General features: G+C 69.8%; 156 protein-coding genes, 7 tRNA genes, 2 pseudogenes and 1 riboswitch (1 of these 166 running past the window's edge). Of the genes and pseudogenes, 85 read left to right on the forward strand and 80 right to left on the reverse strand.

Annotated elements, in window-relative coordinates; genetic code table 11:
* Positions 1-9,998, reverse strand: the 5' portion of a protein-coding gene (locus ACIBJG_RS03775) for a type I polyketide synthase (RefSeq protein WP_399303863.1). Its footprint begins 6,406 nt before the window's first position; 9,998 of the gene's 16,404 nt are visible here — the first part of the coding sequence; the start codon lies at positions 9,996-9,998; its stop codon lies off the left edge, out of view.
* A 321-nt stretch (positions 9,999-10,319) separates the two neighbouring features.
* On the opposite strand from ACIBJG_RS03775, the gene ACIBJG_RS03780 reads away from it, so the two are divergent.
* The 3 genes from ACIBJG_RS03780 to ACIBJG_RS03790 are packed head-to-tail and all read left to right on the forward strand — an operon-like array spanning position 10,320 to position 12,859.
* Positions 10,320-11,879 carry an acyl-CoA carboxylase subunit beta gene (locus ACIBJG_RS03780; protein ID WP_399303569.1) on the forward strand — a complete coding sequence of 520 codons (1,560 nt, stop codon included), beginning with the start codon at positions 10,320-10,322 and terminating at the stop codon, positions 11,877-11,879.
* 1 nt (position 11,880) lies between these two features.
* Entirely contained in the window at positions 11,881-12,075 is a 195-nt protein-coding gene (locus ACIBJG_RS03785) for an acyl-CoA carboxylase epsilon subunit (RefSeq protein WP_399303571.1), read from the forward strand.
* Positions 12,076-12,103: 28 nt separating this feature from the next.
* Positions 12,104-12,859, forward strand: a complete 756-nt coding sequence (locus ACIBJG_RS03790; RefSeq protein ID WP_399303573.1) for a thioesterase II family protein — start codon at positions 12,104-12,106, stop codon at positions 12,857-12,859.
* A gap of 140 nt (positions 12,860-12,999) precedes the next feature.
* Here ACIBJG_RS03790 and ACIBJG_RS03795 read toward each other — a convergent pair whose 3' ends face one another.
* From ACIBJG_RS03795 to ACIBJG_RS03805, 3 genes are all read right to left on the reverse strand, one after another.
* Positions 13,000-13,536 (reverse strand): hypothetical protein, encoded by a 537-nt coding sequence (locus tag ACIBJG_RS03795; RefSeq protein WP_399303575.1) that lies wholly within the window; start codon positions 13,534-13,536, stop codon positions 13,000-13,002.
* A gap of 9 nt (positions 13,537-13,545) precedes the next feature.
* Entirely contained in the window at positions 13,546-14,688 is a 1,143-nt protein-coding gene (locus ACIBJG_RS03800; RefSeq protein ID WP_399303577.1) for a cell wall protein, read from the reverse strand.
* A gap of 357 nt (positions 14,689-15,045) precedes the next feature.
* Complete coding sequence (locus ACIBJG_RS03805) at positions 15,046-15,375, reverse strand: hypothetical protein (protein ID WP_399303579.1); 330 nt, start codon at positions 15,373-15,375, stop codon at positions 15,046-15,048.
* A gap of 164 nt (positions 15,376-15,539) precedes the next feature.
* Between ACIBJG_RS03805 and ACIBJG_RS03810 the strand changes: the two genes are divergently transcribed.
* Both ACIBJG_RS03810 and ACIBJG_RS03815 read left to right on the forward strand, forming a co-directional pair.
* A complete protein-coding gene (locus ACIBJG_RS03810; protein ID WP_399303581.1) occupies positions 15,540-15,941 on the forward strand; it encodes a hypothetical protein in 402 nt (133 codons plus the stop codon).
* Between the two features lie 213 nt (positions 15,942-16,154).
* Positions 16,155-16,595 (forward strand): VOC family protein, encoded by a 441-nt coding sequence (locus tag ACIBJG_RS03815; RefSeq protein WP_399303583.1) that lies wholly within the window; start codon positions 16,155-16,157, stop codon positions 16,593-16,595.
* A gap of 180 nt (positions 16,596-16,775) precedes the next feature.
* Here ACIBJG_RS03815 and ACIBJG_RS03820 read toward each other — a convergent pair whose 3' ends face one another.
* From ACIBJG_RS03820 to ACIBJG_RS03830, 3 genes are all read right to left on the reverse strand, one after another.
* Positions 16,776-17,192 (reverse strand): DUF6234 family protein, encoded by a 417-nt coding sequence (locus ACIBJG_RS03820; RefSeq protein WP_399303585.1) that lies wholly within the window; start codon positions 17,190-17,192, stop codon positions 16,776-16,778.
* An 865-nt stretch (positions 17,193-18,057) separates the two neighbouring features.
* A tRNA-Arg gene (locus ACIBJG_RS03825) sits at positions 18,058-18,130 on the reverse strand.
* A gap of 230 nt (positions 18,131-18,360) precedes the next feature.
* A tRNA-Ser gene (locus tag ACIBJG_RS03830) sits at positions 18,361-18,451 on the reverse strand.
* Positions 18,452-18,671: 220 nt separating this feature from the next.
* Here ACIBJG_RS03830 and ACIBJG_RS03835 point away from each other — a divergent pair.
* Complete coding sequence (locus tag ACIBJG_RS03835; RefSeq protein ID WP_399303587.1) at positions 18,672-19,130, forward strand: SSI family serine proteinase inhibitor; 459 nt, start codon at positions 18,672-18,674, stop codon at positions 19,128-19,130.
* Positions 19,131-19,343: 213 nt separating this feature from the next.
* Positions 19,344-23,651: a PAS domain-containing protein gene (locus ACIBJG_RS03840; protein ID WP_399303589.1), complete on the forward strand. Its 4,308-nt coding sequence runs from the start codon at positions 19,344-19,346 to the stop codon at positions 23,649-23,651.
* 96 nt (positions 23,652-23,747) lie between these two features.
* On the opposite strand, the gene ACIBJG_RS03845 is transcribed toward ACIBJG_RS03840, so the two are convergent.
* From ACIBJG_RS03845 to ACIBJG_RS03880, 8 genes are all read right to left on the reverse strand, one after another.
* Entirely contained in the window at positions 23,748-25,397 is a 1,650-nt protein-coding gene (locus tag ACIBJG_RS03845; protein WP_399303591.1) for a long-chain fatty acid--CoA ligase, read from the reverse strand.
* A gap of 192 nt (positions 25,398-25,589) precedes the next feature.
* Positions 25,590-26,087, reverse strand: coding sequence for a SigE family RNA polymerase sigma factor (locus ACIBJG_RS03850; RefSeq protein ID WP_399303865.1), 498 nt, complete (start codon positions 26,085-26,087; stop codon positions 25,590-25,592).
* Between the two features lie 530 nt (positions 26,088-26,617).
* Positions 26,618-27,784 (reverse strand): lipid-transfer protein, encoded by a 1,167-nt coding sequence (locus ACIBJG_RS03855; RefSeq protein ID WP_399303593.1) that lies wholly within the window; start codon positions 27,782-27,784, stop codon positions 26,618-26,620.
* Positions 27,781-28,176, reverse strand: coding sequence for a MaoC family dehydratase (locus ACIBJG_RS03860; RefSeq protein WP_399303595.1), 396 nt, complete (start codon positions 28,174-28,176; stop codon positions 27,781-27,783). Before ACIBJG_RS03860 ends, ACIBJG_RS03855 begins: the two co-directional genes overlap by 4 nt.
* Positions 28,173-29,243, reverse strand: coding sequence for an acyl-CoA dehydrogenase family protein (locus tag ACIBJG_RS03865; RefSeq protein ID WP_399303597.1), 1,071 nt, complete (start codon positions 29,241-29,243; stop codon positions 28,173-28,175). Before ACIBJG_RS03865 ends, ACIBJG_RS03860 begins: the two co-directional genes overlap by 4 nt.
* Before the next feature lies 1 nt (position 29,244).
* Positions 29,245-30,240: a bifunctional MaoC family dehydratase N-terminal/OB-fold nucleic acid binding domain-containing protein gene (locus ACIBJG_RS03870; protein WP_399303599.1), complete on the reverse strand. Its 996-nt coding sequence runs from the start codon at positions 30,238-30,240 to the stop codon at positions 29,245-29,247.
* Complete coding sequence (locus ACIBJG_RS03875) at positions 30,237-31,424, reverse strand: acyl-CoA dehydrogenase family protein (RefSeq protein ID WP_399303601.1); 1,188 nt, start codon at positions 31,422-31,424, stop codon at positions 30,237-30,239. Before ACIBJG_RS03875 ends, ACIBJG_RS03870 begins: the two co-directional genes overlap by 4 nt.
* Before the next feature lie 230 nt (positions 31,425-31,654).
* On the reverse strand, positions 31,655-31,966 hold the full coding sequence (locus ACIBJG_RS03880) for a hypothetical protein (protein WP_359082683.1): 312 nt from the start codon (positions 31,964-31,966) through the stop codon (positions 31,655-31,657).
* A 311-nt stretch (positions 31,967-32,277) separates the two neighbouring features.
* Here ACIBJG_RS03880 and ACIBJG_RS03885 point away from each other — a divergent pair, with 311 nt between their 5' ends.
* Positions 32,278-33,159, forward strand: coding sequence for a bifunctional DNA primase/polymerase (locus ACIBJG_RS03885; RefSeq protein WP_399303603.1), 882 nt, complete (start codon positions 32,278-32,280; stop codon positions 33,157-33,159).
* 82 nt (positions 33,160-33,241) lie between these two features.
* On the opposite strand, the gene ACIBJG_RS03890 is transcribed toward ACIBJG_RS03885, so the two are convergent.
* Positions 33,242-33,328, reverse strand: a tRNA-Ser gene (locus ACIBJG_RS03890).
* A gap of 53 nt (positions 33,329-33,381) precedes the next feature.
* Complete coding sequence (locus tag ACIBJG_RS03895; protein ID WP_399303605.1) at positions 33,382-34,866, reverse strand: S1C family serine protease; 1,485 nt, start codon at positions 34,864-34,866, stop codon at positions 33,382-33,384.
* Between the two features lie 190 nt (positions 34,867-35,056).
* Between ACIBJG_RS03895 and ACIBJG_RS03900 the strand changes: the two genes are divergently transcribed.
* The 3 genes from ACIBJG_RS03900 to ACIBJG_RS03910 all read left to right on the forward strand — a co-directional run bounded on the left by ACIBJG_RS03900 (position 35,057) and on the right by ACIBJG_RS03910 (position 37,788).
* Entirely contained in the window at positions 35,057-35,902 is an 846-nt protein-coding gene (locus ACIBJG_RS03900) for a glycerophosphodiester phosphodiesterase (RefSeq protein ID WP_399303607.1), read from the forward strand.
* 87 nt (positions 35,903-35,989) lie between these two features.
* Entirely contained in the window at positions 35,990-36,679 is a 690-nt protein-coding gene (locus ACIBJG_RS03905) for an ATP-binding protein (RefSeq protein WP_399303609.1), read from the forward strand.
* Positions 36,680-36,822: 143 nt separating this feature from the next.
* Positions 36,823-37,788 carry a DUF5926 family protein gene (locus ACIBJG_RS03910; RefSeq protein ID WP_399303611.1) on the forward strand — a complete coding sequence of 322 codons (966 nt, stop codon included), beginning with the start codon at positions 36,823-36,825 and terminating at the stop codon, positions 37,786-37,788.
* Between the two features lie 908 nt (positions 37,789-38,696).
* Here ACIBJG_RS03910 and ACIBJG_RS03915 read toward each other — a convergent pair.
* Positions 38,697-39,419 (reverse strand): bifunctional DNA primase/polymerase, encoded by a 723-nt coding sequence (locus tag ACIBJG_RS03915; RefSeq protein ID WP_399303613.1) that lies wholly within the window; start codon positions 39,417-39,419, stop codon positions 38,697-38,699.
* Between the two features lie 482 nt (positions 39,420-39,901).
* Here ACIBJG_RS03915 and ACIBJG_RS03920 point away from each other — a divergent pair, with 482 nt between their 5' ends.
* Together ACIBJG_RS03920 and ACIBJG_RS03925 are read left to right on the forward strand one after the other, a co-directional pair.
* Complete coding sequence (locus ACIBJG_RS03920) at positions 39,902-41,389, forward strand: PP2C family protein-serine/threonine phosphatase (RefSeq protein ID WP_399303867.1); 1,488 nt, start codon at positions 39,902-39,904, stop codon at positions 41,387-41,389.
* A gap of 120 nt (positions 41,390-41,509) precedes the next feature.
* Positions 41,510-42,973, forward strand: coding sequence for an aminopeptidase P family protein (locus ACIBJG_RS03925; protein ID WP_399303615.1), 1,464 nt, complete (start codon positions 41,510-41,512; stop codon positions 42,971-42,973).
* Between the two features lie 37 nt (positions 42,974-43,010).
* Here the strand turns inward: ACIBJG_RS03925 and ACIBJG_RS03930 are convergent, their stop codons facing one another.
* Positions 43,011-43,601: an ATP-binding protein gene (locus tag ACIBJG_RS03930; RefSeq protein ID WP_399303617.1), complete on the reverse strand. Its 591-nt coding sequence runs from the start codon at positions 43,599-43,601 to the stop codon at positions 43,011-43,013.
* Positions 43,602-43,857: 256 nt separating this feature from the next.
* On the opposite strand from ACIBJG_RS03930, the gene ACIBJG_RS03935 reads away from it, so the two are divergent.
* From ACIBJG_RS03935 to ACIBJG_RS03975, 9 genes are all read left to right on the forward strand, one after another.
* Positions 43,858-44,661 carry a hypothetical protein gene (locus tag ACIBJG_RS03935; RefSeq protein WP_399303619.1) on the forward strand — a complete coding sequence of 268 codons (804 nt, stop codon included), beginning with the start codon at positions 43,858-43,860 and terminating at the stop codon, positions 44,659-44,661.
* Positions 44,662-44,828: 167 nt separating this feature from the next.
* On the forward strand, positions 44,829-45,572 hold the full coding sequence (locus ACIBJG_RS03940; RefSeq protein WP_399303621.1) for a YcnI family protein: 744 nt from the start codon (positions 44,829-44,831) through the stop codon (positions 45,570-45,572).
* 67 nt (positions 45,573-45,639) lie between these two features.
* Positions 45,640-46,293 (forward strand): SCO family protein, encoded by a 654-nt coding sequence (locus ACIBJG_RS03945; RefSeq protein ID WP_399303623.1) that lies wholly within the window; start codon positions 45,640-45,642, stop codon positions 46,291-46,293.
* The gene (locus tag ACIBJG_RS03950; RefSeq protein ID WP_399303625.1) at positions 46,290-46,739 is read left to right on the forward strand and encodes a copper chaperone PCu(A)C; all 450 of its coding nucleotides are present in this window, start codon (positions 46,290-46,292) and stop codon (positions 46,737-46,739) included. The genes ACIBJG_RS03945 and ACIBJG_RS03950 overlap by 4 nt, the downstream gene beginning before the upstream one ends.
* Before the next feature lie 14 nt (positions 46,740-46,753).
* The gene (locus tag ACIBJG_RS03955) at positions 46,754-48,712 is read left to right on the forward strand and encodes a copper resistance CopC/CopD family protein (protein WP_399303627.1); all 1,959 of its coding nucleotides are present in this window, start codon (positions 46,754-46,756) and stop codon (positions 48,710-48,712) included.
* A gap of 113 nt (positions 48,713-48,825) precedes the next feature.
* The gene (gene efeB / locus ACIBJG_RS03960; RefSeq protein ID WP_399303869.1) at positions 48,826-50,073 is read left to right on the forward strand and encodes an iron uptake transporter deferrochelatase/peroxidase subunit; all 1,248 of its coding nucleotides are present in this window, start codon (positions 48,826-48,828) and stop codon (positions 50,071-50,073) included.
* Positions 50,074-50,200: 127 nt separating this feature from the next.
* A complete protein-coding gene (gene pheA / locus ACIBJG_RS03965; protein ID WP_399303629.1) occupies positions 50,201-51,136 on the forward strand; it encodes a prephenate dehydratase in 936 nt (311 codons plus the stop codon).
* 593 nt (positions 51,137-51,729) lie between these two features.
* Complete coding sequence (serS, locus tag ACIBJG_RS03970) at positions 51,730-53,019, forward strand: serine--tRNA ligase (RefSeq protein WP_399303631.1); 1,290 nt, start codon at positions 51,730-51,732, stop codon at positions 53,017-53,019.
* Entirely contained in the window at positions 53,016-53,840 is an 825-nt protein-coding gene (locus ACIBJG_RS03975; RefSeq protein WP_399303633.1) for an HAD family hydrolase, read from the forward strand. The genes serS and ACIBJG_RS03975 overlap by 4 nt, the downstream gene beginning before the upstream one ends.
* A gap of 89 nt (positions 53,841-53,929) precedes the next feature.
* Here ACIBJG_RS03975 and ACIBJG_RS03980 read toward each other — a convergent pair.
* From ACIBJG_RS03980 to ACIBJG_RS04005, 6 genes are all read right to left on the reverse strand, one after another.
* Positions 53,930-54,017, reverse strand: a tRNA-Ser gene (locus ACIBJG_RS03980).
* A gap of 262 nt (positions 54,018-54,279) precedes the next feature.
* Positions 54,280-54,975, reverse strand: a complete 696-nt coding sequence (locus ACIBJG_RS03985; protein ID WP_399303635.1) for a hypothetical protein — start codon at positions 54,973-54,975, stop codon at positions 54,280-54,282.
* Positions 54,976-55,259: 284 nt separating this feature from the next.
* Complete coding sequence (locus ACIBJG_RS03990) at positions 55,260-55,979, reverse strand: ABC transporter permease (protein WP_399303637.1); 720 nt, start codon at positions 55,977-55,979, stop codon at positions 55,260-55,262.
* A 28-nt stretch (positions 55,980-56,007) separates the two neighbouring features.
* Complete coding sequence (locus ACIBJG_RS03995) at positions 56,008-56,919, reverse strand: ABC transporter ATP-binding protein (protein WP_399303639.1); 912 nt, start codon at positions 56,917-56,919, stop codon at positions 56,008-56,010.
* A complete protein-coding gene (locus ACIBJG_RS04000; RefSeq protein WP_399303641.1) occupies positions 56,916-57,824 on the reverse strand; it encodes an ABC transporter permease in 909 nt (302 codons plus the stop codon). The genes ACIBJG_RS03995 and ACIBJG_RS04000 overlap by 4 nt, the downstream gene beginning before the upstream one ends.
* The gene (locus tag ACIBJG_RS04005) at positions 57,814-58,848 is read right to left on the reverse strand and encodes an ABC transporter ATP-binding protein (RefSeq protein WP_399303643.1); all 1,035 of its coding nucleotides are present in this window, start codon (positions 58,846-58,848) and stop codon (positions 57,814-57,816) included. Before ACIBJG_RS04005 ends, ACIBJG_RS04000 begins: the two co-directional genes overlap by 11 nt.
* 262 nt (positions 58,849-59,110) lie before the next feature.
* Between ACIBJG_RS04005 and ACIBJG_RS04010 the strand changes: the two genes are divergently transcribed.
* The 4 genes from ACIBJG_RS04010 to ACIBJG_RS04025 all read left to right on the forward strand — a co-directional run bounded on the left by ACIBJG_RS04010 (position 59,111) and on the right by ACIBJG_RS04025 (position 63,412).
* Positions 59,111-59,962 (forward strand): M24 family metallopeptidase, encoded by an 852-nt coding sequence (locus ACIBJG_RS04010; protein WP_399303645.1) that lies wholly within the window; start codon positions 59,111-59,113, stop codon positions 59,960-59,962.
* Entirely contained in the window at positions 59,959-61,740 is a 1,782-nt protein-coding gene (locus ACIBJG_RS04015; protein ID WP_399303647.1) for an SDR family oxidoreductase, read from the forward strand. Before ACIBJG_RS04010 ends, ACIBJG_RS04015 begins: the two co-directional genes overlap by 4 nt.
* On the forward strand, positions 61,737-62,708 hold the full coding sequence (locus ACIBJG_RS04020) for a MerR family transcriptional regulator (RefSeq protein ID WP_399303649.1): 972 nt from the start codon (positions 61,737-61,739) through the stop codon (positions 62,706-62,708). Before ACIBJG_RS04015 ends, ACIBJG_RS04020 begins: the two co-directional genes overlap by 4 nt.
* Before the next feature lie 161 nt (positions 62,709-62,869).
* Entirely contained in the window at positions 62,870-63,412 is a 543-nt protein-coding gene (locus ACIBJG_RS04025) for an RNA 2'-phosphotransferase (protein WP_399303651.1), read from the forward strand.
* 121 nt (positions 63,413-63,533) lie between these two features.
* Here the strand turns inward: ACIBJG_RS04025 and ACIBJG_RS04030 are convergent, their stop codons facing one another.
* The 4 genes and pseudogenes from ACIBJG_RS04030 to ACIBJG_RS04045 all read right to left on the reverse strand — a co-directional run.
* Positions 63,534-64,490, reverse strand: coding sequence for an LLM class flavin-dependent oxidoreductase (locus ACIBJG_RS04030; RefSeq protein ID WP_399303653.1), 957 nt, complete (start codon positions 64,488-64,490; stop codon positions 63,534-63,536).
* A gap of 70 nt (positions 64,491-64,560) precedes the next feature.
* Positions 64,561-65,793 carry an SWIM zinc finger family protein gene (locus ACIBJG_RS04035; RefSeq protein WP_399303655.1) on the reverse strand — a complete coding sequence of 411 codons (1,233 nt, stop codon included), beginning with the start codon at positions 65,791-65,793 and terminating at the stop codon, positions 64,561-64,563.
* Positions 65,790-68,603 (reverse strand): DEAD/DEAH box helicase, encoded by a 2,814-nt coding sequence (locus ACIBJG_RS04040; protein ID WP_399303871.1) that lies wholly within the window; start codon positions 68,601-68,603, stop codon positions 65,790-65,792. Before ACIBJG_RS04040 ends, ACIBJG_RS04035 begins: the two co-directional genes overlap by 4 nt.
* A 317-nt stretch (positions 68,604-68,920) precedes the next feature.
* Positions 68,921-69,175 (reverse strand): annotated as a pseudogene (locus ACIBJG_RS04045) (LLM class flavin-dependent oxidoreductase); the annotation flags it as partial.
* Between the two features lie 195 nt (positions 69,176-69,370).
* Between ACIBJG_RS04045 and ACIBJG_RS04050 the strand changes: the two are divergent.
* On the forward strand, positions 69,371-70,237 hold the full coding sequence (locus tag ACIBJG_RS04050; protein WP_399303657.1) for an HAD hydrolase family protein: 867 nt from the start codon (positions 69,371-69,373) through the stop codon (positions 70,235-70,237).
* Positions 70,238-70,265: 28 nt separating this feature from the next.
* Here the strand turns inward: ACIBJG_RS04050 and ACIBJG_RS04055 are convergent, their stop codons facing one another.
* From ACIBJG_RS04055 to hisC, 5 genes are all read right to left on the reverse strand, one after another.
* Positions 70,266-72,056: a GAF domain-containing protein gene (locus ACIBJG_RS04055; protein WP_399303659.1), complete on the reverse strand. Its 1,791-nt coding sequence runs from the start codon at positions 72,054-72,056 to the stop codon at positions 70,266-70,268.
* Positions 72,057-72,118: 62 nt separating this feature from the next.
* Complete coding sequence (gene cydD, locus ACIBJG_RS04060; RefSeq protein ID WP_399303661.1) at positions 72,119-75,700, reverse strand: thiol reductant ABC exporter subunit CydD; 3,582 nt, start codon at positions 75,698-75,700, stop codon at positions 72,119-72,121.
* A gap of 46 nt (positions 75,701-75,746) precedes the next feature.
* Positions 75,747-76,748: a cytochrome d ubiquinol oxidase subunit II gene (cydB, locus tag ACIBJG_RS04065; protein ID WP_399303663.1), complete on the reverse strand. Its 1,002-nt coding sequence runs from the start codon at positions 76,746-76,748 to the stop codon at positions 75,747-75,749.
* Between the two features lie 19 nt (positions 76,749-76,767).
* The gene (locus ACIBJG_RS04070) at positions 76,768-78,276 is read right to left on the reverse strand and encodes a cytochrome ubiquinol oxidase subunit I (protein WP_399303665.1); all 1,509 of its coding nucleotides are present in this window, start codon (positions 78,274-78,276) and stop codon (positions 76,768-76,770) included.
* Between the two features lie 273 nt (positions 78,277-78,549).
* Entirely contained in the window at positions 78,550-79,629 is a 1,080-nt protein-coding gene (gene hisC / locus ACIBJG_RS04075) for a histidinol-phosphate transaminase (protein WP_399303667.1), read from the reverse strand.
* Positions 79,630-80,000: 371 nt separating this feature from the next.
* Here hisC and ACIBJG_RS04080 point away from each other — a divergent pair, with 371 nt between their 5' ends.
* From ACIBJG_RS04080 to ACIBJG_RS04090, 3 genes are all read left to right on the forward strand, one after another.
* Complete coding sequence (locus ACIBJG_RS04080) at positions 80,001-81,113, forward strand: LacI family DNA-binding transcriptional regulator (RefSeq protein WP_326737456.1); 1,113 nt, start codon at positions 80,001-80,003, stop codon at positions 81,111-81,113.
* A gap of 173 nt (positions 81,114-81,286) precedes the next feature.
* The gene (locus tag ACIBJG_RS04085; protein ID WP_399303669.1) at positions 81,287-82,345 is read left to right on the forward strand and encodes a metallophosphoesterase; all 1,059 of its coding nucleotides are present in this window, start codon (positions 81,287-81,289) and stop codon (positions 82,343-82,345) included.
* Positions 82,346-82,526: 181 nt separating this feature from the next.
* Positions 82,527-83,351, forward strand: a complete 825-nt coding sequence (locus tag ACIBJG_RS04090; RefSeq protein ID WP_399303671.1) for a hypothetical protein — start codon at positions 82,527-82,529, stop codon at positions 83,349-83,351.
* Between the two features lie 64 nt (positions 83,352-83,415).
* Here ACIBJG_RS04090 and ACIBJG_RS04095 read toward each other — a convergent pair whose 3' ends face one another.
* Positions 83,416-85,104, reverse strand: a complete 1,689-nt coding sequence (locus ACIBJG_RS04095) for a DUF885 domain-containing protein (protein ID WP_399303673.1) — start codon at positions 85,102-85,104, stop codon at positions 83,416-83,418.
* Between the two features lie 102 nt (positions 85,105-85,206).
* Positions 85,207-87,006, reverse strand: a complete 1,800-nt coding sequence (gene thiC, locus ACIBJG_RS04100; RefSeq protein ID WP_399303675.1) for a phosphomethylpyrimidine synthase ThiC — start codon at positions 87,004-87,006, stop codon at positions 85,207-85,209.
* Positions 86,999-87,132, reverse strand: a riboswitch (TPP riboswitch). (Overlaps the previous gene by 8 nt.)
* A 71-nt stretch (positions 87,133-87,203) precedes the next feature.
* On the opposite strand from thiC, the gene ACIBJG_RS04105 reads away from it, so the two are divergent.
* Positions 87,204-88,544 (forward strand): YibE/F family protein, encoded by a 1,341-nt coding sequence (locus tag ACIBJG_RS04105; RefSeq protein WP_399303677.1) that lies wholly within the window; start codon positions 87,204-87,206, stop codon positions 88,542-88,544.
* Between the two features lie 80 nt (positions 88,545-88,624).
* On the opposite strand, the gene ACIBJG_RS04110 is transcribed toward ACIBJG_RS04105, so the two are convergent.
* The 4 genes from ACIBJG_RS04110 to ACIBJG_RS04125 form a co-directional block, all read right to left on the reverse strand.
* Positions 88,625-89,062: an SsgA family sporulation/cell division regulator gene (locus ACIBJG_RS04110; RefSeq protein ID WP_114245561.1), complete on the reverse strand. Its 438-nt coding sequence runs from the start codon at positions 89,060-89,062 to the stop codon at positions 88,625-88,627.
* Between the two features lie 101 nt (positions 89,063-89,163).
* Positions 89,164-89,934 carry an IclR family transcriptional regulator gene (locus ACIBJG_RS04115; RefSeq protein ID WP_399303679.1) on the reverse strand — a complete coding sequence of 257 codons (771 nt, stop codon included), beginning with the start codon at positions 89,932-89,934 and terminating at the stop codon, positions 89,164-89,166.
* Positions 89,935-90,175: 241 nt separating this feature from the next.
* A complete protein-coding gene (locus ACIBJG_RS04120; RefSeq protein WP_359082716.1) occupies positions 90,176-90,385 on the reverse strand; it encodes a DUF5326 family protein in 210 nt (69 codons plus the stop codon).
* Positions 90,386-90,532: 147 nt separating this feature from the next.
* Positions 90,533-90,850 (reverse strand): cupin domain-containing protein, encoded by a 318-nt coding sequence (locus ACIBJG_RS04125; RefSeq protein ID WP_350988316.1) that lies wholly within the window; start codon positions 90,848-90,850, stop codon positions 90,533-90,535.
* A gap of 68 nt (positions 90,851-90,918) precedes the next feature.
* On the opposite strand from ACIBJG_RS04125, the gene ACIBJG_RS04130 reads away from it, so the two are divergent.
* The 6 genes from ACIBJG_RS04130 to ACIBJG_RS04155 all read left to right on the forward strand — a co-directional run bounded on the left by ACIBJG_RS04130 (position 90,919) and on the right by ACIBJG_RS04155 (position 95,667).
* Positions 90,919-91,296 (forward strand): phage holin family protein, encoded by a 378-nt coding sequence (locus ACIBJG_RS04130; RefSeq protein ID WP_326659928.1) that lies wholly within the window; start codon positions 90,919-90,921, stop codon positions 91,294-91,296.
* Positions 91,297-91,363: 67 nt separating this feature from the next.
* The gene (locus ACIBJG_RS04135) at positions 91,364-92,494 is read left to right on the forward strand and encodes a cystathionine gamma-lyase (RefSeq protein WP_399303682.1); all 1,131 of its coding nucleotides are present in this window, start codon (positions 91,364-91,366) and stop codon (positions 92,492-92,494) included.
* Positions 92,495-92,700: 206 nt separating this feature from the next.
* Positions 92,701-93,597 (forward strand): LysR family transcriptional regulator, encoded by an 897-nt coding sequence (locus ACIBJG_RS04140; RefSeq protein WP_399303684.1) that lies wholly within the window; start codon positions 92,701-92,703, stop codon positions 93,595-93,597.
* 63 nt (positions 93,598-93,660) lie between these two features.
* A complete protein-coding gene (locus ACIBJG_RS04145; RefSeq protein ID WP_399303686.1) occupies positions 93,661-94,140 on the forward strand; it encodes an NUDIX domain-containing protein in 480 nt (159 codons plus the stop codon).
* A gap of 85 nt (positions 94,141-94,225) precedes the next feature.
* On the forward strand, positions 94,226-94,753 hold the full coding sequence (locus ACIBJG_RS04150; RefSeq protein WP_399303688.1) for a DUF2269 domain-containing protein: 528 nt from the start codon (positions 94,226-94,228) through the stop codon (positions 94,751-94,753).
* 5 nt (positions 94,754-94,758) lie between these two features.
* Positions 94,759-95,667 (forward strand): GNAT family N-acetyltransferase, encoded by a 909-nt coding sequence (locus ACIBJG_RS04155; RefSeq protein ID WP_399303690.1) that lies wholly within the window; start codon positions 94,759-94,761, stop codon positions 95,665-95,667.
* A gap of 78 nt (positions 95,668-95,745) precedes the next feature.
* On the opposite strand, the gene ACIBJG_RS04160 is transcribed toward ACIBJG_RS04155, so the two are convergent.
* The 3 genes from ACIBJG_RS04160 to ACIBJG_RS04170 all read right to left on the reverse strand — a co-directional run bounded on the left by ACIBJG_RS04160 (position 95,746) and on the right by ACIBJG_RS04170 (position 98,126).
* Positions 95,746-96,372, reverse strand: a complete 627-nt coding sequence (locus ACIBJG_RS04160; protein ID WP_399303692.1) for a hypothetical protein — start codon at positions 96,370-96,372, stop codon at positions 95,746-95,748.
* Between the two features lie 71 nt (positions 96,373-96,443).
* Positions 96,444-96,869 carry a heme-binding protein gene (locus ACIBJG_RS04165; protein ID WP_399303694.1) on the reverse strand — a complete coding sequence of 142 codons (426 nt, stop codon included), beginning with the start codon at positions 96,867-96,869 and terminating at the stop codon, positions 96,444-96,446.
* 42 nt (positions 96,870-96,911) lie between these two features.
* Positions 96,912-98,126: an MFS transporter gene (locus ACIBJG_RS04170; protein ID WP_399303696.1), complete on the reverse strand. Its 1,215-nt coding sequence runs from the start codon at positions 98,124-98,126 to the stop codon at positions 96,912-96,914.
* 140 nt (positions 98,127-98,266) lie between these two features.
* On the opposite strand from ACIBJG_RS04170, the gene ACIBJG_RS04175 reads away from it, so the two are divergent.
* From ACIBJG_RS04175 to ACIBJG_RS04185, 3 genes are read left to right on the forward strand one after another with little or no spacing between them, the layout of a single operon-like run.
* Positions 98,267-98,725 carry a MarR family winged helix-turn-helix transcriptional regulator gene (locus ACIBJG_RS04175; RefSeq protein WP_399303698.1) on the forward strand — a complete coding sequence of 153 codons (459 nt, stop codon included), beginning with the start codon at positions 98,267-98,269 and terminating at the stop codon, positions 98,723-98,725.
* Positions 98,726-98,763: 38 nt separating this feature from the next.
* Positions 98,764-99,216, forward strand: a complete 453-nt coding sequence (locus ACIBJG_RS04180) for a GNAT family N-acetyltransferase (protein ID WP_399303701.1) — start codon at positions 98,764-98,766, stop codon at positions 99,214-99,216.
* 28 nt (positions 99,217-99,244) lie between these two features.
* A complete protein-coding gene (locus ACIBJG_RS04185) occupies positions 99,245-100,408 on the forward strand; it encodes a winged helix DNA-binding domain-containing protein (protein ID WP_399303703.1) in 1,164 nt (387 codons plus the stop codon).
* Positions 100,409-100,524: 116 nt separating this feature from the next.
* Here ACIBJG_RS04185 and ACIBJG_RS04190 read toward each other — a convergent pair whose 3' ends face one another.
* Entirely contained in the window at positions 100,525-101,907 is a 1,383-nt protein-coding gene (locus ACIBJG_RS04190) for a serine hydrolase domain-containing protein (RefSeq protein WP_399303705.1), read from the reverse strand.
* Between the two features lie 228 nt (positions 101,908-102,135).
* On the reverse strand, positions 102,136-102,975 hold the full coding sequence (locus ACIBJG_RS04195; RefSeq protein ID WP_399303707.1) for an SDR family oxidoreductase: 840 nt from the start codon (positions 102,973-102,975) through the stop codon (positions 102,136-102,138).
* Between the two features lie 92 nt (positions 102,976-103,067).
* On the opposite strand from ACIBJG_RS04195, the gene ACIBJG_RS04200 reads away from it, so the two are divergent.
* Together ACIBJG_RS04200 and ACIBJG_RS04205 are read left to right on the forward strand one after the other, a co-directional pair.
* Positions 103,068-103,475 carry a winged helix-turn-helix transcriptional regulator gene (locus ACIBJG_RS04200; protein WP_399303709.1) on the forward strand — a complete coding sequence of 136 codons (408 nt, stop codon included), beginning with the start codon at positions 103,068-103,070 and terminating at the stop codon, positions 103,473-103,475.
* A 111-nt stretch (positions 103,476-103,586) separates the two neighbouring features.
* A pseudogene (locus ACIBJG_RS04205) lies at positions 103,587-103,973 on the forward strand (hypothetical protein).
* 134 nt (positions 103,974-104,107) lie between these two features.
* Here the strand turns inward: ACIBJG_RS04205 and dnaB are convergent.
* A complete protein-coding gene (gene dnaB, locus ACIBJG_RS04210) occupies positions 104,108-105,586 on the reverse strand; it encodes a replicative DNA helicase (protein WP_399303711.1) in 1,479 nt (492 codons plus the stop codon).
* A gap of 459 nt (positions 105,587-106,045) precedes the next feature.
* Here dnaB and ACIBJG_RS04215 point away from each other — a divergent pair, with 459 nt between their 5' ends.
* Positions 106,046-107,383 carry an MATE family efflux transporter gene (locus tag ACIBJG_RS04215; RefSeq protein ID WP_399303713.1) on the forward strand — a complete coding sequence of 446 codons (1,338 nt, stop codon included), beginning with the start codon at positions 106,046-106,048 and terminating at the stop codon, positions 107,381-107,383.
* Positions 107,384-107,485: 102 nt separating this feature from the next.
* Here the strand turns inward: ACIBJG_RS04215 and rplI are convergent, their stop codons facing one another.
* The 4 genes from rplI to rpsF form a co-directional block, all read right to left on the reverse strand.
* Entirely contained in the window at positions 107,486-107,932 is a 447-nt protein-coding gene (rplI, locus tag ACIBJG_RS04220) for a 50S ribosomal protein L9 (RefSeq protein ID WP_073733221.1), read from the reverse strand.
* A 17-nt stretch (positions 107,933-107,949) separates the two neighbouring features.
* Positions 107,950-108,186 (reverse strand): 30S ribosomal protein S18, encoded by a 237-nt coding sequence (gene rpsR / locus ACIBJG_RS04225; protein WP_003967857.1) that lies wholly within the window; start codon positions 108,184-108,186, stop codon positions 107,950-107,952.
* A gap of 43 nt (positions 108,187-108,229) precedes the next feature.
* On the reverse strand, positions 108,230-108,871 hold the full coding sequence (locus tag ACIBJG_RS04230) for a single-stranded DNA-binding protein (RefSeq protein WP_399303715.1): 642 nt from the start codon (positions 108,869-108,871) through the stop codon (positions 108,230-108,232).
* A gap of 74 nt (positions 108,872-108,945) precedes the next feature.
* The gene (gene rpsF, locus ACIBJG_RS04235) at positions 108,946-109,236 is read right to left on the reverse strand and encodes a 30S ribosomal protein S6 (protein ID WP_018101872.1); all 291 of its coding nucleotides are present in this window, start codon (positions 109,234-109,236) and stop codon (positions 108,946-108,948) included.
* Between the two features lie 279 nt (positions 109,237-109,515).
* Here rpsF and ACIBJG_RS04240 point away from each other — a divergent pair, with 279 nt between their 5' ends.
* The 3 genes from ACIBJG_RS04240 (at position 109,516) to ACIBJG_RS04250 (ending at position 112,319) form a co-directional block, all read left to right on the forward strand.
* Complete coding sequence (locus ACIBJG_RS04240) at positions 109,516-109,836, forward strand: hypothetical protein (protein ID WP_399303717.1); 321 nt, start codon at positions 109,516-109,518, stop codon at positions 109,834-109,836.
* Between the two features lie 187 nt (positions 109,837-110,023).
* The gene (locus tag ACIBJG_RS04245; protein WP_399303719.1) at positions 110,024-111,142 is read left to right on the forward strand and encodes a lipid II:glycine glycyltransferase FemX; all 1,119 of its coding nucleotides are present in this window, start codon (positions 110,024-110,026) and stop codon (positions 111,140-111,142) included.
* A 145-nt stretch (positions 111,143-111,287) separates the two neighbouring features.
* A complete protein-coding gene (locus ACIBJG_RS04250; RefSeq protein WP_399303721.1) occupies positions 111,288-112,319 on the forward strand; it encodes an alanine racemase in 1,032 nt (343 codons plus the stop codon).
* Between the two features lie 46 nt (positions 112,320-112,365).
* Here the strand turns inward: ACIBJG_RS04250 and ACIBJG_RS04255 are convergent, their stop codons facing one another.
* Positions 112,366-113,853, reverse strand: coding sequence for a glycosyltransferase family 87 protein (locus ACIBJG_RS04255; protein ID WP_399303723.1), 1,488 nt, complete (start codon positions 113,851-113,853; stop codon positions 112,366-112,368).
* A 128-nt stretch (positions 113,854-113,981) separates the two neighbouring features.
* Positions 113,982-116,717: a transglycosylase domain-containing protein gene (locus ACIBJG_RS04260; RefSeq protein WP_399303725.1), complete on the reverse strand. Its 2,736-nt coding sequence runs from the start codon at positions 116,715-116,717 to the stop codon at positions 113,982-113,984.
* A 401-nt stretch (positions 116,718-117,118) separates the two neighbouring features.
* Here ACIBJG_RS04260 and ACIBJG_RS04265 point away from each other — a divergent pair, with 401 nt between their 5' ends.
* The 3 genes from ACIBJG_RS04265 to ACIBJG_RS04275 all read left to right on the forward strand — a co-directional run bounded on the left by ACIBJG_RS04265 (position 117,119) and on the right by ACIBJG_RS04275 (position 120,387).
* Positions 117,119-117,823, forward strand: a complete 705-nt coding sequence (locus tag ACIBJG_RS04265) for a PadR family transcriptional regulator (RefSeq protein ID WP_399303727.1) — start codon at positions 117,119-117,121, stop codon at positions 117,821-117,823.
* A gap of 62 nt (positions 117,824-117,885) precedes the next feature.
* Positions 117,886-118,968: an inositol-3-phosphate synthase gene (locus ACIBJG_RS04270; RefSeq protein WP_399303729.1), complete on the forward strand. Its 1,083-nt coding sequence runs from the start codon at positions 117,886-117,888 to the stop codon at positions 118,966-118,968.
* A 123-nt stretch (positions 118,969-119,091) separates the two neighbouring features.
* Positions 119,092-120,387: an MFS transporter gene (locus ACIBJG_RS04275; RefSeq protein ID WP_399303731.1), complete on the forward strand. Its 1,296-nt coding sequence runs from the start codon at positions 119,092-119,094 to the stop codon at positions 120,385-120,387.
* A gap of 87 nt (positions 120,388-120,474) precedes the next feature.
* Here the strand turns inward: ACIBJG_RS04275 and ACIBJG_RS04280 are convergent, their stop codons facing one another.
* Entirely contained in the window at positions 120,475-121,917 is a 1,443-nt protein-coding gene (locus tag ACIBJG_RS04280; RefSeq protein ID WP_399303733.1) for a CCA tRNA nucleotidyltransferase, read from the reverse strand.
* A gap of 181 nt (positions 121,918-122,098) precedes the next feature.
* Between ACIBJG_RS04280 and ACIBJG_RS04285 the strand changes: the two genes are divergently transcribed.
* The 7 genes from ACIBJG_RS04285 (at position 122,099) to trxA (ending at position 131,558) form a co-directional block, all read left to right on the forward strand.
* Entirely contained in the window at positions 122,099-124,396 is a 2,298-nt protein-coding gene (locus ACIBJG_RS04285) for a DUF6049 family protein (protein WP_399303735.1), read from the forward strand.
* A gap of 49 nt (positions 124,397-124,445) precedes the next feature.
* Positions 124,446-126,608, forward strand: coding sequence for a murein biosynthesis integral membrane protein MurJ (murJ, locus tag ACIBJG_RS04290; RefSeq protein ID WP_399303737.1), 2,163 nt, complete (start codon positions 124,446-124,448; stop codon positions 126,606-126,608).
* A 128-nt stretch (positions 126,609-126,736) separates the two neighbouring features.
* Positions 126,737-128,422 carry a serine/threonine protein kinase gene (locus tag ACIBJG_RS04295; RefSeq protein WP_399303740.1) on the forward strand — a complete coding sequence of 562 codons (1,686 nt, stop codon included), beginning with the start codon at positions 126,737-126,739 and terminating at the stop codon, positions 128,420-128,422.
* A gap of 25 nt (positions 128,423-128,447) precedes the next feature.
* A complete protein-coding gene (sigM, locus tag ACIBJG_RS04300; protein WP_399303742.1) occupies positions 128,448-129,152 on the forward strand; it encodes an RNA polymerase sigma factor SigM in 705 nt (234 codons plus the stop codon).
* Positions 129,149-130,090 (forward strand): anti-sigma factor family protein, encoded by a 942-nt coding sequence (locus tag ACIBJG_RS04305; RefSeq protein WP_399303744.1) that lies wholly within the window; start codon positions 129,149-129,151, stop codon positions 130,088-130,090. Before sigM ends, ACIBJG_RS04305 begins: the two co-directional genes overlap by 4 nt.
* A 133-nt stretch (positions 130,091-130,223) precedes the next feature.
* Entirely contained in the window at positions 130,224-131,186 is a 963-nt protein-coding gene (gene trxB / locus ACIBJG_RS04310; RefSeq protein ID WP_399303746.1) for a thioredoxin-disulfide reductase, read from the forward strand.
* A 42-nt stretch (positions 131,187-131,228) separates the two neighbouring features.
* Complete coding sequence (gene trxA, locus ACIBJG_RS04315) at positions 131,229-131,558, forward strand: thioredoxin (RefSeq protein WP_219569130.1); 330 nt, start codon at positions 131,229-131,231, stop codon at positions 131,556-131,558.
* Positions 131,559-131,635: 77 nt separating this feature from the next.
* On the opposite strand, the gene ACIBJG_RS04320 is transcribed toward trxA, so the two are convergent.
* From ACIBJG_RS04320 to rpmH, 9 genes are all read right to left on the reverse strand, one after another.
* Complete coding sequence (locus ACIBJG_RS04320) at positions 131,636-132,253, reverse strand: GNAT family N-acetyltransferase (RefSeq protein ID WP_399303748.1); 618 nt, start codon at positions 132,251-132,253, stop codon at positions 131,636-131,638.
* 242 nt (positions 132,254-132,495) lie between these two features.
* Positions 132,496-133,593 (reverse strand): ParB/RepB/Spo0J family partition protein, encoded by a 1,098-nt coding sequence (locus ACIBJG_RS04325; RefSeq protein WP_399303749.1) that lies wholly within the window; start codon positions 133,591-133,593, stop codon positions 132,496-132,498.
* On the reverse strand, positions 133,590-134,666 hold the full coding sequence (locus tag ACIBJG_RS04330; protein ID WP_399303873.1) for a ParA family protein: 1,077 nt from the start codon (positions 134,664-134,666) through the stop codon (positions 133,590-133,592). The genes ACIBJG_RS04325 and ACIBJG_RS04330 overlap by 4 nt, the downstream gene beginning before the upstream one ends.
* A 223-nt stretch (positions 134,667-134,889) precedes the next feature.
* Positions 134,890-135,606 carry a 16S rRNA (guanine(527)-N(7))-methyltransferase RsmG gene (rsmG, locus tag ACIBJG_RS04335; RefSeq protein WP_187285218.1) on the reverse strand — a complete coding sequence of 239 codons (717 nt, stop codon included), beginning with the start codon at positions 135,604-135,606 and terminating at the stop codon, positions 134,890-134,892.
* Between the two features lie 108 nt (positions 135,607-135,714).
* The gene (locus ACIBJG_RS04340; RefSeq protein WP_148019656.1) at positions 135,715-136,224 is read right to left on the reverse strand and encodes a R3H domain-containing nucleic acid-binding protein; all 510 of its coding nucleotides are present in this window, start codon (positions 136,222-136,224) and stop codon (positions 135,715-135,717) included.
* Positions 136,225-136,238: 14 nt separating this feature from the next.
* Positions 136,239-137,501, reverse strand: coding sequence for a membrane protein insertase YidC (gene yidC / locus ACIBJG_RS04345; RefSeq protein WP_399303753.1), 1,263 nt, complete (start codon positions 137,499-137,501; stop codon positions 136,239-136,241).
* A 3-nt stretch (positions 137,502-137,504) separates the two neighbouring features.
* Positions 137,505-137,864 (reverse strand): membrane protein insertion efficiency factor YidD, encoded by a 360-nt coding sequence (yidD, locus tag ACIBJG_RS04350; protein WP_399303755.1) that lies wholly within the window; start codon positions 137,862-137,864, stop codon positions 137,505-137,507.
* Positions 137,861-138,232: a ribonuclease P protein component gene (rnpA, locus tag ACIBJG_RS04355; RefSeq protein ID WP_359131564.1), complete on the reverse strand. Its 372-nt coding sequence runs from the start codon at positions 138,230-138,232 to the stop codon at positions 137,861-137,863. The genes yidD and rnpA overlap by 4 nt, the downstream gene beginning before the upstream one ends.
* 21 nt (positions 138,233-138,253) lie before the next feature.
* Positions 138,254-138,391 carry a 50S ribosomal protein L34 gene (rpmH, locus tag ACIBJG_RS04360; RefSeq protein WP_010985740.1) on the reverse strand — a complete coding sequence of 46 codons (138 nt, stop codon included), beginning with the start codon at positions 138,389-138,391 and terminating at the stop codon, positions 138,254-138,256.
* 380 nt (positions 138,392-138,771) lie between these two features.
* Between rpmH and dnaA the strand changes: the two genes are divergently transcribed.
* From dnaA to ACIBJG_RS04405, 9 genes are all read left to right on the forward strand, one after another.
* Positions 138,772-140,577, forward strand: a complete 1,806-nt coding sequence (gene dnaA, locus ACIBJG_RS04365) for a chromosomal replication initiator protein DnaA (RefSeq protein WP_399303758.1) — start codon at positions 138,772-138,774, stop codon at positions 140,575-140,577.
* 1,038 nt (positions 140,578-141,615) lie between these two features.
* Positions 141,616-142,746, forward strand: a complete 1,131-nt coding sequence (gene dnaN / locus ACIBJG_RS04370; protein WP_359082713.1) for a DNA polymerase III subunit beta — start codon at positions 141,616-141,618, stop codon at positions 142,744-142,746.
* A gap of 146 nt (positions 142,747-142,892) precedes the next feature.
* Positions 142,893-143,771 (forward strand): phosphogluconate dehydrogenase (NAD(+)-dependent, decarboxylating), encoded by an 879-nt coding sequence (gene gnd / locus ACIBJG_RS04375; RefSeq protein ID WP_399303760.1) that lies wholly within the window; start codon positions 142,893-142,895, stop codon positions 143,769-143,771.
* Positions 143,772-143,898: 127 nt separating this feature from the next.
* Entirely contained in the window at positions 143,899-145,029 is a 1,131-nt protein-coding gene (gene recF / locus ACIBJG_RS04380) for a DNA replication/repair protein RecF (protein ID WP_399303762.1), read from the forward strand.
* Positions 145,026-145,586, forward strand: coding sequence for a DUF721 domain-containing protein (locus ACIBJG_RS04385; protein ID WP_399303764.1), 561 nt, complete (start codon positions 145,026-145,028; stop codon positions 145,584-145,586). The genes recF and ACIBJG_RS04385 overlap by 4 nt, the downstream gene beginning before the upstream one ends.
* A 403-nt stretch (positions 145,587-145,989) precedes the next feature.
* The gene (gyrB, locus tag ACIBJG_RS04390; protein ID WP_399303766.1) at positions 145,990-148,095 is read left to right on the forward strand and encodes a DNA topoisomerase (ATP-hydrolyzing) subunit B; all 2,106 of its coding nucleotides are present in this window, start codon (positions 145,990-145,992) and stop codon (positions 148,093-148,095) included.
* A 67-nt stretch (positions 148,096-148,162) separates the two neighbouring features.
* A complete protein-coding gene (gyrA, locus tag ACIBJG_RS04395) occupies positions 148,163-150,814 on the forward strand; it encodes a DNA gyrase subunit A (protein WP_399303768.1) in 2,652 nt (883 codons plus the stop codon).
* A gap of 93 nt (positions 150,815-150,907) precedes the next feature.
* On the forward strand, positions 150,908-151,516 hold the full coding sequence (locus tag ACIBJG_RS04400) for a DUF3566 domain-containing protein (RefSeq protein WP_399303771.1): 609 nt from the start codon (positions 150,908-150,910) through the stop codon (positions 151,514-151,516).
* Between the two features lie 77 nt (positions 151,517-151,593).
* Positions 151,594-151,667: transfer RNA gene (locus ACIBJG_RS04405), tRNA-Ile, on the forward strand.
* 435 nt (positions 151,668-152,102) lie between these two features.
* On the opposite strand, the gene ACIBJG_RS04410 is transcribed toward ACIBJG_RS04405, so the two are convergent.
* A complete protein-coding gene (locus ACIBJG_RS04410) occupies positions 152,103-152,474 on the reverse strand; it encodes a DUF6344 domain-containing protein (RefSeq protein WP_399303773.1) in 372 nt (123 codons plus the stop codon).
* A gap of 318 nt (positions 152,475-152,792) precedes the next feature.
* On the opposite strand from ACIBJG_RS04410, the gene ACIBJG_RS04415 reads away from it, so the two are divergent.
* The 3 genes from ACIBJG_RS04415 (at position 152,793) to ACIBJG_RS04425 (ending at position 156,359) form a co-directional block, all read left to right on the forward strand.
* Positions 152,793-152,927 (forward strand): DLW-39 family protein, encoded by a 135-nt coding sequence (locus ACIBJG_RS04415; RefSeq protein WP_003958712.1) that lies wholly within the window; start codon positions 152,793-152,795, stop codon positions 152,925-152,927.
* A gap of 151 nt (positions 152,928-153,078) precedes the next feature.
* Positions 153,079-155,007 carry a VWA domain-containing protein gene (locus ACIBJG_RS04420; RefSeq protein ID WP_399303775.1) on the forward strand — a complete coding sequence of 643 codons (1,929 nt, stop codon included), beginning with the start codon at positions 153,079-153,081 and terminating at the stop codon, positions 155,005-155,007.
* On the forward strand, positions 155,007-156,359 hold the full coding sequence (locus ACIBJG_RS04425) for a hypothetical protein (RefSeq protein WP_399303777.1): 1,353 nt from the start codon (positions 155,007-155,009) through the stop codon (positions 156,357-156,359). Before ACIBJG_RS04420 ends, ACIBJG_RS04425 begins: the two co-directional genes overlap by 1 nt.
* An 18-nt stretch (positions 156,360-156,377) precedes the next feature.
* On the opposite strand, the gene ACIBJG_RS04430 is transcribed toward ACIBJG_RS04425, so the two are convergent.
* Both ACIBJG_RS04430 and ACIBJG_RS04435 read right to left on the reverse strand, forming a co-directional pair.
* Positions 156,378-157,748 (reverse strand): serine/threonine protein kinase, encoded by a 1,371-nt coding sequence (locus ACIBJG_RS04430; RefSeq protein WP_399303779.1) that lies wholly within the window; start codon positions 157,746-157,748, stop codon positions 156,378-156,380.
* 89 nt (positions 157,749-157,837) lie between these two features.
* Positions 157,838-158,386, reverse strand: coding sequence for a DNA-binding protein (locus tag ACIBJG_RS04435; protein WP_359082570.1), 549 nt, complete (start codon positions 158,384-158,386; stop codon positions 157,838-157,840).
* A 170-nt stretch (positions 158,387-158,556) separates the two neighbouring features.
* Here ACIBJG_RS04435 and ACIBJG_RS04440 point away from each other — a divergent pair.
* Positions 158,557-158,629, forward strand: a tRNA-Ala gene (locus tag ACIBJG_RS04440).
* A 62-nt stretch (positions 158,630-158,691) separates the two neighbouring features.
* On the opposite strand, the gene ACIBJG_RS04445 is transcribed toward ACIBJG_RS04440, so the two are convergent.
* Positions 158,692-159,411, reverse strand: a complete 720-nt coding sequence (locus ACIBJG_RS04445) for a DUF5324 family protein (protein ID WP_399303781.1) — start codon at positions 159,409-159,411, stop codon at positions 158,692-158,694.
* A gap of 380 nt (positions 159,412-159,791) precedes the next feature.
* On the opposite strand from ACIBJG_RS04445, the gene ACIBJG_RS04450 reads away from it, so the two are divergent.
* A complete protein-coding gene (locus ACIBJG_RS04450; protein WP_399303783.1) occupies positions 159,792-160,319 on the forward strand; it encodes a peptidylprolyl isomerase in 528 nt (175 codons plus the stop codon).
* Positions 160,320-160,472: 153 nt separating this feature from the next.
* Positions 160,473-161,381 (forward strand): rhomboid family intramembrane serine protease, encoded by a 909-nt coding sequence (locus tag ACIBJG_RS04455; protein ID WP_399303785.1) that lies wholly within the window; start codon positions 160,473-160,475, stop codon positions 161,379-161,381.
* A gap of 322 nt (positions 161,382-161,703) precedes the next feature.
* On the opposite strand, the gene crgA is transcribed toward ACIBJG_RS04455, so the two are convergent.
* On the reverse strand, positions 161,704-161,958 hold the full coding sequence (gene crgA / locus ACIBJG_RS04460; RefSeq protein WP_399303787.1) for a cell division protein CrgA: 255 nt from the start codon (positions 161,956-161,958) through the stop codon (positions 161,704-161,706).
* Between the two features lie 141 nt (positions 161,959-162,099).
* On the opposite strand from crgA, the gene ACIBJG_RS04465 reads away from it, so the two are divergent.
* Genes ACIBJG_RS04465 through ACIBJG_RS04490 form a run of 6 tightly spaced genes read left to right on the forward strand, consistent with a single transcriptional unit; the run spans position 162,100 to position 166,700 of the window.
* Positions 162,100-162,867: a DUF881 domain-containing protein gene (locus ACIBJG_RS04465; RefSeq protein ID WP_399303789.1), complete on the forward strand. Its 768-nt coding sequence runs from the start codon at positions 162,100-162,102 to the stop codon at positions 162,865-162,867.
* A gap of 25 nt (positions 162,868-162,892) precedes the next feature.
* Positions 162,893-163,603, forward strand: coding sequence for a class E sortase (locus tag ACIBJG_RS04470; protein ID WP_399303791.1), 711 nt, complete (start codon positions 162,893-162,895; stop codon positions 163,601-163,603).
* A gap of 56 nt (positions 163,604-163,659) precedes the next feature.
* Entirely contained in the window at positions 163,660-163,848 is a 189-nt protein-coding gene (locus ACIBJG_RS04475; protein ID WP_399303794.1) for a hypothetical protein, read from the forward strand.
* Entirely contained in the window at positions 163,845-164,483 is a 639-nt protein-coding gene (locus tag ACIBJG_RS04480; protein WP_399303797.1) for an aminodeoxychorismate/anthranilate synthase component II, read from the forward strand. Before ACIBJG_RS04475 ends, ACIBJG_RS04480 begins: the two co-directional genes overlap by 4 nt.
* A complete protein-coding gene (locus tag ACIBJG_RS04485; RefSeq protein ID WP_399303799.1) occupies positions 164,480-165,937 on the forward strand; it encodes a class E sortase in 1,458 nt (485 codons plus the stop codon). Before ACIBJG_RS04480 ends, ACIBJG_RS04485 begins: the two co-directional genes overlap by 4 nt.
* Positions 165,938-165,971: 34 nt before the next feature.
* Entirely contained in the window at positions 165,972-166,700 is a 729-nt protein-coding gene (locus ACIBJG_RS04490) for a class E sortase (RefSeq protein ID WP_399303801.1), read from the forward strand.
* Between the two features lie 78 nt (positions 166,701-166,778).
* On the opposite strand, the gene pknB is transcribed toward ACIBJG_RS04490, so the two are convergent.
* The 6 genes from pknB to ACIBJG_RS04520 form a co-directional block, all read right to left on the reverse strand.
* Entirely contained in the window at positions 166,779-168,779 is a 2,001-nt protein-coding gene (gene pknB / locus ACIBJG_RS04495) for a Stk1 family PASTA domain-containing Ser/Thr kinase (protein WP_399303804.1), read from the reverse strand.
* Positions 168,780-168,946: 167 nt separating this feature from the next.
* Positions 168,947-170,410, reverse strand: coding sequence for a penicillin-binding transpeptidase domain-containing protein (locus ACIBJG_RS04500; RefSeq protein WP_399303806.1), 1,464 nt, complete (start codon positions 170,408-170,410; stop codon positions 168,947-168,949).
* Positions 170,407-171,819 carry an FtsW/RodA/SpoVE family cell cycle protein gene (locus ACIBJG_RS04505; protein ID WP_399303809.1) on the reverse strand — a complete coding sequence of 471 codons (1,413 nt, stop codon included), beginning with the start codon at positions 171,817-171,819 and terminating at the stop codon, positions 170,407-170,409. Before ACIBJG_RS04505 ends, ACIBJG_RS04500 begins: the two co-directional genes overlap by 4 nt.
* Before the next feature lie 23 nt (positions 171,820-171,842).
* A complete protein-coding gene (locus ACIBJG_RS04510) occupies positions 171,843-173,339 on the reverse strand; it encodes a Stp1/IreP family PP2C-type Ser/Thr phosphatase (protein WP_399303811.1) in 1,497 nt (498 codons plus the stop codon).
* A gap of 129 nt (positions 173,340-173,468) precedes the next feature.
* On the reverse strand, positions 173,469-173,984 hold the full coding sequence (locus ACIBJG_RS04515) for an FHA domain-containing protein (protein WP_359082553.1): 516 nt from the start codon (positions 173,982-173,984) through the stop codon (positions 173,469-173,471).
* A gap of 10 nt (positions 173,985-173,994) precedes the next feature.
* Entirely contained in the window at positions 173,995-174,891 is an 897-nt protein-coding gene (locus tag ACIBJG_RS04520) for an FhaA domain-containing protein (protein WP_399303814.1), read from the reverse strand.
* Between the two features lie 314 nt (positions 174,892-175,205).
* On the opposite strand from ACIBJG_RS04520, the gene ACIBJG_RS04525 reads away from it, so the two are divergent.
* A tRNA-Leu gene (locus tag ACIBJG_RS04525) sits at positions 175,206-175,288 on the forward strand.
* A 246-nt stretch (positions 175,289-175,534) separates the two neighbouring features.
* On the opposite strand, the gene ACIBJG_RS04530 is transcribed toward ACIBJG_RS04525, so the two are convergent.
* Entirely contained in the window at positions 175,535-176,146 is a 612-nt protein-coding gene (locus ACIBJG_RS04530) for an FMN-dependent NADH-azoreductase (RefSeq protein ID WP_399303817.1), read from the reverse strand.
* Between the two features lie 123 nt (positions 176,147-176,269).
* Between ACIBJG_RS04530 and ACIBJG_RS04535 the strand changes: the two genes are divergently transcribed.
* The 4 genes from ACIBJG_RS04535 (at position 176,270) to ACIBJG_RS04550 (ending at position 179,741) form a co-directional block, all read left to right on the forward strand.
* Complete coding sequence (locus ACIBJG_RS04535) at positions 176,270-176,617, forward strand: winged helix-turn-helix transcriptional regulator (RefSeq protein ID WP_399303820.1); 348 nt, start codon at positions 176,270-176,272, stop codon at positions 176,615-176,617.
* A 189-nt stretch (positions 176,618-176,806) separates the two neighbouring features.
* A complete protein-coding gene (locus tag ACIBJG_RS04540) occupies positions 176,807-178,258 on the forward strand; it encodes a DUF2252 domain-containing protein (protein WP_399303823.1) in 1,452 nt (483 codons plus the stop codon).
* 58 nt (positions 178,259-178,316) lie between these two features.
* Entirely contained in the window at positions 178,317-179,333 is a 1,017-nt protein-coding gene (locus ACIBJG_RS04545; RefSeq protein ID WP_399303825.1) for a J domain-containing protein, read from the forward strand.
* 63 nt (positions 179,334-179,396) lie between these two features.
* On the forward strand, positions 179,397-179,741 hold the full coding sequence (locus tag ACIBJG_RS04550) for a rhodanese-like domain-containing protein (protein WP_399303827.1): 345 nt from the start codon (positions 179,397-179,399) through the stop codon (positions 179,739-179,741).
* A gap of 109 nt (positions 179,742-179,850) precedes the next feature.
* Here ACIBJG_RS04550 and ACIBJG_RS04555 read toward each other — a convergent pair whose 3' ends face one another.
* The 6 genes from ACIBJG_RS04555 to paaA all read right to left on the reverse strand — a co-directional run bounded on the left by ACIBJG_RS04555 (position 179,851) and on the right by paaA (position 184,789).
* Positions 179,851-181,047, reverse strand: a complete 1,197-nt coding sequence (locus ACIBJG_RS04555) for an acyl-CoA dehydrogenase family protein (protein ID WP_399303829.1) — start codon at positions 181,045-181,047, stop codon at positions 179,851-179,853.
* 118 nt (positions 181,048-181,165) lie between these two features.
* Positions 181,166-182,224: a 2Fe-2S iron-sulfur cluster-binding protein gene (locus ACIBJG_RS04560; protein ID WP_399303831.1), complete on the reverse strand. Its 1,059-nt coding sequence runs from the start codon at positions 182,222-182,224 to the stop codon at positions 181,166-181,168.
* Positions 182,225-182,743: a 1,2-phenylacetyl-CoA epoxidase subunit PaaD gene (gene paaD, locus ACIBJG_RS04565; RefSeq protein WP_399303833.1), complete on the reverse strand. Its 519-nt coding sequence runs from the start codon at positions 182,741-182,743 to the stop codon at positions 182,225-182,227.
* On the reverse strand, positions 182,737-183,438 hold the full coding sequence (paaC, locus tag ACIBJG_RS04570; RefSeq protein ID WP_399303835.1) for a 1,2-phenylacetyl-CoA epoxidase subunit PaaC: 702 nt from the start codon (positions 183,436-183,438) through the stop codon (positions 182,737-182,739). The genes paaD and paaC overlap by 7 nt, the downstream gene beginning before the upstream one ends.
* Positions 183,435-183,725 (reverse strand): 1,2-phenylacetyl-CoA epoxidase subunit PaaB, encoded by a 291-nt coding sequence (gene paaB, locus ACIBJG_RS04575; protein ID WP_219572877.1) that lies wholly within the window; start codon positions 183,723-183,725, stop codon positions 183,435-183,437. The genes paaC and paaB overlap by 4 nt, the downstream gene beginning before the upstream one ends.
* Positions 183,722-184,789 (reverse strand): 1,2-phenylacetyl-CoA epoxidase subunit PaaA, encoded by a 1,068-nt coding sequence (paaA, locus tag ACIBJG_RS04580; protein WP_399303837.1) that lies wholly within the window; start codon positions 184,787-184,789, stop codon positions 183,722-183,724. Before paaA ends, paaB begins: the two co-directional genes overlap by 4 nt.
* A gap of 114 nt (positions 184,790-184,903) precedes the next feature.
* Here paaA and ACIBJG_RS04585 point away from each other — a divergent pair, with 114 nt between their 5' ends.
* Genes ACIBJG_RS04585 through ACIBJG_RS04595 form a run of 3 tightly spaced genes read left to right on the forward strand, consistent with a single transcriptional unit; the run spans position 184,904 to position 187,745 of the window.
* Positions 184,904-185,785 (forward strand): DUF5819 family protein, encoded by an 882-nt coding sequence (locus ACIBJG_RS04585; RefSeq protein ID WP_399303839.1) that lies wholly within the window; start codon positions 184,904-184,906, stop codon positions 185,783-185,785.
* On the forward strand, positions 185,782-187,059 hold the full coding sequence (locus ACIBJG_RS04590) for an HTTM domain-containing protein (RefSeq protein ID WP_399303841.1): 1,278 nt from the start codon (positions 185,782-185,784) through the stop codon (positions 187,057-187,059). The genes ACIBJG_RS04585 and ACIBJG_RS04590 overlap by 4 nt, the downstream gene beginning before the upstream one ends.
* Positions 187,056-187,745 carry a TrmH family RNA methyltransferase gene (locus tag ACIBJG_RS04595; RefSeq protein WP_399303843.1) on the forward strand — a complete coding sequence of 230 codons (690 nt, stop codon included), beginning with the start codon at positions 187,056-187,058 and terminating at the stop codon, positions 187,743-187,745. Before ACIBJG_RS04590 ends, ACIBJG_RS04595 begins: the two co-directional genes overlap by 4 nt.
* Positions 187,746-187,911 lie beyond the last annotated feature (166 nt).

Consider the following 187,911-nt stretch of genomic DNA (forward strand, 5'->3'; position numbering starts at 1 on the left):
GCGGCCCGGTCGGCGACGTCGCACGCGGCGATCCCGACGTCCACGGCTCCGGCCGCGACGAGCCGATCGCGGAGGTCGGCGGCGCCGGGGGCGTCGAAGCCCCTGCGGCTGGTGAGCAGCAGGTGGCGTACGCCGTGCCGTTCGACGAGATGGTGGGCGATGCGGGCGCCGAGGCCGCCCGTACCACCGGTGATCAGGACGGTGTCGTCGCCGTTCCACGGGGCGTCGGCCTCCGGCACGGCCGTACGGACCAGTCGGGGTATGAGGAACCGTCCGTCGCGCAGGGCGAGTTCGGGTTCGCCGTGAGCCAGGGCCGCACCGGCGGCGGCCGGGAACCCTGCCGCGTCGATGTCGTCGCCGGGGTCGGCGTCGAGCAGGACGATGCGGCCCGGGTTCTCCGCCTGGGCCGCCCGGACGATGCCCCACACGGGGGCCTGGGTCAGATCGGGGGCGGTGTCCCGGTCGGTGGCGACAGCGCCACGCGTGACGACCACCAGGGGGGTGGATTCGAACCGCTCGTCCATCAGCCAGGACTGCAGCAGGTCGAGCACGTACGAGGTGACGGTGCGCGTGGCCTCGGGCGTCGGCCAGCCCGCCGGGGTCGGGCAGCAGGCCAGGACGGCGGCCGACGGGTCGCCGAGGATGGCGAGCCCGTACTCGTCGAGCACGACGGTGGAGGACGGAAGGGGTTCGAACGGCTCGGGGAGCGGCATCCACTCGATGTGGTGCAGGGCATCGGAGAGGGGGCCCTCGGCCGGGGCCAGCTGGTCGGCGGAGACGGGACGGCAGATCAGCGAGGACACGGTCATCACGGGGCTGCCGGCCTCGTCGGCGACGACCATCACCGACTCCTCCGCCCCCCGGATGCGGCGTACGTACACACGCAGCGCGGCGGCCCCTGTCGCGTGCAGCGACACCCCGCTCCACGCGAAGGGCAGCAGCGCCTCGGTGCCGCCCTCCTCCTGGTCGACGAGGACGTCCACGTGCATGGCGGTGTCCAGGAGCGCCGGGTGCAGCCCGTAGTCGGCCGCCTCCGCGCGGACGGAGTCGGGCAGGGAGACCTCGGCGAACAGCTCGTCGCCGCGCCGCCAGGCCGCTGTCAGGCCCTGGAAGGCGGGCCCGTAGCCGTATCCGCGCTCACGCAGCCGTTCGTAGGCGCCCTCGACCTGCACAGGGGTGGCCCCGCGGGGCGGCCACTGGGTGAGGTCGGCCTGCACCTTCGCGGGCTCGCCGGTGGCGAGGAAGCCGGTGGCGTGCCGGGTCCAGGCGTTCTCGGGGGCGCCGTCGAGACGTGAGTGGATGTGCAGCGGTCGGCGGCCCGAAGCCTCCGGGGCGCCGGCGGCGACGCGCAGGGCCACACCACCGGACGCGGGCAGGACGAGGGGCGCCTCCAGGGTCAGCTCCTCCAGGAGGTCGCAGCCGACCTGGTCACCGAGGCGAACCGCGAGCTCGACGAAGCCGGTGCCGGGCAGCAGCACCGCACCGTGCACCCCGTGGTCGGCGACCCATGGCTGCGCGGCGGCCGAGAGCCGGCCCGTCAGGACCACGGACCCCGACTCCGGCGACAGGACGGCCGCGCTGAGCACGGGGTGATCGACGGGATCGAGCCCGGCCGATCCGACATCGCCGGCCTTGGCGGTGACGTCGAGCCAGTAGCGCTTGCGCTGGAAGGCGTACGTGGGCAGATCGACGAGGGAGCCGGTGGTACCCGTCCCACCGAGCACGGCGGACCAGTCGACATCGCCTCCGCGCGCCCAGACCGCTCCGACACCGGTCAGGGCCTCACGGGCTTCGTCACGGTCGCGCCGGACCAGCGGAACGAAGGTGGCGGAGTCCTCGGCGGCCCCGGCCCCGAGGGCGGTCAGGACCGCGTCCGGGCCGATCTCCACGAACGTACGCGCGCCCGCCCCTTCCGCGCTGCGGACGGCGTCGGCGAAACGGACAGGGCTACGGACCTGGTCGACCCAGTACTCCGCAGACTGCCAATCCGCAGACAGCTCACCCGTAACCGTAGAGACCACCGGAATACGCGGCTCGGAGAAGACCAACCCGGCCGCCACCGCACGGAACTCCTCCAGCATCGGCTCCATCAACGCCGAGTGGAAGGCGTGCGAGACAGCCAGCCTGCTGGTCTTACGACCGGCGGCGGAGAAATGCTCACCGACCGCCACAGCAGCCGCTTCCGTGCCGGAAACCACCACCGACTGCGGCCCGTTGACGGCCGCGATACCCACACCGTCCGTGAGCAACGGCAGGACTTCCGCCTCGGAAGCCTGCACGGCGACCATCGCGCCACCAGCCGGCAACGCCTGCATCAAACGACCACGGGCCACGACCAGCCGAGCCGCATCCGCGAGCGACAGCACACCCGCCACGTGCGCGGCGGCCAGCTCACCAATGGAATGCCCGACCACGACATCAGGGGTCACACCCCAGGCCCCGACGAGCCGGAACAACGCCACCTCGAACGCGAACAGGGCAGGCTGGGCGAACCCGGTCGCGTTCAACGCCTCCGCGTCCTCGCCCCACATCACCTCACGCAACGACCGCCCGAGGTGCACGTCCGTCTCCGCACACACCGCGTCGAACGCCTCCGCGAACACCGGGAACGCCCCATACAACTCGCTGCCCATGCCCAGCCGTTGCGCACCCTGCCCGGTGAACAGGAACGCCACTCCCGCGCCCAGGACCGTGCCGGCGCCCTGGACCGTCTCCGCGCCCGCAAGCAGCTCCAACGCGGCCGAGAGTTCCTCCCGGTCGGCGCCGAAGGCGACGGCACGGTGTTCGAGGGCCGCCCGGCCGGTGGCCAGGGTGAGGGCGGCGGGGGTCAGCTCCTCGTCGGTCAGCTCCCTGAGCCGACTGCGGAGGAGGCCGGCCTGCGCGCTCAGGGCCTCGGCGGTGGAGCCGGAGACCGGCCAGGGGAGGGCGGGAAGGGCGGGGAACGCGGCAGGGGTGGCCACGTCCTCGGCCTGCTCCGGGGCCTGCTCGATGATCACGTGGGCGTTCGTCCCACTGATCCCGAACGACGAGATGCCCGCACGCCTCGGGTGGCCGACCGGCTGCCACTCCAGGGCCTCGGTGAGGAGTTCCACCTCGCCCGCCGACCAGTCCACCTGGTCCGAGGGCGTGTCCGCGTACAGAGTCCTGGGCAGAATGCCGTGACGCATGGCCATGACCATCTTGATGATGCCCGCGACACCGGCCGCCGCCTGCGTGTGGCCCATGTTCGACTTGATGGACCCCAGCCGGAGCGGGTGCCCCTCGGGCCGTTCCTGGCCGTACGTCTCCAGCAGTGCCTGGGCCTCGATCGGGTCGCCGAGCCGGGTCCCCGTGCCGTGCGCCTCCACCACGTCGACCTCGGCGGCCGACAGACCGGCGTTGGCGAGCGCCTGGCGGATGACGCGCTGCTGGGCCGGGCCGTTCGGGGCGGTGAGCCCGTTGCTCGCGCCGTCCTGGTTCAGGGCCGAACCCCGGACCACGGCGAGCACCCGGTGCCCGTTGCGGCGGGCGTCGGACAGCCGCTCCAGCAGCAGCACGCCCGCACCCTCGCCCCAGCCCGTACCGTCCGCGCCGACGCCGAAGGACTTGCAGCGGCCGTCGGAGGCCAGGCCTCGCTGGCGGGACATGTCGAGGAAGGTGTCGGGGGTGGACATGATCGTGACACCACCGGCGAGGGCCAGCGAGCACTCACCGGACCGCAGGGCCTGAGCGGCCATGTGCAGGGCCACCAGCGAGGACGAGCACGCCGTGTCGACGCTGACCGCCGGGCCCTCAAGTCCCAGCGTGTACGCGACCCGGCCGGACACCACACTGGCGAGGCTGCCGTTGCCGTGGTAGCCGGCCACGTCCTCGGGGAGCGGACCGAGCCGCAGCCCCCAGTCGTGGTACATCACGCCGGCGAAGACTCCGGTCGAGCTGCCCTTCATGGACCGGGGATCGATCCCGGCACGCTCGAAGGTCTCCCAGGCGACCTCCAGCAGCAGTCGCTGCTGCGGGTCCATGGCCTGCGCCTCGCGCGGGCTGATCCCGAAGAAGGCAGGGTCGAACCGGGCGGCGTCGTACAGGAACGCGCCCTCGGTGGAGTAGGTCCTGCCGGGCTTGCCGATCTCCGGGTCGTAGAGGTCGCTGTCCCAGCCGCGGTCGGTGGGGAAGGGCCCGATGGCGTCGGACCCCTCGGCGACGAGCTGCCACAGCTCCTCCGGCGAGGCCACCCCGCCCGGGTAGCGGCAGGCCATGGAGACGATCACGATCGGGTCGTCATCCGTATCCGTGGCGGGCGTACGGCCCGTCGGCGCCGCTGCCGCGCCTGCGGCCTCGGGCGCCGCCGAGGCCACGAGCTTGGTGACGAGGTGTTCGGCCAGGGCCGTCGCCGTGGGGTAGTCGAAGGTCAGGGTCGCGCTCAGCCGCAGTCCGGTCGCGGCGGCGAGCCGGTTGCGCAGTTCCACGGCGGCGAGGGAGTCGAAGCCCGTCTCCATGAACGCCCGGGTGGCGGTGACCTCCTCGGCGCTCCGGTAGCCGAGGACGGCGGCGGCCTCGGTGCGGACCAGGCGCAGGACGGTGGTGAGGCGCTCGGCCGCGCCCAGCTCGGCGAGGCGAGCCGCGAGCGGTGCCGTCCCGGCGGGGGCGGTCGACGTCGCCGCCCCGGCGGCGGTGCGGGCGATGCGGGGCCGCACCAGGGCGCGCAGCAGGGTGGGTGTGCCGTCGGCGCGGGCTCTCACCGCGCGCTGGTTGACGCGTACGGGGACCACGGCCGGTTCGTCGGTGCCCAGGGCCTTGTCCAGTTGGGCGAGGTTCTCCGCGAAGGACAGCGAGTCCAGGCCGAGCCGTTCGATGCGGGTGAGGGCGGCCGCGTCGAGGCCCGCCCCCATTCCGCCGCCCCCGGCCCACAGCCCCCAGGCGAGGGAGGTGACGACCTGCCCGGCGGCCGCGCGGCGGGCGGCCAGGGCGTCGAGGAAGAGGTTGGCGGCGGCGTAGTTGCCCTGTCCGGCGCCGTCGAGGACGGTCGAGGCCGAGGAGAAGAGGACGAAGGCTGCGAGGTCGAGGCCGGCCGTCAGCTCGTGCAGATACCAGGCGGCGTCCGCCTTGGGCCGCAGCACGGTGTCGATCCGCCCGGCGGTGAGGTCGCCCGCGAGGCCGTCGTCGATCACCCCGGCCGCGTGCACCACGGCGCGCAGCGGGTGCTCGGACGGGACGGCGGCGAGCAGTGCGGCCAGGGCTTCCCGGTCGCCGGCGTCGGTGGCGCTGACGGTGACCTGGGCGCCCGATGCGGCGAGGTCGGCGAGGAGTTCGCGGGCACCGGGGGCGTCCGCGCCGCGCCGGCTGGTGAGCAGCAGGTGCCGTACGCCGTGCTCGCGGACCAGGTGGCGGGCGAGTTCGGCGCCCACGCCGCCGGTGCCTCCGGTCAGGAGTACGGTGCCGGTCGCGTCCCAGGGCGCGGGGCGCTCCTCGTCGGGGGCCGGTACGGCGGCCAGCCGGGGTATGTACAACTCGGTTCCGCGCAGAGCAAGTTCGGGTTCGGTGGACGCGGCTAGGGCGCGGCCGAGGAGGGCGGCAGCGGCCGCTCCGGCCGCGTCGGTGTCGACACCGGTGCTGCTTTCTGTTTCGGCATCCGTGTCGACGAGCACGAAGCGGCCCGGGTTCTCCGCCTCCGCGGACCGGACGAGGCCCCAGACGGGCGCCTGGGCGAGGTCAACATCGGTGCCCGGCACGGACGCTCCGGCGCGCGTGACCACGGCGAGCCGCGACCCGGCGTACCGCTCGTCGGCGAGCCAGGTCTGCACGGCGGCCAGCGCGTCGGCGGTAACGGCACGGACGGCGGCCGGCACCTCGCCCGCCGGGGTGGGCGGCGTGCGGTACACGACGACGGGCGGCACGGCCCCGTCGGCCACGGCGGTGAGCTCCGCGAACTCGGCGAACTCGACGCCGTCCTGCGGCAGTTCGATGGGGTTCCACCGCACGGCGAGCAGCGGGTCGGAGCGGTCGGCGGCAAGCTGGTCCGACGTGACGGCGCGCAGCAGCAGCGAGCCGACCCGGGCCACGGGGGCGCCGGTGGCGTCGGCGACCGTGACATCGAGTTCGTCGCGGCCGTTCGCGACGATCCGTACGCGCACGGCGGACGCTCCGGCCGCGTACAGGGCGACCCCGTTCCAGGAGAAGGGGATCCACGTCCCCTCGGGGCGGTTGCCGGCCGCGGACAGGGCATGGTCGGCGGGGTGCAGGGCGGCGTCGAGCAGGGCCGGATGCAGGCCGAAGCCCGCGGCCCCGGCCTGGGCCGGCTGCGGGAGTTCGACCTCGGCGAAGACCTCGCCGTCGAGCAGCCAGGCGGCGCGGACCCCGTGGAAGGCGGGCCCGTAGCCGTAGCCCTCGTCGGCCATGTCGGCGTACAGGGTGCTGACGTCGAGCGGGACCGCGCCGGCCGGCGGCCACGGCCCGGCGAGCGCGGCGGTGTCCGGCTCCGGGGCTGCGGGGGCCAGGACGCCGGTGGCGTGGCGCACCCAGTCGTCCTCGGCCGCCTCCACGGTGTCGGGGCGCGCGTAGCACTCGACGGTGCGGCGGCCGGCGGCGTCGGCGGCGGCCACGACCACCTGGATGGCCACGGCGCCCGACTCGGGCAGCACCAGCGGGCTCTGGAGGGTCAGCTCCTCGACGAGCCCGCAGCCGGTCTCCTCCCCCGCCCGCAGGGCGAGTTCGACGAACGCGGTGCCCGGAAGCAGGGTGACCCCGGCGATCGTGTGGTCGGCCACCCACGGCTGGGTGCGCGGCGACAGGCGTCCCGACAGCACGGTGGTGCCGGCACCCGCGAGCTCGACGGCCGAGCTCAGGACGGGGTGCCGGGTGGCGAGCGCACCGGGCCCGGCCGCCTGCTGCGGGTCCAGCCAGTAGCGGCGGGTGCGGAAGGCATGGGTGGGCAGGTCGACCCGGCGGGCGGGGTGGCCGGCGTGGACGGCGTGCCAGTCGAGGCGCGCGCCGCGTACATGGGCGAGTCCGGCAGCGCCGAGCACCTCACGGACCTCGTCCTTGCCGGTACGCAGCAGCGGGGCGAAGACGGTGTCGGCCTCGCGCTCCTCGGGCAGGCAGTTCTGGCCGAGGGCACTGAGGACGCCGTCGGGGCCGAGTTCCAGGAAGGTACGGGCGCCTCCCTGGACGAGGAGCCAGTCCATGGCGTCGGAGAAGCGGACGGCGCCTCGGACATGGCCGGTCCAGTAGTCCGGCGAGCAGAGCTCCTCCGACGTCGCGAGCCGTCCGGTGACGGTGGAGACGACGGGGATACGGGGCGCGGAGTAGGCCAGGATGCCGGCGATGCGCCGGAACTCCTCCAGCATCGGCTCCATGAGCGGCGAGTGGAAGGCGTGGCTGACCTGGAGCCGCTTGGTCTTGCGTCCCTGTTCGGCGAAGCGCTCGGCGAGTGCGAGGGTGGCGTGCTCCTCACCGGAGAGGACCAGGGAGTCGGGGCCGTTGAGGGCGGCGACGGCAACCTGCTCCCCGAGGAAGGGACGTACCTCCTCCTCGGTGGCCTGGACGGCGATCATGGCGCCGCCGGTGGGCAGTTCCTGCATCAGTCGGCCGCGGGCGGCGACGAGGGTGGCCGCGTCCTCCAGGTTCAGGACGCCGGCGACGTGCGCGGCCGCGATCTCGCCGATGGAGTGGCCGGCCACGAAGTCGGGCCGGACGCCCCAGGACTCGACGAGTCGGAAGAGGGCCACCTCGACGGCGAACAGCGCGGTCTGGGCGTAACGGGTCTCGTCGAGCAGGGCGGCCTCCTCGGACCCCTCCTCGGCGAACAGGACGTCCCACACGGAGGTGTCGAGCTGGAGGTCGAGCCAGCCGATGGCGTCGGCGAGGGCGTCCGCGAACACCGGGTAGGCGTCGTGGAGCCGGCGCCCCATGGCGAGGCGCTGGCTGCCCTGACCGGTGAAGAGGAAGGCCAGCCGCCCGGCGGGCAGCGTGCCGGTCCTGGTGCCGGGGGTGCTGTCGCCGGTCATGAGGGCGTTGAGCCCGGCGAGCAGTTCGTCGCGGTCCGCCGCGACGACGGTGGCCCGGTGTTCGAGCGCGGCGCGGCTCGTGCCGAGCGCGTGTCCGAGGTCCGCGGGCGAGAGATCGGCCCGCTCGTCCAGGAACTCCGCCAGCCGCGCGGCCTGGGCCCGCAGCCCCTCGTCGGACCGGGCCCCGACGGGCACGAGCACCGGGCCGGCGGCCTCGGCGGCCGACAACTCTTCCGGGGCGCCCCCCGCCGCGTCCACGGCGTCGTCTGCCGGGGGCTCCTCCACGATCACATGGGCGTTGGTCCCGCTGATGCCGAAGCCGGAGACGCCCGCCCGGCGCGGCCGGTCGTCCGTCGCCGGCCACGGCACGGGCTCGGTGAGCAGGCGTACGGTCCCCGCCGACCAGTCGACGTTCCCGCTGGGGGCGTCCACGTGCAGGGTGCGCGGAAGCACCCCGTTCCGCATCGCCATGATCATCTTCATCAGTCCGGCCACGCCCGCGGCGGCCTGGGTGTGCCCCAGGTTGGACTTCACCGAGCCGAGCCACAGCGGCCGGTCCTCGGGGCGGTCCTTGCCGTACGTGGCGATCAGGGCCCGTGCCTCGATCGGGTCGCCCAGGGTCGTCCCCGTGCCGTGCGCCTCGACGGCGTCCACCTCGTGGGCGGAGAGACCGGCGTCGGCGAGGGCCTGCGCGATGACGCGCTGCTGCGCGGTCCCGCTCGGGGCGGTGAGTCCGTTGCTCGCGCCGTCCTGGTTCACGGCCGAACCGCGGACGACGGCGAGCACCTGGTGTCCGTTGCGCCGCGCGTCGGAGAGCCGCTCCACCACGAGCAGCCCGACGCCCTCGGCGAAGGAGGTGCCGTCGGCGCCCGCCGCGAAGGCCTTGATCTGTCCGTCCGGGGCGAGCCCGCGCTGCCGGCTGAACTCGGTGAACAGTCCGGGGGTGCTCAGTACGGTGACGCCGCCCGCCAGCGCCATCGAGCACTCGCCGCGGCGCAGCGACTGGACGGCCAGATGCAGGGAGACCAGCGATCCGGAGCAGGCGGTGTCGACGGTGAGCGCCGGGCCCTCCAGGCCCAGCGCGTAGGCGACGCGGCCCGAGGTGACGCTCAGCGCGCCGCCCGTGACGAGGTATCCGGTCAGGCTCTCGGGGGCGTCCTGCACGCGGGGCCCGTACTCGGAGGGCCCGGCGCCGATGAACACACCGGTCCGGCTGCCCCGCATCGAGGTCGGGTCGATCCCGGTGCGCTCCAGCGCCTCCCAGGCCGTCTCCAGCAGCAGCCGCTGCTGCGGGTCCATGGCCAGGGCCTCGCGCGGGCTGATCCCGAAGAACTCGGCGTCGAACTCGGCGGCGTCGTGCAGGAATCCACCGGTACGCGTGTAGCAGGTGCCGGGCACGGTGGGGTCGTCGTCGAACAGGGCGTCGAGGTCCCAGCCCCGGTCGTCCGGGAAGGGGCCGACGGCGCTCCCGCCGCCGTCGACCAGGTCCCACAGGTCCTCGGCCGAGCGGATGCCGCCGGGGAAACGCCCGCTGATGCCGACGACCGCGATGGGTTCGTCCACGAAGGCTGGAACGGTGGGGGCGGAGGAGGCGTCCGCGGCAGCCGGCCGCAGCCCGTCGGGCTCGCCGAGCAGTTCCGTACGCACACAGTCGGCCAGCAGCTCGGGGCTCGGGTGGTCGAAGGCGGCGGTCACCGGAAGGGCCAGCCCCGTCGCCGCGTTGATCCGCGCGTGCAGGTCGACGAGGGCGATCGAATCCAGCCCGAGTTCCCTGAAGGAGGTTTGCGCGACGATCACCGGCTCGGTGTCGGGCCGGACCTTGCGCAGGCATGCGGCGGTCTGCTCGCAGACCAGATCGGCCAGGAGCCGGGTCTGTTCGCTCCCGGGGAGTCCGGACAGCCGGCCGGCCAGGGCGGCGGCCCCGGGATTCTCCTCCGGACGCACCTCCGAGCGGACCTCCGGGCGGACCTCCGCGCCGGACACGTCATCAGCGACAGGATCGAAGCCCGCGGACATCTGCACGCTCCCAGTTCGTATCGAGTACCCCGAGTCATTCCAGCCACGGGGTGACCGCACGCTAGGTCGGCTCCGAAGGGCGGCGACACCCCTATCCCCCCAGGTGTTGACCCTGCCCGCCGCCCGCCCGCGCCCGGTCCGGCCCGCCGCGCGGGGTGGCCGTACGGGCCGAGATGCCTGCTGAACCGGGGTGCAGGAAGGCCCGTACGCGGTCAGGGGGGTGGTCCGTGTTCTCCGCGCACACCCCCGGCGCCTTCAATGACACGCACTGCCCGGGGCGCCGCCGTCGGCGGCCCCGAAGGCCGAAGAGACGGGTGGAGCATGACCGTTGCCGATGTCAGTGTCCGAGTGGCCGAACGAGAGGCGATCAAGGAGGCCGTCGAGCTGGGCCCTTCCCCGAGCGCGACCGAGGCGCAGCACGCACGGGGCAAGCTGACCGTGCGCGAGCGGCTGGACCTGCTGTTCGACCCGGGTACGTTCCGGGAGATCGAACAGCTGCGACGGCACCGGGCCTCGGGGTTCGGGCTGGAGGACCGCAGGCCGCACACCGACGGTGTGGTGACCGGCTGGGGCAAGGTGGACGGCCGCAAGGTGTTCGTCTACGCGCACGACTTCCGGATATTCGGCGGCTCGCTCGGCGAGGCCCACGCCCAGAAGATCCACAAGGTGATGGACCTCGCGCTGGCGGCAGGCCTCCCGCTCGTGTCCCTCAGCGACGGTGCGGGAGCCCGTATCCAGGAGGGTGTCACCGCGCTCGCCGGATACGGCGGCATCTTCCGCCGCAACGTGGCCGCGTCCGGGGTGATCCCGCAGATCAGCGTGATGCTCGGACCGTGCGCCGGCGGGGCGACGTACTCCCCGGCCCTGACGGACTACGTGTTCATGGTGCGTGACATCTCGCAGATGTACATCACCGGGCCTGACGTGGTGCAGGCGGTGACCGGCGAGAAGATCACCCACAACGACCTCGGCGGCGCCCAGGTCCACTCCACGGTCTCCGGCGCGAGCACGTTCCTGTACGACACCGAGGAGGAGTGCCTCCAGGACGTACGCCACCTGCTGTCGCTGCTGCCGTCCAACAACCGTGAACTGCCGCCCTCCGTCCCCTGCGACGACCCGGCGGACCGGCGCGGCGACGCACTGTCCCGGCTCGTACCGGCCGACCCCAACCGCTCGTACGACATGCGGACCGTGATCGAGGAGATCGTCGACGACGCCGATCTGTTCGAGGTCCACGCCAACTGGGCGACCAACATCATCTGCGGCCTGGCCCGCCTGGACGGCCACGTGACGGGCATCGTCGCCAACCAGCCCGCCTCCCTCGCCGGCGTCCTCGACATCCACGCGGCGGAGAAGGCCGCACGCTTCGTGCAGACGTGCGACGCCTTCAGCATCCCGCTCGTCACCCTGGTCGACGTCCCCGGCTTCCTGCCGGGCAGCGACCAGGAGCACAGCGGGGTCATCCGCCACGGCGCGAAGCTCCTCTACGCGTACTGCGCGGCCACCGTCCCCCGGGTGCAGGTGATCCTGCGCAAGGCGTACGGCGGCGCGTACATCGTCATGGACTCCCGCTCCATCGGCGCGGACCTGTCCTTCGCCTGGCCCACCAACGAGATCGCGGTGATGGGCGCGGAGGGCGCGGCCAACGTCGTCTTCCGCCGGGAGATCGCCGCCGCGGACGACCCGGAGGCGGCACGCGCACTGCGCGTCAAGCAGTACCGCCAGGAGCTGATGCACCCGTACTACGCCGCCGAGCGCGGCCTCGTCGACGACGTCATCGACCCGGCGACCACGCGCCAGGTACTGGTCGACGCACTCGACGTCCTACGGGCCAAACACGTGCCGCTGCCCGAACGCAAGCACGGCAACCCACCGTTCTGACATGACCGAACGAGCCGAACCCCACCTGCGGGTCGAGCGCGGCACCCCGGACGCGACGGAACTGGCCGCCGTCCTCCTGGTGCTGCTCTCCGCGACGCGACCCCGCGATCCTGACGCCCCCAGTCCGCCCCGTCCCCGGGCGGACTGGGGCCCCGCACGCGGCTGGCGCCCGCCGGGCACCTGGACCGCCCCGTGAACCGACTGCGTAAGGACACCGACCACCGATGAACCCGACCACGACCGTGCGGGCCCCCAGCGCCTGGCTGCGCCGCTTCCACCCCTCCGACGAGGCGCCGGTACGCCTGTTCTGCTTCCCCCACGCGGGCGGCGCGGCCAGCTACTACTTCCCCGTCTCCCGCGCCCTGACCTCCTCGGCCGACGTGGTGGCCGTCCAGTACCCCGGCCGCCAGGACCGCCGCGCCGAACCCTGCGTCGCCGACGTACGCCAACTGGCCGACCTGGTGACCGCCGAGATGCTCCCGTGGTGCGACCGCCCGGTGGCCCTGTTCGGCCACAGCCTGGGCGCGACCCTGGGCTTCGAGGTGGCCCTGCGCCTGGAGGCGGCGGGCATCACCCCCCGCATCCTGTTCGCTTCGGGCCGCCGGGCCCCGTCCCACCACCGGGACAACGAACAGGTCCACCTCGCCCCGGACGCCCAGCTCCTCTCCACCATCCGCCGGATGAGCGGCACGGACCCGGCGGTCCTGGCCGACGAGGAACTGCTGCGCGCGGTGCTCCCGGCCATCCGCGGCGACTACCGGGCCGCGGAAACGTACCGCTACCGCCCGGGCAAGGCCCTGACCTGCCCGATAGCCGTCCTCAACGGCGACACCGACCCCGAGGTGACCCCCGAGGAGGCCACCGCCTGGACCACCCACACGGACGGCCCGTGCTCCTTCCGCACGTTCCCGGGCGGCCACTTCTACCTCAACGACCACGCGGCGGAAGTCATCGAGCTGATCCGCGAACGCGTCGCGTAGCGGGAGGCCATGAGACGGCATGGCCCCGGACGGTGGATCTCACCGTCCGGGGGCTTCGCCCTGGCCCGGCCTCGTCACCGTCGCCCACCGCGGGAGGCGGAGAAGAAGGGCCCTCGTCGGACACACCGCACTGGTCCGCCTCAACGAGCAGGGCTGCCGACGACTATCGCCAACTCCGCAGCGGCTTCGGGGGTCAGACGGTAGAACCCCTGAAGGCTGACCGACCTCTCGAGAAGGCCGTCCACCACGTACGTGAGAACGCGGGTCTGACCTCGGCGGTTGCACCAGGTAAGCCGCGCAAGCAGTTCACCAGGGATCACCGCGTCGAAGCCTACGGGCGTCGCGTCCACATGCACCGCCCTGGCTCCGCATCCGTCGGCGCCCAGCATCGACCAGTCGCCGTGCCCGGGATGCGCGGGGTCCTCCCACGTCGCGGGAGCCGTGCCGCAGCAGTCACGTCGTTCCACGTCGATCACTCGCATCCGACTCACCACGAACACCTCGCGCCGGTTGACGTGCAGCGCGTACACCTCGTCTCCGGCACGAGCACCCGTCCAAGCCGGCAGGGAGGAGTGAGCACCGCTGAAGGCGACCGGCGGTCGCTCGCCAACACGGCCCGCCTTGCGCAGCGCACGGCACGTGTCGTGGGTCCACAGGACGGTGAAGGCATCAGGCATGCCGTGATCCTAAGGACGGGGACTGACAGCAAGCCGAAGTTGCAGCTCATGGTCGGCACTCCCACGGCGCGCGCCGGTGAACTCGTACCGCAGCACCTCGTCCACCAGCCGGTTCGTGTACAGACGGCGGGTGTCACGCTCACCGAGGTTCTCCAGGGCGGCGAGCACCAGCCCCGGGTCCGTCGCGGCGGCCGAGCGTAACTGGACGACGTCCGCACGGATCAGCCCTTCGATGCCGCACGACGGGCCCTCGGTACCCACTGACACCCCGCCGCCGGCAGAGTCGGCATACGACTCCCGCACATCGGCCACGGCCCGCCGGAAGGCCTCCGGCGGGCTCGTACCCGCATGCCCGGCGGGCGCCTCTCGGTCGCGGCCCAGAGCCGCCGTGATCCAGGCCGCCGGGCGCGCGGGCCGCCATCCAGCCGCCAGGCCACAGAGCTCCCCCGCGATGTCACGGACACCGAGACCACGGTCGATGAGCGGGCGCAGCGCGTACGCGAGGCGGCGCAGCCCCTCGTGCTGGGTCCAGCCCACGAGCGGTCGCACCCGCCGGGCGATGGTGATGTCCCGGGCGATCTGGAGCGGGGACCGCCGTGGCGCACGGTCGGGCGTCGCGCGCCTGCGCGGGGTGTAGTTCAACTTCCCACTCACATCAGCGTCGCGTACGTCGTGGTGGGCCCCGGAAGAATGGGGCGCACGCCCGCCGGAACCGGGGTCACGTCCGGGCGGGTTGTTCACAGGCCGGTTCCTCGCCTGCGCGGCCCGCACCGCACGGTCTCGGCCCGCGTCCGTCACCCCGCACACCCGCGCCTCGTATCCGGCACCGTCCAGACGATGGCCCATCGCCGAGTCGTAGACGGCCGGGATCGTCGCGGCGTAGATCGTCGCCGTACCCGTGTACGGGCGGCCGAGCAGGCGCAGATTCCGCTTCGTCCCGTGCCGCTGCCACACCAGCGCGCCCAGCTCCCGCATCACCCGGACATGCCGCTTCACCGTCGCCACCGAGACCCCGCACCGGGCAGCGGTGCCCTCCAGGTCGTACAGCACGAGCCCGAGCCGGTAGTCCATCCGCTCGGCCAGATCACGCGCGACGGCAAGCGTCGTCGTCCCTGCCCGCCGGTGCAGACCCGCCTCGACGAGCCACACCACCGCCCGCAGCCACGCGCGCGGCTGGGCACAACGGGAGGCGGTCGCGTCGAGTTCCTGGAGGGGGCGAGGTACTGGGTCCCATGCCGGGTGCGGGCATGACGGAGCAGCGCAGCACGAAGCCGCGCCGGTGGGGTGGCGCATCACGGTCCTGGGGGTGTGGGGCGGCCGGGGGCCGCGAAGTTCACAGCGAACGAGGCCGTTCCGGACGGCTCAGGGCGTGGGAGTGGTCACCACGCGGGTACGGGCCCTACGATCGAAGGCGAATCCTTCTCTTCACATGGGTGGGTTTCGGATCGGCGGGGTGATCACCCGCTGGTCGCTACGGCCGGGCGGTCTCTACACCGCTCGGCCGTCCTGCTATTCGGCCGTGGTCTCGGTGTTCTTCTTCTTGGGGCGGTTCTTCCCAGAACCCGAATATCCCCGCTCGATGTCCTGCACGGTTCCGATAGAGACCCCCAAACTTTCGGCGATCTCTCGGTACGTCACCTTCTGCGACCGCAGATGCGACACGATCCTCCGGCGATGCTCCTTCAGCCTCTTGGTGCGCTCGATCTGATCTCTGAGCAAGCGGCTGATGATCTGCGCCTTCTCTAGCGAGTCCTCCATCGACTCGACGGCGTCCAGGCCATCGAAGACACGCTGCACCTCCTCCCTCTCGACCGGCCCTTCGCTCTCTGTCTCGGCCATCCCGTTCCTTCGAATCGGGCATGCCGCTTGACTTGCATTATGGGACTCCCATAAATTGGCCGTCAAGTGGCGACGCCACCAGCAACAGAAAGGCCCCGGCCCGGAGTTCGCACCTCCGCTCGGCCGGGGCCAGTCAGAACCCTGAGATCACCAGGAGACCGACCATGAGCCATCCTTCCACCCCGAACCCCGCACCCGACAGGCGGCTCGTCACGCTGCCTCCGGTCACGGCGCTGTCCGCCCAGCAGCAGCGGGGCGTTCACTGCGTCTTCTGCGGTACGACCCTGCACACCGGGGCGGTCCGCGACCTTGGCCCACAACTGATCGAGGCGCACGGATCGACGGTCCAGTGGTTCCCGCGCAGTTGCCAGTCCTGCGCGAATGACCGGGCACCGCTGCTGTGCGACCGCTGCGGCAGGCCGATCGCCGCCGGAGACGAGGAACGCGTCACGATCCACGGCGCCTCGGGCGCAGGCGGCACGATCACCGTCCACGCGGCGCACTGCCTCGCGCCACGGTCCCGCCCGGCACCCGCCCGGCGTACGGTCAGGCCCCATCGGGGCTGAGGTCACGCGTTGGGCCCGGGCGTACGCGCCAAGGACGCCGCGCTCAACCCTCGCGCCGGCCGCTGGTTGCTGCATCCGGATGAATCTCCTCCGAGCCACGATCCGGGTTCTTCGGAGTCCGGCGGTCCGGGGATGTCGAGAACGTGCCATCGGCTCCGTCCCAGGAGCATCAGAGGCCGACACCGGCCGCACAAGGAAGAGGGAGAGACCAGCATGGCGATTCAGCGGATGGACAACGTAGGCATCGTCGTCGAGGACTTGGACGCCGCCGTCGCGTTCTTCGTGGAGCTCGGGATGGAGCTGGAGGGCAAGGCGACGGTGGAGGGCCTCGTCGCCGACCAGTGCACAGGACTCGACGGCGTCCGCTGCGACATCGCGATGGTCCGGACCCCGGACGGTCACAGCAAGCTCGAACTGGCGACGTACCGCACCCCCGCGGCGCTCAGCGACGGACCACGGAACCGGCCACACAACATCCTGGGCACGCACCGTGTCATGTTCGCCGTCGACGACATCGAGGACACCGTCGCTCGCCTGCGACCTCACGGCGCCGAACTCCTCGGCGAGATCGCCCGGTTCGAGGACATCTATCTGCTCTGCTACGTCCGCGGCCCGGAGGGCATCATCGTCGGGCTGGCCGAGCAACTGCGCTGAAGAGGAGGCAAGCCCCCGCGCGCCCGTGCCCGCAACCTGGCCGGCAGCGGCACAATGTCTCCGGTCGCCTCCGCCACCACTGCGGTCACTGGAGCGAGCGTGCCGCTCGGCCGGGCGCGAAAGTAGGCGACAAACCGGGAATCGTTCCTCGCCATGACCCCCCTCCCGGCCCGCCGGCCCCTAGCCGTTCTCCTGGCAGCCCACCGATGACGGCATGTCACGACACCGCTGATCCTGGTGGGACTGAATCTCCTCGCCACCGAAGACAATGACGCACATCAGGGTGGCGATGATGACTTGGCTGACGGCCGTCACCACTGCCCCGGCCCAGCCGGCTATCGCGGCTGCCGCCAGGGCGAGCACTCCGACTCCGCCGACGGCGGCCAGGTAGTTCCACCATGAATCGAACGCGACGGTCTTCGCCGAGTCGAGGTTGAACCCGGACAGGAACCAAAGCCCGAGGATCACCCCCAGAGCGACCAACTCCAAGAACACCAGGCCGCACCCGACTCCGATATCGGCACCACGGTCTGCACGCCGCCGCCGCTTGCGGCCAGTGGTGGCATCGAAGGCCGGCGGGGCCACAGGCAGGTCCATGCTCGCCACCCTGCCCGTGCGTTCGAGGCCAGCGCATGAGTATGACTACTCAGCTCCGCATCTGAGAGGGCCTCGCCTGTGACGGGTCGGGCAGTCACCACGTAACCCGCGAAACGCACGCCTGGCCGAGGCTCCGCCCATCCGTCCGCCTCATTGACCGGAGTGAGCGCAGTCGTACCGTGAAACGGACACCACCTCCTGGCCCGGGGCCGTTGTCAGTGCCAGTTGCTACATTCCCTGATGGCTGGAGACCGGTCAGAGAACCTTCGAGGTCCGCGGTCAAGGGGGGTGGGCATAAAGGTCCCCGGGAGCCACCTCGGGACTATGTTGCAGGCCGTAGATCCCCACCCCCCTCATCCCCCCACGAGGCGAGCGGCGAGCCCCTTCGCTGAACGGCGGTCCCGGGGAGATGCCCTCAAATTGCCCCGAGTGGCCCGGGCCTCTCCGGTTGTGAGCGCGCGTCGGAGGCGGTAGCGCCGACGGCGGGAGGCAGGGGCGGGGGCGCAGCCCGAGCCGAGAAGCGCGCCCGGCGGACCGGAGCGCAGCCGGGTGCCTTGATGAAGTGGTGGAAGTCCTCTCCCGCTGCGGTGAGCTGCTTGCCGTCGGGGCTCCGCGCGTGCGGGCCGTTGCCGTCGGAGGCGTCCAGGGGTCTGACCGCGTAGACCTCGGACGTGAGGTCCGTGACCCCGTCGGGCGTGATCCAGGGGACGGCTGTCGATGCAATTGATGTGCGCTCGGTACGCCGACGGGCGCTCGGCGGGAGACCAGGACAGCGATGCCCGTCTGGATGTGTCGCAGTACTTCTCTGCTGTACCGACAACGCGAGAGGCCCTCAGGATTTCTCCTGAGGGCCTCTGGCCTGCTGTGCACTCGGCAGGATTCGAACCTGCAACCTTCTGATCCGTAGTCAGATGCTCTATCCGTTAAGCTACGAGTGCTTGTGCTTCCCGGGCTTTTTTCTGCCCCGTCGGCGTTGCGAGAACAACATTACATGACCTGCGCCGTGACGCGAAATCCATTAGCCGCACCGCTGCTGAGCTGCGAGATCACCGGTTCGAGACGCCCCCGAACGGCCTAGTCCGGACCTCGTCCCAGGCCTGTCCCTGCCCCACCCCGACGCAGGAACGACCGAAGCCCCGGCCAGTGGCGCGGGGCTTCGGTGATCAAGCGGAGGCGGAGGGATTTGAACCCTCGATGGGTTTTAAAACCCAAACCGCATTAGCAGTGCGGCGCCATAGACCGGACTAGGCGACGCCTCCAGCACACCCCGCGCGAGCGCGGGTGGTGCGTGCAGATGATGACACAGCTGAGGGCTGCGTCACCAATCGCTGCTTACGGTACTAGGCGGGCGGCCATGAGGGCAAAGCGCCTGCGGTTGCGCAACGCCGCGGCGTGCGGAGCGTTAGTCATGGCGGGGCACCCGCCCCGCCCTTCGTCGCCGGCCCGGAGCCGACGGCACGTACGACCACAGGAGTCCGCATGATGCGTCGTCTCGCCCTCACCGCCGTCGTGTCGCTGGCCGCGCTTGCCGCCGCCGCCCCTGGGGCCACGGCCGCGGCCGGTCCCCTCCCGCTGCCTCTGCCGTTGTCCCTGCTGCGGAACGACGACGCGGGTACACACCTCACCGTGGTCGTCGCGGGGTCGGGGAACCCGGAGGCCGACGGTACGTACGAGCTGGAGTGCGAGCCGGCGGGTGGCAGTCACCCGGTGGCGCAGCAGGCCTGCGACCGGTTGGCGCAGCTGCCGGGCGAGAGCGCGGACCCGTTCGCGCCGGTTTCCCGGAACGCGATGTGCACGCAGCAGTTCGGCGGACCGGCCACCGCCCGGATCACCGGAACGTGGCAGGGGCGACACGTCGACTCCACGTTCGAGCGGAGCAACGGGTGCGAGATCGGGCGCTGGAACAGCCTGCGGCCGGTGCTCCCGAACGTCCGGTGAGCTGCGGCTGGACCCGTTCCGGGGAGGCCGGCGGGGCACGTAATGGGCCAGAGTCGTACACCGTATGCACAGAACCTTGGTGAGAGCTCCCCCTCATCCGCCGCCCCTCGCCCCTCCCCAGCCTTTAGACTCCTCCAGTGACAGCCTGAGGCCCGAGGGGCAAGATGGGGCCCGCTGTCGGCAAGGTGCAGTAATCAGGGAGGAAGCGTCGTCGTGAGCAGCAGGCCATCTCGAGGCGCTGCTCGCCTCGCAGCCATACTCGACGCCCTTCCGGACGGGCTTCTGCTCGTCAACTGCAACGGTACGGTCGTCAACGCCAACACCATCGCCCTCGAAATGTTCGAGACCCCGGGCACCGCGCTCGTCGGTCGCGGACTGCTCGATCTGCTGCCGGAGTTCGACTCCAAGCTGATCCCGGGGTCGATGCGGAGGCCGGAGGCTGCGGACGAGCGGGGCCGGACCAAGCCCACGCGGATGACCGCGCGGCGTACCGACGGTAACGAGTACCCCGTCGAGGTGACGAGCGCCAGCCTGGAGGACGGGCAGGCGGCGTACACCGACGTCCAGAACTCCTACAGCGGCAGCTATACGGGTGACGAGCTGCTGATGCTCGTCGTGCGCGACCTGTCGGGCACCGTCGACACCGAGGCCGAGCTGGCCCGGTCGCAGCGGCAGACCGAGATGATCCTGCGGGCCGCGTCCGAGGGTGTCGTCGGCACCGACACGGACGGCCGGGTCGTCCTGGTGAACCCCGCCGCCGCGCAGATCCTGGGCTTCCGCGCCAGTGACCTGGGCGGCCAGGAGCTGCACCCGCTGATCCTGCACACGCGCGGCGAGGGCGAGCCGTTCCCGTACGAGGAGTCGCCGCTGGCCGACACCCTCAAGTCGGGGCGCAAGCATCGGGTGCGCGGGCAGGTCCTGTGGTCCAAGAGCGGGGCGCAGGTGCCCGTCGACCTGACGACCGCGCCCGTGCGGGACGGCGACCAGCTCGTCGGCGCCGTCATGACGTTCACCGACCGCCGGCCGTACGAGGAGCTCGACAAGCAGCGCAGGACCGAGGTCTCCGAGCTGACCGCGAGCCACACCGCGGAGCTCAAGGACCTCACCGAGCGCCACACCGCCGAGGTCACCGAGCTGACGGAACAGCACGCCACCGAGCTCGCCGACCGCACCGAGCGGTACGCCTCCGAGCTGGAGGAGCAGGCCGAGCGGCTGGCGGACCTCACCGCCCGGCACACCCAGCTGACCGCCGTGCTCGGCGAGTCGCTGCGCGGGCCGCTCCTGGAGCTGCGCGGCGAGCTGTCCACGCTCGCCGCCGACCCCGCGGGCCAGCTGTGGCCCGAGGCCAACCAGATCCTGCACCACCTCGCCGCGGGCTACGCGCGCATGACGACCCTGGTCGACAACGTCCTGAGCTACCAGCGTCTGGACGGCGGCTCCGAGGCGCTCGTCAAGACGAACGTGCTGCTCGACGGCGTGGTGACGGCCGGTATCGACGCGGCCGTCGAGCTGATCGGTCCGGGCCGTGCCCAGTTCGCCGTGCACGCACCGCCGATCGAGGCCGAGGTCGACGCGGGTCGGCTGGTGACCGCTCTCGCGCATCTGGTCGCGGACGTCGCCGGGGTCGATTCGACCGGTAAGGCCCGGCTGGTGCCGGGTGGCGGCTACGTCGACTCGACGGTCGTCGTGGCCGCGGCTCAGCGTGGTGATGTCGTACGGATCGAGGTGCGCGGACCGTTCGCCGGGGGAGACCCGGTGCACGAACCGATCGTGCGCGGGATCGTGCGGGCCCACGGTGGTGTGCTCCAGACGCACGAGATGCCGGGGATGAGCGGCAGCGCGTACGTGCTCGAAGTCCCGCTGGGCGCGGGTTCGGGGACCGTGATGCCGCCGATGGGTCCCGAGGTTCCTGAAGCCGTCGTGGTCCCGTCGGGTCCGTCAGCGCCGTCGGTTCCGTCAGCCCCGTCGCTTTCGTCAGCCCCGTCGGTTCCGTCAGCCCCGTCGGTTCCTGAGGTCCCCGGTGCTTCCGGGGCATCGCTCGATGTCCCGGTTCCCGAGGGCGGCAGGCGGGGGCGCCGGGCGCGCAGGTCCTCCACGGATGCGTTCCTGGAGAGCGCCGTGGGCGGCTCCGACGGAACGGGCGAGCTCGGGGCTGCCGAGGCCGGAGCGGCCGAGCCGGTGGCGGCCGAGCCGACCGGGCGCCGGCGTGCGCGCCGGGAGGCGGGAGCACATCCCGCCCCCGAGTCCGCCGAAGCACCCGCGAACGCGCCCGCGCCCGACGCGGCGGGCCCGCACGAACTCGTTCCGGCCCCGCAGAGCGGGGGCTCCGGGCGCAGGCGGGGCAGGCCCAGCCCGGCGGAGACCGGTGATCCGGCCGGCGCCGGACAACAGGGCCCGGGGCACAGCCCGCGGCAGGCCCTCGCACTGCCCGCCGCCGCGACGCCCGCGCCTTCGGAGGGGTCCGTGGTGACGGCCGCCGAGGGCGCCCAGGGGGCCGGTGGCCGTCCGCAGCGCGGTCAGACCGTCCCGCCGCAGGGTGTTCCGGCCGAGGCCCCGACGCCGGTAACGGCGGGCGGGCACCGGGCGCACCGGGGCGGCGAGAACCAACTGGCGCTTCCGGCCGCCGGCACCGCTGCCCTCCCCGGCCACGACGACACCGCCCGGACACACGAACAGACACCGCACGAACAGGCACCGCACGAACTGACACCGCGCAATCAGGCACCGCGCGAACAGCCGATGCGTGAACAGGCGATGCGTGAACAGGCACCGGCCGGCACGCCGGCGCAGCAGTCGTCCGGCCGGCGCGCCCGTCGCGCCCTGTCGGCGGCCCAGGACCGGGCGGCCCAGGCCGAGGCAGGCCCGCGCGTCCCCTTCGCGCTGCCGCCCGCGGACGCCGACCGGGTGGCGCCCACCGCCGCCGAGGCCGACGCCTCGCTGCCCGGGCGCCATGACGCGGTGTCGGGTGCGCCGGAGCACGACCACACCCCGCCGCAGGCGCACCCGATCCCGACCGGGCGACGCCGGGCGCGGCACGCCGATGCGCCCCGGCCTCCGCAGGAGGAGCAGGCCGGCCCGTCCGATCGGCCCTCGCCGCCCGTACAGCCCGGCGGCTGGGGAACGGACGACGCCTCGGGTCAGGGCCCTGCCGCCCAGGAAGGCCCTGCCGCCGACCCCGGCGTGACCACGCACACCACCGGTACGACCCCGGCCGGCAACGCCCAGGGCACCGCTCCCGAGGGTGCTGACGGCCCGGACATCCCCCCGGCGGACCTGCCCACCCACGAGGGAAGCCGTCCGCGGACGCTCTCGCCCGGTCCGGACGCGCGGCGGCAGCCGCTGCCCGCCGAGGCGCCCATGCCCGGGTCGTCGGACTCGACGCAGGGGCGCGCGTTCAGCGTGCGCACGCTGGGGCAGGGCGTGCCGTTCGCCCAGCACATCGCCCACCAGCAGAACCAGACGCTCGGCGGCGCGGGCGGGGCCGGTCGGCGCCGCAAGCTCGCCGCACCGCCCGAGGGCGACCGCAGCGAGCGGGCCGCCCTGCCGCCGGCAGCCACCGCGCCCCCCGCCACCGCGCCCCAGCCGCCTGCCCCGCAGACCGGCCCCGGTGGCACGGGCGGGACCGCGCAGGGCCAGGGTTCGGGGCAGTTGCTCGCCGCCCCGGCGACCGAAGGACGCGCGTACGCCATAGGGGCGCCCGACGAGGGTGCCGCCGAGGGACCGGAGCCGCTGGACGGGCCCGGCGGGGCCGTCGAGGTCGCCAACCGCCCGTCCCCGCAGCCGGTCGACGACGAACTGCCCCCGGAGCCGCTGGACAACCCGCGCCGGCTCCTGGTCTGGCCGGCCCCCGACGTCTCCACCCAGCAGGCGCTGAGCGACCGCGGCTACCGGCCGGTGATCGTCCACTCGCGCGAGGAGGTCGACGCGCAGATCGCGGCGTTCCCCGCCGCACTCTTCGTGGACCCGCTGACCGGCCCCATCACCCGCAAGGCCCTGCAGTCGCTGCGCCAGGCGGCGGTGGCGGCCGAGGTGCCGGTCCTGGTGACCGCCGGTCTGGGTCAGGCCTCGCGGGAGGCGGCGTACGGTGCCGACCCCGCCGTACTCCTGAAGGCCCTCGCCCCGCGCGACAGCGAACAGCATCCGCCCCGCGTCCTGCTGATCGAGGAGCACGAGGAGATCGCACTCGCGCTGACGCAGACGCTGGAGCGGCGCGGCATGCAGGTCGCCTGCGCCGCCACGGACAGCGAGGCGGTCTCGCTCGCGACCCGGATGCGGCCGAACCTGGTGGTGATGGACCTGATGCAGGTACGCCGCCGCCGCGCCGGGATCGTCGACTGGCTGCGCGCCAACGGTCAGCTGAACCGCACCCCGCTGGTCGTCTACACCTCGGCCGACATGAACCGCTCCGAGCTGCCGAAGCTGAGCTCGGGCGAGACTGTCCTGTTCCTGGCCGAGCGTTCGACGAGCGACGAGGTGCAGGCCCGCATCGTGGACCTGCTCGCGAAGATCGGCACGAACTGACCGCCTCCCGGCGGGACAAGAAGACGACGAGGGCGGTACGGGAGTGATCCCGTACCGCCCTCGTCACGTCCACGTCCCCGTCCGAGGGCCCTCGGCTCAGAGCTGGGTGATGTCCAGCTCGCCCGCCGCGTACTGCTTGCGGATGACCTTCTTGTCGAACTTTCCGACACTCGTCTTCGGTACGGACGCGATGACCGACCAGCGCTCCGGCAGCTGCCACTTGGCGATGCCCGAATCGGCGAGGAACGCCTTCAGCGCCTCGTAGTCGGCGGTGGCGCCCTCCTTGAGGACGACGGTCGCGAGCGGACGCTCGCCCCACTTGTCGTCCGGTACGGCCACGACCGCGGCCTCGGCGACATCCGGGTGCGCCATCAGGGCGTTCTCCAGCTCGACACTGGAGATCCACTCGCCACCGGACTTGATGACGTCCTTGGCCCGGTCCGTCAGCGTGAGGAAGCCGTCGGGGCTGATCACGCCGACGTCGCCGGTCTTCAGCCAGCCGTCCTCGCTGAACTTGTCCTCGGGCCGCAGCGCCTCGCCATCGGCCCCGCCGTAGTACGCACCGGCGATCCAGGCGCCGCGCACCTCCAGCTCACCGGCCGACTCGCCGTCCCACGGAAGGTGCTCGCCGGCGGGGCCGGCCAGCCGCGCCTCGACACCGGCCGGGAAGCGGCCCTGCGTGATGCGGTAAGGCCACTCCTGCTCCTCGGTCAGCCCGGCAGGCGGGTTGGCCATGGTGCCGAGCGGCGAGGTCTCCGTCATGCCCCAGGCGTGACAGAGGCGGACGCCGAGCTTGTCGTACGCCTCCATGAGGGACGGGGGACAGGCGGCGCCACCGATGGTGACGTTGGCCATCGACGTGAGGTCGCGGGGGTTGGCCGTGACCTCGGCCAGCAGACCCTGCCAGATGGTGGGGACGGCCGCAGCATGGCTCGGCCGCTCGCGCTCGATCATGTCGGCGAGCGGGGCGGGCTGCAGGAAGCGGTCCGGCATCAGCATGTTGACGCCGGACATGAACGTGGCGTGCGGCAGACCCCAGGCGTTGACGTGGAACTGCGGGACGACGACCAGAGTGGTGTCCTTGTCCGTCAGGCCCATCGACTCGGACATGTTGACCTGCATGGAGTGCAGGTAGATCGAGCGGTGGGAGTAGACGACGCCCTTGGGATCCCCGGTGGTGCCGGAGGTGTAGCACATGGCGGCGGCCTGGCGTTCGTCCAGCTCGGGCCAGTCGTAGCTGGTGGGACGGCCGGCGATCAGCTCCTCGTACTCGTGCACCCGCACCGCCGCACCCTCCAGGACGGAGCGGTCACCGGGGCCCGAGACGACCACGTGCTCCAGCGAGGCCAGCTGGGGGAGCAGCGGCGCGAGGAGCGGCAGCAGGGAGCCGTTGACGAGGACGACCTTGTCGTCGGCGTGCTTGACGACCCAGACCAGCTGCTCGGCGGGGAGACGGAGGTTGAGGGTGTGGAGGACGGCACCCATCGACGGGATGGCGAGATACGCCTCCACGTGCTCCGCGTTGTTCCACATGAGGGTCGCGACGCGCTGGTCCCCGTCGATGCCGAGCTCGCCGTGCAGGGCGTGGGCGAGCTGGGTGGCCCGCCGGCCGATGTCGGCGAAGCTGCGCCGGTGCGGCTCGGGCTCTCCGGTCCAGGTCGTGACCTGCGACTTCCCGTGGATGGTCATCCCATGGGTCAGGATGCGGGTGACAGTCAGCGGTACGTCCTGCATGGTGCTGAGCACGGCGTCCTCCCGGTGGGCGCTACGCGGCAGTAAGGTTCCGCTGATTCTGCGCACATACCGCGCGGTATGTCACTACTCCCGAAGGAACGAATCGGTGTCGTCCGGCAAATTCACACCAGCCGGACAGACCGGAAGACGCTTCTCGGCGTGTGCGTGACGGGCCCGTCCGGCACCGCGGGCGGGGCGGTCAGGTCACCGGACGGGGGCCAGTTCCGGGTCCTGGCGCAGCTTGCCGAGCGCCCGGGACACCGCGCTCTTGACCGTGCCGACGGACACCCCGAGGACCTCGGCGGTCTGGGCCTCGCTGAGGTCCTCGTAGTAGCGAAGGACGACCATGGCCCGCTGGCGGTCGGGAAGCTTCAGCACGGCACGCCACATGGCGTCGTGCAGCGTCTGCTGCTCGGCCGGGTCGGGGCCGGGCACGGATTCCTGCTCGGGCAGCTCGTCGCAGGCGAACTCGTCGACCTTGCGCTTGCGCCACTGCGAGGTGCGGGTGTTCAGCAGGGCCCTGCGGACATAGCCGTCGAGCGCCCGGTGGTCCTCGATCCGCTCCCAGGCGACGTACGTCTTGGTCAGCGCGGTCTGCAGCAGGTCCTCGGCGTCGCTGGGGTTCGCGGTCAGCGAGCGGGCGGCCCGCAGCAGCACCGGCCCGCGGGCCTTCACGAAGGACGTGAACGACGGGTACGGCACGTACGGCGCCCGCGCACCATAGGGCGATCTCGCGGTGGCCGGGGTGCGCGTGGTGGCCGGGGTGCGCGGGACGGACGGTGTGCGCGGGACTACCGGCGTGCGTGTGGCGGACGGGGTGCGCGGGACGGCGTGGGCGCGCGGGACGGCATGGCTCCGCGGGGCGGCCTGGGTGGTGGCAGCGGCTCCCCTGGAGGCGCCCGTGCAGACTGACGTGGTCATAACTCCACGCTAGGAGCGGGCGCCGCTGCGGGGATCGCCCCCAGGTCCCGAAACGGCGTCCGCCTCAGGGTGTAGGGGTGGGGCCTGCTCCACCTCCTGTAGGTGGAGGGGCCGTCCTCCCGCACTCAGGGTCGTCCCCGAGGGCCGAGGTCGCGAGGTCCCGAGGCCGCGAGGTCCCGAGGCCGCGAGGTCCCGAGGCCGCGAGGTCCCGAGGTCCCGAGGCCGCGAGGCCCAAGGTCCCGGATCCACGAATCCCCGAGGCACGGGGAAGCGGCCCGCGGCTCACCTCCCCGTGCCTCGGGCCCGGCCGCTCACCGCGCCCGGCCCAGCACGAGGCCCGAGGTCGGCACCCCCGTGCCGGCCGTGACCAGCGAGGTGGCCGCTCCGGATATCTGGTTCACCGACGTCCCTCTGATCTGCCGGACCGCCTCCGCGATGCCGTTCATCCCGTGCAGGTAGGCCTCCCCCAGCTGCCCCCCGTGGGTGTTCAGAGGCAGCGCGTCGGCGGCCACGAAGTCCGCGGCCTCACCCGGCTCGCAGAAGCCGAACTCCTCCAGCTGCATCAGCACGAAGGGCGTGAAGTGGTCGTACAGGATCGCCACGTCGATGTCGGTGGGGGCCAGGCCCGAGTTGCGCCACAGCTGGCGGGCCACGACACCCATCTCCGGCAGCCCCGTCAGATCGTCGCGGTAGAAACTCGTCATCTGCTCCTGCGCGCGTCCGGCGCCCTGGGCCGTCGCGACGATCACCGCGGGCGGCTGCCGCAGGTCACGGGCCCGCTCCGCACTGGTGACGACGATCGCCTGCCCGCCGTCGGTCTCCTGACAGCAGTCGAGCAGCCGCAGGGGTTCGACGATCCACCGGGAGGCGGCGTGGTCGGCGAGGGTGATCGGCTTCCCGTGGAAGTACGCCGCCGGGTTGTTCGCGGCATGGCGCCGGTCGGTGACCGCGACATGGCCGAAGGCCTCCGGCGTCAGCCCGTACCTGTGCAGATAGCGCTGGGCCGCCATGGCCACCCAGGAGGCGGGCGTGAGCAGCCCGAAGGGCAGGTTCCAGCCGAGCGCGGTCCCCTCGGCCGTGGGTTCCCGCTGCTGCACGCCGGAGCCGAAGCGGCGCCCCGACCGCTCGTTGAACGCCCGGTAGCAGACGACCACGTCGGCCACCCCGCAGGCGACGGCGAGGGCCGCCTGCTGGACGGTGGCGCAGGCCGCGCCGCCGCCGTAGTGGATACGCGAGAAGAACGACAGCTCTCCGATGCCGGCCGCCTGCGCGACGGTGATCTCGGGGCTGGTGTCCATGGTGAAGGTGACCAGTCCGTCGACGTCGGCGGGTTCCAGCCCCGCGTCGTCGAGCGCCGCGTGCACCGCCTCGACGGCCAGTTTGAGTTCGCTGCGGCCCGAGTTCTTGGAGAACTCGGTCGCCCCGATCCCGGCCACCGCCGCCTTCCCGCCGAGCGAATCGGCCCTGCGCACACTCATGCGGACTCCTCCGGAACACCTACGGTCACCGTGCCGGTCACATGCCTGCCGATCCCGTTGACGCCGACGACCGACACCTCGGCCGTCCCGTCGTCGCCCACCGCGGTGACCGTGCCGCTCAGCACCATGGTGTCGCCGGGGTAGTTGGGGGCGCCGAGCCGGATGGCGACCTTCCTGAGCACGGCCGTGGGCCCGAAGTGGTCGGTGACGTACCGTCCGACCAGCCCGTTGGTCGTCAGGATGTTCATGAAGATGTCCGGGGACCCCTTCTCCCGTGCCAGTTCCGCGTCGTGGTGCACGTCCTGGTAGTCGCGGGAGGCGATCGCGCCCGCCACGATCAATGTGCGGGTCACCGCGATCTCCAGCGGCGCCAGTTCCTCGCCGGCCTTCACTCCGGTCCCTCCTTCACCAGCAGTTCGCCGAGTTCCTGAAGCACCGTGCCGCTGCCGCCGAGATGGGCGTCGAGCTGACGCCCCCAGAGGAAGTGGCGGTGCACGGGATGGTCGAGGTCGGCGCCCGTCCCGCCGTGCAGATGCTGCCCCGCGTGGACGACCCGCTTTCCGGCCTCGGACGCCCACCACGCGGCGGTCAGCGCCTGTTCCCCGTACGTCAGCCCCTCGTCGTGCCGCCATGCCGCCTCGTACGCCGTGACGCGTATCGCCTCGGTGTCCATGTACGCGTCGGCCGCCCGCAGCAGCACCGCCTGGTTGGTGGAGAGAGGGCGCCCGAACTGCTCGCGGGTGCCGGTGTGTTCGACCGCCCGGGCCAGCGAACCGGCGCACACGCCCGCCTGCACCCCGGCGAACGCCGTCCGGGCGGTGGCCAGCACCTCCTCGTACGTCCCCGAGCCACCGAGCCGCTCCGCGGCCGCACCGGCCAGCACGAGCCGCCCGGCCGACCACGGGGCCGTGGTCTCCACGGGTTCGGTCACCACCCCGGGGTCCGTGGTCCGTACGATCCACAGGCTCCGGTCCGCCGCCGCGACCAGGACGTGGGTGGCGTCGCGCAGCCACGGCACCAGCGGCACACTGCCGTTCAGCCACCCGCCCGCCTCCGCGTCCCCGGCGGCACTCGGGCCGCCGACGGACTCCGCCTGCACGGTGCCGCGGGCATGGAAGGCCCCCGTCGCCACGGCCGTGCCGTCCCGGAACGATGGCATCAGGCGCCCTCGCTGCTCGCCCGTACCGTGCTCGGCGACGGCGAGGAGCCCGTACACGCAGCTTGCCGTGAAGGGCACCTGAGCAGTCGTGCGGCCCTGCTCCTCCGCCAGCAGCACCAGGCCGAGGAGCCCGGTCTCCTCCACCGCGCCGGGCAGCCCGGCCGCGCAGAGTTCCTTCCAGAGTCCGGCGTCCGTACCGCTGCCCGCCGCGACCAGACGATCGTGCGTCGACAGGTCCCCGAAGATCCGGGCGGCCAGCCCCTGCGCCGCGGCCTGTTCCTCACTCGGCGTGAAATCCATGTCAGCCCTCACTCCCCCGGAAGACCGGCAGCACCAACTCGGGGTCCGCCCGCAGGAACTCCAGCCGCACCGGCATGCCCACCCGCACCTTGTCGCAGGGCACCCCGATGACGTTGCTGACCATCCGGACGCCCTCCGTGAGCTCGATCAGCGCCACCGCGTACGGTCCTCCCTCGCCGGTCTCGCTGAACGCGGGAAAGGGCGGGTGATGCATCACGACATGACTGAAGACGGTGCCCTCACCCGATGCCTCGACCGTGTCCCACCCGGCCGAGCCGCAGGCGTTGCATCCGGGCAGCCAGGGGAAGCGCAGGGTGCCGCACGCGGTGCAGCGCTGGATGAGCAGCCGGCGAGCGGCGACGCCCTCCCAGAAACCGGCGTTGTCCCGGTTGACCACCGGCCTGGACCGCAACGGGTTCCCCTTGCGCGCTCCCTCCCCCTCCCTCTTCGGATTCGGATTCGGATTCGGATTCGGACTCGGACTCGGCTTCGGCTTCGGCTTCGCGGGGCGGTACTTGAGGATCCGGAAGCGGTGCGTCCCGGCGGGTTCGTCCTGCGCCCGGACGTCCATGCGCGTGGTGACGAAGTACCCCGTCCCCAACTTCGTCGTCTTGCGCTCCGACACCGCCTCGATCACCGCGTCGAACGTGATCCGGTCCCCGGGCCGCAGGGGACGCAGATACTCCTGCTCGCAGTCGGTGGCGACCACGGAGGTGTACCCGGCCCCGTCGAGCAGGCCGAACAGCTCGTCGTAGGGCCCGCTCCGGTCCGTGTGCCCCGACAGCCCGCCCATCGTCCAGGTCTGGAGCATCGTCGGCGGGGCGACGGCACCCGGACCGGCGTAAGCCGGGTGTGCGTCACCCATCGCCTCGCACCAGTGCCTGATCATCGGCTCGCTGACCAGGTCCTTGCCGACGCCCGCCGTGGCCGCCGCCCGGCCCTCGTACGCCCTGAGCCGCTCGTACAGCTCGTCCCGGACGCCCTGCCCGGCCGTCACCGCTTCCCCCTCTTCATTCCGAGCCGCATTGTCGCGACGATCTCCCGCTGCACCTCGCTCACCCCGCCCCCGAAGGTGTTGATCTGTGCCGCCCTGTTCATCCGCTCCAGCTCCCCGTCCCCGAAGGAGCCGGGCGAACCGCCCCGCACCAACCCGGCGTCGCCCGTGATCTCCTGGCACATCCGGTACACCTCCACGGCGCTCTCGGTCCCCGCGAACTTCACGCCGCTCGCGTCGCCGGGAGCCAGCGCTCCCGCTCCCACGGCCCCCACCAAGCGCCAGTTGAGAAGGCGCGTCGCCGCCAGCCGGGCATGCGCCTCGGCCAGCCGCGAACGGACCCACGGCTCGTCTGCCGGCCGCCGGCCCGTCACTGGGTCGGGGGTGCGGGCGAAGGCGAGCGCCGCTTCGTAGAAGTCCTCCGCCTGCATGCCGATCGCGGCGAGCGCCACCCGTTCGTGGTTCAGCTGGTTGGTGATCAGCCCCCAGCCGCCGTTCTCCGCGCCGACCAGCGCGGTCGCGGGCACCCGCACGTCGTCGTAGTACGTGGCGGTCGTGGTCAGGCCGCCCACGGTCTCGATGGGCGTCCAGGTGAAGCCGGGCGCGTCCGTCGGCACGAGGAGGATCGAGATGCCCCGGTGCTTGGGCACGTCCGGATCCGTACGGCAGGCGAGCCAGATCCAGTCCGCGTTCTGCGCGTTGCTGGTGAAGATCTTCTGCCCGTCGATGGCCCAGGAGTCGCCGTCGCGTACGGCCCTGGTGCGCAGCGCGGCGAGGTCGGTCCCGGCCTCCGGCTCGCTGTAGCCGATGGCGAAGACCAGCTCGCCGGCCAGGATGCGCGGCAGGAAGTAGTCCTTCTGCGCCTCGGTCCCGTACTTCATGAGCGTGGGACCGACCGTGTTGAGGGTGACCATGGAGACCGGGGCGCCGGCCCGGTAGGCCTCGTCGAAGAACACGAACTGTTCGTCCGCGCCGCGGCCCTGCCCCCCGTACTCGACAGGCCAGCCGAGACCGAGCATCCCGTCGGCCCCGATCCGACGCAACAGCCGCCGCTGTGCGTCCGGGCCCTGAGGGGCGGGTCCGGCGCGCCCCCCTCCCTGCCCGCCTCCCACGGGCATCACGTCAGCGAAGTAGGCGCGGAGTTCGGCGCGCAGCTCCTGCTGGCGCTCGGTCGGGGCCAGATGCACGTCGACTGCCTCCCGGGAACGGGCATGAGGATCAGGGTTTCTGACTGTCCGTCAGATTCCGCTCGGCTGTCAAGGCACCGGACGGCCGGACCCGCCCCGATTCCCTGCCCGATCCCTCACCCGATCCTGAAGACCGAACGGCCCGCGTCCGCCACCGCAGTGGCGGCACGCAGGCCGTCGTTCCCCCAACCGCGGCCCGACCCCCCGACCGGACCGCGGCAGGCACCGGATCACCAGAGGTTGGTGAAGTTCACCGCGAGGTTGTGGGTGGACTGGTCGATGTCCGTGAACGCCGAGCCGTTCACCTGGGCGGAGTTGCTCTGGTTCGACGCCCCGGAGCCGGTGGCCTGCTGCTGCGAGGTGGACGAATTTCCGAAGTTGTCCCCACCGACCCCGCTGCCGCTGATCGTGGCCACGCCGGCGTTCGATCCGTCGTTCGCGAACGAGCCGTTGTCGGCCTGGGCCACACCGCTGAAGAGAACGGCGGCGAGAGGCAGGGCGGCCACAACGGCGAAGGCACGAGCGGTACGGATGCTTGCCATGTCTATTCCTCCAGGAACCGAAAGTAAGGCTGAACCCGGGTCAGTTGGCCGACCGCCCCGGTGATGGTCACGACGTCGCGAGATCAAAGTTGCCCAGCCCCGTACCGGCGAACCGCCCACGCACTCCGATTCCCCCGCAAGCATGAGGAAGCGAAAATAAACCCCCAGATCTCACAAACTCCCAGGTCAGCCATGCCCGGGAGGAGAGCCCCCGCCCTGCGGGGGGAGAAGCGTTCCGCCACCATCCCCGACCGTCGGATCCGAGCCCTCCTCCTCTTCCCTTATTCGAACGTTCGTACGAACATAGAACCATGGCCACCACCGACCGGCGAACCGCCACCCTGGCCCTGGCCCACGCGCTCTCCGCCGCCGAGCACGGGCTCCCCGTCATCCCGCTGTCCGCCACCAAGCTCCCCGCCCTGCGCTCCCCGCACCACGGCGAGGCCCGCCCCTCCGGCTGCCGGGGCGCCTGCGGCCTGCCCGGACACGGCGTCCACGACGCCACCACCGACCCCACCGCCGTACGCGACCTCTTCGCCGCCGCCCCCTGGGCCACCGGCTACGGCATCGCGTGCGGACGCGCCCCGCACCACCTCATCGGCGTCGACCTCGACATCGACGCCAACGGCCGGACCGACTCCGTGGCGGCGCTGCAACAGCTGGCCCTGCAGCACCTGTTCACCCTCCCGCCGACCGTCACCGTGCTCACCCCCAGCGGCGGCCGTCACATCTGGCTCTCGGGCCCACCCGACGTGTCCGTGCCCAACTCCGCCGGCCGCCTCGCCCCCGGCATCGACATCCGCGGCACAGGCGGCTACCTGGTCGGCCCCGGCTCGGTCACCGCCCACGGCACCTACCGTCTCGTCCCCGGCACCGGCACCCTCCCGCCCGCGCCCTGCCCGAGCGCCCTCCTCCACCTGCTGACGCCCCCGGCCCACCCCCGCAACCACCACCACGGCCATCCCGACCAGGGCCGCGGCCTCGTCCAGTTCGTCCTGGCCGCGGACGAGGGCCAGCGCAACACGCGGCTCTTCTGGGCGGCCTGCCGCGCTTACGAACACGGCTTCGGCGACGCCCTGGCCGACACCCTCGTCCGCGCCGCCGTCCGCACCGGCCTCCCCGAACACGAGGCCCGCGCCACCATCGCCTCCGCCGCCCGCCTCACCGCGACCCGGTGCGAACCACCGGGCTGACGTGCCCGGGCGGGGTGCGCCCCTGTGCGCGCGCATACGAACGGCCCCCGACCGATTCACCCGGTCAGGGGCCGTTCATCTGCGGTGGGTGTGGGATTTGAACCCACGGTGACATCGCTGCCACGACGGTTTTCAAGACCGTTCCCTTAGGCCGCTCGGGCAACCCACCCCGCGCCGAACGCCGGTGAAGACCGGCTTCGACGCGGAGGACAGCCTAGCCGGTCAGCTGTCGCCCTTGCGCTCGCCCAGGGTGACTTCCACCGTGGACGTCTTGCCGTCGCGCTTGTAGGTCAGCGTGACCTTGTCGCCCGGCTTGTGGGTCCAGATCTCGCCGATCAGGGTCGGGCCGCTGTCGACGACGGTGTCGTTGAACTTCGTGATGACGTCGCCCGCCTTGAGACCGGCCCGGGCCGCGGGGCCGTCCTTGCTGACCGCTTCCGTGCCGCCCGAGCCCTGGTCCGAGATGACCGCGCCGCCGGTCTTCTCGTCCATCGTCACCGTGGCGCCGATGACCGGGTAGACCGGCTGGCCGGTCTTGATCAGCTGCTGGGCGACGTTCTTCGCCTGGTTGACCGGGATCGCGAAGCCGAGGCCGATGGATCCTGCCTGGCTCTGGCCGCTGCTTCCGGTCGACTGGATTGCCGAGTTGATGCCGATGACCGCGCCGTTGGCGCTCAGCAGCGGGCCGCCCGAGTTGCCCGGGTTGATCGAGGCGTCCGTCTGCAGCGCGCTCATGTACGAGTTGCTGCCGCCGGATCCGTCACCGGATGCGACCGGGCGGTTCTTGGCGCTGATGATGCCCGTGGTGACCGTGTTGGACAGACCGAACGGGGCGCCGATCGCGATCGTCGAATCGCCCACCGCCACCTGGTCCGAGTTGCCCAGCGGCAGCGGGGTCAGACCCTGCGGCGGGTTCTTGAGCTTCAGGACGGCCACGTCGTAGCCCTGGGCCCGGCCGACCACCTCGGCGTCGTACTTCTTGCCGTTGGAGAACGTCGCCGAGAGCTGGCCGCTGTCCGCCGCCGAAGCCACCACGTGGTTGTTCGTGAGGATGTGGCCTTCCTTGTCATACACGAAGCCGGTGCCGGTGCCGCCCTCGCCGTCACCGCCCTGCGCGTCGATCGTGACCACGCTGGGGAGCGCCTTGGCCGCGACGCCCGCGACCGTGCCCGGGTCGCGCTTGAGGTCCTGGGGAGTGCCCGACGCGGCGACCGTGGTCGACCCGGCGGAGCCGGAGTCGTTGTTGCTGTCCGCGGCCCAGAAGCCGAGGGCTCCGCCGACGCCACCCGCGACGAGTGCCGCCACGACCACCGCGGCCACCAGGCCGCCCGCACCTCGCTTGCGCGGCGCGTCGGGCGTCTGGAGCCGGCCGGGCGGGCCCCAGACCGGGCCGCCGCCGTGCGCCCCGTGCGTCGCGTACGCCGGAACCGCCGGCGGGGGCGGGGGCCAGCCGGCGTCGGCTGCGGACTGGGTCGCGGGCGCGTACTGCGGCGCGGCCGCCGGGACCGGGGCCATGGGGGTGGTCGCCGGGTCCTGGGCAGGGGAGGCCGGCTGCTGCTGTGTGGCTGTCGCGTCCGGGTGCGGCGGGGCGGCGGGCGCGCTCTCGGGGTGTCCCTGGGGAGCGTCGGCCGGCACTGGAGGTGCGGACGGAACGGACGGGCCGGCCTCGGCCGCGGTGCCCTCGTTGCCCTCGTTCTCTGTGCTCACAGCTCTTTACTCCTCGGTTCCACATCATGATTCGGCAAGAGATCCGCTGTGTACGTGTCTGGAGTCAGCTTTTCCCACAGCACGTCAGGCCACTGTAAGCAGGACCTGTGCATCTGCGCACGGGCCCTTACACCGGACAAAACGGTCTCGCGCCACAACGTGCGCGCGTCCATGGTCTCCCGGTGACACCATGACGCGGGTGACCCAAGCACGGCAGCAGCGCCCCAGCCAGCATCCCATCCAGGTCATCGCACACCGGGGCGCGTCCGACGACGCCCCCGAGCACACCCTGGCCGCGTACCGGAAGGCGATCGAGGACGGCGCCGACGCCCTGGAGTGCGACGTACGGCTCACGGCCGACGGCCATCTCGTATGCGTACACGACCGCCGGGTGAACCGCACCTCCAACGGCCGCGGCGCGGTCTCCGCCCTGGAGCTCAACGAACTCGCGGCCCTCGACTTCGGCTCGTGGAAGGACCGCGAGGAGGCGGAGTCCCCTGACTGGGACCCGGTGCCGGGTGAGCTCACCTCCGTACTCACCCTGGAACGGCTCCTCGAACTCCTCGTCGAGACGAGAGCCGCCGGCCGGCCGCTGCAGCTGGCCATCGAGACCAAGCATCCGACGCGCTGGGCGGGCCAGGTCGAGGAGCGGCTGCTGCACCTGCTCAAGCGCTTCGCGCTCGACGCGCCGCCGTCCGACGCCCCTTCGCCGATCCGCATCATGAGCTTCTCGGCCCGCTCGCTCCACCGCATCCAGGACGCCGCACCGGAGCTGCCCACCGTCTACCTGATGCAGTTCGTCTCGCCGCGGCTGCGCGACGGACGGCTGCCGGCCGGCGCCCGGATCGCGGGGCCGGGGATGCGGATCGTACGCAGTCACCCCGGCTACATCGACCGCCTGCACCGCGCCGGTCATCGGGCACACGTCTGGACGGTCAACGAACCGGAGGACGTCGAGCTCTGCATCCGGCTGGGCGTCGAGGCAATCATCACGAACCGTCCGAAACAGGTTCTGGCACAGCTGGGGCGCGCTTAGGGCCCGTCCGCCACGGGCGGTCACCACCCCGCATCGCCGATTACAGGGAGTACACCGGCGCATTCGTCGCGTACCCGATCGTCACGAGTGCGTCACTCGCAGGCCATTGGCCGGTTTCCGGTCCAGCCCAGGGGGGCATCCACTCCGTGGCGTGGGGCAAAGGAGGTCTCGGGGGTGGCGTTGGTGGTGGCACAGGAAGTGCCCACGTCGTCGAGCATGGCCGTACCCCATGGCCCTGCGGGCGTGGGTCAGGCGCGGCACCGGATGCGTGAGCAGTTGCGCAGCCACGGGGTGTCGGATTCGGTCGTCGACGATGCTGTATTGATCCTTTCCGAACTGCTCAGCAATGCCTGCCGGCACGGCAGGCCCCTGGGCCGGCACACCGACGTGGGAGACGGCGACGTGCGCGCCGCCTGGCGCGTCGACAGAACGGGCGGACTGACCGTCGAGGTGACGGACGGAGGCGGCCCGACCCGGCCGGTTCCGGCCACACCGTCGGTGACCGCTCGCGGCGGCCGGGGGCTCAACATCATCAGCGCCCTCGCCGAGGAGTGGGGTGTACGTGACGACTCGTCCGGCGAGGTCACGGTCTGGGTCCTGGTCAACGAGGGACACGGCGGTGACGAGGGACACGGCCGTCCCGGCAACCGGCCTGACACCCGGGGCAACGGACGGGCCCCGAGAGGCACAGGGCTGCCGTCCGGCGGCTCGGGAGCGAGCGGTGCGACGGGCCTCGACGGGCTGGATTTCGCCGACGCGTTCGACGACGTGGGCTGAACGCGACGGAACAGAGCGGTAGCCACGCGGTGGGAGCCGCCCTCGGGAGGCTGCCTGGCGGGGGCGGCTGTGCTCCCGGACTGCGCAGGGGCGGCTAGGCTCGCGGCCCAGACCGCACTGTCGCAATCGGGAGAAAGCCCACCATGGCGAAGAAGCGCCCTCAGACCAAGGCCGGGAAGCAGCAGCTTGACGACGGCGAGATCCCGGTGGTCGGGGCTCGCGAGCCCTGCCCGTGCGGTTCGGGCCGCCGTTACAAGGCCTGTCACGGCCGCGCCGCCGCCCAGGCCGTGGCCGAACTCGTCCAGCGCCCCTTCGAGGGGCTGGCCGGCGAATGCGACTGGGTCGCGCTGCGCGAGCTGGTGCCCGCCGCCACGGTCGAACTGACGCTGAAGGGCGGACTGCCCGAGGGCGTGCCGTCGGTGACGCTCGCGACCGTCCTCCCGATGGCGTGGCCCGCGCTCCGCCGCGACGACGGTTCGGTCCTGCTCGCCCTGCAGAACGACACCTCCTCCGGCGACCTCGGCCGCGACCTGGCCGACACGCTCCAGCGCGCACTGGAGGCCGAGCCCGGCTCGCCCGTCGCCGCCCGGCGCGTACCGGCCGAAGGACCACGGCTCCAGGACCTCCTGGACGCCGACGCCCCGTTCGCGCCCGTCGTGCACCAGGGCTTCGAGTTCTGGGTGCCGGACGCGGAGAACGCCACGGCTGAGGTGTCCGCGTCCCTGGAGCGCGCCAACGACGCGGCGCTGCCGACCGTCCTGCTCTCCGGAGTGGATGCCGCCTACTGGTGCGAGACCCCGGAGAAGAACCACCTGCGCTGGGTCATGCCGCACCCCGAGGAGCGGCTCCTCGACGCGCTCGCCCGGCTGCACGCGGCCGGCACCTCGTCGCTCGGCGAGGGAACCCGGCTGGTCGGCTCCTTCCGCGCGCACGGCCTGATGGTCCCGGTCTGGGACCTGCCGAGCACGATGGGCGCCGAGGAGTGCGAGAAGCCCGCAGTCGCGTTCGCGGAGCGGCTCGCGACCGCGCTCGCGTCGGACGCGCCGCTCACCACCGAGGAGCGCCGGGCGCGCGGCGGGCTCACCAACCGCCAAGTGACCCTCAGCTGACAGTGACCATCACCCGGACCGTACGGTGACTCCCGTCACAACTCGCCGTACCCACAGGTAAATCGCTGTCCGAATACGCGAGATCGAATTTGCGAACGGCAGATCTCTTGTTACCGTTCTAGAAGCCCGGTCGCTGGTGCATCCCCCGTCGCCAGCGATCGGGCATCCTCATGTCCGGGCACGGCGCCCGACGGCGCACCACGCGGCGCACGAACCGCGCACACGCCCTGCGCAGCCCCCGGCCACACCCCTCGGCTCCCCGCCCGCCCCGCCTCACCCCGGTCACCCTTCCGACGGCCGTGAGACCACGTCAGTGGTGAACCGGCGCCAACCCGCCGCTGGGGGAGCCCCGTTGGACCCGGCGCCGACACCCGGGTCGCACGGTCACCGGACCGCTCGGTATCGGACAGAAGTCCCGGCCGGCTTCCTTTCCGATTACGGACCGAAACAGCTCCCGAAGAGATCTTCGAAGACGGTTCGAACGGTTTCCGGAAAGCGCATCAGAAAGCGGACCACCGGCGGCCTTTGCATCGGCAGACTTTGCATGACCGAAAAGGCCCCCACAAAGTGACTGGAAAGATCCCTAGCGATCACCTCATCCGGAAGTGATACGCCAAGGATCCGGCAGCGTTCCGTAATGAAGGCGAACAGAGAAGAACAGATCCGGATCAAGAACGGAAACGACCCAGCGAACGCCCACGCCGGCACGCCGACCCGGGACATTCCTGAAGCGTCCGGCCGCCGGCGCTCACCATTCCTGACGGTGCACCGAAAGAAGTACGGCGTCGGCGGCCGATCCGTCAGTACGCGGGCCGGCGGCCGATCCGTCACCACAGGAGCCGGCGGCCGATCCGTCACCACAGGAGCCGGCGGCCGATCCGTCACCACAGGAGCCGGCAGCCGATCCGTCAGTACGCGAGCCGGCTCCCGCCGTCCGGGGCGCTGTTGCTCGCTTCGACCAGCGCGTCCAGAACCGCCCCCACATCCGGCAGCCACGGCGACGCCACCGTCCTGACCGGCGCTCCGCCACCGGAGCCCTGCCGGGGAGTGCGCTCCGGCGCCCGCTCCCACCGCACCTGCCCCGTGCCGATCTCGGACGGCGGAAGGACGAGATAGCCGCCCTCACCGTGGAACCGCAGCGAACTGGGCACCCAGTCCTGGGCGTGCAGCAGTTCACCGAGCCGTTCGAGGGTGTACGGAGCGACCAGCAGCGACCACCGGGTCGGCGTCGCCACCACCGGCCCCAGCCGCATGCCCATCCGGTCGAGCTCGGCCAGCGCGCGGGCGCCCGCCACGGCCGGCAGACTCAGTGCGCACGGCGCGAGCCCGCCCGTGGCCAGCAGGACCGGCGAGGTGGGCCGGTTCGTCCACCACCAGCGCACCATCCGGGCGTCGGTGGTCGCGGCGAGCAGGCCGGGATCGAAGGGGTGCGCGCCGGGCACGGCGCACTCGGGGTCGGGACAGGCGCAGCCGCGGCCGCGCTCACCACGGCTGCCGGCCACCTGGAGGCCCACCCCCGGGAGCACGGGCCACTGCCAAGCGGTGGCGCAGGTCAGGGCCGCGTCGAGCCGGGCGGTCCCGCCCCTGCGTCCGAACCGCAGCCTGCGTCGCCTTCCGGGGATCTCGCGCATGAGCGCTCGTTCCTTTCCGTTGAACGCCGAGGGTCCACATCACACCACGCGCGCGTCACAACACGTGTGCGGATCTTCACTGTGTGTACATGCTCGTCGAGCCTGCGGTACGGGTTGATCGTCGGTACCGAGCGTGAGCTGTGCCGATTCGAATCGAGCCGGTTCCAGTCGCCTACATGTCGAGGTGCAGGGCGCGTACCGCGCCTGCCGTCCGTCGTACGGCCTCGCCACTCGAGGGTGGGGCGTGGCCGTCACAGGTGAGGACGTCCGGGCCCGCTGCCAGGTTCCGGAGGCGGTGGGAACCACCCCTGGTCCATCTACCGATTCACGTACCCAGCATGCCCGGAATGACGCTCCCCGTGGGACTTCGCCCGAGGGCAACCCCCGGTCGAGCAGACCCAGTCGACCGCGAATGACCGCCGCAGGGTGCATTTTTTGGCCAAGTTACTCGCCCCATGGACACCACAAATCCCGTGGGGACAATGCTGGACATCGCCTTACTTGTGCGTGTACATGTGGATGCACTGATAGCGGCGCAGAATGACATGGGGGTTTGCGATGCTATTCGACGAAACAAACCAGTCGGAAAGCCGGCGACCATGAGCGCCCCACACCTGCCGAAAGTGGCTGGAATCGATCCCACCGTTCCGGTTTCGGCACACACTGCCGGGCCTCTCCCCGAGGTGCCGGCCGTGCCCGGAGCCCTCATCCAGGACCGTCTGGCGGGCTGGGTCTCCGACCTCACCACGCTGCACGAGCTCACCGAACGGCTGGCCAGAACCAACACCCTCGACGACGCCCTGCACGAACTGCTCGACGCCGGGGCCGCGCTGGTCGGCGCCCGCCGCGGGCTGATCGTCTTCGAACCGTCCGACCTCCGCGGCCCCGTCAGCACCATCGGTCTCGGACTGGCCCACGCGGAGCTCGGGCAGATCGAGACGGTGCCGCGGAGCGCCACCTCCTACGGACGCATCCTGGAAGGCCGGCCGGACACCGACGGCCCGCTGGCCACCCCCGATCTGCTCGGCGACGCCGGCCTGGACCCCCGCAGGCGTGAGGTCGCCGCCCGCCTCGGCTATGCCGCCAGCTACGCGCTGCCGATCACCACCGAACGGACCGGACGGCTCGGAGCCGCGGTCTGGCTCTACGACGAACCCGCCGAGCCGCTGGAGCGCCAGCGCCATCTCATCGGTCTGTACGCCGGGTACGCCGCCGAGCACCTGGCCCGGCTGCTGGAACTGGAGCGGGCCAGGACCGATGTCGCCACCATCGCCGAGGAACTCCTGCCCAGCCGGCTGCCCCGCGTCCCCGGCGTACAGCTGGCCGTGCGCCATCACGCCGCACCCCGGAGCGGCAGCGACTGGTACGACGCGCTGGCCCTGCCGGAGGGTGCGCTCGGCCTCGCCGTGGGCTCGGTCGGCGGCTCCGGGCCCAGCGCCCTGGCCGCCATGGGACGGCTGCGCGCGGGCCTGAGGGCGTACGCGGTGATGGAGGGCGAGGATCCGGTTGCCGTCCTCTCCGACCTCGAACTCCTGATGCGGCTCACCGAGCCGGCCCGTTCCGCGACCGCGCTCTTCGCGTACTGCGAGCCCGCCCGTCGCAAGATCCTGCTGGCCGGTGCCGGGCACACCCCGCCCCTGATCGTCGGCGACCGGCGCACCGAGTTCGTCGAAACCACCCTCTCCGCCCCGCTGGGCATGCTGGCCTGCTGGGAGGCGCCGAGCGTGGAGATCGTCCCGGCGCCGGGCGAGACGGTCCTGCTGTACACCGACGGCCTGCTGCGCCGCGCCGGTGACTCGATGGACCGCGCGTTCGCACGGCTCCACTCGGCTGCGGCGAGCGTCCCGAAGGCGCTGCGCCACGACGCCGGGTCAGTCGCCGACCATGTGGTGCGCACCGTGCTGCCCGACGGGATCGACCGGGGCGACGGCACCGAGGACGTGGTCCTGCTCGCGGCACGCTTCGACTGAGCCGCCCGCACCCGCCGATACCGGCGGCCACCTGTGTAAGAGGTCTTCCGGCCCTGGGCCCCCTTCCGTACGCCCGTACGATGGAGGGGGTCCAGTGTCGTATCAAGGAGAGACAAAGTCGTGTCTGAGGAGCTCACCCCGGAGAACCCGGAGACCGAAGAGACCGAGCCGGTCAAGCAGCGGAAGAACGGCCTGTACCCGGGCGTCTCCGATGAGCTCGCCGAGAGCATGAAGTCCGGTTGGGCCGACACCGAGCTGCACGGCCTGGAGCCGATCGCCCAGGCCGGGCACACCGCCGACCGCCGCGCCGCGCTGTCCGCGCGCTTCCCCGGCGAGCGGCTGGTCATCCCGGCCGGCCGGCTGAAGACCCGGTCCAATGACACCGAGTACGCCTTCCGCGCCTCCACCGAGTACGCGTACCTCACCGGCGACCAGACCCAGGACGGCGTCCTCGTCCTGGAGCCGACGGACGACGGCCACGAGGCGACCGTCTACCTGCTGCCGCGCTCCGACCGCGAGAACGGCGAGTTCTGGCTCGACGGCCAGGGCGAGCTGTGGGTCGGCCGCCGGCACTCCCTGACCGAGGCCGGGAAGCTGCTGGGCATCCCGGCCGAGGACGTCCGCGAACTGCCCGCCGCACTGACCGAGGCCACCGGCCCGGTCCGTAACGTCCGTGGTCACGACGCCGGCATCGAAACGGCGCTCACCGACAAGGTCACCGCGGAGCGCGACGAGGAACTGCGCGTCTTCCTCTCCGAGGCGCGCCTGGTCAAGGACGCCTTCGAGATCGCCGAGCTGGCGAAGGCCTGCGACATCACCGCGCGGGGCTTCGAGGACGTCGTGAAGGTCCTCGACAAGGCCGAGGCGACGAGCGAGCGCTACATCGAGGGAACGTTCTTCCTCCGCGCCCGCATCGAGGGCAACGACATCGGCTATGGCTCGATCTGCGCCGCCGGCCCGCACGCCACCACCCTGCACTGGGTGCGCAACGACGGTGCGGTGCGCTCCGGCGAACTGCTGCTGCTCGACGCCGGTGTGGAGACCAACGACCTCTACACGGCCGACGTGACCCGCACGCTTCCCATCAACGGCACGTTCACGCCGCTGCAGCGGAAGATCTACGACGCGGTGTACGAGGCCCAGGAAGCCGGCATCGCCGCGGTGAAGCCCGGCGCCGGATTCCGCGACTTCCACGACGCCGCACAGCGCGTACTCACCGAGAAGCTCGTCGAGTGGGGTCTGTTCGGCGACCGGACCGTGGACGAGGTCCTGGAGCTGGGGCTGCAGCGCCGCTGGACGCTGCACGGCACCGGACACATGCTCGGCATGGACGTCCACGACTGCGCCGCCGCGCGGACCGAGTCGTACGTCAACGGAACGCTGGAGCCCGGCGTGTGCCTCACCGTGGAGCCCGGTCTCTACTTCCAGGCCGACGACCTGACCGTTCCCGCGGAGTACCGCGGCATCGGCGTCCGGATCGAGGACGACATCCTCGTCACCGAGGACGGCAACCGGAACCTCTCGGACAAGCTGCCGCGGCAGGCCGACGAGGTCGAGGCGTGGATGGCCGGGCTCAAGGGCTGACCGTCCGCCCCGTCCCACGCGTTGGAGGGCGCCCTGCTCAGGACACCATGAGCAGGGCGCCCTCCCGCCATTTCAGGACCTTGTCGAAACTCACCACCGCACCGCCGTGCCCCGGCCTGTTGCCGAAGTGGACGTGATCGGCCAGCTCCTCGATCAGGCAGAGGCCCCGCCCGTCCTCGGCGGTGAGCGGCGGGTACTCGGCGTACTGCGGTGTGTACGGCTGCTGCTTGTTCTCGTACGGCTGCTGCTTGTTCTCGTACGGATGCTGTTCTGTCTCGTGCTGCTGTGCGGCGGTGCGAAGTGCGCGCCCGGCGGGGAAGCCCGGTCCGGAATCGGCGACTTCGATGCGGCATTTCTCGCCGTCCAGATACGCGGTGACCCGGTACTGCCCGCTGGCAGCGCCGGACGGTTCCTGCCAGGCGTCCCAGTTCTCCGCGGCATCGCCCGGGCCGCCGTGGGCCCCGCCGTGCTCGACGGCGTTCGCACAGGCCTCGCTCAGGGCGAGCGACAGGTCGAAGGAGATGTCCGGGTCCACACCCGCGGATTCCATCGTGCCGAGCAGGAACCGACGGGCGAGCGGAACGCTCGCAGCTTCGCGCCGCAAATGGAGTGACCACCAGATGCTCATGCTCCAGCCTCCTGGCTGCGGCTCGACTACCGATACGTATTGCCGCCCGAGGCCGTTTGTAAGCACGGACGGGATGTGAGACCGCTCATTCGGCGGATACCCTCGCTCGCCACACCTGTGCATCCCCGGCCCACAGAGCCGTTCTGCCCCGTCCGCAACCGGTCCGAACGGCCCGCCTCCCGCCGATTCGGGCGGAAGACGACCTTCCGGACCTGCCGTACGAAGGCCGGGGGCCCAGTGGGATGATGTCTCGGCCATGACTACGTCTGTGGGACGCGCCGGAGCCGGTATGCGGCTGCTGAGGGCCGCGGTGTTCGCCGCGGTCTGCGTCGCGTTGTCCGCAGCCGGGCACACGCTGGCCGCCTGCGCGGCCGTCCCCTGGTGGACACTGCTCGCCGGATTCCTCGGGATCCTCGCGGTGGCGGCCCCCCTCGCCGGACGTGAACGCTCGCTGCCGTCCATCGCCGCGGCTCTGGCCGGCGGACAGCTCGTCCTGCACACGCTCTTCGGCGTGGGCACGCACACCGCCTCGCCCCGGGTCCCGGCCGGCGAGGACGCACTGATCCGGTTCGCGGCGAACATCGTCTGCGGCACCGGGCCCGGCCGGTTGAACGCCGCCGACGCCCACCGCATCGTCACCACCGCGGGCATCGACCCGGCTTCGGTGACGGGGCAGACCCACCAGCACCTGGCGGCCGCCCCCTCCGGTGGTGCGGCCGGCCTTGCCGGGACGCTGCCGGACCTTCCCATGGTGCTCGGCCATCTGCTGGCCGCGCTGGCCGCCGGCTGGCTGCTGCGACGCGGCGAGGTCGCCCTGTTCCGCCTCGCCCGGCTGTCGCTCCACGGCGCCCAGCAGGTGGCGGCCGGGGCCAGGCTGCGGGCGTTGCGGGCCGCGCTCGTCCTCGTGGCCGCGCTGCGCGCCGGCCTTCCCGGCGGCCCGATGACCGGGCCGCGCATCCCCCGTACCGCCGTGGACGCACCGCCGCCGGCGACCGGGGATCCCTTGCAGCACATGGTGATCAGGCGCGGGCCGCCCCCCGTATTCACCCTCGCAGCCTGACGCGACACCCTCCACGCGATGCCCGCGCGACCTACGCCACGCACCCCTGCGGTGCCGGTACGGGTCCTCGTACGCACGCCGCTCGTGGGGAAGAGGTGTCGCGACCCCGTCGCGCACCCGCGCGCCGGAGCACCCTTCCTTCGTGCATCTGTGGAGTGATCCCTGCCATGAACGTTTCCCGCATCGCCCTCGCCGGCGGCGTCGCCGCGTCCACCGTCCTGATCCTCGCCGGTACGGCCTCCGCCCACGTCAGCGTCCAGCCGCAGGGCGAGGCCGCCAAGGGCGGTTACGCCGTCATCAACTTCAAGGTCCCCAACGAGCGCGACGACGCCTCGACGACCAAGCTCGAGGTCAACTTCCCGGCCGACCACCCGCTGGCGTCCGTCATGCCGCAGCCCGTGCCCGGCTGGGACATCAAGGTCACCACGAGCAAGCTGGCCAAGCCGCTCGACATGCACGGCAAGAAGATCAACGAGGCCGTCTCCAAGGTCACCTGGACCGCGGCCGGCAGCAAGATCGAGCCCGGCCGCTTCCAGCAGTTCCCGCTCTCCGTCGGCCAGCTCCCGGAGGACGCCGACCAACTGGTGTTCAAGGCCATCCAGACGTACGACAACAAGGAGGTCGTGCGCTGGATCGAGGAGCAGAAGGAAGGCGCGGAGGAGCCCGAGAGCCCCGCCCCGGTCCTCAAGCTGACCGCGGCCACCGGTGACGCGCACGACGCCACCGCCGCCTCCGGCTCGGACTCCGCCGACAAGAACGCCACGGCCGACCACGCGAAGGACGAGCAGACCACGGCCTCGGCGGCCTCCTCCAGTGACAGCACAGCCCGTGTGCTCGGCATCGTCGGCATCGTCATCGGTGTCGCGGGCGTCGCCTTCGGCGTCCTGGCCGGCCGTCGCCGTACCGCCTGATCACACCCACCCGAGTCCCACCCGCCAGTCCCAGCCGATACACCGACCCACCAGGAAACAGTGCTCCATGGTTAAGAAGTCTGTGCTGGCCGCGGCGCTCGTCGCCGCGGCCGCGCTCACCCTGTCCGCCTGCGGCAGCAGTGACAACGACAGCAAGAAGCCGATCGCCGACATCTCGGTGGAGGCGAAGACCCAGGCCGCGACGGTGCTCGACCAGCCGTTCACCAAGCCGAATCTCGTCCTGACCGACACCCACGGCAAGAAGTACGACCTGCGCGAGGAAACCAAGGGCAAGCCGACGCTCATCTACTTCGGCTACACCAACTGCCCCGACGTCTGCCCGCTCATCATGAGCAACATCGCGATCGCCAAGAAGTCCCTGCCCGAGGCCGACCGGGACAAGCTCCAGGTCGTCTTCGTCACCACCGACCCGGAGCGGGACACCCCGGCCTCGCTGGGCACCTGGCTCAAGTCCCAGGACCCCTCCTTCATCGGTCTCACCGGTGACTTCCCGACCATCCAGGCGGGCGCCCGGCAGATCGGCATCGGTATCGACGCCCCGAAGAAGGAGAAGGACGGCACGGTCGTCTCGATGCACGGCTCGCAGGTCATCGCGTTCTCCCCGAAGACCGACCAGGGCTACGTGCTGTACAGCGAGGACACCACGCCCGAGGACTACGCCAAGGACCTCCCCAAGATCGTCAAGGGGGAGAAGCCGTGAACCGCCGCACCACCCTCGCCGGCGTCCTGGCCCTCTCCACGGGTCTGACGCTGGCGGGGTGCACGTCCTCGGACGGCAAACCGGAGCTGAAGGTGACGGGCGCGTTCATGCCGCAGCCCGTCAACGACATGGCCGCGGCCTTCCTCGTCGTACGGAACGACGGCGGCAGCTCCGACCGGCTCACCTCGGTCACCAGTCCGCTCTCGGACGACGTCACGATCCACGAGACGAAGAACCAGGCCATGCGCATGGTGTCGTCCTTCGACGTACCCGCGGGCGGTGAGCTGGATCTGGAACGCGGTGGAAACCACATCATGTTCGTGAAGCTCAAGCAGCAGCCCAAGCAGGGCGAGACGGTGTCCGTGCAACTGCACTTCGAGAAGGCCGGTCCCCTCGCGGTCGACCTTCCCGTGAAGGAGACCACCCACAACCCGAAGAAGCAGTGAGGGACTGACACACCATGACAGCCACCGCCCCGCCCCTCGGGTCCTCCCCGTCCGCATCCGCCCCGCGCCGGCCGCTCGCCGTCGCCGGGCTCCTCGCCGCCCTGTTCGGCTTGGTGTTCGGTCTGCTGCTGGCCGTCGCGGGCCCCGCGTCGGCGCATGCCGCGCTCACCGGGAGCGATCCGCAGGACGGGGCGGTGGTCGCCGCCGCGCCCAAGGCAGTCACGCTCACCTTCTCCGAGCAGGTCGCCATGGGCGAGGGATCCATCCGGGTCCTGGACCCCGCCGGGAAGCGTGCGGACACCGAGGAAGCACCGCGCGATCTGCACAGCGGCTCCACCGTGAAGTACGGCGTCTCCCTGCACGCCGGGCTGCCGGACGGCACGTACACCGTCGCCTGGCAGGCCGTCTCCGCCGACAGCCACCCCGTCTCCGGAGCCTTCACCTTCTCCATCGGCGCACCCTCCGAGACCACCGTCGCCCTCCCGGACAACGAGGCCGGCGGTGGCCTGGTCGGCACGCTCTACGGCATCGCCCGGTACGCCGCGTACGCCGGTTTCATCGTGCTCGTGGGCGGCGCCGCGTTCGTGCTGGCCTGCTGGCAGCGCGGGGCGGGCTCCCGGCCGCTGCAGCGCCTCGTCGTCCGCGGCTGGATGACCCTCACCGCGGCCACGATCGCGATGCTGCTGCTGCGCAGCCCGTACACCGGTTCCGGGAAGCTCGGCGATGCCTTCGACCTCGACGGCCTGAAGGCGGTCCTGGACACCAAACCCGGAGCCGCACTCGTCTCACGGCTGCTGCTGCTCGGCGCCAGTGCGCTGTTCATCGCGGTGCTGTTCGGTGCGTACGCGAAGCGCGAGGACGAACGCGAGAAGAAGGACCTCACCTTCGGCCTCGCCATCGGCGGTGCGGTCATCGCCGCCGGGATCGCCGGGACCTGGGCGCTGGCCGAGCACGCGTCGACCGGGATCCAGCCGGGCATCGCGATGCCGGTCGACGTGCTCCACCTGCTGGCCGTCGCGGCCTGGCTGGGCGGGCTCACGGCCCTGCTGATCGCGCTGTACCGCACCCCCGACATCACCGCCGCCGCGGTCCGGCGCTTCTCCCGGATCGCGTTCATCAGCGTGCTCGTGCTCACCGCGACCGGGATCTACCAGTCCTGGCGCCAGGTCGGCTCCTGGTCCGCGCTGACCGGTACCGGATACGGACAGCTGCTCCTCGTGAAGGTGGGGCTCGTCGCCGTCCTCGTCGGCGTCGCCGGGATCTCACGCCGGTGGACCGCCCGGCTGGCGACGGGTGGGGGCGTGGACGCATCCGCGGCTGCGGCCGGCACCGCGGGCGCGGACGAAGAGGAGGAGGCGACGGACGCGGGAACTCCGGCGGCCGCTGGTCCCGAGAACCCCGCGCGAGCCGCCCAGCTCGCCCGCCAGCAGGCGGCCGTGGCAACCGCGGAGAAGAAGCGGATACGTGACGCCGACCCCGACCGGTCCGGCCTGCGCCGCTCGGTGCTGGCCGAAGTCGGGGTCGCGGTGGCTCTGCTGGCGGTGACCACCATCCTGACCTCGACCGAGCCGGGCCGTACCGAGGAGGAGGCGGCGCGCACGTCCGCACCGGCCGCGGCGCCCGCGGCAAGCGGCCCCGTCAACCTCACGCTGCCCTTCGACACCGGTGGCGCGAACGGCAAGGGCACGGTCCGCATGGACCTGGACCCCGGGCACACCGGAGTCAACGTGGTGCACCTCTGGATCGACGGCATCGACGGGAAGGCTATGGACGTCCCCGAGGTGAAGCTCGCCTTCACCCTGAAGTCCAAGGACATCGGGCCCCTGCCGGCCGTCCCCGTACGGCTGACCGAAGGCCACTGGACCTCCACCGGAGTCCAGATCCCGATCGCGGGCAACTGGAACGTCGCGGTCACCGTGCGGACCTCGGACATCGACCAGACCACGGTCGACAAGAACGTGAAGATCGGCTGAGCAGGACCGTGAACGGAAACCACACAGACAGCACAGACACGGCGTCGAGCAGCGCGGGGGGCAGGAACAGGCGCACCGGCGGCGACGCCACCGCCGCTCCGGCGGCCGGCGGGATCTCCCGGCGGCGGCTGCTCGGCACCGCGGGAGCGGCCGGCGCCACCGGCCTCGTCCTCGGGGCGGCCGGCGGCGCCACCGGCTATGCCGCGACCCGGGACGAGGCGCCGACGGCCCTCACCTCGGTCGGGTCGAGCAAGGTGATGTTTCACGGGAAACATCAACCGGGGATCACCACTCCGCTTCAGGCCCGCGGCCACCTCATCGCCTTCGACCTGGCCCCCGGGGCCGGACGCAAGGAGGCGGCGGCCCTGCTGCGCCGCTGGTCGGCCGTAGCCCAGCGGCTGATGGCCGGCCAACCCACCGCCGGCGGCGCGGCCGACGGCACGGGGCACGACACCGGCATCGCGCTGGACGCCGGACCTTCCTCGCTGACCGTCACCTTCGGCTTCGGCGCCACCTTCTTCGAACGGACGGGTCTGACGGCTCACCGTCCGCCCGGCCTCGACGCGCTGCCGCCGTTCTCCGCCGACCACCTCGACGCCGGCCGGTCGGGCGGCGACCTCTGGGTGCAGATCGGCGCCGACGACGCACTCGTCGCGTTCCACGCACTGCGGGCCGTACAGAAGGAGGCCGCTTCGACGGCCACCGTGCGCTGGCAGATGGACGGCTTCAACCGCACCCCCGGCGCCACCGCGAAGCCGATGACCGCCCGCAACCTCATGGGTCAGATCGACGGCACCGGCAACCCAAAGCCGGCCGACAGCGACTTCGACCAGCGCGTCTTCGTCCCGGCGGGCGGCGACGACGCTGCGTACGAATGGCTGGCCGGCGGCTCGTACGCGGTCGTCCGACGGATCAGAATGCTGCTCGACGACTGGGAGAAGCTCCCGGTGGAACGTCAGGAACAGGTCATCGGGCGGCGCAAGGCGGACGGGGCCCCACTCAGCGGCGGCACCGAGACCACCTCGATGGACCTCGACAAGGCGGGCCCGGACGGCAAGTTGCTGATCCCCGACAACGCTCACGCCCGCATCTCCTCCCCCGAGCGCAACAGCGGCGCCGCGATGCTGCGGCGCCCGTTCTCGTACCACGACGGCATCTCTTCGGACGGCACATCGGACGCCGGACTGCTGTTCATCTGCTGGCAGGCGGATCCGCTGCGCGGTTTCGTCACCGTGCAGCGCAAACTGGACCGGGGCGACGCCCTGTCACCCTTCCTCCGCCACGAGGCGAGCGGACTGTTCGCGGTACCGGGCGGTGCGGCCGAAGGGGAGTACGTGGGGCAGCGGCTGCTGGAATCCTGAGCCGCTGAGGGGCCGTGGGCGGGGGAGTACTGAGCCGCTGAAGGGCCGTGGCTGACGGAGTCCTGAGCCGCTGAAGGGCCGTGGCTGACGGAGTCCTGAGCCGCACCCGGCACATTAGGGTGACGGTATGTCCGCCACGCGCTACGCCTATCTCGGCCCCGAGGGCACCTTCACCGAGGTCGCCCTCCGTACGCTCCCGGAAGCCGCCACCCGGGAACTCGTCCCGATGGTCTCCGTACCGGCGGCGCTGGACGCGGTGCGGGCCGGTACGGCCGCCGCGGCGCTCGTCCCGATCGAGAACTCCGTCGAGGGCGGCATCACCACCACGCTCGACCAGCTGACCAGCGGCGAACCGCTGATGATCTACCGCGAAGTGCTGCTCTCCATCACCTTCGCGCTGCTCGTGCGTCCCGGCACCAAGCTGTCCGACGTCAAGACGGTCACCGCACACCCGGCCGCGCAGCCGCAGGTGCGCAACTGGATGGCGGCCCATCTCCCCCAGGCCGTATGGGAGTCGGCGGCGTCCAACGCGGACGGTGCCCGGCTCGTACAGGAGGGGCGGTACGACGCCGCCTTCGCCGGGGAGTTCGCGGCGGCGACCTACGGCCTCGAACCGCTGGTGACCGAGATCCACGACGTGGAGAACGCCCAGACCCGCTTCGTGCTGGTGGGCCGCCCGGCGCGGCCGGCGGCGCCGACCGGTGCGGACAAGACATCCGTGGTCATCTGGCTCGGGGACGACCGCCCCGGCGCGCTGCTCGAACTGCTCCAGGAGTTCGCGGTGCGCGGGGTGAACCTGATGCTGATCCAGTCCCGGCCAACAGGTGCGGGCATCGGTAACTACTGCTTCGCGCTGGACGCCGAGGGCCATATCTCCGACCGTCGGGTCGGCGAGGCGCTGATGGGTCTGAAGCGGATCTGCCCGAACGTACGGTTTCTGGGCTCCTATCCGCGGGCCGGTGTGACGCCGGCGGACGTACGGCCCCTGCGGGCGGGCACGTCGGATGCCGCGTTCACCGAGGCCTCCGACTGGCTGGCCCGGAATCAGGACGGCCGGGCCTGACCTGACCGCCCGGCCCCGCGGCCGGGCGGCTGTGCTGCCCACACGGCTGGTGTTATCAGCCGATTGTCATCGTGAAAAAGTTATCCACAGGCGCGCGCTCGACCTGGGGACAAGTCGACACCGCAACGCGACATGGTCGACAAATCTGCCCACCTCGCTCAGATCGGTCCACAGGCCGACGGGTCGCCTGTTGTCAGCTCAATTCCATTGATCAACTCTTTAGGGCGAGGAATTCCCACCCGAACGAGCGCGTGAAGGGGGTTTGAACCGTGAATCCACGAGTCGGCATGTGGGTTTCGGAATGATCTCCTCCACGTCCACAGACCTTCCTCACAGCCTGTGGATAACTTTGACGGAGTACCCATTCCTGTGGACAAGCGGCGATCAACTCCCCACCCGAACAAGGGCGATGCGTCAAGGCGCATAACCCTTCTGCCCCATTTAGGGGAATAGGACCTCTTTCCTGACGCCGCCGCACCCCCGCCCTCCACAGATTCCATCCCCAGCATTACCAATACCGGCAATTCGGGCAAAGTGACACGCTTGGCAATATCGGTTCGAACTACCGAAGCCGACACCGGTAGCCTGGAGGGGTGATTAACCTTCGCCTGCTTCGTGAGGACCCCGACCGTGTTCGCGCCTCCCAGCGCGCCCGTGGAGAGGACGTCGCCCTCGTCGACGCCCTGCTCTCCGCCGACGAACGGCGCAGGTCGTCCGGGCTCCGCTTCGACGCACTCCGTTCCGAGCAGAAATCGCTCGGCAAGCTCATCCCCAAAGCCTCCCCGGAGGAGCGCGCGGAACTCCTGAAGAAGGCCGAGCAGCTCAAGGCCGACGTCAAGGCGGCCGACGCGGCCCAGGGTGAGGCCGACGAGGAGACCAGGAGCCTGCTGCTGCGGCTCGGCAACATCGTCCACCCGGACGTTCCGGTCGGCGGCGAGGAGGACTTCGTCCTCCTGGAGACGCACGGCACCATCCGCGACTTCGGCGCCGAGGGCTTCGAGCCCAAGGACCACCTGGAGCTCGGCGAGGCGCTCGGCGCGATCGACATGGAGCGCGGCGCCAAGGTGTCCGGGTCGCGCTTCTACTACCTGACGGGCGTCGGCGCGCTGCTGGAGCTCGCCCTCGTCAACGCGGCGATCGCCCAGGCCACCGAGGCCGGCTTCATCCCGATGCTCACCCCCGCGCTGGTCCGCCCGCGCGCCATGGAGGGCACCGGCTTCCTCGGCCAGGCCGCGGAGAACGTGTACCACCTGGAGAAGGACGACTACTACCTGGTCGGCACCTCCGAGGTACCGCTCGCCGCGTACCACATGGACGAGATCATCGACGCGGACAAGCTGCCGCTGCGCTACGCGGGCTTCTCGCCGTGCTTCCGCCGCGAGGCGGGTACGTACGGCAAGGACACCCGCGGCATCTTCCGGGTCCACCAGTTCGACAAGGTCGAGATGTTCTCGTACGTCGACCCGGCGGACGTCGAGGCCGAGCACCAGCGCCTCCTCGACTGGGAGAAGCAGTGGCTCACCGCGCTCGGGCTGCCCTTCCAGGTGATCGATGTCGCCACCGGCGATCTGGGCGCCTCGGCCTCCAGGAAGTTCGACTGCGAGGCGTGGATCCCGACCCAGGGCAAGTACCGCGAGCTGACCTCCGCGTCCAACTGCGACAGCTTCCAGGCACGCCGGCTGTCCGTCCGGATGCGGGACAACCGCGACGGCAAGAAGGTCCTGCAGCCGCTGGCCACGCTGAACGGCACGCTCTGCGCCGTACCGCGGACGATCGTGGCCATCCTGGAGAACCACCAGCTCGCCGACGGTTCGGTGCGGGTGCCCGAGGTGCTCCGTCCGTACCTGGGCGGGCGTGAACTGCTGGAGCCGGTCGCCAAGTGACCTTTCCCTACAAGCTCGTCGCGACCGACCTCGACGGCACGCTGTTGCGTGGCGACGACACGGTCTCCGGGCGCACACGCGAGGCACTGGCCGCGGTCACCGCGGCCGGTGCAGCGCACATCATCGTCACCGGCCGTGCCGTCCCCTGGACCCGGCACATCCTGGACGACCTGGGCTACGAGGGCCTCGCGGTCTGTGGCCAGGGCGCGCAGGTCTACCACGCGGGCGAGCACAAGCTGCTGACGTCGCTGACGCTGGACCGGCAGCTGGCCGGCCTCGCGCTCTCCAAGGTCGAGGCCGAGGTCGGGCCGCTGGCGCTGGCCGCGAGCCGCGACGGGCTCGACGGCGAGGTGCTGGTCGGCCCCGGCTACCGCGTACAGGAGGGGCCCCTTCCGGCCGTCCTCGTGCAGGACCCGGCCGAGATGTGGGCCGCCCCGCTGAACAAGGTCTACATACAGCACCCCGATCTGGACGACGACGCGCTGGCGAAGGCCGCGCGGGCGGCGGTCGGCAATCTGGTGGACGTGGTCATGGCGGGCCCGGGCGTCGTGGAGATCCTGCCGCTGGGGCTCAGCAAGGCCACCGGCCTCTCGCTGGCCGCGCGCCGGCTGGGCGTGAAGGCGGCGGACACGATCGCCTTCGGTGACATGCCGAACGACATCCCGATGTTCGCCTGGGCGCAGCACGGTGTGGCCATGGCCAACGCGCACGAGGACCTGAAGGCCGTCGCGCAGGAGATCACCGCGTCGAACGAGAACGACGGGATCGCCGTGGTGCTGGAGCAGTTGCTGCAGGCGTCACGGGCCGGGCGTCTGCAGTAGCCCTCAGGTGCTGGGTCGGTCTGCCTGCCGGGTCGGCCTCAGGTGCTGGGTCGGTCTACCGGGTCGGCCTCAGGGCTGGGTGTCTGCGGCGGAGGATGCGCGGATCGAACGCGCGCGGGGGTTTCGGCCCCGACGACGGCTTAGCAAGCCGCTGCCTTACCACTCGGCCAATCCTCCGGGAGGCGGCCGCGCGCGATGCGCATGGACGGCCGCCCGGGCGTGCGGCTCGGAGCGGCGCGGTGGAGCAGTCGCCCGACTACTCCGGTGCCGGCTCGGGCACGCCCTGCTGGGAGCTCGACGGACTCGGACTCTCGGTCATCGCCGCGCTCCTCTCCCGGTCTGTGGTGCCGTTCACGGCGGGTGCCGTGGCACCTACTGTGCCGCGCCCCCGTCGCCCGGTGCCACTCAATTACGGGCGGCAGCGGGCAACGGGCCTTCGTCAACGGTTCTTGTTGCGGCGGCTCAGGTCCTTCAGATTCCGGGCGAGCTCGTCCATGCGCCCGTCGAGCCGGACGATGTCCTCGGACACACCGCCCAGTCGCACGCTCATGGCACCGACCACTTGGTGCGTGACCTCCATCCTGCGGTCGAGGCTGTCGAGGCGGTGCGACATCCGGTTGAGGACCGGCCCGAGTTCCTGCAGGGCGCTGCCGACTCCGGCCAGGCAGCTTTCGACCCGGGTGACGCGGTGTTCGAGCGAGGCGTACCCCGCGCGCAGGTCCTGTTCGGCGTCGAGGAGATACGTACGGACGCATCGGGCGATGTCGCTGTCGCGAAGAAGCATGGCGACGTTGAGGACGGTCCTGCGGGTGTAGAGACGGAGCTGGGTCGCCGCCTGTGGATAACTTTCGGCGGCTTCACCACCCCATAGCGACAGCATGTCGCTATGGAATGTCCGCAGGTCAGAGCCACGGAGCACACGCATCCCATTCTGCGCGAGCTCGTTCTGATGGCGGTCGGTCAGCCTTCTGACCGCGCCTGTGGATACTTCGAAGTACCGAGCCACGTCCTCGGTGCGAACGTGAACTCCGTCCGGGAGCATGACAAGGCTCTTCACCTTGTCCAGGGCGTCGACGCGCCCCATCTGTTCGACGCGCAGCGCGCGTGATTCGAGCAGGGCGACTTCCGTGGGCATGAGTCTGCCTTCCGATCGTGAATGCGACAGGGGACAGCCCTCTCCCCGGGCTTCAGGGGCGGAGGACGCTCACGGTTGCCACTCACTCAAGGAACCGACCGACGGGTGATGCCCGCCGCATCGGCTATCCGAATTTCACGAAAGCTACGACGCCACAGATTCCAGTTGCCTCCACGCATCGTGGACAACGAACCGATAACCGTACAGTTACGCGCGCGACTGTCCGGAATGCGACAGCCCCTGTCCGATGGACAGGGGCTGTCGCATTCCGGCGGAGCGCTTCCTCACTCCTCGCCGGCGAGCTTCAGCGTCCGCAGCTTCTGACCGGCGTACCAGGTCGCCACCACGGTGACCGCCACCAGCAGCACCGTCGCGAGCGGCAGACCGACGTCGGACGTGATCGCGCCACCCCCGCCGGTCTTCTCCGCCAGCGCGAGGGACCACTGCTGCACGCTGAGCGTGCGCGCGCCGGGTACGAGGCTGCCGAAGAGGGCTTCCCACACGAGCGCGTAGACGAGTCCGAGGACCACCGCGTGCCGGCTGACCGTGCCCAGCAGCAGGAACAGCGCGCTGTAGGCGATCGAGGCGACCAGCGCCGCGATCGTGTACGCCACCGCGATCTGCTGGCCGTTCCCGTTGAGGATCAGACCGGCGATCAGTGTCGGAACCGCCGAGAACACCATCGTCACCGCGATCGCCACGATGAGCTTGGTGAAGATGATCGCCGGCCGTGTCACCGGCTTGGACAGCAGATAGACGATCGAGCCGTCGTCGATCTCGGGCCCGATGGCTCCCGTACCGGCGATCACACCGATCAGCGGCACCATGGTGGCGATGGCGAATCCGCCCAGCACGTCCGAGGCCACCTGGTCGTCAGCCCCTGCGAACATCCGTACCGCCACCGCGATGACGATCAGAAGCGCGGGCAGGACGAAGAGGATGGCGGCCCGGCGCCGGCCGAGCAGGGCCCGGTAGGTGAGCCGGGCGACTGTGGGGTCGTACATGACGTCACAGCTCCTTTCAGGCCACTACTCAGGCCGCTACGAGATAGGAAAAGACCGATTCGAGGGACTCGTCGGACGGCGAAACGGTCAGCAGCCGAATGCCCTGATCACGCGCCACCTTCGGCAGCAGCGTGGTGAAGCGTGCGAAGTCGACGGCCTGGATGCGCAGCGCGTTCTCGCCGAGGTCGACCTCGATGCCGGCCGTCGACGGGTCGGCGATGAGCGCGGCCGCGAGGGCACGGTCGTCGCTGGACCGTACGAGATAGCGGTGCGGCCGGTCCGTCATCAGCCGGCGGATCTTGCGGAAGTCACCGGACGCGGCGTGCCGCCCCGCCACGATCACCTCGATGTGCGAAGCGAGCTGCTCGACCTCTTCGAGGATGTGGGAGGAGAAGAGAACCGTGCGGCCCTCGGCCCCCATCCGTCGCAGCAGTTCCATCAGCTGCATCCGCTGGCGCGGGTCCATTCCGTTGAACGGCTCGTCGAGCAGCAGCACGGACGGGTTGTGGACCAGGGCGGACGCCATCTTCACACGCTGGCGCATGCCCTTGCTGTACGTGGAGATCTTCCGGTCCTGCGCGTACTCCATCTGGACCGTTGCCAGCGCGGCAGCCGCCTCGGCGTCGCCGAGACCCTGCAGTTCGGCGTTGGCCACGACGAATTCGCGGCCGGTCAGGAAGTCGTACATCCCCTCCCGCTCCGGCACGATGCCGATCTGCCGGTAGACGGCCTCGTTGCGCCAGATCGGCGAGCCGTCGAGTGTGACCGTGCCCGTCGAGGGGGCGAGGAATCCGGCCATCATGTTGATCAGCGTGGACTTGCCGGCGCCGTTGGGACCTAGCAGACCGGTCACCCCCGGGCCCACGGTCATGCTCACGTCGTTGACGGCGACCACGTTGCCGAACCAGCGGGACGTGTGGTCGATCTCGATGGTGGTCACAGCCCGACCCTCCGGTAGCGGCGCATCAGTACGGCGTACGAGCCGGCGATGAGCGCGAGAACAACGATCAGGTAGACCACACCGGCGCCCGCCCCCGGTCCTTCCCCTCCGGGGAAGGCGGAGGTCGCCCCGAGGAACGCGGTCTGCACACCGTCGACGAGCGTGATCGGGGAGAAGAGCCCCAGCCACGGCACGGCGCCGGTGGACCCCGTGGACCAGGCGATGCCCTGGATCGTGCTGACCGCGCCGTACGTGATCGTCAGCACGGCGATCACGGCCGCGACGCCGAAGCCGCGCCGCGGGGTGAGGGCGGCCATCACGAGGCCGAGACCGGCGAAGAGCACGGACAGCAGGGCCACCGAGACCATCCCCTGGGCGAACCACTTGGTCTGGTCGGCGAAGTCGAACTTCGCCAGCAGCGCGCCCACGTACAGGATGACGAGGGGCGCACCGGTGAGGACGAAGAGCGCGGAGGCCATGGCGGCGAACTTGGCGACGACGTAGTCGCCCCGTTCGATCGGCCGGGAGAAGTACAAAGGCACGCTCTTGAAACGAAGGTCCCTGGAGACCGACTGCGGTGCCTGCGAGGCCAGGAACAGTCCGATGACGGCCTGGAGATAGACCGCGTACGAGGTGTACTTGACCGGCAGCTTCGTCGAGTCGGGAATGTTGATGGCCACTGCCACGATGATCGCCGCGACCAGACACATCACGCCGAACAGCAGCATGGGCAGCACCTTGGACTTGGCCGAGCGGCCGAGTCCGAAGGAACCGCGCAGGGACTGCGAGTAGAGCGAGCGGCGGGCGTAGGCCCGGCCGAGACGTGCGCCGTCGTAGGCGCGGTAGCCGATGTTGTGGATCCGGGAGGTCTCGCTCCCGGTCGCGGCGCCGGTCTCAGTGCTCATCGCGACCGCTCCCCTTCTGCTGTACGGCTCCGGCGGCCACGGACGCGGTCTGCGCCTCCGGGTGCGCTGCCGGTGCCTCTTCTGTACGGAAGACCTCGGCGATGTGGTGGCGGCGCTGTTCCATCCGGACGAGGCCGAGCCCGAGGCCGGCGACGCTGTCGCGGACGAGGTCGTACGTCTCCTCGCCGGTCGCCTCGATCAGCAGGATGTGTCCCGCTCCGGGCAGCCCCTCGGCGTCGAGCCCGTCGAGCCCCACCAGCTTGGTGCCCGCACCGGTGAGGACCTTGCGCAGGGCGTCGGTCCCGTCGGGGTGGGTGTCGCTGTCGGTGACCTCGACCGCGAGGGTCGTGGTGGTCTGGGTGAAGTCGCTGGTCGAGCTGGAGCGCAGCAGCGCTCCACCGTCGATGACGACGACGTGGTCGCAGGTCCGCTCCAGCTCGCCCAGGAGATGCGAGGTCACGAGGACCGAGATCCCGAAGTCGGTGTGGATGCGCCGGATCAGGCCGAGCATCTCGTCGCGGCCGACCGGGTCCAGTCCGTTGGTCGGCTCGTCGAGGAGGACCAGCTGCGGGTCGTGGACCAGCGCCTGGGCCAGCTTCACCCGCTGCTTCATGCCGGTCGAGTAGCCGCCGATGGGCCGGTAGCGCTCCTCGTACAGGCCGACGTGCCGCAGGGTGTCCGCGGTGCGTTCACGGGCCGCGGTCGGCGGCAGTCCCGACATCCGCGCCATGTGGACGACGAACTCGGTGGCCGAGACGTCCGGCGGCAGACAGTCGTGCTCGGGCATGTAGCCGACCCGTTCCCGGATCGCGGCGCCGCTGGTCGACACGTCGAGCCCGAGCACTGCGGCCCGGCCCTCGGTCGCGGGGGACAGACCCAGCAGGATCTTGATCAACGTGGACTTGCCGGCTCCGTTGGCGCCCACCAGCCCGGTCACACCGGGGCCGATGTCCAACGTGAGCCGGTCAAGCGCGGTCACCCGGGGGAACCGCTTGCTCAGGCTTTCGGTCGCAATGACAGTCACGTCATCGACGGTAGTGGTGCGCGCCACACCGGTCGTCAGACCTGACGGTTGGATTGCCGTCAGACTCCAGATGTACGGACCCGTAGGGGGACCCCTCGAAGGAGGACCGCCCGGCGCAGCGGCGTGCCCGGAACCGGCCGGCCGCGGAGTTGTCCACAGGCCCGGCCCACCCCTTGACGTAGCCGCCGGACATTGTCACATTCATCAGTGTCACGTTACGGGCACGTACCGCACACGGCAGGGAACGGACGGTGGCATCACCATGGCCTCCCGCGTCAGGGACGAACGGGACCCGCAGCTCCAGGGGTTCAGGGAAGTGCAACGACTGGCGTATGCCTGCGCGGAAGCGGTCGCCGCCCGTATGAAACCGGGAGTGACGGAGCGCGAGGCGGCCCGGATGCAGCGCGAGTGGCTGCGCGAGCGCGGAGTGCGCGACTGGTTCCATCTCCCGTTCGCCTGGTTCGGGGACCGTACGGCGTTCGCCGGGTTCAAGGTGCCGTTGCAGTTCTTCCCGACCGGCCGGCAACTGGAGCCGGGGATGCCGTTCATTCTCGACATGGCTCCGGTGTACAAGGGATTCACGGCGGACATCGGGTACTCCGGCTGTCTCGGTCTCAATCCGCTGCACGACCGGTTGCTCGCCGATCTGGAGGCTCACCGTGGGCTGATCCTGCGCGAAGTGCGTGAGCGGCGCCCGCTGCGCGAGATCTACGAGGACGTCGACCGCCTGATGACCAGGCAGGGTTACGCCAACCGGCACCGCGCCTACCCGTTCGGGGTCATCGCGCACAAGGTCGGCCGGGTCGCCGAACGGCGTTGGTCGCCGCAGGTGTTCGGGTTCGGCACGCAGTCGCTCAAGGGGCTGCTGAGCGATGCGGTGCACGGGCACCGGGACGGCTGGTCGCCGCTCTGGAGCCCGTACCGCTTCTCGGACCATCCCCCGCAACCGGGTCTGTGGGCGGTCGAGCCACACCTCGGATTCCGGGGCACGGGTGCGAAGTTCGAGGAGATCCTGGTCGTCACCGACTCACGGGACCCCGAGCAGAGTGCCTTCTGGCTGGACGACGATCTGCCGCATGTGCGGCGCTGGGCCGAGGAGAGGGTGGCGGCGTGAGTCTGCGAGATCTGCCGGGGGCACGCGAGCGCCGGGTGTCCACGGGCGGCATCGACCTGTGCGTCGTCGAACTGGGTGATGCGACGCGGCCCACGATAGTGCTGGTGCACGGCTATCCGGACAGCAAGGAGGTCTGGACCCAGGTCGCGCGGCGGCTCGCCGCGGAGTGGCACGTCGTGCTGTACGACGTGCGCGGCCACGGCAGGTCGACGGCGCCCGTGCCGCTGCGGGGCGGGTTCACGCTGGAGAAGCTGACCGACGACTTCCTGGCCGTGGCCGACGCGGTGAGCCCGGACCGGCCGGTACACGTGGTCGGGCACGACTGGGGTTCGGTCCAGGCCTGGGAGTTCGCCACGGTCAGCCGCACCGAAGGCCGGATCGCCTCCTTCACCTCGATGTCCGGTCCGTCGCTGGACCACTTCGGGCACTGGATCAAGCAGCGGATGTCCCGGCCCACTCCGCGCCGGGTCGGCCAACTGCTGGGGCAGGGTGCCAAGTCCTGGTACGTGTACATGCTGCACACTCCGGTGCTGCCGGAGCTCGCCTGGCGGGGGCCGCTGGGCAAGCGGTGGCCCCGCATCCTGGAGCGGCTGGAGAAGGTGCCTCCGGGCGACTATCCGACGCCGTCCCTGCCGGACGACGCGGCACACGGGGCCTGGCTCTACCGGGACAACGTCCGCTCCCGGCTGCGCAGACCGCGCACCGACGCGTTCGCGCATGTCCCGGTCCAGCTGATCACTCCGACCGGCGACATATTCCTCTCGGAACAGCTCTACGACGAGCTCGACGCCTGGGTACCGCAGTTGACTCGGCGCTCACTGCCCGCCAGGCACTGGGTCCCGCGGACCAGGCCGGACCAGCTGGCCTCCTGGATCGGCGAGTTCGCGGCGGTCAACGAGGCGGCGCTGCAGGACGGTGTTCCCGTGCGGGACACCGCGCCGAAGGGGGCGTACGCGGACCGTTTCGGCGGACAGCTGGTCCTGGTGACGGGTGCGGCCGGCGGAATCGGGCGGGCCACGGCCTTCGCGTTCGCCGAGGCCGGTGCCCGTGTGGTGGCCGTGGACCGGGACGCGGAGGGGGCGAGAAGGACGGCGGAGCTGGCCCGGCTGATCGGTGCCCCGGCCGCCTGGGCCGAAACCGTGGACGTCAGCGACGAGCAGGCCATGGAGAAGCTCGCGGAGAAGGTCGCCACCGAGTACGGCATCGTCGATGTGCTGGTCAACAACGCGGGCATCGGGATCTCCGGTGCGTTCCTGGAGACGACGGCCGAGGAGTGGAAACGCGTCCTCGACGTGAATCTGTGGGGGGTCATCCACGGCTGTCGGCTCTTCGGCAAGCAGATGGCCGACCGCGGACAGGGCGGTCACATCGTCAACACGGCTTCTGCGGCGGCGTATCAGCCGTCCCGAGCCCTGCCGGCGTACAGCACGTCGAAAGCCGCTGTGCTGATGCTCAGCGAGTGCCTGCGCGCCGAGCTCGCCGAGAAGTCGATCGGGGTCAGCGCGATCTGCCCCGGCATCGTCAACACGAACATCACCGCCACCACGCGCTTCGCCGGCGCGGACGCGGCGGAGGAGAACCGCCTGCGGAAACGGACGAGCAAGCTGTACGGGATGCGTAACTACCCCCCGGAGAAGGTCGCCGACGCGATCCTCAGGGCGGTCGTGCGCAACCAGGCCGTCGTCCCGGTGACGCCGGAGTCCCACGCCGCCCGGTTCCTGTCCCGGCTCAGCCCGGGGGCGCTGCGCGGTATCGCCCGGCTGAAGCCGCCGCTGTGACCGCCGCCGGGGCGCCGGCGGCCGGCCGGGCAGCAGCCGAGTACCGGATCGAGGACCTCGCGCACGCCAGCGGCGCCACGGTCCGCACCATCCGCGCCTATCAGGACCGCGGGCTGCTGCCGACACCGGAGCGACGGGGCCGGGCCAATGTGTACCGGGACACCCATCTCGCCCGGCTCCGGCAGATCGCGGACCTGCTGGACCGCGGCTACACCCTGGCCAGCATCAAGGAGTTGCTGGAGGCGTGGGACACGGGGCGCGGTCTCGGCGGTGTGCTGGGGCTCGTCGCCGAGGTGCACGGGCCGTGGACGGACGAGCGGGCCGACCGCATTACCCGCGCGGAACTGCAAGTGCGGTTCGGCGGACGTCCCGACGACGAGGCGGTCGTCGAAGCGTTGGAACTGGGAGTGCTCGAACGCATCCCGGGCCGCGACGACGAGTTTCTGGTGCCAAGTCCGCAAGAGCTGGCGGTGGCGGTGGAGTTGTATGCCGCCGGGGTCCCACTGAGCGCAATCTCGGGGCATCTGCGGGAACTTCGCGGCCAGGTGGAGCAGATTGCCTCCCGTTTCCTGGAGTTCACGACCGAGCACGTCTTCGCCCGCTATCTCGGCCATCGCCCGCCGACAGACGCGGAAGCGGCCGAGGCGGCCTCGATGGTGCGCCGGCTCCGTCCGCTGGCCCAGCAGACGGTGGATGCCGAACTCGCGCGCGCGATGCGGACGTTCGCCACCCGCCATTTGGAACATCACCTCGCCGTCGAGCGCCCGTTCACCACACAGACGGCGGCGCCGGCGCCGGCCTCGATCACGCTCCCGGCCGCCACGATCAGCGCTGTGGAACGCCTGGTTGGGCGGGACGACGCCGGAACCTTCATCGCCGCTGCAGCCGAACGCGAGGTGCAAACAAGGACATTGGATGCACTTACCTCATCTCGCGGCAATGTAAAGATAGTTGACGAAAAGCCGTAATACGTACGGCACTTATCCACAGAACGGCCAAATTGCCTGTGGATAACCCAAGTTGGCTGTGGATCAAACCTGGAAGCGCACTTTACTGAGGGCCGGTCGCGAGGGAAGACGGGAGCCAAATCCGGATGCGCCGGACAGGACGTCCCGGGCAGGCTGTCGGGATGGATGAAAGACGCACCGTCAAGGTGTCCAAATACCTCTCGAAACACCTCCGGCATCAGCCCGAACGCATCGGTCTCACGCTGGACGCCAACGGCTGGGTGACGATCGAGGGGCTGTTGCGGGCCTCCGCCCGCCACCGCTTCCCGCTCACCCGAGCCGAGCTCGACCATGTCGTCGCGTCCAACGACAAGCAGCGCTTCGCCGTCGAGGGCGACCGCATTCGGGCCAGCCAGGGGCACACCGTCGAGGTGGACCTGGATCTGCCACCGGCCGACCCGCCCGCGTACCTCTACCACGGCACGGTAGGCCGGTCCCTGGACGCGATCCGCAGTGAGGGGCTGCGCCCGATGAACCGCACGCACGTCCACCTCTCACCCGACCGCGAGACGGCGACCCGCGTCGGGGCCCGGCGCGGCCGCCCCGTCGTCCTGTCCGTGGACACGGGCGCCATGCACCGGGCCGGACACATCTTCTACGTCAGCGCCAACGGGGTCTGGCTCACCGCCGCCGTGCCCCCGGAATTCCTGCGGCTGCCGGGCTGACACGGCGCCCGATCCGGCCACTCGCCCACCCCGCCACTCGCCCGGCCCGGCCACTCGCCCACGCCGGCTACTCGCCCGGTCCGGCCGTCTCACCCTTCCGGCTGCCGCCCGGCCACGGTCGCTAGCCCGCGAGCTGGGTCAGGCCCTGCGTGACGATGCGCTCGAAGAGCTCCTCGTCCGCCACCGCAGCGGAGAACCCCGGGCTGCCGTCAGGCACCGGTGCGTGGATCACGATCTCGGTGAAGCCGAGCTCCGCATACCTGCCGACGAAGTCCACGAACGCGTCCACGGAGGTGAACGGCCCGCCCCGGCCCCCGGCGAGATCCGGGTTGAACTCCGGTGTGAAGCCGGTGAGCAGGATCTTGTCCAGCTCGTCCACGTCCCTGTCGTTCTCGGCACAGGCCTTGCCCAGCCTGGCGACCTGACCACGGACCGCGTCGAGCGACTCTGCCGCGCTGCCCGCCTCGTACAGCTTCGGATCACCCGTGGTCACCCACGCCTGCCCGTACTGTGCGGCGAGTGTGAGCCCGCGCGGCCCTGTCGCGGCAACGGCGAAGGGCAGCCGCGGCAGTTGCGCGCAGCCCGGAACGTTCCGGGCTGCGGTGGCCGCGTAGAACGCGCCCTCACGTGTCAGCCCGGCCGGCTCGCGGAGCAGCCCGTCCAGCAGCGGCACGAACTCGCCGAACCTGTCAGCCCGCTCGCGCGGCGTCCACGGCTGCTCGTCGCCCCGCAGGAGCGTCGTCGCGTCGAAGCCGTTGCCACCGGCGCCGATACCCAGTGTGATGCGGCCACCGGAGATGTCGTCGAGCGAGATGAGTTCCTTGGCCAGCGTGACCGGGTGCCGGAAGTTGGGCGAGGTCACGAGCGTGCCCAAACGCATACGCTGCGTTACGATCGCCGCTGCCGTCAGCGTGGGTACCGCTCCGAACCACGGCCCGTCGCGGAAGCTGCGCCAGGACAGGTGGTCGTAGGTATAGGCGGCGTGGAAACCGAGTTCCTCGGCGCGCTGCCACTTCGCCCGGCCTCCTTCATGCCAGCGGTCGACAGGGAGGATCACGGTGCTCAGACGCAGACTCATGCCCACGAGCCTACGTCCGTCGGATCAGAGGCCAGGCCCCGGTACGGCCGCCTTCGGACTGTTCTGCCGGCTACTCGCCCTGTCGCCAGACCGCAGTGAGAGCTGCGATCAGATCGGTCTCGGCCGGTGCCGCGGGCCACCATTCGCCGTCGTCGTCCAAGAGGTAGGGGTACCAGCGGGCGTCGAGGCCCAGACGGAGCTGGATGCCGTGGTCGGTGAGGGTGAGTCGGTTGCGCCAGCCCCTGAGGTGAGCGTGTGTGGTGGCCATCTCGGCGAGGGCCGTGTTCAGGGCGGTGCGGGCTGCGGTCATCACCACTGGGTCAGGGGTGTGGGGCTGTTCGGCGACGGTGATGCCATGGGGGCCGCCGAAACGCCAGGCACGGGTGAGACGGGCGAACGCGGTCGGCTTGGCGCCGGTGTTCTGGATCAGGTGATGGAACCACTCGGGTCCGGGGCTGCTCGCCGCGATCCTTACCGCGTCCTGGTGCTGGGTCAGGTACAGGCTGGCGGTGTCGCCCGTGAGCAGGCGCTCGGCGCGTGCGGCGGCGTCGGCCATGAGGCGCTCCAGGTCCGTGGCAGCCAGGCCGGTCTTGGGCGGCGGGGCGACGGGCAGCGCGAAGGCATGGGCAGCAGGGGCCGGGGGCCGGGGAAGTTCGGGTGCGTGTTCGGCCCAGCGTGCGTACGCGGCGGCCGCCGGAATGCCGGTCGGGGCCTGTGAGGTGGTGGTCTCCTGGGCTGTCGTGCGGCGTGCGCGCAGCTGAGCGAGGATCTCGTCGCGATCGCGGCCCCGCAGCGCGAAGATCACGAAGGGGTCGGCGTCGATGGTGGCGGCGACGGCGTAGCAGAGCGCGGCGGCATGCTTGCAGGGGTAGCCCCAGTCGGGGCAGGAACACTCGGGGTCGAACTCGGTGGCTCGGGGCAGCAGCGGCACGTCTGACTGGCGGGCGTCATCGACGAGTTCGGCCGGCATTTCGCCGTCGAGGAGCGCGGCGACATGCCCGGCGCGGGCCGCGATCGTGTCCAGCAGGGTGTCCCACTGGGCGTCGTTAAGGACGGGCAGGTGGACCGCTGAGCGGTACGGGCGCGGCTCGCTGCCCTGGACAGCGGCCTTGATCCGGCCCGGGGCGACGTTGATCGAGCCGACCATCCCCTTGCGGGCATAGGTGCGTCCGCGTGACAGACGTCCGGCGTCCAGGGTGGAGTCCTCCAGGGACGTCACCCATGCCTGGCCCCACCAGGTCGCGGCGAAGGCTCGCTTGCCGCGGGCGGGTGCACGGCGCGGGCCCGGGAGCGAGGGGCTCATGGCTGCTTCCCCAGGACTACGAGTTCGGCGAGGTCGGCGTCGGACAGTTCGGTCAGGGCGGCCTCGCCCGAGCCGATCACGGCGTCGGCTAGCGCTCGCTTGGATTCCAGTAGCTTCGCCACCTTGTCCTCCACGGTTCCCTCTGCAAGGAGCTTGTGCACCTGAACGGGTTTGTCCTGGCCGATGCGGTACGCGCGATCGGTTGCCTGGTCCTCGACCGCCGGGTTCCACCACCGGTCGTAGTGCACGACGTGTGTGGCGCGAGTGAGGTTGAGTCCAGTGCCCGCAGCCTTCAACGACAGGAGAAACACCGGTACTTCACCCCGCTGAAAGCATTCCACCATGTCCTCGCGCCGGGCGACGGGCGTGCCACCGTGCAGGAAGAGGGTGGGGACACCGCGTTCGGCGAGGTGCTTCTCCAGGAGGGTCGCCATCTGCTTGTACTGGGTGAAGACCAGCACCGACTCGCCCTCGGCGGTGATGGTATCGATCAGTTCGTCGAGCAGGTCCAGCTTGCTGGAGCGGCCACGTACCGGCGTGGACTGACGCAAGTACTGGGCGGGGTGGTTACAGATCTGCTTCAGAGCAGTGAGCAGCTTCAGCACCAGTCCGCGCCGGGCAATGCCATCGGCTTCCGCGATCTTCTCCATGGTCTCGCGGACCACCGCCTCGTACAGACCTGCCTGCTCGGCCGTCAGCGGCACGACGCGGTCGGTCTCGGTCTTGGGCGGCAGTTCGGGCGCGATGCCCGGGTCGGACTTCTTGCGGCGCAGAAGGAAGGGACGCACGAGACGGGACAGGCGCTCGGCTGCCTCAGGGTCCTCGCCCGTCTCGACCGGGCGGGCGTACCGGTCGCGGAAGGCGGTGAGCGGGCCGAGGAGTCCGGGGGTGGTCCAGTCCAGGAGCGCCCACAGCTCGGAGAGATTGTTCTCCACGGGCGTGCCCGTGAGAGCGACGCGGGCCCGGGCGGGCAGGGCCCGCAGTTCGCGGGCGGTGACGGCGTAGGGATTCTTGACGTGCTGGGCCTCGTCCGCGGTGACCAGCGACCAGGCGGTCTCGGCGAGCACTTCACGGTCACGCCTCAGCACCCCGTAGGTGACCAGGACGATCTCGTCGTCGGCCAGATCCTTGAGGTGGCGGTCGCCGCCGTGGTAGCGGCGTACGGGTGTGGCCGGCGCGAACCTTGCCGCCTCCCGCTGCCAGTTGCCGAGCAAGGAGGTGGGGCAGACGACGAGGGTAGGGCCCGCAGTGGCGGGGTCGGTCTGGCGGTGCAGGTGGAGGGCGAGCAGGGTGATGGTCTTGCCCAGGCCCATATCGTCGGCGAGACAGCCGCCGAGGCCGAGCTCGCACATCTCGGCCAACCAGGCGAGGCCCCGCTTCTGGTAGTCGCGCAACGTGGCCTTGAGCGCGACGGGCTGCGGAGCGGGATCGGAGGAATCGGGATCGCGGATACGGCCGACGAGGTCGCCGAGCGCACCGACCGCTGTGCAGGGGACCGGCTGGCCGCCCTTGTCCACCTCGCCGGTCAGCGCGGCGCTCAGTGCCTCCATGGGGGTGAGCGGTTCCATCCGACGGCGCTTGGCCCGGGCGACCAGCTTCGGGTCGGCGACCACCCACTGGTCGCGCAACCGGATGAGGGGGCGGCGCGCCTCCGCGAGGGCGTTCATCTCGGCCTCGGTGAGCGGATCGTCGCCCAGCGAGAGCCTCCAGTGGAAGTCCAGGAGAGCATCCGCGCCGAGGAGACCGCCCGCGCTGGAGCCGGGCGCGGTGCGCTGTCCGATCTCCGCGGTCGCGGTAAGTGCCTTGACCAGCTCGCGCGGCCAGTGCACGTCGATACCCGCCGCGCGCAAAGCGTCGGTGGCATCCCCCAGCAGGTCGATGGCTTCGTCATCGGCAAGTCGGAGCTGATCGGGAGCGGCTTCCTTGAGGAGCCTCTGCAGCGGGGACCAGACACGGGCGCCGCGGCGCAGTGCGAGCAGCGTCTCGGTCTCGGCGCGCGGGCCGAGCAGCCTTTCCGCTTCGGCCGGCTCGCTCCACAGCCGTGCGGCCTCGACGACAAGCGCCGGATCCGCCGCGGTGTGCACCTGCAGGACCGCCCGGAACTGTTGACGCCGCCCCTCTGGTACGTCGACGCGCAGCGAGACACGAACCTCTGCGGTGAACGCGGCGGCGGTCTCCTCGGCCCACGCACGCAAGGCAGGCACCGCACGCACCTCGCGCCATGCGTACGGCAGCGCCCCCATGGCGAGCGGAGCAGCCGGGCTACGGACCAGGTCGTCGGCGGCCGCGTCACAGAACTGGCTCACCAGAGCGGCTGGTTCGACGATTCGCACCGGGCCCGGGCAGGGCTCGGGCAGGCAGTGGGCATGGGGCGGGAAGGCGGCAGCCAGGCCATCCAGCGCCTGCCGCTGAGTGGCGGTGAAGGGGCCCGCCTGCCAGGTGTCGTAGCCGGCCGGGGTAAGGGCGGGGTGGAGGCGGCCGTCGGCAAGCAGTCGCAGCGCGAAACGGGCCGCGGCCTGCCAAGCGGCTCCGGAGGGATGCGCCGGCACGGCTCCGGCCAGAGCGGAAACGGCAACGGCGGGGGAAAGCGCGTAACCCTCCACCCTGCGTCGCCGGACCGAACGGCCGTGCGGCAGTACCAGCTCCACCGCATCGGTCTCGACGCCTGCGGGCGCTGCACCATTCCAGGCAGCCGCCCCGGCGGGCTTCCACAGCAGCAGCCGCCCGAGCCGGGCGGGCTCACCGGGCAGGAACACCGCTGCCCAGCCTCGGTCGAGCAGTTCCCTGGCGAAGGCGCCCACTTCCGGCATGGCCAGCGGCGGCGCACTTCGCCCGCCCGTACCGGGCTCCCGCACGATGACCCGTGCCACTCTCGACCGCCTCACTGCTGTCCGAAGGCCCCTCTGCGCGGCCCGCCACCAAAGCGACCGGGTGCACGTTCTCAGCACACCAAGCGCTGCCGCCCACTCGCAAGTTCGGGCCTTGCCTTCACCCCAGGAAGGAGACCTTGCGGCTGAGGACTACGGCCCCTGAGCCGCGGTACGGCAGCGGCTATGAGCGCCCGTCGCCACCGTAGGCAAGACCCCCACGTGGCACCGCCGGAAAGCAGGACCGCTTCGGTTCAGCCCGTGATAGGTGAAAAGGGCTTGACTGAGGTCACGAGCGTCCCCAGCCGCAGACGCGAGGTGGCGCAGGCGGCCGCCGTCAGGGTGGGGAGGGCGCCGAACCACGGCCGGTCGCGGAAGGCACGCCAGGCCAGGTGGTCATAGGTGTACGCGGCGTGCAGGCCAAGTTCCTCGGCGCGCTGCCACTGCGAGCGCCCACCCTCGTGCCAGCGGCGGACGGGCAGGATGACAGTGCTGAGGCGCGGAGTGGTGCTCATGGCCCAGAGTTTACGGTGGGCCGCCCGGCCCCACCCCTTCCGCAGGCTTCCTCGCAGGGCGGCTGCACGAAGGGGAAGCGGTACGCGAAAATCCTCCGACATATGCCAGAGGAATGTTCCCCTGCTCAGGGGCGTACGCACTCATATGTGCGCCCCTGCGCACGCTCGTGCACCCTCGTACGCGAGAATGGACCGGTGACCTCAGCTACCGAACAGCCCGTTCCTGCCGCTCCCCGGCTGATCGCCACCGATCTGGACGGCACCCTCCTGCGCGACGACAAGACCGTCTCGGACCGCACGGTCGCGGCGCTCGCCGCGGCCGAGGAGGCCGGGATCGAGGTCTTCTTCGTCACCGGCCGGCCCGCCCGCTGGATGGACGTCGTCAGCGATCACGTGCACGGCCACGGGCTGGCGATCTGCGCCAACGGAGCCGCCGTCGCCGACCTGCACGCGGGCGGCAGGCTGCTGAAGGTGCGAGCCCTGGAGCGCCCGACCGCCCTCGACGTCGTACACAAGTTGCGCGCGGCCGCCCCCGGCACTTCGTTCGCCGTCGAACTGGCCACCGGTATCCACTACGAACCGGCCTACCCGCCCTTCCACCTGGACCCGGGCGCCACGGTCGCCGTCGCCGAGAAGCTGCTCCACGAGGAGACGCCGGGCACCGGCGCCCCCGTGCTGAAGCTCCTTGCCCACCACGGAGAACTGGCCCCGGACGACTTCCTCGCCCTGGCACGCACGGTGGCCGGCGACGGGGCGTCCTTCACCCGGTCCAGCCCCACTGCGCTCCTGGAGGTCAGCGGGCCCGGCGTCTCCAAGGCCAGCACGCTGGAGCTCTGCTGCGCCGAACGCGGCATCTCGTCCGCGGAGGTCGTCGCCTTCGGCGACATGCCGAACGACGTGGAGATGCTGAGCTGGGCAGGCACGTCGTACGCGATGGGCAACGCGCACCCGGCCGCTCTGGCGGCGGCCACCGGCCGTACGGTCACCAACAACGAGGACGGCGTCGCGGTCGTCATCGAGCGGATCATCGCCGAACGTGTCCGCCCGCGCATGGAGCGCTGAAGGACCCGCTCCCCCCGGCCCCGGACGGTCAGAGCGGCGCCTGCCAGACCACCTTCGTACCGGCGCCGTTCTCCCCGATCCCGGGCCCGAACCAACTGGCCCCGCCGAGTGATTCCGCCCGGCGGGCCAGGTTCCGCAGCCCGCTGCGCCGGCCGCCCGCCGGAATGCCCACCCCGTCGTCGGCGACCGACAGCCGCACCGCGTCCTGTCCGTCGGGCAGCGTGGCGGTCGCGTCGACGACCACATCGATCCGTGACGCATCGGCGTGCCGGAAGGCGTTGGACAGCGCCTCCCGGAGGGCCGCGATCAGATTCTTGCCGGTCAGCTCACCGACCAGGGAGTCGACCGGACCGAGGAAGCGGTGGGACGGTTTGAAGCCCAGCGGGACCGCCGCCATGTTGATCTCGCGCAGAACGCGGGTGCGCAGCCCCGAGGGCACCTCGGCCGGCTCCTGCTGCAGCGCGAAGATCGCGGTACGGATCTCCTGGATGGTCACGTCCAGTTCGTCGACCGCCCTGCCCACCCCGGTCTGCACCTCCGGCACATCCGACCGGCGCTGTGCACTCTCCAGCATCATCCCGGTGGCGAACAGCCGCTGGATGACCAGGTCGTGCAGGTCACGGGCGATGCGGTCGCGGTCCTCGTAGACCGCGAGCCGCTCCCGGTCGCGCTGCGCCTCGGCCATCATGAGCGCCAGCGCGGCCTGCGAGGCGAACTGGGAGGCGAGGGTCCGCTCGGTCTCCGTGAACGGCCGGCCCCCCTTGGCTCGCGGTGTGGCGAGTGCGCCCAGCACGCGGCCCCCGCTGTGCAGCGGGAGCATCATGCTCGGTCCGAAGCACTCCGCCAGCCTGGTGATCATGCGGGGGTCGGTGGCCGAGTCGTCGATGAAGACCGCCTCACCGTTCAACAGCCTCGCCACCACGGGGCTGTGCGCCGGAATGATCACTCCGAGCGAGGCGGAGGGGTCGTCCGCGGAGACGGCGACGATCTCCAGCCCCCCGTCCTCGGCCGGCAACAGCACGATGCCGGCCGCGGATCCGGCGAGATGGCGGGCCTGCTCGGCGACCACGGAGAGCGCGTCGTCGGCGTCCCCGCCGGACAGCAGGGCGGTGGTCACGGCCACCGAACCGTCGATCCACCGCTCGCGCTGCATGGCCGCCTCGTACAGCCGCGCATTGCCGATGGCGATACCGGCCTCGGTCGCCAGTACGCGGACCATGTGCAGGTCGTAGTCGTTGAACTCGCCGCCGCCGGTCTTCTCGGTCAGGTACAGGTTGCCGAAGATCTCCCCCTGGACGCGGATCGGGACGCCGAGGAACGTGCGCATCGGTGGATGGCCCGGTGGGAAGCCCGCGAACCGCGGGTCGGCCGTCAGGTCGGCCAGCCGCAGGGGGCGCGGGTCGTGGATGAGGGCGCCGAGCAGTCCCTGGTGCCCGTCCGGCCGGTGCCCGATCCTGCGCGCCACGGCCTCGGAGGCTCCGTACGTGACGAAGTCCGACAGCCCCTCGCCTTCCTCGTCCACCACGCCGATGGCCGCGTAGCGGGAGTGCGCCAGTTCGGCGGCCGTCTCGCAGATCCGGTCGAGCGTGGAGTGCAGTTCGAGACCCGTGCCCACCGATCGCATCGCTTCGAGCAGCCGCGGCACACGGGCGGTGAGTTCGGTGGACAGGCCCTGCAGACTGCGGGTCGCCTCCGTCGCCGCGTCCAGCGAGTCCGTCGTCGGCCGCGACGGCTCCAGAGGGTCGCTCGCCCCCTGCGGATCCTTTGAGCCGTTCGGGCCTTGCGCGTGCTCCGGGTGGTTCGGGTCCGGCTCTGACATACCCAGAGCGTAGTTAGTCCTTTTTCGGGGGGAAAGTCGAGATCCAGAGGCAGTACGGATTCTCAGGCACGCGCACCCACCGGCTCATCCAAACCGACCGTGGTCTCCCGTTCACGCTCCAGCATCCGCCGCAACGGTCCGTCCACCGCTACGAGGGCGTCGTACGGGCCGCGCTGCACGACGGCGCCCGCCTCCAGCACCACCACCTCGTCGACGGCGTCCAGCCCTTCGAGACGGTGGGTGATCAGTACGGTCGTACGCCCCTGAGTGGCCGCCAGCAGGTCCGCGGTCAGGGCGTCGGCCGTAGCCAGGTCGAGGTGCTCGGCCGGCTCGTCCAGGACCAGTACGGGGAAGTCCGCGAGGAGCGCCCGGGCCAGCGCGAGCCGCTGACGCTGACCGCCGGACAGGCGGGCACCGTGCTCACCGACCAGCGTGTCCAGACCGTCCGGCAACGCCTGCGCCCAGTCGAGCAGCCGGGCCCGCCCGAGGGCGTCGAGCAGTTCGCCGTCCGTCGCACCGGTACGGGCCAGCCGCAGGTTCTCCCGGATGGAGCTGTCGAAGATGTGGGCGTCCTGGGCACAGAGGCCGACGAAGCGCCGGACCGTGTCCCCGTCCAGCGCGGACGCATCCACCCCGCCGAGCCGGTACGTCCCCGTCCGCGCGTCCAGGAAGCGGAGCAGGACCTGGGCCAGCGTGGTCTTCCCGGAACCGGACGAGCCCACCACCGCGATGCGCCGGCCGGCCTCCAGCGTGAGGTCGACGGAGTCCAGCGCATCGTGGCCGGCTCCCGCGTACCGGGCGGACAGGCCCCGGACCTCCAGGGGAAAGGGCGACGCGGGAGCCTCGGCCGGGGCGGCGGGTTCCTCCACCGGCACCGGGGCGTCCAGCACCTCGAACACCCGCTCCGCGCTCCGCCTGACCCGCTGCCGGTACTGCACGGCGAGCGGCAGAGCGGTCACGGCTTCGAAGGCGGCCAGTGGGGTGAGGACGACCACGGCGAGTTCCACCCCGGCCAGCCTGCCGTCGGCCACCGCGGGAAGGGCGACGAGGGCGGCCGCGACCACCGTGAGGCCGGCGACCAGGGCGCCGAGGCCGCCGCCGAGCGCGGTGGCGGTCGCCGCGCGGGCGGCGATCCGGGTCAGCACCCCGTCGGCCTCCCGGGTCCGGGCCAGGCGCCCCGGAAGCGCACCCGCGACGGTCAGCTCGGCGGTCCCGCCGAGCAGGTCGGTGACCCGGGTGGCCAGATCGGCCCGGGCGGGCGCCAGGCGGCGCTCCGCGTGCCGGGCGCAGGCTCCGCTGACGAGCGGGACGCCAACCCCGGCCAGCACCAGTCCGGCGGCCAGCACGAGGCCCGCCTCGGGCAGCAGCCAAGCGGTGAAGCCGGCGGCTCCCGCGCCCACGACCACCGCGGTCCCCGCGGGCAGCAGCCACCGCAGCCAGTAGTCCTGAAGGGCGTCCACATCGGCGACGAGCCGCGAGAGCAGGTCTCCCCGGCGGGTCCGGCGCAGCCCCGCGGGCGCGATGCGCTCCAGGCTTCGGTAGACGCCGACGCGGAGCTCCGCGAGCATCCGGAGCACGGCGTCGTGCGAGACGAGGCGCTCGGCATAGCGGAAGACCGCCCGCCCGATACCGAACGCACGGGTCGCCGTCACAGCCACCATCAGATAAAGCACCGGGGGCTGTTCGGAGGCGCGGGAGATCAGCCAGCCGGAAACAGCCATGAGCCCGACGGCCGAACCCAGCGCGAGACTTCCCAGCAACAGAGCCAGCAGCAGCCTGCCGCGCTGTGCGCCGGCGGCCTCCCTCACCCGGGTGAGCACGTGCCCGGCCCCCGCTGTCGTGTCCCGCAGCACCTCCGGTCCACCCGACGGCTCGGGCGCCGCGGCGACGGTTCGTTGGCCCGGCTCCGGCACCACGACGGCTCCCCGCGCACCCATCGGATCCGCCCCCGCGACCGATGCCACATCCTGCACCGCGACCGATGCCACATCCGCCACCCGCTCGGCCACTCCGGCCGGCGCCAGCTTCACCACCCGGTCGGCCACCGACAGAAGCGCCGGCCGGTGCACGACGAGCAGCACGGTCCGGCCCACAGCCAGCCGTCGTACCGCCTCGACGATGCCTGCCTCCGACTCACCGTCCAGGCTCGCCGTCGGCTCGTCGAGCAGCAGTACCGGCCGGTCGGCGAGGAACGCCCGGGCGAGCGCGATCCGCTGGCGCTGCCCGGCGGAGAGCCCCGCACCGTCCTCACCGATGAGCGTGCCGGCGCCGTCCGGCAGCGCCGTCACGAAGTCGTACGCCCCGGCGTCGCGCAGCGCGGCCGTCACCGCGCTGTCGTCCGCCCCCGGCCTGGCCAGCCGGACGTTCTCCGCGATCGTGCCCGCGAAGAGGTGCGGGCGCTGCGGCACCCAGGCGATCCGCTCGCGCCAGCGCTCGGGGGAGAGCGCAGCCAGATCGGTCCCGCCGACCCTCACCCGGCCCTCGTCGGGCTCCACGAATCCCAGCACCACGTTCAGCAGGGTGGACTTGCCGACGCCGCTCGGACCGACCAGCGCGACGGTCTCCCCCTCGTCGACCACCAGCGAGGCCGCGGCGAGCGAGGGTTCGGTGCGCCCGGTGTGCCGGACGGTCACGTCTTCCAGCTCCAGCCGCAGCGAGCCGGGGACGTCCTGCGTACCGCCCGTGCGCGGCTCGGTCTCCAGGACGGCGAAGATCTCCTCCGCGGCCGAGAGTCCCTCGGCCGCCGCGTGGTACTGCGCACCCACCTGCCGGATCGGCAGATAGGCCTCGGGCGCGAGGATCAGCACCACCAGACCGGTGTAGAGGTCGAGTTCGCCGTGCACGAGCCGCATACCGATGGTCACGGCGACGAGCGCCACCGACAGCGTCGCCAGGAGTTCCAGGGCGAACGACGACAGGAAGGCGATCCGCAGGGTGCGCAGGGTGGCCTGCCGGTACTGCGAGGTGATGGTGCGGATGGACTCGGCCTGGGCCTTGGCCCGGCCGAAGACCTTCAGCGTCGGCAGGCCCGCGACCACGTCGAGGAAGTGCCCGGAGAGCCGGGAGAGCAGTCGCCACTGCCGGTCCATCCGCGACTGGGTCGCCCAGCCGATCAGGATCATGAAGAGCGGGATGAGCGGCAGCGTGACGACGATGATCGCCGCCGAGATCCAGTCCTCGGTGACGACCCTGGCCAGCACCGCCACCGGAACCACCACCGCGAGTCCGAGCTGCGGAAGGTAGCGCGCGAAGTAGTCGTCGAGCGCGTCGATTCCCCGGGTGGCGAGAGCCACCAGCGAGCCGGTGCGCTGCCCGCCGAGCCAGTCCGGTCCCAGCTCTGCCGCCCGGGCGAGCAGGCGCCCGCGCAGTTCGGACTTGACGGCCGCACCGGCCCGGTAGGCGGCCAGTTCGGTGAGCCAGGAGACCAGGGCCCGGCCGAGTGCGACCGCGGCAAGCAGAAGGAGCGGCGTGCGCAGCTCCGTACCGGTGAGACCTTTCTCGAAGCCGCCCACCACCACTTCGGCGACGAGCATGGCCTGGGCGATGACCAACGCCGCTCCGGCCACCCCGAGTGCCACCACCGCTGCCAGGAACAGGCGGGTGGCACGGGCGTGACGGAGCAGACGCGGATCGATCGGTTTCACGTGAAACACCCCATGGGGTTCGGCTCGGTCAAGGCACTCACTGCGTTCAGTGCGCGTCGGCGATGTGCTGCGTACCGATCCGCTTGCGGAACACCCAGTACGTCCAGCCCTGGTAGAGCAGGACGACCGGAGTGGCGATCCCCGCGCACCAGGTCATGATCTTCAGCGTGTACGGGCTGGACGAGGCGTTGGTGACCGTGAGGCTCCAGGCGTCGTTCAGCGAGGACGGCATGACGTTCGGGAAGAGCGTCAGGAACAACATCGCGACCGCGGCCGCGATGGTCACCCCGGAGAAGGCGAAGGACCAGCCCTCGCGCCCCGCCGCAATGGCTCCGATCGCTGCGACCAGGGCCACCGCGGCGACGATCATCGCGATCAGGCTCCAGCCGTCCCCGTTGTCGATCTGGGTCCAGATCAGGAACCCCAGAGCGAGAACCGCGGTGACCGCGCCCAGCTTCAGCGCCAGCCTGCGCGCCCGGGCGCGGATGTCGCCGACCGTCTTGAGCCCGGCGAACACCGCTCCGTGGAAGGTGAAGAGGGTGAGCGTGACCAGTCCGCCGAGGATCGCGTACGGATTGAGCAGGTCCCAGAAGTTGCCCACGTACTCCATGTCCGCGTCGATCTTCACGCCGCGGACGATGTTCCCGAAGGCCACGCCCCAGAGCAGGGCCGGGATCAGCGAGGTCCAGAAGATCGCGTGCTCCCAGTTGGTCTGCCACTTCGCCTCGGGCCGCTTCGCCCGGTACTCGAAGGCCACACCCCGCACGATCAGGCAGAGCAGGATGATCAGCAGCGGCAGGTAGAAGCCGGAGAACAGCGTGGCGTACCACTCGGGAAACGCGGCGAAGGTCGCTCCGCCGGCGCTGAGCAGCCAGACCTCGTTGCCGTCCCAGACGGGCCCGATCGTGTTGATCAGGACCCGCCGTTCCTTCCGGTCCCGCGCCAGCAGCTTGGTCAGGACACCGATCCCGAAGTCGAATCCCTCCAGGAAGAAGTAGCCGGTCCAGAGAACGGCGATGAGCACGAACCAGACGTCGTGGAGTTCCATCTCTCGGCTCCCTGTGCTCTCAGTAGGAGAAGGCCATGGGCCGGTCGGCGTCGTCGTGGTCGCCGCCGATCCTGGTGGGCGGGTTGAGGTCGGCGTCGGTGAGCTCCGGCGGGCCGGCCTTGATGTACTTCACGAGCAGCTTGACCTCGATGACGGCGAGCACCGCGTAGAGCGTCGTGAACAGGATCATCGAGGTGAGCACCTCGCCCTGCGAGACGCCGGGAGAGACCGCGTCACGGGTCTGCAGAACTCCGTAGACGACCCAGGGCTGACGGCCCATCTCGGTGAAGATCCAGCCCCAGGAGTTGGCGATCAGCGGGAAGAGCAGGGTCCACAGCGCGACGATCCAGTAGCACTTGGCGAGCTTGGGGCTCAGCGCCTTGTTCTTGAACAGGACCAGATGCGGCACCTCGTCCTCACCGGTGCGCATCCCCGGCGGCAGCATGAACTTCTTCCGGGTCAGCCACAGTCCTAGGATCCCGAGGCCGAAGGACGCCATGCCGAAGCCGATCATCCACCGGAAGCTCCAGAAGGCGACGGGGATGTTGGGCCGGTAGTCGCCGGGCCCAAAGCGTTCCTGCTCGGCCTTGTTGATGTCGTTGATGCCGGGGACGTACGAGTTGAAGTTGTCGTCGGCGAGGAAGGACAGTATCCCGGGGACCGAGATCTCGACGGAGTTGTGCCCCTTGCTGACATCTCCGTACGCGAAGATCGAGAAGGGCGCGGAGTTCTGCCCGTCCCACAGCGCCTCGGCCGCCGCCATCTTCATCGGCTGCTGCTTGAACATCACCTTGCCGAGCTGGTCTCCGCTGACGGCGGTCAGAAGTCCCGAGATCACGATGGTGATCAGCCCCAGCCGCAGCGAGGTCCGCATCACCGGGATGTGCTTCTTGCGCGCCAGGTGGAAGGCGGCGATGCCGACCATGAACGCCCCGCCGACCAGGAAGGCCGCCGTGATGGTGTGGAAGAACTGGGCGAGCGCGGTGTTCTGCGTGAGCACGTGCCAGAAGTCGGTGAGCTCGGCGCGCCCGCGTTCCTTGTTGATCCGGTAGCCCACCGGGTGCTGCATCCAGGAGTTCGCGGCCAGGATGAAGTACGCGGAGAGGATGGTGCCGATCGAGACCATCCAGATGCAGGCGAGATGGATCTTCTTGGGCAGCTTGTCCCAGCCAAAGATCCACAGCCCGATGAAGGTGGACTCGAAGAAGAACGCGATCAGTGCCTCGAACGCGAGCGGGGCACCGAAGATGTCGCCGACGAACCGCGAGTAGTCGGACCAGTTCATGCCGAACTGGAACTCCTGGACGATGCCGGTGACGACACCCATGGCGATGTTGATCAGGAAGAGCTTTCCCCAGAACTTGGTGGCCTTGAGGTACTTCTCCTTGTTGGTCCGCACCCAGGCGGTCTGCAGGCCGGCGGTGAGCGCGGCGAGAGAGATCGTCAGGGGAACGAAGAGGAAGTGGTAGACGGTGGTCGTTCCGAACTGCCATCGCGCCAGGGTCTCCGGCGCCAGAGCCAGCTCCACGTCGTCTTCTCCTTACGTCGCCGCCGTTTGCACCGGCAGTTTGTCCTGTAAATCCGACTGAACACGGGAGGAAGCAGGACACGCTTGTGAACGCGTTCACATTCACAAGCAATTATGGCGCACAGGCTTTCGGAAGGTAAGACCGGGGTACCCCTCCGGGACGTAGCGATCATTCCCCCCGAAGCAGACATCCCGCCGCCCCACGTCCGCCCACGCAAACGGCCCCGCACCTCGCGAACGAGAGACGGGGCCGGCCGGCAAGGAGTGCCGGCGCTACAGCTTCTTGCGGTACGACTCCGTCACCTTCAGGAACAGGTCGTTCGCCTCGTCCTCACCGATCGAGACCCGCACGCCCTCACCCGCGAACGGCCTGACCACCACACCGGCCTTCTCGCAGACCGCGGCGAAGTCGGCCGTACGGTCCCCCAGCCGCAGCCAGACGAAGTTGGCCTGGGACTCGGGCACCGTCCAGCCCTGCCGCACCAGCGTCTCGTGCACCCGCTGCCGCTCGCACACCAGGGAACCCACGCGGCCCAGGAGTTCGTCCTCCGCCCGCAGCGAGGCCACGGCCGCGTCCTGGGCGACCTGGCTGACGCCGAACGGCACCGCCGTCTTGCGCAGCGCGGCCGCCACCGGCTCATGGGCCACGGCGAAGCCGACCCGCAGCCCGGCCAGACCGTATGCCTTGGAGAACGTCCGCAGCACCGCCACATTGGGCCGGTCACGGTAGATCTCGATGCCGTCGGGAACCTCGGCGTCGCGGATGAACTCCTTGTACGCCTCGTCCAGCACCACGAGCACATCCCCCGGCACCCGGTCCAGGAACCGCTCCAGCTCCGCCCGGCGCACCACGGTGCCGGTCGGGTTGTTCGGGTTGCAGACGAAGATCATCCGGGTGCGGTCGGTGATCGCGTCCGCCATCGCGTCCAGATCGTGCACCTCGCCGTCGGTCAGCGGCACCTTCACCGACGTCGCACCGCTGACCTGGGTGATGATCGGGTACGCCTCGAAGGAACGCCAGGCGTAGATGACCTCGTCGCCCGGGCCCGAGGTGGCCTGCAGGAGCTGCTGGGCCACGCCGACCGAACCGGTGCCGGTGGCCAGATGCGAGAGAGGCACACCGAAACGGTCGGACAGCTCGTTCATCAGACCGGTGCAGGCCATGTCCGGGTACCGGTTGAATTGCGCGGCCGCGGCCAGCGCGGACTCCATCACCCCCGGCAGCGGCGGATACGGATTCTCGTTGGAGGACAACTTGAACGCGACCGGCCCGCCGGCCGCGGCCGGCTTGCCCGGCACATAGGCGGGGACGCCATCCAGTTCGGCACGCAGCTTGGGGTTCGTCTCGCTCACCGCAGGTCCTCCTCGACCGTCCCTACACATCAATACTGCACACCATAAGAGGATTGAGCGCTGCCGCGAATGGCAGGACCGTGGATTCGCCGGGTGAGTGCCGGAATGAGGGGGAGCGCTCCGCGCCGTGGCGCGCGCCGGTGGCTCACTCCGTGGCGCGCGTCCCCCGAAGAGGTGAGTTGAGACCTCTTCGAGACATCCACCTTTCGGCAGGCCCATCCGGCACAACACGTGACACATGATGGGCGAACCCGGTAACACCCTTGCTTAGCAAGGCGATTGACACCCGATGACCATGCAGAAACGTGCCTGTCAACGAGTGAATATGCGACCGGGCCAAGTGCCCGCCCGAGCCCTACTATCGGCTCGCCATGACAGCAGCAGGGAAGCACCAGGTGAGCCGGACGGAGACCCCCCGGCGCGGCGGCAGGCAGGGACGAGCAGGAATCCGGGACGTGGCCGCCGCCGCCGGGGTCTCCATCACGACCGTCTCCGACGCGCTCAACGGCAAGGGCCGGCTCCCGGACGCCACCCGCAGCCATGTCCGCGAGGTCGCTGAGCGCCTGGGCTATCGCCCTTCCGCCGCGGCCCGAACGCTCCGTACCGGCAAGTCCGGCCTCATCGGCCTGACCGTGACGACCTACGGGGATGAACCTTTCACCTTCACCGAATTCGCGTACTTCGCCGAGATGGCCAGAGCCGCCACCTCCGCCGCACTCGCCCGCGGCTACGCCCTCGTCATCCTCCCCGCCACCTCACGCCACGACGTCTGGTCGAACGTCGCGCTCGACGGCACCGTCGTGATCGACCCTTCCGACCAGGACCCGGTCGTCACCGAACTCGTACGCCAGGGGCTGCCCGTCGTCTCCGACGGCAGGCCCGCCGGGACCCTCCCGGTCACCGCCTGGGTGGACAACGACCACCGGGCCGCCGTCCTCGACCTCCTCGACCACCTCGCCGCCGCCGGGGCGCGCCGCATCGGCTTGCTCACCGGCACCACCACCGACACGTACACCCGACTCTCCACCACCGCGTACCTCCACTGGTGCGAGCGGGTCGGCCAGGACCCGGTGTACGAGTCGTACCCCGCTCACGACCCGTGCGCGGGCGCGGTGGCAGCGGACCGCCTGCTGGCCCGTCCGGACCGCCCGGACGCCGTCTACGGCCTCTTCGACCCCAATGGGACGGATCTGCTGGCGGCCGCCCGCAGGTACGGCCTGCGCGTCCCGGAGGACCTGCTGCTGGTCTGCTGCAGCGAGTCCACCGTGTACGCGACGACCGAGCCGCCCATCACCACGCTCTCGCTCAAACCACGCCGCATCGGCACGGCGGTCGTCCAGCTGCTCATCGACGCCATCGAAGGCGTCGACCAGGACGGGCCGGTGGAACAGGTCATACCGACGGAACTCATCGTCCGGACCTCCTCGCAACGCCGTCCACCACGCACCACCGTCAGCGCGCCGCGCTCCCCGGCAGGGGATTGATCAGGCCAATTGGGACGAATCAACCGAGGAACCTGGCGTGCGCGCGGATTCACCACCCCTGGTGCGTCACAGAGCACGATCCTCATTCCTATGATGGGCGCACGACACCGCGGACCACCCCGACCAGCAGGGCCCGTCAGGTGTACGGCGGCGCGACGGTGGTGGAGGGGTCGATGACACAGGGGGCCGGTCAGGAACCCGTGGTGCGGACGGCGACGTTGCGCGACTTCCGCGTACCGCCCTATGCGCAGTCCCCTGCGCCGCCCGCCCCACCGCACCCGGGCAACGGCTTCCCGGGGGGCGAGCCGCCGGAGGGGTACACACCGACCGCGCGCGACCTGCCGGTGATCAGCCGCGAGGACACCGTCCGGGTACGGGCCGTGCCCGACCCGCGGCCCGCACAGGAGCCGGGGCTCGGACCGCTGTACGTCGTCGGTGACGTCCACGGCTATCTGGACGAGCTCCTCGCCGCCCTCGCCGAGCAGGACCTGATCGACGCCGAGGGCAACTGGGCCGCGGGCAACGCGCGACTCTGGTTCCTCGGCGACTTCACCGACCGGGGGCCGGACGGGATCGGCGTCATCGACCTCGTGATGCGGCTCTCCGCGGAGGCCGCGGCCGCCGGCGGCTACTGCAAGGCCCTGATGGGCAACCACGAACTGCTGCTCATCGGCGCCAAGCGGTTCGGCGACACCCCCGTCAACTCCGGCGCCGGGACCGCCACCTTCCAGGCGGCCTGGCTGCTCAACGGCGGCCAGAAGACGGACATGGAGCGGCTCCAGGACGTCCACCTCCAGTGGATGTCCCGGCTCGACGCCGTCGTCGAGGAGGACGAGCACCTCCTGATGCACTCGGACACGACGGCGTACCTCGATTACGGCTCCACCATCGAGGACGTCAACGACACAGTGCACGCCATTCTCACGCGGAACGACGCCGATGAGTGCTGGGACCTCTTCCGCAAGCTGACCAAGCGGTTCGCCTTCCGCGACGAAGCGGGTCCACAGGCCGTACAGGAGCTCATGGCGGCCTATGGCGGCCGCCGCGTCGTCCATGGTCACAGCCCCATTCCCTACCTTCTGGGCGAGGTCGGCTCCGAGGACGGCGAGGACAGGTCGGGGCCACTGGTGGACGGTCCGCACGTGTACGCGGACGGGCTCGCCATCGCCATGGACGGCGGAGTGACCATGGCCGGAAAGCTACTGGTCGTCCAACTCCCGCTGCATGACTGACGTTCTTCGGGGAAGACGCATCCCGACCTGAACACGCCGACCACTGGGCCTATTTACGGAAACCCCCTGTCACCCCGTGCCGTGGGCGCTCTACCATCGGCGTACCAGTAGCAGGCTCTCCTCCGTTTCCGCCCGACTGCCCGGTTCGAGCGGGCACACAGGCCCTACGGAGCATCGGGGGATGCACATGAACAGCGCTCCGCACCTGCTGACCGAGGACCGACCCGAGTACGAGCGGATCCTCGACGACGCACTGCGTCACGCCCATGAACGACCGGATCTGGCCGCTGTCGGTGAACGGCTCAATCCGGTGCAGCTGCGCACCATGGCGATGGCGGCCACCGCGCTGATCACCGCCGCGGCCGCCACCGAGTACGAGCACTACGTGAAGGCCCGCGAGGAGATCCGCGCCGCGGCCACGGGCACGGACGAGGACGGTGACCCGGACAACGGCACGAACGGCGCCCGCCAGTCGGGCGCCGGCATAGGAGTCGTCATCACCGCCCTGGCGCCGGTGCTGGCGGGCACCGCCGCGGTGATCTTCCTGCTCATCGGCTACATCCTGAAGGCGCTCGACCCGCCCCCGTCGTTCGCCCGCACCATGGTCGGCGCAGGCTGGTTCTTCGTGGCGGCCACCGCAGCCGCCATCCTCGTCGCCGCGGTCGGTCTCCTCATCACGGCTCTGCGCAACGGCTCGACCTCAGTGGGCGCCGAGGAGCAGGGCGAGGAACTGCCGGAGGATGTGGCGCGCGCCAGAGAGGCCTGGCGGCACGCCCTGCTGGAACGTGGCATCCTGCCGTTCCTGCGGGACGCCCTCGCCGACCCCGGGGCCGCCCCGGCCGCGCGCGTCCCGCACCGCTCGGCCAACCGCATCCCGAAGATCGGCTACAGCAGACCGGACTTCTCCAGCCCGGACGACGGCCCGGCCGCCGCACCCCGCCCGACGTTCACCAGCCCGGACTTCACCAGCCCCGACTTCGGCGGGCCGGAGCACGAGCTGGACTGACCTCGGCCGGTGCACGAGAGGTCCGGCGACGGCTCTCCCGGGCATGGCACCGGTCGGTCCCGGCCTACAGCGCCGCCAGGTTGCCGACCAGGTCGTCGAGGCCCAACGAGCCTTGGGACAGCGCCTTCATGTGCCAGGCCTTGAGGTCGAAGGCCGCACCATGGCGTCGCTTCGCCGCCTCGCGTCCCTGGAGCCAGGCGCGTTCGCCGAGCTTGTAGCCGATGGCCTGGCCGGGCCAGCCGAGGTAGCGGTCGATCTCGGCGTGACGACGGGCCGCCGGGCTGCCGTTGTAGGTGGCCATGAACTCCGCGGCGAGGGCCCCCGTCCAGCGCTCACCGGGGTGGAAGCCGGAATCGGTGGGGACGGCGAGTCCGAGGTGCATGCCGATGTCGATGATCACCCGGATGGTGCGCAGCATCTGTCCGTCCAGGAAGCCGAGGCGGCGCGCGGGGTCCACGAAGTAGCCCAGGTCGTCCATGAAACGCTCGGCGTACAGGGCCCAGCCCTCGATGTTGGCGCTGACCATGCCTTCCGTCACCTGGTAGCGGCTGAGCCGGTCGGCGGCCGCGACCCATTGGGCGAGCTGCAGGTGATGTCCGGGGACGCCCTCGTGGTACCAGATGCTGACGAGCTGCCAGGTCGGATACGTACCCTGCTCCAGGGTGGGCAGATAGGTGCGTCCCGGGCGGCTGAAGTCGAGGCTCGGGCCCTGGTAGTAGGGGCCGGATGCGCTGCCTGCGGGCGCCATCCGGGACTCGACCTCGCGGAGCGGCCCGGAGAGGTCGAAGTGACGGCCGTCGAGGGTGCTTATCGCCTCGTCCATCAGCTGCTGCAACCAGTCGCGGGCGGCCTCCTCGCCCTTGAGCGCGTGACCGTGCTCCTCCAGGTGGTGCATGACCTCAAGGAGACCGGCGCCGGGCAGGACGCGCTCGGCCTCTACGCGCATCTCGGCGAGCGTCCGGTGGAACTCGTCCCAGGCCCAGTCGTAGGCCTCGTCCAGATCGAGTTCGGCGCCGGTGTTGTAGCGGGCGGCACGCAGGTAGCGCTCCCGGCCCACCGCGTCCGGGGTGTCCGCAGCGGCGGGGACGTAGGTGTCGCGCAGCCAGTCGCGGAACTCGGAGACGGCGCGGGTGGCCCGGCGGGCGGCATCGTCCAGTTCGGGGCGCATCCGGTCGGTGCCGTCCGCGACGAAGCCGGCGAACCAGCCCGCGCCGCTCGCCGCCTGTCCGGCGGACTCCCCGGTCCAGTCGGCGAGCTGGCCGATCACCCCCACGGCCTGCCGGGGAGCGGCGAGCAGACCGCGGGAGATCCCCCGGGTGAGGGTGTCCCGGTAGCCGTCCAGCGCTCCGGGGAGGTTGCGCAGCCGTCCGGCCACCGCCGCCCAGTCCTCGTCGGTGGTCGTGGGCATGAGGGTGAATATCGCCCGCACCTGGTCCACGTGCGCGCCCACCGTGCGCAGCTGCCGGTAGTTCTCGCCGGTGTCGTGCATCGCGAGCTCGGCGGTGAGGCGTTCCCGCAGCAGCCGGGCGCACGCCTGTTCAGCGGGGTCGTCCGGTACGTGGGCGGCGTCGAGTGCGGTGAGACTGCGGCGGGCCAGCTGGGCATGGGCCTCGAAGCCCTCAGGCGAGAGGTCCGGTTGCCGGTCGTCGCCCGGGTTCAGGCCCAGCCATGCGGAGGTCATCGGATCGTGTGCGGCCACTTGGTCGAGGTGACTGTCGGCGATGCCGCGCGGGGTGAGCGATTCATTTGCCATGGACACATCTTGACGCGCCGTCGGATCAATCCTCCAGGCCTTCGGGCGCTGTTCCGGACGGCCCTTCGAGGCCGTCAGGAACAGCGCGTACGCGTGCAGGCGTCAGTCCGTCACCGGGAGGTACACCCGGTTTCCCCGGGCCGCGAACTCCTCGGACTTCACCGCCATGCCGGCCAGCGCCTCCGCGTCGAATTCGGTGGGGACGGCCGTGGCCCCGTCGCCATGCTCGTCACGGATCTTCTGGGAGATCTTCATCGAGCAGAACTTCGGACCGCACATCGAGCAGAAGTGGGCCGTCTTCGCCGGTTCGGCAGGCAACGTCTCGTCATGGAACTCCCGGGCCGTGTCCGGGTCGAGCGCCAGATTGAACTGGTCCTCCCAGCGGAACTCGAACCGGGCGTCCGACAGCGCGTCGTCCCAGTCCTGCGCCCCCGGGTGCCCCTTGGCGAGGTCCGCCGCATGGGCCGCGATCTTGTACGTGATGACCCCGGTCTTCACGTCGTCCCGGTTGGGCAGACCGAGGTGCTCCTTGGGCGTCACGTAGCAGAGCATCGCCGTCCCCCACCAGGCGATCATCGCGGCGCCGATGCCCGAGGTGATGTGGTCGTACGCCGGCGCCACATCGGTCGTCAGCGGGCCGAGCGTGTAGAACGGCGCTTCCTCGCAGATCTCCTGCTGGAGGTCGATGTTCTCCTTGATCTTGTGCATCGGGACGTGGCCCGGGCCCTCGATCATGGTCTGGACACCGAACCGCTTCGCGACCGTGTTCAGTTCGCCGAGCGTACGCAGCTCCGCGAACTGGGCCTCGTCGTTGGCGTCCGCGATCGACCCGGGCCGCAGCCCGTCGCCCAGGGAGTACGTCACGTCGTACGAGGCGAGGATCTCGCAGAGCTCCTCGAAGTTCTCGTAGAGGAACGACTCCTTGTGGTGCGCCAGACACCACGCCGCCATGATCGAGCCGCCCCGGGAGACGATTCCGGTCTTGCGACGGGCCGTCAGCGGTACGTACGGCAGGCGCACGCCGGCGTGCACCGTCATGTAGTCGACGCCCTGCTCGGCCTGCTCGATGACGGTGTCCTTGTAGACCTCCCAGGTCAGTTCCTCCGCCTTGCCGTCGACCTTCTCCAGGGCCTGGTAGAGCGGCACGGTGCCGATCGGCACGGGGGAGTTGCGAAGAACCCACTCACGGGTGGTGTGGATGTTGCGTCCGGTGGACAGATCCATGACCGTGTCGGCGCCCCACTTGGTCGCCCAGGTCATCTTGTCCACCTCCTCCTCGATGGAGGACGAGACCGCGGAGTTGCCGATGTTGGCGTTCACCTTCACCAGGAACCGCTTGCCGATGATCATCGGCTCGGTCTCCGGGTGGTTGACGTTGGCCGGGAGCACCGCCCGGCCGGCGGCGATCTCCTCACGCACCACCTCGGACTCGACGTTCTCCCGGATCGCGACGTACTCCATCTCCGGGGTGATCTCGCCCCGGCGGGCGTACGCGAGCTGGGTGACGGGACGGCCGTCCCGGCTGCGCCGCGGCTGGCGGGGGCGGCCGGGGAAGACCGCGTCCAGATTGCGCAGCCCACCGCGCGGCGAGGTGTGCTTGAGCCCGTCGTCCTCGGGGCGCCCGGGGCGTCCCGTGTACTCCTCGGTGTCGCCGCGGGCGATGATCCAGTTCTCCCGCAGAGGCGCCAGCCCCCGGCGGACATCGGTCTCGGTGGTGGGATCGGTGTACGGCCCCGACGTGTCGTACAGCGTCACGTCCTTGCCGTTGGTGAGGTGCACCTGACGGATCGGCACGCGGAGGTCCGGGCGTGAACCCTGGACGTATCCCTTGTGCCAGCCGATGGACTTCCCGGCCTCGTCGCTCTGGTTCGAGGCAGGCGTGCGTGCGTCCGATGTGGTCATGAGACCTACTCCCTACGCCGGCATTACCCGGTAACAGGTTCGGCGGTCGGCGCAGCCTGTCCCGTACGGACGTACGGAGATCAGCGCCCTCTCAGCCCGGTGCTCCGAGCTCCCGCGTGTGCAAAGGTGCCACCACGCTAGCGCCCATGCTGGCGAGCTGAACAGAGGGCCCCTCCTCTTCTTGCGATGATCGGCCGGTGACGTCCCCTCATAGCGACCCCGAACCGCAGGACCATCAGCACGCGCACTCCCACAGCCACGGCCCCGCCGCTCCCGTGTCCAGCCATCTGCGCAAGGTGATCGCCGCCGTGCTGATCCCGTTCGCGGCCGCGGTCGTCGTCGGGCTCGTGGTCCTCTGGCCCGGTGGTGCGCCGGCGCACGAGCGCACCGGTGTCGGTTTCGACCGGCAGACCCAACAGGGCAAGGTGGTGAACATCGGCAAGATCGACTGCAAGGACGTGAACGCCTCCCAGCTGCCCATCAGCGGCGAGACCGCGCCACCCACGGGCGAGCAGGCCGGGGGGGACGACGGGGCCGCCCTCTGCAAGAAGGCCACCGTCGAGATCACGAGCGGGCAGGACAAGGGCCGGAAGTTCGTCGAGGTCGTCCAGCCCGACGCGCCACGGCAGCTGCGGGAGGGACAGGGGGTGGTCGTCGCGTACGCCCCCGACGCGCCCCATGACCTCCAGTACTCCGTCACCGACGTGAACCGGAAGTTCCCGTTGATGCTGCTGGCCGGGATCTTCGCGCTGGTGGTCGTCGCCGTGGGCAGAATGCGCGGGGTGATGGCCCTGGTGGCGCTCGCCCTGTCGTTCGCCGTCCTGACCCTGTTCATCCTTCCGGCCATCCTGCAGGGATCGAACCCGCTGGTCGTGGCGGTCGTCGGTGCGAGCGCCATCATGCTGATCGCGCTCTACATCTGCCACGGGCTGACGGCCCGCACCTCGGTCGCCGTCATCGGCACCCTGATCTCACTGCTCCTGATCGGGCTGCTCGGCTCGCTCTTCATCGGCTGGGCGAGTCTGAGCGGGAACACCGACGACAACACCGGCCTCATCCATGGCCTGTATCCGCACATCGACATGAGCGGGCTGCTGCTGGCCGGAGTCATCATCGGCTCCCTGGGGGTGCTCGACGACGTGACGGTCACCCAGACCTCGGCCGTCTGGGAACTGCACCAGGCCGACCCGACGATGAGTGCGAAGAAGCTCTACCGGGCAGGGATCAGGATCGGGCGCGACCACATCGCCTCGGTGGTCAACACCCTGGTGCTCGCCTATGCGGGCGCCGCGCTTCCGTTGCTGCTGCTGTTCTCGATCGCCCAGAGCAGCGTGGGGACGGTGGCCAACAGCGAACTGGTGGCGGAGGAGATCGTGCGCACACTGATCGGCTCGATCGGACTGGTCGCCTCGGTGCCGGTGACCACCGCGCTCGCGGCGCTGGTCGTCTCCGCGGACCGCTCCGGGCCTGCCCCGGATTCCGTAGCTCCGGCACTCGTACGGAGCGGCAGGGGGCGCCGTCGCCGGACGAAGTCCTGAGTGTCCGGACACGGAGAGCGATTCACCCGTTCGGCAGGTGTGCTGTTCGACCGGCATGCAGGCCAAGGACACGGGCTTCGTCAGCCGGCGTTCTGTTCCTCGGCCAGAATCCGCCCCAGCGCCTCTTCCAGATTGCCCTCGAAGTCACCCAGCGTGCACTCCTGACCGAGCGGCACGAGTTTGTCCGTCCGGTCGAGAAACGCTACGAGAGGTGCCGTACCCGCCCTGAAGAGCGCACGGTCGGCCCCCACCTGGAGCCGGATGTGGACGTCGGACAGCCCCTCGGGCTCGGTCGGTCCGATGTGTACATCGCCGTCACCACTGGGGCTGTTGAGACCGTCGAGCAGCAGCTCACGGCCGAAAGCCCAGGTGACGGGGGCGTCGCCGGGCAGGTGGAAGGTCATCCGGATCGCGTACGGATCGCACACTTCGTACCGGAGCTCCACCGGGATACGGAAAGAGAGCTCCTCGGAGACGAGGAAGCTCATCATGACCTCAGCTTGAACCGACTCGCGCATCGTTCAACCCCGCAGTAGATGAATCTGGCCAGGAATGATCCCCCGTGGCCCTATTGACGCCATCGTGGTGCACGCGATAGCAGATCACAAGGAGTGATTTTTCAGATACTGATAGAGAACACGAACGAACGCAAGAGGCTGGCCACTTCGCCACGTAGTCGTTCGACTGCGGGGAGCAACCGTTCTTCCTGGTCGAGAGGGACGGAAATGGCCATCGCGGCGGCCGTGAAACCGGCGGTGATCGGGATGGCCGCGCAGACCGTTCCGAGGGTGTACTCCTGTCGTTCGATGACAGGTTCCATACGCTCGATCGACCGCAGCCGCTCAAGAAGTGCCGGACGATCGCGCACGGAGTACCGGGTCAGCGGGCGCACCGGATGCCGGTCCAGGTGGTCCTCGCGGGCCGGCTCGTCGAGCTGGCTCAGCAGACACTGGCCGATCGCGTGGGCGTGCCCCGTCTCGCCGAAGGCCGCCCACTCCTCCACCGCGGGCGCCGCCGGGGTGTCCGCGACCGCGACGAGTTCGATCTCCCCGTCGCGGTAGACGGCGCAGTACACCGGGGCGCCGATGATGTCCCGCCAGCGCCCCAGGGACTGGGTCATTCTGCTGCGGCGATTCTGCAGTGCGCCGTCGTCCACGAGCCGCTCTGCGGCGGCGCCGAAGAGGAAGACGCCGTTCTCCCTGCGCAGATATCCCTCATGGGTCAGCGTGCGCAGCAGGTGGTAGGCGGTGGGGAGGGGAAGTCCCGCTTCCCGTGCGAGCTGTTTGGCCGGCGCCCCGTCCCGATGGGCGCCCACAGCCTCCAGCAGCCGCAGTGCCCGCTGCACCGATCCGATCAACGTCGGTACAGCGGTACTCGATGCCGTGGTCAACGGTCACCCCCAGGCATGGTGACGGGCGGTCGGCCCGCCTGTGGGGGCCGCCCCCACAGATCTGCCGCAGGCCTGGGGTCCAGAAGGCCGAATGCCGTACAAACCACTGGTCAGGGTGGCGACTGACGGTGTTTTCCCAGGTGGCGGCAGCGAACTGCCACTGTATCGGGAGCCTTTGGACGAGGTGCCGTTTCACCTTCCGCTTAGCTCAGCTGGGCTAATCGCCCGGCCGGTCGCGCGGCTACCAGTCCCCTCGCGAGGAGGACGACATGAACTTCCGTACGACGAAGACGAGCCCGCCGATCAGGATCACGAAGATCAGGACCTTGAACAGCAGACCGATCACGAAGCCGACGATGCTGGCGATCAGGCCGCCGAACACGACGATCGCGATGACGGGCACCGCGATCCACTTCACCCACCAGGGCATTCCCGCGAATATCTCCCGCACGGCCATCGTCCATACCTCGTCTCTGTGAGTTCCTGCTTCGATGCTAGAGGTGTCGGGGCGGGCTGCGGGGGCCCCGAGCCCTTGAACTCCCCTGATCGATCCCCTAGGGATCCCCGAGACGCGGCTCCGTCCTCGGCGAGATGCGGCTCAGCCCTCGGGCGGCGAGAACACCACCATCACTCGCAGGTCCTCCGTGATGTGGTGGAACTTGTGGGCGGTGCCGGCAGGTACGTACACGACGCTTCCTCTGCCCACCTGCGTGGTTTCCATGCCCACGGTGATCGACGCGCGTCCGCTGACGACGAAGTAGACCTCGTCCTGGTTGTGCGGCTGCTGCGGGTCGAGTTCACCGGCGTCCAGGGCGTACAGGCCGACAGACATGTTCCGTTCGCGGACGAACTGGAGGTAGGCCCCGTCGTTGGCGGCCCGTTCCGCCTCCAGCTCGTCCAGTCTGAATGCCTTCATGGCCCGTCCGCTCCTTGCCTCTGCTCAGCCGGTGTCCGCCACCGATCATGTCTGCCACGATCAGACACATGAAGAATTTCGTAGTCAAGACGATCGCCAACGCGGGTGCGCTGGCCGTGGCCATCTGGCTGCTCCACGACATCACGCTGACCGGCGGCAGCACCGGTCGCAAGATACTGACCCTGATCGTGGTCGCGCTGATCTTCGGTCTGGTCAACTTCCTGGTCAAGCCGGTGGTGAAGCTGCTCACACTTCCGCTCTTCATCCTCACGCTGGGGCTGATCACCCTGGTGGTGAACGCCCTGATGCTGCTGCTGACCTCGTGGCTGGCCGACGTGCTGGATCTGAGCTTCCATGTCGACGGCTTCTGGACCGCCGTCCTCGGTGGTCTGATCATTTCGATCGTGTCCTGGGCGCTGAACGTCGTCCTGCCCGACGAGGACTGAAACCCGCGCAACTGAAACAGTGACGGCAGGACCGGTGACAGACCGGGGAGAGAAACGAGGACGCGCGATGAGCACCATGGGCGACGGAACCCGGGCAGTACGTGCGGGTCTGCCGGAACCGCAGCAGTACGAGCCCACTCTCCCCGGTCCGGTCTTCGCCGCACACTTCCACCTCTCCGGCGAACCGACCGGGCCCTACACCTACGGCCGGGACTCCAACCCGACCTGGACCCATCTGGAACGGGCCATCGGCGAACTCGAAGCGCCGGGCGAGGACGCCCTGACCACGGTCTTCGCCTCCGGCATGGCGGCGGTCTCCGCGGTCCTGCTGTCCCAGGCGCGCACCGGCGACATCGTCGTGCTGCCCGACGACGGCTACCAGGCTCTTCCGCTGGTACGTACGCAACTGGAGGCCTACGGCGTCGAGGTGCGCACCGCCCCGACCGCGGGCGACAGGCAGTCGGCTGTGCTGGAGGGGGCCCGGCTCCTGTGGATCGAGACCCCGTCCAACCCCGGACTCGACGTCTGTGACGTGCGCCGGCTCGTCGATGCGGCGCACGCGGGCGGCACCCTGGTGGCCGTCGACAACACCCTGGCCACCCCGCTCGGCCAGCGCCCGCTGGAGCTCGGAGCCGACTTCTCGGTGGCCAGTGACACCAAGGGCATGACCGGCCACGGCGACATCCTGCTCGGCCATGTGACCTGCTTGGATCCCGAGCTGGCGGCAGGGGTGCGGCGCTGGCGCAAGGTGGCGGGTGCGATTCCCGGGCCCATGGAGGCCTGGCTCGCTCACCGCTCCCTGGCCACGCTGGAGCTGCGGATCGAGCGGCAGTGCGCGAACGCCCTCCTGCTTGCCGAGGCCCTCGCCAAGCACTCTGAGGTGAGCGGGCTGCGGTACCCCGGGCTGCCCAGCGACCCCTCGTACCCGAACGCCGTGCGGCAGATGAGGCGCTTCGGCTCCGTCGTGTCGTTCGTGCTGGCGGACCGCGGGACCGCCGAACGCTTCCTCTCGGCGTTGCGTCTCGCCGAGGACGCCACCAGCTTCGGTGGCGTGCGTTCCACTGCCGAGCGCCGGGCACGCTGGGGCGGGGACGCCGTGCCGGAAGGCTTCATCCGCTTCTCCGTCGGGGCCGAGAACGCCGCCGACCTGGTGGCCGACGTGGAACGCGCACTGGCCGAGGCCGTCACCGGGAGCTGAGGGCCCGCGCCGATGCGGCAAGGACGGTCCGAGCCTCCCCCCTCGTGGCTCGGACCGTCCCGGTTCTCCGTCTTCTCCAGCCGAAGAACCGCCTCGGCAAGGCTAGTTGACTCTGCGTCAGTGTCCAATCACAGTAGCGGCAGCGACCTATCGACATATTTATAGTTGTCCGGGTCCGACGGGCCGCACCGCGAGAGGGGACGGACATGGACCTGGCCCTGCTGCGCACCTTCGTCACCGTGCACCGTGCGGGCTCGTTCACCCGCGCCGCCGCACTTCTCGGCCTCTCCCAGCCCGCCGTGACCTCGCAGATCCGCACCCTGGAACGGCAGCTGGGCCGTCCGCTCTTCCTCCGCCGGGCCCGCGGCGTGACACCCACCACCATCGGCGACGAGCTCGCGCACCGGACGGCTCCCCATCTGGACGCGCTGGTCGAGATCACGGAGACCGAGCTCGACACGGAGTCGGGAGTACGAACGCTCCATCTGGCGGGGCCGCCGGAGTTCACCTCGCTGCGGGCCCTGCCCGCGCTCACTCCGCTCATCGCTCAGGGGCTCGCCCTGCGCAGCTCCTTCTCCGCCGACACGGACGAGACGCTCGACGGTCTGGCCGCAGGGCACCACGACCTGGCCATCGTGACGGCCCGGCCGCGGGGCGGTCTGCTGACCGCAGCCCCGCTCTGCGACGAGGAGCACGTCCTGGTCGCGGCACCCCGGTGGGCCGGGCGCCTGGGACCGGGAACGCTGCGACGCGACGGCCCGGTGGTCCTGGAACAGCTCCCGGTGGTGGAGGTGCACGAGAGCCTGCCCCTCGTCTCCCGCTACTGGGCGGCGGTCTTCGACAGCCTCCCCGCGACTGCCGGGGCGGTCATCACGCCGGACCTGCGGGCGGTCCTGGAATGCACAGCAGCAGGGGCCGGGCTCGCCGTGCTGCCCCGGTATCTGTGCGAGGGCGCGCTGGAGCGGGGCGAGCTGGTGGCGCTCCTCGATCCACCGGTACCGCCCCTGCGCACCTACTTCCTGGCCGCACGGACCGGCACGCTCGCACTGCCGCATCTCGCACGGGCACACGAGGTACTGCTGCGTGCCGCAGCCGACTGGTGACCGCAGGACGGGCCGGCAGCCGTCAGGTGTTTCAGAACCGGTTCTGCGGGCCACGCTCTTGCCATGACCGAACGTCCTGTGGTCAAGCGCACCGCACGCGCCGTCCTGCTCGACGGCAACGACCTGATCCTCATCAAGCGCACCAAGCCGGGGGTGGATCCGTACTGGCTCACGCCCGGCGGCGGGGTGGAGCTCGAGGACGCGACCGTCGTCGACGCCCTGCACCGTGAACTGGACGAGGAGCTCGGCGCAAAGATCACTGATGTGGTGCCCTGCTTCGTCGACACCGTGGAACACATCGAGGGCGGCGGTGTGAAGGGCGTCAAGGTCCAGCACTTCTTCGTCTGCCGCCTCGAATCCATGGACCTGTCCCTGCGCCACGGCCCCGAGATCGACGACCCCTGTGGGGAGTACGACGTCGTACGCGTGCCCTTCAGCCGGGTCGGGATCGCTGCCGTGCACCTCGTGCCGCTGTCGCTGAGGCACTACCTGGACGGCAACATCGAGGGTGTCCGGGCGATGCACGCGCCCGACCTCGGCTGATCGGGGCAGACGTACGCCGAGCAGTACACGGAGATACTCCCCTCGGCAGATGACCCGCCACGCGGCCCGCTGCACCGTGTTTCACGTGAAACCACTCAAGCGCCGCATCCGTAGAAGCCTCCTCGTCACCCATGTGTCGGTATCCGTCAGCTGGCTCGGTCTCACCGTCGGTCTGCTGACGCTCGCGGTCACCGCATTCGCGACCGATGACCCGGTCACCGCACAGGCCGCCACCCGCGCCATGAAGATCTTCGGCGACTGGCTTGTCGTCCCGGTGGCGCTGGCCGCTCTGCTCAGCGGCCTGGTCCTGTCACTCGGCACCCCCTGGGGACTGGCCAGACACCGCTGGGTCTGGACGAAGTTCTGGCTCACCCTGGTCACGACGGGACTGTCGGTCTTCTCCCTGCGCCCCGGCATCAACGAAGCCGCGGAACGCGGGACCACCGGCATCGATCTCGTCGTCGCTCCTTCGGTGGCCACCGCGACCTACCTCTTCATCACCGCGATCTCCGTACTGAAGCCCTGGGGGCCCACCCGACACGGCCGGCGCCTTCGGGTCTCGGCCAGATCCGTTAAAGCGGTGGACGAGCGATCACCGAGTCGGACAGCCTGACCCCTATGCCCAGCTCATTGCCCCGCCCTCTCGCCGACCTACCCGTCCGGCGCCTCACCCGGGACGATCTGGTCCCGTGCGCCGACCTCAGCGAGGACCGCGGCTGGCCGCGCGATGAGCATCGGTGGGGGCTGCTTCTCGCCGCAGGGACGGCCTATGGCATCGACGATCCCGCGGGCAAGGGCCTGATGGCGACCTGCGTCGTGACCTCGTACGGTCCGGACCTGGCCGCCATCGGCATGCTCCTGGTCGCCGGGCGCTACGGCCGCCAGGGAGTCGCGCGTCACCTGATGCATCAGGTGATCGACGCGACCGGGGGCGCTCCCCTCAGCCTCTACGCGACGCCTGCGGGCCTTCCCCTGTACGAGAAGCTCGGGTTCAACGCGGTGGGCCGGGCCCAGCGGGTGAGCGGACGGTTCCGGCCGGACGCCCGGTCGGGCAGCCACGGAGCGGGCGTTCACACGGGTCCGGCAGGCCGTGCGGGCCTGACCGTCCGCCCCGCGACAGCCGGGGATCTCCCGGCGATGATCCGGCTGGACGCGGAGGCCTTCGGCCTTGACCGGATGCGCCTGCTGACCCGTCTCCCCGCCTTCGCCGACCATCTGCGGGTGGCCGAGGACGATGGAGAGTTCGTCGGGTACGCCGCGCTGTGGCCCAGCTCGGAGAGCCATGTGGTCGGGCCGCTGATCGCGCGGGACACCGCCACGGCGAAGCTGCTGGTCGCCTCGCTCGCCGGGGCGACGGACCGGCCGCTGCGCGCGGACATCGACGCCCGTCACGAGGAACTGCTGGCCTGGTTCGGGGCGTGCGGCCTGGAACCCGGCTCTGCGACCACGGTCATGACCCTCGGGAACCCGCCACCGTCGGGGGACTGGACACAGCGTTTCGCACCGCTGAGCGTGGCGACGGGCTGACACCCGGCAGGGTTTCCGCCCGGACCGCTGGGATCACTGCCCCCAGCCGGGATCACTGCCCCGAGCCGGGGTCTCCGCTCAGTTGTCGAACCACACGGTGAGCCGGACGTTCTCGTCCCCGTGGACGGCGGCGAGAGCTTCCATCACGGACCACACCGGCTTCCACTCACCATCCGGTGGCACAGCCTCGCGCCGCGTCACCCGCTCCAGCCGGTACAGACGGCCGTCGTCCCTCCACTCCGTCCCCTCCGGCCAGTCCGTCCGGCCGTAGTCGACCGTGCCGGTCGGGGGATGGAGCGGGAGTCCCGCCGCTCTGGCGAAGCGAGCGCTCCAGACCGCCTTGGAGACGAGCACCCACGCCCCGTCCACCGCTTCGTACTCGTGGATCCGCCGGTCCGTGGTCTCGCCGGGCTCGTCCCAGTCAACGCACTTCACTTCACCCCAGCCGATCCAGCTGGAGCTGTGGGCGCTGGAGCCCCAGTCGTCGAAATCCGCGCGTGCGGCGTCCGAGATCAGTTCGGGCAGCCCCCGCTCCGCCGCGAGAGGGGCGAAGCCTGCGTAATTCCGCACGCCGAACAGGCAGCCGAACGCGTCGTAGTTCCGGCCCAGGTACAGCAGATCGAGATCGACGGCCGCCGACCAGGCGTCCTCCGGTTCCGCCCACCGCGACCGGCACTCGATGAACCCGTGAATGTCAGCTCCCATGGACGAGGATTCTCCGGCCGCGGCGAAGCTGGCACCAGCGAATTGGCTGTGCGCACAGGGCGGATGCGACCTCAGACGAGGCCGGCGACGGCGGTGGTGGCGAACCCGTGGTCCTGCTCGGGCGCACCGCCACCGACTCCGACGGCACCGATCAGCCTGCCGTCGCGGTGGACCGGCACACCACCGGCGATGAAGAGCAGCGGCCGGTCCAGCGCGGTCGGCAGGGTGTGGAAGAGGCCGCCCGGCTGGACCGCGTCGACGAGGTCGGCCGTGGGGGTGTCGAGCTGAAGCGCCGTGTACGCCTTGCGGGTGCTGGTCTCGCCGGCGATGAGAACGGCCCGGTCGTCACGGCGGAAGGCCAGCAGGTGGCCTCCCGCGTCCAGGACGGTGACGGCTGCCGCGACGCCTGCGGCCTCGGCGGCCGTACGGGCCGCCTCGATCAGTGCCTCCGCGTCCTGCGTGGTCAGGGGGGCTACAGCGGTGGTGAGCGTGCTCATGGGGGGGGCTCCTTGGTGCGGTGAGGGTAGGGGTACGGATGGTCAGTGCCGGGCGGCAGCGGGTACGGCGGCCGACTCCGGAGCGTGGGTGGTCACGAGGCGGCTGCGGAGGGCCGTGCGGTGCTCCAGGGTGCTGGAGACGACGGCGAGCACCAGGGCGGAGGCGGCGAGCACCGCGCCGACCCAGTTGGGTGCGGTGTAGCCGAGACCGGCGGCGATGACCATGCCACCGAGCCAGGCGGAGAGGGCGTTGCCGAGGTTGAAGGCACCGATGTTCACCGCGGAGGCGAGCGTGGGAGCGCCGGCCGCATGGTCGAGTACCCGCTTCTGCAGCGGAGGTACGGTCGCGAAGCCCAGGCCGCCGATCAGGAAGAGGGTGACGGCTGCCGCGATCTTGTTGTGAGCGGTCAGCGTGAACAGGGAAAGGACAAGGGCGAGGCCGCCCAGAGACACGTACAGCAAGGGCATCAGACGGCGGTCGGCGAACTTGCCGCCGAGCAGATTGCCCCCGACCATGCCGAGGCCGAAGAGCACCAGCAGCCACGTGACGGACGAGGCCGAGTAGCCGGCGATCTCGGTCATCATCGGCGTGATGTAGGTGATCGCGGCGAAGACCCCGCCGAAACCCAGCACGGTCATCGCCATGGCGAGCAGTACCTGCACGTTGCGGAACGCGGCGAGCTCGTGGCGGAGCCGGACGCCTTCGGGGCGGGGCTGGTCGGGAACGAGCCTTGCCACACCGAGCAGGCCGACGACACCGAGGGCGGCGACGACGAAGAACGTGCTCCGCCAGCCGACGCTCTGACCGATGTAGGTACCCAGCGGCACCCCGACGACGTTGGCGACGGTGAGGCCCGTGAACATCATGGCGATCGCGCCGGCCTTCTTGTGCGGGGCGACCAGGTCTGCTGCCACCACCGACCCGATGCCGAAGAAGGCACCGTGGGCGAGCGAGGCGATCACCCGGCCCGCGAGCATGACTCCGAAGACCGGCGCGGTCGCGGAGACCACATTGCCGATGACGAACAGTGCCATCAGGATCATCAGCATGCGTTTGCGGCTGACCCTGGTGCCGAGAAGGGTCATCAGAGGGGCTCCGATGACGACACCGAGCGCGTAGCCGGTCACGAGGAACCCTGCGGTCGGGATCGACACCTGGAAGTCCGCCGCGACCTCGGGGAGCAGCCCCATGATCACGAACTCGGTCGTTCCGATCCCGAATGCCCCGATGGCGAGGGCGAGGAGCGCGAGCGGCATGGGATTCACCTTTCCTGAAGATTGCGTCTGCGCCTTACGAGCGTCCACAATAATTGCAGGCGCTGGTTAATTGCAAGCGCGGGCTATTGCGTTTGTCGCCTATCCTGGACGCAAGCAACTCCGCCACGGAGGAGAGACCCATGACAGCGACGGACCCGGCACTGACCGCTCTTTCCCAGGGCTGGTGCGCGCTCTCCCTGCTCCACGGGAAGATCGAGGCCCGCATCGAGCGAGCCCTGCAGGCCGGGCACGGCCTCAGCGTGCGGGAGTACTCCCTGCTGGACGTCCTGAGCCGGCAGCACAACGGGACCGGCGGACATCTTCAGATGAAGCAGGTGGCCGACGCTGTCGTGCTCAGCCAGAGCGCCACCACCCGCCTGGTCACCCGCCTCGAGGACAGGGGCCTGCTGACCCGGTACCTCTGCGATACCGACCGCAGGGGCATCTACACCGACGTCACCGAAGCCGGTCTCGCCCTGCTCTCCGAGGCCCGGCCGACCAATGACACCGCCCTGCGGGCCGCGCTGGACGAGGCCGCCAGGAACCCCGAACTGGCCCCGCTCGTCCGGGCGGTCGAGGACCTGAAGGTTCCGGCATAGCGGGCCTGACCACACGGTCGCGGCGTAGGCTGCCGGTCATGAGCGATCTGGAGATCCGTCCCGCGGCCATCGGTGATCTCTCCGAGATCGTGGCCATGCTCGCCGACGATCCGCTGGGCGCGCGGCGCGAGTCGCCGGACGACCTCGCCCCGTACCTCGCGGCATTCCGGCGACTGGCCGACGATCCTCATCAGCATGTGATGGTCGCCGTACGCGCGGACCGCATCGTCGGGACGCTCCAGCTGACCGTGATCCCCGGCCTCTCCAGGCGCGGCTCGACCCGGTCGGTGATCGAGGGCGTCCGCGTCCACGGGGATGAGCGCGGCAGCGGCCTCGGCACGCAGCTGATCCAGTGGGCCGTGGATGAATCACGGCGGCAGGACTGCCAGTTGGTCCAGCTGACGTCCGATGCGACCCGGACCGACGCGCACCGCTTCTACGAACGGCTCGGCTTCGTGGCCAGCCATGTGGGCTTCAAGCTCAGCCTCTGACCGCAGCCCGGCATTCAAGGGGTCGACCGTGCACCTCATCAGCGACGAACAGCGCCGCATCAGAATCGGCCGACGCCACCTCCTGGCCCCGTCGGTACGGTCGGAGTCCCCCGTGGCCGTCGCCGACGCCGTCGTCGCCCTGCACGCCACGGACGCGGCCACCGTCTTCCTGTCCGCCTGCGCACGGCTCCGGGTGCCGGATGTCGGCGTCGTGGAGAAGCAGCTCTACGAGGACGTCTCGCTGGTGCGGCTGCTCTCCATGCGCAACACCCTCTTCGTCGTATCGGACGAGATGGCCCCACGGGTCGAGGCGTCGAATGCGCGAGCGGTCGCAGCCAAGGAGCGCCGAACCCTCCTCAAGCACCTGGCGGAGGACGGCAACGGGCTGGACGAACAGTGGCTGGCCGGCACCGAGGAGTCCACCCTCGCGGCCCTGGCCGCCCGCGGCTCGGCCTCCGGCAGCGAACTCTCCGCCGCCGTACCCGCCCTGCGCACCAAGATCACGGTCTTCCCCGGCAAGAGGCAGGAGACGGTTCAGGGCGTGGCCTCACGGGTCATCCGCGTGCTGGCCGCCGAAGGACGGATCCGCCGGGACCGGCCACGGGGGTCCTGGACCTCCAGCCAGTTCCGCTGGACGGCTTCCGAACCCCGGACCGAGCAGGAAGCCGGGCGGGCGCAGACGGAGTTGGCCCTGCGCTGGCTCCATTCATACGGCCCCGCGTCCGAGGCGGACCTCAAGTGGTGGACGGGCTGGGGGCTCGGCCAGGTCCGCAGGGCGCTTACCACCGCAGGAGCACAGGAGGTACGGCTCGACAGCGGTGCCACGGCCTGGGTCGCGCCACAGGACCACGGGCCCGACCCGGCACCCGAGCCGTGGGCGGCCCTGCTGCCCGCGCTTGACCCGAGCGCCATGGGGTGGGCCGATCGCGGATTCCACCTCCCGGCCGAACACCGGGCGCTGCTCTTCGATCGTTCCGGCAACATCGGGCCCACCGTGTGGTGGAACGGCCGGATCGTGGGCGGGTGGGCCCTGCGCGCCGACGGCGAGCCGGTCTGGCGGCTCCTCAGCGACACCGGCCAGGACGCCGCCACCGCGATCGAGGCGGAGGCATCCCGGCTGGCAGGCTGGGTGGGCGAGGCGCGCATCACACCGCGCTTCCGCACGCCACTGGAAAGGGAGTTGACGGCCTGAGCGGCCCGTCACGCTCACGCCGTTTCACGTGAAACGGCCCGTCACGCTCACGCCGTTTCACGTGAAACGGCCCGTCACGCTCACGCCGTTTCACGTGAAACGGCGTGCCGGGCCGATCAACTCCCCAGGCCTCGCCACCCGCCCTCGTCCACGCCACCGGGAATCGCCGCCACGGGATCGTACGGCTCACGCGTGAAGACGAACGACCCGAGATCCAGATGGTTCACACCGCCGTCATCGTTCCGTACGACTCGCAGCGTCTCCCCCGCGTAGTAGCCGTCCAGCCCGATCCACGTTCCGTCCGGACGGGCGGTGAAGCGGGCGCCGCGGCCCTGGCCGTTCACGGGCCGCAGCTCCAGCCCGCGATCGGGGGTCAGCCGCAGAATGTTCGTACGGGTGCCCCAGTACCAGGGGCCGGTCAGCGCCAGAAGCTCCGCGTCCACCTCGGGCAGCGGGCGCCACGGCTCCGGGATACGGGGCTCAGCCTCGGCGACGATGTCCACGAGTTCGGCGGCCACCTCACCGACCAGCACCCCGGACGTGACATTGGCGAACGCGACAGCGGCCACATCGTCCTCGGCACTGAACCAGAGCGCCGCCAGGAAGCCGGGCAGCGATCCCGTATGGCCGATGAGCGTGCGGCCCTTCCTCCGGATCACCTGCAGGCCCAGGCCGTAATGGCCGTCCCAGTCCCCCGACTCGGGCGGCGTCGCCGGCTCCTTCATCTCTGCCACGGACGCGGCCGCGAGTACCCGGCCGTTCCCCTCGGCAAGGAACGCGGCGAAGCGGAGGAGGTCGGCAGTAGTGGACCAGAGCTGTCCGGCCGGGGCCATCAGCCCGAGATCCTCGGCCGGTTCGGGCAGCATGACGTCCGCCCACGGGTGGACGGCCCAGCCGCCTGCGTGCGGAGCCTGCGCCTGCGGGCTCGTGCGGTGCATGCCCAGCGGCTCCAGGATCTCGTTCCGCAGCACCTCCGCCCACGCTGCCCCGCGTGCCGCTTCGATCAGCGCGCCGAGCAGTGTGTAGCCAGGATTGGAGTAGTGATGCCGTCGGCCGGCAGGATGCATCCGGCCCTGCTCGCCGAGCACGTCCGCAAGGCCGGGACGCAGACTGCCGGGGGTCCGCTCCCACCAGGGTGCGGGGGACTCGGCACCGAGCCCCGCGCTGTGGCCGAGCAACTGATGAATGGTGACGTCACCCGCGCCCGTACCGGGGAGGTGCTTCTCCAGCGGATCAGCCAGATCCAGCAGGCCCTCGTCCCGCAGGCGCAGCACCAGCACGGCCGTGAACGTCTTGGTGAGGGAACCGATCCTGAACTGGGTATCCGCATCCGGGGCATGGCCGTCCACACACGTGCGCGAACCGTTCCAGACCACCTGACCCTGCCGTTGCACGGCAGCGGCAAGAGAAGGTGAGCGCCCTTCGGCCTGGGCGGTGGCGATGCGGTGCAGCAGAGCGCGCTGCGTACCCGGGAGCAACTGTTCAGCGGGAGAAGTCATCGTCAACAACTACCTTCCGCACCGGCGCATGGCGACTTCATTTCCGCGCAGCAGCACACTCGCTCCCCGTACTGCCCTGCCAACGGATCTCCAGCGCCGGAGACCAGCAGGCCCGTGCCAGGTCGCTCCGGCTCCTGAGTTGTGGATAGTGGTGGCGGTGACGCTATGGGGCAGCCCCGTGCGGCGGTGGGCGCACGGGGCTGCCGGGCGCTTCAGCTGAGTTGTGCCTCAGCGAAAAGCGGCGATGTTACGGGCGATCCAGTCGTCGAATCGGCGCGGAGCGCGACCGAGGACTCGTTCCACGTCCGAGCTGATCCGCAATTCGGCAGGGTTCGGGGCGGAGATGATGTCCAGGGTGTCGTCGGCGAGCTCCAGCGGCACGAACCGGGTCATCGCGGTCCTGGCCTCCTCACGGGTGAGTTCATGGAACCGCACCGGCGAGTCGAGCGCGGCGGCGATGGCCTCCGCCTGCTGGCGGGGCGTGATCACCTCGGGCCCGGTCAGCTCGAAGATTCCGCCGGTGTGCCGGTCGTCCAGCAGGCAGGCCGCCGCGACCTCGGCGATGTCCGCCGGGTCGACGATCGGAACCCCGACATCGCCGAAGGGTGCGGCGACCGTTCCTTGCGTGCGGACGGACTCCGCCCATGCCAAGGCGTTCGAGGCGAAGCCTCCCGGTCGCAGGACGGCCCAGTCCAGGCCGGACTCTCTCAATGCGTCCTCCACCGCCCGCATCGCGATCCGCGACGGGCCGAGCGACCTGGTCGCCACGCCCTGCGAAGACAGCAGGACGACTCGGCGGACCCCGCTGGCAGCAGCCAGGTCGATCATGTCGGTCGGCCTGGCTTCGGGGGCGTGCAGGTCGCCGGACAGCAGGAGGAACAGCGCCTTCGCCCCATCCAGAGCGTGGGTGAGTCCCTGCGGCTCGGCCAAGTCAGCCGCCACGTGCCGGACCCCGTCCGGTAGTGCCGCCGCGCGCCGTGACACCGCCGTCACCTGCTCGCCCGCGTTGGCCAGGGCCTGCGTCAAAGGGCGGCCCACATTCCCGGTAGCTCCGGTCACCACGATCATGTTCAGCTCCTAGTCCGTTGTGCACTGCGGAAACTGACGCTAGAAGGCAGGCTTACTTTTCGTAAGAACATACCCAGAGGTAAGCTCCGGACATGAGGGAAGGCGCGCAGCTGACACGGGCCGAGGCAGGCACTAGGTATGAGGTGTTTCACACCGACTGCCCTGCACGCGACATGGTGGACCACGTGACCAGCAGGTGGGGTATCTGGGTGCTGATCTCCTTGCGGAGCACCGACCTTCGGTTTTACGAGCTGCGCGACAGCATCCAGGGCATCAGCGAGAAGATGCTTGCTCAGACACTGCGCGCACTGGTCCAGGACGACCTGGTCTGGCGAAGGGTCGAGCCGACGACGCCGCCCCAAGTCACCTACGGGCTGACCGAGTTCGGCCAGGACGTCGGTGCGCCTCTGACGGACTTGTTCGACCGCATCACACAGCGGCTCGCAACCGGCGGAGCGTCCGCCACGGAGCCACTGAGCGCAACAGGTCAAGCGAAGTAACTGTCCACATCGAATCCCCGAGTCGTCTCTCCCGGGTGCCGTACGCTCGCGCGGCACCCGGCCGGCGTCCGCGAGGATCGCAGCCAGGTCTGCTCTATGCAGAGTGCGGAAATGACAAGAAGCGCGCGAATCGCGGACCAGTCGGACTGGCACTGGCACAAGAACCTGCGGCCGCGGCTGCACGGTCTTGCCGATGAGGAGTACTTCTGAGAGCCGGTGCGTGGCTGCTGGAGCATCCGCCCACGTGGCACGTCGGCCGCACCGATGTCGGCAGGTTCGGGGGCATGGACGATGGACTCCGCCTCCCTGACCCTGCGCCGTCACCGGCGCCGGTGACCACGATTGCCTGGCGGCTGGCACACATCGTCGTCTCCTGCCTGGGCTATGGAGGGCATCGTCCTGCCCGTCAACAGGGAGCTGATCCATCACGGCGCCGAGACTTCCCTGCTGCGCGACCTCTATCGCCGGCAGGACGGAGCCGTACCGCGCCGCATATGACTTTCGGGTAACCGGCGATCGCGCTTCGGAAACCTACGTGGCCTCCGGGACGCTCGTTCTGCGAGCTTCACTGAAGCTGCGCCCTCTTGTAGCTGGTCAGGGACACGGAAACTGCGAACCTGCACAAGCACCGATCAGGTCTGAGCCATGTCCACGAAGCGTGAGTAGTGCCCCTGGAAGGCAACGGTGATCGTCGCCGTCGGACCGTTACGGTGCTTGGCCACGATCAGGTCCGCCTCGCCCGCCCGCGGTGACTCCTTCTCGTAGGCGTCCTCACGGTGCAACAGGATCACCATGTCGGCGTCCTGCTCGATCGATCCGGATTCACGGAGGTCGGAGACCATCGGCTTCTTGTCCGTGCGCTGCTCGGGGCCACGGTTCAGCTGGGAGAGCGCGATGACCGGCAGCTGGAGTTCCTTGGCCAGCAGTTTGAGGTTTCGGGACATGTCCGAGACCTCCTGCTGACGGCTCTCAGCACGCTTCGAACCACCGGACTGCATCAGCTGCAGATAGTCGATGACCACCAGCTTGAGGTCGTTGCGCTGCTTGAGACGACGGCACTTGGCCCGGATCTCCATCATGGAGAGGTTCGGGGAGTCGTCGATGTAGAGCGGGGCCGCCGAGACATCGGGCATCCGCCGTGCCAGCCGCGTCCAGTCCTCGTCCGTCATCGTGCCCGAGCGCATGTGGTGGAGCGCTACCCGTGCCTCGGCGGACAGCAGACGCATCGCGATCTCGTTCCGCCCCATTTCGAGGGAGAAGATCACGCTGGGCAGATTGCTCTTGATCGAACAGGCGCGGGCGAAGTCCAGAGCCAGCGTGGACTTACCCATGGCCGGGCGGGCCGCGATGACGACCATCTGGCCCGGGTGCAGGCCGTTGGTCAAGGCGTCGAGGTCGGTGAAACCCGTCGGCACACCGGTCATCTCGCCACTGCGTGAACCGATCGCCTCGATCTCGTCGAGCGCACCCTCCATGATGTCGCCCAGCGGCAGGTAGTCCTCACTGGTCCGCTGCTCGGTGACGGCGTAGATCTCGGCCTGTGCGGAGTTGACGATGTCGTCGACATCGCCGTCGGCCGCGTATCCCATCTGCGTGATCTTCGTGCCGGCCTCGACGAGCCGCCGCAGGACGGCCCGCTCGTGAACGATCTCCGCGTAGTACGAAGCGTTGGCCGCGGTCGGCACCGACTGGACCAGGGTGTGCAGATACGGAGCTCCGCCCACCTTGGTGATCTCGCCGCGCTTGACCAGTTCGGCCGCCACCGTGATCGGGTCGGCCGGCTCGCCCTTGGCGTACAGGTCGAGGATCGCCTGGTAGACGGTCTCGTGCGCGGGGCGGTAGAAGTCGTGCCCCTTGATGATCTCCACGACGTCGGCAATGGCGTCCTTGGACAGGAGCATGCCACCGAGTACGGACTGTTCCGCGTCGAGGTCCTGGGGCGGCACCCGCTCGAAACCGGGGGAACCGCCCTCCCAGCCGTTGCTCTCCCGGCCTCGGTCGTGCTGCTCACCGCGGTCCCTGTTCTCACCCCGACGCTGGCGGGAAACAGGCAGCCGGTCGCTGGGACCGGTGTCGGCCCAGGGGTCGTCCAAAGGCTCGGGAATGCTCATCCGGCCACCTCCTCCCGTCCGCTCCGCGGACCTAGCCGTGCCACTCTTTCTTACGGCACGGCACCGACAAACAAGACGCCCGACTCCGGTTCCGGTGTGTCGGGTTCTGCGGGTTTCCAGGGCCGAAACGAGGTGGGGGCGCCGGACCACGGTAGGCGCCTCGGCACCGTCAGCCAATCTGGTTATCCACAGGGCATGTGGACGACGGACCAGATGCTGTGGAGAACTCCGCAGAACCTGTGCACGGACCGGGGGACAGCACTGTGGACAAACTCATAACCGCGCCACCATCAGCGGCCTGACCTGCACCTTCTCCATCCACGGGCTGTGGGGGAGAAAAACTTTCCGAGTCAGCACAAGATCGCGACAACCGGCACATGCCAGAACGTCACTCCACGGCAATTGTAAGGATCGCAAAGCGCTTGCATCTATTACCTGTGGAAGATTAGATTGACTCCCATGATCCAGGCACCGGCGACCCCGCCGTCTCGTCGCAGGCGGCACGACCGCGAGATCATCGCGCTCGCCGTCCCCGCCTTCGGCGCTCTCGTGGCGGAGCCCCTTTTCGTGATGGTCGACAGTGCCATCGTCGGCCATCTCGGGACTCCGCAACTGGCCGGTCTGGCGATTGCCGCGGCCCTGCTGACGACCGCGGTGAGCGTCTTCGTCTTCCTCGCCTACGCCACCACCGCGGCTGTCGCGCGACGGGTCGGAGCAGGCGACCTGGCCTCCGCGATCCGCCAGGGCATGGACGGCATCTGGCTGGCGATCCTGCTCGGTCTCGCCGTCATCGCTCTGGCCCTCCCCCTGTCCCCCTGGCTCGTCGAAGTGTTCGGCGCCTCCGACACCGCGGCCCCCTACGCCACCACCTATCTCCGGATCTCCAGCCTCGGCATCCCCGCAATGCTCGTTGTGATGGCAGCGACCGGCGTGCTCCGTGGCCTGCAGAACACCCGCACCCCGCTCTACGTCGCCATCGGCGGGTTCGCCGCCAACGCGGCACTCAACGTGGGCCTCGTCTACGGCGCCGGGCTCGGCATCGCAGGATCGGCCTGGGGCACGGTGATCGCTCAGATCGGCATGGCGATCGCCTATCTCGTGGTCGTGATCCGCGGCGCCAGACGCCACGGGGCGTCGCTACGCCCCGACGCCGCCGGCATCAAGGCCAGCGCCCGGGCAGGCGTGCCCCTCCTGGTCCGCACGCTGTCACTCCGCGCCGTTCTGCTCATCGCCACGGCCGTCGCCGCTCGCCTGGGCGACACCGACATCGCCGCACACCAGATCATTCTGTCCCTGTGGAGCCTGATGGCCTTCGCACTGGACGCCATCGCCATCGCAGGACAGGCCATCATCGGACGCTACCTGGGGGCCGGCGACACCAAGGGCGCACGCGAGGCCTGCCACCGCATGGTGCAGTGGGGCATCGTCTCCGGTGTGGTGTTCGGAGCCCTGATCGTTCTTGCCCGTCCCCTGTTCGTCCCGCTCTTCACCAGCGATCAGTCCGTGCAGGACACACTGTTCCCGGCCCTTCTGGTGGTGGCGCTGACCCAGCCGGTGGCCGGAGTCGTCTTCGTCCTGGACGGCGTACTGATGGGCGCCGGGGACGGTACCTACCTGGCCTGGGCCATGCTGGTCACCCTCGCCGTCTTCGCCCCGGCGGCTCTGCTGGTTCCCACCCTCGGGGGCGGCCTGACCGCGCTGTGGTGCGCCATGGCCCTGATGATGGTCGTTCGCATGGCCACGCTCTGGCTTCGCGCCCGTTCCGGCACGTGGATGGTCACCGGAGCGACCCGCTGAGTTCACGCAGCTTGCCCGTTTCACGTGAAACGGGCAAGGCAACGGCGAAGGGCCGCACCCAGGGGGTACGGCCCTTCACTGTTCTGCGGAGGTGCGGCCCAATCAGGCAGCAACAACCTCGACGCCGAGCTTCGCAGCGACCTCGGGGTGCAGACGCACGGACACCTGGTGTCCGCCGAGCGTCTTGATCGGCGAGCCGAGCTCGACGCGACGCTTGTCGACATCCGGGCCACCGGCAGCCTTGATCGCCGAAGCGATGTCGGCCGGGGTGACAGAGCCGAAGAGACGGCCGGCGTCGCCGGAGCGAACGGCCAGACGGACCTTCACGGCCTCGAGCTTGGACTTGATCTCGTTGGCCTGCTCGATCGTGGCGATCTCGTGGATCTTGCGGGCGCGGCGGATCTGCGCCACGTCCTTCTCGCCACCCTTGGTCCAGCGGATGGCAAAGCCACGCGGAACCAGGTAGTTACGGGCGTACCCGTCCTTGACGTCAACGACGTCGCCAGCAGCACCGAGGCCGGAGACCTCGTGGGTGAGGATGATCTTCATGATTCGGTCACCCTCCCTTATCGCGCGGTGGACGTGTAGGGCAGCAGCGCCATCTCACGGCTGTTCTTGACAGCCGTGGCGACGTCACGCTGGTGCTGCGTGCAGTTGCCGGTGACGCGGCGGGCACGGATCTTGCCACGGTCGGAAATGAACTTCCGCAGCATGTTCGTGTCCTTGTAGTCCACGTACTGGGTCTTGTCCTTGCAGAACGCGCAGACCTTCTTCTTAGGCTTGCGCACAGGCGGCTTCGCCATGGTGTTTCTCCTGTGTGATCAAGAAGTGGGGGTACGAGCTGCCCTAGAAGGGCGGCTCGTCCGAGTAGCCGCCGCCAGAACCGCCGGAGCCGCCAGAGCCGCCGGAGCCGCCGGAGCTTCCGCCCCAACCGCCTCCGCCGCCCTGCTGGCCCCCGCTTTGCTGGCCGCCGGCCGGCGCGCTCGTGGCCCACGGGTCGTCGGCGGGAGCACCGCCACCACCCTGCTGGCCACCAGCACCGGGACCGCCGCCCCAGTTACCGCCACCCTGCTGGCCGCCGCCGTATCCACCCTGGCCGCCGCCGCCACCCTGGCCACCGCGACCGGTGGTCTTGGTGACCTTGGCAGTGGCGCTCTTGAGACTGGGGCCGACTTCCTCGACGTCCAGCTCGTAGACCGTGCGCTTGACGCCCTCGCGGTCTTCGTACGACCGCTGCTTCAGCCGGCCCTGCACGACAACGCGCATGCCTCGCGTGAGCGACTCGGCGACGTTCTCCGCCGCCTGACGCCAGACCGAGCAGGTGAGGAACAGGCCTTCGCCGTCCTTCCACTCATTGGTCTGCCGGTCGAAGATGCGGGGAGTGGACGCGACGCGGAACTTCGCGACCGCCGCACCGGACGGGGTGAAGCGCAGCTCGGGGTCGTCGACGAGATTGCCGACGACCGTGATGACGGTCTCGCCTGCCATGGATGAACCTCTCGGCGGGGATTGCTTCTGGCTGCTTGCTGCTACTCGAACCCGATGACCACTGAGCTAGAAGCTCAGTGGATCTCGGGACGGAGGACCTTGGTCCGGAGGACCGACTCGTTCAGGTTCATCTGGCGGTCGAGCTCCTTGACGACCGCAGGCTCGGCCTGCAGGTCGATGACCGAGTAGATGCCCTCGGGCTTCTTCTTGATCTCGTAAGCGAGCCGACGACGGCCCCAGGTGTCGACCTTCTCAACCTTTCCTTCGCCCTCACGGACGACGGAGAGGAAGTTCTCGATCAGCGGGGAGACTGCTCGCTCCTCGAGATCGGGGTCGAGGATGACCATCACCTCGTAGTGACGCATGTGGAACCCACCTCCTTTGGACTCAGCGGCCACGGTCGTTCCGTGGCAGGAGGGTCGTGATGCGTAAGCAACAGTGTCTCCGAGTAAAACAGCCGCCACTGACAACGCCCTCCGTCGAGGAGGGGCTGACTGTGCTGGCCTGGGCAGACACCGGTGCAGACCGTACAGAGTACCTGCAGACAGGCTTCCGGTTGAAATCCGGTGGTCAGAGGACGCAATCTGTACACATCGGGTGTGAGCGGCGCCACGACGCGCCGCCTTTCGGCCAGGAGGTACTCCATGGCACAAGCAACGCGATCCCGCCCCCGCTCTTCCGTCTCCCTCTTCGCGACGGACGGCAGGCCCCATCCGCTCCAGGACACCCTGGTGCTGGTCACGGTGGTGCTCGGCGCCCTGGCGTTCGTGACGGCGATGTTCCACAGCCTGCATCTGATCAGCTCGTGGGCCGGACTCGTCGGAATCCTCACGGGTGGGTACGGGCTGTACATCTCCGCGACCACACGGGAGAGGTTCCCGCTGTTCATCGGCATGGGTGCCGCCGGGCTCGGGTTCTTCCTCGGCATGGCCCACGGTGGACTCTTCGGCGGCGTGATCAGCTGACCGCGGCGCAGCACGGCCCCGGCACCCTGCGGGGGCGGCCCGTCGTACGCCGGGCCGCCCCCGCAGGGTGCCGGGGACCGTCCGGGTACGACGGGGCCAGACCGCGCGCTTCCCGGTCACAGTAGGCTTCGGCGCGAGAGCCGGAGCCCCTGACCGATGGGGACACACCTGCCGAGGAGCCCCCCGCATGAGCCTGACCCTGAGGACCATCAGCCGAGAGCAGCATCTGGCATACATCCAGAGTCTGCCCGCGGCCAGTCACATGCAGGTCCCGGCATGGGCGGATGTGAAGGCCGAGTGGCGCTCGGAGAGTCTGGGCTGGTTCGACAAGGGCGGCCAGCTCGTCGGCGCCGGTCTGGTGCTCTACCGGCAGCTGCCCAAGATCAAGCGGTACCTGGCGTATCTGCCCGAGGGCCCGGTCATCAACTGGTACGCCCCCAATCTGAGCGACTGGCTCCAGCCGATGCTGGCTCACCTCAAGCAGCAGGGCGCCTTCTCGGTGAAGATGGGCCCGCCGGTCGTCATCCGCCGCTGGGACTCCCACGCCATCAAGGCCGGTATCCAGGACCCCGACGTGAAGCGGCTGCGCGACGTCGAGGCCACCCACATCGAGCCCCGCGCCTTCGAAGTCGCGGACCGGCTGCGGAAGATGGGCTGGCAGCAGGGCGAGGACGGCGGCGCCGGATTCGGCGACGTACAGCCCCGCTACATCTTCCAGGTGCCACTGGCGAACCGTTCGCTCGAAGACGTCCACAAGGGCTTCAACCAGCTCTGGCGACGCAACATCAAGAAGGCCGAGAAGGCCGGTGTCGAGGTCGTCCAGGGCAGCTACGCGGAGCTAGCCGAGTGGCAGCGGCTGTACGAGATCACTGCGGAGCGCGACCACTTCCGACCGCGTCCGCTCGGCTACTTCCAGCGCATGTGGACGGCCCTCAACAACGAGGACCCCAACCGGATGCGGCTCTACTTCGCCCGCCACGAGGGCGAGAACGTCGCGGCCGCGACGATGCTGATCGTCGGCGGGCACGTCTGGTACTCGTACGGCGCCTCGGCCAACCACAAGCGCGAGGTCCGGCCATCGAACGCGATGCAGTGGCGGATGCTCCGTGACGCGTACGCGATGGGCGCCACCGTCTACGACCTGCGTGGCATCTCCGATTCACTGGACGAGACCGATCACCTCTTCGGCCTGATCCAGTTCAAGGTGGGCACCGGCGGCCAGGCCGCGGAGTACCTCGGCGAGTGGGACTTCCCGCTCAACAAGCTGCTGCACAAGGCCCTCGACATCTACATGTCACGCCGCTGATCCGCCACTGATCCGCCGCGCAAGGCTGACGAAACCGGCTTTATTCGTTTCAATGGGCTCTTCCGGAAGGGCCTGCGAAGGCACTTCCGGAAACACTGCCCACCACTGACACCACCGCAGCCACCAGAAAGGTTCCGGACCGGCCATGGCGCTCTCCCTGTACGTCGACACCGCGCGCTGGCGGGCGCACCAGAAATCCGTGCTCGACCAGTTCCCCGGCCTCGTACCGGTCTGCAAGGGCAACGGGTACGGCTTCGGCCACGAGCGGCTGGCCGACGAGGCGATCCGCTTCGGCTCCGACATCCTCGCGGTCGGCACCACCTACGAAGCGGCCCGCATCAAGGACTGGTTCAGCGGTGATCTGCTGGTGCTCACACCGTTCCGGCGGGGTGAGGAGCCGGTGCCGCTGCCCGACCGGGTCATCCGCTCCGTCTCGTCCGTGGACGGCGTGCACGCCCTGGTGGGCGCCCGTGTCGTGATCGAGTGCATGAGCTCGATGAAGCGCCACGGCGTGAAGGAGGAGGAGCTCGGGCAGCTGCACGCCGCCATCGAGGACGTACGCCTCGAAGGTTTCGCCCTGCACCTGCCGCTGGACCGCACGGACGGCTCGGACGCGGTCGAAGAGGTCATTGCCTGGATGGACCGTCTCCGGGCGGCCCGGCTGCCGCTGCACACGATGTTCGTGAGCCATCTGCGGGCCGAGGAACTGGGCCGGCTGCAGCAGCAGTTCCCTCAGACCCGGTTCCGCGCCCGCATCGGTACCAGGCTCTGGCTCGGCGACCACGAGGCGACGGAGTACCGGGGCGCGGTGCTCGACGTCACCCGCGTCGTCAAGGGCGACCGGTTCGGCTACCGGCAGCAGAGGGCCGCCTCCGACGGCTGGCTGGTCGTCGTCGCGGGCGGTACCTCGCACGGCGTGGGCCTGGAGGCCCCGAAGGCCCTGCACGGTGTGATGCCGCGTGCCAAGGGGGTCGCCCGGGCGGGGCTGGCCACCGTCAACCGCAATCTGTCGCCGTTCGTCTGGGCCGGCAAGCAGCGCTGGTTCGCCGAACCGCCGCACATGCAGGTGTCGATCCTGTTCGTGCCCTCGGACGCCGAGGAGCCGCGGGTCGGCGACGAGCTGGTGGCCCATCTGCGGCACACGACCACACAGTTCGACCGGCTCGTCGACCGCTGAGAAGCTCGCTGAGACGTTTGTTGAGGTGCCCGGGGCCGCCCGCCGCTCAGTCGGCGGCCGGCGTGCCCCACTCCACCCGCGGCCCCGCCTCGGCGAATGCGGCATGGCGCGGAGTGCGCGCCGCCGCGCGCCCCAGCACGAAGGCGTCCTCGGCTCCGTCGAGCACCCCGCCCGACGGATCGTCCGAGCCGTCGCGGCGCACCACGTCGCGCTCCGGCATCAGGATGTCCCGTACGACCACGGCGCAGAGGTAGAGCGTGCCCAGCAGGTGCAGGACGATCGCCAGCTGATAGCCCTCCGTCGGCAGCCCCTGGTGCTTGTCCCCGCTCGTCGTGTAGGCGAGGTACATCCAGATGCCCAGGAAGTACATGACCTCGCACGCCTGCCAGATCAGGAAGTCCCGCCAGCGCGGCCTGGCGAGCGCGGCGAGGGGGATCAGCCACAGCACGTACTGCGGTGAGTAGACCTTGTTGACGAGGATGAACACCGCGACGACGAGGAACGCGAGCTGGGCGAACCGCGGCCTGCGCGGGGCCGTCAGCGTCAGCGCCCCGATCGCGGCGCACAGCCCGACCGTCGCCAGCGTGGAGACGGTGTTGACCGTGGAGACGTCGATGGATTCGCCGGTGCGCTGGGTGATGACCAGCCAGAAGGAGCCGAAGTCGATCGAACGCTCCTGGCTGAAGGTGTAGAACTTCTTCCAGCCCTCGGGCGCGAACACCATCACCGGCAGGTTGACCACCAGCCAGGAGCCGGCGGTAGCGAGCGCCGCCACCCCGAACTCCCGCCACTTCCCCGCCCGCCAGCACAGCACGAAGACCGGGCCCAGCAGGAACACGGGGTAGAGCTTGGCCGCCGTGGCCAGTCCGATCAGGATGCCGAACGCCAGGGGGCGGCTCCGGGACCACATGAGCATCGCCCAGGCCGTGAGGGCGACGGCCAGCAGGTCCCAGTTGATCGTGGCCGTCAGGGCGAACGCGGGCGCCAGCGCCATCAGCAGACCGTCCCAGGGGCGTCGCCGGTGCGTGCGCGCGACACACACGGCGATGACGGCGGTGCAGATCATCAGCATGCCGGCGTTGACCAGCCAGTAGGCCTGTTCCTGCTGCTGGATGGAGCCGCCCGGGGTCAGCCAGGCGGCGATCTGCATGAACACGCCGGTGAGAACCGGGTACTCCAGGAACTGCATGTCGCCCGGCAGCCGGTCGAAGTACGGCACCAGGCCCTCGGCGAAGCCCCGCCCCGCGTACAGATGCGGGATGTCGGAGTAGCAGGCGTGGGTGTACTGGGAGCCCGCGCCCCGGAACCAGGCCCAGTTGTAGCAGGGCAGCTTCTGCACCATGCCGAGCGCGAACATTCCGATCGCCACCAGCGCTACGGCGCCCACGGGGGTGAGTGCGGCGCCGCCGAGCCGCGCCCAGCGCCCCGAGCTCCCGCCGATCAGCTCGCTGCCGGCCGCGGCGATCTCGTCCTGGTGCGTGGGCCGTACGACGGACCGTTCCTGGTGCACGCTCGTATCCTCTGCGCTTGGCATGCCGCACATCCTGCCGTACCGACGTGTGGAAACGATGAGGGCCGCGGCACCCTGTGGTGCCGCGGCCCTCGTCACACTGCTCGGATCACCTCGCGCGGGCCTGTCGGACGCGCAGGGTGTACGGCGGGCTACCCGCCGCCGCCGATCCAACCACCGTTCCCGTTCCCGTTCCCGTTGCCACCTGTGTCGGGTGAGGGGCTGGCACCCCCGGCGGTCGCGCCCTGCGTGGTCCCGTCGGTGGTTCCGGCGTCCGTGCCGCTGGTCCCGCCTTCGGCCGTCCCGGCGTCGGCGCCCCCGTCGGTCCCGCCGTTCGCATTGCCGCCGTTGTTGTTCTGGCAGTTCAGGTCCCACGTACCGCAGGTATCGGTCGGGTCGGGCGTCGGAGTCTCGGGAGCGCTCGGCGACGGCGTGATGGTCGCTGTTTCGGTCGGCGTCGGCGTGGGCTTCGGGGTGGGGGTCGGAGTGGGGCTCTTCGCGCCGCCGCCGTAGACCGTGTCACCGATCGGCTCCGGCTTCGGGAAGGACACCTTGTCCAGGCCCTCCATCGCCTCGGCCATGTAGTCGTGCCAGATCTGGGCGGGGAACGACGCACCATGGATCGACTTCTCGCCGCCGGTGCCGTACATCTTCTCGAACTTGCGGTCCTTGTGGCTCTCGTTGTCGTCCAGCCGGTACATGCTGATCGCGGTCGACAACTGCGGGGTGTAGCCCACGAACCAGGCGGACAGGTTGTCGTCCGTCGTACCCGTCTTGCCCGCGACGTCCCGCCCGGGAAGCTGGGCGGGCGTACCGGTTCCCTTCTCGACGACGTTCTTGAGCACGTCCGTGACGTTGTCGGCGATGATGTTGGAGAAGGCGCTCTTGGCGACCACCTTGTGCTGGTAGACCACCGCGCCGCCCTTCTTCACCTCCGTCACCGAGAAGGGCTCACGCTGCTGGCCGCTGGCCGCGAACGTGGCGTAGGCACCCGCCATGCGGGTCGCACTGGGCGAGGAGGTACCGATGGAGAACGACGGAACGTTCGCGTTCGCCATGTACTTGTCGTCCTTCAGACCGGCCGCGAGGGCCACGTCCTTCACCTTGTCGGTGCCGACGTCCATGCCCAGCTGGACGTAGGGCGAGTTGGCGGACCACTGCATCGCCTCGCGAAGGGTGATGTTGCCCCGCGACTCATGCCCGTCATTGGCCTGCAGCCACTCCTTGCCGTTCTCGTCCGTCCAGATGTCGCCGTTGTACTTCTTGATCTTCAGCTTGTCGTTGCCGTTGTAGATGCTCTTCGGCGAGACCTTCGTGCGCTCCGACTCGTCCTGCTCGGCATCACCCGAGGGATCACGCTTGCCGTACTCCATAGCGGCAGCCAGCACGAAGGGCTTGAAGGTGGAGCCGACCGCGGCGCCGGTGGGATCGGCGTTGCTGGTGTAGTGCTTCGTCGCGTCCTGGCCGCCGTAGATCGCTTCGATGGCTCCGGTCTTCGGATTCACCGACGAGCCGCCGAACTGGACGTGAGTGTCCTTGTCCGGGCGCTTCTTGGGGTCGATCTTCTCGTCGTAGACCCTCTTGACGGCCTTGCTCAGCTGGTCGACCTTCTTCTTGTCGAAGGTCGTGTGGATCTCGTAGCCGCCCTGGTCGAGCTGGTCGCGGGTGATGTCGTAGTTGCTGAGGAAGTTGGACCTGGCCATCGCGACGAGGTAGCCGATCTGGCCGCCCAGCTGAGCGTCCTTCTTCGGCTTGTCGGGCATCGGGAACTCGGTGTACTTGTCGCGTTCCGACTGCTCCATCCGGCCGTCCTTGACCTCCTCGTCAAGGATCCACTTCCAGCGCTTGATCGCCCGGTCCGTGTTCTTCTGCGGGGTCGCCTGCACTGAGTCGACCTCCGTGGCACCCGCGGGGTCGTAGTAGCTGGCCCCCTTGAGCAGGGTGGCCAGGAAGGCGCACTGGCTCGGATTCAGGTCCTTGGCGTCCTTGCCGTAGTACGTACGCGCCGCCGCCTGGATACCCGAGGCACCACGTCCGTAGTACGAGACGTTGAGGTACCCGGCCATGATCTTCGTCTTGCTCTCCTGCTCGCCGACCTTCAGCGTGATGAAGAGCTCCTCGAACTTCCGGCTCAGGGTCTGTTCCTGGGAGAGCCGGGAGTTCTTCACGTACTGCTGGGTGATCGTCGAGCCACCCTGGGTCTCGCCACCCTTGGCCATGTTGAACACGGCCCGCGCGATACCCATCGGGTCGATGCCGTGGTCGTGGTCGAAGGACTTGTTCTCCGCCGAGATGACGGCGTTGCGCATCGCTTCCGGGATCTGGGCGTAGTCGATGATCTGGCGGTTGGTCTCACCGCCGGTGGCCACCATCTGCGTGCCGTCCGCCCAGAAGTAGACGTTGTTCTCCGCCCTCGCGGCCGCCTGGACCTTGGGAGTGGCGACCATCGCGTACGCGAGGCCGGCAAGCCCCATCAGAAGGCCCAGGAAACCGATGCACAGACCGGAGACCAACTTCCACGACGGCGTCCAGCGCCGCAGGCCCTGCTTGCCCGCGCGGGGGTAGTCGATGAAGCGCTTCCTGACGGGGCGCTGACTGCCGCGCCCCCGGCCGCGGCCGGGGCCCTCCTGGCCGCCGTCCCCGCCGCCACGACGCCGGCCACCACCACCGTCGGAGCCACCGCCGCCACCGGCGCCGCGCTGTGCGGCCCGTCTGGCCGCGGCACGCCCGCCGTACGGGGAATCCTCGCCGTACGAGTCGGAAGGTGACTCGGAAGTTACTCCGCGTGACGGCGCTGCACGGCGTCCGGGGGACTGCTGGGCGGCTCGTCTGGCCGCGGCACGCCCGCCACCTTGTGGTTGCGGCATCTTGCGACGGTGCTCGCTCATCGAACGACTACTCCTCGGGCAGGCGAGAACGCCTGGAAGCGGCAGCTGAGATCCGGTCCCCCCGAATTACGGACCAGCCCTGCGACAGGCTCATCCGCAGTGCATCCGGTTAGTCCGCGAAGACTGACGCGCTCGGACGTCACACGGTTCCCGGTGGTCTGCATGCCGCACAGACTACGCACGGTCAAAACCCTCCTGAGGCCGAACTTCACCCCAAATTACGCAAGTCGGTTGCTACGAATTGGTGATGTGACGCCGCTCACTAAGGCCCCCCTTGTCGCAGCCGCGAGTCCGATCTATCGTGCTGATGTATCGAGTCGATACATCAGCTCGGTACATCGACTCGGTACATCGGCTCGGCACTGGCCACGCGAGAGCACTCGGAGAAGGAGGAGACGAGGTTGAGCAGACGCTCAGGCATCCTCGAGTTCGCCGTTCTCGGACTGCTCCGCGAGTCCCCGATGCACGGCTACGAGCTGCGCAAGCGCCTCAACACCTCGTTGGGGATCTTCCGTGCCTTCAGCTACGGAACCCTCTACCCCTGCCTCAAGACGCTGGTCGCCAACGGCTGGTTGATCGAGGAACCGGGGAACGCTCCACCGGAGCTTCCGCCCGGCGCCGGCCGTGCGGTCGCCCCCGCTTCTTCACTGGCAGGGCGCCGCGCCAAGATCGTCTACCGGTTGACGGCGGAAGGTAAGGAGCACTTCGAGGAACTGCTCTCGCACACCGGCCCCGACTCGTGGGAGGACGAGCACTTCGCTGCTCGTTTCGCCTTCTTCGGGCAGACGGAGCACGAAGTGCGGATGCGGGTGCTGGAAGGCCGTCGCAGCCGGCTGGAGGAGCGTCTCGAGAAGATGAGCGCCTCTCTGGCCCGCACCCGCGAGCGCCTCGACGACTACACACTTGAGCTGCAGCGACACGGCATGGAGTCCGTGGAGCGCGAAGTGCGCTGGCTGAACGAGCTCATCGAGAGCGAGCGGTCGGGACGGGATCAGCGACGATCCTCGCCCGGGGGCTCAGCTCAGCAGAACACCGCAGGAGAGCCGGACGGCCTGCCCCGGCGGGGTAACAACCCGCCGGATCCGTCCGGCGACACCGCCAAGTGAGTTCCCCGCAGATCCGCGGGGGACTCATCAGGAACATCCATTACACACAGGGAGCAACCGGAATGGGTTCGGTTCGCGTAGCCATCGTCGGCGTGGGCAACTGCGCCGCCTCGCTGGTCCAGGGCGTCGAGTACTACAAGGACGCCGATCCGGCCGGCAAGGTGCCCGGTCTGATGCACGTCCAGTTCGGCGAGTACCACGTGCGGGACGTCGAGTTCGTCGCCGCCTTCGACGTCGACGCGAAGAAGGTCGGCCTCGACCTCTCGGACGCCATCGGCGCCAGCGAGAACAACACCATCAAGCTCTGCGACGTGCCGAGCGCCGGCATCACCGTCCAGCGCGGCCACACCCACGACGGCCTGGGCAAGTACTACCGCGAGACCATTGAGGAGTCGCCCGAGGCCCCGGTCGACATCGTCCAGATCCTCAAGGACCGCAAGGTCGACGTCCTCGTCTGCTACCTGCCGGTCGGTTCCGAGGTCGCTGCGAAGTTCTACGCGCAGTGCGCCATCGACGCCAAGGTCGCGTTCGTCAACGCCCTCCCGGTCTTCATCGCCGGCACCAAGGAGTGGGCGGACAAGTTCACCGAGGCCGGTGTCCCGATCGTCGGCGACGACATCAAGTCGCAGGTCGGCGCCACCATTACGCACCGCGTGATGGCGAAGCTGTTCGAGGACCGGGGCGTCGTCCTGGACCGCACGATGCAGCTGAACGTCGGCGGCAACATGGACTTCAAGAACATGCTCGAGCGTGAGCGCCTCGAGTCCAAGAAGATCTCCAAGACGCAGGCCGTCACCTCGCAGATCCGTGACCGCGACCTCGGTGCGGACAACGTCCACATCGGCCCGTCGGACTACGTGGCCTGGCTGGACGACCGCAAGTGGGCGTACGTGCGCCTCGAGGGCCGCGCCTTCGGTGACGTTCCGCTGAACCTGGAGTACAAGCTCGAGGTCTGGGACTCCCCGAACTCGGCCGGTGTCATCATCGACGCCGTCCGCGCTGCGAAGATCGCCAAGGACCGCGGCATCGGCGGCCCGATCCTCTCCGCGTCCTCGTACTTCATGAAGTCCCCGCCGGTTCAGTACTTCGACGACGAGGCCCGCGAGAACGTCGAGAAGTTCATCCGTGGTGAGGTCTCCAACTGACCCACCTGACACGGTGAGTCGGCGCGGCGTGGTGAGGAGCGGCAACGCTCCTTGACTCCCGCACCGTAGAGGGTCCCCGGGCAATCCGCCCGGGGACCCTCTAGGTATGTGACCCTTGCTCCCATGCCCGTCGTGCGTGACCTGCGCGTACTCCTGCGCCTTCGGAACTTCCGCCGCCTGCTGGCCGTGCGGATCCTGTCCCAGTCGGCGGACGGCGTCTATCAGGTCGCCCTCGCGGCGCATGTCGTCTTCTCGCCGGAGAAACAGGCGTCCGCCGGTGCCATCGCCTCCGCGATGGCCGTACTCCTGCTGCCCTATTCGCTCATCGGCCCGTTCGCCGGTGTACTGCTGGACCGCTGGCCGCGCCGGCAGGTCTTCCTCTACGGCAATCTGCTGCGCGCCGCACTCGCCTGTTGCACCGCGCTCCTGATCCTCGGCTCCGCCCCCGACTGGCTCTTCTACGCCTCGGCGCTCTGCGTCACCGCGGTGAACCGCTTCGTCCTGGCCGGCCTCTCCGCCGCGCTGCCACGCGTCGTCGAACCGAACCTGCTGGTGCTGGCCAACTCGCTGTCCCCGACCGCGGGAACCCTCGCCGCCACGGCGGGCGGTGGTCTCGCCTTCGCCGTTCGACTGCTCCTCGCGGACTCCGACGCCGCGGTGGTGCTGCTGGGCGCCGGGCTCTACCTCGCCTCGGCGCTGGCTTCTCTGAGCCTTGCTTCCGGCCTGCTGGGACCGGGCCGGAGTGAGGGCCACCTTCGCCTGCGGGCGGCTCTGACCACCACCGCGCGCGGCCTACGGCACGGAGTGAGCCATCTGGCAGAGCGAAGGGGTGCCGCCCGCGCGCTGGCTGCCATGACGGTGATCCGCTTCTGTTACGGCGCGCTGACCATCATGGTTCTGATGCTGTGCCGGTATGCCTGGACCGACAACGATTCCGACGGGCTGGCGCTGCTCGGCCTGGCGGTCGGGGTGTCCGGTGCGGGGTTCTTCGCGGCGGCCGTGCTGACTCCCTGGGCCGCCGGCCGCCTGGGCAGGTTCCGCTGGATGATGGTGTGTGCCGGGACCGCCGCAGTTCTTGAGCCGGCTCTGGGCCTCTGGTTCCAACCCGCTCCCATGCTCGTCGCAGCGTTCATCCTCGGACTGGTCACTCAGGGAGCGAAGATTGCGACGGACACCGTGGTGCAGACAGCCGTGGACGACGCTTTCCGCGGCAGGATCTTCTCGCTCTACGACGTGCTGTTCAACGTGGCCTTCGTGGGCGCTGCCGCGGCCTCCGCCCTTCTCCTGCCCCCCGATGGGAGATCAGCGACGGTGGTGATCGGGGTGGCCCTGCTCTACGCCCTCGTGGCCCTGATGCTGCTGCGATGGAGCAGGACCGACCGAGGGCGCCGGACCGACCGAGGGCGCCGTTTCACGTGAAACAACGCCCTCGACACAACTGCTTCGGGTCATGTTTCACGTGAAACATGACCCGAAGACCTTCGAACTGGATGAGCCCCGGCAACCTCAGCTCTGCGCCGTCCACCACTTCTTGAGCTCTGCCACTGCCGCGTCGCGCTCCATCGGCCCGTTCTCCAGACGCAGTTCGAGCAGGAACGCGTACGCCTTGCCGATGACCGGCCCGGGTCCGACGTCCAGGATCTGCATGATCTCGTTGCCGTCCAGGTCCGGCCGGATCGAATCCAGTTCCTCCTGGTCCTGCAACTGGGCGATGCGCTCCTCCAGCGCGTCGTAGGTCCGCGAGAGGGCACTGGCCTTGCGCTTGTTCCGTGTGGTGCAGTCCGAGCGGGTCAGCTTGTGCAGCCGCTCCAGCAGGGGGCCAGCATCGCGTACATAGCGGCGGACCGCCGAGTCGGTCCACTCTCCGTCGCCGTACCCGTGGAAGCGCAGGTGCAGTTCCACCAGCTTCGCGACGTCCTTGACCATGTCATTGGAGTACTTGAGGTCGGTCATTCGCTTCTTGACCATCTTGGCGCCCACCACCTCGTGATGGTGGAACGAAACGCGCCCGTCCTTCTCGAACCGCCGCGTCCTCGGCTTGCCGATGTCGTGAAGAAGTGCGGCAAGGCGCAGAACAAGGTCCGGACCGTCCTCCTCCAGGTCGATCGCCTGCTCCAGCACGGTCAGGGAGTGCTCGTACACGTCCTTGTGACGGTGATGCTCGTCACTTTCCAGCCGAAGCGCGGGGAGCTCGGGAAGGACCTGCTCGGCCAGTCCCGTGTCGACGAGGAGCGCGAGCCCCTTACGGGGGTGCGAGGAGAGCAGGAGCTTGTTGAGCTCCTCCCGCACCCTCTCGGCGGAGACGATCTCGATGCGGCCCGCCATCTCCGTCATCGCGGTGACGACGTCCGGAGCGACCTCGAAGTCCAGCTGAGCGGCAAAACGCGCGGCCCGCAGCATGCGCAGGGGGTCGTCGGAGAAGGACTCCTCAGGCGTTCCAGGGGTGCGCAGCACTCGCTCGGCCAGGTCCGCGAGGCCACCGTGCGGATCGATGAACTCTTTCTGCGGCAGCGCGACAGCCATGGCGTTCACGGTGAAATCGCGGCGGACGAGGTCCTCCTCGATTGAGTCACCATAGGAAACCTCGGGCTTCCGCGAGGTCCTGTCGTACGCCTCGGACCGGTATGTGGTGACTTCGATCTGGTACCCGTCCTTCTGGGCCCCGACCGTGCCGAAGGCGATCCCGACCTCCCACACCGAGTCCGCCCAGGGCCTGACGATCTTCAGTACGTCCTCGGGACGCGCATCGGTCGTGAAGTCCAGGTCGTTCCCCAGCCGGCCGAGGAGCGCGTCCCGGACCGAGCCGCCGACCAGGGCAAGACTGAATCCGGCATCCTCGAATCGGCGGGCGAGATCGTCGGCGACCGGGGACACCCGCAGCAGTTCGCTGACTGCGCGGAGCTGCACCTGGGTCAGGGCGCTGGAGTTGTCTTCATTGGCGTTCGGCACAACAGAAAAGGGTACGTGCCCGGACCGGCCCGGGCGTCATGGTTTCCGTTCGCCGTACGAGACCCTCCCGCCCGTGTGACGCACTCCCTGGCACTTGGCCGCGGCGCAGATCGTTACCATGCGGGAACGCAGCAACGAACAACGATCGACAGCAGCTGACGACGACGAGGGACGGATACGCGTGGCCGAGGCGGCAGACAACCAGGGGACGAGTCCCTCTCCTGCCCGCCGGTGGCTGCGGCGCACAGCCGCCGCGCTCGCCGGGGCTCCCCTCGTCGCCGCCGTGCTGGCCGGGGTGGCAGCCCCGCAGGCGCAGGCCGGCGGGACGAGCAAGGCTCCGGCGGAGTCCAGCACCGTCGCGGTATCCCTGGACACCCTGACTCCGAGCGCCCCGGTGAAGGGGGACACGCTCACCGTCTCCGGCACTCTGGTCAACAAGGGCAAGGACGCCGTCACCGACGCACAGGTCGATCTGCGTGTGGGCCCGCGGCTCTACGGCAGGACGTCGATCGACGCGGCCGCTCAGCGCACGGGGTACGCCTCGGGGACGGACCCCTACCCCCTCGGGGGCAAGTACACCGTCAAGATCGCCAAGCTTCCTTCGGGCATCAGCCAGGACTTCACTCTGTCTGTGCCGGTCAGCAAGCTGGAACTCGGCGACGACGGCGTCTACCAACTGGGCGTCTCCCTGTCGGGCCAAACAGCTCGCGCTCAGTACGACCACGTGCTCGGTATCAAGTGGACTTTCCTGCCGTGGCAGAACGAGAGCAGTGACTCCAAGACGGGGGTCAGTTACCTCTGGCCACTGATCGCCTCGGCGCATCTCACCGCGGAGACCGGCTCCGACGAGCAGCAGACCCCGGTGTTCGCCGATGACGACCTGGCGGCCGAGATCGCACCGGGCGGCCGCCTCGAACGGATGGTGTCGCTCGGCAGCCAGCTGCCCGTGACCTGGGTCATCGACCCGGATCTGCTCGCCAGCGTCGACGCCATGACCAAGAGCTATCGCGTCAAGGCGGGTGACACCACGGTCGCCGGAACGAACCAGGCCGTGGCCAAGAAGTGGCTCAGTTCGCTGGAAGCCGCTGTGGCCGAGGGCAAGGTCGTCGCCCTGCCCTTCGCGGACCCCGACCTCGCTTCCATCGCACACCGCGGCAAGAACGTGTCGGGCACGCTCAGCCACCTCCAGACGGCCAGCGAGGTCTCCGGGATGACGGTGGAGACGATCCTCCACCTGAAGCCGTCGACCGACTTCGCCTGGCCCGTCGACGGTGCGATCGACCCGTCCATCGTGGATGTCGCCACCTCGACCGGTGCCCACAACGTGATCGCCCGCAGCGACAGCCTGGACGAGACCGGCAGCCTGTCGTACACGCCGACCGCCGCCCGGCCGATCGGCGGCGGCACCACCGCGGTCGTCTCCGACGCCCGTCTCTCCACGGCCTTCCAGGGCGACATGGCGAAGGCCGGGGACTCCACGATCGCCGTGCAGAAGTTCCTCGCGCTCACCCTCGCTCTGTCGCAGCAGGACACGGACAAGGACCGCGACATCGTCGTGGCGCCCCAGCGCATGCCGACCATCGCGCAGGCCCAGTCGATGGCCCGTGCCCTTCACGCCCTCGACGACGGGCGCTGGACGCAGTCCCGGACCCTGATGCAGGCCGCATCTGCGAAGCCCGACGCGAAGGCGACCACCACGGTCCCCCGGACGTCCCAGTACCCGAAGAAGCTGCGCAGCCAGGAGCTGCCCACCCAGGCCTTCCAGGACATCAAGTCCACCCAGGCATCCCTCGACAACTTCCAAGTCATCCTCACCCAGCCCGAGCGGGTGGTGACCCCCTTCGGCAACGCCATCAACCGGTCCATGTCGATGTCGTGGCGGGGCAAGCCCCTGGAGGCCCAGCAGTACCGGGACTCGGTGCGCACCTACCTCCAGGGCCTCACCAGCGAGGTCCAGCTCATCTCGAAGTCGGATGTCACCCTGTCCGGCCGCAGCGCCACGATTCCCGTGACGGTGCAGAACAGACTGCTCCAGAACGTCGATCACCTGGTACTCCGGCTGAAGTCGGAGAACGCGACGCGTCTTGAGCTGAACGACGGCGGCGCCGTGGCGGAGCAGCCGATCCAGATCGGCGCCGGCCACAGCCAGTCCGTCAAATTCGATGCCGCGGCCAACATCAACGGCCAGGTACAGATGACCGCGCAGCTCTATACGGAGGACGGCAGGCCGTACGGTGCGGAGATGGCCTTCACCGTGAAGGTGTCCGAGCTCACCCCGACCGTGCTGCTCGTGATCGCCGGCGGCCTCCTGCTCCTGGTCCTCGCCGGAATCCGGATGTATGCACATCGCAAGCGTGCCAACGCGGGCGGCGCGGCGGGCGACGACGGCAGTGAACCCGAGCAGCCGAGTGACCCGACGCCGGACACCGGTCCTGAAAGCACGGAGCCGTCGGGCACGGGTGAGAAAGTGGACCGTTGAGCGATGTCTGTCGTGGCCGGTCGGCCGGGGACGATGAGGTGGGGTTTCGATGAACGCGCCGTACGACGGTGATCGCGGTCAGGGTACGGGCGGAGCTGGGTATCCCGGTGGGCCACCGGTGCCCTCCGGTCCGGAGCAGGTGCCGCCTGCCCCGGACCCGTATCTGCAGGCCGCGTACGACTACGACCCCTACCGGGCCCAGGACCTCTCCGCCCAGGACCCGGTGAGCGAGGCGCTGTACGACCGCGCCGCGCATCCGCCGCCTCCCCCGGGCACCTACCAGCAGCCGCAGCCGCTCTACCAGCAGCCACCGGCCGCCCAGTACGCACCCGACCCCCGGATCTGGGCGCAGACCCCGCCCCCCGAGCCGGACGGCCCGTCGCGCCACCTGCCGTACGGGGACGACGCCGCGACGACCCAGTTCGTGGGCGTGGACGATCTCGTCACCCAGGCATCGACGAACCGCGAGGAGCCGGACGCGTTCGCGCATCTCTTCCGGGACCAGGAGGGCCCGGCCGCAGGGTCCCCGGGCCCGGACCGGCCCGAGCCGGTCCCCGCCCCCGCGCCGCCGAAGTCCGGCGGCGGGCGGGCATCCGGTCTGCTGAAGTCCAGCGCGATCATGGCCGCCGGCACCCTCGTCTCACGGCTCACCGGGTTCGTGCGAAGCCTGGTGATCACCGCCGCGCTCGGCGCGGCCCTGCTCGGCGACAGCTTCACCATCGCGTACACGCTGCCGACGATGATCTACATCCTCACCGTGGGCGGCGGCCTCAACTCCGTTTTCGTCCCGCAGCTCGTCCGCTCGATGAAGGACGACGAGGACGGCGGCGAGGCCTACGCCAACCGGCTGCTGACCCTCGTGATGGTCGCGCTCGGGCTGATCGTCGCCCTCGCGGTCTTCGCCGCGCCCTTCCTCATCCGCCTGATGTCATCGACGATCGCCGGCGATCCCGCAGCCAACAACGTGGCCACCACCTTCGCCCGGTACTGCCTGCCCACCATCTTCTTCATGGGTGTGCACGTCGTCATGGGCCAGATCCTCAACGCCCGCGGGAAGTTCGGCGCGATGATGTGGACCCCGGTCCTCAACAACATCGTCATGATCGTCACGTTCGGGCTGTTCATCTGGGTGTACGGCACTTCGCACGAGTCCCAGATGGGCGTCACGACGATTCCGCCGGAGGGCGTCCGGCTGCTGGGCATCGGCACCCTGCTCGGCCTGGTCGTCCAGGCCCTGGCCATGATCCCGTATCTGCGCGAGGCCGGATTCCGCTTCCGTCCGCGCTTCGACTGGAGGGGCCACGGGCTCGGCAAGACGGTCAAGCTGGCCAAGTGGACGGTGCTGTTCGTCCTCGCCAACCAGGCCGGTGTGCTGGTCGTCACCCAGCTCGCGACCTCCGCGGGCAAGTCGTCCGGCCAGAACGGGGCGGGCTTCCTCGCGTACTCCAACGCTCAGCTGATCTGGGGCATGCCGCAGGCGATCATCACCGTGTCGGTCATGGCCGCGCTGCTGCCGCGCATCTCCCGTGCCGCCCACGACAACGACCCGGGCGCGGTCCGCGACGACATCTCCCAGGGCCTGCGCAACTCGGCGGTGGCCATCGTGCCGGTCGCCTTCGGCTTCCTCGCCCTGGGCGTGCCGATGTGCACCCTGCTCTACGCCTCCAGCGGCCCCGAGGCCGCCCGCTCCATGGGATTCATCCTGATGGCCTTCGGCCTCGGCCTGATTCCCTACTCCGTGCAGTACGTGGTGCTGCGTGGGTTCTACGCGTACGAGGACACCCGTACGCCCTTCTACAACACGGTCATCGTCGCCCTCGTCAACGCGGCCGCCTCGGCCATCTGCTACGTCGTGCTGCCCGCCCAGTGGGCCGTGGTCGGCATGGCGGCCTCGTACGGACTCGCGTACGCCGTCGGGGTCGGCATCGCCTGGCGCCGGCTGCGCAACCGTCTCGGCGGCGACCTGGACGGCGCTCACGTCCTGCGCACCTACGCCCGGCTCTGCCTCGCCGCAATCCCTGCGGCTGTCCTCGGCGGCGGCGTGGGATTCGCCCTTCTCCACACACTCGGCGACGGCGCCTCGGGCTCGCTCCTGGCGCTGCTCTGCGGTGGGATCGTGCTGCTGGGCGTCTTCGTCGTCGCGGCGAAGCGGATGCGGATCGAAGAGATCAACGGCATGGTCGGCATGGTCCGAGGACGGCTCGGCCGCTGAGGATCACCGGCCTGCACAACCATCGCCGGTCTCCGCGTGTCGTGCATGGTGCCGGAGTGTGGGCACAATTGGCATGACTGTGCGGGGCTGGCTGGCATCGCCCAACGGATGGGGAGGCAGGAACGACGGTGGCGGAACGTAGCACGGCTGCCGTCGACGTGGCCGACAACAGTGGCGACAAGCCGCTGGCCGCGAAGGCGGACGAGGCCACGAGCGACGGTACGGCAGAAGCTCAGGATTCAACGGGCACAGGCCCTCAGGACACAGAGAGCGGGACGAGCGCCTTCGAGGTGTCGACCCCTGATCTGCACAGTGGTCACAAGCTCGCAGGGCGCTACCGGCTCGAGGAGTGCGTCACCCGTCTGGACGGGTTCAGCAGCTGGCGCGCTGTCGACGAGAAACTGCGCCGCGCGGTGGGCGTCCACCTCCTGCCCGCAGACCATCCGCGGGCCCGCTCCGTGCTGGCCGCGGCCCGGTCCTCCGCCCTGCTCGGCGACCCCCGCTTCGTGCAGGTCCTCGACGCCGTGGAGGAGAACGACCTCGTCTACGTCGTCCACGAATGGCTTCCCGACGCCACCGAGCTGACCGCCCTCCTGGGCGCAGGGCCGATGGACGCCCACGACGCCTATCAGCTCGTCAGTCAGATCTCCCAGGCCATGGCCGCCGCACACCGCGAGGGTCTGGCCCATCTGCGACTCACGCCCGGAGCGGTGTTGCGCAGCTCCTCGGGTCAGTACCGCATCCGCGGCCTCGCGGTGAACGCCGCCCTGCGGGGGATCACCTCCGACGGGCCGCAGCGCGCCGACACCGAGGCGATCGGCGCCCTCCTGTACGCCGCTCTGACCCAGCGGTGGCCGTACGAGAGCGATGCCTACGGCCTCACCGGACTCCCGAAGGGCGTGGGGCTGATCGCACCCGACCAGGTGCGGGCCGGCGTCCACCGCGGTCTCTCCGAGATCGCCATGCGGGCGCTCGCCAACGACGGAGCCACGGCCTCCCGTCAGGAACAGCCGTGCACCACCCCGGACGAGCTCGCCAAGGCCGTCGCGGCGATGCCGCGCATCCGCCCGCCCGAGCCCACGTTCACCGCGCCGCCCGAGTACCAGCGGACCACCTACCAGCAGGGCACCTATGGGCGCCCTGCCGGGCCCGGCCCCGGCGTCACCCAGCCCGTCGCCGCGCCTCCCGCGCCTCTCCAGAGCCGCACCGGGAAGGCACTCAAGTGGGCGGTGTCCGCACTGCTCATCGCCGCGCTGGGACTCGGCAGCTGGCAGCTCGCGGAGACGCTCCTGGACCGTGACAACAGCTCCGACGACCCGGGGACGACCCAGACCAACCCGGAGAACGGCGACAAGAACCCGGTCGTGCAGAGCAAGCCGGTCCCGATCATCAGCGCCCGGGACTACGACCCGCTCGGCGACGGGTCCGAGAAGCCCCAGAGCATAAAGAATGTCTACGACGGGGACGCTGCAACCTACTGGAACACCGACGGCTACTTCACCGCCGACTTCGGCAAACTGAAGGAGGGCGTCGGGGTCGTGCTCGACCTGGGGAAGGTGCAGCAGGTCAGCGCGGTGGATGTGACCTTCCTGGGGGGCGCCACCTCGGTCGAGTTGCGGACCACCACCAGTTCCGAGGTGCCAAGTGGACCCACCGGCTTCAGCAAGGTCGCTCACGGTTCTGGAACGAAGGTGGCACTCAAGCCTGGCGAACCCGTACAGGCGCGGTACCTTCTGGTCTGGCTCACCGAACTGCCTCAGAGCGACACAGGGAACTTCCGGGGCAAGATCTCAGACATCAAGGTCACAAGCTGACGGCACCAAGGGAGGGGGCTCACCGTTGGACGACACCAGTTTCGCCGACACGTCCGACCAGGATCTCCTGGCCAGCCACGTAGCCGGTGAACCGGACGCCTTCGGTGAGCTCGTACGACGCCATCGCGACCGGCTGTGGGCCGTGGCGCTGCGGACCCTGGGGGACCGTGAGGAAGCGGCCGATGCCGTGCAGGACGCCCTGATATCTGCCTTCCGAGCCGCCCACACCTTCCGTGGCCAGTCCGCCGTCACCACCTGGCTGCACCGGATCACGGTCAACGCCTGCCTCGACCGGGTCCGCAAGGCCGCCTCACGGAAGACCGCGCCGGTCGACGACCCGGAGCGGCTCGACCGGCTCATGGAGCCCCACGAGTCCGCCGAAGCGCCGGCCGAGCGCCAGGACCTTCAGCGCGAACTGCTCGCAGCCCTGGCCACCCTCCCCGCCGAGCAACGCGCCGCCCTCGTTCTCGTCGATATGCAGGGGTACCCGGTGGCGGAGGCGGCCCGCATCCTCGATGTGCCGGTCGGCACCGTGAAGAGCCGCTGTGCGCGGGGACGCGCCAGGCTGGCCCCTCAGCTCACGCATCTCCGCAGCAGGAGTAGCGACAGCGAGGGGCAGGGAACGGAAGGGAACCGGACACCGAGAGCATCCGTCCCACCGGCGGCGAGGCCTAGAGACGCGGGCACAAGTGATCCAGCGGCAGCGAAGGGCGGAGGTGGACGCACATGACATCAACGACCGACACGACCCAGCACCCGGACGTCGCGGAGATCTCCGATCTCACCGAGGGCCTGCTCCCCCCGTCCCGTGCCGAGGAGGTCCGAGACCATCTGGCCGGCTGTGAGGGCTGCTCCGATGTCCTCTCCTCTCTGGAGGAGATCCGTGGACTCCTGGGCACCCTGCCCGCTGCTGCACCCATGCCCGCCGATGTCGCGGACCGCATAGACGCCGCACTCGCGAACGAAGCACGAGGGCTCACTCCGTCCGCGGCACCCGCCGCCACGACAGATGTTTCACGTGAAACAGAGCCCGCTGCCGCGGCGAAGGAGCTCGCGGACCGTCCCGCAGGACGCTCACGCGCCGCCACCGGTCCCGGCCGCCGTGCTGTCCGTCGGCGGCGCCGAAACGCAGTGCTCGGCGCCGCACTCGGCGCCGCTGTCGTCAGCGTGAGTGTCCTGCTTCTGCAGAACGTCACCTCGTCGGGGAGCTCGGACAGTCTCAAGGCGGCCGACCAAGGCGTCAGCGCTTCCCAGGAGGGATCACAGGCGTTCTCGCAGTCCACACTGGAAAAGCGGGTTCACAGTCTTCTGGGCTCCCGCACGGACACGGTCGGCCCGCAGGAATCCAGCAGCGAAAAGCAGGATCCCTCCGCTGACACGAAGTCCTCGGCCGAATCCACGTCGCCCACATCCGCATCACCTCAAACCCCGCTCCGCGCTCCCTCCGTGACCGTCCCTCCCTGTATCGAGCAGGGCACCGGCCGGAACACCGCCGCCCTCGCCATCGAGCGGGGCACCTACGAGGGCGCCGACGCCTTCCTCGTCGTCCTGCCGCATCCCACGGACGCCACCCAGGTCCAGGCCTATGTGGTCGACGCGGCCTGTGTCGGCGCCGAGCCCGCGGCCAAGGGGCAGCTCCTGCTGACGCACGCCTACCCGCGCCCCTGAGAATCCCGCCGGATGCCGCCCCGGCACGTCGGGAATGCATCCCCCGTAGGATCCGTTGGGTGGGGTGAGAGTCGTTGAACCGACCCCAGTAGGCGTGGACAGTAGGCAGTCTGCAGAGACGAGGAAGAAACCCGTGAGCGACGTGCGTAATGTGATCATCATCGGCTCCGGCCCGGCGGGCTACACAGCCGCCCTGTACACCGCGCGCGCCTCGCTGAAGCCGCTGGTGTTCGAGGGCGCCGTCACCGCAGGTGGCGCGTTGATGAACACCACCGACGTGGAGAACTTCCCCGGTTTCCAGGACGGAATCATGGGCCCGGAGCTCATGGACAACATGCGCGCCCAGGCCGAGCGCTTCGGTGCCGAGCTCATCCCTGACGACGTGGTCTCCGTGGACCTCACCGGTGACATCAAGACGGTCACCGACACCGCCGGCACGGTGCACCGCGCCAAGGCCGTCATCGTCACCACCGGTTCGCAGCACCGCAAGCTCGGTCTGCCCAACGAGGACGCCCTCTCCGGACGCGGCGTCTCCTGGTGCGCGACCTGTGACGGCTTCTTCTTCAAGGACCAGGACATCGCCGTGGTCGGCGGCGGCGACACCGCGATGGAAGAGGCCACGTTCCTCTCCCGTTTCGCCAAGTCGGTCACCATCGTTCACCGCCGCGACTCCCTGCGTGCCTCCAAGGCCATGCAGGACCGCGCATTCGCCGACCCGAAGATCAAGTTCGCCTGGGACAGCGAGGTCGCCGGTGTCCACGGCGAGCAGAAGCTCTCCGGCCTGACCCTGCGCAACACGAAGACCGGCGAGACGTCCGAGCTCCCCGTGACCGGCCTGTTCATCGCCGTCGGCCACGACCCGCGCACGGAACTCTTCAAGGGTCAGCTCGACCTCGATGACGAGGGCTACCTCAAGGTCACCGCCCCCTCGACGCGCACCAACCTCACCGGTGTCTTCGGTGCGGGCGACGTCGTCGACCACACCTACCGGCAGGCCATCACCGCTGCCGGCACCGGCTGCTCCGCCGCCCTCGACGCCGAGCGCTTCCTGGCCGCGCTCGCCGACGACGAGAAGGCCGCCGCAGCCACCGTCTGATCCATGCCTCACCCCACACCCCGCGAAGTTAAGGAGGCCGCCGTGGCCGGCGCCCTGAAGAACGTGACCGACGACTCGTTCGACGAGGTCGTCCTGAAGAGCGACAAGCCCGTGCTGGTGGACTTCTGGGCTGCCTGGTGCGGCCCGTGCCGTCAGATCGCCCCCTCGCTGGAGGCGATCGCCGCCGAGCACGGCGAGATCGAGATCGTCAAGCTCAACATCGACGAGAACCCGGCCACCGCTGCCAAGTACGGCGTCATGTCCATCCCGACGCTGAACGTCTACCAGGGTGGCGAGGTCGCCAAGACCATCGTCGGTGCCAAGCCGAAGGCCGCGATCCTCCGCGACCTCGAAGGCTTCATCACCGAGTAGGTGGAAGCCGCAGTAGCGTTGTTTCACGTGAAACGGGCCCGTCCCCCCTGAGGGACGGGCCCGTTTCACGTACGTGGTCACAACGGCCGCAGCACGGGTTCCTTCTGTACGACCCCCAGCAACCGGTCCAGGGCCATTTCGACGTCTTCCTTCCACGAAAGCGTCGTACGCAGCTCCAGCCTCATCCGGGGGTGCACCGGGTGGGGCCGGACCGTCTTGAAGCCCACCGCCAGCAGATGATCTGCAGGCAGCACGCAGGCGGGTTCCTTCCAGCGGGCGTCCCCGAAGGCCTCGATCGCCTTGAACCCCCGGCGGAGCAGATCCTTGGCAACCGTCTGCACCATCACCCGGCCCAGCCCCTGGCCCTGGTATCCCGGCAGGATCAAGGCCGTCATCAACTGGACCGCATCGGGGGAGACAGGACTCGTCGGAAACGCCGTCGCTCTCGGCACGTAGGCGGGCGGGGCGTAGAGGACGAATCCGACCGGCACATCGTCGACATAGACCACGCGGCCGCAGGACCCCCACTCAAGCAGGACGGCGGAAATCCACGCCTCCTTCTCCAGCTCGGCCCTGCCGCCGTTGACCGCGGCATTGCCCCTCACCGGATCGAGCTCCCAGAACACACACGAGCGGCAGCGCTGGGGGAGATCAGACAGGTTGTCCAGCGTGAGCGGTACGAGCCGACGCCCCATGAAGGCTGTTCCTCACTTCCTTCACCCACCGCATCGCCTGACGGCCGGTGCACTCCGTTCACGGAGGTGGATCAATTGGATGCGCCCTACCAGAACGCATCGTATCCACCGAGGGATCAAGCCGACACCGTGAAAAAGCAAAGGGCGAACCGTCTTCCCGCGGCCGCCTGGCACAGAAAGCAAAAGGCGGGCTGTTCTCCGTCACTCACCGGAGCACAGCCCGCCGCTCACCGCTCAGAGCGTCAGCCCTCGTCGTCCTCGGCCGGCTCCTCCGGGGGAGTCCGGTCCAGAACACGGCCCTCGCCCGGGGCGAGGCTCCCGAGGATGCGGTCCAGATCCTCCATCGAGGCGAACTCGACGACGATCTTCCCCTTCTTCTGCCCCAGGTCGACCTTCACCCGGGTCTCGAACCGGTCGGACAGCCGGGACGCCAGGTCGGTCAGCGCCGGTGACAGTCGACCGCCGGCCCGGGGCCCCTTGGCCTTCGCGGCGCTCGTGGGCCTGGAGCTCATGAGCGTCACGATCTCTTCGACCGCACGCACCGAGAGCCCTTCGGCCACAATGCGATGCGCCAGCTTGTCCTGCTCCTCGGAGTCGTCCACCGAGAGCAGCGCCCGCGCATGTCCCGCGGACAGCACCCCGGCCGCCACCCTGCGCTGAACCGGCGGCGACAGCCGCAGCAGACGCAAGGTGTTGGACACCTGCGGCCGCGAGCGCCCGATCCGGTCGGCCAACTGGTCATGGGTGCACTTGAAGTCCTTGAGGAGCTGGTCGTACGCGGCCGCCTCTTCCAAAGGGTTCAGCTGAGCCCGGTGCAGGTTCTCCAGGAGCGCGTCCAGAAGAAGCTTCTCGTCGTCCGTGGCCCGGACGATCGCCGGAATGTGCTGCAGATCCGCCTCGCGGCAGGCCCTCCAGCGCCGCTCGCCCATGATGAGCTCAAAGCGCCCGGCCCCGGCCTTCCGCACGACGACGGGCTGGAGAAGGCCGACCTCCTTGATAGAGGTGACCAGCTCGGCGAGCGCGTCCTCGTCAAACACCTCACGGGGCTGACGAGGGTTCGGCGTGATCGAATCGATCGGAAGCTCGGCGAAGTACGCCCCGGCCACCTCTGCCGGGCTCCCGTCGGACACCGAGACAGGTGCGCTCGGCTCCGGCACCACAGGCCCACCCGAACCCAGGGTGGTCACCTTCGCGACAGCCACACCCCGCTCGGACGTCAGCACCGGCATCGTCCCGGACGGGGACGTACCCATCCCGGCGGGCGACACCTGCTTCTCCTGCGGAGCGGCGGGGATCAGGGCACCGAGCCCTCGCCCCAACCCTCTACGACGCTCACTCACTGGTTCCCCTCCGAAGTATTCTGCTGGCTGTTCCGACTGCCCGACTGGGCATGCTGGGCCTCGTACTGGATCCCAACCCCACGCAGCGCGATCTCGCGGGCTGCTTCGAGGTAGGACAAGGACCCGCTCGAGCCCGGGTCATAGGTCAGCACGGTCTGCCCGTAGCTCGGCGCCTCGGAGATCCGCACCGAACGAGGAATGCTGGTCCGCAGCACCTCCTTCCCGAAGTGGCTGCGCACCTCCTCCGCCACCTGTGACGCAAGCCTGGTCCGGCCGTCGTACATGGTGAGCAGGATCGTCGACACATGGAGGTCGGGGTTGAGATGCCCCCGCACCAAGTCGACGTTGCGCAGCAGCTGACCCAGCCCTTCCAGCGCGTAGTACTCACACTGAATGGGGATCAGCACCTCCGCACCGGCCACCAGAGCGTTGACCGTCAGCAGGCCGAGCGAGGGCGGGCAGTCGATCAGGATGTAGTCGAGCGGCTGCTCGTACGCCTGGATCGCCCGCTGCAGTCGACTCTCCCGCGCCACCAGCGACACCAGCTCGATCTCCGCACCGGCGAGATCGATGGTGGCCGGGGCGCAGAAGAGACCTTCGACGTCCGGAACCGGCTGGACCACGTCGGAGAGCGGCTTGCTCTCCACCAGGACGTCATAGATCGAGGGAACTTCGGCATGGTGGTCGATACCCAGAGCCGTAGAGGCGTTCCCCTGCGGGTCGAGGTCCACCACGAGAACGCGTGCACCGTGGAGTGCTAGCGACGCGGCAAGGTTGACCGTCGAAGTAGTTTTACCCACCCCGCCCTTCTGGTTGGCCACCACCATGACCCGCGTCTGGTCAGGCCGCGGCAGCCCCTCGCCGGCACGGCCGAGGGCCTCCACCGCCAGCTGGGCCGCACGACCGATGGGTGTGTCATCCATCGGCGGCGGTGTTTCACGTGAAACACCGTCCCCCGCCGATTCGGTTCGGGGACCGGGGACCGGATCGGTCATCGGTCCCGCGATGTTGGCGTCGGACCGCAAGGATTCACTCTCCTCGACTTCAGGCTCGCAATGAGCAGAGCCTGCCATGGTTTCGGGGTCGCGAACCAGCGAGGCCCGCTCTTCTGTGGATGAATCCACTTCTGTGGACAACTCCGTAGCCCTAACGGGCCTGCGATGGCGAGGGGTGGCGGCCGCACGACCGCGGCCGATGATTCCATGCAGCAGAGAGCGACGTTTCACGTGAAACACGATGCCCCTGCAGCGTAGCTACAGGGGCACGACACTCCGCGAGGGGTACGTACAGCTGTCCTCAGCGACGACGACGTGTCCGGCTGACCCTCGCGGCCTTGGCGCGCTTTGCGGCGAACCTCACACCGCCAGGACTCTCGCCGACCACCACCCGCACCACGGTGGACATCGGATCGACGACGCCCTCGCCGACATGAAGCACCTCGGTCTCCACCACGCCAAGCTTGCTGAGGGCCGCTCGCGCGCCGTTGATCTCCTCCTCGGCAGTATCACCCTTGAGCGCCAGCATCTCCCCGTACGGGCGAAGCAGGGGCACTCCCCAGCCTGCCAGGCGATCCAGCGGGGCGACCGCACGCGCCGTCACCACATGCACCGGCTGAAGCGTCCCCAGGACCTCCTCGGCCCGGCCCCGGACGACCGTCACATGGTCCAGGCCCAGCAGTTCGACGACTTCCTGGAGGAAGTTCGTACGCCGGAGCAACGGCTCAAGCAGAGTGATCTTCAGATCCGGGCGCACCAACGCCAGCGGGATACCCGGAAGGCCGGCGCCGGATCCCACATCGCAGACCGTGACGCCCTCGGGGACGACCTCGGAGAGCACCGCGCAGTTCAGCAGGTGCCTCTCCCACAGACGCGGGACCTCGCGAGGGCCGATCAGCCCTCGCTTGACCCCCGCATCGGCCAGCAGTTCCGCGTACCGGACGGCCTCGGGAAAGCACTCACCGAACACCTCCCGGGCCTCGTCGGGCGCCTGGGGAAGCGCTACTTCCTCCGTCACGGGAACCGTCCTTCCATACCGCACTACCGCACCATGGGTGGCTGACTATCAGGCTGACAAAGATCGGCCCCGTCTGCGAACAGACGGGGCCGACAGGAGAGGATCCGGTCAGGCCGGAAGGACGACGACGAAGCGCTGCGGCTCCTCGCCCTCCGATTCGCTGCGCAGACCTGCGGCCGCAACCGCGTCGTGCACAACCTTGCGCTCGAACGGCGTCATCGGGTCAAGCTTCACCGGCTCGCCGGTGCTCTTGACCTCGTCCGCGGCCTTGGCACCCAGTTCGGCGAGTTCCGTGCGCTTCTGGGCCCGGAATCCGGCGATGTCCAGCATCAGACGGCTGCGGTCACCGGTCTCCCGGTGCACAGCCAGCCGCGTCAGCTCCTGGAGTGCCTCCAGCACCTCACCGTCGCGGCCCACGAGCTTCTGCAGTTCACGTGCCGATTCACTGATGATCGAGACCGCGGCCCGGTCCGCCTCGACGTCCATGTCGATGTCGCCGTCCAGGTCGGCGATGTCGAGCAGGCCCTCAAGGTAGTCCGCTGCGATCTCCCCTTCCTGCTCGAGGCGGGTCAAGGTGTCGCTGCCCTCAGCGGCCGTGGAGGTGGTGCCTTCCGTCACGGATGGACTCCTTCTTACTTCTTGGACGGGTGCTTGGGCCGCTGCGGGCCCTTGCGCTGTCCGGACTTGGCTTGGCGTGAGGAGCCGGACGCGGGCTTGCCCGCCGGCTTGGACTTGGCGTCCTGCGGTGCGTTCTTCTCCAGGGAGGTCTTGGACTCGGGCTCACTGGAGTCGGAGTCCTTGGCCCCGCTCGGGTGGCCCGTAGTGGTGTGACGCTTCGCCTTCGTCTGACGCTTGGGCTGCTGGCGCCGTTGTGCGGCTCCACCCTCCGCCTCGGCGACGGCGGTGTCACTCTTGGCCACCGTGCCGTCCTCCTGGGGGGCGAGGCCGAGCTTGGCCAGTCCCGTGACGAACTTCCGCTCGATGTCGTTGCGGTCCGGGCCCTTGGCCGTGATGCGCTTGACCGTGTTGCGCCGGGTCCGGCCCCGCACCTCACCGTGTGAGGTGACGCTCTTCAGGAGACGCCCGAGGTACTGCTCCTGCGCCTTGCTGCCCGGGGTCGGGTTCTGGTTGATCACGTACATCTGCTGACCCATGGTCCAGACGTTCGTGGTCAGCCAGTAGACGAGGACACCGACGGGGAAGTTGATACCCATGACGGCGAAGATCAGCGGGAAGATGTACATGAGCATCTTCTGCTGCTGCATGTACGGCGTCTTGACCGTCAGGTCGACGTTCTTCGTCATCAGCTGGCGCTGCGTGAAGAACTGCGAGGCCGACATCATCACGATCATGACCGCGGTGACGACCCGCACATCCACCAGCGAGGCGCCCAGCGCCTCGACCTTGTCGGCGCTGTCCATGAACTTGGCTGCCAGCGGAGCACCGAAGATGTGGGCCTGACGAGCGCTGTCCAGCAGCGACTGGTCAATGACACCGATCTTCTTGTTCGACGCGATGGCCGAGAGCACGTGGTACAGGGCGAAGAAGAACGGCGACTGCGCGATGATCGGAAGGCACGAGGAGAGCGGGTTGGTACCCGTCTCCTTGTACAGCTTCATCATCTCTTCGGACTGACGCTGCTTGTCGCTCTTGTAGCGCTCCTGGATCGCCTTCATCTTCGGCTGGAGCACCTGCATGTTCCGCGTCGACTTGATCTGCTTGACGAACAGCGGGATCAGACAGATACGGATCAGCACCACGAGGGACACGATGGAAAGACCCCAGGCCCATCCCGTGTCAGGGCCGAAGATCGCCCCGTACAACTTGTGGAACTGGACGATGACCCAGGAAACGGGCCACGTGATGAAGCTGAACAGACTGGCAATCGTGTCCACTAATCAGGCTCCTTGAGCATTGGGCGAAGTCTCTGCGGCCGAGCTCGGGAGATCGGTGGCCGACCTCCCGGGAGGCACATCAGCGGCGGAGTCCCCGCCCTTGCTGCCGCGTATGGCACTACGCAGCAGCTCGTGCCAACGCGGACGTTTGCGTGGTGGAACGTGATCCACGCCGCCGGGTGACCACGGATTGCATCGCAGGATGCGCCAGGCTGTCAGCGCTGTTCCCTTGATCGCTCCGTGCCGGTCGATCGCCGTATATCCATAGTGGGAACACGACGGGTAGTAACGGCAGACAGGCCCGAGAAGTGGGCTGATCGTCCACTGGTACAGCTTGATGAGAGCCAGCAGCGGGTACTTCATCGCGCGCCCCCTCCCAGCAGCCGCTGAAAGGCGGCATCCAGGTCTCGGGCCAGCTGTTCATGGTCGGCGTCACCCGAGCCGGGCAACGCGCGTACGACAACCAGGCTACCGGGGGGCAGCAGGGCAAGCCGTTCGCGGACCAAATGGCGAAGCCTTCGCTTCACTGCTGTGCGAACGACCGCACCACCCACTGCTTTGCTGACAACGAAACCCGCACGCGGCGGGGGAGCAGTCTCCCCAGTCACGTGCGGGTCCGTTGCACCGCTACGTAGATGGACGACGAGTAGAGGGCGGCCGGCCCTGCGTCCTCGCCGTACTGCGGTCGCGAAGTCCTCGCGCCGCCTCAGCCGATTCTCGGTAGGCAGCACGTCATGACGACCTGTACGCGATCAGGCGGACAGGCTGGCGCGGCCCTTGCCACGGCGGGACGCGAGGATCGCGCGGCCGGCACGGGTCCGCATACGCAGACGGAAACCGTGGGTCTTCGCGCGACGACGGTTGTTCGGCTGGAAGGTGCGCTTGCTCACTCGGGGGCTCCAGAAATGATTCGTGTGTTGGCGGGACATCGCCTGGCTGTCACCGTGCGCCCACGAGAGACTCGCGTAAACGCCCTAGTGCACCGCTTCACAATCACAGATCGTGATCTTTGCCCATCGGAGGCAGGCGGCAGCAGCCATCGACAACTCGACCTGGTCACGGTACGCGCGGCTACGCCATCCGGTCAAACCGACCCTGTCGGACCCCCCATTGTGCACAGCCTGTGGACAACGACTTGAACCGCATGGGTCGGCCCGCCTACCGTGGCTGAACCCCGGTTCTTTTTCTTCCCGCCTGCCGGTCCTCACCCATCCCGACCCATACGTCCCGAGAACCACACATTCGTGGGACCAGCGAGAGAGCGTGCCTTGTGGCTGACGTACCTGCCGATCTTGCCGCAGTGTGGCCACGAGTGCTGGAGCAACTCCTCGGGGAGGGCCAGCAGGGCATCGAGCCGAAGGACAAGCAGTGGATCGAGCGCTGCCAGCCGCTCGCGCTGGTTGCCGACACCGCGCTGCTCGCCGTCCCCAATGAATGGGGCAAGCGCGTCCTGGAGGGCCGGCTCGCCCCGCTCATCAGCGAGACGCTGAGCCGGGAGTGCGGCCGGACGATCCGGATCGCGATCACGGTCGACGACTCCGCGGGCGAGCCGCCGAACCCGCCGGCCCCCCCGATGCACCAGTCCCAGCAGCCTCAGCAGCACCGCTACCAGGGGCCGCAGCACGACGAGCGGCAGCACAACGACGGCTACGACGGTTACGGGCACCGGCCCTCGGACGACGGCATGCCGACGGCCCGGCCCGCCTACCCCGACTACCAGCAGCAGCGACCCGAACCCGGCGCCTGGCCGCGGACCCAGGAGGACCTCTCCTGGCAGCAGCCCCGGCTCGGCGGGTTCCAGGACCGCGACCCGGCCGCCGAGCAGTGGCGCGAGCCGTACGGCGGCGGCCGCTCCCCGCAGCAGCAGCCGCAGCACGACTACCGTTCGCAGCCTCCCGAGCGCCAGGGCTACGAGTCCCAGCGCCCCGAGCGCCATGACATGCAGGAGCCCCAGCACCGGCAGGGCGGCGGCACAGGACGCCCCGGGGGCGGCACCGGTCCGATGGGCGCGCAGCCCTCACCGGCTCCCGGCCCCGGCGAACCGCACGCCCGGCTGAACCCGAAGTACCTCTTCGACACCTTCGTCATCGGGGCGTCGAACCGGTTCGCGCACGCGGCCGCCGTCGCGGTGGCCGAAGCGCCCGCGAAGGCGTACAACCCCCTCTTCATCTACGGGGAGTCGGGGCTCGGCAAGACCCACCTGCTGCACGCCATCGGGCACTACGCCCGCAGTCTCTATCCGGGCACCCGGGTGCGGTACGTGAGCTCGGAGGAGTTCACCAACGAGTTCATCAACTCGATCCGCGACGGCAAGGGCGACACCTTCCGCAAGCGGTACCGCGACGTCGACATCCTGCTGGTGGACGACATCCAGTTCCTGGCGAGCAAGGAGTCGACACAGGAGGAGTTCTTCCACACCTTCAATACGCTCCACAACGCCAACAAGCAGATCGTGCTGTCCTCGGACCGGCCGCCCAAGCAGCTGGTGACCCTGGAGGACCGGCTGCGGAATCGTTTCGAGTGGGGCCTGACCACCGATGTGCAGCCTCCGGAGCTGGAGACGCGCATCGCGATCCTGCGCAAGAAGGCGGTGCAGGAGCAGCTCAACGCCCCGCCGGAGGTCCTGGAGTTCATCGCCTCCCGCATCTCCCGCAACATCCGTGAGCTGGAGGGTGCTCTCATCCGGGTGACGGCCTTCGCCAGTCTCAACCGTCAGCCGGTGGACCTCGGCCTCACCGAGATCGTGCTGAAGGACCTGATCCCGGGCGGCGAGGACTCGGCCCCGGAGATCACGGCGACGGCGATCATGGCGGCGACCGCCGACTACTTCGGCCTGACGGTGGAGGACCTCTGCGGTTCCTCGCGCAGCCGGGTGCTGGTGACGGCACGCCAGATCGCCATGTATCTGTGCCGCGAGCTGACGGATCTGTCGCTGCCCAAGATCGGTGCGCAGTTCGGCGGCCGGGACCACACGACGGTGATGCACGCCGACCGCAAGATCCGTGCGCTGATGGCGGAGCGGCGCTCCATCTACAACCAGGTCACTGAACTCACCAACCGCATCAAGAACGGCTGACGAGCCGCCACATCGTCGCCGGCGCGAGCCGGAGCACGCCGGAAGGGCGCTCCACGGACTCTCCAGGAGTCCGTGGAGCGCCCTTCTTTGTCTCCGTGAGCGTCCTTCTCCGTCTCCCGGAGCAGCCTTCTCCGCCCGCCTGGAGGCACGCCGTCTCGGTCCTGGCCGCTTCACAGAGGGGCGAGCAGAGGGCGAGCAGGGGGTTGAAACGGGGGTTGAAACGGGGGTTGAGACGGGTCGAGCGGGGCTCCGGGCCGTCGCGGCTGTTCGAATACCTGCCGCCGAAGGGCTGTTCTCCACAGATCTGGGGAGAATTTTCCCTCCACAGCCTGGGGATCCAAAAGTTGTCCATACTGCATCCACAGGCGCGGCAGCCGATACTCCATCAGACCAGCTCAGGGGCCTGGGGATTTGTGGTCAACAATGATCCACAGCCTGTGGACAAGTTTTTCGTCCACAGGGGGAGATCGAAGTTGTCCACCGTCGCCCCACAGGCAGGCGGCCGTTTTCCCCAGGTAGGGCGGACTTCTCCACACCGCTGTCCACTGTTCGGCAACGCGACACCCGCTTTCACCGCCCCGAGTGAAAGGCGTCACACCGAGAGGGGCGGTTGGGCTGTGGGGAACGTGGGCAAAGCTGGGGACAGTCCTGGGGAGAAACCCCCCTGCCCTGTGTATCGGGTGTGCACAACTTTCGGGTGTCCACAGAAACACCAAGTTGTCCACCGGCGCCACCCACAGGGTCGGTGGACAAAAAACAGGGTCTGACCTGCGAAAACGACGTTATCCACCGTTTCCACAGGCCCTACTACTACTGCCACCTATAGTTAGCTCGGAATCCGCTTCGAAGTGGGGCCTGTGCACAACTCGGCGCCGGAGCGGTCCGAGCCTCTTGTCGCGACTTGACCCCGAGCAGCACCGAGTGTCGGTGCCGTACGTCAGACTGGACCCCGGCGTCCTCCCCCCGGCATCGGTGGAGCGACCCGACCAGACGACGAAGGCCAGCAGGGCGAGCGAGCAACAGCAGGAGGCGGTTCCGGTGAAGATCCGGGTGGAGCGCGATGTACTCGCGGAGGCTGTGGCCTGGGTGGCCCGTAGCCTCCCGGCCCGTCCGCCGGCGCCCGTTCTTGCGGGCCTTCTGCTGAAGGCTGAGGACGGCGCCCTCAGCTTCTCGAGCTTCGACTACGAGGTCTCGGCCCGGGTCTCGGTGGATGCCGAGATCGAGGAGGACGGCACGGTGCTCGTCTCCGGCCGGCTGCTCGCCGACATCTGCCGCGCCCTGCCCAACCGGCCGGTGGAGATTTCCACAGACGGTGTACGGGCGACGGTGTCCTGCGGCTCCTCGCGGTTCACACTCCACACCCTTCCTGTGGAGGAGTACCCCGCGCTGCCCCAGATGCCGACCGCGACCGGCACCGTCCCCGGTGAGGTCTTCGCCTCGGCGGCCGCCCAGGTCGCCATCGCCGCCGGCCGCGACGACACGCTGCCCGTGCTCACCGGTGTGCGCATCGAGATCGAGGGCGACACCGTCACTCTCGCCTCCACCGACCGCTACCGCTTCGCGGTCCGCGAGTTCCTCTGGAAGCCGGAGAACGCCGACGCCTCCGCCGTCGCCCTGGTGCCCGCCAAGACGCTGCTGGACACCGCCAAGGCGCTGACGAGCGGCGACACCGTGACGCTCGCCCTGTCGGGCTCCGGTGCCGGTGAGGGCCTCATCGGCTTCGAGGGCGCGGGCCGGCGGACGACGACCCGGCTGCTCGAGGGCGACCTGCCGAAGTACCGCACGCTGTTCCCCACCGAGTTCAACTCGGTCGCCGTCATCGAGACGGCCCCGTTCGTCGAGGCCGTCAAGCGCGTGGCCCTGGTGGCCGAGCGGAACACCCCGGTGCGGCTCAGCTTCGAGCAGGGCGTCCTGATCCTCGAAGCGGGTTCCAGCGACGACGCACAGGCTGTGGAGCGCGTGGACTCCGTGCTGGAGGGCGACGACATCTCGATCGCCTTCAACCCGACGTTCCTGCTCGACGGCCTGAGCGCCATCGACTCGCCGGTCGCCCAGCTCTCCTTCACCACGTCCACCAAGCCCGCGCTGCTCAGCGGCCGGCCTGCCGTGGACGCCGAAGCGGACGACGCTTACAAGTACCTGATCATGCCGGTCCGCCTCTCCGGCTGATCCGGTCACCGGTCCTGCCGAGGTTCGAGGAACCGCGGCAGGACCCGACGGGCACGTTCAGCGCCGAGCATGCCCGGCGTCCTGTTCCCTGCCGGGCGTAGGCTCGGTCCTGGGTACGAATCGGCACAACGCTTAAGGAATCTCTGATGGAGATCGGTCTCGTCGGCCTCGGCAAGATGGGCGGCAACATGCGCGAGCGCATCCGCCGCGCTGGCCACACCGTCATCGGTTACGACCGCAACCCGGACGTCGCCGATGTCCACAGTCTCGAAGAGCTTGTGGGCAAGCTGAAGGGCCCCCGCGTCGTGTGGGTCATGGTTCCGGCCGGTGCCGCGACCCAGTCCACGGTCGACGAGCTGGCCGAGCTGCTCTCGCCCGGCGACATCGTCGTGGACGGCGGGAACTCCCGCTGGACGGACGACGAGAAGCACGCGGTCGAGCTGGGCATCAAGGGCATCGGCTTCGTGGACTGCGGAGTCTCCGGCGGCGTCTGGGGCCTGGAGAACGGCTACGCGCTGATGTACGGCGGCGACGTCGAGCACGTCGCGAAGGTCCAGCCGGTCTTCGACGCGCTGAAGCCCGAGGGCGAGTTCGGTTCCGTCCACGCGGGCAAGGTCGGCGCCGGCCACTTCGCGAAGATGGTTCACAACGGCATCGAGTACGCCATGATGCAGGCCTACGCCGAGGGCTGGGAGCTGCTGGAGAAGGTCGACTCCGTCACCGACGTGCGCGAGGTCTTCCGCTCCTGGCAGGAGGGCACGGTCATCCGTTCCTGGCTGCTCGACCTGGCGGTCAACGCGCTGGACGACGACGAGCACCTGGACCAGCTCCGTGGCTTCGCCGCGGACTCCGGCGAGGGCCGCTGGACCGTGGAGGCGGCGATCGACAACGCCGTGCCGCTGCCCGCGATCACCGCGTCGCTCTTCGCGCGCTTCGCCTCGCGCCAGGACGACTCCCCGCAGATGAAGATGATCGCCGCGCTGCGCAACCAGTTCGGCGGCCACGCGGTCGAGAACAAGAAGTAGCGGTCGAGAACATCAAGAAGTAGCGGCCGAGCACCAGCAGCAGCCGCGACGAGGCGCGGGCAGGGCCGGACGGTCCGTCCCGCACCACGAAGCACGGAGCAGGAAGCCGGGAAGGTCGGCGTACACCATGCATGTCACGCATCTGTCGCTGGCCGACTTCCGCTCGTACGCCCGGGTCGAGGTGCCTCTCGACCCGGGCGTCACCGCGTTCGTGGGGGCCAACGGCCAGGGCAAGACCAATCTCGTCGAGGCCGTCGGCTATCTCGCGACGCTCGGCAGCCACCGCGTCTCCTCCGATGCTCCCTTGGTCCGCATGGGCGCCGACCGGGCTGTCATCAGAGCCGCCGTCACCCAGGGCGAACGGTCCCAACTGGTCGAGCTGGAGCTGAACCCGGGCAAGGCCAACCGGGCAAGGATCAACAGATCGTCGCAGGTCAGGCCGCGTGACGTGCTGGGGATCGTGCGTACGGTGCTGTTCGCTCCGGAGGATCTGGCGCTGGTCAAGGGCGACCCCGGCGAGCGTCGGCGGTTCCTCGACGAGCTGGTCACGGCGCGTTCGCCGCGGATGGCCGGGGTGCGCTCCGACTACGAGCGGGTGCTGAAACAGCGCAACACACTGCTGAAGTCCGCGGCGATGGCGCGCCGGCACGGCGGACGCTCCATGGACCTGTCGACGCTCGATGTATGGGACCAGCATCTGGGCCGGGTGGGCGCGGAGCTGCTGGCGCAGCGGCTGGACCTGATCGCGACGCTTCAGCCCCTGGCCGACAAGGCGTACGCGGACGTGGCGCCGGGCGGCGGGCCGGTGATGCTGGAGTACCGGAGCTCGGTGGGTGCGGACGTCGAGCCCGCGAGCACGCGCGAGGAGCTGTACGCGCAGCTGATCGCGGCCCTCGCCGAGGTGCGCAAGCAGGAGATCGAGCGGGGCGTGACGCTGGTCGGCCCGCACCGCGACGACCTGGTCCTCGGCCTGCGCGGAATGCCCGCCAAGGGGTACGCCAGCCACGGGGAGTCCTGGTCCTACGCGCTGGCCCTGCGGCTGGCCTCGTACGATCTGCTGCGCTCCGAGGGCAATGAGCCGGTGCTGGTGCTGGACGACGTGTTCGCCGAGCTGGACGCCCGGCGCCGGGAGCGGCTGGCCGAGCTGGTGGCCCCCGGTGAGCAGGTGCTGGTGACGGCCGCAGTGGACGACGACGTCCCCGGGGTGCTCGCGGGGACGCGGTACGCGGTGTCGGCCGGCGAGGTGGAGCGGCTGTGAGCGGCGACGTGGACGGCAAGGAACCGGCCGGGGGCCCGGCGAAGCAGCCGGAACCCTCGGGTGTGGACCTGGCGCGGGTAGCCCTGCGCGCGGCGAAGGAGCAGGCGCGGGCACGCGGTGCGGCCGCGCAGCAGAAGAAGCAGGCGAGAAGGGGCGGCGGGCTGCGTTCCGGCGCACGGGCGGACGGCCGGGATCCGCTGCCGCTGGGTGCCGCGATCAATCGTCTGATCACCGAGCGCGGCTGGGAGACGCCGGCCGCGGTGGGCGGTGTGATGGGGCGGTGGCCGCAGATCGTGGGTGACGATCTGGCCAATCACTGTGTGCCGTTGCGTTACGACGAGGATCCCGACGAGCGGGTGCTGACGGTGCAGTGCGACTCCACGGCGTGGGCGACGCAGCTGAGGCTGCTGGCACCTCAGCTGGTGGCCCGGCTGAACGCGGATCTGGGGCACGGCACCGTGAGGCTGATCAAGGTCCAGGGGCCGGGAGGGCCGCCCCGCAGATACGGTCCGCTGCGTGCGCCGGGGAGCACAGGCCCGGGCGACACCTACGGCTGACCCACTCTGACCTGGCCTTTCTCCTGCGCCCGGCGGCGATCTCGATGCTGCGCGGGAGAGGCGCGGGGCCCCGTATGTCTTGGTTGTCGTCGATAGCTCCGGTGTCCCTCTTGTGTGGGTGTGCGGTGGTGGAAACCGTGCGGCGGGGACCAGGCGTCCCTCACCGTAGCGGGAGGCTGACAGGCCGAAGCGCTCAATGCCCGTGTGAGCCTCTTGAGGCCCCTTCCCGGATATGGGGAGTCGTCAGGCGCTCATTCAGGGCGGCACATGCGGACTCAGGTACCGGCAAACCCCCATTCGGGTCGGCGCTACCGGTAGACTGGTGGACAATCCCGCGTCCTTGCGGGATTCGTCGATACAAGCCGAACGACGCAGCCGCTCCCGCCTGCCCGGAGAACGGCCTGTGCTGTGCCAGAAAGGGCGCTTCGTGGCCGATTCCGGCAACCCCAACGAGAACATTCCGTCCACCTCCGGCGAGAGCAGCGCTGCTCCCGCCCCGGCCGAGGCGAAGGCTTCGGGCGAGGTGACAGCCTCGTACGACGCCAGCGCGATCACCGTGCTCGAGGGTCTGGACGCGGTCCGCAAGCGACCTGGCATGTACATCGGCTCGACCGGTGAGCGCGGTCTCCACCACCTCGTCCAAGAGGTTGTCGACAACTCGGTCGACGAGGCCATGGCCGGGCACGCGAACGCGATCGACGTCACGATCCTCGCCGACGGCGGGGTGCGCGTGATCGACAACGGCCGTGGCATCCCGGTAGGCATCGTGCCGTCCGAAGGCAAGCCGGCCGTCGAGGTCGTGCTCACCGTCCTGCACGCGGGCGGAAAGTTCGGCGGCGGCGGTTACGCCGTCTCCGGTGGTCTGCACGGCGTCGGTGTGTCCGTCGTCAACGCCCTGTCCACGCGGGTGGCCGTCGAGGTCAGGACGGACGGCTACCGCTGGACCCAGGACTACAAGTTCGGTGTCCCGACAGCCCCGCTGGCCCGTAACGAGGCCACCGACGAGACGGGCACGTCCGTCACCTTCTGGGCCGACGGGGACATCTTCGAGACGACCGAGTACTCCTTCGAGACGCTCTCGCGCCGCTTCCAGGAGATGGCCTTCCTCAACAAGGGCCTCACCCTCAAGCTCACCGACGAGCGGGAGTCGGCGAAGGCCACGGCCGGCGCGGACAGCGCCGAGGCGGCCGAGGTCCCCGAGGACGAGACGACCCGCACGGTCACGTACCACTACGAGAACGGCATCGTCGACTTCGTCAAGTACCTCAACTCCCGCAAGGGCGACGTCATCCACCAGTCGGTGATCGACATCGAGGCGGAGGACAAGGAGCGTCTCCTCTCGGCCGAGATCGCCATGCAGTGGAACACGCAGTACAGCGAGGGTGTCTACTCCTTCGCCAACGCGATCCACACGCATGAGGGCGGTACGCACGAGGAGGGCTTCCGTGCGGCACTGACCTCGCTGGTCAACCGGTACGCGCGCGACAAGAAGCTGCTGCGCGAGAAGGACGACAACCTCACCGGTGAGGACGTCCGCGAGGGTCTGACGGCGATCATCTCGGTCAAGCTCGGCGAGCCGCAGTTCGAGGGCCAGACGAAGACCAAGCTGGGCAACACGGAGGCCAAGACCTTCGTGCAGAAGGTCGTCCACGAGCAGCTGACGGACTGGTTCGACCGGAACCCGAACGAGGCCGCCGACATCATCCGCAAGGGCATCGCCGCCTCGACCGCCCGCGTGGCGGCCCGTAAGGCGCGTGACCTGACCCGCCGCAAGGGGCTCCTGGAGAGCGCCTCGCTGCCGGGCAAGCTGAGCGACTGCCAGTCCAACGACCCGACGAAGTGCGAGATCTTCATCGTCGAGGGTGACTCCGCCGGTGGTTCGGCGAAGTCCGGCCGTAACCCGATGTACCAGGCCATCCTGCCGATCCGCGGCAAGATCCTGAACGTCGAGAAGGCCCGGATCGACAAGATCCTGCAGAACACCGAGGTCCAGGCACTGATCTCGGCCTTCGGCACCGGGGTCCACGAGGACTTCGACATCGAGAAGCTCCGCTATCACAAGATCATTCTGATGGCGGACGCCGACGTCGACGGTCAGCACATCAACACCCTGCTGCTGACGTTCCTCTTCCGCTTCATGCGGCCGCTGGTCGAGGCCGGGCACGTCTATCTCTCGCGCCCGCCGCTGTACAAGATCAAGTGGGGCCGGGACGACTTCGAGTACGCGTACTCGGACCGCGAGCGCGACGCCCTCGTGGTGCTCGGCAAGGAGAACGGCAAGCGGATCAAGGAAGACTCGATCCAGCGCTTCAAGGGTCTCGGCGAGATGAACGCCGAGGAGCTGCGTGTCACCACGATGGACGTCGACCACCGTGTGCTCGGCCAGGTCACGCTCGACGACGCGGCGCAGGCCGACGACCTGTTCTCGGTGCTGATGGGTGAGGACGTCGAGGCGCGGCGCTCGTTCATCCAGCGCAACGCCAAGGACGTCCGCTTCCTCGACATCTGAGTCGGCCGTACAAGGAGGAGGGTCCGGCGACCCTCCAAGCCGCAGCGCGAAAGGACTTTGACCAGCAATGGCCGACGAGAACACCCCTGCCCCCGTGACGCCCGAAGAGGTCCCGCCCGTCGAGGGCGTGGGCATGCGTGTCGAGCCCGTCGGGCTCGAGACGGAGATGCAGCGCTCCTACCTCGACTACGCGATGTCCGTCATCGTGTCGCGTGCCCTGCCCGACGTGCGGGACGGCCTCAAGCCCGTCCACCGCCGGGTGCTGTACGCGATGTACGACGGCGGCTACCGGCCCGAGAAGGGCTTCTACAAGTGCGCCCGCGTCGTCGGTGACGTCATGGGTACGTACCACCCGCACGGCGACTCCTCGATCTACGACGCTCTGGTGCGCCTGGCGCAGCACTGGTCGATGCGCATGCCGCTCGTGGACTCCAACGGCAACTTCGGTTCCCCGGGCAACGACCCGGCCGCCGCCATGCGGTACACCGAGTGCAAGATGATGCCGCTGTCCATGGAGATGGTCCGGGACATCGACGAGGAGACCGTCGACTTCAAGGACAACTACGACGGCCGTAACCAGGAGCCGGTGGTTCTGCCGGCACGCTTCCCGAACCTGCTGATCAACGGTTCGGCGGGCATCGCGGTCGGCATGGCGACCAACATCCCTCCGCACAACCTGCGCGAGGTGGCGGCCGGTGCCCAGTGGTACCTGGAGCACCCGGAGGCCACGCAGGAGGAGCTGCTCGACGCTCTCCTGGAGCGGATCAAGGGCCCGGACTTCCCGACGGGCGCGCTCGTCGTGGGCCGCAAGGGCATCGAGGAGGCGTACCGCACCGGCCGTGGCTCGATCACGATGCGCGCGGTCGTGGCGGTCGAGGAGATCCAGGGCCGCCAGTGCCTGGTCGTGACGGAGCTTCCGTACCAGACCAACCCCGACAACCTCGCGCAGAAGATCGCCGACCTGGTGAAGGACGGCAAGGTGGGCGGCATCGCGGACGTCCGCGACGAGACCTCGTCGCGGACGGGCCAGCGCCTGGTCGTCGTGCTGAAGCGGGACGCGGTCGCCAAGGTCGTACTGAACAACCTCTACAAGCACACCGATCTGCAGTCCAACTTCAGCGCCAACATGCTGGCGCTGGTGGACGGGGTGCCGCGCACCCTGTCGGTCGACGCGTTCATCCGCCACTGGGTGACGCACCAGATCGAGGTCATCGTTCGGCGTACGAGGTTCCGGCTGCGCAAGGCCGAGGAGCGCGCGCACATCCTGCGCGGCCTGCTCAAGGCCCTGGACGCCATCGACGAGGTCATCGCCCTCATCCGCCGCAGCAACACCGTGGAGATCGCGCGCGAGGGCCTCATGGGCCTGCTGGAGATCGACGAGATCCAGGCGAACGCGATCCTCGAGATGCAGCTGCGCCGGCTGGCCGCGCTGGAGCACCAGAAGATCACCGCCGAGCACGACGAGCTCCAGGCGAAGATCAACGAGTACAACGCGATCCTCGCCTCGCCCGAGCGGCAGCGGCAGATCGTCAGCGAGGAGCTGGCGGTGATCGTCGACAAGTTCGGCGACGACCGGCGCTCCAAGCTGGTGCCCTTCGACGGTGACATGTCCATCGAGGACCTGATCGCCGAGGAGGACATCGTCGTCACGATCTCCCGCGGCGGCTATGTGAAGCGCACGAAGACGGACGACTACCGCTCGCAGAAGCGCGGCGGCAAGGGTGTGCGCGGCACGAAGCTCAAGGAAGACGACATCGTCGACCACTTCTTCGTGTCGACGACGCACCACTGGCTGCTGTTCTTCACCAACAAGGGCCGGGTCTACCGGGCCAAGGCCTACGAACTGCCGGACGCCGGCCGCGACGCCCGCGGTCAGCACGTGGCGAACCTGCTGGCCTTCCAGCCGGACGAGCAGATCGCGCAGATTCTGGCGATCCGCGACTACGACGCCGCGCCGTATCTGATCCTGGCCACGAAGGGCGGTCTGGTGAAGAAGACCGCGCTGAAGGACTACGACTCGCCGCGCTCCGGTGGCGTCATCGCCATCAACCTGCGCGAGACGGCCGACGGCTCGGACGACGAGCTGATCGGTGCGGAACTGGTGTCGTCCGAGGACGATCTGCTGCTCATCAGCAGGAAGGCCCAGTCGATCAGGTTCACCGCGACGGACGACGCGCTGCGCCCGATGGGCCGCGCCACTTCGGGTGTGAAGGGCATGAGTTTCCGCGAGGGAGACGAACTGCTCTCGATGAATGTCGTCAGGCCCGGTACTTTCGTGTTCACTGCCACTGACGGCGGGTACGCGAAGCGGACCCCCGTCGACGAGTACCGCGTCCAGGGTCGCGGCGGCCTGGGCATCAAGGCCGCCAAGATCGTGGAGGACCGGGGCTCGCTGGTCGGTGCGCTGGTGGTCGAGGGGACGGACGAGATCCTCGCCATCACGCTCGGCGGTGGTGTGATTCGTACGCGAGTCAATGAAGTCAGGGAGACGGGCCGTGACACCATGGGCGTCCAACTGATCAATCTGGGCAAGCGCGACGCCGTTGTCGGTATCGCTCGCAACGCCGAGGCGGGCCGCGAGGCCGAAGAGGTCGACGGTCCCGTCGACGTTGACGCCGAAGGCGAGACGGCCGAGGCAGCGACAGCCGACGCGGCTGCCGAGAGCACGGTCGACGGAGTCGAGGGCACCACGTCCTCGACCGGGGAGCACGAGGAGTAGAGCGTGAGTGGAGCCACGGGCGCCGGTTCGGCCGCTTCCGGAGCCGGCGGGAACGGTGCCCGTGGCTCTGCCACGGACTCCCAAGGGGGCACTGTGACGGATACCCGGGGCCCTCAGCCCCAGTACGAGGGTTACGCGACCGGGCCGTTGCCCGGTGAGCGGGAACCCGCACCGGGCCAGGCGGGCCCGTACCACCCCCCGCAGGCCTACCCCTCGCCCCCGGGCGGGACCCAGGGTGGGCGGTCCTACGGCGGGCAGCAGGGCGCCGTGCAGGGTGCAGGAACGGCTCAGGCGGCCCGCAGGCCGCGGACGGGGGCGCGGACGACCCCGCGTACCCGCAAGGCGCGTCTGCGGGTGGCCAAGGCGGATCCGTGGTCGGTGATGAAGGTCAGCTTCCTGCTGTCCATCGCGCTCGGCATCTGCACGGTGGTCGCGTCGGCGGTGCTGTGGATGGTCATGGACGCGATGGGCGTCTTCGAGACCGTCGGCGGCACCATCAGCGAGGCGACCGGTTCCAACGAGGGCAACGGCTTCGATCTGCAGTCGTTCCTTTCGCTGCCGCGGGTGCTGATCTTCACGTCGGTCATCGCGGTGATCGACGTGGTGCTGGCGACCGCGCTGGCGACGCTGGGTGCCTTCATCTACAACTTGTCGGCCGGCTTCGTGGGTGGTGTCGAGCTCACGCTGGCCGAGGACGAGTAGCGGCGCAGGTATCGATTTTGGGACTGGCCCCGACGTGCGCTAATCTTCTTCACGTCAGCGCGACACAAAAGCGCGGCGGGGCTATAGCTCAGTTGGTTAGAGCGCATCCCTGATAAGGATGAGGCCACAGGTTCAAATCCTGTTAGCCCCACAGCGACAACAGAAGGCCCGGCCCCTCTTCGGAGGGACCGGGCCTTCTGCGTAGGCGACGGAGTTCCACCGGCGCCCGCACGCCGGTCCGTGCCCACCGAGGGGCCGGGACCGATGCCTGCCCGCCGGTCTTGCCCTGTCTGCCCCGCCCACTGTCCTGCCCTGTCCTGCCCTGCCCCGTCGCGGGGCACGCCCGCTGCGCCACCGTCACCGTCAACGCGAAGCCGCCGAACGGCACGTCGCTCCCCGGCCCCGGTAGGTGCGCCGGAGAGGTGAGCCGTCCACCATACGTACAAGCGCTCCCGGGACGTACAAGCGCTACCGGGACCGCGTACGGACGCGCGGAGTGCCCGCCCGTACGGCGGAGAGTGCACGGGAAAGCCCCCGCGGCCGGTGTGAACCGGCCCGGGGGCTCAGGGTGTCAGGTGCGGCGCTCTCAGGGCGGGAGGAGGGATGCGTCCCCCGCAGGGGCGCCGTGCGAGGCGCGGGCGGTGCTGGTGGTGTTCGTGGTGTCCGTCGTGTCAGCGGACAGGTGCCGGGCGGCGGGTGAGGAGCCGTGTGCTTCGGCGCGGATGCGCTGCTTCATCGTGGGAGGCAGCGCCCGGTCACGCGGAAGGGTCCATCGCACCGACGGGGCTGCCGGAGTTGCCGTGGTCGCGCCCCTGTGCTCGTGGCTCGTGGCCGCCGGCTCCGTGACCGTGGCTTCCGTGGCCGCCGCGGCGGAGCTTGCGAGGCCCAGCGACGCGAGAAGTGCGAAGAAAGCGGTGATGAAGGCGGTCCAGAGGCTCTTTGCCTTGAAGGTGCTCATGGCCCCTCACTTTCAGGTGGTCCGGTTTGCTTACCTTCCTGATGATGTGGATCCGGCTCGCGATTTCGGGGACCGACGCCGCCGATATGCCGTTCTTCAGATGAACACCACTCGTATGGTGCAACCGGTCCCGGGGTGCGGTGTCCGAAGGGTCCGGCGGGGTGCTGTCGGCACCGTCGGACGTCGATGCACAATCCGGCTGCGATCGCTCGTCCGTAGGCGCCAGTTGGGTTGCGGGGAGGTCACCGGTCGATATCGGCCGATGTGTATAGTCGGGCAGCAGAACTCCCCAATGCCAAGGAAAGACGAGGTCGCGCGGTGAAGAAGCTTCTCCTGGTCGCACTGGCCGCCATCGGCGGGCTCCTCGTGTACCGCCAGATCCAGGCGGATCGCGCCGAGCAGGATCTGTGGACGGAGGCGACTGACTCCGTGCCCGCAGGTTCGGGTGTGTGAGACAGAACCAGCCTGTCGCGGGCCCCGGTCGCCGTTGCGGCCGGGGCTTCGTGCTGTTGCGGGACCGTGACACCTGTGCCCTTGAGTTCCCTCAAGCAAATAAATAGGTTGCTTGAGCAAAGGAGTCGGGGTTTCGGTCGAGGGGGCACGGGTGAAGGCACGCAATCAGCACCGCACCGCGCGGGTGGGCGCATTGATCGGCGGGGCGCTGTTCGCCCTGGTGGCAGCCACGCTGCCGGCCCTGGCGGTCCCGCAGGGAGCCCTTGACGCACCGGACGCGGTCAGGTCCGACGGAAGCGGCAGCCTGGTCATGGTGCTGGACTCGTCCGGATCCATGGGGGACGACGACGGCACGGGGCACACCAGGATGGAGAGCGCCCGTGCGGCGGTCGGCACGGTCGTGGACGGCCTTCCCGACGGCTATCCGACCGGTCTGCGCGTGTACGGCGCCGATCACCCGCAGGGCTGCACCGACACCCGGCTCGTACGCCCGGTGCACAAGCTCGACCGGGCGGCGATGAAGCAGGCCGTGGCGGCCGTACGGCCCCGGGGGGACACCCCCATCGGCCTGTCGCTCCGGAAGGCGGCGCAGGACCTGCCGGAACCCGCGGGCGGTGCCATCGCCGCGCGGACGATCCTGCTGATCTCCGACGGCGAGGACAACTGCGGTGCGCCGCAGCCCTGCGAGGTTGCCGAGCAGCTCGGCAAGGAGGGCGTCGGGCTGCGGATCGACACCGTCGGTTTCCAGGTGAAGGGTGCGGCGCGCGAGCAGTTGCAATGCGTCGCGAACGCCGGTAACGGCCGCTACTACGACGCCCCGGACGCCAAGGCGCTGGCCCGTCAGCTCCAGCGCGCCGCCCAGCTCTCCGCGGACGGGTACCGCCTGAGGGGGAAGCGGGTGTCCGGCGCGGCCACCGTCGACGTGGCGCCCGTGCTCGTACCCGGGCAGTACCTGGACACCATCGGGCCGGGTGAGAAGCGGTACTACGCGGTCGATCTGGACGCCGTCTCCACGGCAGACTTCGCGGCGACGGCGGTGCCACAACCCGGGGCGGCCGTGGACACGTTCGACGCGCTGAGTACCCGTATCGAGTACGACGAGCACGGCTCCTGCGGGACGGACACCGCGCGCTTCCTGCAGAAGGAGGGGGCGGTTCCGCTGACTTCGGCGGTCGCCCGCGTCCGCTCGCAGGAGGGCACCCGCACCTGCGACCGGGCGGGCCGGTACCGGCTGGTGGTGGAGCGGGAGAGCAAGAAGGGTTCCGACGCCGCGCGTTGGCCCCTCGAGCTCGTGTACGGGGTCGAGGCGCCGCTGGCCAAGGGTGTGACGCCCGCCCAGTCGCAGACGGAGTACGGCCCCGGCGGCAAGGAGGCGTCGCTGCCTGCGGGCGATCCCCACGACGTGCACGGCGGCACCGGGTTCAACGACGCCGAGACGATCAGCCAGGGTGTGTGGCGCGACCGGATCCTGCCGTCCCAGACGCTCTGGTACAAGGTCCCGGCGGGCTGGGGCCAGCAGGTGCGCTACGACGTGGAGTTCGCGAACGAGCCCACGGTGGACGGCTCCACGGGCACGTACTCCTACGGTGCGACCCAGCTCTTCACGCCGGCGCGCCACCCGCTCACCGGAGGAGGCGAGTTCAACCCGCGCACGATGTACAGCGGGCGTCCTTCGGCGGTGGCCATGGGCGGGGTCCCGGTCGCCTGGACCAACCGCTACGAGGTCCGGTCCGATGTCCAGCCGGTGTATGCCGGGGGCGGCTTCTACATCTCGGTGACGCTGGGCGCGCAGGCCGCCGAGATCGCGGAGAACCCGGAGATCGGTGTGGTGCTGCGGGTGTCGGTGCTCGGCGACGAACGGACCGGCCCGCAGCACGGCGCCCCCGTGGCCAAGACCCAGGACGGGGACAAGAAGGGCGATTCGCTCGCGTCCGCAGACAGCAGTGGTGCGGGAGGGGCAGGATGGACCGGCATCGCGGCTGCTGCCGGGGCTGCCGTCATGGCCGCGCTGGTCGCCGTGTTCGTATATGTACGCAGCCGCCGCGGGGCAGCCGCACGGACGACGAGGGGAAGCGCGTGATGAGGCAGCGCAGCAGGGGCCGGGTGACGCTGGCCGCGGTCGCGGCGATGTGCGCGGTGGCGGCGCTGCCGGGGACGGCGTACGCGGACGGTGAGGACGCTGCGTACACCTTCGACCCGGGTGCGAAGGCGGTGAACGGGGCCGAGGTCAGCACCGAGGCGGCGGAGCTCGAGGCCGGTTCGGTTTACAAGAGTTCGATCAAGGTGGGACAAAAGCTCTACTACCGCCTGAACCTGGACGCGACGACGAACGCGTACGTCTCCGCCGTCGTCGTGCCCAAGGGGGGCGGCAAGGTCGCCTACGGGGACGGCGTCACGGTCAGCATCAGGGACTCCTCGGACCTGCAGTGCAGCTCCGAGGATGCCAACTTCGAGTCCGCGGAGTACCCACGTCCGATCACCGCGTACGGCTACCGGGTCGTGGAGAAGGACAGCAGTACCTGCCAGGGCCCCGGTACGTACAACGTCCTCGTCGAGCGGGAGAGCAAGGCCACCTCGGGGCCGGAGGACTGGGACCTGGAGCTGCGGTACGCGACGGAGCCGCAACTCGCCGACGAGGCCGCGATGCCGACCGAGGCGCCGGAGGGCTGGCCGTCCGCGTCGCCCGCGCCGCCCACGCCCGCCGGCGACAACCGCAGGCACGGCGGCACCGCCTACTACGACGCCACGAGCCTGGAGACCGGGGAGTGGAAGGACGAGGTCGCCCCGGGACAGACCCTCTTCTACCGGGTTCCGGTGGACTGGGGTCAGCAGATCTTCGCCACGGCCCGCCTCGGCAACAGCACCGCGTCCGACGAGTACATCAGCGGCGCGCTCGCGATGTCCCTGGACAACCCGGCCCTGGGCCACGTCGACGACGTCTCGCCCATGTCGTACGCGGGCAAGCCGGCCTCCGTCTCCCTGGATCCGGTGCCTCCGGTCGCGTACCGGAACAGGTTCGACTCGAGCAGCAGCGTCAGCGCCATGCGCTTCGCCGGCTGGTACTACCTGTCCGTCACGCTGAGCCCGGAGCTCAAGAAGGCCTACGGCGCCAAGCCGTTCCCGCTGACCCTGTCGGTCAAGGTCCAGGGCAAGGCCGAAAAGTCTCCGTACGCGGGCGACGCCGGGATCTTCGCCGTCACGGAGAAGGACAAGGACCTGGCCAAGAGCGGCCAGAGCGGCCCGCAGGCGGCCGAGAGCGACAGCAACAACATGAAGCTGGTCGGAGCGGCCGGAATCGGCGCGGGAGCCGTGCTGGTCCTTGCGCTGGGCGTCTGGACGCTGCTCGCGCGGCGCCGCGCCGCGACCGCAGGCGCCGGGCCGTCTGCACAGTCCGGACAGTCTCCGTACGGAGGGCCCCCGCAGGCCTGGTAGCAGCGGGCCCGCGGCCGCTCAGGCCTGGGTCAGCGCCCAGATGCCCACGGCGAAGCAGATCAGCGCCACCAGCAGCACCGGGACCGCCACCTTCGGGGGCGGTCCCGGCCGCGTTCGCGGCGCGTTCCCGGCTGCCGGGGCGGGCGAAGGCGCGTGGGAGGCCGCCACCGGGGCCTGCGGGTGCTGGGCGGTGTAGGCGCGGGTGAGCGCCTGTTCGTGCTGCACCGCGGCGGTGGGGGCCTGCGAGTGATCCGGCACGGCGGCGGGGAAGGGTGCCGTCGTGTGGGTCGCCGGGTGCGGAGTGGCGGGCTGCGCCGACGACGGGAAGGGCGGGGGTGTGGGGGCGGTGTGCTGCGGGGGCGGCGGGAGATGGAAGCTGCCCGTCTCCGACATGGCGGCCGGGGGCTGTGCGTACGACTGCTGTCCCGTGGCCTGTTGTCCTGCGGCCGGCTGTCCGGCCGGCTGGGGGGCCTGCGGGGCCGGCGTGGCCTGGGGGGCCTGCTGGTCCTGTACGGGGCCGGCGGGGCCGAACCCCGCGGGCAGCGGGCCGATCTGGTCGAAGACCTCCACCGGCTCGTCGCCGGGCCCGGGCTCGGGCAGCATCTCCACTGCGGCCGTCAGGGCCTTGCGCGCGCCCGTGGCCGTACGGAAACGGGCCTGCGGGTCCGGCTGCAGCAGGCCCGCGAGGACCTGCCACAGCGGCTCGGGGATGCCCTGCGGGGCACTGGGCGTCCCGTACGAGGCGAAGTGCTCGACGAGCGCCTGGGAGTCGGGCTTCTGGCCCTGGAGCAGATACAGGGCGACGAGACCGACCGCGAAGAGGTCCGCGGGGAAGTCCGGCTCGGCGCCCATCATCTGCTCGGGTGCGAAGTAACCCGGCGTCCCCACCACGTAGTTCGTCTCGGTGAGGCGAGGCTCGCCCTTGCGCATGGAGATCCCGAAGTCGGACAGCCGCAGATGCGGACGGCCGGTGCCGGTGGCCTCCATCAGGATGTTGGCGGGCTTGATGTCCCGGTGCACGACCCCCTCGGCGTGCACCGTCGAAAGCCCCGACAGCAGCTGGTCGAGCAGCGTGCAGACGAACCTCGGGGGCAACGGGCCGTAGTCACCGATGACATGGGCCAGCGAACCGCCGCTGACCAGGTCCATGGTGAACAGGACCTTGTCGTCGTCGGCCGCCCAGCTCGCCGGGGCGAGCACGTGCGGGTGCTCGATCCGCAGCGCCTGCTCGCGCACGAAGCGCAGCAGCGTGTGCGCGTCGCTCTGCTGGAGGACCTTGGCCGCCACGTAACGGCGGCGCCGGTGATCCCAGGCACGCCAGACAGCACCGACCCCACCACGTCCGATCGGATCGATCAGTTCGTACCGACCAGCGAAGACCTCACCCATTGCGCTGCGCCCGCTCCCCGTTCCTGTCTCGGCCCGTGCGTGTCCTTGTGCCCGCGCGTGTGCCTGTGCCCGCGCCCGGTCTGCCCCGTCTAGTTCTGGTGGCCCTCGTAGTGCGCCACCGCGTCCGCGGTGCGCCCTGCGCCGTACACCCTGAGGAACTCTGCCAGTTCCGGGTGGGCCGGGGCGAGGGAGTCGGCTGCATCGATGATCTCACCGGCTGCCGCGACGGACCGCAGCAGCGACTGGATCTCGCGGACCACACGGCGCACGGTGGGGGCACCGCCGGTCGTCGTGGTCTGACCGGTGCCGGTGAGCACGGAGCCTCCCTGGGACTTCTTGATCTCTTCCATGCGGTCGGTCGCCTCTCCCGCGCTGACGCTGCCGTCCGCCACCTGACTGGCCAGTTCCTGGAGCGCCTGGACGCGCTGGACGACCGCGGGGTTGCCGATCTTCGCCCGCTGGCCGCTCATGAGCTGGGAGAGCATGGGCGCGGACAGCCCGAGCACCGCGGCGAGCCGGGCCTGGTTCAGACCGAGGTCATCTATCAGCCGTCGGAAGAGCGCGCCGAGCGGCTCCCCGTACCAGCTGCGCTGAAGATCCCTGGCTCTGGCCGTTGCCTCTTGCTGCGCTGCATCCATGGCGTCTCCCCTTCGCTGCGGCTTCGCTGCTGCGAACCTCGACGTGCATCTTACGGAGAGTGGTTGCCGACCGGGAGTCCCTATCTTTTTGGAGGATTCAGGGGGTCACCCGGTACTCTGGTCTGCGGCGGTGGCCCACGACGCCGAGCGTCGGGTGCTGCCTGCTTTTCGGGGCCTTAGCTCAGTTGGTAGAGCGCTGCCTTTGCAAGGCAGATGTCAGGAGTTCGAATCTCCTAGGCTCCACCTGACAAGGCCCCCCTGATCTGCGGAAACGCAGATCAGGGGGGCCTTTTTCGCTCTCCCTGTCAGGGGCGGTCGTCCGGGTCCTGGTCGTCCAGGACGCCCTCGGCCTCCGCGTCGGACTGCTTGGCCTGGACCTCGGGGTCCAGGATCGTCCGGTCGCTGCCGTCGACCGAGGTCAACGGGTCGCGGTCGTCGACCTCCGTGGGGGCGGGGGGCTCGACCAGCCAGTCGGGGTTGGCCTGCTTGTCCCACCACCGCCAGACGGCATAGGCGCCGCCCGCCAGAAGTCCGGCCACGGCCAGTCCCTTGAACGCCCGGCCGCACCTGGCCCGCCGCTCGTGCTTCCTGGTCAGCTTTTTGATCTCCTTCGCCGTGACCTGCCCGCGCAGAGCGGCCAGTGCGGCCGCGCTGCGGGCGGTTGCCTCCTCGGCCACGGGCTGGGCGGTGGCGACGGCGTGCTCGAAGCGGGGGACGGTGTAGTCCGCGGCACTCCGGGCGGCCTGGCGGGTGCGCAGCGCGGCGCGCTGTGCTGCCTCGTCGACCTTGGGGGGTACGTGTGCGAGGGCGAGTTCGAGACGTGGGGCGAGGTGTGCGTCGTACTGGACACGGGCCTGTTGAGCTGCCTTCGACACCTTCGGCGCGAGCAGTGTGCGGGCCTCGTGCGCATAGTGAGCGGCCTGTTCCTTGGCCGAGTCGGCGTAGGGCGCCACCACTACCGCGGCGTGCTGCACGCTGTCCCTCGCCGAGTCGGTTGCGGCGCGCACGCTGTCGATGCGGGTCACGGGATCCTCCTCCTTGGTGGCGGGTAGGTACTCCGCCTTTCCACCCAGTTCGAGATCATGCCTGCAGGGGACCTGTGCGGCACGCGGGGCGGGCATCCGGGTCATTCGGGCCATCAGGGATGCCTCAGGGCAAGCAGGTGCAAGGGGAGCCTGCCGACGACAATGCCACGGTTCGGTCCGCCGCGCGCCGGTTCGTCACGCACTTGGCCGCATTTGTTCCAGCGCCGATTCCGGGGGATGCCGGAGAAGTCGCAGGCGGGCGGCGTGTGAGGGGGCGCGATGGCGCACGGTCCGGGGGCGGCGCAGTCGGGCCGGGCGCCGGGCTGGGTGGTCCGTGCGAGGATCGGCTGACGTCAGATCAGACTTACGGAAGGCAGACCGTGGCCGAGCAGCTTTACGCCACCTTGAAGACCAATCAGGGCGACATCGAGATCCGGCTTCTGCCGAACCACGCGCCCAAGACGGTCAGGAACTTCACCGAGCTCGCCTCCGGTGAGCGCGAGTGGACCCACCCCGCGACCGGGGCCAAGTCCAAGGACCGGCTGTACGACGGCACCGTCTTCCACCGGGTCATCAGCGGCTTCATGATCCAGGGCGGCGACCCGCTGGGCAACGGCACCGGTGGCCCGGGGTACGAGTTCGGTGACGAGTTCCACCCCGACCTCGCCTTCACCAAGCCGTACCTGCTGGCGATGGCCAATGCCGGCCCGGGTACCAATGGCTCGCAGTTCTTCCTGACGGTGTCGCCGACCGCCTGGCTGACCGGCAAGCACACCATCTTCGGTGAGGTGGTGGACCCGGCGAGCCAGAAGGTGGTGGACGCCATCGCGGGCACCCCGACCAACGGCCGCACCGACCGTCCGGTGCAGGACGTGGTCATCGAGTCGGTCGCCATCGAGAAGCGCTGATCGCCTGCTGTCACCGGCCGGTCACCCTCCGGTCCTCCTGTCGGGAACCAACCGCCCTGTCCGTCCGTACTTGTTAAGAGAGCGGCGCACAGGGCGGTGCCGTGCGCACCGCCGCCACGACGAGGACCGAGGGGACCGGGAATGATGGGACCGATGGACCAGCAGCCGCCGGGCAGCCAGGACCCGACCCCACCCGGTGACGGCCCGGTCGGTCCGGTCAGCTGCTACCGCCACCCCGGCCGTGAGACGGCGATCCGCTGCACCCGCTGCGAGCGGCCGATCTGTCCCGACTGCATGGTCAGCGCCTCGGTCGGCTTCCAGTGCCCGGACTGCGTGCGCCAGGGGTCCGGTACGGGACACCATCCGGCCGCCAGCCGGCCGCGTACGCTCACCGGCGGTGCGGTCGCGGCAGATCCCAGACTGATCACCAAGATCCTTCTCGGGATCAACCTCGCCGTGTTCGTCGCGGTGCTGGCCGACAAGGCGCTGCTCGACGACCTGGTGCTGCTGGGCCGGGCCAATTTCTACTTCGGCGGTCCGCCCGAGGGCGTCGCCGAAGGCCAGTGGTACCGGCTGGTGACGTCGATGTTCCTGCACCAGGAGGTGTGGCACATCGCCTTCAACATGCTGGGGCTGTGGTGGCTCGGCGGCCCGCTCGAAGCGATGCTCGGCCGTGTCCGCTATCTCGCGCTCTATCTGCTCTCCGGGCTGGCGGGCGGTGCCCTGACCTATTGGCTCGCTGCGGAGAACCAGCCTTCGCTGGGAGCCTCGGGAGCCATCTTCGGCCTGCTGGGCGCCACCGTCGTCCTGATGCGCCGGCTGAACTACGACATGCGTCCGGTGTTCGCGCTCCTGGCGATCAACCTGGTCATCACCTTCAATCCCTGGGGCGGAATCGCCTGGCAGGCGCATGTGGGGGGACTGGTCGCGGGCGTGCTCATCGGGATCGGCATGGTGCACGCGCCGCGTGAGCGGCGGAACCTCGTGCAGTTCGGCACGTGTGCCGTGGTGCTGGTCGCGGTGATCCTCATCGTGGCCGCGAGAACGGCTTCGCTGACGTAAGAGGTCCCGTTCAGAGGCCCTGCCACGCAAGCCGCCCGTCCGTTATGGACCGTTTGTGATCGAAGTTGTCCACAGTGTGTACTCGATCTTGTGCATTCCGCGGGTACAACTGTGCCCCCTGTCGCTGAGCTGGATTTCTCCAGCTAGGACAAGGGGCGTGCCGCCCGCTTCGAGGGGTGGCTGCAGTCACACCGGCGTCAACGGCTGAGGAGTTATCCACAGATCGTCTGACCTTTTCCCCCGCCTGTGGATAACGCTGTGGGTAACTCAGGGCAGGGCTTGCGGGACGAGTACTCGCTGTGGTCCTACGTGGTCCGAAGAGCTACTTCCACTGGGTCGAGACGCCGAAGCCACCGGCGATGAAGCCGAAGCCGACGACGATGTTCCAGTTCCCCAGCGAGTTGATCGGCAGATCGCCGTCGGTCACGTAGAACACGACGATCCAGGCCAGACCGATCAGGAACAGCGCCAGCATCACCGGCGCGACCCAACTGCGATTGGTCAGCTTTATGTTGGTTGCCTGCTTCGCCGGAGGGGGCGTGAAGTCGGCCTTCTTGCGGATACGTGACTTCGGCACGAGGGACTCTCCTGTCGATGCGCTGCGTGACCGCGCAGGGAACTGTGGCTGGCGCCGGGGCTGGGCGCGAGGGGGAATGCTGCCTCCCCCGGGCGTCCGTTAGCGTAGTGCTTCCGTGGCACCGAAGGAGATAAGGGTACGTTGAGCAATTCTGCCGACTCTCCCCCAGGCCCGGTCCGGCGCACCTTCCGGCATCCGGCCAAAGTGCTCACGGCTGCCGTTTTCGCCCTGGCCGGCCTCATCTTCGTCACCAGTGCCAATACCGCCAAGGGCACCAATATCCGTACGGACTCCTCGCTGCTGAAACTCTCCGATCTCATTCAGCAACGCAGTGAGAAGAACGCCGCTCTGGACGAGTCCGCGGCCTCCGTGCGCGACGACATCGACACCCTGGCCCAGCGGGACGACGGCAGCACCAAGGCGGAGGACGCCAGGCTCAAGGCGCTGGAGCGTGCCGCCGGTACCGCGAAGCTCTCCGGCCGAGCCGTCTCCGTCACGCTCGACGACGCTCCGCCGAACGCCACCGCGAGCCCCGGCTACCCCGATCCGCAACCCAATGACCTGGTCATTCACCAGCAGGACCTGCAGGCGGTCGTCAACGCCCTGTGGCAGGGCGGCGCCCAGGGCATCAAGGTCATGGACCAGCGGCTGATCTCCACCAGTGCGGTGCGCTGCGTCGGCAACACCCTGATCCTCCAGGGGCGGGTCTACTCGCCGCCGTACAGGATCACCGCGGTCGGTGATCCCGGAAAGCTGGACCGGGCCCTCGACGCCTCCCCGGCGATCCAGAACTACCTGCTGTACGTGAAGGCGTACGGACTCGGCTGGAAAGTCGACGAGCACGGGGCGGTGACTCTTCCCGGCTACTCGGGCACAGTGGATCTCCACTATGCGGAGCCGGTGAAGTAGCGAGCAGCTGCGGGGAGGCCGACCGGTGTCGGTGCGACTGATCGTCAGGACGTTCAGCGAGCTGTGCATCACTATTGGCGCCCTGATCATCCTCTTTGTGGTCTACGTCCTGTTCTGGACCGGGGTGAAGGCCGCGGGTGCGACCGAGGGACAGATCGACGACCTGCAGAACCAGTGGGCGCAGGGGGCCGTGACCGCCCCCGCGCCGCAGCCCTCCGCGGGAACTCCGAAGCCGACGGCCCCGTCCGCGGCCCCGAAGGCGTACCGCGACGGGAAGCCGTTCGCGATGCTCTACATACCCCGCTTCGGGAAGAACTGGGAGTGGCCCGTCCTGGAGAACACGAAGGTCAAGACCCTGCAGAAGGGGCTGGGGCACTACCGGGGCACCGCGGCGGCGGGCGCGACCGGCAACTTCGCGGTCGCCGGGCACCGGCGCACGTACGGCGATCCGTTCAAGGACTTCCCGAAGCTGCGCCCCGGTGACGCGGTGCTCCTGACGGACGGGACGACGTGGTTCACGTACCGCATCGACAAGAAGCCCTACCGGACCGTGCCGAGCGATGTCGGTGTCATCGACCCGGTGCCCCGCAAATCCGGCTTCGACGGGCCCGGTCGCTATCTGACGCTGACCACCTGCGAGCCCGAGTGGGGCAGCAGCCACCGGCTGATCGCCTGGGCGCACCTGGACGCGACCCAGCCCGTGACCGACGGCAGGCCGGCGGCTTTCCACAGCTGACCCACGGCTCTCGGGGCAGGCTCTAGTCTGGTCCCGTACCGAATGAAGGGGTCAGCATGTACGGCTGGATCTGGCGGCATCTGCCGGGCAACGCGTGGGTGCGTGGGGTCATTTCGCTCGTGCTCGCCCTGGCGGTCGTCTACGTCCTGTTCCAGTACGTCTTCCCGTGGGCGGAGCCGCTGCTTCCGTTCGGCGACGTGACGGTGGACGGCGACGGCGCGAACGCGATGGGGGCCGTCCGATGAGCGCCCGCATCCTGGTCGTCGACAACTACGACAGCTTCGTCTTCAACCTCGTCCAGTACCTCTACCAGCTCGGCGCCGAGTGCGAGGTGCTCCGCAACGACGAGGTGACCACGGCCCACGCCCAGGATGGCTTCGACGGCGTCCTGCTCTCACCCGGACCCGGCACTCCCGAGCACGCGGGCGTCTGCATCGACATGGTGCGGCACTGCGCGGCGACCGGCGTCCCGGTCTTCGGCGTCTGTCTGGGCATGCAGTCGATGGCGGTGGCGTACGGCGGCGTGGTGGACCGCGCCCCCGAGCTGCTGCACGGCAAGACGTCCCCGGTGCTCCACGAGGGCAGGGGCGTCTTCGCAGGGCTGCCTTCACCCTTCACGGCGACCCGTTACCACTCTCTCGCCGCCGAACCGGACACGGTCCCCGAGGAGCTGGAGGTCACCGCGCGGACGGCCGACGGCATCATCATGGGGCTGCGCCACCGGGAGCTGGCGGTCGAAGGAGTGCAGTTCCATCCGGAGTCGGTGCTCACCGAGCACGGCCATCTGATGCTGGCGAACTGGCTGGCGCAGTGCGGGGACACCGGAGCTGTCGAGAGGTCGGCGGGACTCGCGCCGGTGGTGGGCAAGGCCGTCGCGTGACGCCACCCCGCCACGGATCCGACGCCGGACAGGACGGCCCGTACGAACCGGGTACGTTCGAGGCCGCAGGCGCGTTCGAGGCGGGCACCTTCGAGGCGGCGGTGGACCACTTGGCGGACCCGCTGAACGACCCGCTGCCGGGGCGGCACGCGTCGCCGTGGTTCCGGGCGGAGAACATTCCCGCGGGGCAGGCGGCCGCGGACGGTGGCGAGGCGGGGGCGTCGCAGGCGCCACACGGGCCACAGACGGCCCAGGACCCTCCGCCCGAGTGGTACGACCCCGAGGGCTACGAACGGGACTGGTACGGCCACCAGGAGCCTGCGCAGGACCCGTCTGCTCCTGGGCCGCGCACTCCTGTGTCGCCCGCTCCTGTGCCGCCCACCCCTGTGTCGCCCACCCCTGTGTCGCCCACCCCTGTGCCGCCCACCCCTGTGCCGCCCACTGCGCCCGCCGAGCCGCTGCCCCGCCACGACGAGACCGTCGCGCTGCGGAAGGCGGAACCCCGGCGCATAGTCGTCGCCGACCAGGCGGCGACGGCGGTCCTGCCGGTGACGGTCCCCCGCCCGGGACCGGAGCGGGATTCCGGGGACGACGAGGAACCGGACGCCTCCGCTCCGGCCACCGGCGGGCGGGCCGAGCGGCGCCGCGCGGCGAAGGGCCGGGGCCGCAGGCGCGGCGACGGGTCGCCGGAGACGGCGACGACGGGGGCCGACGGCGCGGACGGCCCACCCCCGAAACCGATGTCTCGCGTCGAGGCCCGACGAGCGGCCAAGGCGGCCAAGGACAGCCCCGCGGTCGTCGTCAGCCGGGTGGTCGGCGAGCTGTTCATCTCGCTGGGCGTCCTGATGCTGCTGTTCGTCACGTACCAGCTGTGGTGGACGAACGTGCGCGCCGACCAGATCGCCGGCAAGGAGACGCACAAGATCCAGGACGACTGGGCCAAGGGCAAACGCAGCCCCGGTGTGTTCGCGCCGGGTGAGGGCTTCGCCATCATCCACATCCCGAAACTCGACGTGGTCACCCCGATCGCCGAGGGCATCAGCAAGGAGAAGGTCCTCGACCGGGGGATGGTCGGGCACTACGGCGAAGAACCGCTGCGCACGGCGATGCCCTCGGACAAGCAGGGCAACTTCGCCCTGGCCGGCCACCGCAACACCCACGGCGAGCCCTTCCGCTACGTCAACCGGCTGCGCCCCGGCGACCCGATCGTGGTGGAGACGCAGGACGCCTACTACACGTACGAGATGACGAGCGTGCTCCCCCAGACCTCGCCGTCCAACGTGTCGGTCATCGGCGCGGTGCCGCCGCAGTCGGGGTTCAAGAAGGCCGGCCGCTACATCACTCTGACGACCTGTACGCCCGAATTCACGAGTACGTACCGTTTGATCGTCTGGGGCAAGATGGTCGACGAACGGCCGCGCAGCGAGGGCAAGCCCGACGCGCTCCTGGACTGAGCGGGCCGAACGACATCACGACAGGGGCGGTGCGGTGGCAGCGAGGACCGAGGACGAAGAGCAGACCGGCGAGTCCGCGCCCCCGGTGCGGCCCCGGGGCCGCCATCCTGTCGCGACCGCAGTCAGCGCCTTCGGTGAACTCCTGATCACCGCAGGCCTGGTACTCGGTCTCTTCGTCGTCTACTCCCTCTGGTGGACGAACGTCCTCGCCGACCGCGAGGCCACGAAGCAGAGCCACACCGTCCGCGACCGCTGGGCCGGCGGCCCCGGCGCGCTGGACACGAAGGACGGCATCGGCTTCCTGCACGTGCCGTCGATGAAGAACGGCGAGGTGCTCGTCAAGAAGGGCACCGACACCGAGAACCTCAACGACGGCGTCGCCGGCTACTACACCGATCCGGTGAAGTCGGCACTCCCCTCGGACAAGGTGGGCAACTTCACCCTGGCCGCCCACCGCGACGGTCACGGGGCGAAGTTCCACAACATCGACAAGGTGCGGACCGGGGACGCGGTCGTCTTCGAGACCAAGGACACCTGGTACGTCTACAAGGTCTTCAAGGAGCTCCCCGAGACGTCGAAGTACAACGTCGACGTGCTCCAGTCCGTCCCGAAGGGCTCGGGTGCGAAGAAGGCCGGCCGCTACATCACCCTGACGACCTGCACGCCCGTCTTCACGTCGAAGTACCGCTACATCGTGTGGGGCGAGCTGGTGCGTACGGAGAAGGTCGACCGCGACCGTACGAAGCCGGCGGAGCTGCGCTGAATCGATCACCGGCACGCACAGGGCCCCGGTCGCCGTTGAGGTGACCGGGGCCCTGTGCTGTGCGCTGAGCCACGACTGCTAGTGGCCGTTGTTCCCGCCCAGGAGGCCGTTCCCGTTCCCGTTCCCGTTCCCGCCCATGGTGGTGAGCGTGATGGTGGTGGCGGCCGGGTCGGCCTGCGTGCCCGGCTGCGGGTCGCTGCCGGTCACGATGGCGTTGTCGTCACCCGAGCTGCCTTCCGCGAACTGGATGTTGGTGAAGCCGGCCTGGGTCAGTTCCTGCTTGGCCTGGGACACCGGCTTCCCCCTGACCTCGGGGACGGGGACCGTCGCGGGCTGCGTCGGACCCTTGGACACCTTGAGGATGATCGCGGTGTCCTTGCCCACTTTCTCGCCGGCCACCGGGTTCTGTTCGACCACGGTGCCTGCTTCCTTCTCGCTGTCGACATCGGACCTGCCGATGTTCGTGAAACCGTTTCCGGTGAGCTGAGCGACCGCGTCGTCCCACTTGCGGTCGGTCACAGGCGGCATCGAGATCAGCTTCTCCGTCGCGACCGACAGCTTGACCTCGGAGTTCTTCTCCGCCTTCGCGTTGCCCTTCGGCGTCTGTTCCACGACGGTCCCCGGGTCGGCGTCGGCGGTCTCGACCGAGGTGACCGTGACCGTGAAGCCCTTCTCCTCGAGTTGCTTGCGGGCGCTCTCCTGGGATTTCTCCGTGACGTCCGGCACCTCGATCTTCGGCGCACCGCTGGAGACGAAGACCGTGATGGTGTCGTTCTTCGAGACCATCTCGTCCTTCGTCGGCGTCTGCCGGCAGATCTTGCCCGCAGGCTGTTCCTCGCACTCTTCCTTCGGGCCCTGCTTGAGGACGGTGTCGGTGTTGTTCGCGAGCAGTTGTGCTTCCTTGACCGTCGAACCGACCATGTTCGGTGCCTTGAACGTGCCGTCGCCGCTGTCGCCGTCACCGCCGAAAACGGCCTTGCCGATGAGGACCGCGCCGACCAGGACGAGGATGCCCGCGATGACCAGCAGGATCGTCGAGGTGTTGCCCTTCTTCTGGCGGCGGCGGTCGGGGCGGTCGTCGTAGCCGTAGCCGCCGTCGTCCGGGTTGACCGGCGGCAGCATCGACGTCTGTGCGCCGTTCTGGTCCGCGGGCCGCAGGGCGGTGGTGGGCTGGTCGTTGTCGTAACCGCCGTAGCCGCCGTAACCGGCCACACCCATCGCCGCGGTCGCCGCGACCGGCTGGCCGTCGAGGCAGGCCTCGATGTCGGCGCGCATCTCGTCGGCCGACTGGTAGCGGTAGTCGGGGTCCTTGGTGAGGGCCTTCAGCACGATCGCGTCCATCTCGGGCGTGATCTCGGGGTCGAAGTTGCTGGGCGGCTGAGGCTCTTCCCGTACGTGCTGGTACGCCACCGCGACCGGTGAGTCCCCGACGAACGGCGGCCTGACGGCCAGCAGCTCGTAGAGCAGACAGCCGGTGGAGTACAGGTCGGAACGCGCGTCGACCTGTTCGCCCTTGGCCTGCTCCGGGGAGAGGTACTGGGCGGTGCCGATGACGGCCGCGGTCTGGGTCATCGTCATGCCGGAGTCGCCCATGGCGCGGGCGATGCCGAAGTCCATGACCTTGACCTGGCCGGTGCGCGTCAGCATGACGTTCGCCGGCTTGATGTCGCGGTGGACGATCTGGGCGCGGTGCGAGTACTCCAGCGCCTGGAGGATCCCGACGGTCATCTCGAGGGTGCGCTCGGGCAGCAGTCTGCGACCGGAGTGCAGGAGTTCCCTGAGCGTCGACCCGTCGACGTACTCCATGACGATGTACGGGATCGAGACCCCGTCGACGTAGTCCTCGCCGGTGTCGTAGACCGCGACGATCGCCGGATGGTTGAGCGAGGCGGCGGACTGGGCCTCACGGCGGAACCGGGCCTGGAAGGACGGGTCGCGGGCGAGGTCCGCCCGGAGCGTCTTCACAGCTACGGTGCGGCCGAGCCGGGTGTCGTGAGCGAGGTATACCTCGGCCATGCCACCACGGCCGAGCACCGAGCCCAGCTCGTACCGGCCGCCGAGGCGACGCGGCTCTTCCATAACTGTTCCAGCCCTCTCCGTCAGTCCTGACCGCACCGGTATGCGGTCCGGCGGTGTGCTGTTCGCGCATACGCTACCGGCCGCGCACTACGTGATCAGCCCGCAGGCAATACCTGATATCCGACCGGTATCCGCAGGGGCGGAATCGGGGCCAAGTGTGAGCGGTCTCACTTCTCGCTGTCGACGACTGCCTTCATGACCGCCCTCGCGATGGGAGCGGCCAGGCCGCCACCGGAGATGTCATCGCGGTTGGCCTCGCTGTCCTCGACGACCACGGCGACGGCCACGGGCGAGCCGCTGTCGGTCTTCGCGTACGAGATGAACCAGGCGTACGGGTTCTCGTTGTTCTTGAGACCGTGCTGAGCGGTACCGGTCTTGCCGCCGACGGTGACGCCACTGATCTTGGCGTTCCCTCCCGTGCCCTTGTCGACGACGGTCTCCATCATCTGCTGGATCTTCTGGGCGTTCTCACCCGAGAGGGGCTGGCTGAGCTGCTCGGTCTTGTGCGTGTAGATGTCGTCCAGGCCGGGCGACTGCCGCTTCTCGACCATGTACGGCTGCATCAGCTTGCCGTCGTTGGCGACCGCGGCGGCCACCATGGCCATCTGGAGCGGGGTGGCGCGGTTGGAGGCCTGGCCGATACCCGCCATAGCGTTCTGCGGGCGGTTGTCCTTGGGGTAGACACTCGCCGCGGAGCGGGTCGGGGTGAAGATCTCCTTGTTGAAGCCGAACTTGTCGGCCTCGTCAATCATCTTCTGGTTGCCGAGGTCGTCGCTGATCTTGCCGAAGACGGTGTTGCAGGACATCCGCAGCGCTTCCCGGAGCGAGACGTTCTCGCACGGAATGTTGTTCTCGTTGGGCAGGGGCTGTCCGGTGGTCAGCGGAAGCCGCCAGGGCAACGGCGACTTCGTGGCCGCGTCGATGTCGGTGTAGAGCCCGTTCTCCAGGGCGGCAGCCGCGGTGACGACCTTGAAAGTCGAGCCGGGCGGATAGGTCTCGCGCAACGCCCGGTTGAGCATGGGCTTGTCCTTGTCGTTCAGCAGCGCCTGCCAGGCCTTGGTGTCGGCGGCGCCGTTGCCGGCGAAGGTCGAGGGGTCGTACGAGGGGGTGCTGGCGAGCGCCAGGATGGCGCCGGTCTGAGGATCGAGGGCGGCGACAGCGCCCTTCCTCTTGCCGAGCCCCTTGAAGGCGGCCCGCTGAGCGGCACTGTTCAGGGTGGTGACGACGTTGCCGCCCTGCTTCTTGTCACCGGTGAACATCGACATCGTGTTGTTGAAGAAGAGCTGGTCGGCGTTGCCGGTGAGGATGCCGTCCTCGAGGTTCTCGAGCTGTGTAGCGCCGAAGGCCTGCGAGGAGCGGCCGGTGACGGGCGCCCACATGGGGCCGTCCTTCCAGACCCGCTTGTACTTGAAGTCGCTGCCCTTGGTCTCGACGGACCCGGTGATGGCGGTGCCGCCGTCCACGATGATGTTGCCGCGCTCGTGGGCGTAGCGCTCGATGAGGACGCGGCGGTTCTCGTCGCGGGTGTTGAGCTCGTCGGCCTTCACGTACTGGAGGTAGTTGGTCCGTGCGAGCAGGGCGAAGATGAGGACGCCGCAGAAGATCGCGATCCGGCGCAGGGGCTTGTTCACGGTCGGACCACCTGGGTCATCTCGGCGTCGGAGGAGGGTGCGGGGGCCGGTGCGGGGCGGCGGGCGGTGTCGCTGATCCGGATGAGGATCCCGATCAGCGCCCAGTTGGCGATCACGGACGAACCACCGGCCGCGAGGAACGGCATCGTCATACCGGTCAGCGGGATGAGGCCCATGACACCGCCGGCGACGACGAAGACCTGGATGGCGAAGGCGCCGGAGAGGCCGATCGCGAGGAGCTTGCCGAAGGGGTCACGCGCGGCGAGGGCCGTGCGGACGCCGCGCTCGACGATGAGGCCGTAGATCAGCAGGACGGCCATCATTCCGGCCAGCCCGAGCTCTTCGCCGACGGTGGAGAGGATGAAGTCGGCGTTGGCGGCGAAGCCGATCAGGTCGGAGTGGCCCTGGCCCCAGCCGGTGCCCAGGGTGCCGCCGGACCCGAAGGACATGATGGCGTTGCCGATCTGCTCACAGGCGGGTTGCGTCTTGAAGCAGGAGAACGGGTCCATCCAGGCGTCTACACGCTGCTGCACATGGGACTCGAACATGGAGACGCCCACCGCGCCGACCGCGGACATCAGCAGACCGAAGACGATCCAGCTGGTCCGCTCCGTGGCGACGTACAGCATGACGACGAACAGACCGAAGAACAGCAGGGACGTACCGAGGTCGGTCTCGAAGACCAGGATCAGGATCGACAGCGCCCAGATGACGAGGATCGGGCCGAGGTCTCGTCCACGCGGCAGGTACATCCCCATGAAGCGCCGGCTGGCCAGGGCCAGGGCGTCACGCTTCACCATGAGGTAGCCGGAGAAGAAGATCGCGATGATGATCTTCGCGAACTCGCCGGGCTGGATGGAGAAGGGGCCCAGGCTGACCCAGATCTTCGCCCCGTTCACGGCGGGGAAGAACATCGGCAGGATCAGCAGGACCAGCGCCGCCACCATGGAGATGTAGGTGTACCGCTGCAGGATGCGGTGGTCCTTGAGAATTACCAGCACCCCGACCATCAGCGCTACGCCGATTGCCGAGTACAACAGCTGCTTCGGAGCATCTGGGGTGTACGCCCCGTACAGGGTTTCCGCCCGCTGGATCAGCCGCGGCGACTGGTCCAGCCGCCAGATCAGCACCAGGCCCAGCCCGTTGAGCAGCGTGGCCAGGGGCAGCAGCAGCGGGTCCGCGTACGGTGCGAACTTGCGCACCACGAGGTGGGCCACGCCGCCGAGCAGGATCAGGCCGAGGCTGTATCCGATCATGCCGGAAGGCAGCGAGCCGTCGATCGCGAGGCCCACGTTGGCGTAGGCGAACACCGAGATGCCGATGGCGAAGACCATCATCATCAGTTCGGTGTTGCGCCGGCTCGGCGCGTCGATCGCGCCGATCGTGGTCGTGTTGGTGACAACGCTCATGGTGCTGAAGGCCCCCTACGGCTTTACTGCTTACCGCACTGCGGGACCAGCTTCTTCTCTTCCTCCGAGAGGCTGGGACCGGGAGTGGGAGTCGCTGAAGTCTGCTTGGTCTTGGTGGTGCCGGACGCCGTGGACGTCTTGGTGGCGTCCGTGTCCGTACCGCCGGCCTGGCCCTCGCCACTGGGGGCGTTCTTCTCGGCTGCGCGGCGCTGTGCGTCCTTCTTGCATGCGGTCGCCTGGGTCGCGAGTTCGGTGATCTTCTCGCGGGCGTCGGCCAGGCTGCCCTCGGCGATGGTCGCCTCGACCTGCTTGCGCTGGTAGGGCGGGAGGTACTTGAGTTCGATCTCGGGGTGGTCGTTCTCGACCTTCGAGAGCGAGACCCACGCGAGGTCCTGGCTGATGCCCCGGTACAGCGCGACGTTGTCGTTCTTCGCGCCGACGAAGTACTGGGTCTGGGTCCAGCGGTAACCGCCGTACAGACCGCCGCCGATGACCGCCAGGGCGAGCACGATGTACACGGACCGCTTGAGCCACTTGCGGCCGCCGGGCTTGACGAAGTCGTCGTCGGAGTAGGACCCGAAGGCCCCGTCCGGCACTCCGTCGTAGCCGACGTCCTCACCGCTGCCGGGAGGGCCGAAGCCGCCCGAGGGCGGCGGGACGGTGCGGCCGAGACCGGCCGCGCGTCCGGCGGGGGTCTCCATGGCGCCGCCGTCGTTCAGCTGGGCGGCCTGGTTCTCCGCGACGGCTCCGACGATGACCGGGGTGTCGTTGAGCTGACCGGCCAGGGTGTCGTTGCTGTCGGCGTCGAGGACGTCGGCGACGATGCAGGTGATGTTGTCCGGACCGCCGCCGCGCAGGGCGAGCTGGATGAGGTCCTGGATGGTCTCCTGCGGGCCCTGGTAGCTGGCGAGCGTCTCCTCCATCGTCTGGTGGGAGACGACGCCGGAGAGCCCGTCGGAGCAGATCAGATAGCGGTCGCCGGCCCGGACCTCACGGATGGAGAGATCGGGTTCGACGTGGTCGCCACTGCCCAGCGCGCGCATCAGCAGAGAGCGCTGCGGGTGGGTGGTGGCCTCCTCCTCGGTGATCCGGCCCTCGTCGACCAGCCGCTGGACCCACGTGTGGTCCTGCGTGATCTGCGTCAGGACGCCGTCCCGCAGCAGGTAGGCGCGCGAGTCGCCGACGTGTACGAGGCCGAGGCGCTGCCCCGTCCACAGGAGTGCGGTGAGCGTGGTGCCCATGCCCTCCAGCTGGGGGTCCTCCTCGACCATCATCCGCAGCTGGTCGTTGGCCCGCTGGACCGCCGTACCGAGCGAGGTGAGGATGTCGGAGCCGGGCACGTCGTCGTCGAGCTGGACGAGCGTGGAGATCACCTCGGAGCTGGCGACCTCACCGGCTGCCTGGCCGCCCATGCCGTCGGCGATGGCGAGCAGACGCGGTCCGGCATAGCCGGAGTCCTCGTTGCCCTCCCGGATCATGCCCTTGTGCGATCCGGCGGCGAAGCGCAGGGAAAGACTCATGCGCACCTCGCCCGTCGGTTCGGGGTACAGCCGGTCTCGAGCCACACTGCCCACCCTCCGGTCGGGAGCCTGGCCGGGTCCGATGCCCGGGCCCCTGCGGCTCGCTCGCTCCGCTCGCTCATTGTCGTACTACTTCCGCAGCTCGATGACGGTCTTGCCGATACGGATCGGCGCGCCCAGCGGAACAGGCGTCGGGGTGGTGAGACGGGTCCGGTCCAGATACGTGCCGTTGGTGGACCCGAGATCCTCGACGATCCACTGGCCGTCACGGTCGGGGTAGATCCTGGCATGCCTGCTGGACGCGTAGTCGTCGTCCAGGACGATCGTTGAATCATGGGCCCGGCCCAGTGTGATGGTCTGGCCCTGGAGCGCCACCGTGGTGCCGGTCAGTGTCCCCTCGGACACGACCAGCTTTGTCGGTGCTCCGCGGCGCTGGCGGCCGGGCTGCTGGCGTTGCTGCGGCGGTGCCGCAGCGGTCTGGCGTGCCTGTGGAGGCCGTGCGTCGGCAGCATTGCGGCGTGAGCCGCGCTGCGTGACGCGCGTTCCGAACAGGTCACTTCGAATGACCTGGACGGCCACGATCACGAACAGCCACAGAACAGCCAGGAAACCTAGCCGCATGACCGTAAGGGTCAGCTCTGACATTGCCCCCGCTTCACCCTTCGGCTTGCCGGTAAACGATGGTGGTGTTGCCCACGACGATCCGCGAGCCGTCGCGGAGCGTAGCGCGGGTTGTGTGCTGCCCGTCTACCACGATGCCGTTGGTAGACCCGAGATCCTGGATCGTCGAGGGCGTTCCGGTCCTGATCTCACAGTGCCGTCGGGAGACGCCGGGATCGTCGATCCGCACGTCGGCTTCGGTGCTGCGTCCCATCACGAGCGTCGGCCGGGAGATCTGATGGCGGGTGCCGTTGATCTCGATCCAGCGTCGCACCTGCGTGTTCGGCAGGGGGCTGGGGGTGGCCGGCGGACGCCGGTCGGGTCCGGGGGACCCGCCGTGCCTGCCGCCCGGCGGCGGGGCCGCGGGCATGGGCGGAGCGGAGGTGGGGGGGTAGCCGTAGCCTCCGGGGGCTTGGGGGCGCCCGTGCCCGGGATGGGCGGGCGGTGCGGCCTGCGGGCCCGGCTGGTTCTGGAACGCCTGCTGGCCCGGCTGGCCCGGTTGGTCCTGTTGTGACGAACTCGACGCCAGGGTGCGGCTGCGCACCCGGTACAGGCCGGTGTCGAGGTCGTCCGCCTTCTCCAGGTGGACCTTGATGGGGCCCATGAAGGTGTACCGCTGCTGCTTGGCGTAGTCCCGGACCAGTCCGGAGAGCTCGTCGCCCAGCTGTCCTGAGTACGGGCTGAGCCGCTCGTAGTCGGGGGCGCTGAGCTCGACGATGAAGTCGTTGGGGACGACGGTCCGCTCGCGGTTCCAGATGGTGGCGTTGTTGTCGCACTCCCGCTGGAGGGCACCGGCGATCTCGACCGGCTGGACCTCGGATTTGAAGACCTTGGCGAAGGTGCCGTTGACCAGACCTTCGAGACGCTGCTCGAAACGCTTCATGACTCCCATGGGGCACCTCCTCCGTTGTCGTCGTCCCTGTACTGCCTACTGATCGTATCCACGCGTCGGGAAATCGGCTGGTTCCCCTTGTCTGCACTGTGGAGGAGTGTCCCCCCTCACACGGATCGTAGAGGCGGCCTCCTGACAGTGTCCCGCACCTTGGGTGCACTCAGGAGGAGTGGGGGGCGGCGGCTCCGGGTTCCCGGTTCCCTCCGGACGTTCGGCGAAACAAACGGATGTGAATCCACCCTGTCCAGCGTGCTAATCTTCCGTTTGTCGCCAGGCGCTCGCAGAACAAGTGAGAGTCCGGAAACACCACTCATGCGCGAGTGGCGGAACGGCAGACGCGCTGGCTTCAGGTGCCAGTGTCCTTAGGGACGTGGGGGTTCAAATCCCCCCTCGCGCACAAGAGAGAAGCCCCACAGGCCATCGGCCTGTGGGGCTTCTTCGTTTCTGGTCCCGGGTGGGCTGTCGGGTCTGCCGGGCAGTGCCGGGAGTATTTGTCGCGGGTGCTTGGTTTCACGTGAAACGCCCGATTCGGGCCCTCGGGTGGGGTGACGAGGGTGGCGAGGTCGGGGCTGCCGTGCAGAAAGGGCCGGGGTCCGCGGGCCCCCGCCCTTTCCGTCTGCTTCTGTCCGCCGCGCTCCGGTTGTCAGGCGGCGAGGCGGGAGGCGAGGGCCTTGGCCTTCTCCGTGGCGTCGGTGAACGCCTTGGCGCGGGAGGAGTCGGCGAGCGGGATGAGCTCGGCCATCTCCGGCTTGCTGTGGGCCAGGGTGAGCTCCGGGACGATGAAGTCGACCTCGGCGGCGAACATGGACGTCAGCAGCGTCGCCAGATAGTTCTGTACGAACTCGGCGTCCTCGCGCGGAGTGCCCGCGGCGTACGAGCCGCCGCGACTGGCGACGACGGTGATCGGGGTGCCGGCCACCGGGCTGTCGGGGCCGACGTTGTGGCCGACGATGATCACGTGGTCGAGCCAGGCCTTGAGCGTCGACGGAATCGTGAAGTTGTACATCGGGGCGCCGATCAGGACCGCGTCCGCGGCGGAGAGTTCCGTGGCGAGCTCGCCGCGCAGCGGGTGTGCGACCCCGGCTGCGACGGCCTCGGCGTTCAGGTGCGGCAGGGGCTCGGCGGCGAGGTCGCGGTAGATGACCTTCCCGTCGGGGTGCTGCTCGCGCCAGGTCTGTACGAAGGCGGCCGTGACCTCGCGCGACGCGGAGCCCTGGGGAAAGACGGCGGAGTCAAGGTGCAGGAGGGTGGCCATGAGGGTCTCCATGGTTCGGTGAGGGGTGGGCCGGTGGGCGGTCCAGTATTTCGTACGCACCTAGTAATAACATAGTGACTTACGAAAAGTAAGGTACTCATGTGTGCGCAGTACTCTGGACGGATGGCGGATCACAACGAGCAGGCGTGCAGGCGGGTGGACGTGGGCATCAGCCGCGTCTTCGAGCTGTTCGGTAAGCGCTGGACCGGGCCGATCGTCTCCGTGCTGATGCAGCATCCGGTGCACTTCGCCGACCTGCGGCGAGCCATTCCGGGCATCAGTGAGCGCATGCTCTCGGACCGGCTGACCGAACTGGGAGCGGCGGGGCTGGTGGTCCGTGAGGTCGACGAGGGGCCCCCGCTGCGGGTGTCGTACCGCCTGACGCCGGCCGGTGCCGCGATGGAACCCGCCCTCAAGGAACTGGGGAGCTGGGCCGAAACCCACCTGAAGGACGACCTCGGAAGCTGCTAGGTCCTGTCTGGAGTTCCAGCGCCGGAGGCGGCGGTGCCGGACGCCGTGACGCCGCGGGGGAACTCCAGACAGGACCTAGACCGCCCCCGCGTGCCGGTGGGCAGCGGTACCGTCTTCGCCAGTTGATGTGGGACCGGGACGCCGGACGTCGATGGCGGCGCCGGGTGCGGTCGGGGGAGGCTGCGCGCCATGAGCGAGATCGAAGCGACCGTGCCGGTACAGCGGGGCGTGAAGGACGGTGCCCGTATTCCGGTCGTGCCGGGGTTCGCCCGCCGCGCGGACCCTGAGGACCGGAGTACAACGCTGTCGCCGAGAGAGGCCGGCAAGGCGTTGCGCGGGCGGGTGCCCCGCTCCTCCCACGCCGCCCTGGTTCTGCCCGCGGGGCGGCCCGACGCCGTGCGGGCGGTCGAGGAGTCGAATCAGGGCCGGGTGCCGGACCTCACACCGATGCGTGTGGGGCGGATGGCCGCCACGCCCTTCGCCTTTCTGCGGGGTTCGGCGGGCCTGATGGCCCATGACCTGGTGGGGACGCCCGTCACGGGGGTCGCCGCCCAGCTCTGCGGCGACGCCCACGCGGCGAATTTCGGGCTGTACGGAGACGCCCGGGGCAACCTCGTCATGGACCTGAACGACTTCGACGAGACCGCGGTGGGCCCCTGGGAGTGGGACCTCAAGCGTCTCGCCACCTCGCTGGTGCTCGCGGGCCGCGAGGCAGGCGCGGACGAGGACACCTGCCGCAGGGGCGCGTACGACACGGTGGGTGCGTACCGGCGGACGATGCGGCTGCTGGCCCGGCTGCCCGCGCTGGATGCGTGGAACGCCATCGCGGACGAGGAACTGGTCTCGCACACGGACGCGCGGGATCTGCTGGGCACCCTGGAGCGGGTGTCGGAGAAGGCGCGCAACAACACCAGTGCCCGCTTCGCCGCGAAGTCCACGGAGGACGCCGGGGACGGCGGACGCCGGTTCGTCGACGCGCCGCCCGTGCTGCGCCGGGTGCCGGACGCGGAGGCCGCGGCCGTGGCGGCGGGGCTCGGTGACTACCTGGGGACCGTCTCGGAGGACCGGGTGCCGCTGCTGGCGCGGTACGCGATTCACGATGTGGCGTTCCGGGTGGTCGGCACGGGGAGCGTGGGCACCCGGTCGTACGTGGTGCTGCTGCTGGATCACCGGGGCGAGCCGCTGGTCCTGCAGGTGAAGGAGGCCCGGCCCTCGGTCCTGGCGCCCCACCTGCCCGCTGTGGGGTTCGATGTGCCGGAGGTGGTGCACGAGGGGCGCCGGGTGGTGCTCGGGCAGAAGCGGATGCAGGTCGTCAGCGACATTCTGCTCGGCTGGGCGACCGTCGAGGGACGGCCCTTCCAGGTGCGGCAGTTCAGGAACCGGAAGGGCAGCGTCGACCCGGCGGCGCTGGCGGCCGACCAGGTCGACGACTACGGCCGGATGACCGGTGCGCTGCTGGCGCGGGCCCATGCCCACAGCGCCGATCCACGGCTGATCGCCGGGTACTGCGGAAAGAACGACGAGCTGGACGAGGCTGTGGCGGAGTTCGCGGTGACGTACGCGGACCGTACCGAGGCGGATCACGCGGAGCTGGTGCGGGCCATCGGAGCAGGGCGGATCGGCGCCGAGAAGGGCGTGTGACGCACCCTGCGCGGACCGTGCGTCCTCGGCACCCGGGCCGGGGCCATACGCTGGACGGGTGACCCACGAAGCCGCCGGGGTGCCGACCACCCGGAACGACGATGCCCGGCAGGACAACGCCCTGCAGGACGAGCAGCCCGGCTCCCCTGCCGAGGCGCAAGCGGACGGCCCCGGCGCCGGAAGCGGTGCCGGTACGCCCGCCGGCGGCGGTGCCGGTGCCGCGGGAGGCGTCGACGCCGGTGCGACTACTGGTGGGCCTGACGACGCGGATGCGGCTGCGGCGGGTGCGTCCGCCGGGCAGGCGCGTCCCGAGGCGCGGCTGGCGCATGCCGTGCGGGTGGCCGAGCAGGCTTTGATCGAGTTCGAGATCGCGGTGGAGACGTTCCGCGTCGAGGTCGAGAACTTCTCCCGGCTGCATCACCAGCGGCTGGGCCCGATGTACGCACGGCTCGACGAGCTCGACGCGCAGATCGCGGAGGCGCGGGCGGCCCGGACGGGCGATCCGGACGATCTGCGCAAGGCGCAGGACGCCCGGGCGATGGTGATGCCCATGCCGGGGGTCGACGAGCTGTTCCACGACTGGATCGACTCCGACGGCCTGTCGCCGGAGGCCGCTGCCATGCTGACCGAGCAGCCGGTCCGGCCGCCGAAGCGGGTCCGGCCGACCGACGAGGCACGCAAGCTGTACCGCGAACTGGCGCGCAAGGCCCATCCGGACCTCGCCCAGGACGAGACCGAGCGGGCCCGGCGGGACGAGTTCATCACCCGCGTCAACGCTGCCTACGGGCGTGGCGACGAGGCGCTGCTCAGGGAACTGGCCCAGGAGTGGGCGGCCGGCCCCGTCCAGCCCGAGACGGAGCTCAGCGAGGCCGACGAGCTCTATGCGCGGCTGAACTGGCTGACCCAGCGCAAGGAACTGCTGACGGTGCTCGCCCAGGAGCTGGAGGAGAGCGCGATCGGGGCCATGCTGCGGATGGCGCCCGACGATCCGGATCACCTGCTGGAAGAGATCGCCGAGCAGCTGCTGGGCGAGGTATCGCTGCGGGAGACCGAACTGGCCGGTCTGGTGCATTAGCGTTTCCGGTGACTTCAGTACGTAAGTACGCAGTACGCATTCGGACGAGAGAAGGCATGACCCATGAATTTCGCCCCGCTTCCCGCGGTTGACGTCACAGCGGTGCCGGCGGACGGGTTCGTGCTGGACGTCCGGGAGGACGACGAATGGGCGGCCGGGCACGTCGACGGCGCCCTGCACATTCCGATGAGCGGCTTCGTGGGCCGCTTCGGTGAGCTGACCGAAGCGGTGGAGGACGGCCGGCGCGTGCACGTGATGTGCCGGGTCGGCGGCCGGTCCGCCCAGGTCACCCAGTACCTGGTGCAGCAAGGCATCGACGCCGTGAACATCGACGGCGGCATGCTCGCGTGGGACGGTGCGGGACGCCCGATGGTCACCGACAACGGAGCCCCCGCCTTCGTCGTATGACTCGTCGTCCGACCTTGCCGGTTGCGGGTTGCCGGTTGCCGGTTGTCGGTCGCCGTTGCCGGCCGCCGGCCTCGGGCTGTTCCCGTCTGCTCGACGGTGGGCGTCGGCGTCAGTCGAGGGGGTGCGCGGCCAGCAGGTCGCCCAGGGCCTCCTCGTGGGCGGCTGCCGGGCCGAGGGAGAGCTCGATCTGCTTCGCCCAGGCGTGGAAGCGGTGCAGTGGGTAGTCGGTGTCCGCGCCGAAGCCGCCGTGCAGGTGCTGCGCCGTCTGCACGACCCGGCGGACCCCGTCGGACGCCCAGATCTTCGCCACCGCGACATCGCCTGCCGGTGGCAGTGCGCCGCTCCCGCCGACGGCGATCCGCCAGGCCGCCTGCCAGAGGGTCACCTCCATGGCCCGCAGGTCGATGTAGCGGTCCGCGGCCTGTACGGCGACTGCCTGGAAGGTGGCGATGGGGAACCCGAACTGTTCGCGCTTGCCGGTGTACTGGCTCGTCATGGCCAGGACGGCCTCGCCGAGGCCCAGCGCCAGTGCGCACGTACCCGTGGTGAGCACGGAGCGCAGCCATTCCCAGGCGTCGGCCGCGTCGATCAGCCGGCGGGCCTCGATCCGGACCGCGGTCAGCCCTACCTCGCCGAAGAGTTCGCCGTTGGTGGAGACCTGCTCGGCGATGGTGACCCCGTCGTCGTCGTGGCGGACCAGGGCCAGCACCGCGCGGCCGTCCCCGGTGTGGGCGGGCACCGCGATCCAGTCGGCGGTCTGCGCCCACGGCACCCCTGACTGCACGCCGTCGAGTACCCAGGAGGCTGCTCGGATGCCGCCGCCGCTGTTGTGGGTGCTGTCGTTGTTGTCGTTGCTGGTACTGCCGTCGCCGTCCGGCCGTGCGGTGACGGCGAGTTCGGCCGGATCGTGGCCGGTGCGGCCGTTGGCGCCGACCGTGAGGACCAGGTCGCCCCGGCCGACGCGTGGCAGCAGTTCGGCCGCCAGGCCCTGGTCGCCGTAGCGCTGGATCGCCATCGCGACCGCGCACGTCTCCAGCAGCGGAACCCGGGCCAGAACTTTCGCGGACTCACGCAGCACCAGGCAGAGCGCCACGAGATCGAGGCCCGCCCCGCCGTGCTCCGGGTCCAGCGTCAGGCTCAGCAGGTCGCCGGCGGCGAGCCCTGCCCACAGCGGGCGGTCGATGTCCTCGGCCACCGCCCCCGGGACGAGCGCGGGGCTGGGCACCGCATCGGGGGCGACGCCCGAGAAGACCGCCCGTGCCGCCTCGGTGGCTGCCTGCTGTTCCTCGGTGAAGGTGAAGTCCACTGTCCTGGCCTCCCGCGAACCGCTGCGCCCGTACCCGGACCTGACGGAGCGTCAAGATAGAACAGGTTCTACGAGAAGGGAACAGCCCGGCCGGAGTGCGGCCACCGGCCACCACGGGTCAGCGGTCGAAGTCGAGCTCCACCTCCCCGGTCACTGGATGGGACTGGCAGGCCAGCACATACCCCGCGTCCGTCTCCTCCGGCTCCAGCGCGAAGTTGCGGTCCATCCGCACCTCGCCCGAGACCAGGAAGGCCCGGCAGGTCCCGCACACCCCGCCCTTGCAGGCGTACGGCGCGTCGGAACGGCTCCGCAGGACCGTCTCCAGCAGGGACTCGCCCTCCTGCACCGGCCACCTGCCCGAGCGGCCGTCCAGGGTCGCCGTGAGCGTGCTGTGCGCGGAGGCCTCGACCCGTGGCCCGGCGGATGCTTCCGGGCTGTCCGCGACGTGAAAGATCTCCTGGTGGATTCGGGTCCGGTCGACCCCCAGGCCGTTCAGCGCGCCCTCGGCGGCCCGGACCAGGCCGAGCGGACCGCACAGGTACCAGCCCTCGATCCCGGCCACCGGCAGGAGCGCGGGCAGCAGTCCGGTGAGCCTTACGCGATCGAGCCGGCCGGAGGGGAGGCCCGCCTGCTGTTCCTCCCGGGAGAGCGCGGTGACCAGCTGGAACCGGTCCGGATAGCGGTCCTTGAGGTCGGCGACCTCGTCCAGGAACATCGTCGACGCGGCGGTCCGGTCGCTCCGGATCAGGCAGAACGAGGCGTCGGCCTCCCGGGCCAGCAGGGTCGCCGCGATGGACAGCACGGGGGTGATGCCGCTCCCGCCGACGATCGCCGCGAACTGCCCGGCGCGTGGTGCGAGCACGAAGCGGCCCATCGGAGGCATCGCCTCCACCTGGTCGCCGACCGCCAGTTCCTTGAGCGCGTACGTGGAGAACGCGCCGCCGTCGACGAGCCGGATGCCCACCCGGAGCGCGGGGTCGGCCGGTTGCTCGGTGGCCGGTGCACAGATCGAGTACGAACGCCGGACCTCCTCGCCGCCGACGGTGTAGCGCACATTGAGATGCTGGCCGGGCTTGTGGCGGAAGGTCTCGCGAAGCTGCGGCGGCACGGCGAAGGTGACGGCCACCGAATCGTCCGTGAGCCGCTCGATCGCGCTGACCCGGAGCGGATGGAACATCTACAACTCCTTGAAGTGGTCGAACGGTTCGCGGCACGACACACAGCGGCGCAGCGCCTTGCAGGCGGTCGACGAGAAGCGGCTCAGAAGCTCCGTGTCGGTCGAGCCGCAGTGCGGACAGCGCACCGACAGGGTGAGTGGCACGGGCCCCGCTGACGACCCTGCTGAGGGCCGTTCGGTGTCGTGCGGTCTTGGGGGCGCTATGCCGAACTCGGCGAGCTTGCGCCGACCTTCGGCGCTGATGTCGTCCGTGGACCAGGCAGGGGAGAGGACCGTGACCACGGAGACCTCGGTCATGCCGTGGTCGTGCAGTACCCGCTCGATGTCCGTGGACATGGTCTCTATCGCCGGGCAGCCGGTGTACGTCGGGGTGAGCCGCACTGTGACGCGGCCCGGTGCGAGCACCTCCACGCCCCGGAGCACGCCCAGCTCCTCCAGGGTCAGGACGGGCAGCTCCGGGTCGGGGACGGCGCCCGCGAGGCTCCGCAGCTCCTCCTCCAGCGGCGTCCAGGTCACCATGACGCCCCCGGGTGGCTGCGGTGCAGGTGCTGCATCTCGGCGATCGTCCGGCCGAAGGGCTCCGTGTGGATGCCCTGCCGGCCTGCTCCGGCCGTCCAGGCTCCGGTCTGCGGGCCTGTGGGAACAGTCAGCGTGGCCCGTTCCAGCACGGTGGTGATGGATTCCAGCCAGCGGCTGTGCAGCGCCTGCCAATCCACGTCGACGCCTTCGACGGGCTGGAACAGCTCGCCGGTGTAGCGCCACAGGGCGTCCACCCCGTGCTGCATGCGCTCGTGGCTCTCGGGCGTGCCGTCCCCGAGGCGCAGGGTCCACTGCTCGGCGTGGTCGCGGTGGTAGGCGACCTCCTTGACGGCCTTGGCCGCCAGACCCGCGAACTCGCCGTCCCCGGCTGCCAGCCGCTCGTACAGGCCGTGCTGGTGGACCGAGAAGTACAGCTGGCGGGCGATGGTGTGGGCGAAGTCGCCGTTGGGCTGCTCGACCAGCTGAACGTTGCGGAAGGCGCGCTCCTCGCGCAGGTACGCCAGCTCGTCCTCGTCACCCGCCAGGGAGAGCAGGATCCGGGCCTGACCCAGCAGGTCCAGGGCGATGTTGGCGAGGGCCACCTCCTCCTCCAGCACCGGGGCGTGGCCCGCCCACTCCCCCAGCCGGTGCGACAGCACCAGCGCGTCGTCGCCGAGGGCGAGGGCGGCGGTCACAGGTGCTTCACCCCGTCCGGGATCGCGTAGAAGGTCGGGTGCCGGTAGGGCTTGTCACCCGCCGGTTCGAAGAACGTGTCCTTCTCGTCCGGCGAGGACGCCGTGATCTGGCTGGACGGCACCACCCAGAGGGAGACGCCCTCGGAGCGGCGCGTGTACAGATCGCGTGCGTTGCGCAGGGCCATCTCGGCGTCCGGGGCGTGCAGGCTGCCGGCGTGGGTGTGGGAGAGCCCGCGCCGGGAGCGCACGAACACCTCCCACAGCGGCCAGTCGGTCGAGCTGCTCATGCTGTCGCCTCCCCGTTCGCTGCAGCCGTGTTCGCTGCAGCCGTTTTCAGTACATCGGTGTTCGGTGCATCGGTGTGCTTCCGTACGGCGGTGTGCTTCCGGGCGTACGCGGCGGCCGCGTCCCGGACCCAGGCGCCTTCCTCATGTGCCCGGCGGCGCTGGGTGAGGCGTTGTTCGTTGCACGGCCCGTTGCCCTTCAGGACCTCCTGGAACTCCGTCCAGTCGATCGCCCCGAAATCGTGCTGACCGCGCTCCTCGTTCCACCGGAGGTCCGGGTCGGGGAGGGTGAGGCCCAGGACCTCGGCCTGCGGGACGCAGATGTCGACGAAGCGCTGCCGCAGCTCGTCGTTGGAATGCCGCTTGATCTTCCAGGTCATCGACTGGGCCGAATGCGACGAGGCGTCGTCCGGCGGGCCGAACATCATCAGGGACGGCCACCACCACCGGTTCACGGCGTCCTGGGCCATCTCGTGCTGTGCCGGAGTCCCCTGACTCAGGGCGAGCAGCAGCTCGTAGCCCTGGCGCTGGTGGAAGGACTCCTCCTTGCAGATGCGGACCATGGCCCGGGCGTAGGGACCGTAGGAGCAGCGGCAGAGCGGCACCTGGTTGGTGATCGCGGCACCGTCCACGAGCCAGCCGATGGCGCCGACGTCCGCCCAGGTCAGGGTCGGGTAATTGAAGATCGATGAATACCGCTGGCGGCCCGCGTGCAGTTTGTCGAGCAGCTCCTCGCGGCCCGTGCCGAGGGTCTCCGCCGCGCTGTACAGATACAGCCCGTGTCCCGCCTCGTCCTGCACCTTGGCCATCAGGATGGCCTTGCGGCGGAGCGAGGGTGCACGGGTGATCCAGTTGGCCTCCGGCTGCATGCCGATGATCTCGGAGTGGGCGTGCTGCGCCATTTGCCTGACCAGGGAGGCGCGGTAGGCGTCCGGCATCCAGTCACGCGGCTCGATGCGCTCGTCGGCCGCCACCGCCGCGTCGAACGCCGCCTCCAGGGCCCCGTCCGCCCCATCGGTACTGCCTGCTGTCGCCTGCGCTGTCTGGCCCGCAGTCACTGCCGCCATCCCGGACTCCCTACCGACCGATCGTTCGGTTCAATGTCTTCAATGGTGAGTCTGCGGCCCGTAGGGTGTCAACCCTGTGGATAACTGACCGGGATCGACGGGGATCGGGGCGGGATGGATTCGTACGACGACAAGGGCGTCGGCGGGGGCGTCGGTGAGAGCGTCACTGGCGGGGACGAGAGCGTGACCGACCCCCGTACACGGACGGTTCCCGAGCCCCGCGCTCAATCGGACGCCCGTACCGATTCGGGCCCCCCGGCCCCCCGCGTTGGTCCCGAGGCCCCCCGCGTCGGCCCTGAGCCCCGCGTCGGCCCTGAGCCCCGCGTCGGCCCTGAGCCCCGTGTCGGTATGGCCGGGCTCTCGTTTCCGTACCAGGTCGTCGCCGCTGTGGCGCTGTCGGTGATCGGGCTGATCGCCTGCGCGCAGATGGCCATGGTGTTCCTGCACGTCGCCCCCTCCAACACGCTGACCAAACAGCACGGCGAGGCGGTCGACCAGTGGATCTACCCCGAGTTCGAGCAGAACTGGAAGCTCTTCGCACCCAATCCCCTGCAGCAGAACGTCGTCGTGCACGTGCGTGCCGAGATATCCGGCCCCGACAAGCGGCGGACCACCCCATGGATGAGCCTCTCGGGCGAGGACGCCGAGGCGATACGCGGCAATCCGCTGCCCAGCCACGTCCAGCAGAACGAACTCCGCCGGGGATGGGACTTCTACCTCGGTTCGCACGACAACCAGAACCGGGCCAACGGGCTGCGTGGCGAACTCTCCGAGCAGTACATTCGGCGCATCGTGATGCTGCGTCTCAGTGAGCACGACTACGGCGGCAACATCCTGAGGATCCAGGTCCGGTCCGAGGTCCGGTCCGTGGCGGCCCCCGCGTGGAGCGGCGAGAAGATCAGCACCAAACCGTCCTACCGGGTACTGCCCTGGTGGACCGTTACCGCGGCCGACCTGCCCAAGGGCTCGGCCGCCTCCGAGGAGGCGGACCAGTGAGCACACCCGGCTCCGACCGCACGCTCGCCCGCGGTATCCAGCGCATCACGGCCGTATCCCTGGGGCCGTACCAGAGCGCCGTCATCCGGATCGGCTTCGCCGGCACGTATCTCCTGTTCCTGCTGCGCGAAATTCCGCACCGGCACGAGATGTACGGCCCCGACGCCCCGTGGCGCTGGGACATGGCGCACCAGCTCATCTCCGGCAACCAGGCCTTCACCACGCTCATGTGGTCGGACAGCGCCGTCTGGTTCGAGATCGTGTACGCGCTGGCCCTGGTCGCCGCCGCGCTGTTGATGGTGGGCTGGCACACCCGGGCCATGTCCGTCCTTTTCATGGCCGGTGTGCTCTCCCTGCAGAACCGCAGCATCTTCATGGGGGACGGCGGCGACAACGTCATCCACCTCATGGCGATCTACCTGGTGCTGACCCGGTGCGGACAGGTCTGGTCCCTGGACGCGCGCCGCGCTCGGCGCTCGGCCGGCGGCGACCCGCGCAGGGGCGGTGTCGTCGGCCCGCTGCTGTGGGTGGTCCTCGGCGCGGTCCTCTGCGGGGCCACGGTGACGGGGAGCCTGGGCGGAACCACCTGGCTGCCGGTCTTCTTCTGGATCCTGTGGATCGGCCATGGCGTCTGGTGGGCCGTGAACCGGTACGCACCGGACAGCGAGCCGCGCACTCTGCTCGACGTCATCGCCAACCTCGCGCACAACGCCACGCTCGTCGTGATCATGGCCGAGGTCTGTCTGATCTACGCGACCGCGGGCTGGTACAAGATCCAGGGTTCGCGCTGGCAGGACGGCACGGCGCTGTACTACCCGCTCAATCTCGACTACTTCACGCCGTGGCCCGGTCTCTCGGACCTTCTCGCGTCGAGCGGTGTGATGGTGATGGTGCTGACGTACGCCACCGTCGTCGTGCAGGTTGCCTTCCCCTTCACCCTGTTCAACCGGCGCGTCAAGAACGTGCTGCTCGTCGTGATGATCTGCGAGCACGCGGGCATCGCCCTGCTGCTGGGGCTGCCCTTCTTCTCTATGGCCATGATCGCCGCGGACGCCGTCTTCCTGCCGACCGTCTTCCTCGTGTGGCTCGGGGGCAAGACGGTGCTCGGGCGGGATCTGCTGCTCCGGCGACGCGGCAAGGTGCCGGGGCCGCGGGACGGTGCGGGTGTCGGTGCGGATGTGGGTGTAGGCGCGGATGCCGGTGCGGATGCCGGTGCCGAGGGGCGGGAGGCACCGCAGCGCCGTGACGGCGAGGGCCATACGCTCGTCGGGTGAGCAGCGAGACAGGCAGTACAGGCAGCACCGATGGTGCGGGCGAGCCGGCGCAGTACGACGAGGGGTTCGGGACGGAGATCGGTGTCGGGCCGCACCCGCTGCCCTGGCCCGTGGGTGAGCGGTACGACCCCGAGCTGCTCGCCCACGGCGACCGGCGCAACGTGGGCGATGAGTACCGCTACTGGACCCGCGAGGCGATCGTCGCCGATCTCGATCTGCGGCGGCACGACTTTCACGTGGCGGTGGAGAACTGGGGCCACGACTTCAATATCGGTTCCGTCGTACGCACCGCGAACGCCTTCCTTGCCAAGGAGGTGCACATCGTGGGGCGGCGGCGCTGGAACCGTCGCGGAGCGATGGTCACCGACCGCTACCAGCATGTCCGTCACCACTCGGACACCGCGGAGCTGACCGCCTGGGCGGCGGTCGAAGGGCTGCCGATCATCGGGATCGACAATCTGCCGGGCGCGGTGCCGCTGGAGCGGACCGAGCTGCCGCGGCGGTGTGTGCTGCTCTTCGGGCAGGAGGGGCCCGGGCTGACCGAGGAGGCCCGCAAGCACGCCTCGATGGTGTGCTCGATCGCGCAGTTCGGGTCTACGCGGTCGATCAACGCGGGGGCTGCGGCGGCGATCGCGATGCATGCGTGGGTGCAGCGGTATGCGGATATTTCGGGGGGCGGGGCGTAGGGGCGGGGCGTTGGGGTGGGGCCGGAGGGGCGCGGCCGGAGGTCGGGTGGGGGCGCCTGCGGCGGGCCTTGCCCCACCCCGCCCCGTCCCGTAACCGGGGGGGGGGGGGGGGGGGGGGGGGGGGGGGGGGCGCGGGGGGGGGGGGCCGGGGGGGGCGGGGGGGGGG

Origin of the sequence: Streptomyces sp. NPDC050422 (assembly GCF_044458665.1) — a bacterium.
GTDB lineage: Bacteria > Actinomycetota > Actinomycetes > Streptomycetales > Streptomycetaceae > Streptomyces.

What these genes read in the sequence shown, in the direction of transcription:
- ACIBJG_RS04155 (WP_399303690.1), top strand. Translation starts at nt 94,759, where the DNA reads ATGCCCAGCTCATTGCCCCGCCCTCTCGCCGACCTACCCGTCCGGCGC.
- ACIBJG_RS04135 (WP_399303682.1), top strand. Translation starts at nt 91,364, where the DNA reads ATGAGCACCATGGGCGACGGAACCCGGGCAGTACGTGCGGGTCTGCCG.
- ACIBJG_RS04510 (WP_399303811.1), bottom strand. Translation starts at nt 173,339, where the DNA reads ATGAGTCTTTCCCTGCGCTTCGCCGCCGGATCGCACAAGGGCATGATC.
- ACIBJG_RS04425 (WP_399303777.1), top strand. Translation starts at nt 155,007, where the DNA reads ATGAGGCAGCGCAGCAGGGGCCGGGTGACGCTGGCCGCGGTCGCGGCG.
- ACIBJG_RS03920 (WP_399303867.1), top strand. Translation starts at nt 39,902, where the DNA reads ATGCTGGACATCGCCTTACTTGTGCGTGTACATGTGGATGCACTGATA.
- ACIBJG_RS04125 (WP_350988316.1), bottom strand. Translation starts at nt 90,850, where the DNA reads ATGAAGGCATTCAGACTGGACGAGCTGGAGGCGGAACGGGCCGCCAAC.
- yidD (WP_399303755.1), bottom strand. Translation starts at nt 137,864, where the DNA reads ATGAAGTACCCGCTGCTGGCTCTCATCAAGCTGTACCAGTGGACGATC.
- pknB (WP_399303804.1), bottom strand. Translation starts at nt 168,779, where the DNA reads ATGGAAGAGCCGCGTCGCCTCGGCGGCCGGTACGAGCTGGGCTCGGTG.
- ACIBJG_RS04520 (WP_399303814.1), bottom strand. Translation starts at nt 174,891, where the DNA reads ATGGGAGTCATGAAGCGTTTCGAGCAGCGTCTCGAAGGTCTGGTCAAC.
- ACIBJG_RS04195 (WP_399303707.1), bottom strand. Translation starts at nt 102,975, where the DNA reads ATGATCGTGGTGACCGGAGCTACCGGGAATGTGGGCCGCCCTTTGACG.
- ACIBJG_RS04515 (WP_359082553.1), bottom strand. Translation starts at nt 173,984, where the DNA reads ATGTCAGAGCTGACCCTTACGGTCATGCGGCTAGGTTTCCTGGCTGTT.
- ACIBJG_RS03940 (WP_399303621.1), top strand. Translation starts at nt 44,829, where the DNA reads ATGAACGTTTCCCGCATCGCCCTCGCCGGCGGCGTCGCCGCGTCCACC.
- ACIBJG_RS04110 (WP_114245561.1), bottom strand. Translation starts at nt 89,062, where the DNA reads ATGCGCGAGTCGGTTCAAGCTGAGGTCATGATGAGCTTCCTCGTCTCC.
- ACIBJG_RS03855 (WP_399303593.1), bottom strand. Translation starts at nt 27,784, where the DNA reads ATGAGTGTGCGCAGGGCCGATTCGCTCGGCGGGAAGGCGGCGGTGGCC.
- ACIBJG_RS04245 (WP_399303719.1), top strand. Translation starts at nt 110,024, where the DNA reads ATGAGCCTGACCCTGAGGACCATCAGCCGAGAGCAGCATCTGGCATAC.
- ACIBJG_RS04585 (WP_399303839.1), top strand. Translation starts at nt 184,904, where the DNA reads ATGGATTCGTACGACGACAAGGGCGTCGGCGGGGGCGTCGGTGAGAGC.
- ACIBJG_RS04165 (WP_399303694.1), bottom strand. Translation starts at nt 96,869, where the DNA reads ATGAGCACGCTCACCACCGCTGTAGCCCCCCTGACCACGCAGGACGCG.
- ACIBJG_RS04230 (WP_399303715.1), bottom strand. Translation starts at nt 108,871, where the DNA reads ATGGCAGGCGAGACCGTCATCACGGTCGTCGGCAATCTCGTCGACGAC.
- ACIBJG_RS04330 (WP_399303873.1), bottom strand. Translation starts at nt 134,666, where the DNA reads ATGGCAGGCTCTGCTCATTGCGAGCCTGAAGTCGAGGAGAGTGAATCC.
- ACIBJG_RS04240 (WP_399303717.1), top strand. Translation starts at nt 109,516, where the DNA reads ATGGCACAAGCAACGCGATCCCGCCCCCGCTCTTCCGTCTCCCTCTTC.
- thiC (WP_399303675.1), bottom strand. Translation starts at nt 87,006, where the DNA reads ATGACCACATCGGACGCACGCACGCCTGCCTCGAACCAGAGCGACGAG.
- ACIBJG_RS04540 (WP_399303823.1), top strand. Translation starts at nt 176,807, where the DNA reads ATGAGCGAGATCGAAGCGACCGTGCCGGTACAGCGGGGCGTGAAGGAC.
- ACIBJG_RS04035 (WP_399303655.1), bottom strand. Translation starts at nt 65,793, where the DNA reads ATGAGCCCCTCGCTCCCGGGCCCGCGCCGTGCACCCGCCCGCGGCAAG.
- paaD (WP_399303833.1), bottom strand. Translation starts at nt 182,743, where the DNA reads ATGGTGACCTGGACGCCGCTGGAGGAGGAGCTGCGGAGCCTCGCGGGC.
- ACIBJG_RS04435 (WP_359082570.1), bottom strand. Translation starts at nt 158,386, where the DNA reads ATGGATGCAGCGCAGCAAGAGGCAACGGCCAGAGCCAGGGATCTTCAG.
- ACIBJG_RS04025 (WP_399303651.1), top strand. Translation starts at nt 62,870, where the DNA reads ATGGATGAAAGACGCACCGTCAAGGTGTCCAAATACCTCTCGAAACAC.
- ACIBJG_RS04505 (WP_399303809.1), bottom strand. Translation starts at nt 171,819, where the DNA reads ATGAGCGTTGTCACCAACACGACCACGATCGGCGCGATCGACGCGCCG.
- gyrA (WP_399303768.1), top strand. Translation starts at nt 148,163, where the DNA reads ATGGCCGACGAGAACACCCCTGCCCCCGTGACGCCCGAAGAGGTCCCG.
- ACIBJG_RS04215 (WP_399303713.1), top strand. Translation starts at nt 106,046, where the DNA reads ATGATCCAGGCACCGGCGACCCCGCCGTCTCGTCGCAGGCGGCACGAC.
- recF (WP_399303762.1), top strand. Translation starts at nt 143,899, where the DNA reads ATGCATGTCACGCATCTGTCGCTGGCCGACTTCCGCTCGTACGCCCGG.
- rplI (WP_073733221.1), bottom strand. Translation starts at nt 107,932, where the DNA reads ATGAAGATCATCCTCACCCACGAGGTCTCCGGCCTCGGTGCTGCTGGC.
- ACIBJG_RS04200 (WP_399303709.1), top strand. Translation starts at nt 103,068, where the DNA reads ATGAGGGAAGGCGCGCAGCTGACACGGGCCGAGGCAGGCACTAGGTAT.
- ACIBJG_RS04145 (WP_399303686.1), top strand. Translation starts at nt 93,661, where the DNA reads ATGACCGAACGTCCTGTGGTCAAGCGCACCGCACGCGCCGTCCTGCTC.
- ACIBJG_RS04535 (WP_399303820.1), top strand. Translation starts at nt 176,270, where the DNA reads ATGGCGGATCACAACGAGCAGGCGTGCAGGCGGGTGGACGTGGGCATC.
- ACIBJG_RS04055 (WP_399303659.1), bottom strand. Translation starts at nt 72,056, where the DNA reads ATGTCAGAGCCGGACCCGAACCACCCGGAGCACGCGCAAGGCCCGAAC.
- ACIBJG_RS03805 (WP_399303579.1), bottom strand. Translation starts at nt 15,375, where the DNA reads ATGGCCGAGACAGAGAGCGAAGGGCCGGTCGAGAGGGAGGAGGTGCAG.
- ACIBJG_RS03820 (WP_399303585.1), bottom strand. Translation starts at nt 17,192, where the DNA reads ATGGACCTGCCTGTGGCCCCGCCGGCCTTCGATGCCACCACTGGCCGC.
- ACIBJG_RS04095 (WP_399303673.1), bottom strand. Translation starts at nt 85,104, where the DNA reads ATGGCAAATGAATCGCTCACCCCGCGCGGCATCGCCGACAGTCACCTC.
- ACIBJG_RS04190 (WP_399303705.1), bottom strand. Translation starts at nt 101,907, where the DNA reads ATGACTTCTCCCGCTGAACAGTTGCTCCCGGGTACGCAGCGCGCTCTG.
- ACIBJG_RS04530 (WP_399303817.1), bottom strand. Translation starts at nt 176,146, where the DNA reads ATGGCCACCCTCCTGCACCTTGACTCCGCCGTCTTTCCCCAGGGCTCC.
- ACIBJG_RS03990 (WP_399303637.1), bottom strand. Translation starts at nt 55,979, where the DNA reads ATGTACGACCCCACAGTCGCCCGGCTCACCTACCGGGCCCTGCTCGGC.
- ACIBJG_RS03795 (WP_399303575.1), bottom strand. Translation starts at nt 13,536, where the DNA reads ATGCCTGATGCCTTCACCGTCCTGTGGACCCACGACACGTGCCGTGCG.
- ACIBJG_RS03915 (WP_399303613.1), bottom strand. Translation starts at nt 39,419, where the DNA reads ATGCGCGAGATCCCCGGAAGGCGACGCAGGCTGCGGTTCGGACGCAGG.
- ACIBJG_RS03815 (WP_399303583.1), top strand. Translation starts at nt 16,155, where the DNA reads ATGGCGATTCAGCGGATGGACAACGTAGGCATCGTCGTCGAGGACTTG.
- ACIBJG_RS04455 (WP_399303785.1), top strand. Translation starts at nt 160,473, where the DNA reads ATGGACCAGCAGCCGCCGGGCAGCCAGGACCCGACCCCACCCGGTGAC.
- pheA (WP_399303629.1), top strand. Translation starts at nt 50,201, where the DNA reads ATGTCCGCCACGCGCTACGCCTATCTCGGCCCCGAGGGCACCTTCACC.
- ACIBJG_RS04260 (WP_399303725.1), bottom strand. Translation starts at nt 116,717, where the DNA reads ATGAGCGAGCACCGTCGCAAGATGCCGCAACCACAAGGTGGCGGGCGT.
- paaB (WP_219572877.1), bottom strand. Translation starts at nt 183,725, where the DNA reads ATGAGCAGCTCGACCGACTGGCCGCTGTGGGAGGTGTTCGTGCGCTCC.
- ACIBJG_RS04000 (WP_399303641.1), bottom strand. Translation starts at nt 57,824, where the DNA reads ATGAGCACTGAGACCGGCGCCGCGACCGGGAGCGAGACCTCCCGGATC.
- ACIBJG_RS03910 (WP_399303611.1), top strand. Translation starts at nt 36,823, where the DNA reads ATGGCGAAGAAGCGCCCTCAGACCAAGGCCGGGAAGCAGCAGCTTGAC.
- ACIBJG_RS04275 (WP_399303731.1), top strand. Translation starts at nt 119,092, where the DNA reads ATGCCCGTCGTGCGTGACCTGCGCGTACTCCTGCGCCTTCGGAACTTC.
- ACIBJG_RS04085 (WP_399303669.1), top strand. Translation starts at nt 81,287, where the DNA reads ATGACACAGGGGGCCGGTCAGGAACCCGTGGTGCGGACGGCGACGTTG.
- paaA (WP_399303837.1), bottom strand. Translation starts at nt 184,789, where the DNA reads ATGGCGGCAGTGACTGCGGGCCAGACAGCGCAGGCGACAGCAGGCAGT.
- ACIBJG_RS04270 (WP_399303729.1), top strand. Translation starts at nt 117,886, where the DNA reads ATGGGTTCGGTTCGCGTAGCCATCGTCGGCGTGGGCAACTGCGCCGCC.
- dnaB (WP_399303711.1), bottom strand. Translation starts at nt 105,586, where the DNA reads ATGAGCATTCCCGAGCCTTTGGACGACCCCTGGGCCGACACCGGTCCC.
- ACIBJG_RS03790 (WP_399303573.1), top strand. Translation starts at nt 12,104, where the DNA reads ATGAACCCGACCACGACCGTGCGGGCCCCCAGCGCCTGGCTGCGCCGC.
- rpsF (WP_018101872.1), bottom strand. Translation starts at nt 109,236, where the DNA reads ATGCGTCACTACGAGGTGATGGTCATCCTCGACCCCGATCTCGAGGAG.
- ACIBJG_RS03955 (WP_399303627.1), top strand. Translation starts at nt 46,754, where the DNA reads ATGACAGCCACCGCCCCGCCCCTCGGGTCCTCCCCGTCCGCATCCGCC.
- ACIBJG_RS04255 (WP_399303723.1), bottom strand. Translation starts at nt 113,853, where the DNA reads ATGCCAAGCGCAGAGGATACGAGCGTGCACCAGGAACGGTCCGTCGTA.
- ACIBJG_RS04140 (WP_399303684.1), top strand. Translation starts at nt 92,701, where the DNA reads ATGGACCTGGCCCTGCTGCGCACCTTCGTCACCGTGCACCGTGCGGGC.
- ACIBJG_RS03780 (WP_399303569.1), top strand. Translation starts at nt 10,320, where the DNA reads ATGACCGTTGCCGATGTCAGTGTCCGAGTGGCCGAACGAGAGGCGATC.
- ACIBJG_RS03945 (WP_399303623.1), top strand. Translation starts at nt 45,640, where the DNA reads ATGGTTAAGAAGTCTGTGCTGGCCGCGGCGCTCGTCGCCGCGGCCGCG.
- ACIBJG_RS04560 (WP_399303831.1), bottom strand. Translation starts at nt 182,224, where the DNA reads ATGTTCCATCCGCTCCGGGTCAGCGCGATCGAGCGGCTCACGGACGAT.
- ACIBJG_RS03900 (WP_399303607.1), top strand. Translation starts at nt 35,057, where the DNA reads ATGACGCGGGTGACCCAAGCACGGCAGCAGCGCCCCAGCCAGCATCCC.
- murJ (WP_399303737.1), top strand. Translation starts at nt 124,446, where the DNA reads ATGAACGCGCCGTACGACGGTGATCGCGGTCAGGGTACGGGCGGAGCT.
- ACIBJG_RS04410 (WP_399303773.1), bottom strand. Translation starts at nt 152,474, where the DNA reads ATGAGCACCTTCAAGGCAAAGAGCCTCTGGACCGCCTTCATCACCGCT.
- ACIBJG_RS03885 (WP_399303603.1), top strand. Translation starts at nt 32,278, where the DNA reads ATGGCCACCACCGACCGGCGAACCGCCACCCTGGCCCTGGCCCACGCG.
- cydB (WP_399303663.1), bottom strand. Translation starts at nt 76,748, where the DNA reads ATGGAACTCCACGACGTCTGGTTCGTGCTCATCGCCGTTCTCTGGACC.
- ACIBJG_RS03935 (WP_399303619.1), top strand. Translation starts at nt 43,858, where the DNA reads ATGACTACGTCTGTGGGACGCGCCGGAGCCGGTATGCGGCTGCTGAGG.
- ACIBJG_RS04080 (WP_326737456.1), top strand. Translation starts at nt 80,001, where the DNA reads ATGACAGCAGCAGGGAAGCACCAGGTGAGCCGGACGGAGACCCCCCGG.
- ACIBJG_RS03865 (WP_399303597.1), bottom strand. Translation starts at nt 29,243, where the DNA reads ATGGATTTCACGCCGAGTGAGGAACAGGCCGCGGCGCAGGGGCTGGCC.
- ACIBJG_RS04475 (WP_399303794.1), top strand. Translation starts at nt 163,660, where the DNA reads ATGTACGGCTGGATCTGGCGGCATCTGCCGGGCAACGCGTGGGTGCGT.
- ACIBJG_RS04180 (WP_399303701.1), top strand. Translation starts at nt 98,764, where the DNA reads ATGAGCGATCTGGAGATCCGTCCCGCGGCCATCGGTGATCTCTCCGAG.
- ACIBJG_RS04250 (WP_399303721.1), top strand. Translation starts at nt 111,288, where the DNA reads ATGGCGCTCTCCCTGTACGTCGACACCGCGCGCTGGCGGGCGCACCAG.
- ACIBJG_RS03810 (WP_399303581.1), top strand. Translation starts at nt 15,540, where the DNA reads ATGAGCCATCCTTCCACCCCGAACCCCGCACCCGACAGGCGGCTCGTC.
- ACIBJG_RS04130 (WP_326659928.1), top strand. Translation starts at nt 90,919, where the DNA reads ATGAAGAATTTCGTAGTCAAGACGATCGCCAACGCGGGTGCGCTGGCC.
- ACIBJG_RS03985 (WP_399303635.1), bottom strand. Translation starts at nt 54,975, where the DNA reads ATGCCCACGGAAGTCGCCCTGCTCGAATCACGCGCGCTGCGCGTCGAA.
- ACIBJG_RS04430 (WP_399303779.1), bottom strand. Translation starts at nt 157,748, where the DNA reads ATGGGTGAGGTCTTCGCTGGTCGGTACGAACTGATCGATCCGATCGGA.
- ACIBJG_RS04305 (WP_399303744.1), top strand. Translation starts at nt 129,149, where the DNA reads ATGACATCAACGACCGACACGACCCAGCACCCGGACGTCGCGGAGATC.
- ACIBJG_RS04175 (WP_399303698.1), top strand. Translation starts at nt 98,267, where the DNA reads ATGACAGCGACGGACCCGGCACTGACCGCTCTTTCCCAGGGCTGGTGC.
- ACIBJG_RS03930 (WP_399303617.1), bottom strand. Translation starts at nt 43,601, where the DNA reads ATGAGCATCTGGTGGTCACTCCATTTGCGGCGCGAAGCTGCGAGCGTT.
- ACIBJG_RS04320 (WP_399303748.1), bottom strand. Translation starts at nt 132,253, where the DNA reads ATGGGGCGTCGGCTCGTACCGCTCACGCTGGACAACCTGTCTGATCTC.
- ACIBJG_RS04030 (WP_399303653.1), bottom strand. Translation starts at nt 64,490, where the DNA reads ATGAGTCTGCGTCTGAGCACCGTGATCCTCCCTGTCGACCGCTGGCAT.
- ACIBJG_RS03880 (WP_359082683.1), bottom strand. Translation starts at nt 31,966, where the DNA reads ATGGCAAGCATCCGTACCGCTCGTGCCTTCGCCGTTGTGGCCGCCCTG.
- ACIBJG_RS04160 (WP_399303692.1), bottom strand. Translation starts at nt 96,372, where the DNA reads ATGGGAGCTGACATTCACGGGTTCATCGAGTGCCGGTCGCGGTGGGCG.
- ACIBJG_RS03835 (WP_399303587.1), top strand. Translation starts at nt 18,672, where the DNA reads ATGATGCGTCGTCTCGCCCTCACCGCCGTCGTGTCGCTGGCCGCGCTT.
- ACIBJG_RS04170 (WP_399303696.1), bottom strand. Translation starts at nt 98,126, where the DNA reads ATGCCGCTCGCGCTCCTCGCCCTCGCCATCGGGGCATTCGGGATCGGA.
- ACIBJG_RS04090 (WP_399303671.1), top strand. Translation starts at nt 82,527, where the DNA reads ATGCACATGAACAGCGCTCCGCACCTGCTGACCGAGGACCGACCCGAG.
- ACIBJG_RS04480 (WP_399303797.1), top strand. Translation starts at nt 163,845, where the DNA reads ATGAGCGCCCGCATCCTGGTCGTCGACAACTACGACAGCTTCGTCTTC.
- ACIBJG_RS04550 (WP_399303827.1), top strand. Translation starts at nt 179,397, where the DNA reads ATGAATTTCGCCCCGCTTCCCGCGGTTGACGTCACAGCGGTGCCGGCG.
- ACIBJG_RS03785 (WP_399303571.1), top strand. Translation starts at nt 11,881, where the DNA reads ATGACCGAACGAGCCGAACCCCACCTGCGGGTCGAGCGCGGCACCCCG.
- gnd (WP_399303760.1), top strand. Translation starts at nt 142,893, where the DNA reads ATGGAGATCGGTCTCGTCGGCCTCGGCAAGATGGGCGGCAACATGCGC.
- ACIBJG_RS04010 (WP_399303645.1), top strand. Translation starts at nt 59,111, where the DNA reads ATGGCCTCCCGCGTCAGGGACGAACGGGACCCGCAGCTCCAGGGGTTC.
- rpsR (WP_003967857.1), bottom strand. Translation starts at nt 108,186, where the DNA reads ATGGCGAAGCCGCCTGTGCGCAAGCCTAAGAAGAAGGTCTGCGCGTTC.
- ACIBJG_RS04040 (WP_399303871.1), bottom strand. Translation starts at nt 68,603, where the DNA reads ATGCCGGAAGTGGGCGCCTTCGCCAGGGAACTGCTCGACCGAGGCTGG.